Here is a 230,686-nt window from a genome sequence, read left to right as displayed (position 1 = left end):
CCTGCCAATCCGTAAACCGTTTCTGTTGGCAAAGCTACTAATTTTCCCTGCTTAAGAAGTGCAACTGCCTTCTTTATTGAAGCGCTCTTGAGAGGAGAAATTATCATAAAACATCATCCCTATAGCGCCCTTTGAGCGGTGCAAAACTATAACGATGTAATCCCACAATTGGCCCATATTTATCAAGAGCAGTACGATGCGCTAGCGTCGCATAACCTACATGCCTTTCTAAACCATATCCCTGATAAATTTTCCCTGCATATTCCATCATCCGATCCCGTGTTACTTTGGCAATAATAGATGCTGCTGCAATTGAAACCGAATGCTGATCGCCCTTAATCAAAGCAGTTGCTGGACATGGTAACTTAGAGGGAACATCACGTCCATCAACCAGTACGTAATGAACTGGAACTGCTAATCCTGTAATACAGCGACGCATTGCTTCTAAAGTTACTTGTCTAATATTAGATTGATCAATCGTACGAGCGCAAAGACTAGCAACCGAAATCGCTAATGCACTTTGCAAAATTTTATTATACAGTTTCTCACGTTGTAGAATAGAAAGTCTTTTTGAATCATTAAGTCCGCGAGGAATATGCTCTTTATCCAAAATAACTGCAGCTGTTACCACAGGCCCTGCAAGAGGTCCACGTCCTACCTCATCAACGCCGGCTATATGAAAAAAACCTTGGTTTTGCAAATCCAATTCACATGAAAAATTTGGCTGAAGCGGTAACTTAAACATCTTTTATCAATCACAAATACAAAGAACTCAATGATGGAGTCTTCTGCTTAGCACGTATATATTTAATCTAAAAAACAAAAAATACGTATTCTATTACTCTCTAGCCAAACAAAATTTCTTACCTTCATACTTACCTTTTAAATTTTTCCTGCAGTCATGATAGGTTTGACAAACCAATCTGGATGTATCGATTTGATAAAAAGAGCTGCCTTTTTGGCAGCTTGCTGATCTTTAAAAATACCAAAACACGTTGCTCCCGACCCAGACATACGAGAAAAAACAGAGCCACATTCATCCAATGTAGATAAAACTTGTGTTAATTGAGGTGCAATTTTTAAAGCAGGGGCAAAAAGATCATTACGCGTTTCTTGTAAAGCTTCAACCAATGTATCGACTGTTTTCAAAGCTGCTGGATCAATTGTTAGAGGAGAAGAATTATGCTTTTCTAAAACTTCAAAAACAGTCTTCGTTGCAATCTGTTGTCCATGATTTACTAATACCATGGCGAGAGAACAAGCCTCCTTTATTGGGATAATATCTTGGCCTATGCCTTTCACAAAAAGCGGCCGCTGATATTCTAATGCAAAAAGACACATTGGCACATCAGCACCAAGAATTAAACTCATTTCTGCTAGTTTTTCATAAGAACAGTTAAGTTTCCACTGTTGATGCAACATGCTTAAAACGCTAGCAGCATCACCTGAACCGCCACCAATGCCTGAAGCAACGGGTAGTGTTTTAACAAGTTGAAAAAAAGCCGGTTTAGCATTTTCAGGAAATGTCTTGCGCATAAAATCACGTGCATGAATAACCAAATTGTTTGTATCAAACACCAGATCCTTTGCAAACGGACCGGTTAAAGCAAAGTTATCACATTCACAAGGTGCATAACTTATAAGATCGCCGCTAAAACTAAAATAGACCAAACTTTCTAATAAATGATAACCATCTGTGCGCTGTCCAACCACATGCAAAGCTAAATTCAACTTAATAGGTGTTACTATATAAGAATAGCCTTTGGACAAAACTTGTACATTTGATATCATCTGACGTAATATTCACCTGTGCTGGAATCCTTTACCAATGTGCCCTGTTGTTCTGTATTGGCTCTAGATTCCTCCTCCTCTCTTCCCTGTGGTATTTTCTGTAATCGTTTCCTAAAAAAATAATAAGTATGAAAAATTATCATACACCACAAACCGAATGTAATCATCCGTATCATTTCAAGCGTATTCCTTTTCAGAACCATTTTTAGGCAAAATCATTCACTCTGTTGAGCATCTATCAAATTGCATTTCCCGTCATAAACCATAATGTTGCCAAAGCGCACGCTCTTGTAATACCGTCAACGCACTATCAACTGCTGTATAAGCCGCTTGAGCAGTAATTCCCGCAGGAGTTTTAGGTCCTAAAATGCTTTTTGGAGGAGTAATTAAGCGAAGCTTTGTATCATCCCCAAACCGCTCCTTAATAACAGATCGTATATCGTTTAATCCATCGATAAGGCCAAGTTCAACACCTTTCTTTCCACTCCAAAACATTCCTGTAAAAATATCTGGATTACTTGATAACTTCGCTGCACGACGCTCTTTCACCAAATCAATAAAAGTTTGATGAACTTCAAGTTGTAGAGATTTCAAATGCTCAATATCAGCTTTTTTTTCAGGCTGAAATGGATCTAGTGTAACCTTGTTCTTTCCTGCTGTATAAACGCGCCGTTCCACACCAATTTTTTTCAAAAGCTCAGGAAAACCAAAGGACGCAGAAACAACCCCTATAGAACCAACAATCGAAGAAGGATCAGCAAAAATCTCATCCCCCGCACAAGCAATCATATAACCACCAGATGCGGCTATATCTTCAATAAAAACAAGAACCTGTTTATTTTTTTCTTCTGCCAAATCACGAATACGCTTGAAAATAAGACGTGATTGCACCGGAGAACCACCAGGAGAATTTATAACAATTACAACAGCTGGTGCTTTTTTGTATGCAAAAGCCTTATCTAAAAGATTAGCACACCTACCCAACGAAAGTGTACGGGCTATTGATGTCGTAGAATCCATAATCGCACCATGAAGGCGCACCACAGGAATTACAGATTGGCTAGAAAAAAACGAAGTGGAATAAGATTTTTTATCATGTCCATCAAAACAAAACATCCTTATAAGCTAGAGGAAAAGGCAAGGTAGTAAAAAAGGCAGAACATAACCGAACATCAAAGTGCCTAAATAACTCCAAAATATAAACTCAAATCCCAATTGATCCAAAATTAAAATATCCTTAAACGGCGAAAAGTTAAATCTAAACTTAAATAATAAACTGGAAAATACAAGATATCATTTTAAAAGTTCCCACAAACTTATAAATCCATTATTGATTGCATTAATCCGCGGTGAAAAAGTATGCTCTTTATCCTCGTGTATAACCAACGCCGGTAAAATCGATAAAGCTGCTCTACTGCCTCGTTTTGCATAACATAAAATACGAATTGCCGCAGTTTTTGCACGTGCGTGAATGGGAATGATACAGATACCACCAAAGCGGCCTTCTAAAGCATACAAGATGTCATTTAGCGATTGCGGACGTGCAATTAATCCTAAATATCCACTTGGTTTAACAATTGCTGCTGCACTTCGAAACCAATGATCAAACATCGCTTCAGGCATAACATGTGCCTCAGATTTTTGTTCATCAGGTGTTTTACGATCCGCAGGATTGTTAAAAGGTGGATTCATAATGGCAAAATCAAAAGAATTATCCACCAATCCTGCCTTTAAACGATTTTTTCCTTTCAAAGTAACATCTGCTTTTAACAAACAAATCCGCTCAGCAAATTTTTCATTTTGTTTTAGCATAAGCGTTTTTTGTGCATAAGATGCCATAAAAGATGAGCGCTCAACCAACGTAACATGAACTTGTGAACAACGCGAAGCAACCGCTAACCCCGCAGCTCCAGCCCCTGCCCCTAAATCAACAACCTTTCCATTGAGATTAGTAGGAACTAAACTAGCTAATAACATAGCATCCATCCCAGAGCGATGACCATATCCGCGGGGTTGAACCAAATAAAATCTCCCATGATGAAAACTGTCTATTGTTTCACTATCCTGATTCGCTGTTTTATCCATTTGAAAGCCTATGTTTATTATAAACTGAACTTTTCTTCTCAATGACACTTTAAATAAAGCTGTTGCAAATTTTTTTCTTTAACCTCTAGAAAGAATATTATACAAGTTTTTAAAATATACTCTCGCACATATCATTCAAAGTTTACACTTCAAAGTAGCATCAAAAGCTTGAGTCAAAATAAAACCCCCTTTATGCTAATGTTTTAAAAAATAGAATTCATAGATGTCCATTGCAATACTTTAGGAGTCAACATATTGTGAGTGTCGCCACAAAATTAGATCAAACACAAAATAATCAAATATCCCTCCAATCTCTCATTAGTCTTACAAAAAATGATATGGAGCGCGTCAATCAATTGATCCTCTCTATGGCAAAATCAGAAGAAGTTGAAATGATCCCTGAAATTTCCAATCATCTTATTTCATCAGGTGGAAAACGGTTACGCCCAATGATCACATTAGCTTCCGCTCATATGTTTGATTATCAAAATGATGGGCACATAAAACTTGCAACAGCTGTTGAATTTATGCACACAGCAACCTTGTTACACGATGATGTGATTGATGAAAGTCATTTACGACGCGGAAAATCTACCGCACGAATGATTTGGGGGAATCAAGCAAGCGTACTTGTTGGTGATTTTTTGTTGGGACAAGCTTTTAAAATGATGGTTGATGTTGGTTCTATAGAAGCACTCTCTGTTCTTGCAAACGCTGCTGCAATTATTGCTGAGGGAGAAGTTATGCAACTTTCTACCGCAAAAAATATTGAAACCAGTGCTTCAGATTATCTTAAAGTCATCAATGCAAAAACAGCAGCACTTTTTTCAGCTGCCGCTGAAGTCGGACCAATTATTGCTGGTTATGGAAAGAAAGAGCGTTCTGCATTGCGTGAATATGGCACATTTTTAGGACTAGCTTTCCAATTGATTGATGATGCGCTTGACTATGGTGGTTCTGCTAAACATTTGGGAAAAAACATTGGAGATGATTTTAGAGAGGGAAAAATCACAATGCCTGTTATCCTCGCATATGCACGCAGTAATGCGGTAGAAAAAGCATTCTGGAAACAGGCTCTTGAAAAAGGCAATAACGATAATGAAGCCTTCGTAGGTGCGCAACATTTGATAGAAAAATATGATAGCCTCACAGATACAATAAAACAGGCTCATCTTTATGGAATGCGTGCAATCGATACTCTTGCTTCTATAAATAAAAGTCCTGCCCATAATGCTCTTGTTGAGGCCGTTGAATTTTGTATTGCGCGTGTAACCTGATTTTGCAAAAATTATAATATTATTTAATAAAATAATTGGAAATGATCTATAAACTATATAATTGATTCATCTTGAAAAGGATTAGCTCTATGTGCAGTGCAACAGTATTCCGCTTTTTGACGTTCTTGATTGCGGGTATCATGTTGATGCCATCAGCCACTTACAGCAAAATAAACGTTCCTGTAAATACAACCTCATTTACAGGTGCATACTTAGCTGGAAGGGTAGCAAACCACGAAAATAAAACAGATCTTGCCATAAATTATTTTAAACAGGCCCTCACTTATAAGCCCGATAATATCGAAACTCAAAAAGAACTCCTTGAAGCAATGCTTTCGCTTGGAAACTTTAAAGAAGCTGTTCAGCAGGCTCAAAAACTTAAAGAGCAAGGTGTTATAACCCCCTTTGTTTCCTTGACGCTGTCGATAGAAAGTTTTATAAAAAAAGATTACGAAAATGCTCAACTTCTTTTGCAATTAAAAGAACCTCCTGCACTCAATAATCCAGTACCTGAACTCATTGGTGCATGGATAACATTTGGATCTGGACAAAAATCTCAAGCAATTGCTAATCTTGAAAAAATCAAAGGGCCTATCTGGTATAACCTTTTTATACATTATCATATCGCACTTATGAATGACCTTGCAGAACGTACAGAAGATGCCAAAAAATATTTTGTACAAGCACTCAATAACAAACAGGGAAACCTTATAGCCCCCAACACTTATGAGCGCATTGTGATAGCCTACGCCTCGTTCCAATTGCGCCATAATATGCGCAATCAAGCTCTTCAAACTATTAAGCATGGCGAACAAATGTTGTCGGGTCGAGAAGTCCTTAAAAATATCCGAGAAAAAATTGAAAACGGCGCTTCCTTAGAAAGATTGGTTAAAACCCCCCAACAGGGAGCAGGCGAAGTATTGTACAATTTTGGAACAGCTCTTAACTACAGAAACTCAGGACAAATTGCACGTATTTTTAAACAATTATCTTTCGCCTTATACCCTCAAAATGACGCAACACTGTTCCAGCTCGCACATATTTCTGCCCGATTAGATAATCCTTATCAAGCAATTAAACTTTATCGCGCTTTATCACCTAAGTCTTCCTATTATAGAGATGGACAGCTTCAACTTGCATTTCTGCTTGCAAAAAATAATAATTACAAAGAAGCTATTAAATTACTCACCTCATTAAGAAAAAAATTTCCCAATGATCGCCCCATTTTGATAACGTTGGCTGCTTTTTATATACAAGATAATAAATTTTTAGAAGCTACTCAGACACTGGATCATGCCATTGCACAGATACAAAATTTTCAACGAGATGATTGGAAGCTTTTTTATCAGCGTGGAATTGCTTTCGAACATTTGAATCAATGGGAAAAAGCCGAAATTGATCTGCGAAAAGCACTGGAATTTTTTCCTAATCAACCGCAAGTTCTCAATTATCTAGGCTATTCGCTTGTTGATCGTGATCAAAAACTTGAAGAATCACTCCACATGCTGCAGAAAGCTTCTGCGTTACAGTCGAAAAATAGTTATATCTTGGACTCTCTAGGATGGGCTTATTACAAACTTAAACAATATAACAAAGCTGTTCAAATATTGGAAAATGCGGTTAAATTACAACCCGAAGATCCAACATTGAATGACCATCTAGGTGATGCCTATTGGCAAATTGGACGCAAACGTGAAGCAATTTTTCAATGGAATCATGCAATCGATGGAGAAGCAAAAGACTCCGCAAAAATTCGAAAAAAATTGAAATTTGGCTTACAATAAACAACGATGCTTGACCATAAGCACATGAAACAATAGATAACTATAAAGACTAAATTTCCTTTGATTGCTGTCTATAGATTAAAATATTTAAAGAGTATAAAGCGTGAAACTGTCTGAACATCTCAATCCCAAACATTCTTTTCAAGGACTTATCTTAACTTTGCAAAATTATTGGGCTTATTATGGATGCGCAATTTTGCAACCTTACGATATGGAAATGGGAGCTGGAACTTTTCATCCGTCCACAACATTGCGCTCTTTGGGACCACGCTCGTGGAAAGTCGCTTACGTTCAACCTTCTCGACGCCCAACAGATGGGCGATATGGTAAAAATCCAAATCGTTTACAGCATTATTATCAGTTTCAAGTACTTCTCAAACCTTCTCCCCCCAATTTGCAAGAACTTTATATAAAATCGCTACAAGCCATTGGTCTTGATACAAAACTTCATGATATTCGCTTTGTTGAAGATGATTGGGAAAGTCCAACACTAGGAGCTTGGGGGCTTGGATGGGAATGCTGGTGTGATGGGATGGAAATTTCTCAATTTACTTATTTTCAACAAGTTTGTGGTATTGAATGCACTCCAGTTTCAGGAGAAATCACCTATGGGCTTGAACGTTTGGCAATGTATATCCAAGGTGTTGATAACGTCTATGACCTTAACTTTAATGGTTTAGACGGGGAAGACAAAATAAGTTATAGAGATATTTTTTTACAAACAGAACAGGAATATTCATACTATAATTTTGAATTTGCTGATACTAAACTTCTACACCAACATTTTATTGACGCAGAACGTGAATGTGTTGCGCTTCTTGAAGCTGGTAAACCAAGTAATGAAAGTGACCTACATCTTTGTGTCTTTCCAGCTTATGACCAATGTATTAAAGCCAGCCATATCTTTAATCTTTTACAGGCACGTGGTGTTATTTCTGTGACTGAGCGACAGAGTTATATACTTCGCGTTCGTGACCTTGCGCGTCGCTGTGGAGAAGCCTTTTTGCGTACCGAAGCTGGTAAAATATATACTACAGGAAAAGCCTAATGTCTGATCTTCTTCTTGAACTTTTCAGTGAAGAAATTCCTGCACGCATGCAACGCAAAGCCGCTGCTGATCTCAGGAAATGTGTAACGAATCAACTTGTAGATGCAGGCCTAACCTATCAAGCTGCCTGTGAATATTGGACACCGCGTCGACTAACATTGGATATACGGGGTCTTTCGCTACATTCAAAAGATACCCATGAAGAACGAAAAGGCCCCAGTACAAAATCACCACAACATGTGATTGATGGTTTTTTACGCTCAACTGGGCTTAGTGATATTTCTGAAGCAGATATTGCACATGATAGTAAAAAAGGTGATTTTTATATTGCTAAAATCATCAAAAAAGGGCGAAGCGCAGAAGAGATTATTGCTGATATTATACCGAATATTATTCGCAATTTCCCATGGCCAAAATCTATGCGCTGGGGAAGAGATTCAGAAAAAAGTGAAGCACTAAAATGGATTCGCTCTTTACAGAATATTCTTTGTGTCTTCGGACCAGAAATTGGTGCAACACACGTTGTTCCCTTTACCATTGGTTCCCTTAAAAGTAATAATCTGACCTATGGTCATCGCTTCTTAAGTGACGGGGAATCACTCAAAATCCGTCGTTTTGAGGATTATAATAGCAAACTTGAAGCCCATAAAGTCATCCTTGATGCGGAAAGGCGAAAGAATATTATTTTGGCAGATGCCCAAAATCTTTGTTTTGCAACTGGTCTAGAGCTGGTTCAAGATAATGCCCTCTTAGAAGAAGTTGCAGGGCTCGTTGAGTGGCCTGTTGTACTTATGGGAAGTTTTGATAAATCTTTCCTTGACATGCCTCCAGAAATTATTCGTTTAACCATTCGGACCAATCAAAAATGTTTTGTAACGAGGAAGCAAGGTGAAAAAATTAAACTTTCTCCTTATTTTGTGCTTGTTTCTAATATCCTTGCGAGCGATGAAGGTAAGGAAATTTCTAAGGGAAATAGTAAAGTCGTCCACGCTCGTCTTTCTGATGCACTCTATTTTTGGAAAACAGATCAGCATAATTTGCCCGATATTCAAAACTTGAAATCTTCAGCCCAAAAATTTGATCTTGATTTAAAAAAACCTCTTGATCAAAGAATGGCACGACTTGATCATTTAAATGTAACTTTCCACGCTAAATTAGGTACACAAGGCGCAAGAATAGAGCGCATTACTGCGCTCGCACAAAAAATTGCACCTTTGGTGCAAGCTGATCCTCTTTTAGCAAAACGTGCTGCAATTCTTGCAAAAGCTGATTTACAAACAGAGATTGTAGGTGAATTTCCTGAGCTGCAAGGACTCATGGGACGGAAATATGCCCTTCTTCAAGGAGAAGATCCTCGTATCGCTGAAGCAATTGAAGACCACTATAAACCCCTAGGACCAACAGATCGTATTCCGCAAGAACCTCTTGCAATAACAGTTGCACTGGCTGACAAAATTGACATGATTGTCTGTTTTTGGCTCATCGGTGAAAAACCAACTGGCTCAAAAGATCCCTATGCCTTAAGACGAGCAGCATTAGGAATCATTAGGCTTGTGCTTTCACGTGATTGGAAAATTAATCTTATGCCTTTGTTTCATTTGGCAGCGAAACTTTTCTTGCAACAAAAAAATAAATGTAAAATATCTCAAAAAGGAGATACCCAATTTTCAAATCTATTTTTAGAAAAAACAGAATATATTTTATCAGATTTGTTAGCTTTTTTTCATGAACGTTTAAAAATCTATCTTAAAGAGGAAGGCGCACGTTATGACGTCCTTGAAGCAGTCTTAAATAAAGATGCTGATGATTTTTTACTGGTTGCACGTCACGTCGAGGTACTCATTGCTTTTATCAATACACACGAGGGAAATAGCTTTTTAACCGCTGTAAAACGTACCGTAAATATTCTTGAGAATGAATTTCAAAAAGGTGCAATAATAACAAATGATATTAACCCTGAATTTTTTATTGAAATAGAAGAAAAACAGCTCTATCAAGCAATCATTGAGATAGAGAAAAAAATTAATGATCGCTTCACTGTAACAAGCCTACCACAGATACTCGATATACTTGCACCTCTTGGAAAATTTATTGATATATTTTTCAAGAAAGTATTGGTAAATGATAAAGATGTTCATATTCGCACTAATCGTCTTGCTCTTCTTGGACGTATTAATACTATGACACAAACAGTGGCAGACTTTTCGAAACTTGTAGTCTAAAATTAAAACACCCTTTTAATTAAAACAGTAATAAAATAAAATTCTTTCACTTTTAAGCACTGCTGTTATCGAATATTATAAGAAAATTTTAGCATAAAACTTAAAGCAAATTTTAATGCGTTGTAGAATTTATAATGTAGATGATATATTTGACATTTTTCCAGCAATGCATTGATTTATAATGATAAATTATCCTTTTTCAACTTGAATAATAACTCCGAATATAGTAAGATTTCCTCATTTCAAATCTGTGTATCTTGAATCAATTAAAACCACTCATTTGCACATAACAAGTGGGATAAGTGTGTGGATAAAATTTGTATAAGAAAAGAATAAAAATGCCTCTTATGAACCGTCTTAATGCAAGGGCTGTAAGCAACATTGGGAGCTGGCAAATATGATGATGGTGCTGGCTTGATAAAGCTATGAAAAAATAAAAAGAACTCATCCTTATGAAGGTGTATGATACTATAGGACACATTTCACACCAAGCAATTGAAAAGAAACATATTATAGCCGGCGTTGAACGTCGTAAAGAAACACCAGCAATGGCTAGAAATTTTCTGAAAGCCCTTAAGTCTTTGTTAATTGGGCTATTGATCAAAAATTTTTAGAAAACAATTCAACAGTAGGAGTAAAAAGACCTCCTCTTAAAAATAAAGATGGATTTGCTGTTTGGACAGAAGAAGATGTTGAGAAATATTATCAACATTGGTCTTTAGGAACCCATGAACGCATTTGGATTGATGTTCTTCTGTATACGGGCTTGCGTCGTGGTGATGCTGTTCGTATCAGCTGGAAAGATGTAACAAATAATATTATCCATCTCAGAACAGAGAAAAGCAAATTTCAAACAGATGTTTTTCTTCCTATTTTACCGGAATTAGCCAAAATGCTTGAAGCTTGACCTATTGGAAATGAAACATTCATTTGCGGAAAAAATGGAAATAAACTCGTAAAAGAAAGTTTTGGAAACTTATTTCGTGAAGCGTGTAATGCGGCGGGAATCAAAAAATCAGCATATGGCTTAAGAAAATTAGCAGCAAAACGCACTGCTAACTCTGGTGCAACAGTATCACAACTCAAGGCGATTTTTGGATGGACAAATGACGCTATGGCATCTCTTTACACAAAGAGCGCAGACCGTAAAAAAACTTACTCTTGAAGCCATAAAAAAGCTTCAAAAAAATGAGGGATAGAGGCAAAAACGTAATAAAGTCAATAACCACCAAAACCCTTACTTCTAATATAAATTATTTGATTTAATTATTATTGATTGCCAAATTCTAAAGTTATTGCCTTTTTTCAAGCACAGGGTAAAGATTGGCGCACACACACGTATGAGTGAAATTTTACAAAAGCACATGAGTGCTAATTGCTTTAAAGCACAGCTTTTTATTAGCTATCATTTTGTTTTCTTAAAGTTATTAGCGCGTTCAAAAGCACCGTTATAATAACGTGATATAAAAAACTTACCACCCAAAGATGGACAAAGCCTCCAGTTTTTTAAATCTCTATCGAGTTAGCACAATTCGTTTTAAGACAGCAAATAGACTCGCATTATCCGCTTTTATGGAGGGTACCAAGAGATGAGATTGAAAATAAACGAGACATTTTTCTAAAGAAAAACCATAAATGCACAACAATAATATGCTTTACTTTTTCAAAGCAAAACGGTTTATGCTATAAGATTAATAGGAACATTCTAAAAATATAGGTTCCACAGCACCACTCCAAGTTGAATGATAAAGTGATAAAAATTTATCTGCATCTGTTTGACCCATTGTAACAAGCTCTTCTAAAGGAGCCAGAAAATTTGTTTCATCCAAACCATTCGCATCATACTGTCTGCGATTTTTTAAACCTTTGCGTGAAATAGCAACAGCTTGACGAGCTATTTCTAAAATTATGGTTTGACGAAAAGATGTCCTTAATCCTTCTTTAGGAACACGTTTGCGCATATCTAAAACTTCTTCAAAACACCAATCTTTTGTCAAAGCTTCTGCTTCATTAAGGGCTTCACTATCATAAAGAAGCCCAACCCAAAAAGCCGACAACGCGCATATACGCTTCCAAGAACCGCAATCAGCACCTCTCATTTCCAAAAATCGTTTTAAGCGCACTTCGGGAAACAAAGTGGATAGATGATTAATCCAATCTCCCATATTAGGCATTGAATTTGCAATCTTATCTCTTAATGCTCCATTCATAAACTGACGAAAAGTTATATTTGTACAATCATAATAACGACCGTCGCGCACAACGAAATACATTGGTACATCAAGTGCCCATTCAACGTAATCAGCAAAACCAAAATGCTCAGAAAATACAAAGGGAAGAACTCCAGACCTCTGATTATCAGTGTCACACCAAATTTCAGAGCGCCAAGATAAAAAGCCATTTGGTCTCCCTTCTGTAAAAGGTGAACTGGCAAATAATGCTGTCGCAATAGACTGTAATTTCATGGATACTTGCATTTTTCGTCGCATATCAGCTTCGGATGAAAAATCAAGATTAACCTGAACAGTCGATGTGCGATACATCATATCAAGACCACTATGACCAACTTTTGGCATATAATTGGCCATAATCTGATAACGTGACTTAGGCATTCGCGGAGTTTCCGCTAAGGTCCATTTTGGACTAGCACCCATTCCAAGAAAACCAATTCCCAATGGTTTTGAAATTTTCTTAAGAAGTGCTAAATGCTCCATTACCTCATAATAAGTATGACTAATCGTTTTTAGTGGTGCACCAGATAATTCAAATTGCCCCCCAGGTTCCAAAGAAATTGCTCCTTGGCCAACTGCCCCTATAAGACCAATAATATTTCCCTTGTCTACAATAGGCTTCCATCCTAAAGCTTCTTGCATTCCCTCTAAAAGTGCGCGAATTCCTCTTGAACCTTCATAAGGAACAGGGCGAAAACCATCTATATAGAATGGAAACTTCTCATGTTCCGTACCGATACGCCAATCATGCTCTGCTTTACATCCCCCTTGGAAATAGCTAACCAAGGAATCTAAGTTATAAATTTCACTTTCATCATTTATATCAAGCGCCATAACTTATTGTATCCTATCATTAGTTGTATCATTTTAAATGAATCATTTAGAATAATTTTACGAGCTTCTCAATAAATTGACCAATCCTCCACGGTAACATTAAGAAGAGCCAAAGCAGCAACTGCTGCAGTATCAGCACGTAAAATACGCGGTCCTAAAGATATTGGAATCACAAAAGAATGCTGTTTTAAAAAGTCTCGTTCTTCTTCACTAAACCCACCTTCTGGTCCAATAAGAATACCTGGCGTTGTAATTTTATATTTTTTTAAAAGAGGCAATGGGTTACATAATTGATGTGCTTCATCGCGAAAAAACAAAGGTTGTGTCCTGTTCCAACCAGCGATAAGTTCTTTTAACGAGACAGCTGCTACACATTTAGGCAGAGATAAACTGCCACACTGTTCAGAAGCTTCAATAGCATTAGCCTCCATACGCGCCATATTGATACGCGTAACCTGTGTATGATGCGTTATAACAGGCTGCAAAATAGATACCCCCATTTCAACAGCTTTCTGCACCATATAATCTAAACGCGCGTTTTTGAGTGGAGCAAAACAATAAATGAGCTTCGAAGGCGTCGTTTGTAATTTTTCTTGATGAATAAGCTGAACCACAACAAATTTCTTCCCAACAGTGATAAGTTTAGCAAGCCATTCACCATCCTGTCCATTAAAAAGTAAAATTTTTGCTCCTTCTTGCATTCGCAAAACACGCACAAGATAAGAAGCTTGTGCTCCCTCTATTTTTATTTCTTCATTCAAAGCAAGTGGCTGCTGAATAAATAATCTTTTAAGTTTGTAATTTATGCGCATAACAAAATTGTGCTAAAATTCACTATAATCACCGAGAAAATGAAGAAAAACATATAACAAAAAGAAAAAATTATATCTATAGAGCTCTAACATATAAAGAATTATAGGTTTTTTAAAATTTTATGAGATAATGGTTGGAACCAATAGAATTTTAAATGATTCTGCTTTCATAAAATTTTATGATAATTCACCGTTGCATTCAGTTATTGGGTGCAGGATTGGAGAAAAAATATGTCTGCTAAAAAAGCTACAATTATCACTATCACTACTTTCTTAGTCTTTATTCTGATTACTGTCGGAATTGGTTCCGTTGGAGCTGATGGAAAGCACACAATCTCTACAGATGGCTATGGTATTTCTTCGAAAATTCAATAAGTACTTACCAACTTATTTTCTTTAATTCTATAATTAAATAATACATTATTTTTTAGCAATTCTCTAAAACTCTCAATCTGTGCTAACTGTGCTAAGCATAAAAAAAATAGCAATTAATTTGCATCAATATTTTTTTTAACCAAAAAAATACCAAGAGCCTGTCCTTTGGAACTCAGAGAAAAGGTAGAAAGCTGCGTAAGGCTATTAACAAGGCATTGAATATCTCTACACAAAGTTTCTGAACTGTGTTTTTTTTGTAGTTTTGCCTGTAATGTAAGCTTATTTTGCCAATCTTGTATGATAGCAGATGCAATTGTTCCCCACATGGATAAACTCCAATCTGCCGTACGCATGAGTGATTCTGTTATTTTTGTTGTACCATCTGAAAAGCTTGTTTGAATATTCCAACGCTCAAAAGCTGTTGAAAGGGTACCATCACTCGTTAAAAAAAATTGTTCATTTTTTGCAAGCCTTGTCTGTAAATCATTCAAATCATATCCTAATAAGCGACCAGAAGACATATTCAGTACTAATTCACCTCGCATTTTTGCAAAAATCTCTGACCAAGAACTGGCAAGCGTTCTTACTGTCATAGTAAGATTTGCTTTGCTTTGTACAAACGGAATAATTCCCAAAGCCTCTAAAACAGTCCGCACATCAATAGCAGTCCCTACAGCACGCCCTTCAAGCCGCATTTTCTGACCAACTGGTGTAATTTCAATATTGCTTTGCAAAGACCCACCAAAAATATTTGTATGTCCAAGATCAAAAATACCATGCCCATCTCTTATTTGTATCGCGACAGCTAAATTTGTGAGCGCAATATTGCTTAATTTTGCTTGTGGTGCAGAAAGTCGTATATCCACCCCAATACGATCAAAAATTGCCATCTCAAAGAATGGTTTTTTTCTTTAATTGAAAGAAATACTGGTTCAAAGAGACAAAAATCTAGATTATCAAATGCTAAAGATCCAATTATCATTGGTACATAGTTATGAAAATCAACTTCTAAAGCTCCACGTGCATTGACTGTTCCCATCGTAAATGCAATATTGTTCATTTGAACACGCATTGGTTGCGCCAAAAAACGAGACTCCCATACAATAGGTGCTTTTAATTTATGTCCCCAAAACTGATTTCCTCCAATCCAAGAGAGAGTCTGATTCCATCCTGGAGAACGCATCGACACTTTTCCATCAAAAATATAGTATTCAGATAATCGTGCCTGCCCTATAAAGGTTATACCACCACGCACTGAATTGAGACTTATCTTAATTTGGCTTTTCCCTCCTGCTAAAAGCAGTAACGCTTGATCAGCATCAATTGATAATTTTGTCAACTCTCCACGCCAACGAGCATCTGCACGAAACCGTGCTTCTTTCGTCAATTCTAGCCAATCTAAAGTGGCATTTAATCCTGTTATTTTTTCTGGCATATCGGAAATACTATCATGATAAACAAGTATACCATCCTTAATAATAATCCGTCCAAAAGGTTGATTCAAAAGACGCTCTATATCTGGATGCTCCGGGTTATGCTTCAATATTTCACGAGCATTGTTTATTGCTAATCCTAATGCACCTTGTGAGCGTGAAAATTTGTCAAAAAAATCTGCTACTGTTTTAATTGGTTTTTCCATAATAAATTGAGGACGCACAATTCGCGTTTCGGAAAAAGAAACATGCCCAAAAAAAAGATCTATCAAAGAAAGATCAACCTCTATGGACTCAGCTTCCATCAATGGTACAATGTGATTCATTTTTGATGTTAAAATAACACCAGAAAGATATGCTTTAGGGTAAGGGAATAAATTCAACCGTGGTGGATCACGCAATTGTACATTATAGCCTGTCCATGCACTCAAATCCTGTGCTAAACGAATACGAATCGTATCTGTAGATACAAGATAAGGTAAAATGAGAATACCAACTCCAAATAAAAAAGAAATTGTAATGAAAATTCCGCTCAAAAATTTTGTTATTCTGGCGTACACAACCTTCCTCTACACTTTTGCCCCTGTAACAGATTAAAAAATAACCATCAATGATGGTTAAAAAATTTCTTATAATTTTAAATTTCGTTCTCTCTCAGTTCATAACTTCATGACCCTCGCTTCTTATCCAAAATTTATTCAAACAGCAATGTTGCTGTTTTTTTTACGAAGCAATTATTTTAAAACCTTCTAAAAATTATAGAATACATCAACACTATCGAACTATCTTACCGATCTTATATTGAATATCACTATAAAACTCTGTTGTATTGTCAGCAAATGCTTTACAAAAAAATAAACAGCCCTATCGAAAGGATCTCTCTCATGAATCATATTATTGACGGAAAAAAGCTCGCTGAAGAGATTATTGTAAAAGTTAAGGCTGAAACAACAAAACTTCACAATCACTATAATATACAACCTGGTATTGCGGTTATCATCGTTGGAGATGACCCTGCAAGTCAAGTATATGTTACATCAAAGAGCAAAAAAGCTGAAGAGTGTGGTTTTTTTTCAATCAAACATATGCTTTCAAAAGAAACACGAGAACCAGAACTTCTCCAACTCATTACAACATTAAATTCTGATCCTAAAATCCATGGTATTTTGGTACAGCTCCCCTTGCCCACCCACATGAATACAAACCGCATAACACAAGCTATTGCTTTCCAAAAAGATGTAGATGGTTTTCATTATATCAATGTAGGAAAACTAGCAACCAATGCTCTTGAAGATGCCATTATTCCTTGTACACCAGCTGGTGCTATGATGATGATTGAACAACAATGTGGACAAGATTTATCCGGTCTTGATGCTGTTGTCGTTGGTCGCTCTAATATTGTTGGCAAACCTATGGCCACCCTTTTAACAGCGGCTAATGCTACTGTAACGATCGCCCATAGTCGTACCCGTGATCTCGATGATGTATGTCGTAGTGCCGATATTTTAGTAGCAGCTATAGGGCGCCCACGAATGATTAAAAAAGACTGGATTAAAAAGGGGGCTATTGTTATTGATGTAGGTATCAATCGCATTCCAGCTCCAGAAAAAGGCGTGGGGAAAACGCATCTTGTTGGCGATGTCGATTTTGAAGCAATAAAAGAAAAAGCCGCTGCCATTACTCCGGTTCCAGGAGGAGTTGGGCCTATGACTATTGCTATGCTTATGGTTAATACACTCAAAGCAGCGGCTCGAACACACAATCTGCCTGTACCTAAATTTTAAAAAATGTTATACATATTGAGTGTATAAAAATTACTTTTGTTCTTTCATCCCCTTGCTCATAAGGTAAAAACTGATGCCCCTTGATCTGCACGATTAACGGACTGGCGGAAAACATGAAAGAGCTCACGACCAACACCGTATTCATTCTTTAAAAGATCAGGAGGCCTCGTTACGCGCGCATTAAATTTTGATAAATCTTCCAAAAGAGTTAATTTACCTATATGTGCATCAAGACAAACGATATCGCCATCTTGTAAACGCGCAATAGGACCATTATCCAAAGCTTCTGGTGTTATATGAATTGCAGCAGGAATTTTTCCTGAAGCACCTGACATGCGCCCATCAGTTACCAGTGCTACCTTTTGTCCTTGATCCTGTAAAATACCTAAAATTGTCGTTAATTTATGGAGCTCTGGCATCCCATTGGCTTTTGGTCCTTGATAACGAATGACAGCAATAAAGTCTTTGTTATTCAATACTCCAGATTTAAAAGCTTTTTGTAATTCCTCTTGATCATTAAAAACAAGAACTGGAGCTTCAATACGCCAATGTTCAAATTTGACCGATGAAACTTTCATAATAGCTGTTCCCAAATCTCCCGACAAAACACGAATACCGCCATCAGGTTGAAATGGTTTTCTCCATCCTGTTAATACCTTATGATTACCACTTTCCTTGATAGCAGGCTCACGTACTATATGACCGTCAGAAGCGAGCTTTGCTTCAATTGCATAAGCATTGAGATCTGTACTAAAAACTGTACAGACATCTTCATGCACTAAACCCGCCTCAATCAATTCGCGAATGATAAATCCCATACCACCGGCTGCATGAAAATGATTTATATCAGCCAAACCATTTGGATAAATCCGTACTAACAGAGGAACTCTTGATGAAATTTCTGCAATATCATGCCATGTTAATTGAATACCGCAGGCTGCTGCCATAGCAATCAAATGAATTGCATGATTGGTAGATCCACCTGTTGCATTCAATCCTACGATAGCATTCACGAAAGAACGCTCATCAACTATCATACCAAGTGGCCTATAGTTATCACCAAGAGCTGTCATTTCAAGTACATGCTTCGTGGCTTCCTTTGTTAAAGCGTCACGCAATGGTGTATTGGCATTGATGAAAGAGCTTCCTGGCATTTGTAGCCCCATCATCTCTAGTATCATCTGATTTGAATTAGCAGTTCCATAAAATGTACATGTTCCTGGCCCGTGATATGAACGTGCTTCTGATTCCAACAAGGTTTGGCGATCTACCTTATTTTCCGCGTAAAGCTGACGTATTCTTGCTTTTTTATCATTCCCTTGACCACTTGTCATAGGACCTGCAGACACAAAAATTCCTGGTAAGTGACCAAATGTTAACGCTCCAATCATTAAACCAGGTATAATTTTATCACAAACCCCAAGATACAATGCAGCATCAAACATATCGTGTGATAAGCCTATAGCTGTTGCCATTGCAATGACGTCACGTGAAAAAAGAGAAAGCTCCATCCCTGTATTTCCTTGTGTTACGCCATCACACATCGCGGGAACACCACCTGCTACTTGTGCTACACCACCAAATAGGCGAGCGGCTTCTTTAATTAAGTAAGGGAAAGTTTCAAAAGGTTGATGTGCTGAAAGTATATCATTATAAGCAGTAATAATACCAATATTACCAGTAATATTATCCTTCAAACGCTCTTTGTCTATTGAACCACAAGCCGCAAAGCCGTGTGCTTGATTGGAACATCCTAAAAAACTCCGCTTGGGACGGTTTTCTTGCATCTTTACAATACGATCTAAATAAACTTCTCGCGTCGGTCGAGAACGTTCATGAATCCTTCGTGTAACCATAGCAATTGTCTTGGAAAGTACCATGTTTATTTCCCCTTTCATTAAAACAATCTCATTATAAGTTTAGAGAGGCTGCATATCTACTTCACTCATTTTATGTTCTGTTTCGTTTATTTCATTGTTATTTGGAGACCAATAAACCTGAACGAGATGATGAGTATTGCGTAAAACCGCACGAATAGGCATTTCCATTTCAGATCCATCCTGACAAACCTTTTTAAAACAATCGCGTTTTTGAAAACCTTCAAAATGAAGAATAATACAACGAGATTGCATTATGACCGGCAGCGTTAGTGTAAGTCTTGGTTCAATGGTACTTTTTGCATGAAGTGGTAGAACAAGTGCCTGTGTTTGAAGATCAAGTGCTTGCTTCAAACGATCAGCATCAGGAAAAAAGGACGCTGTATGACCATCAATCCCCATTCCTAAAATAATAACATCAAAGGGCTTAGGTAAATTATTGATACGGCTGGCGGCAGAAAAAGCTGCAAGCTCAACAGTGAGTGCTTTATGATACAGTCCTACAAAACGTGCTTTGGTTGCAAAATTCTGTAACAAATAACGCTGTACCATATATTCATTTGAACGCTCATGATGAGTAGGTACAAAGCGTTCATCAACCAAAGTGATAATAATATTTTGCCAATCAATATCAGCCTTTGATAAATAATGAAAAAACAATTCTGGTGTTTTGCCACCAGAAACCGCTAAAATTGCACGCTTACGCTCTAGAACAGCTATACTAAGCTCTGCTGCAACACGGTCAGCCAACGCTAAAGCAAGAGTCGTAGGTGTTTCAAAATTTAAATGGTCAATATTCATTCCATGCATACTTATTGCTCTAAACTAAGTTATTCCATATACGCCTATCACGTTCCATCAAAACTGTCGAAGCAGACGGCCTCCATGATCCCGCACTATATTCATAAATAGGCTGCTTTATTGCTTGCCACCCCTCAAGAATAGGATCAATCCAACGCCAAGCCGCTTCAACTTCGTCACGACGCATAAATAGTGTTTGATCTCCACGAATAACATCCATCAATAAGCGTTCATAAGCATCAGGATTACGCTGAGAAAATGCAGATGCAAAACTCATATCCAAGGGGATATGACGAAATCGCATGCCACCAGGGCCTGGATCCTTAATCATCAACCATTGTTTGACGCCTTCATTAGGCTGGAGACGAATAACAAGCTGATTAGAAAAAATCTCATCTGAATCTACATTAAAAATATTATGAGGAATAGGTTTAAAAACAACCACAATTTCAGATATTCGCGTGGGCATACGCTTACCAGTTCGTAAATAAAAAGGCGTATTTGCCCAACGCCAATTATTAATCTTAACTTTCAATGCTACAAAGGTTTCACTCCTACTCACCTTTTTTCCAAGATCATCAAGATAAGAGCTTACAGAAACGCCATTCAATGTACCAGCAACATACTGCCCACGCACAGTATGCTGTTCTACATTATGAATATTAAGAGGTGTTAAAGAATGCAAAACTTTCAACTTTTCATCACGCACAGCATTTGCTTTATTCGTAAATGGTATTTCCATCGCCACTAAACAGAGCAATTGCAATATATGATTTTGTACCATATCGCGTAGCGCACCTGCACCTTCATAATATTCTGTACGCCCTTCCAAACCTAAAGATTCAGCAACTGTTATCTGAACATGATCAATATAGTTGGAATTCCATAACGGCTCATAAAGTGTGTTAACAAACCGTAATGCCATCAAATTCTGAACAGTTTCTTTGCCAAGATAATGATCAATGCGAAAGATTTGATCTTCATGAAATACTTTTGCAAATATGTCATTGAGTTCAGTGGCTGTTTTTACATCACGGCCAATAGGCTTTTCAATGATAACACGTGTCTGTTGTGTGATAAAATCATTTTGCTCTAATCTCATAACGATATCAGCAAAAAGTGATGAACCAACCGCCAGATAAAAAGCGCGAATATTCCCTGAATCTTTTGACAGTATCAGCGCAAGATCTCGCCATCCTCGATGTGAAGTAATATCAACAGAAACGTAAATTAAACGTGCAAGAAAACGATTAAGTTCAATTTGGTTAAGATCTTTGGGATGAACATGTTTTTCTAAAGAAGCACGAACAAAATTTTGGTACTGCTCATTACTCCATGCAGAACGTGCAATCCCAATAATACGCGTTGGCTCACTAAATTGCCCAACACACTGACAATGATAGAGGGCAGGTATAAGTTTGCGTGCTGTTAAATCACCATTACCACCAAAAACAATACAATCAAAGGGAGAGACTGGAATAATTTTACTTACCATGCACTTATCTCTCTTCCCATTCAAGTATAAAAGCTAAAATAATTTATAGAAGCTTCAATTATTAAAGCAGATAGATATTAAACAAGCCATTAATTTTCTTCATTTCCAATGCTGTTTTATCAAAAACGATCCATTAAAGAAAACCAGTGCATTGCTAAAAATACAAGTGGATAGCGTAAAAATCTTCCCCCTGGGAAAGACGAAATTTTTAAATTTTGAAAATAAGAAAAACGCTCATGCTTTCCAGTCAACCACTCAGCATATAACTTTCCTATAAAAGGAGCAAGCATAACTCCATGGCCCGAATAGCCACCACAATAAGTCATCCTTGAGAAAAGTTGGCGAACATAAGGCATACGTTCAACGGTAATAGCAACTGTCGCCCCCCAATGATGGGTCAAATTAACAGAGTGTAAATGGGGATAAATTTCAGTAATCTGCCGACGTATCCGTTTCTCTAAATTTGTAGGATATTGGTTATCATAACTTTCTACCCCACCAAATAATAAACGATTATCAATACTTTTGCGAAAATAGCGAACCATAAAGCGAGAATCATCGACCGATTCACCACCTCGAAGAATCAAACACCCTTTTGGTAATGGTTCTGTTGCCCCAATATAAGAGCGAATAGAAAAAATCTTTCTCTCAATAAATCCTTGAAGTCCAAGCTTATATGCATTGGTCGCAAGTAAAACATGCTCTGCTGTTATACTGCCCTTTTCTGTTGTCACTCTCCAATGGATACCATTGCGCTCTATTGCTATGACTCGTGTCTTCTCATAAAGCTTAGCACCAGTACTTTTTGCCTTTTTTGCCAACCAAACAACGAGCTTTAAGGGATTGATATGACCAGTGTTCGCGTCATAAATACCACCATAATAAAAAGGCGAGCCAAGTCGCCTTTCTGTTTCCGTCCTATCCATAAAAGTAAGACCATGATAGCCATAACGCTGCATCGTTTCAACATGGCGTTGATAAGATACTAACTTGCGTTTTTTATGGAACACAGAAAGCTGTCCTGTCATAAAGTCGCATTGAAAATCAGGCATCGCACACCAAGATAAAATATCTCTCTTAGCCTCTTCCGCTAAATCAAACAGTGCTTTGCTTCGCTCAAAACCATATTTTTTTTCTAATATTTCCACCCATTGTCGTTGTCCCGTTCCTAATTGCCCACCATTGCGCCCTGAAGCACCATCACCAAAATGTGAAGCTTCACACAAAATAACATGCACTCCAGCGTTCGCTAAATGATAAGCTGCAGAAAGTCCTGTCAATCCACCCCCAATAATTACGACATCACACTGTAGCTGTTCGCTAAAAAACGGATAGGGAGGACGTTCTTCTAAAGAATCTTCATACCAAGAAACTCCTGGAGAAATTGGATTAGAGCTAATCATCGTGATAAACCTCAAACATTAAGCAAGAGATATTCGCGCTCCCATGGGCTAATTACTTCCATAAAAGTTTCAAACTCTTGTCGTTTGATTGCAGCGTAAGTACTGACAAACACATCCCCTAGAATAGCACGTATTTCTGTATCTTGTTCAAATAAATTAACCGCTTCAATGAGACCACGTGGTAATTCAATATTATCAGCATTCACATTATTTGCTGTTGGCTCATCTGGTTTAAGCTGCTTCTGTAAACCAATAAGACCGCAAGCTAAAGAAGCAGCAAGAGCTAAATAAGGATTAGCATCTGATGAAGGAAGTCTATTTTCAATACGCCGTGCTGAGGGAACAGAACGAGGTACACGAAATGCTGTGGTACGATTATCATATCCCCATCGCAAATTAACAGGTGCTGAAACATCGGGCATAAGACGTCGATAAGAATTTACATAAGGAGCAAGCATTACAAGTCCTCCAGCCATATGTTTTTGTAATCCACCAATAAAATGACGAAAATAAACACTTTCTTCACCATCTTCCTGCGTAAAAATATTCATACCTGTCTTCTTATCAACGACTGATTGGTGAATATGCATAGCGGAACCCGGCTGTCCTTGAATGGGCTTAGCCATAAAAGTTGCGTACATATTATGTTTAAGTGCTGCTTCACGAATTGTGCGTTTGAACATAAAAACTTGATCCGCCAATTCAATCGGATCACCATGACGTAAATTGATTTCAAACTGACCTGCCCCTTCCTCGTGAATAAGCGTATCAATCTCCAATCCTTGCGCTTCCGAAAAATGATAAATATCATCAATAAACTCATCAAACTCATTCACACCGGCAATCGAATAGCCCTGTCCTCCACCAATTGAACGTCCAGAACGACCAACTGGAGGAACTAAAGGATAGTCAGGATCAGGATTTTTCTCTACTAAATAAAATTCAATTTCTGGCGAAACAACCGGCTTTAGATTCATTTGCGTATAAAAATTGACTACTTTTCGCAAAACATTTCGTGGAGTATAATCTACAACCTGTCCATTTGGATATACAAGATCACAAATCACTTGTGCCGTAGGAGCATCTTCCCATGGCACAATACTTAACGTAGATAAATCAGGCTCAAGACGCAGATCACCATCAGTTTTAGGATATTCAAAGCCATGACCATCTTCGGGATAAGATCCTGAAATTGTTGTCATAAAAACTGCTGAAGGCAATGCTAATGATGTTTCCGATGTAAATTTTTTAGAAAGCATCATTTTGCCACGTGGCACACCTGCTTGATCAGGCGTAATACACTCAATATCTTCTACATTACGAAAAGCCAACCATTGTAAAACTTGCTGCCAATTACTTACACCACGTAAATTTTTCAGAAAACTAGAAACAAGCTTAGAATCTTTGCTTTTCATTTGTTTACCATTTTTTACAGCCATAACACACCAACTTAAAAAAACAATCAAGCCCCGCTATTATGGTACTATCCCGTGCGTGAATGTCACAAAAAAAATCTTAATCAACTTAATTTTTATAGAATGTATAACTTCTATTAAGGTAAAATCGTTCTTGGCATCGTTATAAGCTGTTTATTGTATCAAAAATGATGGAAAAATGGTAGTGCACGCGATATATCGCGTCTAACTTTCTCATTATATAAAACAGCGAAAAATGCCATAGTGGATATAACCTATATCTCGCTTTAAATAATCACATATAAATAAAGAAGACATTGGTAAAAATAATAAAGACAAGATATTTAATTTCCTTTTGACTCTAGAAATGCTTAATTGAAGGAAAAGAAACTTTTTTAATAATAACGATGTTTTTTATTAAAGGATATTTTTATGAACGCAGAAAACCTGAAAGGCAGAATTTAAAATGTCATCACGAATAAGAACCCATGTAGAAGGTAATTAGCTGGTGAGACGTATAAAGCCTATATTCCAACAGATTTATCTCTAAATCGTCCGTTAGAAATGGGAAAACTATATAAGCTTTAGGAGAGTCAGAGATAATTGAAAAATTTCTTCCTGCTGTGTAAACTGCCACCAATTGTTTGCTCTCCTTTTACGGTTTAATTTTACAGATTTGGAAACAATCTTATTACGATGCACACATTTAGCAATTATTTTATCATCTGCATTAGAGCAAAAAACATGAACAATACACGACAGCTTCGATAATAAGGCCAACCACCCAATCAATCTATATGAAAATGCATGTGCAAACAAATCCTCCTATGATAGGCAATATTTCAAGCCTATCTATAGTGGTACCGCTTTTGAAAATTTTGCCTGTAACTTATTACAATAATAATCCCGAAATACAGATTTAGCTTTTGTCTGAAATGACTCAATTTTGGATTGATGAGAACGAAAACACGCTGCAGTAATCACATCATCCGTTTGGTTCTTCTTAAATAAATTCGTTACACTTTTAACCGCCTCATTTTGAAATTCTTGTTGTTTAAATTTAAGCTTCATATCGCCTCCCCAATCGGCTGGATATTTATTTTATCCTAGTTTAAATTTTATCAAAGCTTACTTCATTGTCTTTGAAGATAAAGCTGCAATTGACTAAAGACTCGTTCCCCACAAAAGCGGCATCACAGGGTTGTTGCCGGGTTAATAAATTTGCCTCAAATTTTTATTTTATCTATGCACCAATGCGGCGAATGTGTTTAATTTCTCTGTCACATATATTCTTATAGCCTGCCTTGTAAGCTTCGCTTTTTTCATCACAGAGCTCGGGCAATTGCACAAGGATGAATTTGCGATTGCCACCATTTTGTGCATTTAAATCCATCACCGCATTGGATGTTGTGCTAGAGCTCGCAAAAAATCAAAAATGATACCGTCTTTGTTCGTGCCCATTTGCATGAGAAGTTTTATAAATTTGGTAGGTTTAATATATTCAAACAATCCTTAAACATGCATGAATTGATCAATTTCACGTTTGGGAAAAGCGGGTATCACCTAAAAACTCTCATTTAAAAATTCCTGCAAAGTCTTCATCAAAATTGGTATCGATTTCCTTGCCGGGAAAAATCTCTGGAGCCACCCCATCTTGAGTCTCACTTAAAAACCTTTTAATCATAAGGTAGGATTTCCCTTCACCCCATGTAATCTTATATTAGCAATTTTCTCTTTCAAAACTTTTTCACTAAAATGCCAATAGCTGCCTTAGGATTGTTTTGACATAACACCATTAGGCTTCGTAATGGTATAATCTGCCGCATAAAGCTTATGCGCAGTAATAGAATCTGCTTTCCAAGGACTTTGGGGTAATTATTTGGATTCTTATATGTAGAACTATCCTGCTGCGGTAGTAAATTTCTCTTGAAATTTTCCTTATACTTTGTGTAGCGTATAATATATTTACGGCTTACAGAAAAATAATTCACTGAATTCTTGCGCGTATGAACCTTCTCCCACACCAATTGAGCAACAAAATTCTCTTCGCCCAATACCTCGTTGCACACTTTGCGTAAATTATGCATTTCATGATCATCCATTAATGATAAATATCATCCTATCGTCACGTAATAAGGTCTGTGCCAAACGCAAGCGCAGATAAATCATAGTGAGCTATGCCGCGTAAAAGCGTCCCATTGTTTTAGGATTCGATTTTGTTGTTTGGCTCGTCACTTCCTTATATCGTACCAACGGGTCTTTAAAATCATCACCATAGATAAAATCATTCCCCGTATTATATGGCGAATCTATATAGATCATCTCCATTTTCTGGAAGTAAACGCACTGGATAAGCTTTAACACTTTAAAATTATTGCCCTTAATATAAAGATTAACACTTTCTTCGCACTTGGGGGGCGCAACGCTGCAAGTGAAGGCTTTTGTGCAAGCTTTAAACTTACTCCTTTACCCTTCCCTTCAAATTTGAACTTCTCAAATTCAGTATCAATATATTCGTCGCATAGATTAAGAAGCTGGTCTATATCCAGCTTGCTCTCGGCAAAACATTGTGAAAAAGCTGTTTTTAATTTCTCTATATCTTGATTGACTGGCGTTTGATTTAGACCTTCTATTTTACGCTCGCCCGCTATTATACTCTCATCTTTGCGTCTCCCCTTTACGCTTAATATAAAAGATAAGGTGGTTTATTTCCTCTGCAATTGTAAGCTATTGCGAATAAACAATGCGTTATATATTTTTATCTATTTGAAAACAAAACATAAATTGAGACGAAACTTTTTTAGACAAAGTCTCTGCTCTATTATCGCTCACAGCCAAAAAGGCCGCAAAGCGCGGCTTTGCTACGCAGAGGAAAAAGAAAAATGGGAAAAGTTATGCCATTTAAATGGTACTGCAAGCGATACATCAGTGCTAACGTTCTCTTAAAAAAAACACAGATAATTAAAACTAACTTCAAAAAACAGCCTTCCCAATGAAGTACTAGCTAGAGGGTTGCATGCACAACATAAAATGGCACACTGATTTCCGCAAGCATGCTTCACATATTGTACGCGTAGCCTGTACAGAGTCTACCGCTCCTAAATACTCAGACGTAATGCTACTGGATCGTACAGTGATCGCAGTTGCACCCTTAAACACCGGTTCCTACCATATCATAATGCTTGACAAAAGCATCATGCCATCATAGCAACCGCTTTGCGTATGGGTTCCACAACATAGTTCTACAAATTGTTGATGCATTGCCAAGCTAAGAGTTTTCTTGCCTATCTACGCCAATGAGACCATCACTATCCTCTTTTTGAATCGTAAAACAAAATGATTTCCCATTAGCAATAAACCATCTGCTCAAAGTCAAACTAGCTTAAACTCATGGCATTCTGAACCTTTAGGCTCGCTCTGCCCCCAAGAGGGGCATAGTCAGATATATCACTTCCGTCACATATTCACGCGCTGGGATAAAAAAATCTGAAACTACGAGGCAACGCTGCATTTGTATGCAGCGTTGTTGTTAGGTATAAGCTTCTATTGAGATAGTTCTAATGGGAAGCACCCACAGCTAATGGTATAGGGATTAATTTGGATTCTTTCGAAATGTTATATATAAATTTAATGTGCCGCCCCAAAACACACCATCAGTGAGCCCACTTAAAAGACCAAAAAGAAGGTTAAAATCAAATGCATATTTCAAATCAGGTTCAACCTTGAGAAAAACAATCAATATGAATTTGATGACAAAAGCGATAAGAATAAATGTCAGCGTCAACGGCGTACCAGGCAGAATAATTAAATCCGTTCCCTGTTTGATTTTTAAACGCGGAATAGCATGCCAGAGCAACCAGCCAACGCCAACGCCGATCATCAGCCCCCCAAACATTGCGATTGCTCCCCAGACCGGGAACGCCAGCTCTTTAATCACATCGCTTACGCCCAAAAAAAGAAAGACTAACGGCAAGAGAAAAAGGCGATAAACCTTCACTTCCCTATCTTTCAATGCGATTATTCCCCTCACGATGAGAAAAATAAGCAAAATCCAGGCCCATTTAGGGGTTCCAGTCATAATGTTAGACAATGACATATTATGCTCCATGATGTTTGATGCGATAAAAATATTGCATGACGTTAGGAAGATATTTAGAAAAAAGAAGACCAGCGCAAATTAACCCCATAGTAACCAACCAAAGCTGGATGGTCCATGCAAAAAAGCCACTAGAAGACCATTGGCAAAAAAGATGATGACCCAAATCCATGTAATATATTTATTGATGCGATAAAATAGGATATGTTTGCGTTTTTCTTCAGAAATACCAGCAGGAGCATAAAAAATGGTAAAGGGTTTCTTTACCAGCAAGCTCATCAATGAAACCAGAGCAAGTGACAGATAGCAAAAAACTGTGGGGTAGTTCAGTAAAAGTGTAGACCATCCAGCGAAATGATTAACAAACAGGACAATAACTGTTAAAATGTTAGTAATTATCACGGGTTCTCCCTGTCGGACAATTTTAATATTCACAGCAATAATGGACAATAAAATCACAATTAAGATGAGAGAACGTTCGACCTGAGTTAAAACGTTTCCACTGATAACCCAGGAGTAAATACTCCATGGAATAAAAGAGATTATTATTTTAAACATGGTGCATCCGCCTTTTTATATTTGATAGAAAACTTACCGTAAATGCTTCGTTTTTTAGTTTCCGTATGAATAAAACGCCACTTAGTTCATACTCTGTATCCTGTTTAATGGTAACTGACAAGTATCTCCCGGATAAACTGCTTCAATGAACTTTACTTTTTTCAGCGCAACAGATGCGATATTTTTGCCCTACCCTGCGTCGACAAAGCCAGAACCATCTCAATCAATAGTGAACCAGGACATACGGCGCGGGAGGAGAAATGTTCCTCAAAAAGCGGGTGATGCGCATTAGAAGGAAAAAGTACAAGAATCTCTGGTTACGGAGGAAATCTTACATAAATCGCCTAGTAATGGAAGAGCGCCTTTCTCAGAACACGAGCTAGGGAAGCAGACCTTACTGACAATGATGATTGCCTGCGCAATAACGGCCCTGCCATTGTCGTATGGACTGGCCCTTACAGTGAAATACGGTAGACTTCATTAATGCGTTCAATATGTCCTTCAACGCGTAACCTATCGCTATCAAAATGGGCGGGAAAGAAAAACTGTTCAACTATAACAGGGAGATAGCGATAAGTGAGATCCGATTTTTTAGCCACCACGGTGGCGAATCAAACTGAAAACTGATGCGGGATTTCGAGTAACAAGCCCTGTTTCAAATAGTTATGGGCTAAATTCCAGTGAGAAATATCGATTTGCCCGCAAGCACGCATCGGTGTGGTTAAAGTGATACTCTGACATATACCCAAGAAATTTGGCTCGGTGCGATGCCTTATAGCCATGATTAGGGGACCTTTTTATATTTTTCTCTTAAATCCTTTGATGATAAACCGAAGGAATGAGAGCTAAACTGCGCTTGATAGTGCGCGAGAAGTATCGGCATACGACAAACGAAAAAAGCCAACAATCCCAGCTCAGGAGCAGCCTGATGTTTGCTCATGATACTTGCAATTAGAAAATCGACATTGGGTTGCGGTACTGTATTGTCCGGAATAGATCGTGCAAGCGAACTGAAGGGGCGCATAGGCGCCTGAAAGCGTAAAAAAAGAAATCAACCCGGGACATCCCGTTGCATAATCGGATGACCAAACCTTGGCCAGGGTTTGTCTTTGCAATGCGTTACCATCGCCCCAAGATTCCCGACTTCAATCTCATGGAGGACACTAGAAAGCCGCATGATAGCATATTTGCAAGCTCCCATAGTGCAAGGCCAGTGGTACAAAACCCACCAATTAGTGCAAAAATGATGTCGCTCTTGGTACGGTTGGTGGGATTCGAACCTACGACCTCTGGTGCCACAAACCAGCGCTCTAACCAACTGAGCTACAACCGCACAAAAATAAATGTACCATAACTTTTTACTCTTTCGTAAATAGTTATTTCCTGCTTGTTTGACATAAGGAAGATAAAAAGAGTTTGCAAGCCCCTTAAAAAAAATTCCGCAATTTTTATCAAGAAAAATAGTTCTATCACAAAGGAAACGCACGTTTTGCCCAATACTCAACACTATGATCACGATAAGCTTTTATGTTATCAATCCCATCTTTCTGCATAAACTGCAAAATCTCTTCTAAAATAGTTACAGCAAGGTCTGGTCCCTCATAAACCATTCCACTATACAATTGTATCAAATCTGCACCAGCTTTTATTTTTTCCAAAGCTGTTTTTGCGTCTCTTATACCACCAACGCCGATAATTACAATTTCTTTCCCTAATTTTTTACGCATTTTTGCCAACATAATGGTAGAAAGTTCAAAAAGTGGCCGCCCAGAAAGTCCTCCGTCCTCACCACTTAAGAGTTTATTATTAAGACCTTTGCGTGAAAGAGTAGTATTGGAAACAATAAGTCCGTCAAAATCAGAAATTTTCATTTCTTCAGCAATATCATCCAACTCCTTTTCCGATAAGTCTGGAGCAATTTTTAAAAAAATAGGAGTGGAAAATCCATGCTTTTTCTTTTGCTTATTACGTGCCTGCGAAACCGCATTCATCAAAAGATGCAAACTGTCACGCGCCTGTAAATCACGCAACCCTGGCGTATTAGGCGAAGAAATATTAACTGTAAAATAATCAGCAATAGCATAAAAGTGAGCAATACCAGCCGTATAATCATCAATTTTATTGACCGTATCCTTATTGGCTCCAATATTGATTCCGACAATGCCAAGTTGTTTACGCGCACGAAGCCTATCGTAAACAATTTGATGCCCATCATTATTAAAACCCATTCTGTTAATAATTGCTTCATCCTCTTTCAAACGAAACAGCCGTGGTTTAGGATTTCCTTCTTGAGGTTTTGGTGTAACTGTACCAATTTCAGTAAAACCAAACCCTAAATGAAAAATAGCATTAACAACCTCTGCATTCTTATCAAATCCGGCAGCAAGTCCGATAAAGTTTTCAAATTCGAGCCCCGCAACAGTCATACGTAAACGCTTATCGACAACTTTTTTATAACCACTCAATCCACTTTTCAGCCCCAGAACCGCTAAACGATGCGCATACTCTGGATCCAGCATAAATAAAGCAGAACGACCAATACAGCGAAAGAAATTCATCAATTCTTCTCCAAATAAAAACTATTCCTATACCTTAGGAAAATCTTTTAATATAAAAGATCGTCGATCAAGATAGTACACTACCTAAATAAGAACCTTCTTTTCCTGCAAGATAAATTTATAATATAACTATTTATAATATCATTGCCATTCAGATGTGTGTTTATACATACTGAACAGAAAAATAGCTTGTGAGCTTTAAAAAAATCATTTTTGCCTGTTTGTAATTGTTGAGATATTTAAAATTGAAATCATTGATAAATAAGAACAAGAAATTTTTCGTAAAATAGTTTTTTTACCATGTGTTGTTTAAAAAATTTGTAACGCTTTTATAAAGCAAAAATAGTTTTTTGTTTTCAGCAAAAAACTTCTCTTACTCTAGAATTTCATGTTCATTTAAGTCAAACAAAAGCCTTTGTTAGATTTTCTAAAAGACCGCAATATTCTTGAAAAAACTTAAATATTTGTAACATAATGCTGACAAAGAAAATAAAAACCACCCTTTCCTTTTTTATCAAAAGCGGTAATTAAGATTATTGTGTAGCTTTTATATAAAGGGGAAAACGCAATGCTTAAAGAGTTTAAAGAATTTGCCCTAAAAGGTAATATGATTGACCTGGCTATTGGTGTGATTATAGGAGGTGCTTTTGGTAGCTTAGTTAATTCAATTGTCAATGATATTTTTATGCCAATCATTGGACTTATTACAGGTGGAATCGATTTCTCTAATATGTTTATTCAGCTTGCTGGTGAAAAACAAGCAACATTGAGTGCTGCTAAAGCAGCTGGAGCAACCATTAGCTATGGTAATTTTATAACTTTACTTATCAATTTTCTTATTATCGCTTGGGTGCTTTTTCTCTTTGTTAAAGCTATGAATAAAATGCGTCGAAAACAAGAAGAAGAGGAAAGTTCTCAAAAGATGTCTTTAGAAGAACAGCTTTTGTTAGAAATTAGAGATCTTTTGGCTAAGAAAAAGTAAATTTACGCGTTGTTTGCCTCATGGGACATAAGGAAAAAATATTTCCACCGTTGTTCCATGATTGGGTTTTGAAAATAACAATAGTTGGCCCCCACTTTCTTCTACCATTGCTTTACACATCGGTAGTCCTAAGCCTGTTCCAATAAAAGTACTGTCGCCAGAACGTCTATCTTTGCGTTCTACCTGACCATAAGGTTGTAAAGCCTGTACAATTTCTTCATCACTCATCCCTATACCATTATCACTTACTGAAATCTTTAAACACTCTTTTCTTTCACAAGAAACGTGAACAATAATTTGCCCGCCAGGTGGTGTAAAACGAATAGCATTGGAAAGAAGATTCCATATAATTTGTCGAAATATTTGTTGTGATACACCAATAAATGGTACATGCGTTGGAGCAACAATACGCATGATAATACCGTTATGATTAGCTTGTGTTTCAAGAAATGCCATACTCGCACGCAAACAAGCTATCACATCAAACACTTCAGTTATAGGGGCGGTCTTAATATAATTATTTAAGCTAGAATAATTTTCTTTCGAGCATTCTAATAATTGATTAACCAATGATAATATATGTTTTCCTGATGAAATAATATCGCGTAAATATCCACGATAACGCTCATTTTCTATCGTACCAAAACGGCCATCTTTCATAATTTCTGCAAAACCAATGAGAGCATTTAAAGGCGTTCGTATTTCATGAACAATACCAATGATTTTATTTTCTTCTGCTCGTTTATCTATTGATAGAATTGTTGCTGTTATATCACGCAATATTACAGCATAATCATCTTGTCGTGCTAAAGGTATAATCGTCATAGAAACCATAATATTTTTACGACTTTTCGTCATTAAAACAACTGTTTCACTGCGATTAATAACCTGTTTTTTTTCTGTCCACGAATAAATTTAAAATATTTTTCAACTAAAAATTGACTTTGCAAAGTAAAGAGTGATGATAATGGCTGTGCCAATAATTCATTTATTTCATAACCAGTTAATGCCAAAGCAGCACTGCTGACCGATTGAATGACACCCTGGCTATTCAACCAAAAAACACCATTCGTCGCTGTATCCAACAATGATAAAACCACTGCTGGTTCTTTTATAAAAGTTTGTTCTGTAACATTTGCTGGAACTATCTGTGTATTTGGCAATAAAACCGTTTCCTGAGCCGAATACGCGCATTCTACAGAGGAATGCAATTCTCCACGCAATCGCTCTGCAATCTCACAAAAAGCTGAATGTTCACTCTCCGAAAGATTTGATATTTGAGTATAGAGATTTTCATCTTTTTTTTCTCGCGTTTCTTTTTGTATCTTCAAAATACCAAAGCCACGAAATTCTTTAAGACGTTGTTTATCATCAAAAATTGGTACAGCAGATAATTCAACATCAAGCCATTCTAAACAATTATCGACAGACCATTGAACCATTTGTTTGCTCCACGGTAGAGCTGCCGTAATAAAACCACTGAGTAATCGATACCGCTCATCACTAAACTGATGCGCAAGTTCATGAAAGTTTAATCCTAAAATAGAGGAAGAAATCGGTCCAACAATTGCAGCTAACTCTTTTGAAACCTCATAAAACCGTCCATTTTTATCCATTTTCCACGTAAAGCGTTGTGGCAAAAATTCAGGCGTAAAATGAAAAGGTTCTTGGTTACTGTTTAACGTATCCGATTCTAATGGCGCACATAAAACTAAAAAACGCACTGGTTTCACCTGCAAGCGAAGAACGCCAACTCGTGTATGAATATTTGCTATGGATAAAATGGTTTTGACTGGTATGTTACTTTCAATCGTCTGTAATAGAATTTTGACCGTTTCATCAATAAACGAAAAATGAGGGGAAGCCTCTATCACTATCCCATGTTCATCAATTATGGCAACAAACATTGTTGCCTCATCCAATCCGGCAATAAGAGAAATTTCTTCTTCCAGTAAAGATTCCAGTAAAAACGCTTTGACTCCACCCATAATATCAATAGAAACTACAGAAAATTCAACGGTGCGTTTTAAACCCTTTAAAGCAATAGAACTTGCACAGTGCGCAGCCTTTGATATCTTATGATGCTTTACTTGGTCAAAAAAAGACCATTTTTTTATCATCGTCGATACAGAAGGAAAACCCCAAAAATATGCTGCTGCACCATTTGACCAAAGAACTTTTCTACAATTAGAGGAAAGAACAAAAGCCATCTTTCTTCGCACGAAGGCTTGTTTAATTTCTTTACATTCCAGATAATCTAAAAATGCCAAAGACATCTTTAACCCTTCTTTGTATCACTCTACGCTACATAGCCGTGACCTTAATACAAAATATTGCCTCTATTTTTTTATCCCCTATTTTAGGTTTTTAATGTTTTACAGTAAAAATAAGAGCAGGGCAGCTCTTGCTCTTATAAAATAAAACAAGCATTAACTTTAAAAAGAACAATCATTCACCATTTTTAAAATCATGCATTTAAAGCTGTCTTGCTTGTTATTATACTTCACTGAGTAAAATTTCGCGTTTTCCAACATGATTAGCGGCTCCAACAATGCCTTCTTCTTCCATGCGTTCCACGAGGGAAGCTGCTTTGTTATAACCAATCGCAAGTCGACGCTGAATATAAGATGTTGAACATTTTTTATCACGCATGACAATCTTCACAGCCTGCGTATAAAGTTCATCACCATCCTCATCGAGATTTCCTTCTGTAAAATTTCCAATACTTGAATCCGCAGATTCATTCTCTTTGTTATCGTCTTCACTATCTGTTACCGTTGCTAAATAATCAGGCTTCCCTTGCATTTTAAGATGTGCTACAATGGATTCAACTTCTTCATCAGATACAAGTGGTCCATGAACGCGTACGATGCGCCCACCGCCTACCATGTGAAGCATATCCCCCTGCCCCAAAAGTGTTTCAGCTCCTTGTTCCCCTAAAATCGTACGACTATCTATTTTTGATGTTACTTGAAAAGAAATACGAGTCGGAAAATTTGCTTTAATCGTACCTGTAATAACATCAACGGAAGGGCGCTGTGTGGCCATAATAAGATGAATACCCGCCGCACGTGCCATTTGTGCTAAACGCTGAATGGCATTTTCAATTTCTTTACCTGCAACCATCATGAGATCAGCCATCTCATCAACAATCACAACGATATAAGGAAGTTGTGTTAGATCCATTGCCTCTTCATGATAAAGCATTTCTCCACTTTCCTTATCAAAGCCTGACTGTACAGTACACATAATCGTTTCACCTTTTTGTGCTGCAAGCGTGACACGGGCATTAAAACCATCAATATTACGTACACCCAATTTAGCCATTTTGCGATAACGCTCTTCCATTTCACGAACTGCCCATTTTAAAGCTGTTACTGCTTTTTTAGGGTCCGTCACAACAGGTGTTAAAAGATGTGGAATACCATCATAAACAGAAAGTTCTAGCATTTTAGGGTCAACCATGATCAAACGACACTGCTGTGGTGTCATTCGATAAAGAATTGATAAAATCATTGTATTAATCGCAACCGATTTTCCTGACCCTGTTGTTCCTGCAACCAGTAAATGAGGCATTTTCGCTAATTCTGCAATGACAGGCTCACCATTAATACCCTTTCCTAAAGCAAGAGCTAATTTAAATTGGCTTTCACGAAAAGAACTTGTTTGGATTAACTCTCTTAGATAAACGGTTTCACGAACCGCATTTGGCAACTCAATCCCAATCACATTGCGTCCAGGGATCACAGCAACACGTGTAGAAATAGCGGACATAGAACGAGCAATATCATCAGAAAGATTAATAACTCGTGATGATTTTACTCCAGCTGCAGGCTCAAATTCATACATTGTTACCACAGGCCCTGGATGAACATGGATAATTTCACCCTTAATGCCAAAATCTTCCAAAACACTTTCCAAAAGCCCAGCACCACACTCTAAACTTTCCTGCGAAATTATAGTGCTTTCGTGAAAAGTAGGTTCTTGCAACAAATCAATCGGAGGAAATTCATAAGTACCATTATTAAAAGATTGAGTGTTTGATGTAAAAGTAGAATCATAATTGCCTAACGATGTACGAGTAGATAGAAAGACTTTACTTTTTAATTTCATTATAGAAAAATTTTCTGAATTCTTGGCAGTAACTTCTGTTGTACTATCAGTAATATTTCTGATGGTTTTGGGCTCCTTCGTTTTTTCTTCAGCAAATCTCTCAGTAGAATCTTTAACAACAAACTTAGAACGACAGGTTTTAGCTTCTTCAACAGTAGCATTCTTTGAATGTATTAACTTAGAAGTTTGCTCACTCCCTCTTAACTGCTCCGCAGGAGATTCTGAGGTAATGGAATCGTAGAATTGTGGGAAGCGATATTCAAGAATACGATAAAGAGCAGTAATTGATTCCTCAAAGCTAACAGCAGCATCGTATGCAATCTCATTATTTATACCATCAATCGATGTTATATCCTCTTCTGAAATTTTAGCATCAATCTTCTCTGACATAAAGAATCCACACTCAAAAAATGCGTCATCAGAAAGATGCAAAACAGGCTTTGTTTTTTGCACCACATTTTCTCTTAGTAATTTATGTTCCTCTTTTTTCTCGCCAAATGGCTTACGAATAACTTGCTGTGATAATTGCTTCAAAACCGTTGCACGACAAATTGATGTCTTATTTTCTATTGATTGAGGATTAATGACCTTTTTTGTTGAAGGAGAATTGGTTGTGTTCTCATTATAGTCTATAATGTTTGTAATGTTTTTATGCTCTTTTTTGTAAAAACTTTAAATTGTTTTGCGAAGATTGGATCTGTTTCTAGGCGACGACGTAAAATCTCAACTTCTGGTGTTCGCGTAAAACGCACGTTTTTTCCAAGAGTGAATGCCTTTTTCCATACTTCCGGATAAGAAAATATTTCAGCAATCTTGAGTGATGAATTCTCTTCTGATGTACTTTGTTGTGTATTCTCATCAGAAAAAGAACGCGTAGAAACAGATTTTGTCTTCGAATTATGCATGGTATCCAACAAACTTATAACAATGAGAACAATTGCTTCTTCAAAAAGAATGCATAGAGACTATAGTATGAAGGTTAATAACCTTTTGCTAACTGTGATTTTTTAACAAAAAATAATGCTATAATTCTTCTTCATGATAGTCTTTCCACATTTATGGAACACATTGTAACGATCCTAACGTCATGCAACTATATTCTATAAAAACATCCATTATTCTCTTTCCCTCTCAATTTTTATAGAAAAATCTCGTGCAAATAATACAAACAGGTAGCATAAACAGCCCTCTTCTCACTTTTCATGTTATCATAAAACAATCTCATTTCTTTTATTTGTAAATAAGATTATCCTTGTTATCCTTATTCAAAAAGGCTTAAATGAAACAAAATTTTAAAACATAAAAATAGGGAATAAATCATGTTGAATAAGCGGAAATTTTATATCAATGGTCTATGGGATGATCCAAGCACTCCTAATGATTTCCACGTCATTGATCCATCAACAGAAGAAGCCTGTGCTATTATTAGCCTTGGCAACACAAAAGATGCAGATAAAGCCATTAACGCTGCTAAAGTAGCTTTCCAAACTTGGAAAACAACTCTGCCTTATGAGCGTCTTGAATTTGTTGAAAAAATTTTGGAAATCTATGAAAAACGCTCAAATGATATGGCAAAAACCATTTCAATGGAAATGGGAGCACCCATTGATATGGCACTCAATGCGCAAACCGCAACCGGTAGTTCTCATATTCGCAACTTTATCAAAGCTTACAAAGAGTTTTCATTCCAAGAAGTTTTAATAGAAGGAAATGAGCAAGCGATTCTTCACTATGATCCTATCGGTGTTGTAGGCTTGATTACTCCATGGAATTGGCCTATGAACCAAGTGACTTTGAAAGTTATCCCTGCTCTGTTGGCTGGTTGTACTATGGTGTTAAAACCCTCTGAAATTGCGCCTCTTTCTGCTATGCTTTTTGCTGAAATTTTAGATGAAGCTGCTTTACCTGCTGGTGTTTTTAATTTAATCAATGGTGATGGCGCTAATGTTGGTGCTTACCTTTCAGCCCATCCAGATCTGGAAATGATCAGTTTTACTGGATCAACCAGAGCAGGAAAAGATATTTCTAAAAATGCCAGCAACACTTTAAAACGAGTCTGTCTGGAACTGGGTGGTAAAGGTGCGAATATTATCTTTGCTGATGCCGATACAGACGCTATTCAACGTGGTGTACGACACTGCTTTTATAATAGTGGACAAAGCTGTAATGCACCAACACGTATGCTTGTGGAACAAAGCGTCTATGAGCTAGCTATTAAAACAGCCAAAGATATTGCTGAAAAAACAAAAGTAGGCCCAAGCTACCAAGCAGGAAATCATATTGGCCCAGTCGTTTCAAGACAACAATACAACAAAATTCAAGATCTTATCCAATCTGGAATTGATGAAGGCGCAACTCTTATTGCAGGTGGAACGGGTTTACCAATGGAAAGAGAGCGCGGTTACTATGTCCGTCCAACAGTCTTTGCTCATGTAAAGCCCCATATGCGTATTTTTCGAGAAGAAATCTTTGGTCCAGTTCTCTCAATTCTTTCCTTTAATACAGAAGATGAAGCCATAGCCTTGGCAAACGACACCGAATATGGTCTGACAAATTATATACAATCACAAGATCGTAACAAATGTCGCCGCGTTGCCACACAATTACGCTCTGGCATGGTAGAAGTTAACGGATATGGATTACCCAAGGGAAGTTATTTTGGAGGCGTAAAATTTTCCGGACGTGCACGTGAAGGCGGTCGCTGGGGAATTAAAGAATTTCTTGATACCAAAGCAATCTCATACTGGTAGAGAATCTTATTAAAAAATTAATAGGAATCATATGGTAACACGGCAAATAACAGATGAAGGTGCTCTCGGGAAAAGGCTTGATCAGTGGCTTGCTAAGCAATATCATAATGCGTTGTCGCGTTCACGTTTACAAAACCTTATCCGTGAAGGCTATCTTAAAGTTGATGGCCAACTTATAAGGGAGCCAAAAACAAAATTAAAACCCAACCAAATCATTGAATTGGCAATGCCTATTCTGCGTGATGCAGAACCTTGTGGTGAAGCTATTATATTAGATATTCTCTTTGAAGATAATGATGTTATTGTTATCAATAAACCAGCTGGTCTTGTTGTTCATCCTGGCAATGGCAATTGGACTGGAACATTAGTAAATGCTCTTATCCATCACTGTGGTAATAGTTTGTCTGGGATTGGCGGTGTTAAGCGTCCTGGCATTGTCCACCGTCTTGATAAAAATACAAGTGGCGTTATGGTCGTCGCTAAAAATGACTTTGCTCATAAAAGCCTTAGCGCCCAATTTTCTGACCATGGACGCACCAGTGCATTAGATCGACGTTATCACGCCTTGATTTGGGGGATACCGCACCGCAATATTTGGACCATTGATGCATCACTTGGTCGTTCTCCTTATAACCGAATAAAACAAGCTGTTGTCCATAACCAACATGCTTATGCTCGCCATGCTGTTACACATTTTTCTCTTCTAGAAAAATATGGAACTTATGCAGATACAACACCTGTTGCTAGCCTTATAGAATGCCGTCTGGAAACTGGACGTACACATCAAATCCGTGTTCATATGGCACATATCGGACACCCACTTATAGGTGATCCTGTTTATGGAAACGCTTTTAAAACAAAATCCAACATGCTTAATCCCATTATTAAGAATGCAATCGACCAATTCAACCGGCAAGCACTCCATGCAACTAGCCTAACTTTTGAACATCCAGCTACAAGTAAAGTTATGTCTTTTTCTTCACCTCTCCCTCAAGATATGGCTGCACTTATTAAATATTTAAAAAAAATAAATTGAAACTTTTCGTCTTTTCAAGATTTCACAATAAAATATCTTTTTTGAACAAAATTGAAAATTATGCTAGAATGAGGTTTGAGAAGTGTTTATAATATCTTGAAATAGAATTTGCCTTATTAGGGAATTCACATAAAAGGAGGGTGCTATATGGCCCATATGAATTTGCTATCAGTGACAACAGGTGACGGGGGATTGAATCGTTACCTAGAAGAGGTTCGTCGTTTTCCAATGCTTGAACCAAAAGAAGAGTATATGTTGGCTCAACGTTATCGTAAACACAATGATTTAAAAGCTGCGCATAGATTGGTAACCAGTCACTTACGCCTTGTAGCTAAAATCGCAATGGGGTATCGAGGTTATGGGTTACCTATTGGAGAAGTTATATCGGAAGGTAATATTGGGCTTATGCAAGCTGTTAAACGTTTTGAACCAGAACGGGGGTTTAGGCTTGCAACCTATGCTATATGGTGGATTAAAGCCTCAATACAAGAATATGTATTGCGATCTTGGAGTTTGGTAAAAATAGGAACAACAGCCAATCAAAAACGCTTGTTTTTCAATCTTCGTAAATTAAAAAGTAAGCTTCAAGTCCTTGACAGTGGTGATCTTAATGGGAAGCAAGTAAAAGAAATTGCAACTAAATTAAATGTCACAGAAGATGAAGTCGTTTCAATGAACCGCCGACTTGGGGGAGATACTTCACTCAATGCACCTCTTCGTACAAAAGCAGGTGAGAATGGTGAATGGCAAGATTGGTTGATAGATGAATCCCATAATCAAGAACAGACTTTGATTGAACAAAGTGAATTGGAAAATCGTCGTTCTATGCTTACAAATGCTATGGATAACCTGAATGAACGTGAAAAGCGTATATTCAAAGCGCGTCGCTTAAGCGATAATCCACTAACGCTAGAAGAGCTCTCAAACGAATTTAATATTAGTCGAGAACGTGTAAGACAAATTGAAATGCGCGCTTTTGAAAAAGTACAAAATTCTATTCAAATGTCTGCTTTATCTCAAAATCAAATGTAGAATCTTAAAATCAAGATAGAGTCAATTGTTTGTACATTCCTGTAAGGGAAAAAAAGCAAATTTTTTGGCTCTATATTTTTTGGTCGATTTAAAGAGCCTTTCTGAGGGTAGAAGTTCTTTTCGTAGGCTTCTATTAGATGTGTTATTTTTGGGGGTCAAGAGCTGTTAATTTATCTGGTTGCGCAAGCCATTGTCCAATAACTTCATTAAAAATAGACTCACCTGTTCGTCCTTTTGCAAAAGTTAATTCATTTATACGTCCATTTTTATCCGTTAACACTAAACGCATCCAATCCAATTCTCGCATCAATTGTAAATTCCTATCAAGAAACGGACGATTTCCGCTCAATGCAAGAAGAAAAAAATCATCATCAATCTTTGCTGAAACAGTTCTTGCTAAAACCTGTCCAATGGAATGTTCACTTGCTTTAAAAGTTAATGCTTTAACACTGCTTATAGCCCGGCCTGAAAATTTATCAGAAGGAATAAAAACAAGATCCAGAATATATGCAGCAGGAAAAGATACATCAGTATTACGACGTAAAATGAGCCGTAATGATAACCCTTCATCTGGAATTGTTATATCACCTTGTATAGCCGATTCTTCTGGAGCGCCCTCTACACGGGACTCCTTTACAAGCGTCCAACGTGCGCTTCCCATTGCTACTTTTTCTGCATCATAATCTGTACGCGCCTGATAAAAAATAGCTTCACCTGGCTGTTCATTTAACTGCAAATTATTGGTAATAACTTTTGAAATCCCTTCTTCATTCGAAGAATCTGCCGTGAGATCTAAACCAACATCAATTTCGCTTCCATCCTCTAACAAGCGTTTCGTTAACTTTCTCTTGACAGAAAGTGTTTTTGAAAATGCATGAGAAGCTTGAAAATTTTCTTCTAATAATTGATGATCATTTGATAGGAATATACGTCCACCAACAAAACAAATACCAATAGTTAAAACGACAAAACTAGCAACAACAGCAGTACCTATTACAATACGTCTTCGTTTCGACGACCGATTAGCACGACGTACAGCTTGAGAAAAAATATGTGAAACAATGTGTGAATTATCTTTTTGCGAAGAAGCTTCTACAAGCGAAGTTTTCAACATCTTTTCATCAAAAGAATGAGAAGCCCAATGAGCTTCCATATTGACAGGTTCTGCATTTGGTATCCTGGATACACAAGGCTTATTAAATGCCTTGTTATCCTTTAAACTTATAGACCCCTGACTTTCTTCTGAAAAAGCATTCCCTTGTGGTAATATAGAGTTTTGTATGTTCTTGTCGTTTTCTATTTCCTCTATAGGATTCCATCCAATCACTGAAGAAAATAGCTTCTTTTCAACTGCTAAATATTCTGCTTCAACAGTTGCAATAGCATTTTGCAAAATCTTTCTTTGCTCATCTGCCATTGCTTGTGGTACTGTTGCTGCAACAAACTTACGTTCTAATGTTTCGATAGCTCGTTTATAAATCCTCTTACGCACTTGTGGTGTAATATTACTTTGCGCATTAATTGCTTTTTTTAAGATTCCAACGAAATCTACCATATCCTCTATAATCTCTTTCTCAAACTGAGGAAAGAAGTCCCAGCTGTAAAGCTAAAAACGTTTTTATTTTAGCCTTCTAAATTGATTGTTATTTCTATTGATATAACTGCCATGATAGTTTAAAATGAATATAAAAAATAAACAATGCTATTTTGTACCTCTCTTTCATTCACTGTTAAATTTCTTCTTCACTCTCAAAATAATCATTAATTTGCAAAAGGGTCAGTAATAAGAATTGTATCTTCACGCTCAGGGCTCGTGGATAATAAAGCTACCTGAGTACCAATAAATTCTTCAATATAGCGTATATATTTGATAGCCTGCACTGGTAAATCTTTCCAACTCAACGCATGTGCTGTAGCTTTCTTCCAACCTTCTAATGTTTCATAAATGGGCTTCACACGAGCTTGTATTCCCATAGAAGAAGGTAAATAATCAATTTTTTTACCATCAAGCTCATAACCAATACAGATTTTAATTTCATCCAAACCATCTAAAACATCAAGTTTTGTCAGCGCTATACCTTGAATTCCACAAATCGTTACCATCTGACGTACTAAGACGGCATCAAACCAACCACATCGACGTTTTCTACCAGTTACAACACCAAATTCTTTCCCACGCATCCCAAGAAATTCACCAATATCATTTATTTGCTCTGTCGGGAATGGCCCTTCTCCAACACGTGTTGTATAAGCTTTTGCAATACCCAAAACATAATGAATTGATCCAAGCCCCATACCTGAGCCGGTACATGCCTGCCCAGCCACTGTATTGGATGATGTCACATAAGGATAAGTCCCAAAATCATTATCCAATAAAGCACCTTGAGCACCTTCAAAGAGAACGTGTTTTCCTATCTGACCGCTTTCATCTAAAAGACGCCACGTACAATCCATAAAGGGTAGAATTTCATCAGCTACTTGCATCAATTCATCATAAAGTGCTTGAGAAGCAATCTCTGTAACACCCATTCCACGACGTAAAGCATTATGATGTCGTAAAAGCCGTTCGATTTTAGCCATAAGCGTATCCGCTTCCGCCAAATCCATCACACGGATAGCACGACGCCCTACTTTATCTTCATAAGCTGGACCAATACCACGCTTTGTTGTACCAATTTTTAAACCCGATAAGCCACTCTCACGAATTGCATCAAGATCACGATGCAACGAAAGAATCAATGGAGCATTTTCAGCAATACGCAAAATTTCTGGTGTAATTTTTATACCCTGTTCACGTAATTTTTTTAATTCTACAACGAAATGATGAGGATCAACGACAACCCCATTGCCAATAATAGATAACTTTCCACGTACTAAACCAGACGGTAAAAGCGATAATTTATAACTAACCCCATCAACAACCAATGTATGTCCTGCATTATGCCCCCCCTGATATCTCACCACAATATCTGCTCGCTCAGATAACCAATCTACAATTTTACCTTTACCCTCATCACCCCATTGTGTACCAACAACTACTACATTGGCCATAATTTTCTCCGTTGTGTTTGGTCAAATAAAACCAGTATTCAAAAACAAACGCTCCTTTATAACGAAACCTTAAAGCAAGTGCGACTCTTCATTTTAGCTTTTTCCCAATCTTTAAGCGATTAAATTTTAAAACTCATGACTATAAAGGCAACAAAATACCAGGATATAAAATATATCCTTATTCTCAATTAGTTCTTTTGGCTATAAAAGTAGAAATATTTAGAGCTTTTGGTTGCTATTCTAGTCAATACCTAATAAATTATTTATACTTATTTATGATTTTTTGCAATCCACACGGTACTTGAAAACATAAGAATACGAGAAAATCATAATCTCCCGTACTCTTTTAAAAAATGCGTTATGAAAACCGTAAAAAGTCCTCTAAAGACGAGCTTTTTCAACCTGAAATGCCCATTCAAGCCATTGTGTTAAAATTTCAAGATCAGAAGCCTCAATTGTTATACCTGTCCAAATGCGCAACCCTGGAGGAGCATTTCGATACGAGCCAATATCATAAGCAGCGCCTTCTTCGTCAAGACGATTCACTATCGCTTTTATAAAAGATTTCCGCTTTTCAGTATCCAAAGCTGTAATTACTGGATCGACAATATCTAAACAAACAGATGTATTAGAACGTACTTTAGGATCTTTGGCCAAATATTCTAACCACGGTGTTTTGCAAACAAAAGCATCAAATACAGCAAAGTTTTTCTCAACACGTGCTCTTAATGCTGGTGCCCCACCCAGAGATTTTGCCCATTTCAATCCATCAAGAAAATCCTCGACACAGAGCATAGAAGGCGTATTAATTATCTTCCCTTTAAAAATATCTTCATTTAATTCTCCATTTTTAGTCATATAGAAAAGTTGAGGCATAGGCCAAATTGGAACATAACTCTCAAGACGTTCAACGGCACGAGGACTTAAAATCACCATACCATGTGCTGCCTCACCACCCAAAACTTTTTGCCATGAAAAAGTCACCACATCTAATTTTGAAAAATCAAGATATTGCCCAAAAGCTGCAGATGTAGCATCACAAATAGTTAAACCAGCGCGCTTTTCTGGAATGAAATCCGCATTGGGAATACGCACACCTGAAGTTGTTCCATTCCATGTAAAAACAACATCACGATCAAAGTCAAGTTGTGTTAAATCTGGTAGCTCACCATAAGGTGCCTCAAAGCGACGGACATCGGGAAGTTTTAATTGCTCAACAACATCTGTGCCCCATCCAAAACCAAAGCTTTCCCATGCCGCCATATCTACGCCACGTTCACCTAATAAAGACCATAGGGATGCTTCGACAGCACCAGTATCTGAACCAGGAATCATTCCTATATGATAATCAGAAGGAACTTCTAAAACCTCACGGGTTAAATCAATAACTTCAGCAAGTTTTAATTCTGCCTCTTTCGATCGGTGTGATCGTCCAACTAGCGCGTTTTTAAGAGCTTCAAAAGTCCAACCCGGTCTCTTACTACAAGGCCCTGAAGAAAAATTAGGATTATTTGGACGACAATTTGGTTTTTTAAACATTATCATTATTATTTCTCCCCTTTTAGATGGCTTGTCTTTCTTTAAAAAAATGAATTATTATTAAAGACTGAAGCCGATAGTCCCTTTAGACAAATATCAAAAATGTTTTCTCTTTATCCCGCAAGCTTAAAATACATGGAAATCTTGTAAAAAATAGCCTTTTTAATCATGTCCATAATATCGATTCTTTAAAAGATTTCCTCGCGTTATCACTACGATAAGACAGCATCTTGATAGCAATACAGTAACGTATCATAATATAGCTATCAAGTTTATTTTACGGAGAGAATCATTATAATTATCTAAAATATGCAGATAAACTAGAAAAAATTAATTATTTTTCTCTGGATGACTGGACAGAGAAAATTTAAATGTTATAACCACACACATTTCACGTGTTTTGTGAAATGTGCCCAGATAGCTCAGTTGGTAGAGCAGCGGACTGAAAATCCGCGTGTCCGTGGTTCGAATCCGCGTCTGGGCACCATACAGTTTTATATTCCTATTAAATTATTGATATTTCATATGTTTTTTTAAGTGAGGGATGCGTAGATAAAAGTAAGAGAATAGGGTTTTTAACATTTCTCTACAACAGTAGCATTTTCTTTGCGCTTCGCTAATCATCTCTAATAATGTTTTGATCATGCCTTATAATGAAATATCCAAAATGTTAGATAAATAATCAATTTCTTTTTTAAGCACTCTATATTTGGTATATTTGAGCTACTTACTTTTAGCCAAGTTTATATCAAGTGTTTTGTTGCTTGTTATCAAAATGTGTGTATACTGACATACAGCTACGAATATAATAAATTGAAAACAAATTATAATAGATAGATTGTATCTATTATAATTTTTATTTGAGTCATTTGCTTATAGAGATCTTTCTTTAAAGAGTTTATTAATGAGTTCATCTTTCTTAAGACAATTGAGATAATATAAAGAGCAAAACAAAGAATATTCAAATTAGTTATAGCTTTTTTGAATTAGATCTGTATAATACATTATGTGTTTAATAAACAGGTGGTGGGTATTAAAATTTTTCAATTAAAATCACTTGAAACTATTTTAGGGATGCTAATGCAAGAAAAAATGTGAGTTGATAAAATTGTTATTTAAACCTTTAAGATTTGTAAGTGGTCTTTATGAAAATTCTAATACTGAAATTAGAAGTATTTTTATTTTGAATGCTGGTGAGGAAATTAATTTGGTAAAAAAGATAATGTAGGAATAATGATTGACTATACCTTTTGTATAAATGATGAGTTTGCGATAATGAGCAGTATTGCTATATGTCGTAAATTTTATTTCTTGGGTTCTTGTAAAAAAATTGCAAAAAAAGACTGTAGATTAGCTATAAGATCGATGACTTAAATGCTGATGTCGTTGGTAGTCCTTATTTGGTAGCCCTTTTTTGAAACTGTCTTTTAGAGAATTATATTGAGGTATATTTAATTCAAACATGCAGTTTTTGGTATGTGATGTATCACTATCAAAATAAAGTTTATTTGTAGGATTTATGGAGTAAACTACATAAAGATCAAGTGTGAAAAATTGAAAGAATTCTGTCTAATTATGAATTAGATCACTTAGTATAATTTTTTTGCCAATGAATAAAGTGAAATAGATCTTCGTAAGTATTATTAGAAAGTTTTTTATTTTTGCTCAATCACTTCACTGTCCTGTTCTTGGAATAGACAGATGTAGGTTTTAAACTTTTAATTCGTGTCCTACTTTATATAGGAATTTTTATGGAATGAGGATATGCGAAAAATATCAAAAGAAGAATTTACATTGATTAAAAAATGGGAAGAGTTACATTTAAACGCCTACAAAAACCCTACTGGTGAATGGATAATTGGTTATGGACATACAAATGCTCACGGGGCTCCAGAGGTCCATAGGGACATGAAAATTACAGAAACGGAAGCGGAAAAAATTCTGCGTCAAGATTTAAAACAGTTTGAACATGTTGTCGAAAAAACTGTTACCGTTCCTCTAACTAATGAACAATTTGCTGCACTTGTGTCATTTTCCTATAATATTGGGACAGAAGCTTTTCGCTACTCTGCACTCTTAAAAAAACTCAATAAAGGAAATTATGAAGCTGTGCCAGTTGAGTTATTAAAATGGACAAGAGTAGGAGGAAAACGTCTTCAAGGTCTCGTTAATCGTCGAGCCGCTGAGATAGGATTATGGGCTCAAGGCTCATATATGTCTCCAAATTATCAAAAAGTAGAATCAAAAGGTGTAACGGATATTTGCAAAATAGAAGCTCTTGCGCCAATCATAGGATCTTTTTCAGGGCTTGGAGGGCTTTTCGTAGGTAATGGACCTGTTCAATGGGCATTTGCAGCCATTATGGTTTTAGCTGCTTTTACGGCTATCTTATATATTCTTAAACGCTTTCAGGAGCAGCGTCTTTGATTTAATGGAGAAAAACAATTTATTGCTCAAAAAAGCAGCTAAAGCCGCCTTTTTTATGGTTTTAATCAAGCTTTAAAATGATAATAACACGGCTTGAGATGAAGAATAATGCTAATGTATATTTTCTGATTGATTGTACAATCTAATAAAATTACCTTTTCTGTATTGATTAGATATCTGTTTAATTTAAGATACAAAGTATCGATTTATAATAATATTTATCGTTATTCATATTGAATTGAAACCCTGAATATCGTCAGATTCCCTTATTTCAAATCTATTTATCTTGAATCAAAACCTTTCGCCTACACGTTACAAATAGGATTAACGTGTAGATAAAAACTATACAAGAAAGGATTAAAAATGGCTCTTATGAACCATCTTAGTGCAAGGGCTGTCGCAACATTGGGAGTTGGTAAATATAATGATGGTGCCGGCTTGCTTCTTCATAAGCAGACAAGATATTAATATAATTTACCTAAATTTGGTAAGCAACATCCTAAAACATAATAAGTAGAAAAGTTAATGCCTCAAGAAATAATAATTGCCTAAAAAATTATGGCAATAATGTTTAGTTGTAATACGAAACGCCATTGTATTGCTAATTTATATGTTTGTTTTAAAAAGACATCTCTTAAAGCGCACCAAAGCCCATTTCATAGCATCGACCGTAAATAATATAATGACAAATCTATTGCACCACCTTTATGCTTGTGAAAAGGTAAACTGAAATTATTATACTCAGCCTCCAATGTTGCTAAGAATTTTTGTATCTGAGATGATTCACTATAGGAATTTTAATTCTTTCTTGTACAGTTTTTACCTATACGCTAATCCCGCTTATAATGTGCAAGAGAATGATTTTGGCTGATTCAACATAAAAAAAATTTGAAACAAAAAAATCTTACGGCATTAGAAGCCTTAGTTCAACATACAAAACAACGAATTACCATTATAAAACGATATGTTGCTGTGTAAAATAGAACATATTTATTATATTCTTAGTTATTTTTAATTTTTCCCATCCTGTAGAGACAATAAAAAATATCTTTGCACACCTAAAACAGTTTTTTTCAAAGAGTTAAAAACTCCATCTACAATTAATAACAGATTATTAATATCCTAAACTCAATAATGCATTCTTAAAACACTTAAAATAATTGTATTAAGAATGTTTTTACCTAACGGATTTCGTTCTTTATTAAAATGGACGTTTTTTCTGCTAATGTAGAAAGGTTTATAATCTTTTTTTCCGTAAATAATGCATCATCTTGCACGCTTGGACAAGCTCATAAAACTAACCTATATAAGCGCACAGATGTTGTAAAAAAAGTTCTCCTTATTTTTTTATGAACCATCATTTAATGCACTTAATATATATTTAGTTATAATTTATAATATTTTAATTATTACTAAAAATAACACATACATGTTCTTTTAAACTCTACCAATTGAATATGGAGAATATAGAATCAAATAAATATGACCATAAATCACCATATACACGTCTTACTTTATGAAAAACTGATACTACACCTTTCCAAAAAAAATTCTGATTACCTGGATGAGTGACTATAACAACTTTATCTAATAAAGACAAAGAATTAACCTCCTGATTTAAAAATACACTTTTTCCCAAAACATTAGAAGTAATAATAATAGATGTTTCTTTTTGAAAAAAGACATACTCTGATGCTTTGGCAATAGGTAAAGAAATTAAAATAATAGCATATATAACAAAGTAATATTTTATACTCATAAGTTTAATTTTAATCATTATGTTTTTTAAAAGCCTATATATTGATATATAACATAATATTTATTATGTGTATATATAAAAAATAAATAGACACAAAAAGAATAATAAGCTTTCGCTTTAATATAAATTCTCCCTTATAAACGCAAAAATAAATGAACAGAAGACTTAATAATGAGCATTCTTCTTTTTTACCTAGTATACACTACAATAAAGAATCTCACTTAAAACAAAAATCATCTCTGCTTTAATGTAATAAGAGGAGCAGTTCTTTTAATGGTAAGCGCTAAAAAGGATGCAATCAAAACTTTCAGAAAACCACCAACTAAAAAACCTAACGAGCCTATTAAAACAGTTAGTAAAGGGACTTGAGTTATATAAGCCACCCATGGTATTCCAAAAGCATAGACAATTCCTATACCTCCCACAGTATTTATCACAAATAATTTTATAAAATTTAACCGTTGCCAAAGCAATTCAACCATAAAACCAATAAAAAATGCAGCAATGGGAAAACTGATTAAATAACCACTGGTAACTCCTGAAAAAACACCGATCCCCCCACGACCACCAGATAATAGAGGTAATCCAGTTGCAATAAGAACAAGGAAAAGAAGTGATGCTAGAGCTCCTCTTTTTGCCCCAAGTATGGATCCTGCTAACATTGGAGCCATAGATTGAGCCGTGATAGGTACTCCCAGAAAAAAAGGAAGATAAATAGGTGGGAAAAGACTCAAAACAGCGTAAATCGCCGCAAATAAAGCAATATAGGTTAGATCTTTTGTATTCACTCAATTGTTCCTTTAGTATGAAATAATCTTTAGTTATTTTTACAATTGATCAATAGTATCAGCTCTATAAGAGCATATTTCAAAAACCTTAGAAAATTCTAAAAATGATACAATAATTTATTTAAATAATATTTCTCTTTTAGATTAACTATCATTCTTTAAGTTTGAATGGATTGCATTATACAATACAATTAAAATAAAAATTTATTTTTTCTTTGAATAAACGAGAGGGATAGATCTTTTAATCGCAAGTGCAACAAAGGAGGCAATAAACACTTTTAAACAATCACCTATCAAAAAAACTGATGAAGCCATTAAAACTTTTAGTAAAGAGACTTTAGTCATATACGCTGTCCATGGAACACCAAAGGCATAGGAAATTCCTATACCACCCATAGCATTTATCACAAATAATTTTACAAAATTTAACCGTTGCCAAAATAATTCAACCATAAAACCAATGAAAAATGCAGCAACAGGAAAACTGATTAAATAACCACTCGTAATTCCTGAAAAAACACTGATTCCGCCACGACCACCAGGTAATAGAGGTAATCCAATCACAATAAGAACAAGAAAAAGAAGTGACGCTAGAGCCCCTCTTTTTGCCCCAAGTATAGATCCTGCTAACATCGGCCCCATTGACTGGGCTGTAATAGGTACCCCAAGCAAAAAAGGAAAGTAAATAGGAGGAAAAAGGCCTAAAATAGCATAGATAGCAGCAAATAAACCAATATAGACTAAATCTTTTGTATTCATTTTGTTATTCTTTCATTATGCGATACTTCATCAACAACATCAGAATCATAAGAACGTGCTTCCAATGCTTCAGCCACTTCTGAAGCCATTCTTATGGTTCGTATAATTAAAGGTATAGCAAGAGCAACAATGTTGGTGTTAAGTCCACGTGCTTGTTGCGCTTCACGCACTTCATTAAACTTTTCGCTCAAAAGAGGAATAAACCTGATTGCCATAGAAATAACCATACTCACTTTTGATGGATTTATACCAAAACAACGGAAAGGCTGAAGCCCTGCTTCAATTGCATCCACCATATCTGAAACTTTTGTTGTAAATGAAATAAGTGATGATAAAGAAAAGAGGATAACAAGGCGTAGTATAACCTCTATCCCCGTAAGCCAACTGTTAAAAAGAGTTTGAAATACAAATAGAAAAATTAAAAGAAACCCCATCGATTTAAACTGCTTTTTTACGATGATAAAAGGGATTTGGGCACCTTTATAAAATAAGACCACGAATAATAAAAAGAATACAAGAATAAGTACCGATGAAACCATAAAAAACATAGTTGTACATACGGCAAGGAATAAAAATTTAATCCAAGAGTTAAGCCTATGAATAAATGTATCCCTTGGAATATATAAACCGATCATGACATCTTTCTTATGTACTCTTTGAGAGCAACAAAAGGTACATCATCAATTGCTATCTCCCCCTTATCAAAAACTAGTACTCTATCAAACTTTTTCAAAAACTCCAAATCATGCGATACAACAATTGCTGTTTGTGATAATTCTTCTATAACCTGCGTAACGCGACGTTTGTTTCGCAAATCAAGTAATGTCGTTGGCTCATCAAAAATAATATAGTCTGGTTTCATTGCTACTACACTGGAAATAGCAACGAGTTGTTTTTGTCCGCCGCTTAATAAATGAACTGCATGATTTCTAAAAGCTTGAAGATCATAACGCTGTAAAATCTCATCTACACGCTCCTTAATTTCATCTCTACTCAGTTTTAGATTTTTGAGACCAAAAGATAGATCTTCTTCCACTAAGGGTAAAACAATTTGATTGTCAGGATTTTGAAAAACAAATCCTACTTTACGCTTTACTGCTTTTGCATCGCGCTTTGTATCAAGTCCATCAACACTTACAAAACCATGAGACGGTAATTGCAGCCCATTGATAAGACGAACAAATGTACTTTTTCCAGAACCATTGGCACCAATAACAGCAATCCGTTTTTCAGCAAGCTGTACAGTAATATTCTTCAGCACACACAAATCATCAAAGACTTGTGTTACCTTATCAAATTTTATAATTCCCAAGGCTTATTCCAATCAAACCCTTTATATTACTCCTATGATTGTTATCGCTTGAACTTATAGCCCAAAAATAAAAATAAGCACCATAGAGGAATAATAATAACTGCCAAACTCATATCAGGCATCTGTACAGGGATATATGTTTCAAGAAAAGGTACTCTTATTCCTACCATATCCAAAAGCCAAACCATTAATCCATTTTTTCCAAAGCCGCTTAAAAACATAATACAAAACAGGAAAGCAAGAAAGCAAAGGCAAAAATAGTTAGCATAAGGATATAAAGAAAACGCATAAATAAAATTTCTTTTCCTGTTCTTATGTGCCTTTCGAAATTTCAAATGCACAATAACAATAATAGCCCAAGTAATAAGCGCCGCTGCAGTTGCAAGAGCCATAATTCGCATAAAACTATTATCAGGAATTAGAGCATTAATAACAACGATTATTGCCGTACAAAACGATGAAAAAAGAATAGCAACATAAGGAACACGAGCAGTACTTAATTTACTGAAAATATGTAGAGCATTTTCTTGTATAGCTAAGTTATAAAGCATACGACCATTAGAATAAATACCACTATTATAAACAGAAATAGCCGCCATAATAACCACAAAGTTCAAAATATGTCCCGCCGCAGGAATTCCTACAGTTTCAAAAATTGTAACAAAAGGACTACCATTTTTTCCAATTGTATCCCATGGACTAATTATCATAATAACAGTGATAGAACCAATATAAAAAATTATAATTCTCCACATAACCTGACGTATAGCTGCCGGAATTACTTTTTGTGGATTAGATGTCTCTCCAGCAGCAATACCAATAAGCTCAGTCCCTCCAAAAGAAAACATAACTACAGAAGTTGCCAAAATAATTCCTACAACTCCGTAAGGAAAAAAACCCCCGTTCTCCCAAAGATAATGAACACTCGCTTGATTTTCCCCTATTCCAGTGACAATAAGAAAAATCCCAAAAATAATCATACCAATAACAGCAGCAACTTTGATCAAAGCACAAACAAATTCAAACTCCCCATAAAGACGAACATTAAATAAATTAACTAATGTGACAAACAAAAGTACAATGAAGGATGACTTCCAATGATCAATCAAAATCCAATGATCAAGGTAAAATCCAATCACTGTAAGTTCAGTCATGCTCACAAGAATATATAAAAACCAATAATTCCAACCTGTTACGAAACCAGCCAACCTCCCCCAATATTTATAAGCAAAAAAACTAAAAGCTCCTGACGATGGCTCTTCTACAGACATTTCACCAAGCATTCGCATAATGAAATAAATAATAAGCCCCCCAAAAAGATAAGCTAAAATAACAGAAGGTCCAGCCAATTGAATTGCCTCTGTTGATCCATAAAAAAGTCCTGTCCCTATAACACCACCCAAAGCAATCATTTGAATGTGGCGATTTTGAAGATTACGCTTCAACTCATTATTCGCATCATTAAGCATGACTCTTTACTCCCCCCTCCATATTGATTTTAATTTTTATACGGAAAGCTGATAATATCTTCGGTATATTTTTTTCAACAGAAATTATAAAAGAGAACATAACCTATTGTTTGGTTATAATGCAACTCCTTGTCTTTCTTTTACATTATGCAAATGTTCTATCGAAACTACAGGAAGAAATATGCTGCACTCTTTATTTAAATTCATGGCTTTCATTTTCGTTACACTAACAATTATAACATTTGTCATTGATAGCGCACACTCTATAAGCGCATCACACTGGATGATAACCCCCTTCAACAAAATATTGGCAAATCTTCTACAAACAGATATCTATAGCCTTAAGCAGTTTATTAGTAATAATATACCAGCTTTCTTTTCCCCTTTTCTCATCACTCTCACTTGTTTACCAGTGTGGTCTATTTTGGGTGCTGTAGCAATAATACTTTGTATCTTTAGTCACGAACAACAAAAACCTTTTCATAAAACATCATATACTTAAAAAAATAGATCTAATGTTAATCTTGAAAATATTTTTCTAAAATCTATTCTACTAGACACAATCAATACACTTTAGAAAACAATATTTCTTAAGATAACTAAAAACTATTTTATTCATAAAACAGATGAAAAGTGCTTTATTTATGAGCATATACATTCGCTATGAATAACTGTAATGCTAACTCATTTTTATCCATTAAAAGTAAACCGCTATTTAATTCAGCTTTTCATTCCAACTATAAGAAATAGCCATACAGGAAGGGAAAATATGTGGACATAATAAAAATTATCTATAGTTGTTTATTTATCAGCTTTAAAAGTTTTTTGTTTTTAGCACTATAGATCGTATACAGAAAATACCTCTTAAGAATATCAGTACCCTTTATAAGATTCAATAATGAGAAAAACTATAAAGCTTATAGAAGCTCTCCTACATATAACAAAATAGATTCTTAAAAAAACATACAGTAAACAATTTTAATGTGATAAAATTTTATTAATTGCAGCTTATTTATGATATTTCAAAAATCTAAAAGAGTGACTACTGCTAAAAAACTTAAAGTTTTTTAAAATGTCTGATATTCTCATTAACAAGAAAATAGTAGTCTTAGCTCCCTTGTTATTCTAAATCTGAAAATCGCTTTGTTAAGATATCCAATTTTTTAGATATCTCATTTACACTTTTCCATTGATCGGTTACCATACAAGAAAGTTCATCAATAAATTTTTCTTGGTAAGATACCTTCATTCCTAGTTCTATCAGCCGATTTTCATCTGCCATAGCTCTTCTCTACCTGAAATAAAAAAATGCATTTAAGCTTATTAAGCTAATTTCTTTATCACTACTCTTATAAAATGATAACTAATTTTTCTACTAATTCCTTTGATATTATCTGCACATCATAAAAAGCGGCAATATCTTTCATTTCTCTACTTTCATGCTTAAATAAATTCCTTCTTTTCTAAAAAAGTAGCTGATATTTTTATTTGGCAAGGAGATGTTAACATCGCTTTCTCCCCTAAGGTACACTTTCCATACCAGCTTTTAAATTTGAATGCGTGGGTAAATTTGGACGTATTTTATAGAACAAAGGTCAAAAATACTGTTCTGTTCTTAATCTTTACTCTCCTCCTTACTCAATAATGATAACATCTTATAAATTATTGAAAAAAATGCATACTTGCTTTTATATGTACTTTTGGCTATTACCCTCAAACTAGTTTTTGTTTAATTGATATATAAGCCCATGCCGCATTAGCTCAGTTGGTAGAGCACATCATTCGTAATGATGGGGTCGCTGGTTCGAATCCGGCATGCGGCACCGTTTTGTGTTTTTAATGTATTGAAATATATAGATTTTTTCTTTAAATAGCCATTTTCAGACCACCTTTTAGACCACCTTCTACAGTTTATATAATTTTACCTAATTTGTTCTTATTTGCTCCTTATTTTTCTTTGGAGTGAAGCCTAAGATTTCTTTTTTTCTCCACCTTACTGCTCTCCCTAGCTTATATGGCTCTGGAAATATCCCTTGAAGCACCCAATTGCGAATCGTTGTTGTCGATACACTAAAAAGCTGTGCACACTCACGTGTCGTTACATATCTATCTCCATCATCAAATATCATCTCATTACCTTTCTCTTTTTTATATTAATTAAATGGGCGGAGGTGCTGGGAGGAGAGAAAGCACCCCCATAGGTTTAAGCAGCTTTTGCCAAAATCTTTTCCATCTCTTGTTCTATTTCCCCTAAAAAAATCTCGACCGCTTTATTAATCTCTTCAATGTGTTTCTCATCACGGTTGACGCGTTTGATTTTCATTCTCAAACCAGTAGATCTGCCTACAAAGTTTGGATTATAGCTAATGAAATGGCACCATTTGCGTCCCGTACATGCCATTTGGAATTGCATTTGTGCGATATATTCAGGTTTGATTTTGCCATCCATAAAGAAGCGCAAATGCGTGGTCGATTGTGGACATTTAACTTCAACTAAACCGTCATCACCAACAAATCCATCAGGACTTGCTCCTGCCATTTTTATTGTGGGGTGTTGGATAAACCCGCACCTTGTGACCTCGGCATCATAAATGAATTCATATTCTCTCAAGGCATTCTCTTCATGTTCAATGCCCCATTGCATAGCAGGTGTTGTATAAGATTGGCCTATTTCCTCTATTAAGCGTTCTGCCATGAGTTTCGTTTTGTAGTCTTCATATTTGCTTGTAGGTAATCCTTTTGCTGTCTTACTGAGTACGTTGTAAACGTTTGAAGCAGTGACTTTACCCAAGCGCGCTTGAAACCATTCTGCTGTTCGTTGTTCCATCTCACACCGCCGTTCCCTGTTCGTGTGGCGTTGCTATATCGGCATCTTGTATAGTAGAATCTGTTTCTACCTTTTGCTTGTTTTGTTTATCTTTCAAAAGATGTAACACCGTTTGTGCTTGTCCTTCAGACATATCGTCAAGCTTTTTGACGTTGACATAAGCAAGTATTTTTTCTTCTTTTGCTTGGGTTTGTACGATGAGTCTTCTGATTTCATTGATCTGTTGTGGAAAAGCTTTTTTAATAGGTGTGTTCCCATCCGTATCATCATCTTCACTCACGACATTAAGAAGCATACCTAATAGATATCTGCGTGCGTATGTGATGGCAGAACCAACCGATTGTATATTTGATTTGCATCCTTTAGTGTCATAAGGGAACTTTCCTTCTGTTGAGATTTTATTCCCAGATGGATGCGTCAAAGTCATTTCTATAATTATATTGTCTGAACTCTGTTCTTTGATACGAGAAAACAAAGCAAATCGGTGTTTTGCAAGCGTCTTCTTTACAGCATCAATGTACTGGTCAAGGGTTGCATATTGGCTGTTTGTATGGGTGTTTGTAGAGTTTTTTTGTATTTTTTGATATTCTATTTGCATATTCGAAAGATCACTGGCAAATCTTTCGTAGTTTTGTCGTTCTATTTCTTTTTCTCGTAAGGCAATGAGACGCTCGAGACGATCCATATCGACGTCATTTTCTAAGGCTCTGTTTAAAATGCGTTCCATAGCAGTTTGTTTAACCGCTAAATGATGTGTTTCTTCAACTTCTGTTAGGTTAGTGTTTTGTTCACTCATCTTGATTTCCTCCTATTTGAGCGCAATTCCCCCGTGGCGTGAATCACGCTTGTGTTTAAAAGTTGGTTGGTTGTTACAATCCTGTTTCTAGAGACTGTGTGATATTGACCACCTCCCCGTCTAAAAAGACGAGGAAATGAAATCATATTTTAAACTAAGCAGCTTTTACGACAGATCTTTCTAAGACTTGTTTTGCTTCTTTAATGAGAGCTTTATATTTTCTGTTTTCTTCATCTACTCTGAAGGCATCAAGAAGACGCACATGAATTGGACCTAAAAGATATACAACTTTTTCACCAGCGTTCATTCCCTCCCAATAGCTTGGCAAATCAAAGCGTGTATCATGGTCATAATCAACAGCTTGGTTTCTTAGTTTCTTTTCACACTCAATAAAGTAACGACGAGCTTGACGTCCTTTTTTATTACGTTCAACCATGGAAAGCTCTTTCGCCATATCTAGGGTGAGATGATATTCTACTGCTATAGCATTGTTCGCTTCCATTTTTTTGTGGAAGCGGATAAAATCTTGCCTTTCAAGAAAAGAATAAGCAATGATGCGTTTTTTTATCCAAGTAGAGAAATCTTGTTTGCTTTCCAAAAATGCATGCAAGTCACGTGCATTAACGGTTTGAACTGTTTCCTGATCAATGATTTTCTCTGTGATTTTTATAAGAGTGTTCATAATGAACTCCTATGCAGTTAGATGTTTTTCATTGACATCCAATAAAGGATGCCGGGTGCTGAAAAACACGGTGCATAGTCCGTCGTTACGCTTTCCCCATAAAGAGTATTGTATAGCGTAACTACACCCGACAAAGTCATTATATGCGTGTAACATACAATGAGTCAAAGCCTTTAATGTGCGGAAAATAAACTGTTTCGGCAATTCATCCGCTATGCATTTAAGGTGTTTTTCAAGCACCTTGTTTGAGCATATATATACTGATAGTATATTGTCAATTAAAAAATTAAAAAATTGGTGCAGATAAACTATATTGATTTTATCAGTCAGTTCGTATTTCTTTTCCATGATTATTGCTCTTAATGCATGCATTGTCTTTTAAGCTCTTGAGACAACACACCAATTCCTTTTGCTGTGATTTTTGCGCAAGGAATGACTTTTTCTATTCCACTTGCGGTTTGAAGTGTGATGGTTGGACAATCCATAAGTTTCTTTTGGATTTTGTCTTGATAAGGAAGCAAATTTCCACCTGCTGCTCGTCTGTAAACCCAACCTTTTTGCTGTAAGAATTGAATGAACTGTTTTGGTTGCATCTCGAGTATTTTAGCGGCTTCTGTAAGACCAAAGAGTCCATCGTGGCGCTGTAAGCTTTTAAGAGCCATGGCTTTTGGTGTTAAATCTTCAATGATGGTGTCTTTTTGATCTATTTGACCTTGTAGGTAATTCAAAAAACCAATCATAGCCTTTGGACTTGAATAGTCGATTTGTGGTGTTACTGCTTGCTTTTCCAATTCTTGCCAACGGTCTATAATCCTAGCACGTAATGTCATGCTGTAACCCGAAACTAAGATAAGGCATTCACGTTTAGGAAGGTTGTAACAGTTTTGGGGCTTACCCTGTTTATCTAAATAGGTGGATCCAAATTTGGATTGACCCCCTTCAGGATATAATTCTCCTAACATTTGTCGAATATCACGCATAATATGCGCATGTTGCTTACCGCATAACTCTGCAATTTCACGACTAGACATGGTTGGAACAGTTGTGTTTTGAAAATTGTTTTCAGATATTGTAATAAAGTTTCGCATCATCACCCCCTTAATTAAGAAAAACACAAGTTTTGGTATAATATTATGCCATAGTTTCTATGACGTTCTGCTTTAGCTATTTTCCTTGCTGCGTGAATTTTGAAGTAATGATTATCGGTTTTATCTGTTTCTATTTCAGATTTTGGACAAATCTTCTGTCTGTTCCATTCTTGTTTTGTAAAAACAAAATCCACGCCTTCTTTTAGATCAAACTTTTCAACACAATCGTTAAACCAAGTAGAAAAATCTTGTTTCAAATGTAAGTGCCTATGCATTACATGGGCTTTGACCATTTTGGCATAACCGATTTTGTTGTCTACCTCGTTTTCAGGTATAAGATATCCTTCACTGTCTTTATTAGTGTCATGTGTGGTCATAAGTTTACTCTAATCAATTATTGATGGGAAAAGAGGGCGCTTTTAAAAGCGCCCTTTAGAATTTTTAAAGCACATCACAAGGACGCAAACGGTGTTGTTGTTCGTAAGTCCCAAACATCTCATCATCATATTTTTCGTCTGCTAAATCAGATAAAAGGTCATGGTAAGCAACACTCTCGCGTACAAAGTCATGAACTCTACTCTCCTCATGGAGATGTTCGATATTTTCTTTTACATATGCTTCTGCAATCTCTTCAGAGATATCTTCACAACTCTTTTCAGAAGGATTTATACGAAAGATTTGGATGGCATCATCTCCCTCATCAACAATGCTTAGAATTTGACTTGCATCAAGCGGTCCAGACTCTGCAATGTTTTGATCATCATCATAAGTAACTAATAAAATTTCATTGGAATTTATAAGAATTGGCTTTTCCATAATTTCTCCTCCCTTAACGCCTCTTGGCAATTGTTTGTGCGTGGTTTGTATAATTACTTATATAACTATAATTATAAAATAGCAAGCGAAAAATTATAAAAAGTTATATTTTTTATAAAAATTATTATAATATCTTGCTAAATAAGGGGGGAGATAATTAGCGATAAGTCCGAATCATCTTGCTGTAAGAACTTATTGGCAAAATAGCAAATATCTCTCCAACCCACACAATTTTAACATTCTTAATGGGTAAGGCATTCCAAGAAAGCAGATCTATTTCACCATTCATGCCCCTGCTAATCTGCTTTATATATCTTTTATTATCATGTGTTAAAATAACGGCTTCTTTGCCAAAAAAGGATTCTATTGTTTTAATTTGGCGCCGTCTTACGATAACCATATCTCCATCTTTATAAGCTGGAAGCATAGAGTCTCCTTTAACTTCGAAAGCAACCATATCATCAGGTAAAGCAAAAGGAATTTCTACTTGTTCAAGACCATCTTCAGGGATTTGTTCAAAGCTTGGATCTATCTGTGTTCCTGCTCCAATATACCCCATAAGAGGAACAAAAGTTGTTAAGTGGTTGTCCCCTTTTAGTTCTTTATATAATTCTAAAATGGCATCTCGATTAGAGCCGCGTGGATCAGAATCTTTTAACCACTTAGACACTGAAGCTTGTGTTACGTTTAACCGTTTGGCTACATCTTCTTGCGTTAAGTTAAACTCGGTCAAAATCTTTTTTAATGTGCTTATGATATTAGATTTATTACTCATACTTCTGCTTACCTTATTTTTTTATCGTTGATAAAGATAAATTTCCTTGACTTTATATAACTATAATTATATGAATAAATAAGGCAAAGCTGTAATTGGAGCTTGTAAATGGATCAACGAGAAAATTTTAAGAATTTGGCTAAGTCAATACGGGGCAAATTTAATTGGACACAATCAGAAATGGCGAAAATGCTTGGTGTAACTCAAGCAGCTGTTTGCAAGTGGGAAAAAAGAGGATCTATCTCCGTAATAAATTATCTAAAGCTGCAAAAGTTGAAGGATAGTTCTAGCTCTAGTTCTGCTTTTATTGCTGCTCATACAGATAATGATGAACGTCAACAGCAGCATTCACACTCTTAAACAGACATAAAAATCAAAGAGATCAAATAAATAGATTACGCGCCACCATGCGCACGCATAAATACGCAACAGCCTTAAGGGGGGATTATGATCACTAATTTATATTTAATAAAAGAAGGGGATGCGCATGTCTAATGCAATGCCATGGATAAGATTCCATTTGTATGACTGGATAAGTGGCACAAATGGAATGACATCTGAACAACGGGGGGTTTATATAACCCTTCTCGTTTGCATGTATGAAAAAAAAGAACCACTTAAAACAGATTTTCAAACACTTGCACGCGTTTGTCATTGTTCGCAGAAAAAATTTGCAACTATTGTCGAATATCTCATGAGAAATAATAAACTTGTTGAGACAGATAATGGATTGTGGAATACGCGCGTTGAAGAAGAGCTAAACGATTTTGCTGATAAAAAAGAGCACATATCGCAAGTTCGTAGTGAAGCTGGTAAAAAAGGTGCAAAAGCAAAAAACAATATAAAACAACATGTTAATAATTTTGCTGAAGCAAATGACAAGCAAAACGTTTTTTTTGCTGAAGCAAATGCTAAGCAAAATCAAGCTATAAAGAACCAGAATAAGAATATATATAAAAAAACTAAAACTATCGTTTTAGCAAAAAAAGAAATTGGTTCTGAAAGTTTAGAAACAACTAATTTGGTTCAAGAGCCAACTGAGGTTGCTGCTGTTGAAACCACATCAAAGCAAATCACAACCTCACTAGACAACCAACCTCCCATTCACGAGCAAGAGAACGTTCCAGAAAAAGCAAAACGAGCGAAAGCTAATCGCGGTTGTCGATTGCCTGCGGATTTTGAACCCGATTACGATTTTGCAATCGAAGAAGGCTTGCTTCCAAAGCGCGTCAAAGTCGAAATTGCAAAGTTTCGAGATTATTGGCGTTCAAAAGCCGGAGCAAATGCAACCAAAATCGATTGGCAAGCAACATGGCGTAACTGGGTAAGAAATTCAAAAAATTACAAACAAGGAGAAAATTATGGAACACAAACCAATTTCCAAACAGGACAACAGCGCGGTCGTGCCTATAGAATTACACAACACATGTCCGATTTCAAAAATGCAGATAGTCCGTACAAATTTCTCTTCGAGGATGATGCAAAACCCTCCATTCCATTGGTTACCGAGCAAAAAACCATCACCTGCAGAAGCGGAGAGAATTATCTCGTTGGGTCATGAAGCTTTGCAAATGCTTGATGAAAAAGCTTCTGAGGAAGAAATAAAAGCTATGTTTCTCATGCTTTCTGGTGGACTTAAAAGCCAACCTGGAGAAGACGAAAAAGCTACAGCGGTTGCTTATCTCTTTTCTCTCAATGGGTTAAGCCGTTGGGCAATCAAAACCGCAACAAGGGATGTGATGAAGGGTAAAGCAGAAGGCTTGTCGACAACATTCATGCCCGCTTCTGCTGACCTTCTTCTTTACTGTGAAAAGCTTGAAGATAATATTCGAACTACAGTTGACAGGATATTCAAGTCACTTGATAGACCAGAGATGAAACCGAAGGCAGAGCCTGTCTCTGCTGAAAAATGGGATAAGCTGATGCAAATGCTTTAAAAACCGAAGATTGGTTTAAATACTTTCGGAAATCAAGCTGTTTCATCAGCTTGAGTAATTTTAAAAACACTTTTTATTTAATAAAAATGAGAGAGAAATGATACAAAACTTTGATGAAATATTAGAACTTAAAAATTTTTTGACTCAAATTTCAAAACGTATCAAGCAAGGTGATACACAGATCACTAAGGAAGAGGAAAAAAAAGCAATTAAAGCTTGTCAAAAGTTAAAAGAAACGATTGCTGTAAAATCTTCTTCTAATAATGTTTCTAAGGCTTTTGTTCTACTCAAAGGTGGTTTAATAATGCGACAAATGGCCAATGTAGATGCTTGTGCTCGCGCTTATGCTGTAGCACTTCAAGGTATTTCACAATGGGCTCTATACAAAGCTGTTGAACAAATTGTACGTGGTGAAGCCAAAGGTATGTCAACAACGTTCGTGCCAACATCTGCTGATCTTGCGGCGTATTGTCGAGATTTGGAAAAAGATCTTTGTTCAGATGTTGATTTTGTATTAACAGCTCTTAACACATAGCAAAATAGTGAAAAATGCTAATCATTTTACGATTAGATACGTATTTAAATCGATAAAATGGCACCGTAGAGAGAGATTTAAAGATTTTACGTGAAATCATATCTGCAATATAAAACAGCTCTGTACGGTCAAATTTGAGTCAAATAAACCAGTTGGTAAAATTATGGACTAAAAGCATGAGAATATTAAAAGATCTATTCTTAAAAAACCATAAACAGCCAATGCAAAAAAAGTTTGTTGCAACAGCTGTTGGTTATGTCCCTTGGGGAGACGGAGCGGCCGAGTATTTTTACAACCTCTACGAATATCCTGATGGCACAAGAGAGTGTGAAAAGTTTGATGGTGGTCAGTATTACAAAACACCAAAAGGAGCAGATTTCAGCACCAAAGCGCAAGTAAAAGCGTGGGTTTATGGTGGTAATGTTCCGAAAAGCGTTCTGAATTACGAACCTCTTATAGATGAGATCAACAAAGGGATCAAAAAATTATCGGAAGCTTCTGAAAAAACAATGATTAGATGCTAACTCATATCAGGAACAACTTGACAAATTTTTAAAAGCCATTAGGTTACGAGGCAGGCTTAAAACACCTCGCAACTAATCGGTTCAACAGTATCCCGAAAGATCTGTTGCCCATCATAAGAAATTTTGTCCAGGGTCTTCGTGTGTATGTCCAAGGGTAACCTAAAGATACGAAGGGCTGTATTAGTTCGGTTGTTTTAGCCCTGGATACTTAAACTTTTAAAACAAAGGACTAATAAGATGAACACTCTAATTAAAATATCAGAACAAGCTGTTGGACAAGAAATTATTCAAACCGTTAATGCGCGTGAATTACATGTGTTTTTGGAAGTAAAACGAGACTTTTCCAATTGGATTAAAGACCGTATTAACAAATACAGCTTTCTCAAAAATCAGGATTATATAGTTTTCGCCAATTTTGGCGAAAACCTCCAAGGCGGTCGTCCAAGTACAGAATATCACATCACTTTAGACATGGCGAAAGAGCTCTCAATGGTGGAACGCAATGAGAAAGGACGACGGGCACGCCGTTACTTTATTGAGTGCGAGAAGAAACTGAGAACCCAAGCTGTTGATTATGACCGTGATACACGTTTTGATTTGCCAAGCTATTGGGAAGGTATGAACGCTGGCGAAAAAGTTTTATATCTTTTAGGTCCTATTCATATGCGTCTTCTTGATGCCTTCAGAGTAGATGAAGAGAACAGAAAATACAAAGCTCTCATTAAAGAAGCAAAACAGGTTCTAGCAAGATCTGTTGTGAAAGCTGCTTAGTTTAAAGTATGATCTCATCTTCTCCACTTTCAGAGTGGAGAGGATGTTTCACGCCGCGTTTTTGATTGTAATAACGACTTGCTTGCCAAGAACGCTCAGTGCTTGCTCTAATGTTTGAAGCTTAGTTGGATAATTTGGATCAAGAATGCGTCTTGCTTCTGTTTCTTTTTTACCCAAACGATGTGCCAATTCTGTTTTTGTGATATTCGCTTCATTAAAGGCTTCTACCACTGCAAGTTTAAGAGCATTCCAAGCATCTACCGTAACCTCTACAAGGTCTTTATACTGTTGTCGCATTGGTAAAGGCAAACCACGCATAGGATAGCTCCGTAATGCTAACCCTAAAGCTTCAACAGCATTCTCTAATGCCTCTGCTCTATTTTCTCCAGCTGTTATTGCTTCTGGTACATCTGGAAAGGTTACAATAAAACCACCATCTGGATCAGATTCCAGTTTTGCTTGATACGTGTACTCCATGTTTAGGTCTCCTCGCCATAATCGAAATGCTTTTGAAACGAAAAATTTAAGCCATTGAGAGAATAACTCATACCGTGCCATTTGTGTGACATCGTTTTTTGATGAATAATTTGTCAAATAATATTATAATGTAATACATTAAAAAACTGTTATTAATTTACTGAAATAATTGCATAAATAAGAAATTTATGCTAAGATTTTGTATGTATAAATTGCAAATCTAATGGAGCTACAAATATGCTAAATAAAGTGACGTTAATCGGGCGCCTTGGTGCTAATCCCGAAAGCAAAACAATGCCATCTGGTGGTGAGGTAGTCAACTTTCGTATGGCAACTTCTGAAAGCTACACAGATAAAAAGACTAATCAAAAAGTAGAGAAAACAGAATGGCATTCCATTGTGGTTTTTAATCCACATTTGGCAAAAATTGCTCTTCAATACCTAAGTAAAGGTTCAAAGGTTTATGTAGAGGGCAAATTACAGACACGTAAATGGAAAGATAAAAACGGTGGTGAACATCTTGCAACAGAGATTGTCTTACCACAATTCAAAGGCGAATTATATTTGCTTGATGCTAAGAAAGAGCAATCTGCACCCCCTACCCCTTCACCCATTACTTCTCAAAGTTATGCTATCGCTTCAGGGGCTGCTGATCATAGCATATCTCTTAATGATCGCATACCATTCTGATTGATAAAATATGACAAAAAGAAAAAACGTGCAAAACGTGGTCGTCCACGGATTAATGGATGTATCAGAGAACCAAATGGACGCATCTCACGAGCAAAAACACCGCATGAACCCATGGATAAATTGGCAATTGAAATGCGCGCTAAGCGCTTTGGTCTAACCATAGAAGAGGCTAAAAATCCGCTTTCCGGTACCTATATCGGGCGACTTTATTTGCAAGGCGAACTCAATCGAGACCAATACGATGCTGCACAAAAATATCTTGAAGTGAGAAACAATTATCTATGTGCAAAAGCCTTGCCTAGTGCTATTTATGATGAAATGCCTAAAACTTCTGATAACGGAGCAAGAGAGAAATGGGTACAGATAGCAACAGAACATCTTGTAGCTGTAAAAGGTGTTGTTCAAGAAGCGCAGTGTTTACACCGTCAATATAACCTTCATGCCGCATTACAGTATCTTGTTATAGAAGACCAATCACTACCACATCTTGTGCTTTCATTGCGTATTGCTCTTAATGTGCTTTATAAGCATTTTACGCAAAACCGGTAGTTTTCAAGCGGCATCTTGGATATTAATGGCAACCTCTTTTCCAAGAGCAATGAGAGTGGACTCTAAGGCATCTAATTTGCTTGAGTGGTTTAAATCCAACAATCGGTCAATTTGTATTGGATGAAGTTTTAAAAGACGTACGAGATCAGCTTTGCGTAAGTTTTTTTCAATCATAGCGTTATGTATTGCAATTTTTAAAGTCACCAATGAAGATACTTCAACAAAAGGATAGGCAATATCACGATGTCCAAAGGGAATAGGTTCACGATCTTGAAAACGCCCCATAATAACTGTTAAAAGCGCGTTTTTAGCGTGTTCCAAAGCTTCTTTTTCGTCGTTACCGTAGGTAATAAATTCCTGAAAATCTTTGGAGACAACAAGAAGAGTATCATTGTCATCTTTGATAAATTTAATTGCATATTTCATTTACACCTCCATATTCAGGCTTATTTTAGGTCAAGATCTTTAAGAATCTTCTGGACTAATCCTGTTCCTAATTCTTTTCGCGTACCATGCATAGGTAAAACGGACTTTTTAGAACCGCGCTTTACAAGCAAATGTCCACCTTTCCCTGAAGTAAAACTGCAACCATGCTTTATAAGATATCTTTTCAATTCTTGACTATTCATTATAATAATATAACATCTAAAATGTTTCAATACAACATAAATGTTGTGTTAAAGGAAAATAAAGGACATCTTTTAAAACACCATATTTAGGTAAAAAATAAAAAAATACAAGATCATGATTTTTTTGTTGACATAGTGTAAAAAATCATATTTAATGACGCCACTGCACTAGTCGTATTGTGTCTAAAATTCAAAAATATCCTCAAAAATTCAGTAAAATGTGAACTTGAAACGTGGCTAGAATGTCCTGTTTTCTGGGTAATTCCGGCTAATCTATTTTTCACAGAATAAAAATCAATATTTGACTAATGATGTCATTAATTATGACTCGAAAGGAGCAATGATGAAAGCTGTCATCACTAAACCAATGTGTGTGGTTGGCGACAATAAAAGCACTGTTCGCTTTGAACCATCAACACCCAATAATCCATTTGTTGAAATTTCTAATCAGGTCTACGCACGTCTCAAGCGCGCTAATGCTGCAAAACCTTTTGTTGACGTTAAAACAACAGCAAAACCTGAAAAGGCAGTTAAACAAATTAAGCAGATAGAACAAGAAGTCGTACAAACATCATCTGAATCAGCAATAGAAGAAATTTCACTCGAACAGCCCAAAGCATCTAAAGTTTCTAAGCCATCAACACCTACCCCAAAAAAGGCTTAGAAGTTGAAGTTAATCATCCACCAAAAATGGTATCTTCAACAGGTGAAGGATACCTTCACCAGTCTTCAAGCACCACGCCTTAATTGGGCTTTGCGTAATGCTGTAAACACCGCAGCAAAACAAGTCGAACGCTTTGCAGAAAAACAAATTGCCGATGTTACATCTGCCCAATCAAAGCGTGTCAAAAAAGGCGTTTATATTAAAGAAAAGGCTACAGCAAAGCTTCTCGAGACAGATATCATTGGTTCTGGAACACCGATACCTCTTAAATTTTTTCAAGCAAAAGAAACAAAACGCGGTGTAACTTACAAAATGTTTGGAAAAAAAGAAATCTTACCCCATGCTTTTATCAAAGGTGGGAGTTTTCCAAAGCGTGTTGAATTAAAAAAGCTGAATGGGAATGTTTTTCAAAGAGCAGACGGAGATCAATTCCCTATTGCAAAACAAGAAGGACCGTCAATTGCTGGAGTGATGTCCAAACCAGAGATTGCAAATGCTATTGTAAAAAAAGCCAATGAGAGATTAATTGCCAATATACAGTACCAACTTGCTCGTCAAGAATATGCCGCCAATAAGAAAGCTAAATAATGTTCTTAAGCTATCTATCTGCTACACAATGGGATTTTCTTTCTTGACAAGATTCATGGAAAAAGTATATCGTCAAGTTAGGTGCCTAGAAAACACCTTAGATGCATAGCGGATAGATTGCCGAAACAGTTTATTTTCCGCATATTAAAGACTTTGACTCATTATATGCTACATGCGTATAATAATATTGTCGGGTGTGGTTACGCTATACAATACCCTTTATGGGAAAAGCGTGACGACGGACTATGCACCGTGTTTTCTAGCACCCGGCATTCTTTGTGGAGTGTCAATAGAAAACCTCTAACTGCATAGGAGTTCATTATGAACACTCTTATTAAAATTACAGAACAAACGATTGATCAAGAAACAGTTCAAGCAGTAAATGCACGTGAGTTGCATACGTTTTTGAAGGTAACATCTCGTTTTAACGATTGGATTATTAATCGTATTAAAGAATATGGTTTCCTAGAAAATAAGGACTTTGTGAGTTTTACTAAAAATTTAGTAAAACCTAATATCTCTCAGGAAAATCAAGACTTTGTGAGTTTTACTCAAAAAAGAGTAAAACCTAAAGGCGGTCGTCCAAGTACAGAATATCACATCACTTTAGACATGGCGAAAGAGCTCTCAATGGTGGAACGTAACGAGAAAGGACGTCAAGCTCGTCGTTACTTTATTGAGTGTGAAAAAAAACTAAGAAACCAATCTACCGATTATGAAGATAAACGTTTTGACTTACCAAGTTATTGGGAAGGTATGAACGCTGGTGAAAAAGTTTTGTATCTTCTGGGTCCAATTCATGTTCGCCTTCTTGATGCCTTCAGAGTAGATGAAGAGAACAGAAAATATAAAGCCTTAATTAAAGAAGCAAAACAGGTTCTAGCAAGATCTGTCGTAAAAGCTGCTTAGATTTAAAATATGATCTCATCTTCCCTGCTTTCAGAGTGGGGAGGATATTAATTTAAAAAAGATTGCCAATTATGCCTTTCCTATTTCCAAAAAAAATCAATAAAATCAATGCAAAAGGTACTTCCCGGCGGGTTGGGTCTGTTGCGGGGCAGGCTAGCGCGAACTATCGCTAGCGACAGAATTTTCAAATTGACTGTACATTGTACACTTAACTCATTGATAAATAATGATTTCAATATGTACACTGTACAGTATGTGAAACGTTTTCTTAGCAAAAAGTAATTTTTGTTACTTGACAATTCTATAGTAATAGGTATCTTCGAATCAGGTGCCTAAGAAACACCTTAGAAAATACCAAGCGGACAAACTACCGAGATAGTTTATTTTCCGCACATTAAAGGCTTTGACTCATTGTATGTTACACGCATATAATGATATTGTCGGGTGTGGTTACGCTATACAATACCCTTTTGGGAAAAGCATAACGACGGACTTGGTACCGTGTTTCTTAGCACCCGGCACTCTTTTTGAGTGTCATTAAGAAACCTCTATTACCAAGGAGTTCTTTATGAACACACTTATAGAAATATCAGAACAGGTTATTGATCAGGAAACTGTTCAAACTGTTAATGCGCGTGATTTGCATGCGTTTTTAGAAGTAGGTAAAGATTTCTCTACTTGGATTAAATATCGCATCAACAAATATAATTTATTAGAAAATCAGGATTATTTAGTTTTCACCAATTTTGGGGAAAACCTCCAAGGCGGTCGTCCCTCTAAAGATTATCATCTAACTTTAAGTGTAGCAAAAGAGCTTTCTATGCTTGAGAACAATAAGAAAGGTAGAGAAGCGCGTTTATACTTTATCAAATGTGAACGGCTTTTGAAACAAGTAGTGACACCACAAGTTGACTATTCCAAACCGGAAGCATTGCTTGGTGTTTTAAATCACTTACAAAATCAAATCGAACAGAAAGATCATGTGATTGCAGAATTAGCACCAAAAGCAAAAGCTTTGGAAGGCTTAAAACGTTCTGATGGTTTGTTTGGTCTTATCGAAGCAGCAAAGATGTTAGAGGTACGACCAAAGGATTTAACCGATTATTTGCGTAAACATGATTGGGTATATCGACGTGCTCCAGGGGCGCCTCTGTTACCTTATCAGGACAAGATAAAGAAAGGATTCATGGACTGCCCTGCTATTACCATTCAAAGACCGGATGGAACAGAAAAGGTGCTGCCTTCAACAAAAATTACATCCAGAGGATTGGCGTGTTTGAGAGAGCAAATCTATGGAGGTGTGCAATGAATAGCAGTGTCGACTTCTTATGCGATTTATGGATGGCTTTGTTTCGGTTTTCTAATGATGAAAATATTAACGACAAAGAATGTACTGCTTTGGTTGACATCATGAGTCTGGTAGAAAAGGTTTTGATTTTAAAACTTCAAGATGAGGTGCCCAATATACTTAAAATCTTAACAGTTCTAACAGATTTTGGAGATTCAGAACTACCGCATAGCATGGATTCTTTGTTGCGAGCTTATGCTCCTACTTTGGAAAACCCCATTAAAAAGGTAGCTTAAGTAAAAAACACAACTCCCCTTCCCGTTCTCAAAAATGGGGAGGTGGTTGGTTTAGCTACCGCTTACTTTTTTTAAAGCTTCACTCATACGTGCGCGCCAATCTTTTCCTTGTTTTTTAAAAGAGGCAATAACATTTGGGTCGAGACGGAGAGTAACCGCTTGTTTAGGAGATTCAACGGGTGGACGCCCACGTTTACGGCGCTCTTCTGTTACATACTTAAAAAAGGAGGCTGGTAAAACGTCTTTAGCTGGCTTTAAGCGTGCAAGTTCTTCATCTGTTAGTGGTGGGGAATCCACAGCGTCCCAATCTTCTTTTGTATAGCCACATCCTGTTTCAAAGGTTTTTTTGATAGTCATTGAAAACCTCTCTTTCTTTTTTATTCGCTTGACGAAAACTGATAATGGATATCGCTTCATTGCCAAGCCTTGCAAAAACAATAACTGTTGTGCCATCAGCAAAATGCCCGATAGCTTTCATGCGGTTTGAATGTGTTGCATCAATAAGAGCATGTTCCCAGTCAAAACAAATAACATCAGCAAAATCAAGCTTATGTTTATCAATGTTTAAAGCTCTTTTTGGTTCATCCCACACTATCTTCATATATTTTATGTACACGAAAAATAGGATGCCGTAAACAAAAAAGTGTACGATAATTCACGTAAGTCATTCAAAATGGAGAAACTATCAATGACCAAGAAACATCGTAAGGGTCTATCGGTTCGTGCGTTTGCGAAGAAGATGCGGGTTTCGCCTAATGCAGTGGTTTCTCGGATAAAGACAGGCAAATTTGATGAGGCTCTTTTTGAAGATGGATCTGTCAATGAAGCGCTTGCAACAGCTATCTGGAATGAGAATCCAACAAAGCGCCCTGCCTCACTTTTAGCGCCTGATGGAAAGGTGCGGACAAAGATCAAACAAGCCTCCACAGATGGAGCCAATGAATACAAGATAAAACTGGAGCGAATGCAAGTTGCGCTTGAAAGCGAAAAGATTGCCCTTGAACGATTGCGCGAAACCACTGTTGATCGAGAAGAAATGAAAAAGGCGGCACGTGAGTTTGGAAGAGCGCACCGTGATGCTATGTTGAATTTTCCGCATCGTTTTGGTGCGAGCATTGCTGCACAAGTTGGATGTGATGCAGCCAGCCTTATTGGTGCTATTGATTATACCATGAGAACAGCTTTGCTTGAGGCGGTTAATATTCCAGTGCCTTTTCATGATCCTCATTCTCCAGAGTTAGAGCACTTGCAAGAAACGAATAATGGATGACAATGCAGTCGAAGAATTTTTCGCCAATGCCAATGACGCACGACAACCAGACCCACCATACACGGTTTCGCAATGGGCGGACAAGAATAGGTATCTTAGCACCGTAGCAAGTGCTGAGCCTGGGCTTTGGAGAACAAAGCGTACCCCTTATTTGCGCGAAATCATGGATAACCTTTCCTCTTACGTGCCAATTGAAACAACAATTGTCATGAAAGGGGCGCAGATCGGCATGTCTGAAGCAGGATTGAACTTCTGCGGTTATGCTATTCATTACAGTCCGGGACCTGCCCTTTATGTGATGCCAACGGTTGAGACAGCGAAGAAATTGTCAAAGACGCGTCTTGACCCAATGATTATGGCAAGCCCTGCTTTAAGCGAACGCATTGCCCCAGCGCGGGCACGCGACAGCGGCAATACAATGTTTTCGAAAGAGTTTGATGGTGGTGCATTGATGCTTACAGGAGCCAACAGTGCTGCCGGTTTGCGTTCCATGCCTATTCGTTATCTGATTTTGGATGAGGTTGATGCCTATCCTCTCAGTGTGGATAACGAAGGTGATCCGGTGATGATAGCGGAAAAGCGGACCTCAACCTTTGTGCAGAGAAAGATTTTTAAATTGTCCACGCCAACACACCGTGACACAAGCCGTATCGCCAAAGATTTCGTGCTAGGAGACCAGCGATATTACAATGTCCCTTGTGATGCGTGTGGTGTTCTACAGCCCATTGTTTGGTCACAAATCAAGTGGCCAAAAGGCGCTCCTGAAAAAGCTGTTTTTGTTTGTGCGCATTGTGGTCATGAACATGCTGAGCACAGAAAAACAGATCTCATGTGTGAAGAAAGAGGAGCATGTTGGGTACCAACCAGTGAGTCAAGCAGACCGAATTTGCGTTCTTACCATATTTCGGCACTCTATTCACCTTGGCTTACTTGGGGGGAATGCGCAAGAGAGTTTTTAGATGCGAAAGATGATCCGGCACTTTTGCAACCTTTTATCAACACAGTGCTTGGAGAGCCATGGGAGGATAGAACCGGCGAAGTTGTTGACCCTGATAGCCTCTATGCAAAACGTGAAGATTATCCCCTTGCACCAGAACAAGCCGTGTTGTTGACAGCGGGCATTGATGTGCAAAATGACCGGTTAGAACTGGAAGTAGTGGGATGGGGACGCAGTGAAGAAAGCTGGCATATCGATTATCACATCATTCCTGGCGACCCCTCTTCTTTTGAAGTATGGGACCAATTGGATAAATATCTTACAAGACGCTGGACGCATCTAGGCTATAAAGATGGCATCAAGATAACGGCGGCTTGTATTGATACCGGTGGTGGACACACACAAGCGGTTTATAATTACGTGCGCCCCCGTGAAGGGCGGCGTATCTGGGGGATTAAGGGGCAAGCGGGATGGCGTGCGGTATGGCCACGCCGCCCAAGTAGAAACAACAAAGGACAGATTAATCTCTATATTGTTGGTGTTGATGCAGCAAAAGATATTATCACGGCACGGTTTAAAAAATCCGGTCCTGAAGCATCGGGGGCTGGTGCAACACACTTTCACAAAAACCTTGATCGAGAATATTTTGACCAGCTGACCGCTGAAAGAAAAGTCATCAAATATTTTAAAGGCTTCAAGCGCATTGAATGGCAAAAAAGCGAAAAAGCAAGAAATGAAGCCTTGGACTGTAGGGTTTATGCTTATGCTGCTTTACAAGGTCTGATTTCGGCGGGAATAAACCTTAATCGAGAAGTCGATATCTTAGAAGAGCGTTTGGAAAAACTTAAAATTGAAGGCTCTTTAGAGCAGTCAACACCAAGACATACCCCCTCTCCTGCTCCAAGAAGATCTCAGATAGCACAGCCTCAAAAGAAGCCATTCAGAACAATGATGAATCCTTATATGCAAGGGGATTGGAGGTAATTTGTGGATGAAACTTTAGAACCAATTAACAGCAAATTTTCGAGACTTGAAAGTTTAAAAAGGCGGCGTGAGCAAATTGAAGAGGCTCTTTATTCGGGAGCGCAATCGGTGCGCCATGGCGATAAGCAAGTAAGCAATCGTTCTGTTGAGGAACTTCGCAGAGCGCTTGAGATGCTGAACACACAAATAGCGGATCTTGAAGGACGCAAGCGTTCACGCGTTTTCTATTTTAATATATCACGAGGCTATTAATGGCTGGTTTTTTTAATAAACTCACAGGCTTTTTTACAATTTCTCGTCAACACAATCCCCATTTTGAAGCGGCAAGTAAAAGCCGTCGCATGGGTGGTTTTGACCCAGCCAAAAAACATATCAATAAAGCCATTGAGGAATGCGGTGATACCATTGTTGCCCGTTCAAGATGGCTTTATGACAATGAAGCTCTTTATGGGTCTGCAACAGAAGAATGGGTCTCTGCGGCTGTAAGTGATGGGATTAAACCTTATCCTCGTATTGAAGGTTTTCAAGAAGAAAAGAAAAAGCTTTTAGACTTATGGTGGCAATGGGTTGATGAAGCGGACTATGATGAAGATGCCAATTTTTATGGTCTGCAAGCAACGATTGCCCGAGAGGTCTTTTTAACCGGCGAATGCTTTGTAAGACTACACTATGTCGACCTTTATGGACGCTCTGGTGTGCCTCTTCAATTGCAAGTTTATCCCACCGAAATGCTGGATCTCACTTATAATGGACCGGCTGAGATTGAAGGCAATTACATTCGTATGGGAATTGAATTTAATGCCAGTGGCAAGCGCGTTGCTTATCATTTCTGGGAACATCACCCCTATGATGATTGCCCTGCAAATATGGCATTTGAGAGCCAAGAACGCGTGCGTGTCCCTGCTGAAATGGTCCTTCACATCAAAGAGCGCCGTATTGCCGGACAATTGCGCGGTTCTCCCAAAATAACGCGCTGTATGACAAAGATCTTTCAACTCGAATCCTATGATGATGCAGAGCTTGATCGAAAAAGGACAGCAGCTCTTTTTGCGGTGTTTATTACAGGGAAGGAATCTCATGATGCGAAATTAGAGGAAAATCGTGAGCAAACGACGCCCCCAAAGAAGACCGAAGAGGCAGCTGACGTGGATAAAATTTACCCTGGATCGGTCAACATAGTGGATGGCGAAAAACAAATTACATTTTCCAGTCCTGTTGAGGTTGGTGGTTCTTATGAAGCCTTTCAATATCGTAATATTTTAAAAATTTGCTCGGCTCTCAATATGCCTTATGCCGTTGTGACTGGAGACGTTACGCGGGGGAATTTTTCCAATGTGCGTACCTCTATCATTCAGTTTAGACGGCACGTCAAACAATGGCGCGAACATATCATTGCTTTTCAGTTCAATCGCATTGTTTGGGAGCGCTTTGTTGAAATGGCAGTGCTTTCTGGATGCGTCAATTTGCCAGAGTGGGAAGAAAATCCCTTGCCATGGCTTCAATGTGAAAGCTTTGCACCACCCCTGGAAATGATTGATCCAAACAAGGATATATCGGCGGAAAAAGAAGAAATCCGTGCAGGCTTGAAAACACGACGCATGGCACTTGCCGAGCGCGGCTTTGATATCGACAGCATTCATGCCGAACTGCAAGAAGAGCACACAGACGCTCGTGCGCGCGGCTTATCTTTTGACACGGATATGGCAGCGCCCTCTGGTAGCAATCAAGTAATTGATACCGCAGATTCAGACCCTTCTGACACTTATGAAAGCAACCAAGGCAGTGAGGCACATACAAATGGTGAATAATCTCGACATGCCGTTTTTGGCATCACGGCTTTTTGGTGTTCCTCATATGCTTGCATCGACAAAGCTTGATATCATTTTGAATGCTCTTGCGCCACGTCTTTTTGAGGGAGAAAAGTTTGCCCCTAAGGCTTTTGCGCAAGGGGATACAGCGTCTTTCAGCCCCCCTGAAACTTATGTAGTGCAAAACAATATTGCTATACTACCGGTTCATGGCACGCTTGTGCGCCGTGGTGCAAGGCTTGGGGCTTTATCGGGGCTAACCTCTTATGAAGGTTTAAGGGCTTCTTTTCGTGAAGCCATTGCACAACCTGATGTTCGCGCTGTCTTACTTGATATTGACAGTGGTGGTGGAGAAGCCGGCGGTGTGTTTGATTTGGTTGAAGAGTTTCAAACACTCTCAAAACAATATGGCAAACCCATTTGGGCACATGCCAATGAATTTGCCTGTTCTGCAGCTTATGCCATTGCTTGTGCGGCTTCTCAAATATGGGTTGCACGCACGGGTGTTGTGGGCTCGATTGGTGTCGTTTGCGCCCATCTTGACCAATCCCGTGCGGATGAAAAACACGGACATAAATGGACCTTTGTCTTTGAAGGTGATCACAAAGTTCATGGCAACCCTCACGAACCCTTGAGCGATACAGCACAGATAAAAATGCAAGCCGATTGCGCCCTGCTCTACGAGATGTTTGTTGATTTGGTGGCGCAAAACAGACGCTTAAATGCTGATGCAATTCGTGACACGAAGGCAGAAACTTTTATAGGCACCCAAGCTCTCAAACTTGGATTAGCAGATGTGCAAGGCACCCTTGCGCAAGCTTTGGAAGCCTTAACGGATTCCATATCACAAAACCCAACATCAACAGAAAAAGGACAAAACACATGGCACGCACACAATACCGCGCTGAAGAAGATGATGACGAAAAGATCGTCGACATCATCAATGACGAGGAAGATGACGAAGACGATAGTGACATCGACAAAAAAGCCGAAGACTTCGACGAGGAAGAAAACGAATATGAGGATGAAGACAATGAGGACAATGAAAACAAGCGCGAAGATATGAAAGCCGTGCTTGAAAAAGAAAGAGAGCGCGCAAAAGCACTAACAACTCTTGAAAGGCAAGCAAAGCACTTAGGCGTTTCTTTTGACGCAGTAAAAGCTATTCAAAACGGTATGAGTCTCGAAAAAGCACGCCAGTGTGTGTTGGCGGCTGCTAGCTCTCAAAGCGCGTCTTTAAAACTCTCGCCTTATACCCCTCATAGTGATGGGACAAGCAAGGCAAAGATTCACGCAAAATGGGAAGCAGCTTGGAGGGCAGTGAAATGACAAATATTATTTATGACGACGTACGCAATGGCGCTTATCTTGGACCCTACGACCCTGATATGTCAAACGAAGAAGTGGTATTCGCATCAGGAGCATTCATTGAAGCGGGAACTGTCATGGGAAAGATAACCGCATCAGAAAAATATATCCCCCTTAATCCAGCAGCAACAGATGGCAGTCAAACACCGGCAGGGATTTCTTTTGCCACTATTGATGCAACAGAAGCAGATCAACGCGCTGTGATCACAGCACGCTTATGCACTGTAAAAGCTTCTGAACTGCTATGGCCAGATGCCATCACGGATGAGCAAAAGAAAGAAGCCATTCAGTCTTTAGAAGACCATAACAACATTCTATTGCGATAGGAGAATGCACACATGGATATGAATTTTTTTAAACATGATGCTTTCTCAAGCATCACAATGATGAAAGCCATCGAAAACTATGAGTTTCAACCTGGTCTTGTGAGCTCTCTTAATCTTTTTGAGGAAGTTGAAACCAGTACCACAGTGGTTGGTATTGAACGGCGTGATAATACATTTTCGCTTATTCAAACCAGTGAACGCGGGGCACCTTTGGCAGAAGGCGACAGAGAGGGGCGTAATCTTCGTTTTTTCAAAACAACACGGATTGCCAAAAGTGATACCGTAAAATCAGAAGAAATCCAGAACCGGCGTGAATTTGGCGCAGAAGATCAGTTAGAGACAGCAATGAAATATATTGCCAGAAAACAAAAGAAACTGATTTCTGAAATCGAATTGACATGGGAAAATATGCAGCTTGGCGCTGTTCAAGGTGTTGTCCTTGATGCTGATGGCTCTGTCATTGTGGATTGGTACAAGGAATGGGAAATCACACCACCAAAGCCCATTGATTTTAAACTGAATGTTGAGACAACCAATGTTGCTGACAATGTTGACCAAGTCATTATGAGGATGATTGAGGCTTCAAAAGGAGCATTTTCTGATCGTTCACGCATTATTGGGCTTTGTGGAAATGAATTCTTTTCCAAGTTGAAAAACCATAAAACAATTCGGGAGACCTATTTAAACACAGCCTTAGCACAGACACTCAATAGTGCTGGAGGTGTTGCAACACCAAGTGCAATTGGTTCTGGAAGCTTTGGCAGTTTTGACTTTGCAGGTGTCACTTTCATTAATTACCGGAGTATCCACAACTATAATGTAAGTGCAAAGGCTGGAACAAAGCGCGCCATAGGAATTAAGCCTGATGAATGTCAATTCTTTCCTGTTGATGCGCCTGGTGTATTCCAAAAAACCTTTGCACCAGGGGAAAGCTTGGATTTTGCTAACACCGTTGGAAGACCTCTCTACACCATGTTGATAGTTGATCACGACCGTAATGCATGGGTAAAGCCTGAGGTATACAGCTATCCGCTTTACATTTGCACACGCCCTGAAATGCTGTTTAAAGCAGTGATTGGAGCGAAATAACATGCGATGGCACGGGCTGCTAAACCAAATGGTTAAAGATGTGCGCAACACTTTTGGGCAGCCCATCATCTACACGCGAAAGGACAACCAGCAATCTTTTCGTATCACAGCGATTTACGGAATTAAGCATTCAGAATCGGACGCCGGTGGCAGAATCTCTACCACAATTCCAAGAAAGGAACTTGATCTTTGTATCAACGACATTGGAGGCTTACCACCAAAACCTGAAGATAATGTTGTAATCATTTCCCCTGAAAACAACAAAGCCCCCTCTCAAGAGCACTTCATTGTCACAGATGTCCAAGCCTCAGAATCCGGTATGTATAAGCTTATCTTGCGGGAGATAAAACAATGAGGCATCTTTGTTTGGTGCACTGTTAAATACTCTCTAGTTATTTTAAAAATAATGATATTACTGCTTGACATTATGACAGGAGTATGAATAATCGAATCAGGTGCCTCAAAAACACCTTAAACCATAAGCGGATTGGTTACCGAAATAATCAGTCTTCTATACATTAAAAACTTTGACTCATTATATGCTACATGCGTATAATAACATCTGTCGGGTGTGGTTACGCTATACAATACCCTTGCGGGGAAAGTGTAACGACGGACTTATGGCCGTGTTTTTGAGCACCCGGCACTCTTCTTAGAGTGTCAATCAAAAACATCTAACCATAAGGAATTCATTATGAATACTCTTATAGAAATATCAGAACAGGTCATTGATCAAGAGACTGTTCAAACTGTTAACGCGCGTGATTTGCATGCGTTTTTGGAAATAGGTAAAGATTTCTCTACTTGGATTACAGACCGTATCAACAAATATAATTTATTAGAAAATCAAGACTTTGTTTGCTCCCCGATTTTGGGGAGCAAAGGCAGGGGTGGTCACAATCGTAAAGATTATCATCTGATTTTAAGTGTAGCAAAAGAACTTTCTATGCTTGAGAACAATAAGAAAGGTAGAGAAGCGCGTTTATACTTTATCAAATGTGAACGGCTTTTGAAACAAGTAGCTGCTCCACAAGTTGACTATTCCAAACCGGAAGCATTGCTTGGTGTTTTGAATCACTTACAAAATCAAATCGAACAGAAAGATCATGTGATTGCAGAATTAGCACCAAAAGCAAAAGCTTTGGATGGTTTAAAACGCTCTGAGGGGGCTATGTGTGGCATCTTATTGTTTTTTATTCACGAGTGGTTGTTCAAGGAGCTTTTTGAGATCTTCTGAATTCATTGCCAGTAGGTGATTTAATGTAACGGTAGTGCGGACAGAATCTTCTAAACGAGCAAGAATTTCACCCGTAAGGCTACGATGATTTGCTTCAGCAAGCTCTTCCAATTGATTTTTCAGTTCAATTGGAATGAGAAATTTAAATTGCACACGATCTTTTTTTGTCATGCACCTAAAATATACCTAAAATACACTTGACACAAGGTACCTTTATGGTACTAAATATGTGCATATGGAGGTAAAATGAAAACGATCCAATATAAAATAAATATGCCACATACATTAAAGGAGTGGTTGTTTAATCGGGCGACTGAGAATGATCGCTCTCTTTCATCTGAAATAATTAACATTCTCAAAAAAGAAAAAGCGCTAGAGCATAAGTCCGCAAAAACTCTCTCTAACGCTTTACATCTAACTAACCTGAAAGAGGTCAATTACAATGAATAATAGCACATACTTACCTATCAATAAAGACAAATTAATCAAATTACGAGAAGTCGAAAACGAGCCTCGTGTTCGCGATGTGGACTTAGCAGAGAAATTAGGGTTTGTTCGTACACGTGACGTTAGAAAATTAATTACAAGAAATATGCAAGAAATAGAACGGTTTGGGAGGTGCGCCACTGTGGCGCACGTAATAAAGGGCAATAACGTAACAGAATATTGGCTTAACGAAGAGCAGGCGTTATTGATTGCGACATTATCGAATACAGAAAAATCTTCTCAAGTCCGTTATATGCTTATTAAGTTATTTGTTGCATGGCGTAGGGGCGAGATAAAGCAATCCTATGTTCAATCGATCGACTATTCCAGTCCAGCAGTAATGCTTGGTGTCTTAACGCATTTAAAAGATGAAAACGAGCGGAAAGACAATATCATTGCTAAATTAGAACCAAAAGCAAAAGCTTTGGATGGTTTAAAACGCTCTGATGGTTTGTTTGGTCTTATTGAAGCAGCAAAGATGTTAGAGGTACGACCAAAAGATTTAACGGATTACTTGCGTAAACATGATTGGGTATATCGACGTGCTCCAGGAGCGCCTCTGTTGCCTTATCAGGATAAAATCAAGAAAGGATTCATGGACTGTCCTGCTATCACTATTCAAAGACCGGATGGAACAGAAAAAGTGCTCCCTTCAACAAAAATTACACCAAAAGGATTAGCTTGTTTGAGAGAGCAAATCTATGGAGGTGTGCAATGAATAGCAGTGTCGATTTTTTGTGCGATTTATGGATGGCATTGTTTAAGCTTTCTAATCATCGAGGCATTGGAGACGAGGACTGCAATGCTATAGTTGAGGTTATGGAATCGGTCGTAGATGCTCTGGTTTTAAAGCTTCAAGATGACGTGCCCAATATTACAAAAATCTTGGCAATTTTGACAGATTTTGGAGCTTCAGAACTTCCACATCGTATGGATTCTTTGTTGCGAACTTATGAACCAAATTTGGACAACCCCATTAAAAAGGTTGCTTAAGTAAAAAACATCTCCCCTCCCCATTCTTAAGATGGGGAGTGGTCAAGAGACTTCTTTAGGTAAGAACTCAAAATGAACGGATTTAAAACCAGTTAAGTCATAATCTGTAAGATCGGCAGTATCAACAAAGTTTTCTGCTTCTTCATCCGTCTTAAAAACGGGCATTTGTTTTAATTTAGAGATTTTCATAAAAATTAATTTTCTTTTAGTACGTATAGACTTTTAAAAGATTCAAAGTTTAGAAGAAATGTATCTGTTTAAACTCACACCATTTTCAGCGGCTTGTATTGCAAGTTTTCTATGGAGTTCTGGTGGTATTCTTAATTGAAACTTACCACTATATTTACCATGTGACAAAGGCACAGGAACTTCTTCTCCATTATGTTGCATGTCCTCAACAACTTCTGAAACAAGGTCCATAATACCTTTTAAAGCTTTCTCTGCTTGAGCATCTAACCATGAAAGGGATGGGAATTCTGCACACAATCCAACATATTCCTCATCTTCTTGCAACCACAAAACACGATATGTATAATGATTATTGTTCATGTTTCATCCTTTCTATCGCTTGTAAGACTTGTTTGACTTGATAAGCTTTTGCTTTGTTACCAGAATCTTTTTGAATATTCACACGAGGATCACCAAGCCACGGTGTTTTAAAAACAAAGTGGCTTGTACCATTGTTCCGTGGTTCTCCAAAGAAATAGACACACACAGCCAACAAATCTGAAAACTTGATGTTCTTTGGTGATGCTTTCATCAAGCTGATTATTTTTTCAACTTTATTGCTCACAACCAATAATAGTATCATTATTAATCCTAGTCAATCATTTTATACACTTAATTGGACAGGAGCGCCCATGCATCCGAGAGAAACGATAAGGGAAAGTTTTGTTGCATTAATCAAAGCAGCAAAGACGGCGGCTGGTGACAATGTTTTCAATATGCGCGATTTCAACTTTTCCCCTGAGAACACGCCCGCAATTAATATCTCAACACAAAGTGAAACGATTGAAGATGGCTATGATTATGGAGTAAGGCGGCGCGTTTTAATAGTGGATGTTGAATGTTATGCGACATGTGAAGATGGAGCACGTTTTGTTGACCAATTAGCATGGGAAGTTGAGGAGATTTTCTACGCTAATCCCAATCTCAACAACACAGTTGAAACATGCCGCCTGCAAAATATTGCTTTTGCCTTTGGCGATAATGGCGCTCTAGCGCTCCATGGTGCAATTTTAACCCTTGAAGTCATTTATGTGACAAATATCCCCAACATGGATGAAGAAGAAAGCAGTGTAACAGCAAGACTCGTTGAACCTTTCTTAAGCTTTGAACCAGAAACAGGCCTGAAAAATAAAGATAAATACCATAAAATTGAAGGTGGACATGTTAGAGCGGCGCGATAAAGAAATCACAGATCTAAAGAGACGTGTGGCCAATATGGTTGTAGTGGGAAAAATTAGCCATGTAGACCATAAAAACGCACGCTATCGGATAAAAAGTGGCAATCTTGTTAGTGACTGGATTCCAGACACACAAGCCCGCGCCGGTAAAACACGCTCTTATGAAGGGCGCGATGTTGGAGAGCAAGTGATTGTTGTTTCATCATCAGGGGATTTATCGCAAGGAGTGATTATTGGCTCCATTCATACAGATGCTAATCAAGCAGCCGATAAAGGCAACATTCATAAGACACTTTATCCTGATGGAACCAGCCTTGAATATGATGATGAACAAAACAGCTATGCACTCACTATCAAATCAGGCGGAAAGTTTATCCTGACAATCGCTGATGGCGTGTCACTAAAAGGTGATGGTGGTAAGCTAGAGCTTACAGCACCGGAAGGCATAAAGATTGTTTCAGAAAAAGATATAAGTCTAAACGCAGATGGCAACATTTCTTTGAAAGCCGGTGGTGGAGTTTCACTCAATTCGGGTGATGGTCTCTCTCTTCACTCCGGTGATGATGTTTCCATCCATTCAGGTGGATTAAAGCACAACGGCAGCAATGTAGGAGCAACACATGTTCACGGCGGTGTTACTCCTGGTGGCTCCATGACAGGAGGTCCCAATTGAACAGTGGAATGGACCGTACAACAGGAAAGCCATTGACCGGCATTGATCATTTGCGTCAATCAATCCTTGATATTTTGTCAACACGCATTGGCTCGCGTGTGATGCGGCGTGATTATGGTTCACGTGTTGCGGAACTCATTGATGCACCGGTTAACAATGCTTTTGCCGTTGCTCTTTATGCTGCTGTTGCTGAGGCGTTAGACAAGTGGGAACCGCGTTTTAAATTGAAAAAAATTGATTTTAAAATGGTTGATGCTGGACAAGTTTCTTTGTCCTTTGAAGGTATTTATTTGCCATCCGGCAAGCCCATCACCATGGAAGGATTACTAATAAAATGAATGACGTGCTTGCAAAACCCGAAATCATCACAGAACTTTCTTTTGAGGAAATACGCGCTGCTGCTCTTGCCCATTTAAAAGAGCTTTTGCCGGAATATACCATTCTTGAAAGTGATCCGGCTGTAAAAGTCATTGAAGCTTTTAGCTATCGAGAGCTGCTTTTAAGGCAGCGTATTAACGAAGCGGCACGCAACAACATTCTTGATTTTGCAACCGGTGAATCTCTTGACGCTTTGGGAAACTGGCATGGTCTTGCCCGCATGGAGGGTGAAAGTGACGAGAGATATCGTGAACGCATAGAGCTTCATGCCCGTGGTGGCAATGGTAGCGGGACAGAGCCCTATTACAAGCTTATAGCCTTAACAGCCGATAGTCGTGTTAAGGATGCGATTGTTTACCGTAAAGGCAAAGACCCAACCATCTATGTTGCTCTTTTTGGCAACAATGAAGAAGGAACGGCATCCGAAGATCTCTTACAAACAGTCTCACAAGCTCTTAACAAAAAAAATATCATCATGACAAATGATACAATCATTGTTCACGCTGCTGTAAAAAAAGTAATAGATTTAGAAGCAGATGTTTGGCTGTTACCGGAAACATCTTTGAAAATTCTCACGACAATGGAAGCAAATTTAAGAGCAGCATGGAGACAAGAACAAGCCATTGGCCGTGAATTAAGCTTATCGTGGTGGATTTCGAAACTGATGATCCCTGGTGTCCAAAAAGTGATCGCCATTACACCAACAAGGGACAGTACGGTTTGTGATGAAGAAGTTTTATCGATTGGAAAAATCACCTTAAACTTTAAAGGGCGTGCGCGCTAATGGTTGGTTCCCTCCTCCCCACAAACGCAACAGAATTTGAAAAGCGCCTTGCTGATGCTTGCGATTTTCATCAAGATATTGACGGTTCTGTTTTGGGGATTTCACGCGCAAAACTGATCACACGCCCTCCCCGTTTCTTGCCGTGGCTCATTGAAGAATACGGGCTTGGAGAGCTTACACCTTATGTTCCAAACCTTTATGATTTGATTGATCAAGGGCTTGCATGGCAGCGGATACGTGGCTCCCTTGCGGCAATAGAGATGGGGCTTGAATGGCTAGAGATTTCGGCACGCTTTCAACCCGCCTGGACGGGGCGTGCATGGTGGAACTCCTTTCAACTCTACTTTGATCAGTTGCCTGAACGAACACAGCTTGAAGCCATTGAAGCAATTACCGACCTTTCCAAAAGTCTGCGCTCTGATTTTCACCGTGGTGTCATGGGTTATGATGTGCAAGCTGTTGAATGCAATATGTCACGCCTTGATGACAGCATGTTGGAGTATGAAAGCGGTGTGCGCTTAACAGCTGGGGGCACTTTGTTTTCCTTTGGGCGCACAACAGAAATCAATCACACGCTCACAAGAGAAGAAGGTAAGCTTATTGGCAATTGGATAGATGATGGGGATGAGGAATTAAGCTGGGATCAAATCGATTATCCATGGGACATGGCAAATTTTCCGTGGTGTTCGGTCAAAAAACATGAACGCGATATGCTCATGGCAGAATGGTTTCATGGTCGCACGCTTTATCTCGTGTTAAGAGACAGCCAAGATGCCGTGATTGGGTTTCGCAGATGCTATGCTGTAGCCCCTGTCGAACAGGCTTTGCAGGGGGTTTACAGCCATTCAGGCAATCACTATCAGCCCTCCCCGAGGGGCACGGCGCTTCTTGTTGCAGCCCGCACAGACTTTCGCAATGTTGACGGCAAACAAGCAGCATTTGTTTCTGTTCTCGTTCATGCCACCCCCAAACAAGATATCCCCCTTGATATCCCTTTGGGCAAACTTTGGTTGGAGCCTGATGAACTAAGTGGTGGTGTGGAGATACTCAAAACGCCTGTCACTATTCCTTTGCGCGCAGATATTCGCGAACAATTCAAGATTTTATTGAGGTTTTAACATGAAGCATGAAAGTGGTCTACCGTTTGCAATTGACAGATCTCGCGGCAAAGAGGAACAACAAAGCGTTGTCTTTTATGGCACGCGTCCCTTTATTCAAAGTGGTGAACTGAATGAAGTTCAAACCATTATAAGGGGACGGCATGACCGTTTGGGGCGCCTTGTTGCACAAGAAGGAGACCGCGTTGAACGCGCCGATGCTTTTGTCAACAAAGAAACACAAACCGTCACTTTAACGGATGGCAAGATTTATATTGCCGGTGATATTTTCCCCGTGGCACCCGCTGTACTCAACAATGTTTCCATAATTGGGCGCATTGAAATTGGTGTAAAGCTCCAGAAACAGTGGAGTACACATGAGGATGATCCAGAGCTGTTGGGGCAAGTTCCTGGCACCTTGGCAGAAGGAGAGCCTGGAGCCGCACGCGAAACAGCAAAGCTTGTTTGGGCACTCAAAGAGGATGCACAAAGTGGTACTTTCTTTCCGGTTTATATCTTACAAGATGGTGTTCTGATCGATCAAAAATCCCCCTCATTGCTTGAGCCCGCCATGCAAGCCATTGCGACGTACGACCGCGCCCATGGGCATTATATCGTGAGTGGCTGCCGTGTGAGCGCATTGGGAGCCAATAACGGTTGCCAAGTGTTTAGTATTCAAGAAGGAGAAGCCAATATCAATGGCTTTAAACGCAAGCGCTTAGCTGCTTTGCGCCATGAAGAGGTGGAAGAGTTTTCGACAAGTGTTGTTCCAAGCGAAACTCATATCTTTACACCCCAAAAAGAGGAAATAAGCTCTCAATCTGACATTCAAGCTGGTTCTGACATCACTCTAGCTGGTCATGGCGTCATCAGAGCTCCCGCTGTCACCGTCATAAATGATCACAACATCAGATTTTATGGTAGTGACATCACCCCAGATGCTGGTGGTGACATCGCCATAGATTCTGATGGTGACATCGCCACAGATTCTGGTCATGACATCACCGACCTTGCTGCTTACGGGCATGCTACTCCCGAAGAAACGCATATTTTTGCGCCTCAAAAAGGGAAAACAAGCTTTACCTTTAAAACCTATTATGCTCCCATTGCCGATATTCAGTCTCTTTTGTTGACAAAAGAAAAAACCGTGACAATCACCCGTGGTGCGGTTGCCGCAGGGCGTGATGGTGTTCCTGATAAAAGCATCACTTCTTTTATCAAAGTCGTTCAAGGAAGCAAGGAATTTAAAGAAAGCACAGATTTTAAGAAAACAGGAGACACCATTGATTGGGCACCCGTGGGAGACGAACCGCTCCCCGGAAGTAGCTATACAGTCACGTACCGTTATCGCGCTAGCATAAAAGCCGATAAGGTAACAGCACAGCAAATTACTGTCTCAGGTGGTGCTGATGGTGGTGATATTATTATCAGTTATACTTACAAATTACCGCGCATTGACCGTATAGGTCTCAACACACAAGGCAATGTGGTTTACATCAAAGGGGTTTCATCAGACCAACCCATGGCACCAAGTGTCCCTGATGATGTGTTATCCCTTGCAACCATCACCAATAATTGGCTTGAAACGCCGGTAGTTGTCAATGATGGCACACGTGTTGCCCCCTATGATGAGATGTGGCGCTATTTTCAACGGGTGCTCTCCCTTGACCGGTTGATGCAATTAGAGCGCATTAAAAGCAATGTGGACTCTAAAGAGCCTGTCGCCAAAAAAGGCATGTTTGCTGACCCTTTTCTAGATGACTCTTACAGAGATGAAGGCTTTCAGCAAACGGGGGCTGTAGGCAGTGGCATTTTACAGCTCGCCATTGATCCAACATTTTACACTGCTCCTTTAAAAGCGCCTGTTACGCTTGACTGGACAAATGAAGTGATCATTGCGCAAGAATTGACAACGGCTTGCGAAAAAATCAATCCCTATCAAAATTTTGCGACCTTACCTGGTACAGTAACCCTTGAACCCGCGACAGACTTTTGGCATGAACAGCGCACCGATTGGCTCTCGAGTGTTACCAATCAACTCAATATGGGCTGGAACCGTGGCAGAACTATCCGTAACACAGAAGTGCATGATGATCTCATCAATGAAACTCAAAAACAAATCGATTTCTTAAGACAAATTACCCTTCACTTTAAAATTGAAGGTTTTGGCAAGTTAGAACAATTAGAAAGCCTCACCTTTGATGGTGTGAATGTTTTGCCAAAAACAAAGCTTGTTGCTAACACCAAAGGCACCCTTGAAGGTACTTTTAAGATTCCTGAAAACATTCCTGCTGGCACAAAAAATGTTGTGGCACGGGGAAAAGGTGGAACCATTGCTACGGGGCTTTTTACTGGGCAAGGCGTGATTGATGTAAAAGTCATGCGGCGCACCACAACGGTGAAAATCTGGACACAAGTGGACCCACAAGCGCAAGTTTTTACCCCCGATGAAACACGGCAAATCACAGGAATTGACTTTCATCTTTGCAAAATTGGTGATCAAAACCATGATCTGGTGATTGATTTGGTCACCACCGAAAACGGTTATCCAACAGCTGATATTCAAGCACAAAGCTTTTATTCTATGAAGAGTGCAAAAACAGGTTGGGCTGGAACACGCTACGATGTACCACTCCTTGTCCCCAATGACCGCTTAACAGCTTTGGTCATTAAAACTGATGATGCTGACCATTCCGTCTCCTTAGCAAAGCTTGGGGATTTTGATGCAGAAAAACAAAGGTATGTCTCGAGCCACCCTTATGTGACTGGTCCACGTTTTTCTTCAGTTAACGCGCAAAGCTGGACCGCCCATCAAGATGAGGCTTTAGCCTTTCGTGTGTTGGCAGCCCGCTACACACAAACAGAAAAGACTGTTGATCTTGGCACATTTGATCTTGTTGACTGCTCTGATTTGCAAATACGCGCAGCCATTGAATTGCCTTCAAGCGAGTGTTCTGTCATCTTTGAAATTGAAAGAAACAATGGCACGGTTTATCAACTCCTGCCCTTTCAATTGCTAAGCCTTACCGAATATATCAGTGAAAAAGTCAAACTCCGCGCCATTCTCAAAGGCACAGAGAAACTCTCGCCTGTTTTGTTTGCGCCTGTTCAATTGATTGCGGGAAAGATCCATAAAACAGCCACTTATGTCACCCGTGCTTTTGCCTTTGGGGAAAAGGCAAGGTTAACCAGCTATATCAAAACATTTTTACCGGGCGGAGCAACCTTCTCACTCGAGATGCAACTGGATGATGGTGCTTTCACCCCTCTCACATTAGACGAAACAGAACAGTTATCCGAACCGCTTTGGACAGAGCGTAAATTTGTGAGCAGCGACAAAACAGCCAAACAAGCACGCTTGAAACTCACGCTTACCGGTGGACCAGCAGCGCGGTCCATGGTGTGTGACTTTGGTGCCGGCATATTATGAGGGGATGAAAGACATGACAAAAACCAAAAAACTCGACATGGAATTGCCTAAAGAAGGACGTTTTATCAGTTCTGAATTCCCAATCTTGCGCGAAAACTTGACAAAAATTGATCAAACAATTTCTGATGTTGAGGAAAAGCTAGACGAAAAAGCCCCTTCAAAACACACGCACACAATAAGTGATGTCACAGATCTTGAAGCAGCTCTTAAGGCCAAGATGGCAGCAGATAAAACATTCACCTTTGCTGATTTAAGCGATATCGAAGGCGCTAAGGACGTAGCCAACAATTATGTTCTCTATAAATCAAGCAACAATAATTTCACCTTTGGCAGTGCTATCTCTCTGTTAGGTGCACACCAGCATAAAACAGAAGATATTGTAGGATTGGATGATTTTAGAGCCAAAATTAATCAAGATCTCACAGCCTATGGTCGCCTAAAACAAGCCAATGAATGGCAAAATTATAATAAATTTACCAGCAAAGTCACCATGAGTGGTGGCTTAGAGCTTTTGGGCAACGCATCATTGAACCTTACCCATAATGGTGAAATGGTTACCAGTTTAAGCACAAATGGAAGCTTGCTTAAAGGACCGCTGAAAGTGGATGGAGATCTTGTTTATACCAAGGCGCAAGTGGATGCAGTTATCTTGGCTGAAATAAAGAGTCTTAAAAAAGATTGGACCGATAAAATCATTAATTGGCTGGCACTTGCCGATGCTGAATTGCTCTATACACAGGATGAAAAAATTCAATGGCCAAACTGGGTCACCGATAAAACTAAAGTTGAGATCCAAGCCTGGGGCGGCGGCGGTAGTGGTGGTGGAGCGGATACACCAGGATTAGGCGGCGGTGGCGGCGGGGGAGGTTGTTCAGTATGGTATGGCTATAAAGCGGATTTAAAAGGGCATGAGGATATCACAATTGGTAAAGGAGGAGCTTGTATTGCATCACGCAGTGCAACAAGCCATTCTGGAGGAACAACAATAATTGGAAAGGATTTTATTACCGCCACAGGAGGACAAGGCGGCGGCGGCGGTCACTCTTTGAAATCAGGCTCTGGTGGAGCTGGAGGCATTGGCGGAAATTTTAGCTTAGCAACAGATGATCGCCCGAATTTTGCCAAGGGCGGGAATGGCAATCCTGGAACAAGCGGAATCGATGGAAAAACAAGTGGTAATGGAGGTGATGCTGGGGGCGATACATCAAGAGGTGGCTCTGGAGGAATAGGACAAGGTTCCTATAGTTCAGGAAAAGCAGGTCGTGGTTTTGGTGGTGGCGGTGCCGGTGCTCACTCTGATTATTCTCCCAGCGGTGCAGGAGCTGATGGCGCTGTCCTTATAAGATTATGGAAAGATTAAATACAAAACCAAAAATAGCGCAAGTCAAATGGATAGCTATTCTATAAGCGAGCTTGTATGATTTTCTTTCTTTAAAACCATTTTTGACTGACAGCGTCAGGCTTATGAGAGAGTGTAGATGATTTTATGGTCTCTTCATTAATTTGGAGAGCAAGATGACAATAGAATTTAATCATGGTATTCACTTTATTAAGAAAGGGTACAATTATGAATGACATTCCTGCACAAAGAGATAAAAATCGTTGCCCTACTCATCCGGGAGAAGTTTTAGCAGAAATTATTCCTGAAACTGGCAAAACGAAGACAGAAATCGCACAGATGCTTGGTATATCACGCCAACATCTCTATGATATTCTAAATGCAGAAAAACCTATCTCCCCTTCTCTTTCGGCTTGTCTTGGAAAGATGTTTGGGAATGGAGCAGCAATATGGTTACGTATGCAAGCCAATTATGATGCTTGGCATGCAGAGCGTGAAACAGATGTTAGCAAAGTTCCGGTACTTCACACTGTTTAATTGTATCACTCAGTCTCTAGAAACTTTTCTAAGTGGTTTTATTGCTTTAACTTCTTTAATTTTAAGTGCAATTTTACGAACGAAAGCAAGACTAAAGCGCCCTTGTGGTTTTAAATCTTCAAAGTCAAACAAAGATTCGCAAGGAACAACATTAAATTCATCAACACGCACCCAAGACTGCTTTTGTAAACCCACACGCTTACATTCTATCTCAGGTATTTTTAAGCTAAACTGCAAATTAATAGGTTCTTGAGAAGTGATAGGAAACAAAAAGAAATGGCTTTCAGTTTTAACCATAACACAGGAAGGACGCGCTTTACGTCCTGAATGTTCACCTTTTTGCGCTTGTTCGTGCCATAAATAATAATATTGTACAACATCCCCTGCTTTAAGCATGTTCGTTACTATTCAAAATGTCATCTAAACCACGATCTAAATCATCTAATATATTTTGAGGTGCATCTGCATAAACAAAAGATTGTGCGCCAGAACGCGCTTTTATTAATTCATGATATAAATCAACAGGAAGCATAATGATTTTTTCACGCCCTCGCTTTGTTAAAGCTACAGGTGTAGACATAGCCTCGTCTAAAATATCGCCTGCCCCGCGGTTTACATCTGTAAAACTATATTTTTTCATAGGCACATCCTATCTTTAATGCATAATACATATTATACGTATAATGTGTATTATGTAAAGATATTTTACGGCATTAACCACCTCCCCATTTTCAGAACGGGGAGATGAATCGTGTTTTAAGCTAAGCAGCTTTCACAACGGGATTCTCCAAAGTAGGAGCATAAGCTTGCAATAACGGATTCATGCTATGCGGTAGTTCTGAATCTCCAAAATCTGTTAGAACTGTTAAGATTTTAAGTATATTGGGCACCTCATTTTGAAGTTTTAAAATCAAAGCTTTTTCCACTACGCTCATAGTATCAACCAAAGCAGTACACTCTTTGTCGCTCATATTTTCATGTCTAGAAAACTGTGATAACGCCATCCATAAATCGCATAAGAAGTTAGTATCTATCTTCTTCATTGTACACCTCCATGGATTTGTTCTCTCAAACAAGCTAATCCTTTTGGTGTGATTTTTGTTGAAGGGAGTATTTTTTCTGTTCCGTCCGGTCTTTGAATGGTAATAGCAGGGCAATCCATGAATCCTTTCTTGATTTTATCTTGATATGGTAATAAAGGTGCCCCTGGAGCACGTCGATACACCCAATCATGTTTTCGCAAGTAATCCGTTAAGTCCTTTGGTCGTACCTCTAACATCTTTGCTGCTTCAATAAGACCAAACAAACCATCAGAGCGTTTTAAACCATCCAAAGCTTTTGCTTTTGGTGCTAATTCTGCAATAACATGATCTTTCTGCTCTATTTGGCTTTGTAAGTGATTCAAAACACCAAGTAATGCTTCGGGTTTAGAGTAGTCAACTTGTGGTGTTGCTACTTGTTTCAAAAGCCGTTCACATTTGATAAAGTATAAACGAGCTTCTCTACCTTTCTTATTGTTCTCAAGCATAGAAAGCTCTTTTGCTACACTTAAAGTTAGATGATAATCTTTACGATTGTGGCCACCTCTGCCTTTGCTTCCCAAAATAGGGAAGCAAACAAAGTCTTGATTTTCTACCAAATTATATTTGTTGATACGTTCGGTAATCCAGTCCGCAAATTTTTTACCTACTTCTAAAAAACTATGCAATTCACGTGCATTTACTGTTTGAACAATTTCCTGTCCAACAGTTTGTTCCGATATCGGAATAAGAGTGTTCATGTGAACTCCTATTGGTTAGATGTTTTTCATTGACACTCTGAAAAGAGTGCCGGGTGCTGAAAAACACGGCCAATAGTCCGTCGTTACGCTTTTCCCGTAAGGGTATTGTATAGCGTAACCACACCCGACAAAGCCATTATATGCGTGTAACATACAATGAGTCAAAGCCTTTAATGTGCGGAAAAGAGACTGTATCGGCAATCCATCCGCTATTGGTTTAAGGTGTTTTTCAAGCACCTGATTCGATTATTCATATTGTCGCCACATTGTCAAGTAGCTTCTGATAATTTTTTGATATTTTTGCTAATTTCATCTCTGAATGCCGGGCGCTGAAAAACACGGCAACAAGCCCGTCGTTATGCCTTTCCCCTAAGGGTATTGTATAGCATAACCACACCCGACAAACACTATTATATGCGCACAGCATACAATGAGTCAAAGTCTTTAATTGGCGGAAAATTGATTATTTCGGCAACCAATCCGCTTGTTGTTTTGAGGTGTTTTTCAAGCACCTTTGTATGAATCTAACGGTTTTAAACATTTTGTCAAGTCGCTCGTCAGAACGGCCTTCACCAATCTCATTTTTCCCATTCATTTTCATTCACCCCTCATTTAAAGGAGCATAAAGTATGGCAACAGGTTTTCTACACGGTGTTGAAGTCGTTGAGGTTGACGACGGTACACGCCCCCTTCGCGCGGTTCAATCCGCAGTTATCGGGATTGTTGGCACGGCGCCCGATGCTGATGAACAAGCCTTTCCTCTTAACACACCGGTTTTGGTTACCGGTTCTCTTTCACAAGCCGCTAAACTGGATAAAACAGGCAAGCGTCAAGGCACCCTACCCAATGCCCTTGACCTGATTTTCAAACAAGTGGGTGCTATTGTTGTCGTCGTACGTGTGAACGAAGGTGATAATGAAAGCGCGACACTTGCCAATATTCTAGGCGGTGTGAACGCAAATGGCGCTTATGAAGGTGTCCATGCTTTAATTGGCGCACAATCAATTCTTGGACAAACACCACGCATTCTTATTGCCCCAGGTTTTACACACAAACGCCCTATAAGTCTTAGCAAGATTGATGTAACAAACCAAGGCAGTGGTTACACACAAGCAAGCGTTAAAATCGAAGGCGGTGCACAAGCAGAAGCAATTCTTAGCGATGGAAAAGTGACTTCTGTTGTCATTAAGGACAGTGGCTTTGATTATCAAACCGCCCCAACTGTGACGATTGAAGGAGATGGCACTGGTGCGACAGCTAAAGCCGAGATCAGTACAACCTCTAATCCAGTAGCGGCAGAACTCATTGGCATTGCTGAACGCCTACGCGCTATTGTGGTGCTTGATGCACCAAACAGCACAGACGAAGCAGCACTCAGCACAGCAAAGGATTTTGATTCAAAGCGCGCCATTATCGTTGACCCTTTTGTAAAGGTAAATCATGATGGAAAAATTGTAGAACAGCCAGCAAGTGCAGCAGTTGCAGGTGTCATTGCTAAAACTGATTTTACACACGGTTTTTGGCATTCTCCTTCAAACAAAGTGATAAATGGCATTGTGGGAATTGCGCGCCCCATTGATTTTTCCATTGGTGATAGATCAAGCCGCGCCAACCTTCTTAATGAACAAAACATCACAAGCATTATTCGTGAAAATGGTTATCGTCTTTGGGGTAATCGCACCCTTTCAAGCGATACAAAGTTTGCTTTCTTATCGGTGGTGAGAACCGCAGATATGATCAATGACGCCATTTTGCGCGGGCATCTATGGGCTGTCGACCGCAATATCAAAAAAACCTACATGAGTGACGTGAGTGAAAGCGTTAATGCCTATTTGCGTGATCTAAAAGCGCAAGGCGCCATTCTTGGGGGGCATTGTACTCCTGATCCAGAATTGAATACAGCAAGCGCTATTGAAAGCGGCAAAGTCTATTTCAATGTCGAATTCACACCAACAACACCAGTAGAACACATCACTTTCCGTTCACGCATTGTGAATGATTACTTAGAGGAGATCTTTTAATGACTGTACCAGTTTTACCAAGGGTTCTAAAATATTTTAATATTTTTGTCGACGGCATTCCCTATCAAGCAAAATGTGAAAGCGTAACACTACCAAATTTGAGTTTGGTCGTTGAAAGTTATCGTGGCGGAGGCATGGATAGCTCCATTGAGGTTGATCTTGGTCTTGAAACCCTCATCCTTACCATGACCATTTCTGATTGCTCTCCAGAGTTAATGGCACTGTTGGGACGGTCCGATGTTGACATCTCATTGAGAAGTTCGATGCAAGCCCAAGGCACACCCGCAGAAGGTGTTGTCATCACCATGAGAGGGATATGCAAAGGCTTTGAAATGGCAGAATGGCAACCAGGAAGCAAAGCAACTTCTACAGCGACCTTCACATTGCAGTATTTCAAATATGTCCAGAAAGATATGGAAATTGTTGAGATAGATGTCCTTAACTTGGTGAGAAAATTCAATGGCGTTAATCAATTAGCAGACCATAGAGCAAATATAGGATTATAAAAATGACAGTACAAACAAGCATTACACATAAATTACTTATACCTATTACATTTGAAGGAAAAGAACACACCGAAATCACCTTACGGCGCCCCAAAACAAAAGATGTGCAAGCAATCGATAAGAAGGAAGGCGTTGAACAAACAATTGCTATGGTTTCGCGCCTTTCTGAATGGCCACATGAGGCTGTTGGTGAACTCGATATTGATGACTTATCAAGCATTGGGGAGATTTTGGAGTCTTTTATCAAGCGGCGGGACACCTCGACTGGGAAACCGCCGCAAAACTCATAGCCGATATTGCCATTGTTTTTCATTGGTCCCTTTCGGACATGATGGAAATGGAACCGCAAGAGTTAATATTCTGGCGAAAACAAGCAGCAGAAAGGTATAAGACAAAATGAGTGAAAAAGTTGCTGATGCAAAAGTGAAGTTGTCTCTTGAAGATAAACTCACTGCACCTCTTAAACATCTTCAAAAAAAATTCGATAAATTGTCAAAAACACTCTCGCACAGATTGAGTATTCCGCGCTTTTCTGCTGCCGTCAAAAACATGACAAAAAGCCTTCATGGCGTTCAAGGCGCCCTTGGCACAGCAGCAAGCCGCGCTTCAGTTTTTACTGGTGTTTTAGGGCTTGCTGGTGGTGGACTTGTGGCAAGTGTGACCGCCCTCACAATGAAAACCATGCATCTGGGGGATAGTCTTCACCACGCATCACGACATTTGGGGATGAGTGTTGCATCGCTTCAATTATGGGGCGATGCAGCCGATAATTCAGGATATTCCGCTGAACTTTTTCAACAATCTCTAGCAACTTTAAATAGGCGTTCGGCGCAAGCATATGCTGGACAACAAAGAGGCATTATGGGGTTTGAGGCGCTTGGTATTTCTGTCAAAAACGCCTCAGGAAAACTCAAATCAAATTCTACCTTGTTGGAAGAAATTACCGATAAGATGAGTAAAATGAAAAATCAAGCACAAAGACAGCATATTGCTTCTCTGCTTTTTGGTGGTGATGGCAAGGAAATGGCAGCCATGCTTGCACAAGGGATGGCGCCCATAAAAGAGCTCTTTGCAAAGGCGCGGAAAGGAAAATGGCTTATAGGTGCCGATGTCGCACAATATGCAGCAGATTTAAGTGATAAGCTTGGTGCCTTTAAGAAAAAAATAGGGGGTATCGCTAGTTTTATTGGTGCACGTTTCATGCCCGTCATCAATGATATGATTGATGCTTTCTCAAAATTGATTGATGAAAACCGCGACCTTATTCAAACAACCGTTACTGGGTGGGCTAAAACCTTAAAAAAAGCCCTGAAGGATTTGTTTAATCCTACTTCTGATTTAAGAAAAGGCATTAGCGATCTCACGGAGAGGATTAAAGGCTGGTTTCGCTGGCTAGAGCCGTTGATTGGTGAAATAACCCTCTTTAAGGTAGGACTTGTGGCACTTGGTTCATTCATTTTTGGTCCACTCATTGCCGCATTAGCCGCTGTGGGGACAGCGTTTGTCACACTTGGTTATACTATAATGACGACACCTATCGGTTGGTTAATGGGTGGCATTGCAGCTCTTGTTGGAGCCGGATATCTGCTTTACAAAAATTGGGACAAAATCAATGGCTGGCTGCTTACATCACTAGCCATAGTAAGCGCAGTTTTTATCAGGCTTGCTTTCGCTCTTTCAGGACCAGTGCTTTCAGCCTTCACTTCCGTTGGTTCTAAAATTACCGGTCTGGCTGCAAATCTTGGAAAATCCCTGCTCTCAAAAATAATCGCAGCAGATAAAGCTTTTATTAGATTTTCTGCTACTCTAGGAAGATCACTGCTTTCAGCATTAGCCTCAGCTGCTTCTGCAGTTGCCAGTCTTGCTTTAACTCTTGTAGGGACACTGATTTCGGCAATAACGGCCGTTAGTTCTGCTTTTATATCGCTTGGTATCGCAATCATGACCACACCTATCGGCTGGATAATGGCTGGTATTGCTGCCCTTGTTGGAGTTGGATATCTGCTCTACAAACATTGGGATACGGTAGTAAACTTCATAAGCAACTTGTGGAATTCTTTTTACAGCTTATGTTGTAACATTTTCAGTAACCTCTTTACACTCTTTAAAAACTTTTCACCACTCTCTTGGATTGCGACAAAAATCAATGCATTGATTGAGTGGCTGTTTGGCATCGATTTAATGGAAGCAGGTTCCAATCTCATTGGTAGCTTGTGGGACGGCATCAAAAGCCAATGGAATGCTCTGTCTGAATGGTTTAGCGGCATGATAAGCAAATTAACCAGCTGGATGCCAAACTGGATGAAAAAAAAGTTAGGGTTTAATGTCTCAATCAACAAAACTTCAACCCAGACTATTAAAACCTTTACCGATGAAACCAATGCACGGGCAAAAAAAATGCTGGATACAGTAGTGGTTACAAATACCCCACCTGAAAAACGCAAGAGTGGTTTTAATACAAGTGTCGTTGAAACAGGACAAATGCAGGCAACAAATAAAGTGGGTGCCTTTAAAGCTCCAAAGCCAATTACGGTTCATAAACCCGTTGAAGTAGACGCCCGTGTAACCATTACAAATCTCAATATTTCAGTACCAAATGGTCTCAAGGACGAAATCAGAGACGCTGTCAATCAAGCACTTGAACGTTATGCAAAACAGCAACGTTTAGCCATAACCTCCAGTCTTTCGGATTAAATACCATGATGTTAGCTTTGGGTGGTTTTATTTTTTCCATTGAAACAGCAGCTTATCAAACCCTCGATATGTCTTATGGTGTTCCATGGGTGGAGCAAGGGCGATTGGGGAGAAAGGCAGCTCTTCAATTGCCTGCTGTTGCAAATGCGGAATTTTCTTTAGCAGGCGTGATTTATCCAGATTTCAAAGGTGGTCACAGACAGCTCGAATATTTACGACAAATAGCGCATATGGGACCTCATATTCTTGTGACCGGTCAAGGCAAAATCTTAGGTAAGTTTGTCATTCTTTCTGTAGAGGAAAAACAAAGCGTTTTTCATCATAATGGTACCCCCAAAAAACAAGAATTTACAATAAAATTGAGAGAATATGGTGAAGACCTATGAGTGACCTTTATATGACCAAAGATGGCGATATGGTAGATGCCATTTGCTGGAAATACTATGCCAAAGGTCAACAAGCGCTTGCTGTTGAACGCGTCTATGCGGCTAATTTGGGGCTTGCAAACTATGGACCCATTTTAAAAGCAGGTATCACGATACTCTTGCCATCTCTCCCCTATCCTAAAGCCACACCAGTGATCAGAATTTGGGGGAGCAAATCATGAAACCTTTTTGCATGGTTCTAGCAAATGGGGAAGACATCACCAAAACGCTCATGGATTATGTTTTATCGATTGAAATTACCGATGAAGCAGAAAACAAAAGTGATCGTATCACCATAGAGCTTGATGACCGTGCACGTGACAGTGATAATGGCTTTTTAGATATTCCCCTTATCGGGACAGTTATTTCCATAACACTTGGCTATGAAGGCGGAAAAAACCGCGATATGGGAGCTTATCTTATTGATGAAATCTCTGTGAGCAGTCCACCGCAAAGCTTAAGTGTTACAGGGCGCGCCGCGTCCATGAACACGTCTTATAGAACCCCCAAAAGCCAATCCTATCACCAGCAAACCCTTGGCAGTATTGTTCAAGAGATAGCAGAGCGTAATGGCTATACAGCAAAGGTTGATCCTTCTCTTGCAAAAATCGTTGTGCGCCATATTGATCAAACATCGGAAAGTGATATGGCTTTTGCCACACGCCTTGCAGGAGAATATGATGCGGTCGCAAAGCCCGTTGATGGCAAACTTGTACTTGCCAAACGTGGTGAAGGCAAAGCCATTACCGGTGAAACACTCCCTATTGTTGTTATTCATGAAAAACACTGTACCTCTTGGGATTTTAAATACAGTGCACGGGATGAAGCTGGTGCAGCCAATGGCTTAGAAACAGATGTGGGAGACGACCAAAAAGCCGCTGCTAATGCACGAGAACCAGAAGAGATTGATGATGATGAAAACTTTATCCATATGGATGAAAGTGACAGAGCAGCACCATCATCATCTGAATCGGAAAGAGCAGAAACAACACCTGAGAAAGAAGAAGACAAAGAGAAAAAAGGCGGTGTTCTTGCAACCTATTATGATGTACGCAGTAGTGAAAAAAAAGAAGTTAAAGTTGGAAAACCGCCGTTTCATGAACTCAAATACACTTATCACAATCAGGCAGAAGCTGTTGCGGCCATTGCCGCTTATCGCAATAAGTCATCACGCGGTAAATCTTCTTTCTCATGTGATATTGGTGGTGATCCCTTTGTGCAAGCAGAAGCAAAGCTTGTTCAGGAGCCCCCTTTTCGCCCCTATATACCAGCAGAATGGCGCATCAAAAGCGTCAAGCACAAACTTGATAAAACGGGCGGTTACACCACAAAAATAGAGTGCGAACTTTTTGATAAAGCGCAAGAAGATGCGGCTGGAAACGTTGCAAACACAACACCAGACAAGGATGATACCCTTGATCCAAACGCTCCACCCGATGCATTATACAATGAAAGCGATGGCGTTATTCATATGGACGAGGAGGATATCAATTAGCAAAAATATCAAAAAATTATCAGAAGCAACTTGACAATGTGGCGACAATATGAATAATCGAATCAGGTGCTTGAAAAACACCTTAAACCAATAGCGGATGGATTGCCGATACAGTCTCTTTTCCGCACATTAAAGGCTTTGACTCATTGTATGTTACACGCATATAATGGCTTTGTCGGGTGTGGTTACGCTATACAATACCTTTGCGGGAAAAGTGTAACGACGGACTTATCGCCGTGTTTTTCAGCGCCCGGCATTCAGAGATGAAATTAGCAAAAATATCAAAAAACTATCAGAAGCAACTTGACAATGTAGCGACAATATGAATAATCGAATCAGGTGCCTAAGAAACACCTTAAATCGATAGCGGATAGATTGCCGACACAATCTCTTCTCCGCACATTAAAGACTTTGACTCATTATATGCTACATGCATATAATAGATTTGTCGGGTGTAGTTACGCTATACAATACTCTTTATGGGGAAAGCGTAACGACGGACTATCGACCGTGTTTCTTAGCGCCCGGCATTCTTCTGGAATGTCAATAAGAAACCTCTAATCGATAGGAGTTCACTATGAACACTCTTATAGAAATTAAAGAACGGGTTATTGATCAGGAAACTGTTCAAACTGTTAACGCGCGTGATTTGCATGCGTTTTTGGAAATAAAGTCTGAATTTAGAAATTGGATTAAAAATCGCGTTAAAGAATGTAAATTTCAGGAAAATATAAACTTTATAACTGCGGTAAATTTTTACCGGGGTGGAAAAATAAAAGAATACCACATTACGTTAGACATGGCTAAACACCTTTCCATGATAGAACGTAATGATAAAGGGCATGAAGCCCGTCAATACTTTATCAAATGTGAGCGGCTTTTGAAACAAGTAGCAACCCCACAAGTTGACTACTCCAAACCCGAAGCATTACTTGGCGTCTTGAATCACTTACAAAATCAAATCGAACAGAAAGATCATACTATTGCTGAATTGACACCAAAAGCAAAAGCTTTGGATGGTTTAAAACGCTCTGATGGTTTGTTTGGTCTTATTGAAGCAGCAAAGATGTTAGAGGTGCAACCAAAGGATTTAACAGATTACTTGCGTAAACATGATTGGGTGTATCGGCGTGCTCCGGGGGCGCCTCTGTTACCTTATCAGGATAAGATCAAGAAAGGATTCATGGATTGCCCTGCGATTACCATTCAAAGACCGGATGGAACAGAAAAGGTGCTGCCTTCAACAAAAATCACACCAAAAGGATTGGCATGTTTGAGAGAGCAAATCTATGGAGGTGTGCAATGAAGGTAGATACTAACTTCTTATGCGATTTATGGATGGCGTTATCACAGTTTTCTAGACATGAAAATATGAGCGACAAAGAGTGTACTGCTTTGGTTGATACTATGAGCGTAGTGGAAAAAGCTTTGATTTTAAAACTTCAAGATGAAGTGCCGAATATACTTAAAATCTTGACAGTTCTAACAGATTTTGGAGATTCAGAACTACCGCATAGCATGGATCCGTTATTGCAAGCTTATGCTCCTACTTTAGAGAGCCCCATTAAAAAGGTTGCTTAAGTACCTCCCTTCCCCATCTTTAAAGGTGGGGAGGTAGTCAAGATGCTTCTTCTAAAGCCGCTTGTTCCTTACAATTATTTTGGATAGGCGTTAAGCTAATCTGCAAATTTAAGGCACTCAAAACACTGAGAAAAGTAGAAAGCCGTGGATCGCCTTTATCACTTAAAGAACGATAAAGAGACTCGCGATTTAGTCCTGTCTCTTGAGAAACAGTTGTCATTCCTTGTTTACGCGCAATAATACCTAATACATGTGCAATATAGCCACTATTTTTGGTTTCTAAAGCATCATCTAATAAGATCTTAAAGTCTTCAGGCGTATTAAAATATTCACTTACATCAAATTTAGTAATTTCCATGTTTCATTTCCTTTACTAATTGAAGGGCTTTTTCGATATCTTTTTGTTGTGTGGATTTATCACCAGCATTTAATAACAAAATGATTTGTTTCCCTTGTTTTACAAAATAAATCCTATAGCCTGGTCCATAATTTATTTTTAGTTCACCAATGCCACGGAAATATTTCACGTCTCCTAGAAGCCCATATTCAAGGCGGAAAATACGTGCAGCAATTTTCTTTTGCACTTGTTTGTCTTTTAACGAGTCTAACCACTCTGTAAAATAGTGTGTTTTTTTAACAATAAACATCTGTAGTTTATATGCTACAGAATAAATAATGTCAAATACATTCTTTTGTTCCAATGAAAAAGCGACATGAGTTTTAACAAGCTATCTTTCCGAATGGGAAAGATGTCAATTTTTTAATCCAGCTCTGCTTTTTGCGGAGCTTTTTTTATGGAGAATCATATGCGAAAAATATCATCAGAAGGGCTAGCACTTATCAAGCAATGGGAGGGCTTGCGTTTAAACGCCTACAAAGATACCATTGGTGTGTGGACAATCGGTTATGGACATACAAACACTGCTGGAAAGCCTTTTATTTACGAAGGTATGACAATCACTGAAAAGCAAGCAGAAGAACTTCTTCGCCAAGATTTGCAACAATTTGAAAATACTATTGAACGCGCTGTTACAGTTTCATTAACGAATGAACAATTCGCGGCGTTAGTGTCCTTTTGTTATAATGTAGGAACAGATGCCTTTTGTAACTCTACACTATTAAAGAAGCTCAATCAAGGTGAATATGAAGCAGTCCCCTTCGAATTGCAAAAATGGACCAAAGCAGGCGGTAAGTGTCTTCAAGGTCTTGCACACCGACGTGCAGCAGAAGCAGGGCTATGGGCGAAAGGGGCTTATGTTTCTTCTAATTATCAAACAGTAGAAACAAAAGCACCAACAGGGGTTTTCAAAGCAGAAGCTCTTGCACCGATTATTGGCTCTTTTTCAGGTCTTGGCGGTTTGTTAGCAGGCAATGGCCCCATCCAATGGGCTTTAGCAACCATTATGATTTTAGCCACATGTGCTGGTATTTTCTTTGTTGCTAAACGCTTTCAGGAGCACCGTCTATGATCTTATGGATAAAAAGAAATCTAATGGTAACAGCTGCGGTTTTAACCGCTTTTTTTATTGCATTAGCAAGAGCCTTTACTCTTGGGAAAAAAGCAGAACAGCAAAAACAAACAGAAAAGGCTTTAAAAGCAGCAACAACACGGATGGAGGTGGAAAATGAAATTAATCAAAAAAGTGATACTGATGTGCGTGCTGCTCTCTCTGACTGGTTGCGCGACAAATAAATATAGCTCTTCTTGTGTTGGTTGGTTGCCAATTTATTTAAAACAGCAAGATCTGAACACCATCAGTTCCAATTTAGCAAGAGAGATCTTAAAGCACAATAAACAAGGTGAACACGTGTGTGGGTGGAAACATGGCTAGAAAAAGAACAAAAGACGATACAGAACTTACAGAAGCAGAAAAAGAAATCCTTCAGGAAATCATCATGACCTATAAAAGTGTAAAAGTGATGTCACGTTATACGAAATGGATTGTACTCATTATACTCTTATTAGCGCTTGATTTTTCACGTATCATGGATGCGTTTGTAAGTATTTTTACACAAAAACCAAATATCCGACTCTAAACATACTCTGAGACGCGCGAAATTCTTTAGCAAATGGTTTCTTAATTTTGCTCGTCTCATGGAGGTGATAGAGAATGCCTTCGCCCATTTAAAACAGTGGATTTCAAAGAATTAAAACTTCACCCCCTCCCCGCTTTTAAAACGGGGAGATGAATCGTGTTTTAAACTAAGCGGCTTTTACGACAGATCTTGCTAAAACCTGCTTTGCTTCTTTAATTAAGGCTTTATATTTTCTGTTCTCTTCATCTACTCTGAAGGCATCAAGAAGGCGAACATGAATTGGACCCAGAAGATACAAAACTTTTTCACCAGCGTTCATACCTTCCCAATAACTTGGTAAGTCAAAACGTTTATCTTCATAATCAGTAGATTGGTTTCTTAGTTTCTTTTCACACTCAATAAAGTAACGGCGTGCTTGCCTACCTTTCTCATTGCGTTCAACCATGGAAAGTTCTTTCGCCATGTCTAAGGTGAGGTGATATTCTTTGCTGATAACATTTTTACGTTTCCCAATTTTGGGAAGCGTTAAAATATAGTCTTTTCCCTCTTCAAATTCATACTGATTAATGCGGTTCGTAATCCAAGTAGCAAAACGTTTTCCTATTGCCAAAAACGTATGCAATTCACGCGCATTAACAGTTTTAACAGTTTGCTGATCAATGACTTGTTCTGATATTTTTATAAGAATGTTCATAATGAACTCCTATCGATTAGAGGTTTTTGATTGACACTCCATAAGAGTGCCGGGCGCTCAAAAACACGGTCGATAGTCCGTCGTTACGCTTTCCCCATAAAGAGTATTGTATAGCGTAACTACACCCGACAAAGTCATTATATGCGTGTAACATACAATGAGTCAAAGCCTTTAATGTGCGGAGAAAAGATTGTTTCGGTAATCTATCCGCTATCGATTCAAGGTGTTTTTGAGGCACCTGATTCGAAAATACACATTACAGAAATAATGTCAAGCCTTTCCTGATATAAAAGACGCCCATTGTTCTAAGAGGATACGGCGTTGCTCTAAAAAATCTGTCCGCATATAAGCTTTCGTCACTGAACTCCCAACTGTATGTGCAAGAACAGTTTCGGCAATCTCAAATGGTGTTGACGTTGTCTCTGCTATCCAATCCCGTAAGCTTGAACGAAAACCATGGGGACGATAAGTCAAACCACAAACTGTCATATACTTTGCCATGGTAGCATCAGAAATGGGGTTGCCTTTAAGACCTGAAAAGAGAAAACCTTTTTTCTCAAAAGGGAGAGATTTTTCAATCACTTTCAAAGCTTCACGACTTAATGGCACGCGAAAGTCTGAAACTTTCCCTACAATACCTTTCATGTTTTCTTTTGGTATCGTCCATATATTTTTGTCAATTTGTTCAAGGCGCAAATAGCGCAATGGATATGACCGTGCTCCCGTCAAAATGAGTAACTTCAGTGCTAAATTTGAAAGGATATCATCCTTTAAGTTTTGATAAAAAACCGGCACTTCTTGCCATGGCATAGCAGGAATATTTGTTGATGTCGCACGTGGTTTTCCTAAAAGAGCGCGTGCTTTCATACAAGCCTGTAAATCAACATCTAAACCAAGAGCCGCAGCATATTTCAAGCAAATATTGATACGGTTAAGTGCTTTTCGCGCTGTATCTGCTTTTTCATGCCAAAGGGGTGCGAGAACATTGCGAATGATATTGGCTGTTAATTTTTCTATAGATAAATTACCTATGTGTGGAATAACGTGCAACTCTAGTGGAGAAAACCAGCGGCCGTTTTTGCCTTCATTTTTCAACTCTGCTTTTTTGCTTTCAAAAGCCGCTTTTGCAATTTCTTGGAAGATATTGCTTTGCTGTTTGAAAATAGTCTGTTCGCGAAAGACAATAGGATCATTGCCTTCTTTGAGAATATCACTATAATGTCTAGCAAGTTCGCGCGCTTCTTTTAAAGAGAGTTTTGCAACAGGACCAAGTCCCATTTCACGGCGCTTATTGTGGTGCGTATAGCGAAAAAACCAAGAGCGTGTATTGTCTTTTCGAACATTCAACCATAGCCCTGCCCCGTCACAATATTTACCTTGTGGAGACGACTTTACGAATGATGCTGATAACCGATGAATCGCCCTCACTTAACGTCCCCTCTCGTCCACCTTTTCAGGCATTGCTCGTCCACCTTTTTTGGTCCACCTTTTAGACCACCTTAAATTTTTGATTTGAGATTTTTTCTTTAATACTTAATTTTTTTATTGAATCATAAAAAGCTATAGACATCAATACATCCTTGCGCATCTTTACGTAATTTGATTCTTGCTAATAAAGCCTGCCTTGCCGGCATGCGGCACCGTTTTGTGTTTTTAAATTAAAATAGAGAGATTTACTTAGTATAGACAATATTGCTTAGTAAAAAAGTGAATAAAAATGAAACATTGGATAGCTGTAATTTCTCGAGCCCACGCACGCCTTGCAGCAGAATTTGGCTTTCTTCAAGTCTGTCATGGTAAAGCTGGTCCACTTCGAAAAACATCTAAGGGAGATGAAGCCTTCATTTACTGTCCACGGAGCAAAATAGGCACTGGGCAGGTTCTTCAAACAATAGAGTTTCAGTGTATATTTAAAGATGATCACATTTATCAAGTGGAGCAAGCGCCTGATTTTATACCTTTTCGAAAAGATGTTATTTTTAATAAACAAGCACAATCTGTTATTTTAAAAGAGATTCAAGATCTTGATTTTTTAACTAACTCCCATTGGGGGATGTTAGCACGACGAGGTTTTTTTGAAATTACAGCTTATGATGCAGCCCGAATTCGCGAAGCAATGGGAATTCATGATGGCTAATTATTCAACTGCTTTTGTTATTTTTTATTTCTGATAAAATGTCTAAAAGATTTCTTTAAGAAACTTGAATGTCTCCATTTGACTAAAGCATAGTCTAAAATAGATAAAAAAATAACTTATGTATATATTTGATTTTATTACCGTTACTGTATCTTCAATGACAACTTTGACATTATCCTTTTGTGCATTTAAACATAATGATTTGTAAAAAAGGGAGTTCTCATGTTTAAATGGACACATAGCGAAGAAATTAATACAGAGGCAAGTGCTGAGCAAGTTTGGGCTATGTGGGAAGACGCGGCAACTTGGCCTTGTTGGGATCACGAACTTGAGTGGGTAGAACTTCTTGGTGCTTTCAAAACAGGAACTGTAGGACAAATGAAACCTAAAAAAGGACCAAAAGTAATCTTTACACTTGATAAAGTTATAAAAAACGTTTGTTTTTCCGATTATGCTAAACTTCCTTTTACGCGCATGACTTTTGATCATGAGTATATTAGTTCAAAAAAATCTGGTTCTTCAAACAATAAAATTCGTCATACAGTAACTATGTATGGCATACTTTCTCCCTTGTTTGGAATGATTATTGGATCAAAAATAAGGCTACATCTTCGTGATGCCATGATTGAAATGAGCCGTCGTGCTCTTACTGAAAATAAAACTATCCCCTAGCTATACTCATTCACAAAAAATTTGATGTTTCTTCAGAAGAGATGATGTAGGGGTTATCACTTACATTAGAATGAGGTGGTTGAGCAGTTGGTATTTGACAATTCAATTATCCACGGAACGTTTTTCAGTTACTCGTTTAAATCTGATGAAACCATTAAAAATTTTTTTTGCACTCATGAATAAAAACGATTATTGGAGCACTCGAGGATTTAAGATTAAAGTTAACTATTATTCCTAATCTGTTATTGGTTCAATTCTAAATCGTGTCTGCCTTACAAAATGTAAAAAAGCAAATTTGAAAAATTGAAATTAAAGAAAATTTGTAACATATTGTGTCTTTTCGAAAAGAAATTTAAAAGAAAAAAGTGCATGGATGGTGTGTAATTTTTAGCGAGAAGTATATAAGAGTTGTATTTTTTATAAATTCGCCAAATTGCTTATCCATGTAAATAATGAATATTTGAGGGAGTTTATAATGACTGACAAAAACCAGATTGATAAAGCTACTTCGTTGGTTGAAGCGGCAAAGCGTTCTGGGGCAGATGCTGCTGATGCTGTTGTCGTTCGTGCACATTCTACCAGTGTATCGGTTCGTTTTGGAAAAGTCGAAGCAACAGAAGCTTCAGAGAGCAATGATTTTACATTAAGAGTTTTTGTTGGAAAAAAAGTAGCGAGTGTTTCTGCTAATTTAGCAGTTTGTCCGCACAAACTAGCAGAACGTGTTGTTGCTATGGCAAAAGCTTCTCCTGATAATTTATTCGAAGGTTTGGCAGATAAAGAGTATCTGGTTAAACATCCTAAAGATCTTGACCTTTTTGATGATTTTGTTCCACATGGTCATTTTCTAACAGAAGATGCTTTGAAAATGGAAGCGGCAGCTCTTGATATTAAAGGAGTGAGCAATTCTGGTGGAGCCGTTACATCTTATGGCCATAGTGGATTTGTTTTGGTGACCAGCGATGGTTTTTGTGGAGCTTACCATTCTAGTGGTTTTTCACGTTCTTGCAGTGCACTTGCTGGTAAAGGGACAGCAATGGAACGTGATTATGATTATACAACTGCCTTACATTTTTCTGATTTGGAAGCAGCAGAAACTGTAGGAAGAAATGCAGGAGTTGGAGCAGTTCGACGTTTGGGAGCAGTACGTGCTGCTACGGGGGTTGTAGATGTTATTTTTAATCCGCGTACGGCTCGCGGAATTGCTGGACATATCGCATCTATGGTGAATGGAGCATCTGTAGCTCGTAAAACAAGTCTTTTACAAAATCTCTTGGGAAAAGCGGTAATGAAACCAGATGTTAATGTGACAGACCAGCCTTTAAGATTGCGTGGGAATGCTTCTCGTCCCTTCGATGGAGAGGGAGTAGAGGGAAAAACATTGAATATTATTGAAAATGGTATTTTAAAAAACTGGCTTCTTTCATCGTCTTCAGCGCGTGAATTAGGGCTTGAAACCAATGGTCATGGCGTACGTTCGGCATCATTGGTTCAACCAGCGAGTACCAATTTTGCTATTGAACCAGGTTTAGTATCACCTAGCGATATGATAAAAGATTTGCAAAGTGGGTTTTATGTGACAGAATTATTCGGACATGGCATTGATTTTGTGACGGGACAGTATAGCCGCGGTGCTTCTGGTTTTTGGATTAAAAATGGTGAAATCTCTTACCCTGTAAGCGAAGTAACTCTGGGTTCTGATCTGCTCCATATGCTGGCGCATTTAATGCCTGCGAACGATATTGATCGGCGTTATAGTACAGCAGCTCCGACTTTATTAATTGAAGGGATGACACTTGCAGGAAAATAAAACGCATCATTCTTCTGATTTAAATCTTTTGCTTGATGTTTGTCGAGAAGCAGGAGATTTAGCAATGAAGTATTTTGGATGTGCGTTAGACGTTTGGATTAAAGAAGGCAATTCACCAGTCAGTGAAGCAGATTTTGCAGTTGATCATTTTTTAAAAGAAAAGCTTCTTAGAGAACGCCCGAATTATGGATGGATTTCAGAAGAAACAAAAGATGATCGAGAACAAAGAGTGTATGAGCGTTACTTTGTGGTTGATCCTATTGATGGAACGCGTGGTTTTCTTTCTGGCAGCACCTATTGGTGTGTTTCGGTTGCTATTATTGAAAATGGGCGTCCTATCGTGGGTGTCGTGCAATGTCCAGCTCAAGGAGATGTTTATGCAGCTGTTGCTGGTCGAGGAGCAACATTAAACGGTATAGCGCTTCCTCTTTTAGCATCTCAGATTAACGGTAAGTATAAAATCTCAATTGATAAATCATTAATACAAAAGTTGCCGGAGGATTTTCGTAATAAAATCAGTTTTTATTACCACATTCCCTCTCTTGCGTATCGTATTGTTCTTGTTGCTCAAGACGAAATTGATATTGTGTTGGTTCGCCCCGATTGCCATGCATGGGATATTGCCGCTGCCGATCTTATTTTACAAGAATGCGGAGGGCGTTTTCTATCGTTTGATGCACCTGTTATATCTTACGGAATTGAACCTTATCAATATGGGCTTTTAATTGCTGGTAAAAATAATTGCGTTCAAAATATGATAGATGTTGTTCGTAAAGCAAAGTTAGTTTAATCACATAAAAAACAGGCTAAAATTTCTTAATGATATGGAGGCACATATGACTGAAGTAAACGAAAAAAAGCAATATTTGCATCTTGTATTCGGTGGGGAATTAAAAAATCTTAATAGCAATCAATTTAAGAATATTAATGATTTAGATGTGGTTGGTATTTTTCCAGATTATCAATCAGCTCAAGAAGCATGGCAGGCGAAAGCACAAAAAAGTGTAGATAATGCGTTACAACGTTACTACATCGTAGACTTGCATCGCCTTCTTGAAACTGAAACCAGCGATATACAATGAAATTTAAATATCTGATCATTATTTTCTTGAATGATGCGAACGGGGAAAAATTGAATTTTTTAGATTATACTTAAGATGAGTGAAAAAATTCAGAAAAAGGAGCAGTGTATTTTAAAATACTTTTGGCAAAAGAACCAATATTCACTGATAAAGGCATAGCTTGTATAATTTTTTATATGAAGGGGCCGTGTGCGTTTTGTTTATTGGACAAATCTGCAATTGAAAAGCTTAGATAATGTTATGAAAATACCAAGCCTTTATAATTTATTTCTTAATCACTTTTTTGCATACACAGCATATTATGGAGTTCTTTCTTTGTGCTTAAAGTAAAAAAGTTTTTGCTATATTTTTTGTTTTGTTCATTCAGAAATAAATGCACCATTTGCAAAAATGAAGGCTTAAACTTGTTTATGGTTTGAGAAGATAAAGTAAAACGCCTTATATTTACAAGTATGGATACGAGAACTCTTAACGCCAAAAATGTTCTTAAACTTAACAAAAAATACTATAATTGTGGATATAAAACACCTAAAATTAGAAAAGAGATTATTTTATTAGCCAAATTATTTACCTGTCCTATTTACTTTGTGTACATGCATTTTCATGAGAAAAGATTCTTGAAAAAACATGACATAAAATTGTGATTCTGCTTTTTAAATTATTCTCATGAATAAAGCACGCTTTGTTGCCTAAAATATGAGGTATTTTGCTTATTTGCTAAAAGAAAAATCGGAGTCTCATGAAAAGGAGTGATAAATCGTTAATAAAAAAACTCACAAACGTCTCAAAATAAGTGAATGAGGTAGTTTTAATAATGGAACTAAAGGCACAAGCAGCTTTTTTAATCTATCGGATAGTTGGTTTTTGCTTACGTCCTGTTGTACCTTTTTATTTGCTTTTTCGTACTATTCGTGGAAAAGAAGAGCAAGGACGTCAAAAAGAACGTTTGGGTAAGGGCCATAAAATACGACCTCAAAGCCCACTCATTTGGTTGCATGCAGCAAGTGTTGGAGAAACACTTGCTCTTGTTCCGCTTATTGATTACATTTTATTATTGAAAATCAGTGTATTGTTGACAACCTGTACTGTAACTTCCTCTTCTCTTGTGAAAAAAAAATTTGGTAATCGGTTAATTCATCAATATGCTCCATTGGATTTAGATTTGGCAGTGCGCCGTTTTCTTAGTCATTGGAAGCCGGATTTAGCATTGATTTGTGAATCAGAGATTTGGCCTGTGCGTATTAAAGAACTTGCTAAAATGCATATTCCACAGATTTTGGTTAATGCCCATATGTCTAAACGTTCTTTTCAAGCTTGGAAAAAACGTCCTGTTCTTGCCAATTATATTTTTAAGAATATTGATCTAGCTATTGCTCAGAATGACAGAGATGTCACTTATTACCATGCCCTTGGGGTAAAGTCTGTTGCACTTTCTGGTAATCTTAAGGCCGATATTGTACCAGTTGAAGATCAAACATTACTTACGTATTACCGTCGTGCTCTCGGTAACCGTCCAGTTTGGGCAGCTATTTCAACCCATGAAGGGGAAGAAGAAATCGCTTTTGAAGTCCATAGGATTCTTAAAGATTATTTGCCAGATTTATTAACAATTATTGTTCCCCGTCATCCTGAACGCTTAGAAGATCTTCTCAAAAAGTGTAACAATGAGAATTTGCGTTTTGTTCGTAGAAGCAGCAATGCTGTTCCAGATAAAAATACGGACATTTTGTGGGGCGATACAATCGGGGAAATGGGGCTTTTTCTTCGCTTATCAAAAGTCTCTTTCATTGGGAAGTCGTTATGTGGAGATGGTGGACACAATCCATTGGAGCTAGCTTTATTTGGTTCAGCTATTTTGACAGGACCTCATGTCTCAAATTTTCAAGAAATGTTTGAACAATTCTTAACACATGAAGCAGCATATATGATCCAAGATACAAAACAGCTTGCTATTCAGGTATATAGACTTTTAACAGATGAAATATTACGACAAGAAATGACAAATAAAGCCTATGAAATAGCAACGGGGATGGCGGGTGCACTTGAACGTACATTAAAGATTCTTGATCCATTTTTGCAACCTCTTGTAATACAAACAGGTTTAAGTCAGCGTCAGGAGGGAACATGAGGTTTAACACACCTCATTTTTGGTGGAAAGATAGAAGCTTTTTGCGTTTTTTATTAGCACCAATTTCTTGGGGATATGGTTATTTTTCACGATGTCGTATGACAAGACAGTCTCCTATTATCAATCTTCCAGTTTTGTGTATTGGCAATTTTACATGTGGTGGTGTAGGTAAAACGCCTGTTGTCATTGCTTTTACTCAAGTAGCTAAAGAGCTTGGTTTCGTACCTGGTGTTGTCTCACGTGGTTATGGTGGAAGGGTTAAGGGGGTGCATCTTGTCAATGAGAAGCATGACAATGCACATGATGTTGGAGATGAAGCACTTTTACTTGCACGGCATACTTTTGTTGCTGTATCACCCGATCGTCATGCGGCAGCGCAACGACTCAAGCAAGAAGGATGTGATTTTATTTTAATGGATGATGGGTTTCAAAGCCGCCGTCTTTATATGGATTATTCATTGCTTGTTGTAGATACGATGCGTGGTTTTGGGAATGGAGCTGTTTTCCCAGCAGGACCTTTGCGTGTACCATTAAAAACACAGTTTTCTTTGATGGACAGTGTTTTATTGATTGGTCATTGGGATGCGCGTGATAAAATTTCTTCTCTTGTCACTTCTACTGGGAAACCTGTACATTACGCTCATTTTAAATCATTAGCATCTGATAATGTTGCAGGAAAATCATTTTTGGCATTTGCAGGTATTGGCAATCCAGATAAATTTTTCCAATCAATTAAAGAGTTATGCGGTCATGTCGTGCAAACTTACTCTTATCCGGACCACTATTTTTTTACCGATACAGATTTAAAAAATCTCGCACAAAAGGCTAAAATGCATAATTTATGGCTAGCTACAACGGCTAAGGATTATGCACGCATACAGTCAAGGAGTGCACAAAAAGATTTAAAAAATCTTGTTGTTTTTGATGTTACAGTTAATTTTTCTCAAGAAGATTTCTGCCGTATGCTACTTGAAAAAGTCATAGCACGTTTTAAAGAACGAAAACATTCCCTTTAAGAGGCAGTTTTGAAAACAACCCTTGGACTTTATTGTTTCTAACCAATTATTTTTTTTGTGCTTTTAACAATTGATTGAGATATGGATTGCATTCAAGTTCGCGATGATAAGAAATCTCACAACTAGCATATGCTTCTTGGCGGTGATGGTTCCAATATTTTAAATCGTCTATCGGGATTTTTTGCCCGCTAACGGCACAGAGGGTATAAGTTCCATATTCTATAATTTTATATCCATTATTAGAATAATGAATTTTTGCTTCACGTTCATCACTAGAAAACATTCTTCATAATCCTTTCCTGTTTGTATGAGCGATAATCCAAGTAAAGTGTCATAAAATGTCTTATACAGTCGAGAATGAATTAAAAAAATATTTCTTTCTTGCCAAAATAATGCGTGATAACTATTTTCTACCGAAAAGTCTCTCTATATCAGCCAATTTAAGTTCAATATAAGTAGGACGACCGTGATTACATGTGCCTGTATTTGGTGTCGCTTCTATTTGTCGTAACAGTGCATTCATTTCTTCGGGACGTAAAAGGCGCCCTGACCGTATTGAGCCATGACAAGCCATCGTTGCTGCAACATAATCAAGCATTGCTTTTAAATTATCTGTCGTATCATATTCCGCGGCCTCGTCTGCGAGATCCTTAATGAGGGCTTGTACGTTGATTTCTCCTAACATGGAGGGTGTTTCACGCACAACGATTGCACCAGGTCCAAATGGTTCTATGCCTAAACCAAATTTCTGCAAAGCATCTTTATGCGTTAAAAGGCATGTCGCGTCTTCTTCAGAGAGTTCTACAATTTCAGGAATAAGTAGCAATTGTGAAGGAAGCGGTTTGGAATAAAGCGCATTCTTGAGCGCTTCATAAACCAATCGTTCGTGAGCAGCATGCTGATCAACAATAACCAAACTATCTTGGGTTTGAGCAATAATATAGTTTTTATGGATTTGTGCTCTGGCAGCTCCTAGTGGATAAGATAATTCTTCTTGTGAAACTATAGTATTTGGAATGTAGGCATCACCACTTGGCGTATCTAAGCCCTCCATAAGAGGAGTCGCATTTTCTTTAAAACCAAAAGAGCTGTTAGTATCCAATGGTTGATGAATCATTGATGCGGATGAAAAATGATAAGGTTGTGGGCTGTAAGAAGAAGCCGGCTGTGGGTTCTTTGAATTTGCCAATGGCTGTTGTGTTTGAAATGCCGCCAACATTGCTTCAGAACGCGTTGATGTAGGACGAACACCCGTTTGATGCAATGCTTCATGAATTGCGCCAACAATTAAACCGCGAATGAGCCCAGAATCACGGAAACGTACATCGGCTTTTGTCGGGTGAACATTAACATCGACATCGGCGGGTGGTAGATCAATAAAAAGAATGGAGACAGGATAACGATCCCGCGTCATGACATCAGCATAAGCTCCTCGAATCGCCCCCCAGAGGAATTTATCACGCACTGGACGCCCATTAACATAAGCAAATTGATGAAGGCTATTACTACGGTTGAAGGATGGCAAACAAGCAAACCCTGTCAAACGGACTGATTCGCGTTCAGCATTAAGTGCGATACTGTTGGGAGCAAATTCTTTACCCATAATTTGTGTAATACGTTGTAATTGTCCTTGGGTATTATTTTGCGTAGCAGGCAATTCCATAGAAGTTCTGTCTGATCCTGAAAGAGAAAAGCGGATATGCGGAAATGCAATAGCAATTCGTTTAATCATATCGGTAATGGCATTCGTTTCAGCCCGATCAGTTTTCATAAATTTTAGCCGTGCTGGAGTAACAAAGAAGAGGTCACGAACTTCAACGATCGTTCCAAGATTTGCGGCCGCCGGTTTCGGTCCAACAATTTTTCCTGCTGTGACAATAATTTCAGTAGCATTATCAGCATCTTGCGTTCGTGAAATTAATTTAAGTTTAGCAACAGAACCAATAGAGGGTAAGGCTTCTCCTCTAAATCCTAAGAAGCAGATATTATGCACATCATCAGTAATTTTTGAGGTACAATGGCGAGAAACTGCTAAAATTAACTGATCTGCCGGAATACCACAGCCATTATCACTCACCTTTATAAAATTTTTTCCACCGTTTGCTGTAACAATTTCAATTCGAGTCGCTCCAGCGTCAATGGCATTTTCAACAAGCTCTTTGACAACATTTGCTGGCCGTTCAATAACTTCGCCGGCGGCAATTTGATTAATGATATTTTCGCTAAGATGGCGTATGGTCATCATAAATTATAACAAGATTCCTGCAAATTCTACATGAGTTTTAAATTATGATAACATTATTTGTGTAACATTCAAGAATGGGAGAGTGTGTAAGATATTATTCTTAAAATAACTCTTATTTACTTTCAAAGAATGTTGACCAAGTGCTGTTTCATTGTTTGTGATACTCTATGATTGACTATAGTAGAAAATTGATTGGCAAAATCAGAGAGGAATAGTTTTTATCACCTTAAAACAGCTTGTTAAAATAGCTTGCGCTAATCAATCATCTGAGCCAAAAAGAAATGTAGTAAAAATGGAAAGCAAAACATATGGTGCGTGTAAGCGGTATCCTTGCAGATAATGATATACAAGCTTTGATTGATAATGACATTCTCAAAGCTCTTTGGCCATTTGATGCAACCCAAATACAACCCGCGAGTCTTGATCTTCGTTTAGGGGAAAAAGCTTATCGTATACGGGCTTCCTTTATGCCGGGGCTTGATGTAAAAGTTTTAGATAAGCTCGAACGGTTAAAGTTGCATGAATTTGATTTGCAACACGGGGCTGTCTTGGAAACAGGTTGTGTTTATATTGTTCCTCTTTTAGAAAATTTAGCTTTACCAGAAATCTTATCAGCAGTTGCCAATCCTAAAAGTTCTACGGGACGATTAGATATTTTTACGCGTGTGATTACAGATAATGCTCAGGAATTTGATAAAATTTGTGCAGGTTATCATGGTCCACTTTATCTTGAAATTAGTCCACGGACATTTCCAATTTTGGTACGTACTGGTTCACGTTTATCTCAGCTCCGGTTTCGCAAGGGATACAGTTATTTAAATGAAAATGAGCTGCATGCTTTGCATAGAGATGAAACACTGTTATCGGATGATATGCCTAATATTAGCAAAGATGGTATTGGACTTTCCATTAATTTGAAGGGAGACGAAAACGGGCTGGTGGGCTATCGTGCTAAACACCATACAAGTGTTATTGATATTGACAAACGCGCTGTTGCTCAAGTTCTAGATTTTTGGGAACCTCTTTTTGACCGTGGTCAAAGAGAACTGATTCTTGATCCTAACGAGTTTTATATTTTAGTCTCGCGAGAAGCTGTCCATGTTCCTCCGCTTTATGCCGCTGAAATGACCCCCTTTGATCCCTTGGTTGGTGAGTTTAGAGTGCATTATGCAGGTTTTTTTGACCCAGGATTTGGGCATATGGAAGCAGGTGGGAAAGGGGCAAAAGCAGTTTTGGAAGTGCGTAGCCATGAAGTCCCATTTATTTTGGAGCATGGCCAAATTATTGGCCGTTTAATCTATGAACACATGCTTAACCGACCGTTAGCGCTTTATGGACATGATTCTGGATCACATTACCAAGCACAGAGATTAAAGTTATCTAAGCATTTTAAATAATTTTGAAAATATGGATTTCGATAAGATATACTTAGGAAGTGTATTTGCCAAAAAGGCATGTTGATTTTATTAAGTCACGCCCTTTGTATATGATTAATTTATGTAATATGAGCAGAAAATTGCTCAACCAAAGAAGATATTCTTTGTTAGTACCTAATAATATTCAAAGTTTTTTTAAAATGCCCTATATCAATTATGAGCGCGTATTTTGATAAACTTCGATGAAGAGGGAACTTAGCTAAGTTTTGGATACATTCAATGACTTGATTTTTAGTTCTATTAACGGCTTTTTTATTTTTATGAACTGGTGGTTTGTATTCGATGAGAGACTACATACTCTTATGGGTTATGATGTATGGCATCTTTGTAGGGGGGATTTCTTTAAAATTGCGATAAGTAACTGAAGCGATATCCCTTAGAGGATTCTTGGTTACATGAGGTGTATCATCTCAATTCTTGAGATAGATAATTAACAACGTATATGTATATATTATTGCTGATTGAAGGTAAATACTATGAGATTCTAAATCTCAAAAAGAGAAATAAAGGCGTTGTTTTCATCTATTTGTTTTTTTGAGTTGCAATCTCTGTTACCTACATCTATCGAATGGCGTGTTTTGTTGAGATTCCTCATGGAACACATGCGGGTTAGAGCTTATTGATTTAGAGTGTTTTCGTTTTTCATTCAGAAACAATGGTACTATTCATGATTATTTCCTCAACACTTGATTATCGCAAAGCAGCAAAACGTCGTCTGCCTCCTTTTCTTTTTCACTATATCGATGGGGGAGCTTATGCTGAAGAAACGTTGCGACGTAATTATACAGATCTTCAAGCACTTGCACTGCGTCAAAGAATTTTGAGAGAGGTTGGTGAAGTTGATCTTTCAACTAAGCTTTTTGATCAAACACTGAATTTACCGATTATACTTGCACCTGTTGGGTTAACGGGCATGTATGCACGCCGTGGTGAGGTACAAGCTGCACGTGCAGCCGTTGCAAAAGGTATTCCCTTCACCCTATCCTCAGTTTCAGTTTGCTCCATTGCAGAAATCCAGAAGGCAGTCGGAAGTGCATTTTGGTTTCAACTTTATGTGCTCAAAGATCGTGGATTTATGCGTGATGCATTAGAGCGAGCTTGGGCATCTGGTGTGCGCACATTAGTTTTTACAGTTGATATGCCGGTTCCTGGTGCGCGTTATCGTGATGCGCATTCAGGAATGTCAGGACCTTATGCGGGGTTACGCCGGATTTTACAAGCTTTTACCCATCCATATTGGGCTTGGAATGTTGGTATTATGGGGCAGCCGCATGATCTTGGCAATGTTTCCACTTATCTCAAAAAGAAAGTTGCATTGGATGATTATGTTGGTTGGCTTGGTGCAAATTTTGATCCATCAATTGGTTGGTCTGACCTACAATGGATTCGGGATTTTTGGAAAGGAAAAATGATTTTGAAAGGTATACTTGATCCAGAAGATGCACGTGAAGCAGTGCGGTTTGGTGCGGATGGTCTCGTTGTTTCTAATCATGGTGGGCGTCAACTTGATGGTGTATTATCAACTGCACGAGCATTACCAGCAATTGCCGAGGTGATAAAGGGTGATTTGGCTATTTTAGTGGATTCTGGTGTTCGTTCTGGCCTTGATGTTGTACGCATGATAGCTCAAGGTGCGGATGCCGTTATGATTGGTCGTGCTTTTGTTTACGCGCTTGCAACAGCGGGTGAGAAAGGTGTTGCTCATCTCCTTGATCTTTTTGCAAATGAAATGCGCGTAGCTATGACGTTGACCGGTGTACAAACAGTTAAAGAGATTACGCGTGAGAGTTTAGTGAATACAGATGCTTTGCAATCATGAGGAAAGTGCGCTGTACTATCTTTGGAAAAAGAGAGTTTTTTCATTAAAAATAGGAAAAGCGCAGTTTCGTATGCCTATCTGTCTTGTTTTCTTTTCACATCCTCAGTGAGTGATATTATTTTTTAACTGACGAGTATATTTAGATGCAATTTAACATTTTTATATATTATTTCATTGCTAACACAGTTTTCGTTATACCTTCTCGACTTATTCCATAATGTGCTAAAACATCTAATTGGCTTCCATTACAAATTGGTTCATCGGGTATTCCTAACGATACAAATCTACATGCAATACCGTATTCCATAAGTAATCTTGCAATGGCATCTCCAAGCCCTCCGTTAATGCTATGCTCTTCACAAACAATGACAGAACGGTGGGATTTGCAAAATTCTAATAGAGATGAGTTATCTAAAGGGCGAATTGTTGGTACACTGACAACTGTTGGTATAATTTCATATTTTTTGAGTTCTTCAGCCGCATCAAGACAAATCTGAACGGTCTCACCAGTGGCAAGTAAGAGAATATCTTTTCCCTTTTGTATAACAGAAGCTTTATTGATATCTATTTTTGAAGAATCTCTATGAATATTTTTAACTGCACGCTTTCCTAAACGTATATAAGCAGGCATAAGACTGCTTAACGTCGAAAGAATTGCAGCCTCCGTTTCTTTATTATCCGCAGGAGCAATGATGCGTATGTTAGGAATAGCACGAAGTGAAGCAAAATCAGAAATAGCATGATGTGTAGCCCCCAGTGCCCCATAGCTAATACCGGCACTAATGCCAATTAATCGAACAGGATTTTCACAATAAGCGACATCTACCTTTATTTGTTCAAGTGCACGCGTTGTCAAAAAACAAGCCTGAGAGACCACAAATGGCTTTTTTCCACATGAGGCAAGACCAGCCGCAACGCCTACCAAATTTTGTTCCGCAATTCCAACTTCTACAATACGCTTTGGATAGTACTTTGCGAATTGGTCAATCTTCCCAGATATTCGTGAATCAGCTGTTAAAACAACAATATCTTTATCAAATTGCGCTATTTTTATAAGAGTTTTATTCAAAATTTCGAGGTTTGAAAACTTCACGGCAGTTTGTGTTTCTTGATGATAATTATCCATATTCATGCTCTCATTAATTGAATTTTTGTCTTAATTTCATTGACAGCAAGATTATATTCTTCATCTGTTGGAACTTTATGGTGCCAAGTTATGTCATTTTCCATGTAGGAAATTCCAGAGCCCTTTATTGTGTTCATAAGTATTACTGTTGGTTTGTCCTTATAAGATGGAGGAGAACCTAAAGATGTCTTCAGTTGTGTTATATCGTGACCATCAATTTCTACAACATGCCAGCCAAAACTTGTAAATTTATCTGCTAAGGGCTCTGTTTTCATTAAGATATCAGTCGTATCAGTAATTTGTAGCCGATTTCTATCGACAATTGCTATAAGATTACTGAGTTTATAATGCGCTGAAAATAGTACAGCCTCCCAGATGGATCCCTCTGTCATTTCACCATCGCCAAGAAGCACAAAAACACGGTAAGATTGAGAATTAAGCTGTCCAGAAAGAGCCATTCCTGCACCAAGAGATAAGCCATGACCAAGAGAGCCTGTGCTTTGCTCGATGCCAGGGACTTTTTTGGTTACATGGCCTATAAAATTTGAACCGAATTTTAAATAAGTATCGAGAAGTTTAGGATCAAAATATCCCATTTCTGATAATACAATATACAATGCTTCAACCGCATGTCCTTTACTTTGAACATAACGATCGCGATTAATATCATGGATACGCGTTGGATTTATTTGAAGAATATATTTGTATAAGATATAAATGAAATCAATGCAGGAAAGACTACTAGCTATGTGACCAGATTTCGCTCTTTTAATGAGATCAAGTATTTTAAGTCGTAAACGGAGAGAACAAATCGCATCGTAAATATCTGCTTTATTACTTGCATAAGCCATACTCTCCCCCTCAGAAAATTTATAAAATAATCCCTTTAAATCGCGATTTTATGGCTACTGACTAGAAGATCATTTAAGCCATTCCATATATCTTTAGATGTATTGTGTACAGAAAAAAGCATGCATACCAGCAAGTAATTGTACAGTAGTTATGCAAAAATAGTAGTATAAAAGCTTTCCACATCTTTCATTGGCTAAAAAACAACCGCCCCATAAGAAAAGTGCAATGTAAAAAGATGTACAGAATAATTTTTCTCATTCTATCGGATAAAAACGAAAATTTTCACAAGTTTAAAACTATGATCGCAGTTTATAAAAACGTATTGCTGTCTCACCATAAAAACGCTCATCATCTAGATAAAATATATCAGGTAAATGAATCATTGCTTCCTTCTTTTCTTCAAGTACAAAGAGTGTATCAGCTTTTGCCCACCCTCCTCTCACAGCCGCAACAAAAGCACGCTCACCTAAACAATAGCCATAAGGAGGATCTGCGCAAATAATATCAAATGGAAGCATTGTCCCAATATCGCCTAGTTTTGTCGCATCACGACGCAAGATCCGCCCAATTGACTGCAATTCAAAAGCTTCAATATTTTTTTGAAGCAGTCCACGCCCCTCAACTGAATTTTCAACAAAAACAGCCGCTTTTGCACCACGAGATAAAGCCTCTATGCCTAAAGCACCAGTACCTGCAAAAAGATCAAGAATACGTTTGTTTGTCCAAAATTGTTCTTCTCGGCTCGCAAGAATATTGAAAAGGCTTTCACGCGTACGATCACTAGTTGGGCGAATTGATTGACCCACAGGCGCAAACAAAACACGCCCAGCAAATTTACCGCCGACGATTCGCACGTGGTCCTCTAAATCGCTTTGTTGTTTTTGCATCACCGCTATACGCTTTAGATTTTTTCATGGCAGGACCATCAAATGATTTAGCTTTTCGCTTACTCTCAAAAGAACGCTCATCGTAATTGCCTTTTACAACCTTTTCTTCTTTCTTTAATAGATGCTCTTTCTTGCCAACAACACGCGCTTCACCATAAGATTTTTTACCACGTTTTTGGTCAAAACGAATATCCTTCTCTTTGTGCAACTGAACTTCTGGTAACTTTTCCTTACCTTTATGAAAAAATCCCTTGCCGACTAAATTGCTTTTATGATTATGAGAGGATTCCTCACTATAGAAAGACTTCTTACGTGCACTCTGTGGACGTGCACCAGGAGCCATCCAAACATTAGCGCGACGCGAACGAGGCAAAAAACGCTGCTCTGCTTTTCCTTCATTTCTCTCATCCTTACGCATAAATTTCTCATCAGATTTTGTGCCCAATCGTGATTGAGAGTGCTTAACAGAGCTGCTACTCCTGCGCTGTACATTTTTCCCACTCGAAAAAAACCAACCATCATTGGTAGTAGCAAGATCTTTATCTCTTGGTTTTACTACAACAACCGCAGAATTTGGAAATGACTTAAGAATAGGAGCATCAAAATCTGCATTCGCTTGCATAATTAAACGCTCACCCAATTGCTCACGTAACGTCCGACCTTTTATCTCACGAACGGCTCCTTCTTCTAAATCAGAAAGCTGAAATGGACCATAAGATACACGAATTAAACGATTTACCGATAATCCTAATGCACCAAGAACCTTCTTTATTTCACGATTTTTTCCTTCACGCAAAGCTACAGAAAGCCATAGATTTGACCCCTGTTCACGTTCAATCGATGCTTCAATTGAACCATAAAAAATACCATCAATCGCGATGCCATTTTTAAGACTATCAAGTGCACTCTGTTTGACTCTTCCATGAGCACGAACCCGATATTTTCGCACCCATCCTGTTACAGGAAGTTCTAAGACACGGGCTAAACCACCGTCATTGGTTAACAGCAAAAGCCCTTCCGTGTTAATATCAAGCCTGCCCACAGAAAGAACACGAGGCATTTCTTTCGGCAAATTGCTAAAAACTGTTGGTCTACCTTCAGGATCACGGTTAGTGGTGACAAGTCCCACTGGCTTGTGATAAAGCCATAATCGCGTTCGTTCCGTAGGAGACAAAGGCTTGCCATCAACCTTAATAACATCAGAGCGGGTAACATTAAAAGCAGGCGTCGTCACAACTTCACCATTAACAACAATACGACCTGCAAAAATCATCATTTCTGCATCACGACGCGAAGCAACACCAGCACGTGCTAACCTTTTGGCAATCCGCTCACTCTCATTGTTTTCATTCATTTGCTTTTTACACCAACCTATTCCTGTACGTTCAGAAAATCATCACCCTGCATCATACTGCTTATCTTGAAAAGAGGGAGTAACACAATCATTTATCATTTTCTATCCTTTAACAGCAATAATGTATTAGATTACTTGCAAGTTAGTTTTAAACATTTAAAAATAATGTCTCTTCATTATAAAAGAGTCATAACTCACCCATTTTACAGTACTCCTCCCGATAGAGAATTTTTTACCCTCTACACTTCAATAGAAAGAACACTATGACTTTGACTCCCATGGAAATAGCCCTTTTAGAAGCGCAATGGGCAAAAAAAAAGATGAAATCCCCGTAGGTGCCGTTATCACACATGGAAAAACAATCGTTGCACGCGCTGGTAACTACACAAAAGCCGGATGTGATCCTACAGGACATGCAGAAATGCGCGTAATCCGTATGGCCTGCGAAACATTCCAAAGTGAAAGACTTCTTGATTGTGACCTATATGTAACCCTTGAACCTTGTGCTATGTGTGCAGCAGCCATTTCATTTGCACGCATACGGCGTCTCTACTATGCAACCAGCGACCCAAAAGGAGGCGCGATTGAACACGGCCCACGATTTTACCAGCAGCCAACTTGCCATCACCGACCTGAGATCTATTCTGGTTTTAAGGAAAAAGAAGCTGCTCAACTGCTTAAAGATTTTTTTGCACAAAAGCGGTATTAAAAAAATCTTCTTCTTATCTACAATACCTATCTTTGAATAACTGAGAATTCTAAAGAAGGTTCATAGCCCTTCTTTTCTACAAGAATCCATTTTTAGAATACTTTTCCTCTCACACTCTTTAATGCTTCGTCCTTACTCTTATTTACTAACTTTACCAACAGGTTTACTAACTTTACCAACAGGTGCAATCTTTGCTGGTTGACGATAACTCAAAGGTGGCTCAGTAAGATAGCGACGATACTTTGCACTGCCGACTCTTGCACTCCGGCGACGTAAATATTCCTGCCGTTGCTTTGCACTCAACCGTGAAATATTTTCTGAATCAGTAGTATTGGTATACTCGTTAACTGATGATTGTTTTTTTGGAAAAACAGAAACTTCACCGCTACCAGCATATTGCTTTGATGCTGCTGTGTCCTGTTGCGGTAATGGCAAAACTAAGCGTGAACCGAACCTCGGTATCACAAGCTTTGGGTGAGGTTTCATGACAAGATGACTATTATCATTTGTCGATGTTAGCGAAGCAATATTGGCAACATCTTCAAAGAACTGTAATGAAACCGGTTTACCTGTACCATAGGTGGGAGCGGGCATACCACATCCTGTTAACACAAAGCATATACCCAAAATGCTTACCGGTAATATTTTTACTTCATACCTTTTCACTGCTTATCCCATTTCCCTAAGTATATGGCTCCCCGATCTTCCCGTATTTATTGGAGATCTGTTCTACATATAAACTCACCCCCACGAAAAACAATGGATTCCTTTATTATCATAAAAAATTATACGTATCAATGACAGAATTTAAACCGCAACAATGCTCTTTATAAAGTTACACTTCCCCTTTTAACGTAAAATATCAAAGTTTTCCAAACATCTGTAATTCACGCAAAGCAGCCGCATCGCGAGCAGATACATCAGGATAAGCTGGATCACTACCAACATCTTGTGTATAACGCCATGACCTCGCACATTTTTGCCCTAACGCCTTCCTAGGATACACACCAACGCCTTCAACATCACTCAGGGTAAAAGCATCCTTAGGCGGTGCATCCTGTTTAATTGTTAGAGCACTGGTGATACAAATTTCCGCCATATCTAGATTCCCTAATGCTTCCAGTAAAGTTGGATTAGAAATAAAGACAATAGGTGCTGCTTCTAAAGATGATCCAATACGCTTGTCCGCTCGTTCAAGCTCTAAAGCACCCGTCACAACTTTGCGAACCTGACGAACTTTTTTCCAACGTTCAGCCAAAGATTCATTCTGCCACTCCTCTCGTGTAGAGCGAAACTGTTCCAAATGCACCGATTGACTTTTTGGGTAACGCTCTAACCAAGCTTCTTCCATCGTAAAAGGTAACATTGGAGCAAGCCATGTCACCATGTGCTCAAAAACCTCACGGACAACCTGCAAAGAAGCTTTACGTTTTTTTGATGAAGGTGCATCGCAATAAAGAGAATCTTTGCGGATATCAAAATAAAATGCTGATAACTCAATAATCGAAAAATCCAACAATGCACGCATAATTTTTTTAAAATCAAACTCGTCATAGGCGCGATTAACCAAATGATCGAGTTCAAAAAGTCGATGCAATATAAATTTTTCAAGATCTGGTAATGTACAATAAGAGATTTCTTCTCCTTCATCATGCGCTAAAGTTCCAAGCATCCAACGAATTGCATTACGCAATTTACGATATGAATCTACATTTGTTTGAAGAATTTTTTTGCCTAGACGCTGATCTTCCCAATAATCCGTTGTCATCACCCAGAGACGAAAAATATCAGCACCAGATGTTTTAATGATTTCTTGCGGAACAACCGTGTTTCCTAAGGACTTAGACATTTTCTTGCCTTTCTCATCCAAAGTAAAACCGTGCGTGATTACCGCCTTATAAGGAGAACAAGCGCGCGTACCACAACTTTCCAAAAGAGAAGACTGGAACCACCCACGATGTTGATCAGATCCTTCAAAATAAACATCGGCAGGCCATTTTAAATCAGCTCGATCCTCTAGTACAAAACTATGGCTCGCTCCAGAATCAAACCAAACATCAAGAATATCACGGACCTGTTCCCAAGACTCATGTGCACGCTCACCTAGAAAACGTTCACGTGCTCCCTCAGTAAACCACGCATCCGCCCCTTCTTTTTCAAAAGCTTGCAAAATACGCTCATTCACTCGCTCATCTTTCAGAACAACACCATCCTCATTGGCAAAAATACAAATTGGAACACCCCAAGCGCGCTGACGCGAAAGAACCCAATCAGGACGATCTGCTACCATAGAAGCCAAACGGTTTTGACCAGAAGAAGGAACAAAACGCGTCATCGAAATAGCTTCCAAAGCACGACTACGTAAAGTTGAACCATCTCCAAAATTTTTATCCATTGAAATAAACCATTGCGGCGTATTACGGAAAATAACAGGCTTTTTTGAACGCCAACTGTGAGGATAGGAATGTTTTAAACGACCGCGTGCAAACAATCGATCCGCTTTAATTAAAGCGTTAATCACTTCTTTATTGGCATCACCCATTTTTCCATGATCATCAATAACACGTACGGGCCCCTCTTTACGATCCGGTCCAAAACCAGGGACATCCTTCGTATAAAAACCAGCATCATCAACAGGAAAAGGTATAGACGAATCAATACCAGCCTGCTCCAATAGAGGCTTATAAGCATTCCAAATTTCAAAATCCTCACGACCATGGCTAGGTGCTGTATGGACAAAACCGGTACCAGCATTCTCTGTTACGTGCGAACCATCAAGTAGCGCAATCTTATAATTATAACCTCCAGCTAAACCTTTGAGTGGATGAGAAAGAAAAAGCCTTTTAAGCTCATCATTAGAAATAACACGTAAACGCTTCAAAACGAGTTTTGCTTTTTCTGCACAGCTCATGGCCAATGCATCAGCAAAGAGAAGTTTTTCTCCAGCTTGAGGACCAAAATCATTTTCTGCTCTTTCAACTTCGTAAACACCGTAAGAAATCTGTGAAGAATAACTAACCGCACGGTTACCAGGAATTGTCCACGGAGTCGTTGTCCAAATCACAACATAAGCACCATACAAATCGCTAGAATCTGTTTCAAAAATAGGAAACTTAACCCATATGACCTCTGATTCATGATCATGATATTCGATCTCCGCCTCTGCCAAAGCCGTGCGCTCCACAACAGACCACATCACAGGCTTTGAACCACGATAAATCTGATCTGACATAGCAAATTTCATCAATTCACTAGCAATGCGTGCTTCTGCATGAAAAGCCATTGTGGTATAGGGCGAGTTAAAATCACCAACAACGCCAAGGCGTTTAAATTCTTCACTTTGAACAGTTATCCAATGTTGTGCAAATTCACGGCATTCTTGACGAAATTCGTTGAGGGGTACATCATCTTTATTTTTCCCTTGCGCACGATATTTTTCTTCGATCTTCCATTCAATTGGAAGCCCATGGCAATCCCAACCAGGTACATAGTTTGCGTTAAAACCACGCATTTGGAATGAACGAACAATCACATCTTTTAAAACTTTGTTTAACGCATGCCCAATGTGGATATGTCCATTTGCGTAAGGTGGTCCATCATGAAGAATGTAAAGTGGGCGATCTTTTGCTTGTTGGCGTAATTGCGTATAAAGCCCCATATCTTCCCACCGTGCCATCAATTCAAGCTCTTTTTGCGGTAACCCCGCACGCATAGGAAAATTTGTTTGTGGTAGATAAAGAGTTTTCGAGTAATCTATTGTTTCATTTTTCACAGCCATTGTGAAATATTCCTGTCCACTTTTACGATTTCATTTTTGCATAACTTCCCTGAACCCTGCAACTCTGGTTTTTTTAATCTATAGGGAAAGCCGAGCTTATCATTCGTATTAAGCAGCGATCAAGAAGATATATCATCACATTTCATAGGCTTTATCATGAAACTATCAATAAAGGAAATACAAAAATAATCTTCTCAAAAAATAAAGGCTCCACTCTTGGTAGAGCCTCGTAAAAATTTATCCTTAAAACAAATTAGAATTTATAAGCTACACCAACACGAAAATCATTGGTTTTGTATTTAATTTCAAGTTTTTCCTTTGCGAATTTCTTTTTACCAAAATCGGAATAACGATATTCTGCACGCAAAATAACATTATCAAACATCGCAAAATCAACTCCGCCACCAAGGGTATAACCAACCATGGTCTTTGTTTCATCGGTTAAGTTCTTAGAAGCAACAACTGTTCCATCGTGTTGCTTAACCGATACAGATACAGTGTCTTGAAGTTGTGCATAAGTAATACCACCAGCAACATAAGGCATAAAACGATCAGCAGTAAAACCGACACGCACTCGTGTAGCACCAGACCAATTTTGCTTTAAAGTATGACTTAAAGTTCCAACAATACCACTATCTTCAAGGCCAAATTCAGAAACCATTTCCTTTATTTGCTCTATACCATAGACATTAGAACCGTTCTGATTCGTTTCTTGTGTACCGTGTCCCACCACTTTCTGTGCACCACGCGAATTAACACCATGGGATTGAGGTCCATGTGGATTAATACCCAAAGCATGTGGATGAGCGCTCGTACCATGCGAATGCGCACCAGAGCCACGCTGAACTCCATGAGATGCACCATTCTGCGAATGAACACCCTGTGCACCGCTCGCAGAATAACCACTAGCCCCTCTTGCTCCACTGGTTGAGTGCATTCCCGATGCAACTGGTTGTGCTGGTAATGTTTCTGTTGCTCCCGATCTTCCTAGTACTAATGGAGATTTCACTGGCACTGATGCCGGTGATGCCGATGCTGCTGGTGATGCTGGTGATGCTGGTGATGCCGGTGTTGCCGATGCTGCTGGTGATGCCGATGCTGCTGGTGATGCCGGTGTTGCCGGTGTTGCCGGTGTTGCCGATGCTGCTGAGGCTGCTGTTGCTACTTGTATCTTTGCCTCTGTTGAGGGTGCCTTTAATTGTGTTGTTTGAGTTGGTGCTGGAGTTGATACCGTTGATGTCACTTTTTCTGCTGATTTTTCAGAAGATGAGTGCGTAGAAGTTGGTTGCGTTGCACCTGATAGATTCGCCGATGCTGATCGTGCTGACCTACCGGATCTCGCTACTGCATTTTCTAACGCAGCATTATCAGACGCGCTGATAGTGATAGTTTTTGTATGTTTTTGCCCAGACCAAATTAAATCCGTATCGATACCCAAAACGAAGCTATCACCCAAATCAATATTAGAGCCTGCATAAAGACCACCTTCAAAACCTGAAAGTTTAGGTGACAAATCTTTACTCAGCGGTAAAGTTTTGTGCTTATGAACAATACTCATATCAGATTTACTCGAAAAACCACCGATTTGGCCACCCAAGTAAAAACCTGTCCATGTAAAAGTAGGTGCTACAAAAGCTGATGAAACAGGTGTTGTTGGTTGATGAGGTTGATGAGGAACCATCACATCAGCTGCCTGCACTGTTGAAGCTGAAATCAAAGAAAAAATAGATGCCGTTATTAAACATTTTGTATTCATAAAATATCTCCAAATATCCAAAACGAATTGTTTATAGTGTATCTATTTTTAAATATCTGTAGCAAAAATGTCACATTCACAAAAAATAAAGACTCCACTCTTAGTGAAGTCTTTTAACAATTTAATTGTGATCCAAATAGGTTTTTTTTAGAATAATTAGAAATTTGTAAGCTACACCAACACGAAAGTCATTGATTTTATAGTTAAATTTGTTTTCACTCTTATCGAATTTCTTTTTACTAAAATCTAAGTAACGGTATTTTTCATGAAAAATAACATCATCAGTCATTGTGAAATTAACACTACCACCAATCGTGAAAGTAATCATTGTCATGGTTTTTCCAGGAGACACAGCTAAGCCACTTTTGAATCTAATCTATCTTGTACTAAACCATAAAAATACCTTACATCTGTGCTAAACAATGCCACTAGTAATATAAAGCATGAAGCGGTCAGTAGCTGCAAAGTTGGTATGCGTCCGAGTGGTACCAGATTATTTTTTTCTTAAAATAAAAAGAGCAATCCTAAATAAATGATAAACAGAAAAAATTGTTGAGGATAGAGCTTGTTAGTTATTTCATTTAGCATGAGAGCTTACATTAAATTTATCTTTAACCCATTGATACAAATATTAAATTACTATTTGTGATTGTTACCAAAACTAATATTTAACCCTGTTTGTAATATTAAAATAGTGTTCAATTATGCCACAATATAGCAGAAGAAAAACTGCAAAAGCCCCGCCAAAGACGGAGCTTTTTAGTAATTTCTTTTATAATAATAATTTCGTTTTTATGAAATTAGAATTTGTAAGCTACACCAACACGGAAATCATTGGTTCTAAAATTATATTCTTTTCTTTTGCAAAAAATTTCTTTTTACCGTAATCTGAATAACGGTATTCTGCACGCAACAGAACATTATCAGTCATTGCAAAATCAATACCGCCACCAACAGTGAAACCAACCATTGTTGCTATTTCATCAGATGCGTCAGCAGAAAAAACTTTATCATTTACTTTCACTTGTCCAAAAGCGGCCTCTAGCTGTGTATAGGCAACACCCCCAGCAACATAAGGCATAATGCGGTCAGCAGCAGCAAAACCAACACGTACTCGCGTAGCACCAGCCCACTTCTGTTTAAAACCAACGCCTTCTGCTAACTCTACAGGATCTCCACTACCATTCTTATTACCTGTGTTTCTAACATTTAGATTCTTTACAGAATTTGTTTCATTAGTAGAAGTTGTTGGAGGAGTTGTAGTTTTAGCGGCTGTTCGTATATCCTTTTTGCCAGACCAGATCATATCTGTTTCAATACCCAAGATAATGCCGCTACCAAGATCAAAGTTAGATCCTGCATAAAAACCGCCAATCAAACCTGAAAGTTTAGGTGATAAGTCTTTTAAAACTGAAGTTTCTTTATCTTTATCTTTTAGGTCAATTTTACTTGAAATACCACCAATCTGACCACCAATATAAAAACCTGTCCAAGAAAAGCCAGGGGCAGTGATAACTGGTGTAGCTTCATGAGGAATGACAACGTCAGCAGCCTGCACTGCAGAAGCTGAAATCAAAGCGATGACAGAAGTTGTTATTAAAGATTTTATATTCATAAATTTTGCTCCTAATCCATTTATAGAGGTAATGCTATACACTTACGCGAAGAAAATCTGTAGTAAAAATAACACAGTCATATAAAATAGAAGTCCTGTTTAGAAACAAGACCTCTATAATAGCTTTTTTTATAGGAAAATTGTCCGTTATACATACATGTAATAAATTGATATTATTGCAGAAATTATCATTTGTCGTTATAAATTTCTTTTTACCAAAATTATTGCACAGCACCATTCCACATATGTTAATAATATGTGGAATGTGATAATATAATCACAATAAAATAACTAAGGTACCAACAAAAATGGAATTCCTTAGCGATTTAGCTTATCAATAAGTTAAAATTTGTAAGCAACGCCAACACGGAAATCATTGGTTTTGTAAGAAGTTTCATACTTATCATTTGAGAATTTCTTTTTACCAAAATCTGAATAACGATATTCTGCACGAACTATGACATTATTGGTCATTGCGAAATCAACACCAGCACCAAGGGTGTAACCAACAAATGTCTTTGTTTCATCAGATAAATTACCAGAAGCGATTACTTTACCAGTATCTTTCTCCGTTATTGATATCGACGCAATATCTTGAAGTTGGGTATAAGCAATACCACCAGCAACATAAGGCATGATGCGCTCAGCAGCAAAACCAATCCGTACTCGCGTAGCACCTGCCCACTTTTCTTTAAAAGTGAAACTATGCGTTCGTGTATACTTACCCGCTTCAAGTTTATTATTGCCAATACTAATACCAGCGTCTTTCAGCATCTTATTAACATAATCTACGTGATTTGGAGCAATCTCATATGCTGGCACTGTCTTCGTATCATTTTTATCAGTCCAAATGATATCTGTATCAACACCCAAAATAAGACCATTACCAAGATCAATATTAGAACCTGCATAAAGGCCTCCCATGAAACCAGATAGTTTAGGCAAATAATCATCATGCACCGGAACAGTTTTTCCGTTATTGAGGATATCCATCTTTGTTTTACTTGAAAAACCACCAATCTGACCACCAATGTAAAAACCTGTCCAAGAAAAAGTTGAGGGAACAACAACAGGTGCAACAGGTGTAGGACTGGGAGGAACAATAACATCTGCTGCATGCGCTGCTGAAACTGAAACAAAAGCGAAGGCAGAAGCTGTTATTAACCATTTCATATTCATAATTTCTCTCCATAGCTGAATATTTGAACACCCATTTTCATATAGAGCCCAAATTTTGGATATCTGTAGTAAAAATGATACACTTAATAAAAAAACAAAAAGCCCTTCCCCCTCAAGTTATTTGAACGAAAATTTATAAACTAGGCTAATGTCAAAACATTTTTAGTCAAATTCAAATGCTATTCTTTTTGCCAATTTCTACAAACACACATATCATTGATTATTAACCTTTTCGTAAAATACAAATTTCCCCTTCAACCCTTACAAACTATATGCAATGATTTGATGCTAGAAACTAACATTATAACTATAAGCATTGCTTTAACCTTTACTTTGTCCCGCTCCCCTCTAAACCTTGTAAAATATATATCTTAACATCACCTCTCTACTTATTTATAACTCATCGGACCTCTCATAAATAAATTTGGCCGTGGTCTTGGTTTTCTATGCTTTGGACCTCTTTTTTTACCTAGATATGATACAGATACCAACTCAACAACTGCCTTTTGTTGGATATCCGCGAAAGAAGAAAACTTTGTTTGAAAAACTTTGGATAAATTATCGCTAAGCTGTTTCTTAGAAAAAAAACTCTCGGGAGAAAGAGCGGAAGATACTTCATGTCCTAATTTTTGAGCACTCAAAAAACTTGCTCCCTGCGTCACAGAAACTGAAAAAAAATAGCAAAAGCTATAATAAAATATTTTAAATTCATAGATCTCTCTCCATTTATAATATCCATAATGGGCTTTATGTAGTGCCTTCATTGCATCTTTCCATAGAAAGATGATTTCTTTAACTTGTAAAAGTGAAATTTTTAGCACTTTGTGTTTAAAATAAATGGAAATTGCCAAACCGTGCTGCCATAGAAACTATTTATTTTGTAATAAATAAATACACAATACACCGTTAGATATAAAACCAATGACACAACTCTTTACGCATTCATTTCTTCAGTAGAGTCTACTCTCATCTTCTACTGCTTAATACAACTGTGGTGATAGTAAATATGAAAACGATAAACTATTATAAATCAGTATATTGAATTGAAAGGTAACAATATTCATATTCTTTAATTAACCTATCACCCACAATATTATTAGAAATTTTCTTGTAAAACTGTTTGTTTTTCTCAAAAATCGGTTTTTATAAATATAAAAAGCGCATATTTTATAAAATATTCTTATCGTGTGATCTTTAAAAGCAATAGAATTCATTAAATTGAACTAGCTTTATCATTCTATTTGCTAGCACAAAAGATGTTGTAATAACCTTTACACGAAGCATGTCTATAAGGACATATTTACTCTTTTTCCATAGTTTTTTACATACTAGCCCTGTCATTGAAACACACAAGTGAATGATTTTGACTGATTATAAACAAATTTAAAATGAAAAAACCTAGGTTATTCGGAATCGCTATTCAAAGTAATATTATAAAACACTCTCATGAAAACAAGTGAAAACAAAATACCCATATGTTATGGATATTTTGTTTTCCTGCTTCAAATAACTCTTTTTGACCTAGATTTTTATACAAAACTTGAAGTCAGCTATGATGTGCAAAAATATCAACCTCCCCCCATCCCAAAAGATCGAGTTTGGCCCTCATAGGCAAAAATTGGAAACATGCCCTTGCAACATGTTCGCGCTCTTCACGTTTTAAGCGTTCTTCAAATATATCTTTTAAACGATGCAAATATAAAACATCTGATGCCGCATATTCAATTTGCGCACGTGATAAAGTCTCAGCAGCCCAATCCGAAGATTGCTGCTGTTTAGAAATATTCACATTCAGCAATTCGCCGCAAATTTCCTTTAATCCATGGCGATCTGTATAGGTACGGGTGAGTCTTGAAGCAATCTTCGTACAAAAAACTACATCTGGCATAACGCAAAATGTATGTGCCAAAATAGCAAGATCAAAACGCCCAAAATGAAATATTTTAGTAATTGCCTTATCTTCAAGCAGCTTAACCAAATTAGGAGCATTCTTTTGTCCTTTAGCAATCTGTATAATGTCAGCCGTACCATCTCCAGGAGAAAGCTGAACAACACATAAACGATCACGATATGGTTGCAGCCCTAAAGTTTCAGTATCAATCGCAACAGCATTAGTTTTATAATTGTCTAAGTTTGGTAGGTCACCTTGATGAACGCGGACTTCTGTCATCTATCCTCCTTTTTTTGCTAAAGTTGCAAGAATACGTGCCCAAGACCGTTGCCCTTTATGAAATGATTTTAGATTATATTTTTCATTAGGCGAATGAATACGATCATCAGCCAGTGCAAAGCCAACCAAAACAGTTTCCATACCAAGAATTGATCGAAAATCTGCAACAATTGGAATGGATCCCCCCATGGCTGTCAATACAGTAGGAACTTCCCACTCTTGTGATAAAGCATCCTTTGCTGCCTGGATAAAAGATAAATCATCAGACAGTTGAAGTGCTGGAGAAGAACCGTGATTTTTAAATTCAACCGTACAATCAGCGGGAATTGAGCTACGTACATAATCACGAAGCGCTTGGCGTATCTTTTCTGGATCTTGCTTATGTACTAAACGACACGACATTTTTGCACTCGCTTGAGAAGCAATAACCGTTTTTACTCCTTCCCCTTCATAGCCGCCACTAATACCATTAATTTCCATGGTAGGACGTGCCCATACGAGCTCTAAAATGCTTCGCCCTTTTTCACCAGATGGAACAGAAAGACCTATAGGACCAAGAAAATTTTCAGCAGTACAATTCAGTTCGTTCCATGATTGTAAAATATGTGGAGGTGTTTCTGCTACTCCATCATAAAAACCAGGAAGCGTTACCTTATTATTTTCGTCATGAAGTCCTGCCAAAACTTTAGCTAAAATACGAATAGGATTGGCTGCTACTCCCCCAAAATAACCAGAATGCAAATCACGATTTGCTGCTGTGATAATAATCTCTTCCGCCATAATTCCCCGAAGAGAAAGAGCAATAGACGGTGTATCAGCATCCCACATAGATGTATCACAAACCAATGCGCAATCAGCCCTAAGCTCATCCTTATTTGCTTGCAAAAAAGGAATAAGAGAAGGAGAAGCACATTCTTCTTCACCCTCACATAGAATAGTAACTTTAACAGGAAGCTGCCCTGTTTCTTTCTTAAATGCACGGCACGCTTCGATAAAAGTCATCAACTGACCTTTGTCATCTGAAGCACCGCGAGCACAGATAACTTTCTCTCCGTTTCTTTCTTTTAAAGAAGGTGTAAACGGATCATCCTCCCATAAACTCAACGGATCAACAGGTTGAACATCATAATGTCCGTAAAACAATACATGTAAACAATTATCTGAAGGACCTGGATGATGCCCAACAACCATTGGATGACCGGGTGTATCGCGCCGTGAAGCCTCAAAACCAATAGTTTTTAAATCCTCTACTAACCAATCAGCTGCTTCACGACATTCATCCTTATAAGCCGAGTCTGTAGAAATCGATTGAAAACGTAAAAGAGAAAAAAGGCGCTCAAGGCTTTTTTCTATATTCTCATCAAGATGTGTTAATACTTTGTTCAGCATAAAAAAAACCTCCCAAGCCTTGTGTAATTATAATTATAGATACGGTGACTTTAAGCCTCTCGTAAGATTTTGCAAGAGACCTTATTCATTTTTGGCACTGTGAGCAGTAAAAACTTGAACGTCCCAACTGTAAAATACGTACAATAGGTGTTCCACATTGCAAACATTCCTTGCTTTCTCGTCCATAAACCGAAAAAGCATGTTGAAAATAACCAAGAGAGCCGTCTACATGCATATAATCACGTAAAGAAGACCCACCAGACAAAATAGCTTCAGAAATCACAGCACGTATATTCTGCGCTAAAGAATCTGAAAGTTTACGCCCATACATAGTTTCCGATGCCAATGTAAATGCACTGCGTTGTGGAGACAAACGACTACGCCAAAGTGCTTCGCAAACATAAATATTTCCAAGACCCGCAACAATAGACTGATCAAGCAAAACACCTTTAAGAGACATTTTTTTATTAACAAAAGCCTTTTGTAAATAACGACCAGAAAATGCATTACTCATAGGCTCGATCCCTAGCTTTTTTAAAAGCGGATGCTCATAAAGCCTATTTGTATCTACCAAAAGCATAAACCCAAAACGACGCACGTCATTATAAGTAAGATGATAAACTTTGCCATTTTGCGCCTGAATATCCATAATGAAATGATCATGTCGAACAAATTTCTCGGTAGCAGCAGAAGCTTTTTTTAAAAAATCATCTTCTATGCGCCATGATCCTGACATGCCTAAATGACTCAAAATCGTTTTATCCTGTGAAAGATGAAACAACAAATATTTCGCTCGCCGACAAAGTTCTATAATCTTCCTACCTATAAGTCGCTCAGAAAACGCCTCAGGAAAAGGAAAACGCAAATCTCTGCGATTAAGGGTAACAGAAATAATCTTTGCACCCGTTACAAACGGCTCAAGTCCACGACGAACTGTTTCTACTTCAGGAAGCTCAGGCATCTGTTATCTTCAAATTACGCGCATTCCAATAATACCATTGAAAAAAATAAATATTAAGCCCATTCACCTTTACGAAATACAGGAACTCTACTACCATCTTGTGTAATGCCGTCTATATCAATTTCACCAGATCCAATCATCCAGTCAATATGAATGACACTTTTATTTCCACCCCGTGCTGCAATCTCCTCTACTGTCAATGACGCTCCATTTAAAAAGCACTTAGAATAACACTGCCCTAAAGCAATATGACATGCAGCATTTTCATCAAATAATGTATTATAAAAAAGCAAACCGCTTTTAGAAATCGGTGAAGAATGTGGAACAAGAGCAACTTCACCCAATCGACTTGCACCCTCATCACTTTGCAAAACCTGTTGCAAAACTTCCTGGCCCGTCGAAGCACGTGCATCAACAATACGTCCTGCTTTAAACCGCACCTCAATATTGTCAATTAGTGTTCCTTGATAAGAAAGAGGCTTCGTTGAACGAACAAAACCTTCAACTCTATATGCATGAGGAGTGGTGAAAACTTCTTCTGTCGGAATATTAGGATTGCAAACAACACCATTTTTAGCAACTGATGCACCTCCATGCCATTCATGACCATCCGCCAAACCAACCATTAAATCAGTCCCTGGTCCCATAAAGTGCAAAGTGGAAAAACGCTGCTGATTAAGCCAAAATGACCGTTGCTTTAAAGCTGTATTATGAACTGCCCACGCATGTATTGGATCTTCTTCTGTAACGCGAGAAGCAGAAAAAATTGCATCAGCTAACTTTTTAATCGCTTCATGAAGTGGCAAAGAAGGAAATATTGTCTCAGCCCATCCTGCTGTTGGATAAGAAACAATCGACCAATTCATAGAAAAATTTGATATTTGTTTGAGAGCCGGCTGGTAAGCCATTGAAGTGGCTTTATTTAAACGTGAAATCTTATCAAAATCTTGATGAGAAAGTAACAAAGGATTATCACCAACAATAGCTAAACGCGCAGCTCCATTTTCAAAAGCTTTCGCCATTCCCTCATACAACCAAGTAGGTGCACAGTCAAAACTAGCAGTATGTGCGTTTTCAAAACGTGTTAGTGATAACATATCATCACTAAAAAGCGGTGTAATCACACCAGCACCAACCTTATAAGCATGATAGGCAATACGCCGGACAAAAGGTAATGCTGAAGCTGGAGAAGTCAGAACAAGATCCTGTCCCTTTTGTAAATTCAACCCGACTTTTACCGTAATTTCTGCAAGACGATTAAGCATTTCGGGCGAAATGGACTCATGAATATCAAAGTACATTACCAATATCCTTTACTTTGGTTATGAAAAATTACCGGCTTTTGTACCGTTTTTCTAACACTGTAATGATTGCACTTAACTGTTCTGATGAGGGGCCAGCATAAGCTATAATCGTTTTGCTCTCTCCTTCTTTCTCTATACGATGAGGTGCTGATGTAGGAATAGGAACTTTATCAAGTTGTACTGTAAAAAAAGCTGTAGTACGCACCTTGTCTGCCTGCGCTACCTCTATTGAAGAAGATGCATTTTGTCTTTTCTCTGCTTTTACTCTTTTACTTGTTAAGGTTACATCCATGAAACTTGGCGCATTTCCGGAACGCTCTTGAGCAAAAGCATAAGCAATATTATAGGGACGATCATTCGTAGGAATCTGAAGTGATCCATCACGTGAGCGCTTTTCATAAAACGCATTTCCCCCTGCAATACGAACATAATACATATTTTTATAAGGGAAAGATAAACCCGCGGTATGAAAAAACTTAGCATTTTTAAGTTTCTTATCCCGCTCGCCGCGTAAAATAGCATCTGCAGCTTCTTTAACACGACCAACAGATGCAGACTCTGTCATAGGACGCGTTAAAACACCAGGAGCAAACTGTTTATATTGACCAACAACACCGCAAATTGTTTTTGGGTAAGCACTTGAATTAACACGATTCATAACAACAGTACCAACAGCAATCATCCCCTCACGGCTGGAACGATTTGATTCAAAATACATTGCACGCATAAGACATTGACGCTCGGTCAACGGGTATATTGCTGTTTTTGCCTTTTTATTATCATTCACGTTTCCAACACTAAGATGATCTGAAGCACATCCTACTATAACAAATGGTGCCAGAAAACAGCTAACAAAAACAGTCCAGAAATTTTTTTTCATTTTATATAATACATCCCCATATCTTTGAATACTCGAAATCTGAGCGCGTTTTAAATGTATCCTTAAAAAAAGTATACGGCTAATTGTTACAACTTAGTAAAATTTTAATACAAGGAGTAATTAAAAGACATTTATACTCAATAAAAAATAAAAAACCTAATTTACAGATAAATACTGTCATTCTTAATGGCTAAATGTATCTATACAACATCAACCGTTACACTCTAAATCGCAATAAAATAACACACTTTCAAAAACTTCAAACAATTCTATAGATAAAAAGATTGAAGTATTAAAACTGTTTATATCAATATTGATGAAAACAATACAGATATCCGCTCCGATAAAAATTTAAAAATAATAAGCAGAAAAAACTTCCCCTCCGGCTAAAATATTTATAACGATAGCACTCAATATTTAAATCTGTCAAATGAAGAATTTAAAATCCGTGATATCGACTTGAAAAACTGCTTTCTCTGCTTCTTTGCACTTACTATAATATGTCTTTTATAATAAACATCAATTATATTTACTTATTTAAAAGCTGAACAGACTTTATAAAAAGAAAAATGCTAGTCTATTTTCTTCTCACCTACCCCAACCTTATAGGTAAGATCATCACGAGGACGCTCAGAAGACATATGATAACCCGTTATGATATAATGCAGCATTTCCGCAATATTGGTAACATGATCACCAATTCGTTCAATATTTTTTAAACAAAAAAGTAAATGTGTACAGACCGTAATATTGCGCATATCCTCCATCATATAAGTTAAAAGTTCACGAAAAAGGGAAGTATATAGAGCATCAATTTTACCATCACGCTCACGTACTGCATCAACACGTTCCAATAAACGGCTTTTATAAGCATTCAATACTTCCTTTAACTGACTAAGTGCTAAAGCAGTAATTGTTTCAAGCCCATGATAAAACGCAGCAGATTGATGTGTTTGTGAAAGTGCGACCGTTCGCTTTGCAATATTTTTGGCCATGTCCCCAATCCGCTCAAGATCAGAAGAAATACGAATGGCTCCAATAATTTCACGCAGATCAACAGCCATAGGTTGGCGTTTACAAATAATAGTAATGGCCTTCTCATCAATGTCACGTTCTGCTTCATCCAAAAATAAATCATCGGCAATAACTGCCGTTGCAAGTTGAAGATCACTACAGACAATCGACGCAACAGAACGTTCAATCATTCCTACTGCGTGATTACCCATTTCTGTAATCCTTGCTTTTAAATATTTTAATTCTGTATCATACGAACGAACAGTATGGTTCATAGACATATCTTATACTCCTCAATTCACCTATCCAAAACGCCCCGTAATATAATCTTGTGTACGTTGTTCTTTTGGTGAAGTGAAGATCATCTCTGTCGCACCAACTTCTACCAAATGTCCTAAATGAAACATAGCTGTATATTGAGAAACACGTGCTGCCTGTTGCATAGAGTGTGTCACAATAACAATGGTATAATTTTGACGTAATGCATCGATAAGCTCTTCAATCCGTGCTGTCGCAATTGGATCAAGAGCCGAACAGGGTTCATCCATCAAAATAACTTCAGGACTAACGGCAATAGCACGCGCAATACATAAACGCTGTTGCTGTCCTCCTGATAAACTTGTACCCGCCTCATGAAGACGATCTTTTACTTCCTCAAATAAACCCGCCTGCCTCAAACTTTTTTCAACCACATCATGCAATTCAGCACGCGATTTCACTAAACCATGAATGCGTGGACCATAGGCAACATTCTCAAATATAGATTTTGGAAAAGGACTAGGCTTTTGAAAAACCATCCCTACACGGGCACGTAACTCTACAACATCAATCCTCTGATCATAAATATTTTCCCCATCTAAGGTAATAAGACCGGTTATTTTAGCGTCTTCAATCATATCATTCATACGATTAAAACAACGCAAGAAAGTTGACTTTCCGCAGCCTGAAGGACCTATCAAAGCCGTGACCTGATGTTCAGGAATATCAAGAGTAATACCATGAAGTGCTTCTTTTTTCCCATAAAAAACCTTCACATCCTGACCACGCATTTTAATTTTCATTATAAAAACTCACCTTATTTAAAAACATAAATCTTATCACAATGAATATTTTATCGAAGTGACTGCTTGATTGAAATTATTGGTGTCGTTCAAATCTTCGACGTAAAAAAACCGCAGAAATATTCATGATCGCAAGAAAAGTCATTAATACAATAATAGCACCTGATGTCTTTTCAACAAAGGCACGCTCTGCTTCTCCCGCCCACATGAAAATTTGGACAGGCAAAGCTGTTGCTGGATCCATAGGGGTAGTAGGAATATTGACAACAAAAGCAACCATTCCAATTAAAAGTAGAGGTGCTGTTTCACCTAAAGCCTGCGCCACACCAATAATCGTGCCAGTCAAAATACCAGGAGCAGCTAAAGGAATAACATGGTGAAAAACCATTTGTGTTTTTGATGCTCCTAAACCTAAAGCAGCCGAGCGAATAGAAAGAGGAACAGCCCGCAAAGCAGAACGGGTAGCAATGATAATTGTTGGAAGTGTCATAAGAGCTAAAACAAGCCCGCCAACAAAAGAGGCTGATCGTGGTAGCCCAAAAAAATTAACAAAAACAGAAAGCCCCAATAAACCAAAAACAATAGAAGGTACAGCTGCAAGATTATTAATATTCACTTCAATAAAGTCTGTAAATTTATTTTTGTGCGCATATTCTTCTAAATAAACTGCAGTTGCGATCCCTATAGGAAGTGAAAGCAGTAAAACTATAGCTATCATGTAAACAGAGCCAATAATTGCAACACCTAATCCTGCAGTCTCAGGACGACTTGAGGCACCAAATGTAAAAAAACCAAAATTAAATGTCTTATAAAGCGTACCATCGTGCGCTAAGCGTTTTATCCATTCTATTTGGCGATTAGAAACTTTGCGATTTTTTTCTGCTACACGCAAATCAATCTGTCCCTTATAAGCAGAATCAATATCCGCTGCCACTAAGACTTTGATTTTTTGCATTGTACCAATCAATTGTGGATTTTTTGTCACCATTTCACGTAGTTGAACACGTACACCACTTGAAAACATACGGCTAATATCCCGTAGTGATGCCCGATCATTTTGATCTATACCAAGCTTTTTTACTAAAGCATTGCGCACCAGAAGAGGATAATTGGCCGTTATGAGTATCTGTGGATTTGTTGCATGCTGACCACTTGGATCAATAATCTTCTCATCCAAATAAATCGATAAAGTCATTTCACTTTGAAAAAATGCTGTATAACCTTGACTAATGATAGACCATAAAAGCGCAAATAAAAAAACAAACCAATAAAAATAGCAATTACACCATAGGCGCGAAAACGACATTCAGCCCGATATCGACGTTTGAGTCCAATATTGCGACGAGAGAAAAGAAAATCTTTATTCATTCATATTGTTCCCGATATTTACGCACAATATAAAGAGCAAGAATATTCATCAAAAGAGTCATAATAAAGAGTGTCATCCCTAAAGCAAAAGCAACAAGAGTTTGGGGAGAATTAAATTCAAGATCACCGGTCAATTGATTAACAATCTTAACCGTCATCGTGGTCATCGCTTCAAATGGATTAAGTGTTAAGTTTGCTGCAACACCTGCCGCCAAAACCACAATCATTGTCTCTCCAATTGCACGTGATGCTGTCAACAAAATCGCTCCCATAATTCCTGGAAGAGCTGCTGGTATAACCACTTTTTTAATCGTTTCCGATTGCGTTGCTCCTAAACCATAGGAACCTTCACGCAAAATGCGTGGAACAGCTGTAATAACATCATCTGACAAAGAGGAAACAAAAGGTATCAACATTATGCCCATTACAACTCCAGCGGTTAAAACACTTTGCGCCATAATAAACCCAAAACCACCAGAGAGAGAAACAGAGAGATCGCGTAAAAATGGCCCAACAACCTTCAAAGCAAAAAAACCATAAACAATGGTTGGAATACCAGCAAGAACTTCTAATAATGGCTTTACTATTGAGCGTAATCGAGACGAAGCATATTCAGCCATATAAAGAGCAGAAAATAATCCTACTGGCACAGCAAAAAGCATTGCGACAAATGCAATATAAAGTGTGCCAGCAAGTAGTGGGATTAAACCAAATTGCCCTACTTCACTTCCCGAACTTTCCACTGAAAAACGCGGATCCCAAACCGTTCCAAAAAAGAAATTCGAAAAGGACACAGACTGAAAAAAAGTCACTGTTTGAAAAAACATGGAAAGCGCAATAGCTATTGTTGTCAAAACTGCAACAATAGATGCACAAGCCAACCCAATAACAATCAAATTCTCAACCTTATTGCGTGCGCGGTGATGTGGAGCAATTTGCATCATTCCACAAATAAAACCAAAGGATGCAATAACAAAAAGAAAAACATGACCAATAAATTGAAGCTTTTTAGAAAAAGATACCCATGACTGTGCTATCCTTAATAAACCATTTGATGCTTCGTGAGGTAAAATCAGCCCTTTCGCGAATAATTGTGCCTGTACCTCCTCATACGAAGCACTAACAAGATCCCCATCAAAGCGATGAAGCATCTTAACCAGACTTCGAAGCGTTCCCCAAAGTAGCTCATGATTCATAGGCTGCGTTATCTGTGCACTATATGCCTCAACCTCCCGCGAAGCATTATACTCTAAATAAATTATACTCCCACCATCCCAAAAAATTAAAAAAATAAGAGGTGGAATAACTGTTATTAAAAATGCCCACCACCCATAATAACAGGCACGAGAATGCATCTTGCATTGTGTGTATTCAAGAGTGCGGGCCCGCATATAAGAAAGATAAAAACCAACAAGTCCAAGAATCAGTAAAAGAAAAATAATGAAGGAAATGCTCATATTGTCTTTCAATTTCTACAAAAAAGCAGCACAGAAAATATCTATACTGACAAATCTAGAAAATTATTTCAACATCATCACACGACCAGCAGAAAAAGCAGAACGCTGGGTTTGGCGCTCCTTTTCAGAAGCAATAATCAAACCATATTCAGCCAAAGGACTATCTGGACCAATCATTTGATCAGAAAGGAAAAAGTCAACATATTCTCGCAACCCAAGAGTAATACCTAAATGCGCTTTCTTAATATAGAAAAAAAGTGGACGAGAAACTGGATATTGACCACTAGAGATTGTTTCAACGGTTGGTACAACACCATTAATATCTGCAACCTTTAGCTTATCAGCATTATTTTGATAAAAAGATAAACCAAAAACACCAACTCCGGTTTTATTAGAAGTAAGACGCGCAAATGTTTCAGAATAATCACCATCAATATCAATGGCTTTGCCATCCTTACGCACAGCAATACAAGCAGCGTGTATTGCCTTATCATCCATCCCCAAAGACTTCATCGCATCCACTGCTCCACTCTCCTTACAGCCTGCAGCTAACAATTTTTCTTCAAAAACTTCACGCGTTCCATGTTTTTCTCCAGGAATATAAGCTGCTATCGTCCAATCGGGAAGAATACTATTGATCTCGCTCCATTTCGAAACGTTATTGGTCTGCAATTTGCCGTCTTTTATAATCCGAGCAGCAAGTGCCCTGTAAACATCTACTGGTTGCAATTTCCAATCAGGACCGTTTATATCTGTTGCAAAAACAATGCCATCATATCCAATGCGTATCTCTTCAACATCTTTTACACCAGCATCAAAACAAGATTGTAATTCACTAGGCTTCATTGCTCGCGAAGCATTAACAATATCAATGGTGTTCTCCCCAATGCCACGGCAAAATTCTTTGATACCAGCACCCGTTCCACCCGATTCGATAACAGGCACTTTAAACTGCGGATACATCTCTCCAAATGCTTCAGCAACAATCTTTTGATAAGGCAAAACTGTAGATGAACCAGTCATCTGAATTTGATCACGTGCATTGCTCACATTCACTGAGAACAATAACGTGAAAATCAGTCCCACCCCAACTGATAAAAATCTACCCATTTATAAACTCCTTAAAAATATGAAACAAATTCTCTTGCTTTTATTCTATGACAATTTCAATTCTAGTTCATATTTGCAGTATAACAAATATAAAAAAGTAACATTGTTCATTTTTTCAAATGATTATGTTTAAACTCTTTATTCAGATAAATTTAATTTGCACGTTTAAACTCAATCACATCCCAAAAAAGATGCGCAACATCTGTACCACAGAAATGTTTAATTTCACGAATTCCAGTAGGAGATGTTACATTGATTTCTGTTATATAATTTCCAATCACATCAATGCCCACAAAAAGAAGTCCGCGTTCCTTTAAAATTGAACCAATACGTTCGCAAATTTCGTAATCACGTTTTGTTAACTCAACATTTTCTGCACGACCTCCAACATGCATGTTCGAGCGAACATCCGTTTCTGCAGCAATCCGATTAATCGCTCCTACAGGCATACCATCAAGCAAAATAATTCGTTTATCTCCTTTTCGTACTGTGTCTAAATAGCGCTGAACAATAAAAGGTTCGCGGTAAATTTGTCCAAACATTTCTAAGAGTGATGCTAAATTACGATCATCCTGTTTCAAATGGAAAACACCAGCCCCCCCATTGCCATAAAGTGGTTTTACAATAATATCACCAAATGTGTCTCTAAAAGCCATAATTTCTTCAATGTCTTTGGTCACTAAAGTCTCTGGCATCAAATCAGGAAATTCCGTTACAAAAATTTTTTCTGGACTATTACGCACCCATGCTGGATCATTCACCACCAACGTCTGAGGATGAATGCGTTCTAACAGGTGTGTTGTGGTAATATAATTGAGATCAAAAGGAGGGTCTTGGCGTAAAAGAATCACATCCATATCCATCAATTGTGTACGGAAAGGCTTACCTAATTGATAATGGTTCCCTTCTTCATCACGCACCGTTAATGATTCCAGCCATGCAATCACACAACCATCGCGCATAGATAAACGATCCGGTGTATAATGAAAAAGAGTATGTCCGCGTTCTTGCGCTGCTAAAGCAAGTGCAAATGTTGTATCCCCCTGAATCTGAATGGTTGAAATATGATCCATCTGAATGGCAATTTTCATGAATAAAACCTCCCTATAGTAAAAGCGAACTGGTCTATGCACTATAAACTCAGTAAATAATAAAAAAAACTATGCTAAGAGAAAGCCTATGAAACAAGACGTTGATACAAAATTAAGCAGTGAAGAAATCGAACGCTATGCACGTCACATTATTCTACCTGAAATTGGTGGAGCAGGACAACAAAAACTTAAAGCTGCCCGTGTTCTTGTTGTTGGCGCTGGTGGACTTGGTGCTCCTATCTTAACCTATTTAGCTGCCGCAGGCGTTGGTACCCTTGGAATTGTCGATGATGATATCGTTTCGCTTTCCAATTTACAACGTCAAGTGATTCACAAAACTAGCACAATTCATCACTACAAAACGGATAGCGCTACAGCTTTTATAAAAGACATAAACCCCCATGTTACAGTTGAAAAACATAATATGCGTTTGGATAAAAGTAATGTGGATAGATTACTAAATGCCTACCATATCATTGTTGATGGATGCGATAATTTTATCACACGTTATTTGCTTGCTGATCATGCCGCTCAATGCGAAAAACCTTTAATAAGCGGCGCTGTAGAACGTTTTAGCGGCTCATTGACAGTGCTTATGCCTTATAAAAACAATAATCCTCACTATCGTGACTTATTTCCAAACCCGCCTGCCCTTGGCATTCTCCCAACATGTGCTGAAACTGGAATCATTGGTATTTTACCAGGAGTTATTGGAACACTCCAAGCAATGGAAGCCATTAAACTCATCACAAATATTGGCGAACCGTTGGTGGGAAAAATCCTTCTCTATAATGGATTATCCGCACAATTTAATATTATTACCTATAAACGGTCAGTTTCCAGTGTAAATACAGAAACTATTTAAGAATTTGAAAGACATAATGATGTTTACCTCTACTAGCTTGTAGCATTCTCTTAAGATACACTGAAGCAGAAATTATCAGTATGACACTGCAAATCATATCCAAATATTATAAATAACTAAGAGCACTTAAACTGATCACAAAAAAATAAAAATATTAGTGAGAAGAATTCTTCTTTTATAAAGAAATTTGAAATTATGACCTATAAGTAAGAAGATTCTCATGCAAATGCTGCAGACATCAAGCTTTGCGTATAAGGATTTTGGGGAGAAGAAAAAATACGATCAGCAGGACCATATTCAACCATCTTTCCATTGCGCATAACAAGAACTTCATGTGAAAGTGCTTTAACAACTTTCAAATCGTGACTAATAAATAGATAACCTAAATGATATTTTTGTTGTAGATGACACAAAAGATCAATAATTTGTGCTTGTACACTTACATCAAGAGAAGATGTTGGTTCATCAAGTACAATAAAGCGCGGCTTAAGGATAATTGCACGTGCAAGAGCAATCCGTTGCCTCTGTCCACCGGAAAACTCATGGGGATAACGATAACGGACAGAAGGGTCGAGATTCACTTCACGCAGAGCTTCAATCACACAATCATTACGCCCAAACGAAGAAAGCTGCGGTTCATGAATTGATAACCCTTCAGCAATAATTTCACCCACAGACATGCGTGGGGAAAGTGAGCCAAAAGGATCTTGAAAAACGATCTGAATATGGCGACGCAATGAACGCATTTTTTTAAAAGTAAAATCGCTTATATCAATATCATCAAAGATAATCTGTCCCTTAGAAGATAACATCCGTATCAGTGCAAGTCCTAATGTTGTTTTTCCTGACCCTGACTCCCCTACAACACCAACTGTTTGACCAACACGAATTGTAATATCTATATCCTGAACAGCCTTTATATGCCCTATTGTTCGCCGTAATAGCCCTTTTTTAATTGGAAACAAAACACGAATTTTTTTACCTTGTACCAAAATGGGTGCATTCCCGTCTGCTTGAAGGGGATTGCCTTTCAGTTCCGCTGCCAATAATTGTTTTGTATAGGGTTGTTGAGGATTTTCAAACAATTGGTTCGTTGGACCACTTTCAACAATTTTTCCTTTTCTCATTACGTAAACACGATCCGCAATACGACGTACAATAGCCAGGTTATGGGTAATAAAAAGCATCGACATGTTGTTTTGCTTTTTAAGTTGTACTAAAAGTTCAAGAATTCGCGCTTGAACAGTTACATCAAGCGCCGTGGTTGGCTCATCAGCAATCAGCAAACGTGGGCTATTGGCAAGCGCCATCGCAATCATCACCCGTTGTCTTTGCCCTCCTGACAATTGATGAGGAAGTGAATTGAAATGTTTTTGTGGTTCATGAATTTCTACTTTTGTCAATAAATCGATAACACGCGCACGCAGTGCGTGTCTTTTTAAGTCTGTATGCATTCTGAGAACTTCAGCTATTTGCTGTTCTATAGTATGCAAAGGATTAAGAGCAGTCATCGGCTCCTGAAAAATCATAGCAATATCTTTACCACGAATTTTTTGTAAATCTTCTTTTTTCTGCTTCAATAAATTTTGATTGTTAAAAATAATTTCGCCCGATTGATAAAGTGTTTTCAAAAAAGGTAATAATTGCAAAATAGATAATGCTGTTACTGATTTCCCAGAACCAGACTCTCCCACCAGTGCAATTGTCTCTCCTTCTTTAATTTCAAAAGCAACTTGATCAAGAATATATCTTTTTTCTTGTTCTTGGCACAAAGCAATCGAAAAATCACGTACTGAAAGCAAATTTGTCATTGGAATGTCTTTCGTGGATCAAAAGCATCTCGAACAGCCTCGCCAATAAACGCCAACAATGATAACATAACAGCAATGATAACAAATCCTGTAAGACCAATCCAAGGAGCGTTCAAATTGGTCGTTGCTTGCCGCATCAATTCACCTAAAGAGGCATAACCAGCAGGAAGACCAAATCCCAAATAATCAAGAGATGTGAGTAATGATACCCCCGACGTCAATAAAAAAGGCATATAGGTCAAAGCAGCAACCATCGCATTTGGTAATAAATGTCGTATCATAATAGTGCTATTAGGAACTCCTAAAGCACGTGCAGCGTCAACATAAGTAAAATTGCGTGCACGTAAAAATTCTGCTCGCACAACTCCAACCAATGTCACCCATTGGAAAAGAAGCATAACTCCCAATAATATCCAAAAACCCTGCGCTAAAATCGCCGCCATGATAATCACTACATAAAGGGATGGTACAGAAGACCATATTTCAATAAAACGCTGAAAAATTAAATCAACCCAACCACCAAAATATCCCTGAATAGCTCCTACTGTAATCCCAATGATTGTGGATACAAGCGTTAAAAGAATGCTAAAAATTATTGATACTCGCAAACCATATAAAACACGGGCAAAAATATCACGCGTTAGATCATCCGTTCCAAGCCAATTCCACCGACTTATTGTACATTCTGGATCAGAACTTCTCAGTGGATAATTGATACAACGCTCTTCTTTGCTTTGAAGCCAAAAAGGGGGAGCTAACGCTACTGTTTTATTCCCCACAATTGTGTTGTAAGAATAACGCACCATTGGCCATACTGCCCAACCGTGTTTAGCAATTTCATTTTGAATCAAAGGATCACGAAAATCCGCTATAGCTAAATTACCGCCAAATTTTTCATCAGAATAATCAAAAAAAACTGGAAAGAGCAGCTCTCCTTTATAAGAAGCAATAATTGGGCGGTCATTGGCAATAAATTCTGCTGAAAAAGAACAAAAACAGAAAAACAGAAAGAACCATAATGACCACCAACCACGATGATTTTTCTTGAAATTGCGCCAGCGATATACATTTAACGGAGAGAAAAAGGGCTCTTTCTGCAACTGAGAATTATGCGAATGACCGTCTTTTGTTTCTTGCATCACAAATCCTTTTTATTAAAATCAATACGTGGATCAATAAGCATATAAACAATATCAGAAATGAGATTCACAATAAGACCAATAAGTGAAAAAATATAAAGAGAAGCAAAGACAACAGCATAATCACGATTGACAATCGAGGTATAACTTAAAAGCCCTATACCATTTAAAGAATAAAGCATTTCAATCAACAAAGACCCACTAAAAAATGATGACATAAACGCTGTAGGAAAGCTTGCAACCACAATTAAAATTGCATTGCGAAAAACATGGCCATAAAGAACCGAACGCTCGCTTAAACCCTTAGCGCGTGCTGTAATGACGTATTGTTGACGAATTTCTTCTAAAAAACAATTCTTTGTGAGCAAAGTCGTTGTTGCAAAGGCAGAAATGATCATAGCCGTTAATGGAAGAACTAAATGATAAAGGTAATCTAATATCTTACCAGTAAAAGACAATTGGGTAAAATTATCAGATGTTAAGTGGCTTAAGGGAAACCAATTTAAAAAGACCCTCCAGCAAAAAAACCATTAAAAAAATACCAAAGAGAAAACTCGGAATGGCATAGCCTATAATGATAAGTGCACTTGTCCATACATCAAATGCTGATCCCTCTTGAAGAGCTTTACGAATTCCTAGCGGTATGGAAATAGTATAAGAAATCAATAATTGCCAAAATCCAAGTGAAAGAGAAACTGGTAAAGCACTCTTAATAAGTTCAATAACAGAACGTCCTTGTGTATAAGAATCACCAAAATCAAAACGCAAATAACGACTAAGCATTGTCAAGTAACGCTCTAAGGGAGGCTTATCAAAACCAAATTGCTTTTCCAGTTTGGCAATAAACTCCGGATCTAATCCTTGTGCACCACGGTATTTAAAAGTTTTAGAAGAAGACAATTCAACACTAGCACCTTCTAAAATAATATCAGAAGAAAAACCAAGATCACTCCCTCCATCCACTCGCCCTATTGCATCACCTGTTCCTTGTAATTGAGCAATAATATTTTCAATAGGTCCGCCTGGGGTAAATTGAATAATAATAAATGTTACTGTTAAAATACCAATCAGTGTAGGTATAATCAGTAAAAAACGCCGGAAAATATAGGCTACCATTCTTTATTTTCACTTTCCAATACTACCATATTGAATCAATTTAATGATACGTCAATACAATTTGGAGGTAAAGTTTTGAAACCTAAATTACAAACAAAAACCAATCACATTTCTTTCTTAAAATGAGCTCTCTTGAAACAGTTTAGTTTGGCTAATTTTCTTTATTATCATTCGTTAACACAGAAACAGGATGATCAGATAAACTGCGTAAATAAAGTAAAAGATCAGCACGATCTTGATCATTCTTTATTCCACGAAATGACATAATTGTCCCTGGAAATGCTTTATGTGGTGATTGCAAATAACGATCTAAATTGATAAAATCCCATTTTTGATTAGAATTTGCACGTAACGCCCGTGAATAAGCAAAATCTGGTGTCGACGCCAAAGGGCGGTTCACTATGTCCCAAAGTACTGGACCAACACGGCTAGATTCATTGCGTCCAGAGGTATGGCATATGGCACATTGGCGAAAAAGTTTACGTCCATTTTCAAGGCTGCCTTGTTGAAGACGATCGTTTAAGGACAAAGAAATATCAGATGCTTTCTGTTTTTCTTTAAATACATCATTCCTTGTAATTGTATGAGAATGTTGAACTGATGGAGAATGATCATAGACTATATCGCTGAATATAGAAATTCCCACCACTATAATCAACACACATAAACAAGAAAAAGCAAAATAGACAACTGTTGAGCGTTTCATAAAAACTTAAACGTTTATTATCTTTTCATTACTACTTTTAGTTTAAGCCTTTTCTTTATAACATACAACATGATAAATGCCTTACACACGGTATTTGGAATTGTGCAATGACTCTTGAACCAATTATTTTGATTCCCGCTCGTATGGATTCAACGCGTTTACCCCAAAAAGTTCTCGCTGAGATCGCTGGAAAACCAATGATTGTTCACGTTGCTGAACAAGCAAAAAAAGCTGCTATAGGACGTATTCTCGTGGCAACAGACCACCGTGAAATCGCTAAAATCGTTACAGCTTATGGGCATGAGTGTATTATAACATGTGGCGATCATAAATCTGGCTCTGATCGTATTTATGAAGCTTTAACGCGTATTGATCCCGAAAAACATTACAATACCATTGTGAATGTACAAGGTGATCTGCCGACAATAACGCCTAGTGAAATTATCAATACTTTACGCCCTTTGGAAAATAGCTCTACTGATATTGCAACTTTAGGTGCTAAAATTAATGATGAAAACGAAAAGATAGATCCAAATGTCGTAAAAATTATTGGTACACCACTTTCTCAAAATCGTCTTCGTGCCCTTTATTTTACCCGCACAACAGCACCTTATGGAGATGGTCCCCTTTACCATCATATTGGAATATATGCCTATCGACGTAAAGCGTTGGAGCAATTTGTAGCGCTTAAGCCTTCTCTTCTCGAACAGCGTGAAAAACTTGAACAATTACGTGCATTAGAGCATAATATGCGTATCGATGTAGAGATAATTGATACAATTCCCTTAGGAGTAGACACACAACGTGATCTTGAGAAAGTCCGTGGAATTTTAGCATGAAAACATTAAAAAAAACCAATAAAATCTCTTTTCAAGGAGAATACGGCGCCAATTCCCATATTGCTTGTACTTATATGTTTCCTAATATGGAAGCTGTTCCTTCTGTAACTTTTGCAGAGGCCTTAAACTTAGTGGAAAGTGGGCAAGCTGATCTTGCTATGATTCCTATTGAAAATACTCTTGCTGGCCGCGTCGCAGATATTCATCATCTTTTACCACAGTCATCCCTTTATATTATTGATGAATATTTTTTGCCTATTCATTTTCAACTCATGGTTTTACCTGGCGTTACACATGACGAAATTAAAACCGTTCATAGCCACACGCACGCCCTTGCACAATGCCGGGAAATTATCCGGAATAATGGCTGGATACCTGTTAACTCACCTGATACCGCTGGAGCTGCGAAATTTGTCAAAGAAAATGGTAAACGCTCACAAGCAGCCTTAGCTCCTCTGATTGCAGCTGAACTCTATGGACTTGATATTCTTGAAAGAAATGTTGAAGATAATCCTCATAACATTACACGTTTTGTCATTCTTTCACGTTCTCAACGGCACATACCCAGACCCCAAAATGGTGAAAAAATCATCACAAGTCTTCTTTTTCGCGTGCGCAATGTACCTGCTGCTCTTTATAAAGCTATGGGAGGATTTGCCACTAATGGTATTAATATGACAAAATTAGAAAGTTATCAAATTGGCGGGAATTTTAATGCAACACAATTTTTTGTCGATATTGAAGGACATCCTGAAGACCCCATGATGAAACTCGCCCTAGAAGAACTATCTTTTTTTTCTGCTGAACTTCGCATTATCGGCATTTATCCAGCTCAAAACGATCGAACATCTGTGTAAAGAACAGTTAGATTATATCATTTTTATAAACATCAAAGAATATTCTTAAAATTCCATAATGCAACTTACTTTGAAAAAAACGGCTTCTTTTATCAACAAGCTTTATAATAAACACTGAAAAGGAAAAATAGATTTATTTAACGGAACAGTTTCCATTATCCAAATAATATTCTTCTACGGATTATATATGTTAAGGATTTGCCATCTTACTTTTTTCATAAAAAATTCTTTGAGAAGATATACTACTATCTATAACAACTTATTTAGAATAATAATCATCAACCTGACAAAGAAGATCATATAACAATTTAGGCTGCCATTAATTTACAAATAATAATAATTTCAATTCTCTTAGCTTTAAGCAGCGCGTAAAATAATTTTATAAAGCTAAAGGTATAACTTTTACTCTGCTTTTTACAATGAACTTTGATCTTTTATATTGATAAAAACTGACTTATAATTAATATTATTTTCAGGATAAAGGGAAAAACAATGAAAAAAATTTGCACTCAAGGATTACTCGTTGCCAATATTCTCGTTTGCTCCAGTGTTGCATTTGCTGGTTTTGGTGAGAAAAAATGGAATTTTGCACCAAGTGAAACTGTTACAATTGGTACATCCGATACAGCACATCAAGGCGTTGAATATGCTTGTAAAGCATTTAAACCCAAAAAAGCATCTTTTGTTTTATCATACTCGTCTCCTTCTGATTTAGAAAAACTAAAAATTATTGCAGATGATGAAAAGAAAATAACTCATGATAAAGAACATAAAATCTTTACGCTCAAAGGTGTAAAATCCCTCCATATAAGTTTTCCTTCATCAGGAAATTATACTTTTAAAAATATTACTAAGAAAAAAATTACTGGTATAGACTGTGATACAGGGGATTATTAATGATATTTTAACCATATCTTGGCTTTGCGTATATGTATAAAAAACTGAAGTAAGCTTTTTTAGAAACCGAGTGTTGTAAATTGTCAATACTCGGTTTTCGAGAAATTGGGTTTTGTGCTTATGTCATAAAAGCTTGTATAATAAAATTAAACTATCAAGAGAAATAAATTTCAAAAGGAATAAACCTTGCATAACTTTGACAAATTGTGAAATTTTTTATTATATTTTCATTACCAGGATAACTTGTTTGCATTAGAATATCGTATCTGTCTGTGCAATTGAAGCCTCTCAAAATTGCTATAAACTATATTGTATATAAATAGAGAAATAAAAATGCTTTGTTCACGGCAAATCAATAGGAGAAACTGTTACGGAAAATTTAAATCTCCATTATTTTTTGTTGTCTATAATATCAAGAATTAAACTTAAAGAAAAAATTCTTGGTTGTTCGTGTCATATTTTTTGTTTCTTAGCTTGATTTTTCATTTCAAATCGACAATATGAGTTTGGGAGGTTGGTAGTGGACGAACTGCTTGTCAACTGGGTCAGGTCTGGAAAGAAGCAGCCCCAACGGGTTTTTGTACGGGTCATTTTCCAACCTCCTATGTTGCTGTATAAATATTTTTATTGTTTTTCAGTGAAGTATCTGCAATTTTAGAGCAATATTGTGCAGGTAAAAAAAACTAAGAGATTTTTGGCTATTTTAAAGAAAATTGTCCTCTTTTGAGAAAATAATTTGATTGAGAAAAAATCCTTTTATATTAGATTAGGGTGTTAATCTTTGCCTTCGTATTATCGAACTGTACGCATAAGAGCTTCAAAGTGGAATCATTGATAAAAAATATGCCGGTAGAAAAAAACTATCGTGTTCTTGCTCGCAAATATCGCCCTCAAAACTTCTCTGACCTCATTGGTCAAGAGGCTATGGTGCGTACTCTCACCAACGCTTTTGAAACGGGTCGTATTGCGCAAGCGTGGATGCTAACAGGAATTCGTGGAGTAGGTAAAACTACAACTGCGCGTATTTTGGCACGTGCACTCAACTACAAAACAAAGGATATTGACCAACCAACAACCATATTGAATACACTTGGTGAACATTGTACACAAATCATTGAAGGACGCCATATCGATGTTATAGAAATGGATGCAGCGTCGCATACGGGTATTGATGATATTCGTGAAATTATTGAACAAATACGTTACCGTCCTGTTGCTGCACGCTATAAAGTTTATATTATTGATGAAGTGCACATGCTTTCAACGCAAGCATTTAATGGCTTATTAAAAACACTTGAAGAACCACCAGCACATGTAAAATTTATTTTTGCAACGACAGAAATCCGCAAAGTTCCTATTACGATTCTTTCGCGTTGCCAGCGTTTTGACCTACGGCGTATTGAATCGACAATTTTGAGCGCGCATTTGCGCCAAATTGCAAAATGTGAAAACGTAGAAGTGGAAGATCAAGCAATCTCCATGATTGTTCGCGCTGCGGAAGGCTCTGTACGTGACGCATTATCTATTTTTGATCAAGCAATTGCGCATAGCTACGGCAACGTCAGTGCTCTTGCAGTGCGTGCTATGTTAGGCTTAGCTGATCAAGCACGTGTTATTGATCTCTTTGAATTTATCATGAAGGGTAATGTTGTAAATGCATTACATGAATTTCGTAGCCAATACGATGCAGGTGCTGATCCTCTTACTATATTGACAGAATTGGCTGATTTCAATCATCTGGTTACACGTCTACGTTTTACTCCAGAGATAGCTGAAGATCTCTCACTTACTGAAGATGAACGTTTAAGAAGCTTAGATTTTTCACAAAAACTTTCCATCCCTATTTTATCCCGAAACTGGCAAATGTTACTCAAAGGCTTACAAGAAGTAAATCAGACAACACATCCTCTTCAAGCCGCAGAAATGCTACTCATTCGTCTTGCTCACACTGCTGATCTCCCTACTCTTGATGAAGCTTTGAAAAAGCTTATGCAAGAAAAAGCGCCTCTCACAATTGTTCCAAATTCTTCTCGTCACGAATCCACAAATACAAATAATCTGTCAACAGCAGTATATGCTCATTCTCCCTTAAAAACTCCAAATACACCAATCCGCCAATCAGATTTAAAAATACCTGCGGAACAACAATTTAACCACTCCTTGCAAGAAAAAGATCCAGTCAAAATTCAAACTCTTGAAAGCACTGATTCCTCTGAAGTAACAGAAATTATTAAATCGCAAACCATTATTATAAATTCCTTATACGATATTGTTAAATTAGCCGAGCAGCATAACGATATTCAATTTAAAATACTTGTTAGAGAATTTGTTCATCCTGTTTCTTTTAAACCTGGGCATATTACCTTAAGACTTTCTAAAGATGCCCCACATTCTCTTGCTAGTGATATAGAAAAAATGCTTTCCCAATGGACTGGGAAACGCTGGACTATCACCTTTGTTAATGAAGGAGGAGGACCAACCCTACAGGAAGAAAGTCTAGCTATTCAAAAAACTCTTTTTTCCAATGCAGAGGCCGATCCTGATATCGCAAAAATCCTCAATCATTTCCCAGAAGCAAAAATTGTCGATATTCGCTTAAATAAACAAGAAAACGATCTTGATTTATCCCCTGATACTTTTAAAAATACCAAAACTTTTGAAAATGAAAATAATATCAACGATGAATAAGGATACTCATTTCTATGCGTGACATGATGAGCATGATGAAAAAAGCCAAAGAAATGCAAGAGAAAATGCAGAAAATTCAAGAAGAAGTAGCAAGCCTACAAGTGACTGGTACTTCTGGTGGTGGTCTTGTCAACATCACCTTAAACGGCAAAAATATCATAACAAAAATCGAAATTGATCCTTCGTTACTCAAGCCTGAAGAAGCTGAAATTCTTGAAGATCTGATTATGGCAGCCTATAATGAAGCTAAAACAAAAATTGAAACAGCTATAGAAGAAAAAACTAAAAACATAACAGCAGGGCTACCACTACCATCAGGTTTCAAACTCCCATTCTAATGAACCGGATTTTATTGAATCCCTTGGAACGATAATATGTCTAAACACATTGCAGGACCTGAAATTGAGCGTCTTATTCAGCTTTTAGCGCGAATACCAGGTCTTGGACCGCGTTCGGCGCGCCGTGCTGTTCTTCACCTTATCAAAAAAAAGAAACATTATTGGAACCTTTAGGAGCAGCAATACAAACAGCAGTAGACAAAGTCTGCATTTGTTCTGTTTGCGGAAATGTAGATACAATTGATCCTTGTTCGATTTGTACAGATCCACGCCGCGATGATACAACAATTATTGTTGTTGAGGATATTGCTGATCTGTGGGCTCTTGAACGCGCAAAAACTTTAGCAGCACGTTATCATGTATTGGGTGGACGTCTCTCTGCCTTAGATGGGATAGGTCCTGACGAACTCAAAATCGCTCCCTTAGTACAGCGCGTTGTAGAAAACTCGATTACGGAGATTATTCTAGCGGTCAACGCTACTGTTGAAGGCCAAACAACTGCTCACTACATCACTGACCAGCTCTCTAACTTCTCCGTTAAAATTACTCGACTTGCACATGGAGTACCTGTGGGAGGCGAACTCGATTATCTTGATGATGGAACTTTAGCAGCAGCTTTACAAGCAAGAACAAATCTCTAAAATTTTTCTCTTTTACCTGTTCTCTGTCTTTATTCACTACCATTTCTTTTTAGGGGGCAATATTAAAATGATAAAGAAAAATCTCTCACTTTTAAACAACTTTGCTCCTGGTATTCTAGTATGTTTACTCATATCAGCCTTAGCTTATGGCTTAGAAATTATAGAAAAACAGCTTTTCGCAGAAGCGTGGCTTGAAAGCCTTGTTTTGGCAATTCTTTTGGGATCTATTGCTCGTAGTTGTTTTAATTTGCCAACATATTTTCAAAAAGGTATCACCTTTTGTGCAAAAACACTTCTCGAAATTGCTATTGTTCTTTTAGGAGCAAGCATTAGCATTAACACAGTTCTTTCCGCGGGTTGGAATTTACTTGCTAGCATCATATTCGTTATATTTGTAACAATTATCCTCAGTTTCTCCATCAGCCGACTCTTCGGGCTTTCTACACATTTAGCAATGCTAGTCGCTTGTGGAAATGCTATTTGTGGCAATTCAGCCATTGTTGCCGTTGCACCTGTCATTAAAGCAAAACATGACGATGTAGCTGCGTCAATTGCTTTCACTGCTCTTTTAGGGATTCTTATTATTTTATTTCTACCCTTTTTACATCCACTTCTGAATTTGTCATTTAGCCAATACGGTGTACTGGCCGGCATGGTTGTTTATGCTGTACCACAGGTTTTAGCAGCAACAGCATCTGTCTCTTTTGTAAGTGTTCAAATTGCAACCGTTGTTAAACTGGTGCGGGTTTTAATGTTAGGACCTCTTATTTTCGCTTTGTCAATCATCTATAATCGATCAGCACAAACACGCTTACGTCTACACACCCTCGTCCCATGGTTTATTATTGGTTTTATTATCATGATGCTTGTTCGCTCAAGTGGTCTTATCCCTGAAAAAACTATTAATCCCATCAAACTTATCGCTCAGTTGTTGACCGTTATTTCAATGGCTGCATTAGGATTAGGCGTTGATATCCACTCGTTAAAAAAAGCAGGATGGCGTGTCGTTTTGGCCTCGACTTGCTCCATACTTATCCTTGGCATTTGTAGCCTTATCATGATACAATTGAGTGGTATGAATCATATAACTTTTTGAAATAACACATTAAAATACTTTTTCTTTTTTCAGCAAAGTTTGTAAACACTTCTAAAGGTGTTTATGGGCACTGAAATAGTCTTCATTATAAAACTATTTTTATTATTTTATATAAAAGAACGAATGCGCTTTGATGTTAATAGTAATAGCAAGCGTTAAATTTCTCATCCAACTGCTTTTCAGTATATAATTACTTGCAAGCAAGTATGGTACAAAAATGCATAATTCAGCAAAAAAATGCTGTTTTTTATTTTTTGCTGCTTTAACAAAAATCAAGTTTTTACAAAAAGCTTATAGAATATGCTCTTATTTGGGAAAAATAAATGTGATTTCATAATTTTTCCCTTTCGGATTGTTTTTACTTACTATGTGTTGTAACAGGATATAATAAGGATTCAATTAACGCTCAATGTATCCAATAAAAAACTAGAAAACACAGCAGATTTTTTTATCATATTATCCAACTAAAATATTTTTATGCTTATACTTGCCATAGATACTGCTTCAATTTATTGTGCCGTTGCGCTCATTCGTCATAAATCTGTCATTGCACATATCAGCGAACGCATGAGTAAAGGGCATGCCGAAAAACTCATTGGATACATTGCACAAATAACTGACCAAACTAATATTACTCTTGATCAAGTTGATCGTATTGCTGTTAATATTGGACCTGGATCGTTTACTGGTGTGCGTGTCGGTGTTTCAACAGCAAGAGCTTTAGCATTAGCGCTAGAAATACCAGCTGTTGGAGTAAGCGCACTTGAGGCACTGGCAGCACAAGCAATAACTAACAAAAATACTGCATCAGCAATAGCAACCACCGTTGTCATTGAAGCCGGAAGAAATATGTTCTATCATCAAAACTTCAATGAAGATCTCACACCTTTAGGACTACCTGGATTAAAAACAATTGAAAATATCATCGAAGATTTACCCCAGCCAACGAGACTAACTGGTCCAGCAGCTGATATTATTGCACTGTACATTAAAAACAATAAGGTAAACAGAAAAATCGTACGAGACCCAATTCTCTACGAAGCAGCTGATATTGTAAGCTATGCCCATCTTGCTGCAAACAAACAACCACAAAATCCACCCTGCCCACTCTATTTACGCAATGCTGACGTAAAACAACAAACTGGTTTTGCTTTACCACGAAAAAAATAATGTCCGAGTTTTCATTGATAAAAAAATATTTTTATATTGCTCCGCTACAAGCTAATGATAGTGCTTCCTTTCATAAAATTCACCAGTACTGTTTTGTTCCTGCTTGGGAAAAACGAGCCTTTGATAATTTCTTAATAGATCACTCTATCTTTGGATACAAAGCCTCTCTCATTGGTCAACCAGATCAAATCGTAGGATTTTGCCTCTGCCGACTCATTCTTGATGAAGCAGAAATCATCACAATTGCCGTTCATCCTCATTTTCGTCGACAAGGAATTGGCACTTTGCTTATCGATAGTACACTACGCCATCTTCGCCATGAACGTGCTATAAAACTTTTCCTAGAAGTAGAAGAGACGAATCTTTCTGCCTTGAATCTTTATCAGCGTTTCCAATTTCAAAAAATTGCTAAACGCCCTGCTTATTACCCATCAAAAAACAGTCGCATAGATGCAATTGTTATGCAAAAAACTTTTAAGCAAACAACAGATTGAGATTTGCGTAAAAAACATTTAGACATGCGTTATGAATAAAGTAAATTCTAAAAATAAGTCCCCTGTTGCTCCTAAAAAGGTTTTTATCAAAACCTATGGGTGTCAAATGAATGTTTATGACAGCCAACGGATGACTGATAGTCTCAGTTCACAAGGTTATGTTACTACACAAACACCAAATGATGCTGACTTGATTCTTGTTAATACCTGCCATATTCGTGAAAAAGCAGCAGAAAAACTCTATTCTGACCTCGGTCGTTTGCGCGTGCTGCGTCAAGAACGGGCACCTGACAAGCCTCTGATGGTTGGTGTGACTGGTTGTGTTGCACAAGCCGAGGGCAGTGAAATCTTGCGCCGTGCTCCAACCGTGGATCTCGTTATTGGTCCGCAAATGTATCACCGTTTACCAGACTTGTTAGAAAAGGCCAAACAAGGCAAAAAAGTTATCGAAACAGACTACGCTGTCGAAGATAAATTTGCTCATTTGCCGCCTCACAATAAACGTGCTGTAAGAAAACGAGGTGTTAGTGCATTTTTAACAGTGCAAGAAGGCTGTGACAAATTTTGTACTTTTTGTGTTGTTCCCTACACACGAGGTGCTGAAATATCACGACCTGTTGAACAAATTACTGAAGAAGCACGCCAACTCATTGAAGCTGGTGTCAAAGAAATTACGCTCCTTGGACAAAATGTAAATGGTTGGCATGGACAAAGTGCTCATGGAAAAACTTGGCGTCTTGGTGATCTTCTCTATCATCTCGCCAAACTGGATGGTTTAAAGCGTCTACGTTATACAACCAGCCACCCACGAGATATGGATGACAGCCTTATTGCCGCACATCGAGATCTTGACATATTGATGCCTTACCTGCATCTCCCTGTCCAATCAGGTTCCGATCGCATCTTAAAAGCAATGAATCGCCAACATAAAAGCATTCATTATCTTCAGCTTATCGAAAAAATTCGGACCGCACGACCTGATATTGCTTTTTCAGGCGATTTTATCGTAGGATTTCCAGGAGAAACAGATGAAGACTTTGAAGAAACCATTAAACTTATTAAACAAGTGCAATACAGTTCAGCCTATTCTTTCAAGTATTCACCTCGTCCTGGAACAGTTGGTGCAACAATGAAAAATCATGTTGATGAAGCTGTAAAGGATGCTCGACTCCAGCATTTGCAGGTTCTCCTTCTTGAGCAGCAAGATGCATTTTTGCGTTCTAAAATTGGTCAAACAACCGATGTTCTGATTGAAAAAGCTGGACGTCACTCAGGACAAATGGTAGGTCGTTCACCTTGGCTTTTACCTGTTGTTGTAGAGACACAAGCCTCTATGGGCTCTGTGGTAACAACACATATTAAAAATGTGAGTTCAAATAGTTTTGTCGGTGAGATACCAAATGTATAAACATGTCTGGAATGTCCTAATTTACCACAAAGATTTTAGGAAGCTCTTTTATTTTTGAAGAAAATGATTACATCTAAACCTTATATTCTATGAAAGATAAAATACCTTTTATAAAATTCGTTAAAGAAAGTATACAAATTTATATAGATATGGGAGAATAGGTTGAAAGCTTCAACCGAAAAAGTAAAGCGCATTAGAGAAAAAGCAAATGCTTACCCTGAAAATACTGGTATCTTGGGAAAAGCAAGAACATCAGATGCGCATCAAGTTGTTCTTATCTTTGAAAACAATAAATATGCGAAGGCAGTTTTTGGTAAACTTGATGAAAATCTTATCTATATCGAACAAAAACTCGAACTTAGCATTCATCCGCGCGGTAATGAGATCTTAATCCGTGGGAATATTGCTGCTATAAAACAGGCACAATATGTATTGCAACAGCTTTATGAATCCGCCAAAATACACCAAGAGCTCACTTTATCAGATATAGAAGGAGCAATTGCCATGGCAAATTTACTACAAGAACAGCAAGAAACCCTCACAACGATACAACCTGCAAAAAAACATATCCCCGCACAATTACATACCCATAAAAAAATAATCCATGCGAGATCCTCAACACAAGATGCTTACATACGTGCAATGGAGAGTAATGAACTTGTTTTTGGTGTAGGACCTGCAGGAACAGGCAAAACATATCTTGCTGTTGCTCATGCTACAATGCTTTTAGAGCGTGGTATCATTGAACGAATTGTCCTGTCACGTCCCGCCGTTGAAGCTGGAGAGCACCTTGGCTTTCTTCCCGGAGATCTTAAAGAAAAAGTCGATCCGTATTTACGTCCACTTTATGACGCCCTTTATGATATGATCCCCGTTGAAAAAGTCGAGCGCATTTTAACTTCTGGCGTCATAGAAATTGCCCCTCTTGCTTTCATGCGCGGACGAACACTTGCCCATGCAGCTGTCATTCTTGATGAGGCACAAAATACCACACCTATGCAAATGAAAATGTTCCTCACACGACTTGGGGAAGGAACACGTATGATCGTAACCGGTGATGTAAGTCAAATTGATTTGCCTACTGGACAAAAATCAGGTTTAATCGAAGCAATACGCATTCTTTCACATATAGAAAATATTGCGATTATTCGTTTTGATGAAAAAGATGTTGTACGCCATCCCCTTGTAGCCGCTATCGTCCGTGCTTATGATCATGATTCTGCTATACAAATTAAAGAAATGTCTTCTTCAAATAGTTCGTCGAAAACAGTGAATTCAATTTAGCATGATTACTATTGATATAACTATTGAGAGCTCTGGATGGGATGATGAACAAATGCTTTATGATATCGCTGAAAAAGCATTAACAACGACAATGCATCACCTTTCATTAGAAAATATTGTAAGTGAAATTAGTCTGCTTTTTACAGATGATAAATATATGGCGCAGATCAATGCGCAATGGCGTGGTAAAAATAAACCAACCAATGTATTGTCCTTTCCTGCTTTTCCACTTAAAGTTGGACAAACACCAGGACCTATGCTCGGTGATATTATTATTGCGCGAGAAACGGTTTTACTTGAAGCATCGACAGAAGGAAAATTATTTCAGGATCATTTGACGCATATGATTGTTCATGGTGTTCTTCACCTTCTTGGTTATAATCATGAAACAGATGATGAAGCGCACCAAATGGAAAAACTTGAAAAGGAAATTCTTCAAAAGTTTTCCATAAAGGATCCCTATAGTGAATTTTAAAATGAGAAAAATTAACTTTTAAAATTAATATCACCATCATACAATTTAAAATCTCTTATGCCTCTAAAAAGAAAGTTTGAAGATTTCAAAATCATGGCAAATAAAATAAATGCACCAAATAACCGCCAAATATCTTCTCATATTGAAGAACACTCCTCACAACAAGCAAATCACACGGAAAAATACTCCCTGATAAATCATTTGTTTTCGTTTTTACGTGGACGCAATTATACGTCATTGCGTGATGACCTTACCGTTGCGCTCACCGCTAACAATGAAAAAGACACAACCCTCTTCTCACCTGAAGAACGTACTATGCTACATAATATCTTACGTCTGCGTGAAGCACGAGTTGATGATGTTATGATTCCACGCTCTGAAATCGAAGCATTGGAAATAAACACTTCCCTTGGGGAAGCTCTTAAATGTTTTGCAAAAATTGGCCATTCTCGCGTACCTGTTTATGCTGAAACTTTAGATGATCCACGGGGAATGATCCATATCCGCGATATCCTTAATTATATAACTCGTTTTATTATCAACTCACCCCAAACAGAGCAGAAATCTGATTTTCTTCAATTAAACCATACGCATTTACACACTCCAATAGGTGAATTGGATTTGATTCGTGCTGTTCTCTTTGTCCCTAGTTCCATGCTGGCAAGCAAATTACTCACACGTATGCAAACCACACGAACACAGATGGCTTTGGTTATTGATGAACATGGTGGCACAGACGGTTTAGTTTCTATGGAAGATATCGTCGAATTAGTCGTTGGTGATATCGAAGATGAACATGATCATATTGACAATGCTATCGTGCGCGAACCTAATAATAGATGGCTTGTTGACGCAAAAACTGAACTAGAAGATGTGGAAAAAGCTCTCGGTCCTGATTTTATCGTCGGCGAATATGGTGATGAAGTTGATACCATTGGTGGTTTGATTGTTTCCATTCTTGATCGCATTCCTGCAAAAGGTGAAGTTATTGAAGCAGTTCCTGGTTATCAATTTCGTATTTTAGAAGCTGATAAACGCCGGATTAAGCGATTGCGCATTTTTCGCATCCCAGAAAATGAGAATTTTGAAAAAAATGCTCTTTCTAAAAAATAGTCAAATGCTTTTAGGTAGTTTCATAGTTTTCTTATCTTCTCTTACCGGTTGGAAACGGCAAGCGTGGATATTTTTATGTGGTGCACTTACGTCTTTTGCGCTTCCACCTTTTTATTTGACACCTCTGTGTTTTTTAACTTTTCCTATCTTTATTGTTTTACTTGACTCAATCTATACTATCCAAAACAATAAAAAGCGCTTTCTAACCTATGCTCTAAGTTGTGGAATCTTTGGCTTCAGCTATTTTATTTGCAGCCTTTGGTGGTTGTGCAATGCTTTGTTGACGGATCCAGTTACTTTTGGCTGGGCAGTGCCATTTGCCATTTTGGGTCCTCCCCTCTATCTTTCCCTTTATTGGTTTTTTGCTGGTTTCATTGTCGGTTTTTTATGGACAAAAGGAATAGCACGTTTTTTTGTTTTGGCTTTTGCGCTGGGACTGGCAGAATGGTTGCGCGCTATCCTATTTACGGGCTTTCCATGGAATGCCCTTGGTTATACAGCTATGCCCACCCCTATATTCATGCAATTAGATGCAATCGTGGGGCTTTATGGAATGAATATTCTTGCTGTTTTAGTCTATAGTTTACCTACTGTTCTATTAACGGACGAAAAAAAGAAAACCGCACTTTTTCTTTGCTTATCACTTATAGTAATTCACAGTAGTTTTGGACTTTATCGCCTCAATACTGCAGCGAGCATCACTGATGATCAAAAAAATCATTATTGGGTGCGCATTATTCAGCCTTCTATACAGCAAAATATAAAACTGAATAATACAACACGAGAAGCTATATTTGAAGCTCATATGCATTTAAGTGCAATACCAACAGCAGATCACAATAGAGAACCTGATTTTATCATATGGCCAGAAGCATCTGTTCCCTATATTCTCAATGACTCACCTGCTATCGCAATGCACATTGCCTCTCTTCTTAAACCCAGACAGTGGGCTATCCTTGGTGCTATACGTGCCAATGATGATCCTCTTAATGAGCAAACACAATATTTTAATACGATTGCAGTCATTAACAATAAAGGTGATATTTTAGACACTTCTGACAAACTGCACTTGGTTCCTTTTGGTGAATATCTTCCTTATCAAAATTTATTGGAAAAAATTGGATTGCGTGCCCTCGCTGATACTATTGGTGGATATAGCGCTGCAAGCGTACGAAAAACTGTTATGATGCCAAATGGGTTTTCTTATCTTCCGTTAATTTGTTATGAGGTAATATTTCCTAATGAAATGACTTTTAAAGGCTCCCCTCCCCAAGCAATCATTAATATTACAAATGATGCATGGTTTGGTGTAACGCCTGGTCCATATCAACATCTTCAACAAGCACAGCTTCGTGCTGTTGAACTGGGAATCCCCCTTATACGAGCAGCCAATAATGGAATATCGGCTGTTATTGATTCTTATGGGCGAATCATTGTAGCTCTCCAGCAAAATGCTATTGGCATTATTGATTCACCAGTTCCATCATCCATTACCCCCATAGGAAGCAATGAATATAGAATATTCTCTACTTTTATCTTATTTATTCTTATGCTATTGTGCCGTATCAGTTTTGGTTCTACAAAACATCTTAAATGATTCAAATGCCCATATACGGTATTACATTGTGTATGCTGGGTGTATGCCGGTAATATTGGGAAAAAGTGTTACATATTATATTAATTATATGATAAACCAACTTTAGAGAAATCTGTTGTTGGTTTAGAAGCAAAGTGCTGGAAACTAAAGAGTTGCATTATGGCCGAGACTAAAAAAAACCCGATCCTATAGACATCTATGTTGGAACCCGTATTCGTTTGCGTCGTAATATTTTGGGGCTTACTCAAGAGAAACTAGGTGAAAAATTAGGTGTTACCTTCCAGCAAATTCAAAAATACGAAAAAGGTACAAACCGTATTGGAGCAAGTCGTCTTCAAGCAATTGCGGAAATTATGGATGTTCCTGTTTCTTATTTTTTCGATAAAGGTATGCAGACACAACATGCAGAAGGTTTTTCTGAAAGCGACAATGATTTTATAGATTTTTGCTCCAGCAATGAAGGAATCCAATTAATGCGTGCTTTTACAAATATTTCTGATGCTAAAGTGCGTAGGAAAATCATTGACTTAGCAAAAGCACTTTCTGAAGAAGAACAAGCTGTAAAATAAAAATTACGTATTTTCTTTCAGTGAAACTTATAAATTGAGTATTGACGATTTGCCATGTGGTTGGCAAATAGGGGCAGCCTTAACAGATAATTAATAAACCATTGGTTTTCTTTTTTGAAGGAGTTCCTATGCCGCGTCAAGATTATCTTTTTACGAGTGAGTCGGTATCAGAAGGACATCCTGATAAGATTTGTGATCGTATTTCCGATGAAATCGTTGATATGGTCTATAGAGAAGCGCAAAAAACTGGTACAAATCCATGGTTGATACGGGTTGCATGTGAAACTCTTGTGAGTGTGAATCGTGTTGTTATCGCTGGTGAAGTGCGTGTTCCTGATACGCTCTTTAAAAGAGATAAAAATAAAAAATTTATCTACGATAAAACTGGTCGTCCACTTATTAATCCTGCGCGTTTTCGCACAGTAGCGCGTCGTGCTATTCGTGCAATTGGTTATGAACAAGCAGGGTTTCATTGGAAAACTGTTAAAATTGATGTTCTTTTACGTCCTCAATCAACAGACATTGCATGCGGTGTTGATAATGCTATGGATCGAAATGGGGAAGAAGGTGCAGGTGATCAGGGTATCATGTTCGGATATGCTTGCCGTGAAACACCCGATCTCATGCCTGCACCGATTTATTATGCCCATAAGATTTTAAAACTTCTCGCCGCTGCCCGCCATAAAGGAGAAGGAGAAACTGCTAAATTAGGACCAGATGCAAAAAGCCAAATAACAATACGGTACAAAAATGGAAAGCCTATAGAGGTAACGTCCATTGTTCTTTCAACACAACATTTAGATGAAAGTTGGGATTCTCATAAAGTCCGTAAAGTGGTTGAGCCTTATATTCGTCAAGCTTTACATGATATCCCTATTTCTGATCAATGCCGTTGGTATATCAACCCAACAGGAAAATTTGTGATTGGTGGTCCTCAAAGTGATGCGGGACTAACAGGACGCAAAATTATCGTTGACACTTATGGAGGTGCAGCCCCCCATGGTGGTGGTGCCTTTTCAGGCAAAGATACGACAAAAGTTGATCGTTCCGCAGCCTATGCTGCACGCTATTTAGCTAAAAATATTGTTGCAGCTGATTTAGCAGAACGATGCACCATTCAACTTTCCTATGCAATTGGTGTTGCACAACCCTTATCTATTTATCTTAATCTTCATGGAACAGGGAAAGTCGATGAAAAAATTCTTGAAACAGCCATCCGCAAAATAATGGACCTTTCGCCAACTGGCATTCGAAAACACCTTAACCTCAATAAACCTATTTATACAAAAACAGCTGCTTATGGTCATTTTGGACGCAAACCAGAACCTGATGGTTCGTTTTCATGGGAAAAAACGGATCTGATTAAGACACTTCAAACATTGATTAAATACCATGATGAACCATAATACACGTATGCGTGAGGCCTTTTTTGGTCGCCGGCAAGGAAAACGGCTACGAAACAATCAACTTGCGCGTATAAAAATGCTTCTCCCAACTCTTAACATTGATTTAAATACCCTCGCGCCCTTAGACTTGACATGCTTATTTCCTACTAAAGTAAGTGAAGTTCGGCTTGAAATTGGTTTTGGTGGTGGTGAACATTTGCTCCATGAAATGGAACATTTTCCACAAACTGGTTTTATTGGCATCGAACCCTTTATCAATGGCATGGCAAAAATGCTAATGTCCCTTGAACAGCACAAACAACATCAAAATCATATTCGACTTTATGATGATGACGCCACTCAACTTCTTGATTGGCTTCCAGATGCATCACTTGACGGAATAGATCTCTTCTATCCTGATCCATGGCCTAAAAAGAAACATTGGAAACGACGTTTCATCAACATAAAAAATCTTAACCGTTTTGCTCGCGTTCTTAAAACAGGTAAAAATTTCCGCTTTGCTAGTGATATAGAGAGTTATGTAAACTGGACCCTCTACTATTGTGTACAGCATAGCAGCTTTGAGTGGGAAGCAGAAAGCCCTAGGGATTGGCAAAACCCTTATCCACTATGGATAGGTACCCGTTATGAAGCAAAAGCTCTACGCGGAGGACGAACACCAGTCTATCTTACCTTTATTAAGAAATAAATGAAGAAACGCTTTTCTTATAAATAACTTGAAAAATTTTGAATTTAAGAGTATCAATAGTGAAATTCTTGGTCTTATGATGAAGAGTGGGGCATTGCACCCGCTCTTTTTTAGTGTCATAAGACTGATGAAAATGACTTGGATAAAATGTATGGGTAAAACTGAAAAAATAAGTAATCTTGATGAGCCGCGTCTGTTTGAAGAAGATGGCATTGAGGCGCGCGTTGGGATTCTTGTGGCACCATTGCTTAAGCCTTTAGGTTTTCGTTTGGTTCGTGTAAAGCTTCTTGGCTTAAATGGTTTAACTCTTCAAATTATGGTAGAACGCGCTGATGGCTCTATGACCGTAGAAGATTGTGAAACTGTTAGTCGAACTGTTTCACCCCTTCTTGATGTGCAAAATGTTATTGAACGTAAATATCATTTAGAAATTTCATCTCCTGGAATTGATCGTCCACTGGTAAGGAAATCTGACTTTTTTCAGTGGCAAGGACATCTTGCAAAAATTGAAACAAAAATCACAATTGATGGACGCAGAAAATTTCGTGGAACACTTACAAATATCACACAAGATGGATTTACTTTAAACACCGATAAAGCTGCTTATGGAGAAGCTATGTATCTCTCTATTCCCTTTTGTGATATCATAAATGCGCATTTAGTGCTAACAGATGAACTTATTCGTGATACATTGAAAAAAAATAAAAATTTAAGTCAACAATTCATTCCCGAAGATAATCCTCATATCTCAAAACAAACGTCAAATTACAAAGATTAATATCACTGGGAATGCCTATCATGTGGCACAAAGAAGGAGAAAATTGATGGCTACAAGCGCTAACAGGCTTGAAATTCTGCAAATTGCAGATGCTGTTGCACGTGAAAAGTCAATTGACCGTGACATTGTCATTTCTGCAATGGCCGATGCTATTCAGAAAGCGGCACGTTCTCGTTATGGTCAGGAAACTAATATTCGTGCTGAAATCAATTCCAAAACAGGTGAAATTAAATTACAACGCTTACTCAAAATCGTTGATATCGTTGAAGATTATGCAAATGAAATCACTTTGTCCGATGCACTCAAACGCCAAGCAGATGCAAAAATTGGTGATTTTTTTGCTGATCTTTTGCCTCCTATGGATTTTGGGCGTATTGCGGCACAATCTGCTAAACAGGTTATTGTACAAAAGGTACGCGATGCAGAACGTGATCAACAATATGAAGAATTTAAAAATAAAATTGGGGAAATTATTTCTGGTGTAGTAAAACGTGTGGAATATGGCAATGTTATTGTTGATCTAGGACGGGGAGAAGCTATCGTGCGCCGTGATGAATTAATTCCCCGTGAATCTTTCCGCTATGGGGATCGTATTCGTGCTTATGTCAATGACGTGCACCGTGAATCGCGTGGTCCACAAATTTTCCTTTCACGCACACATCCTCAATTTATGGTAAAATTGTTTACCATGGAAGTACCAGAAATTTATGATGGTATTATAGAAATTAAATCTGTTGCCCGTGATCCAGGTTCACGTGCTAAAATTGCTGTTGTCTCACGGGACGGTTCCATTGATCCTGTTGGAGCGTGTGTTGGAATGCGAGGAAGCCGTGTGCAAGCTGTTGTTGCAGAACTACAAGGAGAAAAAATTGATATTATTCCTTGGTCCCCTGATGCAGCAACATTTATCGTTAATGCACTACAACCTGCTGAAGTTTCAAAAGTTGTGCTGGATGAAGATGCAGAACGTATTGAAGTCATTGTGCCTGATGACCAACTTAGCCTTGCTATTGGACGACGTGGACAAAATGTTCGTTTAGCCTCACAATTAACAGGATGGAATATTGATATTTTAACGGAAAAGGAAGAATCTGAAAATCGTCAGAAAGAATTTACTGAACGCAGTAAACTGTTTATGGAATCCTTAGATGTTGATGAAATGATTGGGCAGGTTATGGCATCAGAAGGCTTTTCTTCTATTGAGGAAATCGCCTATATTGACCTTGAAGAAATTGCCTCCATTGATGGTTTTGATCATGAAACTGCTGTCGAAATCCAAAGCCGTGCGCATGAATATCTCGAACATAAAGAAAAAGAACTCGATGAAAAGCGTAAAAAACTCGGTGTTTGTGATGAATTGCGAACACTGCCTGGTATGACGAGCGCTATGTTGGTTGCTGTTGGTGAAGATGGTGTAAAGACAATGGAAGACTTTGCTGGCTATGCAGTCGACGATTTGGCTGGTTGGAGAGAACGTAAAGAAGGTCAAACACAAAATTTTTCTGGTATCCTAACCCCGTTTGATATTACACGTGCTGACGCAGAAGCTATGGTTTTAGCCGCACGTGTGCAAGCAGGCTGGATAAACGAAGCTGATCTTGTTAAAGAAACTCTTACTGAGAATGAAAATTCTGTAAAAGATAAAAACATTGATAATTCAAACGTGGATGCACTTTAAAATGAATGAACGGACTTGCATTGTGACCAGAAAAAGCGCTTCAGCAAAAATGCTGATCCGTTTTGTTATTGGTCTCAATAATCAAATTGTCCCAGATCTTAAAGCCAATTTGCCAGGACGTGGTGTTTGGGTTTCTGCCCATCATTCTGTCATTGAAAAAGCAGTCAAACAAAAAGCTTTTCATAGAAATTTTAAAACAGAAGTTGAGGTTGCGCCAAATCTTGCACATATTGTTGATACACTTTTGCTAAAAGCTGCTCTTGCAAGCCTTTCTATGGCGAGAAAAGCAGGTGCCGTTGTTATGGGAGCAACAAAAGTTGATGCTGCTATCCGCTCTGGTCAAGTCATTCTCGTACTTCATGCTAAAGAAACTACAGAAGATGGAAAACGAAAAATTGCACAAGCCATCCATGCAGTACAACAACAAACAAATCGGAATATAAAAACCATATCTTTATTTACAAGTGATGAAATGCGGGTGGCTTTTGGTGCTAATCCTGTTATGCATGCAGCCTTATTAGACATTAAAGCTGCTGAAGGATTTCTCAAAACGATACGTAGACTACTCGTCTATCGTGATGAAAAGCACAGCAAGTTTGGTGAGATGACGGCTCAAGCCGTGAAGGAAGTACAATGAGTGAAAAGAATAACGACAAAATAACAGTCAAAAGGACACTAACCCTCAAGCGGTCAATCCTAGAAACGAGTACGGTTAAACAAAATTTTAGCCATGGCCGTACAAAGGCTGTGGTTGTCGAAACTAAACGGCGTAAAATTACACGACCTGATGAAAAAGCTGAAATACAACAGCCGATTACAAAACCGCATGTGGCTCCCCAACGCTCTAAGTTACGATTCGAAGAAGAAAAACCCAGCAAACCTGTCGCTAAGAACAATCTCTCATCTGCTGAAATGGAAGCAAGGCTTCGTGCATTAGAAGAAGCGCACATCCAAGAACAAATAACGCGTGAACAAGCCGAAAAAGAAGAAAGACGTGCAAAAGAGCGTGAAGAAAGTTTGCAGCGGTCAATTCAGGAAACAGAAATACATCAAGAACAAGAGGAAGAAAGTCCACCGGTAGAGACTTTACCTTTTCGCTCTACTCCGTCTATTATAGAACCAATAAATATTCCTATTGCGCCTAAAAATACGACTGTGGGTGAAAAACGTAAAGCAAATGAGAATAAAGAAGATGACCGACATAGTCGACGTGCTAATCCTGCTAAATCAGAGATTCGTGCTCCAAAGGTTGTAAAAGGAGCAGATGAGCGGCGCCGTGGAAAGCTTACTCTCAATAGTGCTCTGGATGAAGAGGGGAATGCGCGTGGACGTTCAATGGCCGCGATGCGCCGCAGGCAGGAAAAATTTAAACGTGCACAAAACCAAGAACCAAGAGAAAAAATTTCTCGCGAAGTTGTTCTTCCTGAAACTATTACAATTCAAGAACTCGCACAACGCATGACTGAACGTTCCGTTGATGTGATTAAATTTCTGATGAAACAGGGACAAATGATGAAACCTGGCGATGTTATCGATGCAGATGTTGCTGAACTTATCGCTGTTGAATTTGGTCACACTGTCAAACGTGTTTTGGAATCTGATGTGGAAGAAGGCATTTTTAATATCACTGATAATCCTCAAAAAATGCGTTCCCGTCCACCCGTTGTAACGATTATGGGCCATGTCGACCATGGAAAAACTTCTCTTCTTGATGCTATTCGAAAAGCTAATGTTGTTTCTGGTGAAGCCGGTGGTATTACGCAGCATATCGGTGCTTATCAAGTAGAGCAAAATGGCCAAAAAATTACCTTTATTGATACACCCGGACATGCTGCCTTCACAGCTATGCGTGCTCGTGGTGCTCGTGTTACGGATATTGCCGTTCTAGTCGTAGCGGCTGATGATAGTGTCATGCCGCAGACAATTGAATCAATCAATCATGCCAAAGCTGCTGGTGTACCTATTATTGTCGCTATCAATAAAATTGATAAACCAGCCGCAAACGCACAGAAAGTACGTACAGAACTTTTACAGCATGAAGTGTTTGTTGAAACTATAGGTGGAGAGACTTTGGACGTTGAAGTTTCTGCTAAAACTGGACAAAATCTTGATAAACTTCTCGAAGCTATTCTTCTTCAAGCTGAAATGCTTGATCTCAAAGCAGATCCTAAACGAACCGCAGAAGGTGTTGTTATTGAAGCCAAACTGGATCGTGGACGTGGATCTGTTGCAACAGTTCTGATTCAAAAAGGGACATTGCATCCTTCTGATATTATTGTTGCCGGCAATGAATGGGGGCGTGTACGCGCTTTGATTGACGACCATGGTCGTCACGTTAAAGAAGCGGTTCCTTCTACACCTATTGAAATTTTAGGTATGCAAGGAACACCACAAGCTGGTGATCGTTTTGCCGTTGTCAGTCATGAGGCAAAAGCACGCGAAATTGCTGAATACCGTCAGCGACTAGCACGTGATAAAGCTGTCGCTCGACAAACTGGTTCCCGTGGTTCTCTTGAGCAAATGATGACAAAATTGCAAACCACTGGCATTAAAGAATTTCCTCTTATTATTAAAGGGGATGTGCAGGGATCAATTGAAGCAATCTCTTCAGCATTAGAAAAGCTTGGAAATGAAGAAGTGCGTGCACGTATTGTACATTCTGGTGCTGGAGGTATCACTGAAAGTGATATTTCTCTTGCAGAAGCTTCTAACTCGGCTGTGATTGGCTTTAATGTTCGTGCTAATAAACAAGCACGTGACTCTGCTAAAACACAGGGCATTGAAATTCGCTATTATAATATCATCTATGATCTTGTTGATGATATAAAAGCTGCCATGTCAGGATTGCTTTCACCAGAACAGCGTGAAACTTTCCTTGGAAATGCTGAAATTTTAGAAGTCTTTAATATTACAAAAATTGGAAAAGTAGCAGGTTGTCGTGTTACAGAAGGCAAAATAGAACGGGGAGCTGGTGTTCGTCTTATCCGTGATAATATTGTCATTCATGAAGGAAAACTGAAAACACTCAAACGCTTCAAAGATGAAGTTAATGAAGTGCAAAGTGGTCAGGAATGCGGAATAGCCTTTGAAAACTATGAAGACATACGTGCGGGAGATATTATTGAAATTTTCCGTATCGAACACATTAATCGTACATTATAAAATGATCTAATAACTTCGCTCAGCCGAAAAATAAGGAAAGTTATTGGATTTATATGAAGCATCTCTATTCTTTCTTAATCTTTTGAGATGATCAAAAAAGAGGTGTCATAATAAGGATAAAACTTTGATGAAAAATGCAAGGCCATCACAACGGCAACTCAGAGTAGGAGAGCAAGTGCGCCATGCAGTAGCATATATATTGCAGCGCAGTATTTTACTTGAGGATCTTTTGAAAAATATGGTGGTTTCAGTCTCTGAAGTACGCATGTCACCAGATTTAAAAATTGCTACCTGCTTTATTTCTCCCCTCAGTACTGTTGAGAATGCATCTCATGTTGATGTCGTTGATGTCCTCAATAAACATAGTCGTTTTATCCGTGGAGAAATCAGTCATGCATTGCGACAAATGAAATATATGCCTGAACTACGTTTTCGTCTTGATAGTAGTTTTGATAATTTTTCAAAAATTGATGCCCTGCTCCGCTTACCTGAGGTAGCACGCGATCTTAACCAAAATAATAGTGATGAGCTTGAGGATTAAAAATATGGCACGGCAACGCAAAAAAAAGGCCGTTCTGTTTCTGGTTGGATTATATTTGATAAACCAAAAGGAATGAGATCGACAGAAGCTGTCTCACAAATCAAATGGCTCTTTCATGCGCAAAAAGCAGGACATGCAGGTACACTAGATCCTCTTGCTTCTGGTCTCCTGCCAATTGCATTGGGTGAAGCAACAAAAACCGTTCCCTACGTTATGCAAGGTACAAAAACCTACCGTTTCCATATCGTTTGGGGAGAAGAGCGTTCAACAGACGATTTAGAAGGTGAAGTAACAAAGACATCTCTCAAACGTCCAACACGCGAAGAAATACTCGCCCTTCTCCCTCAATATACAGGCATTATTTTGCAAATACCTCCACAATTTTCGGCAATTAAAATTGCCGGTAATCGTGCCTACGACCTAGCACGTGAGGGTGAAATTGTTGAAATTCCACCACGCCAAGTGGAAATAAAAACTTTTAAATTAATAGAAATTGCTACCAGCGAGCGTTCTATCTTTGAAATAACCTGTGGAAAAGGAACCTATGTGCGCTCCTTAGCACGCGATATGGGACGTGATCTCGGTTGTTATGGATATATTGCTGATTTAAGACGTATCGCAGTGGAGCCTTTTTGTGAAAATGATCTCATCACATGGGACAAACTAAAAGCAGCAACACTGAATAAAAGTGTAACAAATGAAAATGATGCTCCTCCCAAAAGAGATTTTTCAACACTTGATACACTTTTAATTAAAACAGGTGCTGCGCTGGATTGTCTTTCTCATTATACACTTAGCGAAATCCAAGCACAGAGAGTTATGATGGGCAATCCAGTTCCCCTCTGTGATTATAATGCATCTATTAATGAAGTAGAGGTTTGCGTCATCTACAAAGGCCAACTTCTTGCTATAGGTACTCTTGATAAAAGTTTGTTCAAGCCAAAGCGGATTTTCACAATTTAATCCGTTCTTGCTCACAATCATCTCTTGGAAAAAATATTTTTTATATTAATTAAAGAGGAGGAAGCTTTTTTCACTGCTCTACACTCACCTTTTTATGATAATGCATATCAGAATCTAAAGCGGTGATGTGTTCGTAAATCCAAACTTAGCTTGCACAATAAAGTGCAAACATTTGTCTTTGTCATTTTAAACCGTTTTCTTTAATTATTACTAGATATACGTACATATGCTGTAGTGTTAAGAAGATTCTGTAAGATAGAAAATTTAGGCTTTAATTTAAAAAAATCGCAATAATGATGGCCTTAGACTATTCATTCAGTAAAATCTTGTCCTTAATTACCAGCTGTATAAAACACTCATTGAGCATCTTAAAATTTCTGCTATCCTGTTTATTCTAATAAATTTATCCATAAAATAGTATTACACATATCTAATAATTTGCAAGACAACTGTTTGAGCCCTCTTACCATCAAGGCAATTGATCAGCAGAAGGCTTTAAATGCATTTCGCTGGCATGTGGTATCGTTTGTCGCTCAATCATACGGTGTACTCTTATACCATTTGGCATACGATTTAAGTGTCGCAGAAGTTTATTTACCTCTGCATCTGCTTTTGTACGACGATGATTATGGCGTAAATAATCAACCCATGTTGGCATATGATATGCTTCTGTCCAATATTGGGGTCTTTCAAGATCGCGTAAGAGAACCCATTGACGAGCACCATCACGTAAACGAATATGACGACGACGTGTCATAACTTTGAGAAATTCTTCAAGATCATTTTCATGAATTTGATAATCGATCATAATCATGATCGGACCACTCCTCGCTTTTAGGTCAAGTAAAAGTTCTGGTTCTCTGAAATGATCAAGCGGATCCAAATCTATCTGAGGAATTTCTTGAATTCTAAATTTTATCCCTGCCAAAGCTCCAAAAACTAAGAAGAGAGAACACGTACTTAAAGCAATAGTTGGAGAATAACCATCAGCCAAAGCTCCCCAAATTGCACTCCCAACAGCCATTCCTCCATATGATGCTGTTTGATAAAGAGCTAAAGCGCGTGCCACAACCCAACGCGGTGTAGAAAGTTGTACAGATGTGTTAAACAGCGATAATGCTAAAACCCAACATAATCCTGCAGGAAATAAGGCAATATGGCTTATAATCAGTGAGCGGCTCATTGCTAAACAAAAGCAAGAAACAGCAAAACCAATAAATGCACTGGCAATAATTGTCTCCAAACGAAAATAACTTCGTACAGATGAATTAATAATACCTGCTATCATGGCTCCAAAACCAAAACAACCGAGTAATGTACCGTAAAGAAGTGCGTTTCCCTCAAGGATTTTATGCACAAAAATTGGTAAAAGCGCCAAAACTGAAATTGCCCCAACACCAAAAAGGAACGCTCTTATCATAATACTGAGAAGATTAGGTGACATCGCAACATAACGTAAACCATCTGAGACAGCTCCTAGAAGTCTTTCTCGCGGCAAAATGTTGTTTTCATAGTTCGGTTTCCAGAAAAACAAAGCACCAATTAAAGGAATGTAACTTATAGCATTGAATAAAAAAGCTGCGGCTACGCCTAAAGTAGCAATAATGGCACCTCCAATAGCGGGACCTACACTACGCATCAAATTAAAGCCAACACTGTTTAAACTCACAGCAGCAGGAATATTTTCTCTGCTAACGATATCTCCTATTGTTGCCTGCCAAGAAGGATTATAAAAGGCTGTTCCACAACCAATCAAAAATGTGAAGCATAATAACAATGAAGGTGTTAGAAAACCCATATAGGATAAAATAGCCAAACTCATGGATATAACCATCATCATAATCTGCGCGTACAACATAATTTGGCGACGATTATAATTGTCAGCTAATGCTCCTGCCATCAGAGAAAACATAACAAGTGGTAATGTTGTAGCACTTTGAACAAGCCCAACCATGGAATGCGAAGAACTAATCAACGCCATCAACCACCCTGCTCCAACAGCCTGTATAAGGCCTCCTAAATTAGAGATCAGAGTGGACGACCATAAATTTCGAAATACCGAATTACGAAAAAGTTTGAATGTTGAAGTGCTCTGCATCTTTTGCCTCCAAATCGGTATTTATCGCTTTTGTTATCATACATACACTCTGTAAAGCAGTAATCTTTGTATCAAAAGAATGCATAATCCTTTAAAAACTTTTTATCTTTTCCAGTTAAAAAACATTATTTCAAAATAAAATCATCTATTGAAAGAAGGTTTTCAAGGTGCTTTTAAGGACTAGCATTTTAACCTCCTTTCCTATATAAATGTCAAGACAGGTGAGAGTCTTCAACTCTTCTTGTTTCCTCGTAGACCCTTGCTGGACGACATCTCGGCTTTGGGTGGCTTTTGGTGCTTTATTTTTTGAAAGGATAATATGATGTCGATTACAGCTGAACGTAAACAAGCTCTTATCGCAGAATACGCAAATAAAGTTGGTGATACGGGATCACCAGAAGTACAGGTTGCTGTACTTTCTGAACGTATTTCTAATTTAACGAACCATTTTAAATCACACAAAAAAGATAACCATTCTCGTCGTGGTCTTTTAAAGATGGTTTCTCAACGCCGTCGCCTTCTTGATTACCTTAAAGGAGTTGACCAAAATCGCTATCAAACACTTATCAAAAAATTAGGTTTGCGTCGCTAGAAAAAATAAGTGGGTGGTATTTTTACGAAATCTACCCATTTTTAAACTTGCTGTTTTTAGTTAAAAACTGATGAGTAACCGTCATGAGGCAGGATTGCGAGTTGCTTTGCATTTAAATTGCGATTTATTTCTCTCTTCTCGCGAAAAAACAGAAGTATGAAGTATCTTGTCATCCTGCCCATGGTTTTAAAATCTGTTACGCAATATCAGAATGTAAGCACTAAAAGATGTGAACACTGGTTATTAAGGATAAAAAATGTTCAAAACGCACAAGATAGAAATTGAATGGGCTGGTCGGCCACTCACTATTGAAACAGGGAAAATAGCGCGTCAAGCTGATGGTGCAGTCATCGCTACCTACGGAGAAACTATTGTCTTAGCAACTGTTGTATCGGCAAAAAATCCAAAACCGGACCAGGATTTTTTTCCGCTTACAGTTAATTATCAAGAAAAGTTCTATGCTGTTGGTAGAATACCAGGTGGTTATTTAAAACGTGAAAGCCGGCCAACTGAAAATGAAACTTTGATTTCACGTTTGATTGATCGTCCAATTCGTCCCCTTTTTGCTGACGGTTATAAAAATGATACACAAGTCATTGTTTCCGTTATACAGCATGATCTTGAAAATAATCCTGATATCCTTGCAATGATTGCTTCTTCTGCAGCATTGACCTTATCAGGGGTTCCTTTCATGGGACCTATTGCTGGTGCTCGTGTTGGTTATTGTAACGGACAATATGTTCTCAATCCTCATATCGACGAGATGTCTGAATCAAAACTTGATCTTGTTGTTGCCGGAACAGAAAGTGCTGTATTGATGGTTGAATCAGAAGCACAGGAATTACCGGAAGATATCATGTTGGGTGCCGTTATGTTTGGACACAAAGGTTTGCAGCCTGTTCTTGATGCCATCATAAAACTTGCCGAAGTTGCGGCAAAAGATCCACGTGATTTCGTTCCTGAGGATCTCTCTGATCTCGAAAAGGCTATGCTGGAAATAGCTGAACAGGGTATTCGAAAAGCTTATACAATTACTGATAAACAAGAGCGTTACGCTGCGATTGATGCTCTTAAAACAGAAGTTATCAATAAATTTACACCAGAAACAGGGGGAAGTAGTGAATTTAGTGCTGAGCAAATTGCAACTGTTTTTAAACAATTGCAAGCGAAAGTTGTTCGCGGTAATATCCTTGATACAGGAAAACGTATTGATGGACGTGACCTTTCAACAGTACGTCCTATCCAATCGGAGGTTGGTCTTTTACCTCGAACACATGGATCTGCACTCTTTACCCGTGGAGAAACACAAGCAATGGTTGTTGCAACACTGGGAACTGGTGAAGATGAACAATATGTTGATTCCTTAACAGGTATGTATAAAGAAACATTCCTCCTTCATTACAACTTTCCACCATTTTCAGTGGGTGAAACAGGACGTCTTGGCTCTCCTGGACGCCGTGAAATTGGACATGGAAAATTGGCATGGCGTGCACTTCATCCCATGTTGCCAACTAAAGAATCCTTTCCTTATACCATTCGTGCTGTCTCAGAGATTACTGAATCCAATGGATCATCTTCCATGGCGACAGTTTGTGGTACTTCACTTGCACTTATGGATGCTGGTGTACCTCTGGCACGCCCCATCGCGGGTATCGCTATGGGTTTGATTAAAGAAGGTGAACGCTTTGCTGTTCTGTCTGATATTTTAGGAGATGAAGATCATCTTGGAGATATGGATTTTAAAGTGGCAGGAACAGAAAATGGCATTACCGCCTTGCAAATGGATATCAAAATTGATGGTATTACTGAAGAAATTATGAAAATCGCACTTGAACAAGCCAGGGAGGGCCGAATCCATATCTTGAACGAAATGGCTAAAGCTTTAACCAGTGCACGTGCTGAACTTAGCGAATTTTCTCCACGTATCGAAGTTATGAATATTGCTGTTGATAAAATTCGTGATGTTATCGGCTCTGGCGGTAAAGTTATTCGAGAAATCGTTGAACAAACTGGAGCAAAAATCAATATTGAAGATGATGGAACAATTAAAATTGCTTCTGCCGATGCTAAAACCATTGAAGCAGCAAAGCGCTGGATCCATTCTATTGTTGATGAGCCTGAAATTGGTGCTATCTACCAAGGAACAGTTGTCAAAACTGCCGAATTTGGCGCATTTGTAAATTTCTTTGGTTCACGTGATGGGCTCGTTCATATCTCTCAACTTGCATCAGAACGCGTTACAAAAACAACAGATATTGTTAAAGAAGGTGACAAAGTTTGGGTGAAATTAATGGGCTTTGATGAACGTGGTAAAGTTCGGTTATCAATGAAAATTATCAATCAACAAACCGGTGAAGAAATTACAGGTGATAGGCCAATAAAAGAAGAACAAGACAAATGCGTGAATGAAAAGAATAAATCCGAAAACAAGCGCCGTCGTAAGAAAAAAGAAGAGTAGTCTTTCTCTTTGTTATAAAGTGCTATTTTCATACGAGAATGGCATTTTATCTTTGAAAGAATTATATGTGTTACTGTTTTTACCTTTTGAAAGCTACAACCTTCCTTTTCCCAATTCAAGCCAGTCATGGTTAAGTTTTGGTTTGACTGAAATTCCTGCTCTAGAATGGAAGCAAAACTTAAAAATCATAACGCCTTGGCGGTCAGATTTTTTAAAATTTGTCAATGCCCAATTTCACTGTGCACCTCAAATAGATAAAAATTTTACCTATGATGGTGCACTTTTACATTTGAGTAAATATCGTGGTTTTAACCAAAATTGTTTCCTTGATTTATTAGAATGTGTAAAGCCTGGTGGATGGATTGTTATTGGTGGCAATAAAACTGTCGGTGCTGCTTCAATGATGAAATGGATCAAAACATTTATTCCTATTACCGACAAATTATCCAAAAATCACGGATTGGTATTCTGGCTTCAAGTTCCACAACAAATAGACAGACAGAAAATTGCACAGTTGCGCTCACCACCACTCGCTTTTGAAAATAAATTTCAGACTACTTCTGGCATGTTTTCGCATGGTCGTATTGATCCTGGATCTGCTGCGCTTGCTCAGTATATGCGCGAAATTATTTCTGGAAAAACTGCCGATTTTGGTGCTGGATGGGGTTTTCTTTCTTATGCTGCTCTTGAAAGAAGTGAAAAACTAACAACTCTTGACCTCTATGAAGCCGATTATAATGCTTTGAGAGCAGCCAAACAGCATCTTGAAGCTGTAATAGCTTCTTGTCCGATTCATTTTTATTGGCATGATCTCGTGCATGAACCGATCACAGACCTCTATGATACAATCATTTCAAATCCGCCATTTCACACACAACAAACGACAGATATCTCACTAGGACAGAATTTTATTATAAATGCTGCAAAATACCTAAATCTAGGTGGCAATTTGCTTCTTGTTGCGAACCGCCATCTGCCTTATGAAACATTATTAAAAGGCATTTTTCATACAGTCTTAATACATGAAAAAGCTCATGGTTTCAAAATTATCCAAGCACGCAGATAAACAAAAACAAGTAGCATCCTTAAAGAATGAAGCGTGAAAGGTCAATATCAGCAGCAAGATCGCCTATTGATTTTCTGACATAAGCAGCGTCGACTTTAAACGATGTACCAGCTTTATCAGGTGCTGTAAAAGAAATTTCATCCAAAACACGCTCCATCACCGTTTGCAAACGACGTGCCCCTATGTTTTCAATCCTTGCATTTAAATCCACAGCAATATCTGCCAAAGCATCAATTGCATCATCGGTGATTTCTAAATGAACCTCCTCTGTTGCCATTAAGGCAATATATTGCTTAATGAGACTAGCCTCAGGTTCGGTGAGGATACGTCGTAAATCTTCCCTTGTAAGAGCATTAAGCTCCACACGGATAGGTAAACGTCCTTGAAGTTCTGGCAACAAATCAGATGGTTTGGAAACATGAAATGCGCCTGATGCAATAAAAAGAATATGATCCGTTTTGATTTGCCCATATTTTGTAGCAATTGTTGTTCCTTCAACCAAAGGTAAAAGATCTCGTTGAACGCCCTCACGTGAAACAGCAGCCCCAGCCCCACCATCCCTGGTTGCAATTTTATCAATCTCATCGATAAAAACAATTCCATCGTTTTCAGTAACACGGAGTGCTTCTTGAATAATTTGATCTTGATCAAGGAGCTTTTCAGATTCATCATCAATGAGAGGCTTAAAAGCATCCTTTACTGTCGTTTTGCGGACCTTTGTACGACTTCCCATTTTACCAAAAATATCTGACAAATTCATAATGCCCATTTGCGCACCAGGCATACCAGGAATTTCAAAGGTCGAAGCACTATTACTATTATTATCGGCTACTTCAATTTCAATCTCTTTTTCATCTAACTCACCTTCGCGCAATTTTTTGCGAAAACTGTCACGGGTAGCAGGGCTTGCCGTCTTGCCAACAAGAGCATCTAATACACGCTCTTCAGCATTCATGTGAGCCTTTACTTTTACTTCATCCCGTTTTTTTTCACGCACAAGAGAAATGGCAATCTCAACAAGGTCTCGAATAATTTGCTCAACATCGCGTCCCACATAACCAACTTCAGTAAATTTAGTCGCTTCTACTTTAACAAAAGGAGCTCCAGCAAGTTTTGCTAATCGACGCGCTATACCTGTTTTACCAACACCTGTTGGGCCTATCATCAAAATATTTTTTGGCATAACTTCTTCACGCATTGGCCCATCAAGCTGTTGCCTACGCCACCGATTACGCAGTGCAATAGCGACAGAACGCTTAGCATCATTTTGGCCAATAATAAAACGGTCAAGTTCAGAAACAGTCTCACGAGGGGAAAATACAACACACATTCAAATAGCTTTCTCTAAAGAAGATAATTCTGCATCCAATGTTTCAATCGTAAAATGATCATTGGTATAAACACAAATTCTAGCGGCAATATTCATAGCTTTACGGGCAATCGTTTCTGCATCTAAATCTACATCCATGAGTGCTCGCGCAGCTGAAAGAGCAAAATTACCTCCAGAACCAATTGCCATAACTCCATCTTCTGGTTCTAAGACGTCACCAAGGCCCGTTAAAGCTAAAGTTACTTTTTTATCAGCTACAAGCATCATTGCTTCAAGACGACGCAAATAGCGATCTGTTCGCCAATCTTTTGCAAGCTCTACACAAGCACGCATAAGTTGATCAGGATATTGCTCAAGCTTCGTTTCTAATCTTTCTAACAAAGTAAAAGCATCTGCTGTAGCACCTGCAAAACCAGCAATAACTGTTCCCCCCTTCCCAAGGCGACGAACTTTGCGTGCATTGCCTTTCATAACCGTCTGCCCCAGTGAAACCTGACCATCACCGGCTATTACGACTTTGCCACCTTTTCGTACAGTAATAATAGTGGTACCATACATTATATCTGGCTTATGTTTTGCCATAAGAAGACTCCTTGAATATTGACTTCTTTTCTTAATATTGATTTCTTTCCACTAAATGTAAAATCTAATCATTATTGTCCCTATTTAAGAACATATATTGCAAAACACAATGATTTAGCACAATTCAATTTATTAAAATAAAAAAATTGAGTGCATTGTTATCGATGCAAATTGTTGTTAAATAGCTTTTTAAAACAATTTGCATCTTCTAAGGGAAAAATGATGAAAAAAATAGCAATAGGAACATTGGGAGGGACAATTGCAATGGTTGCTGACGATTTTGGTCAAATGCAACCCACATTGACTTCAGAGGTCCTTATCAAAAGTGTTCCTGACTTAAATAACGTTGCTCATATTCATGCACAAACGCTCACGCAATTGCCCAGCGGCTCTTTATCTTTTAAAATTCTTTTTGAAATAATAGAATGGGCAACACAACAAATAAAGGCTGGTGCAGAAGGTATTGTTTTAACCCAAGGAACTGATACACTGGAAGAAACAGCTTTTTTTCTTTCCCTTTATTGGAATAAAGCGGAACCGCTCATTATAACTGGTGCTATGCGTATACCCAGTGAAGCAGGTGCTGATGGACCAGCTAATGTTTTAGCAGCAACTCGCGTCGCTGCTCATCCACAAAGTAGAGACAGAGGTGTTTTGGTTGTAATTAATGATACCATTCACTCACCTTATTGGGTCCAGAAAAGCCATACTGTCAAAATTGAGACATTTCAGTCAGGTCTGGCAGGTGTTTTAGGCACTATTTCGGAAGGGAAACTGATTTATTTTAATGATCGACATTTTTTCCCGACAACATTTGACCTTCCCCAAAATTATGACCAAAAAGTTGCGCTCTTATACTCCTCTTTGTCCTCTGATACACAGTTAATAAAATTTTGCCTTGAAAGTGGGTATTATGCTGGGCTTGTCATTGCCGGTTTTGGATCAGGACACTGCAGTTTTGAAGAAGCAGACATCGTGCGACAATATACACAAAAAATGCCAATCATTATCGCTAGTCGGACCTATACTGGCTCAACAACCCGCTCAACTTATGGCTATAAAGGCTCAGAAGTCGATATGATTGCTTCTGGCGCCCTCATGTCTGGTTATTTATCAGCAGTAAAGGCGCGTTTACTTTTATGGGCTTTTTTGGCACAAGGACGCTCATTGGCACAAATCAAGAATCAATGGAATGACTGGACTATAAGTTAATGAAGGATTATTTATTATCTCAAAGAATGAGGACATGCAAAACAGTCCGCATATCTATTTCTTAAGCAATTGCTTCGGTAAAAAAGATCTTTATTGCATACAAATGATTGATATGATTCTCTCACAAATTGATCAAAAAGATAACTTAGTCAAATCTATTTCTGATCGATACTCACCCTATCGCGTTTTTACTGCACAAGAATGGTCAGAGTTTCGTGCGGATACACCACTTACTTTGACTTTCGATGAAATTAAACGTCTACGCTCAATCGATGATCCAATTGATCTTGAAGAAGTGCAACGTATTTATCTTTCCTTATCACGTTTGTTATCATGTCATGTTGAGGCAGTACAGGAACTTTTTCATAAGCGTCAAGAATTTTTACATCAAGAAGGGACTAGGAAAACTCCTTTTATCATTGGGATTGCTGGCTCTGTTGCGGTAGGAAAATCAACTACCGCTCGTATTTTGCAAGAACTTTTGAAACGTTGGACATCTAGCCTGAAAGTTGATTTAATTACAACAGACGGTTTTCTCTACCCCAACGCTGTTTTACAGAAAAAAAATCGTATGAATCGTAAAGGTTTTCCAGATTCTTATGATATCAAAAAATTGCTGAATTTTCTTTCTGCTATAAAAGCTGGTATTGGCAATGTCAGCGCTCCACTTTATTCACATATGAGCTATGATGTTCTGGAAAATCAAACCATTACTATTGACCATCCTGATATCTTAATTATTGAAGGTATTAATGTCCTGCAAGTCAGTGACCTTCCTAAAGACGGCAAAATTATTCCTTTTGTTTCAGATTTTTTTGATTTCTCAATTTATGTAGATGCTGAAACAAAAGTTATTCGACACTGGTATTTAGAACGTTTTAAACGTTTGCGTAAAACAGCTTTTCAAAATCCTGAATCTTATTTTCATCGTTATGCACTCCTGCCTGAAGAAGAATCCTTAAAAATTGCTGAAAATATCTGGCAAACAATTAATTTAAAAAATTTGCAAGAAAATATATTGCCAACACGACCACGGTCTAATCTCATTCTACGCAAAGGGAAAAACCATTTGGTTGAATATGTCGCTCTTCGACGACTATGAGGATTTCATAAATATGCCTTTACATCACATTTGTTTTAGCCAAAAACCTGCCGATAATAGCTGTCCTATATTCTTGGTAAATCCAAAAAGTCTTGCCAATTTATCGCTTGATCGAGCAACAAAAGTATGGATGAGAGTTCATGATTTCACTGGCAAAGCAGGGCAGATACTCTTTATTCCTGATGAAACAGGGCATTTAAAAAAAGTTTTCTTTGGACTTGGCAATGGAGACGAACCTTTTATCACAGGACTTCTTGCTAAAAACCTTCCTGCTGGACATTGGCATTTAAAAGGAACAGCCTCCAATGAAATTAATAGCTATCTTGGATTGGCATTTGGAAGTTATCAATTTAACCGCTATCGTCAAAACTCTTCCTCAAAATCGTTATCAATTTATGTCAATGATACGGTTGATCTTGATGAGCTTCAACGAATTTATAAAACTGTCTTTTTTGTCCGTGATCTTATCAATATTCCAGCCAATGATATGAATCCTGATATCCTCGAGAAAAAAACACGCCAACTGGGAAAAACCTACGATGCTCATGTTCAAAGCATTTGTGGAGATGATCTCTTAACACATAATTTTCCGATGATTCATGCCGTAGGGCGCGCCAGCAGCACTGCACCACGACTGATTGAATTACATTGGGGGCAAGAAAATCACCCCAAAATAACGTTGGTTGGCAAAGGGGTAACCTTCGATACTGGAGGTCTTGATATTAAATCAGCCAATAACATGTTGCTTATGAAAAAAGATATGGGAGGAGGAGCCCATGTTCTAGGGTTGGCTAAACTTATTATGGACGCAAAATTACCCTTTCGTCTACGGGTTTTGATTCCAGCCGTTGAAAATGCAATTTCTGCCAATGCTTACAGACCAGGTGATATTCTTAAAAGTCGTAAAGGTTTAAGTGTTGAAGTTGGTAATACAGATGCTGAAGGACGACTTGTCCTGGCCGATGCACTTGCTTATGGCGATGAAGAGAGACCACAATTTATGCTTTGCATGGCAACTTTAACAGGGGCAGCGCGTATAGCATTGGGACCAGATCTGCCGGCATTTTATTGTAATGATGCAATATGGGCACAACAAATTTCCCAATCTGCTTACTCTGTTTGTGATCCTCTTTGGCAAATGCCACTTTGGAAACCCTATCAAGAAATGTTATCATCACCAATCGCTGATTTGAATAATATAACGGGAAATAATTTTGCTGGTTCTATAGTTGCTGCATTATTTCTTAACTCTTTTGTTGAAAAAACTAAACATTTTGCGCATTTTGATCTTTATGGGTGGATTCCAAAAGAAAAACCAGACTCTCCTGTTGGTGGATCTGCTCAAACTATTCGTGCTCTTTATAATCTTCTTAAAAATCAAAATTAGACATAAAATTTTCACAAAGATGGACAATTTTGAAGCTTTAAAGAAATTGTCTTATCATTTTTAAATTATGTTCTGTGTTTTATTTAAATGATGAGAAATTTGCCTATACGGTAATCATGAACTTATTTAAAGACAAAATGGAAGATGAATCAATGATCTCTAAAGATCCAAGATTACATGCATTCAGAGAAGATTTAGCAGATAAACGTCTTGAAACAGAAATTACAGCACAGCGTTTTGTGCAAGGTGAAAAGAGACGTGTTAATGTACCTGTCGCTGGGCTGTTTAAAGAAAATAATAAAAAAAGTGAAATGCAAACAGAGTGCTTATTCGGAGAAGAACTTCTCATCTTTGAACACGGAGAGACTATGTCGTGGGGACAATCTCTTAAAGATGGTTATGTTGGCTATATTGATACAACAGCGCTTTGTACATCAACTGTCAAACAAACACATATTGTTTCAGTACCGCGCACTTTCCAATATTTTCAAGCTGATTTGCGTGGACCAATGGAATATCCTTTATCCATGGGAAGTAAAGTAACTGTTGTTGATGAAGTTAAAGTCCGTGAAGTCATGTATTCTATACTTGAAGACGGAAAAGCAATCATTAGTAAGCATCTTAGTCCCATTGAACACGTGTATAAAGATTATGTTGCCGTTGCTGAAATGTTTACTCGCACACCTTATCTTTGGGGTGGAGTCAGTGGCTTTGGGCTCGATTGCTCAGGACTCATCCAGCTTTCTATGATAATGACCGGTCAAATAGTTTTACGCGATACTGACATGCAGCAGAAAACTATAGGAAATCCACTCTCAGATGATGATAAACTTCAACGAGGTGATTTGATTTTTTGGAAAGGTCATGCTGCCATTATGGTTGATCATGAAAATATCATTCATGCAAATGGCTTCTCTATGGACTCTATGATCGAACCACTAGAGGAAGTAATTACACGTATTGCTCAAACATATCAACAGTATCCGATAGAAAAACGTCGACCAATACTAAAAAAGTAAGTTGTATTTTCATATAACAACGCTTAATAAACGTTTCTATTGTTACATTCTTTCATGGAGTTTGAAGTCTTAGAAGTAATAATTTGGATCAAAGAAAATCGTTGCTTTTATAAGAACAAAAAATACTTTTATAAAATTATTTATGTCAAAGAGTATTCATAATACGGCTTTTTCTTAGAGGTTATATTCACTATTTGTGTATTTTTGGATATTATAGTGACTCACTAACCTGCTTACTCGAATAGCTCTCATTAAAATGCGTAACTTACATGATATATTTGTTTTAAATATACATGAGCATTATGCAATTTAAATAAGGAAAAGCTATTCAATAGCAAAGCAGTAAAGTAATTAATCTATGAGCCTTAGCAGAAAATGTATTCATAAAGATCAAGCTGCCTATTGCAAAAAAATATCTTTTATGTGTAAAGAATATTGTTTTTCAAAAATCATTTAAGAAAAAAATTTTTCAAAAGCTGAACCAATGGTTTATCAGCGTCAGGCATGGGGTATCTCTCAAGATCACTAATAAAAACCCATTTTAAATTCTGCCCTTCTCGTCCTTGAGCAACACCTTCGTAATGGCTACAAAGGTATAACGGCATTAGGAGATGAAATGTGTCGTAGTTATGGCTTGCAAATGTTAAGGGTTGTAAATTATCTGCCTGAACATGAATACCAAGCTCTTCTTTTAATTCACGAATTAATGACGCTTCTGGAGTTTCACCTTGTTCAACCTTTCCACCAGGAAACTCCCATAAACCAGCTAGTGATTTTCCTTGAGGGCGTTCTGTAAGCAAAACACGATTATCTTGATCTAGTAATACACACGCAACAACAAGAAGAAGTAAACTTTTTGTACACATACCACTCTCCAAACAAGATAAAGATAACCATTTCTTTCCTATTATCCTCTACTTCAAAATGAAAGTGCTAAAAAACTCCCTACTCTTTCCCAAATATACAGATATCTGATATCAAATTTATAATATATCCATTAACTTCTGTAATCACTATTGATCATAACGTATTCCTTCGTCAAATCGCAAGACCAAACTGTCGCCTTGCCAGCGCCCAAACCAATATCAACACCAATTGTGATGTGTTTTCCTCGCATATAAGCAGCTATTGTTTCCTCGCAATATTCAGGATCTCGTTCACCATTGATAGCTACGCGATATTCACCAAACCAAATTGTCAAGAGATCACGGTCTACTTCAACACCAGCCTTACCAACCGCCATTACTACTCGTCCCCAGTTAGCATCTTCACCGGCAATAGCGGTTTTTACAAGGGGTGAATTTGCAATTGACAGAGCAATAGTTTTTGCAGCATTGTCTGTTGTTGCACCAATCACATTCACTTCAATTAAATGGCGAGCACCTTCTCCATCACAAACAATTTGTAACGCAAGCTCATGCAAAAGCTCACGCAAATGCTTTGAAAATACCTCATAACGCGGATCAGCTTTCTGTGTAAGGGGAGGAAAGCTTTCTTTTCCTGTTGCAAACAACATGAGGGTGTCGGATGTTGAAGTATCACTATCGACAGTAATCGAATTGAAAGAGCTCTGAACCGCTTCTGATAACATCAATTGAAGTATATCGGAAGAAATTCCTGCATCACTTATAACAAAAGAAAGCATCGTTGCCATATCTGGTGCGATCATACCTGCACCTTTTGCAATCCCATTAATGGTAACAATCTCTCCACCGCAATCAAATCTACGTGTAGCAAGTTTTGGAAACGTGTCAGTCGTCATAATAGCTTTTGCAGCCTCCAACCAATTCCCTTCTTCTGCTGTTTCCAGCATACTTGGTAAAAGACTTACAATAACCGATGCATCCATTGGCTCACCAATAACACCTGTAGAAGCTATAAAAATTTCATTTTCTCTCGCCTTTAAAGCTTTTGCTGCTGCATACATGATTTCATTTGTTGTGTGCCTTCCTTTACGTCCCGTAAAAGCATTCGCATTCCCAGAATTAACAATAACACCCCTTGCAATCCCGTGAGGAAGCGACGCACGACAATGTTCCACAGGAGCAGACGGACATTTTGAACGGGTAAAAACACCCGCCACACTTGCTGATTTATCGAATATGATAAAAAGAAGATCTGTACGATCTTTATACTTAATTCCAGCTTTAGCTGTTGCTATCCGTACACCAGATAACGGCGGAAGCTCCTGTATGTTTTGCGGAGACAAAGGAGATATTTTTAAAACCACACTATGCTTTCCATAAAAACAGGTAAAATGATTGCAGATAAATAATCTTTTATAAAATAACTGCTAGGCTTTTTGAACAAAGCTCATCTATCAAATCACCTAGCAAAAATATTATCTACCTATTCTTCTTTACTATTCCGTATCTTCTTCGTCTGGTGTTTCATCCGAAAGCGGTGTTCCGTTTTGATTAAGAGATTGCATGAGTTTTATCACATTAGGATCAGGATATTTTACATCCATTTTGCTGCGCAAATCAACAATCAGTTTTTGATAGCGCTCTTTTATTAGCTGTGTACGCAACATCTCTTTAACATCATCAAATGCAGGAGGTTGTTTCAAACGACGATCTTCTACTTTAATAACATGCCAACCAAAAGGACTTTCAATAGGACTTTTCGTGTATTCGCCAACTTTCAAGCCAAACGCAGCATCCTCAAAAGGCTTAACCATTTGACCATGACTAAAATAGCCAAGATCCCCTCCCACAGCAGCAGAACCATCTGTTGAAGTCTTTTTTGCAATCTCTTCAAAATTTTCCTTCTTATTTAAGCGTTTAATGATAGCTTCTGCTTCTTTTTTCGTTTTCACCAAAATATGGCGCGCCTTCACCTCATCCTCTTTAGGTAAAGCAGCAACTTCGTTTTTGTAAAGAGCTTCTAAATCATTATCTGAAATCTGATCAACAATTGTCTGTTTAAAATACAGCTGCTGAAGAACATTGTCGCGCATAACTACCATACGTTTATCATAAGCCTCAGTCTTATCGATTCCCTTACTCTTTGCTTCTTTAGCAAGTGCTTGCATATCTAGATAAGCCTTTAAAACCATTATACGGCGTTGTTCATCAGGAAAACGTATTAAATTAGGATTTATTTCAAGCGCTAACTCATCTAATTGCCCTGCGGTAATATTCTTTCCATCGATAACGGCCATAACATGAGAAGGAGAAACTGCCTTTTCCGAAGCTTTCTCCAAAGTCTTTAAATCACTTGGTGCTGAATTCAAACTTTCTTGGGCCATTACCCCTAAATTCGTACTCGCCAATAAGGCTGATGTCAAAAACAGCGTGATAAAGTTAAATTTCATAAATATACTCCTTAAAAATGAAGGCAGGGATCTAATTTTTTTGACTGTAACAGTTTAATCTCTAAATAGAGATTAATAAATCAGTAATTTTATTTTAAAAAGCATAAATTCGTCCTTTTATCTTAGTTTATTCAACCCTATCTAATGTTCATAGGAAATATGATAATAGAGAAAATGATATATTATATCTTAAATTACTTTGTGTTATGTCCGCTAAACAGCGTACCTAAAGTTGACACAATGCACTTCACCTCTTATCTCTACTCTACAATAAAAGTGAAAAATTGCACATCCACGAGTATAATGGTATCACTTGCTTCCAATTATATTAAACGCCTTGAGGGATGCAAAATATGGGGATAGCGTATGAATTACCTAATAATAGTGGCAAAAATTAAAAGAAAGGGCCAGAGATGGTCAGTTTAGGTGTCTTTGCACGTAAATTTTTTGGTTCAACTTATGAGAAGCGTCTCAAAACTCTTCGCCAAAAAGTTATACAAATTAATGCTTTAGAAGAACAATTCATGAAATTAAGTGATGCGCAGCTCTGCCAAAAAACTGACGAGTTTCGTAAACGCCTCGCTGCAGGTGAAACCGTTGACTTACTCTTACCAGAAGCCTTTGCGACTGTTCGTGAAACAGCAAAACGTGTTTATGATATGCGCCCTTTTGATGTACAGCTTATTGGTGGAATGGTACTTCATGACTGTGGTATTGCTGAAATGCGCACCGGTGAAGGTAAAACATTAATGGCAACTTTGCCAATTTACCTCAATGCATTGGAAGGAAAAGGTGTTCATGTCGTAACGGTGAACGATTATCTTGCTAGTCGTGATGCTGAAACGATGGGAAAGATCTTTGGTTTTCTAGGACTAACAACAGGTGTGATTCTCCATGATCTTGATAATGATGCACGACGAGCAGCCTACGCATGTGACATCACCTATGCAACAAATAATGAATTAGGCTTTGATTACCTGCGCGATAATATGGCTTTTGATCGTAGTCAAATGGTCCAGCGCGAACATCATTACGCAATTGTTGATGAAGTTGATTCGATCCTCATTGATGAAGCACGGACTCCCCTTATTATTTCTGGACCTCTAGAAGATCGTACCGACTTTTACAACCTTATTGATACATTTATTCCTGCCTTAACTCCAGAAGACTATGAAATAGACGAAAAACAAAAAACGACAACCTTTACCGAGGTTGGTACTGAAAAAATCGAAAAAATGCTCGAACAAGCCGGACATCTTAAAGGTGAAAGTCTTTACGATATAGAAAATGTTGCTATTGTTCATCATATCAATAACGCACTTAAAGCCCATAAACTGTTTGTCCGTGATAAAGATTACATTGTACGCAATGGTGAAATTGTTATCATTGACGAATTTACAGGTCGTATGATGCCAGGACGGCGCTATTCTGAAGGGCTTCATCAAGCCCTAGAAGCTAAAGAACATGTTGCTATTCAACCAGAAAATCAGACACTTGCTTCTATCACTTTCCAAAATTATTTCCGTATGTATAGGAAATTGTCTGGAATGACTGGAACTGCAACAACAGAAGCAGAAGAATTCAGTAATATTTATGGTCTTGAGGTTGTAGAAGTTCCTACGAATTTGCCTATCCAGCGTCTTGATGAAGATGATGAAATCTACCGAACAGCAGAAGAAAAATATCGTGCTATTGTGTATGATATCCGTCAAGCACATGAAAAAGGACAACCTATTCTTGTTGGAACAACATCTATTGAAAAATCAGAACAATTAGCGGAACGTCTACGAAAAGAAGGTATTACCGATTTTAGAGTTTTAAATGCCCGCTATCACGAACAAGAAGCGTATATTATTGCACAAGCAGGAGTGCCTGGCGCTCTCACCATCGCAACTAACATGGCTGGCCGTGGTACTGATATACAACTTGGTGGGAATATTGAGATGCGTATAAAACAAGAATTACAGGATATACCAGATGGAGAAGAGCGAACTACAAAAATTGAAGAAATAAAAAAAGATGTCAAGCAACTTAAAGAAAAAGCATTAGCTGCTGGTGGTCTTTACGTCATCGCTACTGAACGCCATGAAAGTCGTCGTATTGACAATCAGCTGCGTGGTCGCTCTGGTCGCCAAGGTGATCCTGGTCGTTCAAAATTCTTTCTTTCTCTTCAAGATGATCTTATGCGAATCTTTGGCTCCAACCGTATGGATGGCATGCTACAAAAGCTTGGATTAAAAGAAAACGAAGCTATTACCCATCCATGGATTAATAAGGCTCTTGAAAAAGCACAGAAAAAAGTCGAAGCACGAAATTTTGAAATCCGTAAAAATTTGTTAAAATACGATGATGTCATGAATGATCAACGCAAAGTTATTTTTGAACAGCGTATGGAAGTCATGAATGCGGATGATTTAACAGAAATGATCCTTGAAATGCGCAATGAAGTAGTTGAAGATCTTGTTGAAGCCTATATTCCATCTGGAACATATTCTGAAAAATGGGATGTCAAAGCTTTACAAGAGGAAATTCGCCAACTCTTCAACCTCGAGTTGCCAATCGAGACATGGGCAAAAGAAGATGCAATTGCTGAAGAACAAATTTTAGAACGCATATCAGATGCTGTTACAAAACTTGAAAATGAACGTACTGAACGCTATACTTCAGAGGTTATGGCTTATTTTCATAAAGCCATATTACTTGAAACCATTGACACGTTATGGCGTGAACATCTGGTGAATTTAGACCATTTGCGTTCTGTGGTTGGCTTTCGTGGCTATGCACAACGGGATCCCCTCAACGAATATAAAACGGAGTCATTTGAACTTTTCCAGAGCATGCTTAGAAATTTACGCAGAATCGTTACTTCTAAACTCATGCGTTTCGAAATTATTCAGCAACCTACAGAACCTTTCACGCTTGTACAAACTGATGCTGATACCTCTGTTCCAAATGATCAAGAAGAAGAAAATATTCCTACCTTGTGGGCACAAACACAAGAAAATAAAATTATTAACCCGAAAGACCGTGATCCTAATGATGTAACTACATGGGGAAAGGTTGGACGCAATGAGCGTTGCCCTTGTGGTTCAGAAAAAAATACAAACATTGTCATGGTGCCTTCGTTTGAAAAAACGATGAAGAAGATGAATAAAAAGCGAAATTATGAGCAGGAATTACGCACTGCAGGTTTAAGAGTAACACGTCAAAGACGCATTATTCTTGATATTTTGGCTGAAACAAAAGATCATCCGAATGCATTTGAAATTTTTCAGCGTGCTCACAAAATAGATTCGAGTATTTCGCTTTCTACTGTTTATAGAACAATGAAAATATTAGAAGGAAATGGAACAATTCATCGCCATACCTTTAGTGGTGGGCCCTCTCGTTTCGAGCAAGCAGATGGGCAACACCATGATCACCTTATTGATATGGAAACAGGACAAGTTATCGAATTTCATTCTGATATCATCGAAAAGTTGCAAGAGGAAATTGCTAAATCCCTTGGCTATGATATTGTTCATCATCGCCTTGAACTTTATGGAAAAAAAACAACTCTTAAGTAGCTGATTTCTTATGTGTTATTAAAAAATACCTTATAAAAAGTATATTTTCTATAATTTTACTTTAAAAAGTTATAGTTTTCATTGGCAAGAAAGTTTTTCTGTTCTATTACCCCACTTTATCTGATGCTATAAGGCAATCAATTGCTCGTATCATAAAAAATATTATAATAAATTAGGTCAATATTATCATGGTTTCTTTGCCAAAAGATCGTATGAGACAACTCGAAAAACGTTTTGAAATAATTGAGAGCCAAATGGCTCAAAATCCAGATGCTGAGACATATGTAAAATTAGCTTCTGAATATGCAGAACTACAGCCAATTATTGCTTCTATACGGACATTAAACGCTCTTTACGCAGAAATCACAGAGCTGGAAATAATCATAAATGATAAACTAACAGATGCAGAGATGCGTTATCTTGCTCAAGAAGAGCTCCCGTTATTATGCCAAAAAATGGAACAACTTGAAAAAGAACTTCAGATTCTTCTTTTGCCTAAAGATGTTGCTGATGAAAAAAGTGCTATTGTGGAAATTCGAGCAGGAACAGGCGGATCAGAAGCAGCACTTTTTGCTGGTGATCTCTTCCGCATGTATGAACGTTATGCCGCTTCTCATAACTGGAAAGTAGAAGTTGTTTCACTTAATGAAGGAGAAGTTGGTGGATATAAAGAAATTATTGCAGGTATTTCAGGAAAAGGTGTCTTTTCTAAATTGAAATTTGAATCAGGTGTTCATCGTGTGCAACGCATCCCTGAAACAGAAACCGGTGGGCGTATCCATACCTCTGCTGCTACAGTTGCAGTGCTTCCGGAAGCCGAGGAAATTGATATTGAAATTCGTCCAGAAGATATTCGCATCGACACAATGCGTGCTTCTGGAGCAGGAGGACAGCATGTCAATACAACGGATTCAGCTGTTCGTATTACGCATATACCAACGGGAATTATGGTTGTACAAGCAGAAAAATCACAGCACCAAAACCGTACACGGGCACTGCAAATTTTGCGCGCACGCTTATTTGACATTGAACGACAAAAAGCAGAAAATGAACGTTCTGCTTCTCGTAAAAATCAAGTCGGCTCTGGTGATCGCTCAGAGCGTATTCGTACCTATAATTTTCCACAAGGACGTGTCACGGATCACCGTATTAATCTCACTCTATATAAACTTGATCGCATCCTAGAAGGCGAACTTGATGAAATTATTCATGCACTCATCTCTGACCATCAAACAGCTCTCCTGATGGAAATGGATAACAATAGATGAACAAATATTCTCTCGACAATGTTATCCAACGAACTCAAGAAAAATTGTACACAAAAGGAATTTCTGAAGCTAAGCTTGAGGCAAAAATACTCGTCGAATGGGTAACAGGTACAAATTCTTCTGATAGAATTCTCCAACCAGATCTTTGCTTGTCTTTTGAGCAAAGGGAACACTTAGAAAACGCTATCAAACGACGTATTTCTGGTGAACCAGTTTACCGTATTATCGGAAAACGGGAATTTTATGGCATATCCTTCACATTATCTCAAGATACATTAGAACCACGTCCTGACACAGAAACACTGATAGATCTTGTTCTCCCTCTGCTTAAAAAACATGCTGAAAAATCAGAAAAGATAACACTACTTGATATGGGAACAGGAAGTGGTGCTCTTGCCATTACGCTCCTTAAACAAATCCCGACCCCCCACGCGGTAGCTGTTGATATTTCTGAAGATGCCCTTAAAACAGCAACAAGAAATGCAGAGATGGCAGGAGTTATTAATCGTTTTACTCCTCTTCTTAGTGATTGGTTTGTTTCTGTAACTGGTCAATTTGATCTTATTATTTCCAATCCGCCCTATATTCCAGAAAAAGATATTCAAAATCTTGCCAAAGAAGTACGACTCCATGATCCATTGCGCGCGCTGATCGGTGGAAAAGATGGACTTGATTTTTATCGAAAACTTGCTCATGAAGCAGAAAATTACTTAAAAGACAACGGCTATATTGCTGTCGAAATTGGCTACTCTCAAGAAAAAGCAGTCTGCAACTTGTTTGAAAAAAACGGTTTTAAATGTTTAGAAATGCGCAAAGACTTCAATAGGATACCCCGTGCCCTTCTATTTGTGCGCGGCTCTTAAAATGTCCAATCATCATCCGTGGTTGCAACTGCCTTGCCAATGACATAAGAAGAGCCAGATCCTGAAAAGAAGTCATGATTCTCATCTGCGCTTGGTGACAAAGCTGCTAAAATAGCGGGATTAACACGACAAACCTCAGGAGGGAAAAGAGCTTCAAAGCCTAGATTCATTAAGGCCTTATTTGCGTTATAATGGAGAAAAACTTTAACATCTTCTGTCAATCCAAGTGCATCATAAAGATCTTCAGTATATTTGCACTCAATATTATAAAGATCGAAGAGTAAGTTAAAAGCAAAATCTTTAATTTCCTGCTTTTGAACGTCATCAAGCTTTGCAAAACCCAATTGAAATTTATAGCCTATATAGTAACCATGCACAGCTTCATCACGAATGATAAGCCGAATAAGATCAGCTGTATTGGTCAATTTAGCACGACTAGCCCAATACATAGGCAAATAAAAACCAGAATAAAATAAAAAGCTTTCCAGCAGAGTCGAAGCTATTTTTTTCTTTAGCGGATTATTCGCTTCATAACGCTCAAGTACTAATCTAGCCTTTTTTTGCAAATGAATATTTTCCTCTGACCACCTAAATGCATCATCGACTTCTACCGTCGAACAAAGGGTTGAAAAAATAGAGGAATAAGACCGTGCATGAACCGCTTCCATGAAAGCAATATTTGTCAAGACTGCTTCCTCATGCTCTGTGATTGCATCAGCAAGCAATGAAATAGCACCCACAGTATTTTGAATGGTATCTAGAAGAGTTAATCCAGTAAAAACACGAATCGTTAGCTTACGTTCTTCTTCTGTCAAACTTGACCATGAAGGAATATCATTGGAGAGTGGAACCTTTTCAGGCAACCAAAAATTTCCAGTTAAACGATTCCAAACTTCCAGATCTTTATCATCATGCAATCTATTCCAATTGACAGCGCAAACAACAGGATTTTTGGTTGTAATCTTTGTCATATGATTATCTCCTATAGACTGCATGAAACACAGCCATCTACTTCTGTGCCACTCAACGCTACTTGCCTCAACCTTATATAATAAATACTTTTTATACCCTTTTTCCAAGCATAAATTTGAGCACGATTAATATCACGCGTAGTAGCAGTATCAGGAAAGAATAATGTTAATGAAAGCCCTTGATCAACATGCTGTGTAGCAGCAGCATAGGTATCAATAATTTTTTCAGGACCAATTTCATAAGCATCCTGATAGAAATCCAAATTCGTATTATCCATGTAAGGAGCAGGATAATAAACGCGCCCAATTTTTCCCTCTTTGCGAATTTCAATCTTTGAAGCAATTGGATGAATAGAAGATGTTGCGTGATTAATATAAGAAATAGACCCTGTTGGAGGAACTGCTTGCAGATTACGGTTATAAAGTCCGTATTCAACAACTAAATCCTTGAGTTCCTGCCAATCTTTTTGATCTGGTATAATAATATTATTCCGTGCGAAAAGCTCTTTTACGAGTGGAAATTGCGGCTTCCATTCTTTCTCAATATATTTGGTAAAAAAACGACCATCTGCATAAGCTGATTTCTCAAACCCTGTAAACATTTCCTGACGCTCTCGTGCAATTAAATTAGAAGCACGTATGGCATGATATGCTACAGTATAAAAATAGATATTAGTAAAATCAATTGCTTCTGGAGATCCATAATAGATCTGCTCACGTGCTAAAAAACCATGCAAATTCATTTGTCCCAAACCAATTGCATGACTTTCAGCATTGCCTTTCGCAATGGACGGTACACAGGCAATATCACTCATATCAGACACAGCAGTAAGAGCGCGAACAGCAGCCTCCACTGTCTTTCCAAAATCAGGACTTTCCATTGCTTTTGCAATATTCATTGAACCAAGATTACAAGATATATCACTTCCAACAGTGCGATAAGTCAAATCCGTCTCTAATTCACTCGCCTCACTGACCTGTAAAATTTCTGAACATAAATTGCTCATGCTTATACGTCCAGCTATCGGATTTGCTCGGTTAGCAGTATCCTCAAACAAAATATAGGGATAACCTGATTCAAACTGAATTTCTGCTAAAGTTTGGAAAAAAACACGTGCACTTATTTTCTTTTTGCGAATTCTTGCATCATCAACAAAAGATCGATAATGCTCTGTCAAAGAAATATCACTAAAGGGTTTGCCTGTTACACGTTCAATATCATAAGATGAGAACAGATACATATCCTCATTATTACGTGCCAGCTCAAAAGTAATATCAGGAATCACAACACCAAGTGAAAGTGTTTTAATTCTAACTTTCTCATCAGCATTTTCACGCTTCGTATCCAAAAACTTCATAATATCTAAATGATGTGCATGTAAATAAACAGCACCAGCCCCTTGCCGTGCACCAAGTTGATTGGCATAAGAAAAAGAATCTTCCAAGAGTTTCATTACAGGTAATACACCTGAAGACTGGTTTTCTATTTGTTTTATTGGTGCCCCTGCTTCCCGCAAATTGGTCAAACAAAGCGCTACACCTCCGCCCCGTTTCGAAAGCTGTAAAGCTGAATTGACCGAACGACCTATTGATTCCATATTGTCTTCAACACGCAACAAAAAACAGGATACCAACTCGCCACGCTGCTTTTTTCCCGCATTTAAAAATGTCGGTGTTGCGGGTTGAAACCGGCCTGTAATAATTTCATCCACAAAAATCTCGGCAAGCGCCTTATTCCCTTGTGCTAAATATAAAGCAACAAGGCAGACGCGATCTTCATAACGCTCAAGATAGCGTTTTCCATCAAAAGTCTTCAGCGTATAGCTCGTATAATATTTAAACGCGCCCAAAAAAGTAGGAAAACGAAACTTAAATGCGTAAGCACGTTTAAAAAGTTTTTTGATAAAAGAAAAGTCATAAAGCTCAAATAAGGATTTTTCGTAGTAACCTTCTTCTATCAAATAGTCTATTTTCTCTTTAAAATTATGAAAAAAAACCGTATTTTGGTTAACATGCTGAAGAAAATATTGCCGTGCAGCAAGACGATCCATATCAAACTGAATATGACCACTTTCATCATAAAGATTAAGCATGGCATTTAATGCATGATAATCCATAATCTGACCTGATTTCTGCGACTGTTCTATCCCAATTGTTTCCAAAATCTTTCCAATCCCTTCTTTACAAAAATAACATCTTCATCAGTTCCACGTAACTCAAAATGATAAAGGCAAGGCACACAACATTTTTCAGCAATGATCTTGCTTGCTAAATTATAATAGCGACCAAAATTACGATTCCCACCACCAATGACACCACGAATAAATTTGCGATTCTCATCTTCATTAAGAAAATGAATAACTGCTTTCGGCACTGCTCCCCTTCCCTCACCATCTGCATAGGTAGGAACAACCAACACATAAGGTTCACCGACTAATATAGACGGTTTTTTTTATCAATTTTGAAGAGTCGTTGAGCAAGCTGTAGAACAAAATATTCAGTATTACCCGTTGCACTCGAATAATAAACAATAAGTCCCATTAAACACAAAGGCCACTAATCATATCTGGTCGAAAACCAGACCAATGATTTTCACCACAAACAACCACAGGAACCTGACGATATCCCAAAGATTGAACAAAAATATATGCCTGTTCATCGCGGGAAATGTCTACAACACGATAATGAATACCTTTAGCATCAAAGGCACGACGCGTAGCATCACATTGGACGCAAGATGGTTTGCTATAAATAGTGACTGACATTTTTTTCAACTTTCACAATTTTAAAGAATCAACCCTAAAGGGTTCATTCTGATAATTTTATAAATACTCAAGGATAACAAAAAAACAGAAATCATACGCAAACACACATAGCTATACTTTATTTAGATAACACATAGCTTCCAAAACGTAACAGGAATCCTCAACAAATAACCTAAGAATTATGATGAGAATTAAGTGATCATTCTACAACCTAAATGGCAACCCCCCAGTTATAAAATAATCTTTTGTTTGCATTACAATTCCCTCCTGCAGTCTAAAAAGATAAAGCTCCAATCTACTGCTTTTCAATAGCTCAGCTTTACTTTTTCATGACAAAAATCAACTTACAAAAATGAAAGGAAACTCTTCCAAAAGAGGTACCTCAACAAGAATACCGTTTTACCCTTGATCAATAAACTCTTTACAATCACATTATGGAAATAACTTAGAAACCAAACGAAACACACTCTACCCTCACCTGTGCTTATTTAGAATCACCAATCATTTTGATACTATATATAGTATACACACTCTCTCTTTCGTCAAGGTGAATTCAATTATTATTTTGAATTTTCCACGATCTTCCCTCTAAAATTCTTAACACCCAAGACATATGTAATAATATAACGTTTTATTGACAAACGTTATATTATTACATATGTTCATGAGGTAAATATTAAAGATGGTATAAATTATGGATCTGCATTTTGACAGTGCAACATTAGGCTATGGAAATAGAATAGCAATAAGGGGCTTTTCAGCAAAGTTAAAAATGGGTTCGTTGGTAGCAATAACCGGTGATAATGGTGCAGGAAAATCCACACTACTGAAAACTATTGCTGGCTTGATCAAGCCTCTCAAAGGAAAAATTACAAAACCGAAAAAAAGCCGAATCGCTTATCTTGCTCAGCAATGTGATATAGATCAAACATTTCCAATTGACGTGAGAACACTTCTTAAAACAGGACTGTGGTCTTTTTGTGGATTGTGGAAAAACCAGCGTCCTTATTATTCTAAAATTCAGTATGCACTTGAAATGGTCGGGCTTACAGCACTTGCTAACCGTCCTCTTTATACATTGTCAAGTGGCCAATTACAACGCGCTCTTTTTGCACGTATTATTGTACAAGATGCCGAAATTATCTTGCTCGATGAACCTTTTAATGGTGTAGATCGTAATACCCAAAAAGACCTTCTTGCCTTGGTAACTTATTGGCAACAACAAGGACGAACCGTTCTTACAGCACTGCATGATCCGCTCATTGTGCAAGAATATTTTCCCCACATGATCCAAATTAATAAACAAAACGCCTTTTATGGAGAAACAACACAGTTTTTCCATAACAATATTCACCACTTTATATCGCCTTTTACATCCAACTCTTCTCATATCAGTGCACTAAAACGACATTTTTCCCTCGATGATTCTCGCTCTATTAGGTTATAATACGTGTACGAATTTTTTCTTGCCCCCTTCGTTGAGTTCCATTTTATGCAAAGCGCCCTTATCGGCTCAATTCTCCTGTCCATCAGCGCTTGCCCTATTGGTGTATTTTTGATGCTACGCGGGATGAGTTTAACAGGAGATGCTATATCTCACGCCATTCTTCCTGGTGTTGCCGCCGCCTTCCTGTTTTGTGGCTTTTCTCTCATATCTATGACGCTTGGCGGCATTTTAGCTGGTGTCATTGTTGCGTTAGCAACTGCCTTGATTTCGCGAAATAGCTTTCAGAAAGAAGACGCATCAATGACAGTCTTTTATCTTATTGCACTTGCAGCAGGCGTCATTATTGTTTCACTTAAAAATTCAACGATTGATCTGCTTCATCTCTTATTTGGCTCGATACTTGCACTTGATACACAAGCCCTTTTATTCATCACCGTTATCATGGTGATCACAATATGCAGTCTTTTCACTTTCTGGCGGGCACTCGTATTAGAAAGTTTTGATCCCCTCTTTTTTAAATCACTCTCTCCATTGAGCAAATATGTTCATATATCATTGCTTGGACTTGTCGTATTGAATCTGGTTGGCGGTTTCCAATCACTAGGAACGCTACTTTCTGTCGGCATTATGATGATTCCAGCTATTACAGCCCGTTTTTGGCTTTCACGTCTTGGCCCTATTTGCATACTTTCTATCCTTTTGGGAATCATTGCTAGCATATGCGGCCTATTGCTTTCTTTCCACCTTTCACTTCCTTCCGGTCCCTCTATCATTATTGTCGCAGGATGTATTTACCTTTTTTCCTGTTTTATCAGTCCACGCGGTTTTATTGTAGCATGGTTTCCTCGCTTTTTTTATACATTCTTCTCTAATTTTAGGAAATAATATGTCTAAACTTATTCAACTCTTTGTTCCGCTTGGAGTACTCTTATTGTTCACCCTTTTTCCACTTTCTGCTACTGCATATAAACAGGAAAAGATTAGAGTTGTCGTGAGCTTCTCTATTCTTGCAGATTTAGTAAAAAATGTAGGAGGTGATCATATTTCTATGACGATTTTTGTCGGCCCCAATGCGAATACTCATACTTATGAACCAACTCCCCAAGATGCCCAAGCCCTTAGAAATGCGCATATTATTTTCATCAATGGACTTCATTTAGAGGGTTTTATTGATCGCCTCATCACAGCAAGTGGTACCAAAGCACCTCTTATCGAAGCAAGTGCTAATATTTCTCCCCTTGAAATAAAAAAACAGGAATATAGTGCCCAACACCAGCATCACCTCAGTAGTATTGATCCACATGCTTGGCAAACTATCCCTAATGTAGAAATTTATATCAAGAATATCGCTGCTGCTTTTTGTAAAATTGATCAACAATCCTGTATAAGCTACAGCCAAAATGCCGAATCTTACCTCCAAAAGCTTAAAGCGATGCGAGAAAAACTTAAAACAAAGATTGCCACTATTCCAAAAAATCAGCGCATTATTATCACATCGCATGATGCTTTTGGTTATTTTGCTCAAGAATACGGCTTTACTATCCTTGCTCCCCAAAATGCTTCAATAGAAGCTGAAGCAACACCAACCGATGTGGCCAAACTTATCAAACAGATTAAAACCAATAAAGCAGCTGCACTGTTCATTGAAAATATTTCTAACCCGCGTCTTATAAAACAGATCGCAAAAGAAACAGGCTTAAAAATCGGTGGAACATTGTATTCCGATGCATTGTCGGACGAAAATGGACCTGCTGCAACTTATCTCGATATGATGGAACATAATGTCAAAACTATTATCGATGCAATAAAAAAACACTAAGATATCTCTACAAGAAAATAAATGAAATTATGCATGACTTTACTGCTTCTTTCATATCTAAAACATAATGGTTTTGAAAAGACCGTATCACTCACAACCTCTTATTTATATGCACAAAAAACGTGATTACATAACTATGTTTCACGAAGCAATAAACAAACTTTGATTCTTAGAAAATTAAAAAAATCTTCGGTATCAAACAACCAATAATGGGTTAAACAGAAAAAACTTAAAGTCTCATAGCAGTTATTTAAATCATGGTTTTAGAATCATGTCGAAGAGATTATTATTAAACCGAACGCGAACAATTCATCGCCAAGTTATTTATTCAAAAATTACAAAGCAACTAACATATAAAATAGACGACTTTCTTTCTAAATCTGCATATTTAATAACTATAAAAGAATGGTATTTACTATTTTTATCTTTGTTTTCTCTTTTACTCAGTTGCACTATTTCAGTGTTTTATCAGCTATTTACAGAATATACCTCATTAACATAGAATAACTTTCACAAAGGAAAATGAGCATGTTGGAACAAATTCGTTTGACCTTTTGATGGTTCCTGTTTAAATGAATCAATATATTTCTGAAATAAAATTGTCATGGCACTTTCATGTACAATACTATAAAGTTAGGGTAACCTGTATTCCATCACTTCAGAAAGGGGGAAACATGAGTCGCTTTTATTTTTCTCTAGCAGCATTTGCAATTGCTATCACTATGGCAACAACAGGGTTTGCGCAAACAAAAATTAGCTTTTGGCATTCTATGAGCGGCGAGCTAGGAAAACAGACTGAGCAACTCATAAACGATTTTAATGCCAGTCAATCTGATTACAAAGTTGTTCCTTCGTTTCGTGGTGAATATGAAGAAGGTATGGTTTCACTCATTTCAGCATTTCGCGGAAAGAAACAACCGGTACTTGCCCAAATCTATGAGATTGGCACTGGAACCATGATGGCTGCAAAAGGTGCTGTTTATCCCATTTATCAACTTATGGCTGATACAAAGCAAGAACTTGATTTTGCTGATTATTTACCTGCTATCAGTGGTTATTATTCAGATGTTCAGGGGCGAATGCTTTCTATGCCATTCAACGCTTCAACACCAATCCTTTATTATAATAAAGATATCTTTAAAAAAGCAGGGCTTGATCCAGAACAGCCCCCTAAAACATGGCAAGATATAGAAAATTTCTCCAAAAAAATCCTTGAAAATAAAGCAGCAAGTTGTGGTTTTACAATGGCTTATGCAGCTCAATGGATTGGCATAGAAAATTTTTCAGCACTGCACAATGCTCCTTTTGGAACCAAAGAAAATGGCTTTGGTGGACTTGATTCGAAACTTACCTTTAATGGGCCTTTACAAGTACGTATGTGGACCGATCTTAAAAGATGGTCTGATCAAGGTATTTTTCGCTATGGGGGCTCTGCTGGAGCATTAGATACAACACCAATGTTTATGACGCAAAATTGCGCAATTTTTATGCAATCTTCAGGTTCTCGTTCTGGAATCCTATCCGAAGCGCAATTCAATGTAGGGATTGGTATGTTACCCTACTATGATGATGTAAAAGGTACACCACAAAATTCAATTATTGGTGGTGCAGCTATTTGGGCTTTGAAAGGTCATACCCCTAAAGAATATGCGGGTGCTGCTGCCTTTCTTAAATTTCTCTCGAAAGCAGATATTCAAGCTAGATGGCATCAGACAACAGGTTATCTTCCATCAACAAAAGCTGCTTATGAATTGAGCAAACAACAGCATTACTACGAGAAAAATACCGGTGCAGATATTGCTATTAAACAGATTAGTCTTAATCCACCGACTGTTAATTCAAAGGGAATAAGATTTGGTAATTTACCACAAATACGTTCTATTCTTGATCAAGAATTAGAAGCTGTTCTTAGTGGTTCAAAAACACCAAAAAATGGATTAGATGAGGCCGTTAAACGAGGCAATAAGCTTTTGCGTGAATTTGAAAAAGCTAATCATTAAGGTTTCATGATTATTATTAAATATCAAAGGTTAATAAAGAATATAAGCCCTTGTAGTCTTTTTTTGTTCTCCTTTCTAAAGTCTCTGATTTAAAGAACCCTATGAATGCAAGAAAAACACGCATATTTTAAAAATAGTTTGCTCTCTTATTGGTTGCTGCTCCCTCAACTTATTGTGACTTTTTTATTTTTTCTTTGGCCTGCTGCTCAAGCGATAAAGTCATCTTTCGAGCGTGAAGATGCTTTTGGTTTTACAACAACCTTTGTTGGCTTTGAAAATTATGTGACAATTTTTACTGATCCTTCTTATCTGAAATCACTTCTCACAACTGCAGTGTTTTCTATTTCTGTTACTCTTACTTCAATGGCGATATCGCTTCTTTTGGCTACCTGTGTTGATAGAGTCATCCGTGCAAAAAAAGCCTACACAATGCTCTTGCTCTGGCCTTATGCTGTTGCTCCAGTATTAGCGGGTATATTATGGCTGTTTATTTTTCATCCAACTATTGGGATTATCCCTTTTCTTTTAGAAAAAATAGGTATTATATGGAATTACCGTATTAATGGTACTCAAGCAATGATCCTTATTATAATTGCAGCCAGCTGGCAACAAATCTCCTATAATTTTCTCTTTTTCCTTGCAGGTCTTCAGTCTGTTCCACATTCCCAAATAGAAGCAGCAGCAATTGATGGTGCTGGTCCTTTTAAACGATTTTGGACTGTAGTATTCCCGCAGATTTCACCGACGACTTTTTTTCTTCTTGTCATTAACATCAATTATGTTATGTTTGATACATTTGGTATTATTGATAACATGACCTCTGGAGGTCCCGCGCGTGCAACAAGCACTCTCGTCTACAAAGTGTATGATGACGGCTTTAAAAACCAAATAATCGGTGGATCAGCAGCACAATCAACAATATTAATGTTGATGGTTATTGTCTTGACGTTTATCCAGTTTCGCTGGATTGAACGTCGCGTACAATATTAGGAAGCGAATTATGGTTGAAAATCGCCCTATTTTGAAACTTTTAACCCATCTCACCCTTATTGTTGGAATTATCATTATTTGTTTTCCAGTTTATGTTGCTATCATCGCATCAACCCATAGTTCAGCAGCATTTAGCTCAGGAACACTTCCTCTTTTACCGGGGAAATATGCCCTAGAAAACTACAAAATAATCTTTGGTGATGGCCTTCAACAGCTTGGTTTGCCCAATCTCTGGCCACTTTTAATGAATTCGCTCATTATGGCCCTTGGTATTAGTATTGGAAAAATTATTATTTCGCTCCTTTCTGCTTATGCAATTGTCTATATGCGCTTTCCCTTTCGCAAAACTGCTTTTGCTCTCATCTTCGTCACATTGATGCTCCCTGTCGAAGTTCGCATTATCCCAACATATACTGTAGTTGCACAATTAGGCATGATAAACACCTATAGTGGAATGATTATCCCGCTCATTGCATCCGCAACAGCTACATTTTTATTTCGTCAATTTTTTTTGACTGTTCCTGATGAACTCTTGGAAGCTGCGCGTGTTGATGGTGCAGGGCCATTTAAATTCTTTAAAGATATTCTTCTTCCTCTTAGCAAAAGCAATATCGCTGCTTTATTTATCATTATGTTCGTTTATGGATGGATACAATATCTCTGGCCTCTTATAGTGACAACTGATCAAAATCATCAAACTATTCTTATTATTTTAAAACAGCTTATCGTAGAATCACTTCAACATGATCCTCAATGGAATATACTCATGGCAGTATCGGTCGTTGCCATGGTCCCACCTGTTCTTGTTGTTATCTTCATGCAACGACTTTTTATCAAAGGCCTTATTGAAACGGAGAAATAACTGTGGCTATAATCCAGTTATCAAATATAAAAAAACAGTATGACAACAATATTATGGTCATTGATGATTTAAATTTGACAGTTGCCGATAAGGAACTTCTCGTTCTTGTTGGCCCTTCGGGATGTGGTAAATCAACACTCTTACGTATCATTGCAGGGCTTGAACAGGTCACCTCAGGTGAACTCTCTATTGATAATGAGCGTATAAATGAACGCGAACCAGCTGATCGCGATATTGCTATGGTTTTTCAAAATTACGCACTTTACCCCCATATGACTGTTCGTAGAAACTTAGAATATGGGCTTAAAAATCGCAAAACACCTAAAGACGAAATAAATAGACGTATCACACATGCTGCAAAACTTTTGCAAATAGAGCCATTTCTTGATCGTAAACCACGACAATTATCGGGAGGACAACGACAGCGTGTTGCAATGGGGCGTGTAATTGTGCGTCAACCACGTGTTTTTCTCTTTGATGAACCACTTTCAAACCTTGATGCGAAATTGCGTGCGCAAATGTGTATTGAGATTAAAACACTCCAGCGTTCATTAGAAACAACAAGCCTCTATGTTACTCATGATCAACTAGAAGCAATGACGCTAGCTGATAGAATAGTTGTCATGAATAAAGGAACTATCGAGCAAATTGGAACGCCAATGGAAATTTATGACCATCCAGCAACAACATTTGTTGCTGATTTTATTGGTTCTCCTCCTATGAACTTTCTTGATCGTCAAATCCTAGAACAACACTTAGGGTATTCATTGTCTTATAGTCAAGAAACAGAGCTTTTGGCATTCAGACCAGAAGTAATCTTGTTGGGAGAATATCCAGATCAAGGACCTGTCTTTCACACACAAATTGAGCTTATCAAGCCTGTCGGGACAGGGTGTCATATTTTAACTCGTTGGAACGATACCATTTTTACTGTTGAAATAAGAGAACGCCTTACAAGCGACTATGGTAAAAAACTAAGCTTCACTGTTCCTCATCAGAATTTTCACACTTTTAATAAAACCACAGGAAAACGCACAAGTAACAAGTAAATAAAATAGAAAACTTTAACCTTATAAGCACTGTTAGCAAAACTTCTTATTTTCTCCTATCGACTTCAATTTTTATCAACTGTATCGTTTCTTTTGTATAGTAATAAGCTTTTTATCTCTGTGCACGTAATTTCAAAGCTAAATCAGGTTGATCTGTCGTGATATAATGTACAGGCATATCAAGCCAATGTGATAACCGAGCTTTCCCGTTAATTGTCCATACACCCACAGTAAAACCAGCTTCAAGCGCAGATTCAATAAAAACCTGTGAGACAATGGAACCATCTAAACTTAGATCAGAATACCCTAATCGTTTCCATTCAGAAAAATGATGGTACATATCACCTTCAAATCTATCAATACATGGCCCAGATGCTATTCCTGCTTCAATAAAAGGACGAAGGCTTGTAGGATCAAAACTGATTGCAGAAACCCGTTTTGCTAAATTTCGACTTTTTATTAATGCAAGTGCTTTTTGGGATAAAATAGTCTCACGCTCAACTTCACCACATGTTTTGATTTCAAGATGAAGGGCCACGTGGGTTGACACTAACAGATCAAGCACCTCTTCTAATAAAGGGGGGGCTTCAGTACTTCCTTTCACACAGAGTTTTTTGCGTGTTTCATTATCAATATCATGAATATATCCTTTTTTCCCAACCAGTTGTTCCAGATAAAAATCGTGGAATACAACCACTTCACCACTTTTCAGAAGATGAATATCACATTCAATTTCATCGACTCCTAATGCAATTGCGTGACGAAATGCCGAAAGTGTATTTTCGGAATAAAGGTTTGCTCCACCACGGTGTGCAACAATTTTTCTCTCAGACATGCAAAATTTCACACTTCTTAATTTTAAACAATATCGGTTCATATAAATCAGATAATGATTTTTTAAAAATCACACAAAGTGCACAACAATTTTTTCAAAATTGTTTTTTCTATCCACTCTCCCAAATATTAATTTTAAGCAATACTCTCTGATTAAAATTTTATACTTCATTTCAATCATTCCCACTCAATGGTACTAGGCGGCTTTGAAGTTACATCATACACAACACGATTAATACCTCTCACTTCGTTAATAATACGTGCCGCTGTTTTGCCTAAAAACTCCATATCATATGGATAGAAATCAGCAGTCATTCCATCTACAGATGTTACCGCGCGAAGAGCACAAACAAATTCGTAAGTGCGCTCATCACCCATAACTCCAACAGTCTGAACAGGAAGAAGAATAGCAAAAGCTTGCCAAATTTTATCATAAAGGCCGGCTTTACGAATCTCATCAAGGTAGATAGCATCCGCTTCACGTAAAATTTCTAATTTTTCACGTGTAACTGCGCCTGGACACCGAATTGCAAGACCGGGTCCTGGAAAAGGATGACGACCAATACACTGCTCCGGCAATCCTAACTCTCGCCCTAACGCGCGAACCTCATCCTTAAACAGTTCACGCAATGGTTCTACAAGTTTCATGTTCATTCGTTCCGGTAACCCCCCTACATTATGATGGCTTTTAATTGTTACCGATTCACCAATAGCCGATACACTCTCAATAACATCTGAATAAAGCGTTCCCTGCGCTAAAAATTCTGCACCTCCTATTTTTTTAGTTTCTTCTTCAAAAACTTCTATAAAAAAACGGCCAATTGTTTTACGTTTTTTCTCTGGATCTATTTCACCTTCTAGAGCGTTAAGAAACATGTTGGCGGCATTAACGTGAATAAGCCCTATGTTATAATGATCTCGAAAGAGTGTAAGAATTTCTTCAACTTCATTCTTACGCATTAACCCATGATCCACAAAAATACATGTTAATTGCTCTCCTATTGCTTCATGAAGAAGTACAGCAACAACTGTTGAATCAACACCACCTGAAAGACCACAGATCACGCGGCTTTTCCCAACTTTTTCGCGTATATCAGCAATTACCTTCTTGCGATACGAAGTCATTGACCAATTACTTTTAAGACCAGAAATTTTATGAACAAAATTTTGTAAAAGTTTTGTACCATCGGGTGTATGAACAACTTCAGGATGAAACTGCACAGCATAAAAATGCCTTTTTTCATCAGCAATCGCAGCATAGGGAGCGCCTTTTGATGTTCCTATTACACGAAAGCCTTCTGGTAACGCTGTCACACGATCACCGTGACTCATCCATACTTGATAACAAGATCCTTTTTCCCACACTCCATCAAAAAGTGCATTCTCTTCTTGTATCTCCAAAAAAGCACGCCCAAATTCACGCTCATGTCCAGCTTCAACCTTTCCACCAAGCTGAACACACATAGCTTGTTCACCATAACAGATGCCAAGAACTGGAACACCAATTTCAAAAACTTCCATCGGAGCACGCGGTGAACCGCTATCAACAACTGAATAAGGGCTACCTGATAAAATAATAGCTTTAGGTCTTATTCGCTTGATGCCTTCTAAAGCTAATTGAAAAGGAACAATTTCACAATAGACACCCATTTCTCGCACCCGCCGTGCGATCAGTTGTGTGACTTGTGAACCAAAATCAATAATAAGAACAGTGTCTGGATGTGATACGCTCATAGAAAACCAATCAATAATTATAAAAGAGAACCAATGAGATTTATGATTTAATCTTTCTCTTTTCACAAGCCTGTTCGCTTCAGAAAAAGATTTTTCTCGTAAAATCTAAGATAAAAAATCAAAAATATGTATCAATGTTTTTTTTGCAACACAGACAAAAAGAAACCATCTGTTTTTGTTGCTGCTGGCGATAAAGTAAGTCCATGATTTGAAAAATTTGGTTGCACAGACGAAAAACTAAAATGTTGTTGCCAAAGTGCACGCATATTTATTGGATAAAAATTGGAATGCTGTTGAAGAAAACGGAAAATTTGTTCCTCATTTTCATCCACAAAAAGAGAGCATGTAATATAGACTAAACGCCCGTTTGGTTTAAGATAATCTATAGCCTCATTCAAAATAACCTTTTGTTCTGTTTGGCGTTGTTTTACCTGTTCTAACGTCAAACGCCACTTCGTATCTGGCCGCCGCCGCCATGTTCCTGTACCACTACATGGCGCGTCTAGCAGCACAATATCCATCTGACCGACCAACGGTTTTAATTCTTCTACATTCCCACGTGCCTGTACATTACGAACACCGGCACGTCGAAGACGATCAAAAATGGGAGCCAAGCGGGCTTTGTTTGAATCATAAGCATAAATTTGTCCCTGATTCTCCATACTGGCAGCTAAGGCTAATGTTTTTCCACCAGCTCCAGCACAATAATCCAACACCTGCATACCTGCCTTTGCTTCTACAAGATAAGTAACAATCTGAGATCCCAAATCCTGTATTTCAAAGTGTCCCCTTTGAAAAGCTGGCTCCATCTGAACATTGGGATGACGGCCAAACTTTTCAATCGGCGCAATTCTTAAAGCTTGCCGGAACCATAACAACGGTTGAGCTTTGGTTTTTGCTAATTCTTTGAATACCTTTTCTGGTGTTGCCTTCAAGCTATTCACGCGTAAATCTAAAGAAGGACGTGTTGCTAATGCAGCAGCTTCAATGACCCAATTGTCGGTAAATACAGGAAAAAGATGGGCTTGACACCATTGAGGAATATCACCACGAATATAGTCTGGCGCATCAATTAATTGCTGTTTTTGCCACGATTGGCGCTGTTTAGAACCTAATACCTGCGGTGCAAATCTATCTCCTTCTAATTCACTATCAACTTGTTCAATCGTCATTTTTCCAGTATCTAATAAGGTGCCGAAAACGACATCCCTCATGTCATCACTCTCCATACGCCATTGTAAAGAATAACGTCGTCTTAAAACATCATAAACGATTGTACCAATTGCAGCCCGGTCGCTTGCTCCAGCAAAGCGATGAGAAAGTCCCCAATCTTTTAAAGCTTCACCTATTGGGCGATGCCGAGTTTCTATCTCTTTTAGAATATCTATTGCCGCATATAAACGCCCACCTAAGCGCATTGATTTCTCCTATTTTAATTTTTACAAGACTCTACACAATTTAAGAAAAAACAAATTCATCTTTTTTAACACCAACGGAATTTTCTCAAACCCATGTAAAATTTACATTAGAAGCAGATTCTGATTACGCTTTTTTATAGCATCCAAACTTTTCTTCTTATGTGCTCCTTATGCGCACCTTTTAACTTTCTAAAATAGATGGAATCCTTTTTGACACTGCAAGACAAGTAGTCATCTCTAAGATACCTCTTCCAGTTATACGTACGCAAAACCACCAAACTTTTAATTACTGCATAAAATAAGAATTTTGTAGCCTTATATAACAGCACATAACATCAAGTATTCACTATCTTGAAAATGCTCTCTTTCTGAAAATGTGAAAAAACAGCCCTACTTATTCTTAATAAAATATTAACTTTTTAAAAAACGCTTGGAACCACTATTTGGCATGACCGTTTTTATTGTGCTGGCTTTAAGTCAGCTAATTTAAAAGGAGAAAATAATGAATACTTACAATAATGGGAAAACAACTTCATCTAAAAGCCGTCACAATACAACACCCTCAAACAATGCCAAGAAATCCGTCCAAGGTGATCAGGCTAACACTCGCCAACGCGCGTCAAAGTCGGTACGGAAAACTACAAAAAGTTAATTTCCTTAATTTTATATAACCTACAGAAAGAATTGGGACATCAGCCTCCAATTCTTTCCTTTTTAGGATCGTTGCACCACATCACAAAGAGAAAAAATGGTAGACTTCCTCTCTTCTCTCAAAAGATTTTATGCTATGTAACATGGCTCTAAACTCTTATACATCAAACAGGACCTCGGTAGTTTGGACTCTCTCGTGTAATAGAAACATCATGTGTATGACTTTCATGGAGCCCGGCATTGGTGATACGAACAAACGTTGCTTTTTTACGAAACTCTGCTAGATCTTTCGCTCCAACATACCCCATCGAAGCACGCAATCCACCAGCAAGCTGATGTAGAACCGATGCTATAGGACCTTTATAAGCCACTTGACCTTCCACACCTTCAGGAACCAATTTAAGCTCATCACGCACTTCATCCTGAAAATAACGATCTGCCGATCCCCGTGCCATAGCACCAACCGATCCCATACCGCGATAGGCTTTAAAAGACCGTCCTTGATAAAGATAAACTTCACCAGGACTTTCTTCTGTACCTGCTAAAAGAGAACCGATCATAGCAGCACAAGCCCCACCTGCTAAAGCTTTAGCAAAATCACCTGAAGCTTTAATCCCACCATCCGCAATGACAGGAATCCCTGCTTTTTCAGCAACTTCTGCAGCATTCATAATAGCTGCAAGTTGAGGCACACCAACACCTGCAACAATTCGTGTTGTGCAAATAGAACCAGGACCAATACCAACCTTCACTGCATCTGCGCCACAATCAATTAACGCCTGCGTTGCTTGCGAAGTCGCTACATTACCAGCAATAACAGCTGTAAAGGGTGCCATTTTTTTAATTTGCTCAACGGTTTCTAGCACACGTTGAGAATGCCCATGTGCTGTATCAATCACTAATACATCAACACCAGCATCAATGAGTCGTTCAGCCCGCTCAATTCCATCTTTCCCCACACTACTAGCAGCTGCAACACGCAAGCGTCCTTGGGAATCTTTGGCAGCATTTGGATTTAATTGTGCTTTTTCAATATCCTTAACTGTTATCAAGCCGACACAGCGATTTTGTTCATCTACAACCAATAATTTTTCAATACGGTGATGATGTAAAAGATACTTCGCTTCACTGAGTTGGACATTTTCACGCACTGTGATCAAATTTTCATGCGTCATTAATTCATAAATTTTTTGTTTTGGATCCGATGCAAAACGTACATCCCTATTTGTTAAAATGCCAACAAGACACCCAGCAGTTTTATCTTTAGCACCATTTTCAACAACTGGAATACCCGAAATACCATGAGAACGCATCAAAGCTTTTGCTTCTTCAAGTGTTGCATCTGGCCCAATTGTTACTGGATTAACAACCATACCAGATTCAAATTTCTTTACTTGATGCACTTCTTCAGCCTGCTCTGCAGGAGACATATTACGATGGATAACACCAAGACCACCCGCTTGGGCCATAGCAATTGCTAAACGCGATTCTGTCACAGTATCCATTGCCGCAGAAAGTAATGGTAAATTCAACTCAATATCAGCTGCTATACGCGTCTTAAGATCTACCTGGCTGGGCATAACAAGAGAATGACCAGGTTGTAAAAGCACATCATCAAAAGTCAGTGCCAACGCACCTGTCCCTGTTTCAACAATCTTTGCCATAGCCAAATTCCTTTTATAACAAAACACCGCAAGGTGCTTTAAAATACAACTGCAGTTCTTATACGTTATATGTTGCGGATTGGCAGAAAATTATGCCATGCTCCCAAAAAAACAGAAAGAAAAATTAAAATAATTTTCTGATTATAGTTTATAAAATCTACAATTGTGATTCAATAGGTAACCAACTTATTATTTTAGTAAACGCACGGCGCCAAAAATTACTTTCTGGCTCATAGTCAACGCTTTGCTGTTTTTTATTTTCAATAAAATCCCAATAAATACGGTTATTATCACCAAGGCGAAGATGATAACTCATTTCACCCGTTGTTTCTTCAGAAAAAAGCAAATCTAACCTCGCTGTAATTGGTGCACATTCAAAAAGAATTCCCATTTCTGTATTCAACGCAGCTGATCTGGGATCAAAATTTAAAGAGCCAATAAAAGCGGTTTTACGATCAACTAAAAAAGCTTTAGTATGTAAAGTCGCTTTGCTTGAGGGAAATAATCGTAATCCGTGTGCGTTTCCATCTTGTTTTAATTCATAAAGCTTAACACCACTTTTCAATAATGCTTTACGATATGGTACATAACCACCATGTACCAGCGCCACATCGGTTGCTGCCAAAGAATTTGTAAGAATTTTGACATCAACACCCTTTGAAACCAAATTGCGAAGATTCTGTGTACCCACCTTACCAGGAACAAAATAAGGCGATGTAATCTGAACTGTTTTTTTGGCATCATCAATAACCTGTGAGAGTGCCTTCATGAGCCAATTTCCCGCTTTTTTGCGCAACGCTTTTTCCGGAGGATCAGAAAGAACGACAACTTTATCTGCTAAAAATAATCGCTTTCCTGTCTGGATAAAACAATCAAAATTAATATGCTCTTTCACATAATCTAGATAAACTTTTGCAACCTTAGAATCACGAAATTTGCGTAATTTATCCTTCCAATAACCAAGATCGCTTGCACTTTTTGGAACAACTAAAGTATGAATCGGTAAGACAACAGCGCTATTCCAAAAGTCATCAAAAATGCTTTCTACCTTTTTAACCGAAGGACCAATTAACATCAAATCTAAATCTCGAAAATGTGATTTTTCACCAGCATCAAAATAAGAATCTGCAAGATTGCGCCCTCCTACAAAAGCCATTCGGCCATCCACAATAAAAGCTTTATTATGCATCCTGCGTGTTACAGTAATTGCCCGTAAAATAATCTCTAAACCACGGCGTAATCCTCCCTTACGGGAACGCCCTGGATTAAACATTCTTACCTCGATATGAGGATGTTTATCCAGCGCAATATAAGCTGGATCACGTGCTTGAGCGTTAATATCATCTAGAAGAAGACGCACACGAACACCACGATCTGCTGCTTCCACTATCTCACTTAATAATAAGCGCCCTGTTAAATCATCATCCCAAATATAATACATCAGATCAAGACTACGCCCAGCCTGTGCCGCTCCTATTGCACGAACACAAAATGCATCCAAATTGCTAATGATGAGTGAAAGAGCGTCTTTATCAACCCCTAAACCACCTGTTTCTTTTGCCAATTGACTTACTATACGATCAAGCTTGGTTTTATCTTTTTCAACAGTCAATGCATAAGAACATCCCCCCCTAGCATTTTTCATAAAACGCCCATAGGTGTAGATAGCCAACATAGAGGCAACAAAAAAAAGATGATAAAACCGATAATAATCTGTAGCAGAGTCAAAGAAAACAAACTTTCCATTTTTAAACCATTGTACCACTCGTGATATAAATCACAATATTAAAATAATGATACTATCTTCATCATTGTAATGGATAGAATGCCCCCTCTTGCTTAAAAGAATATAAACTTAATATCAATGATTTCGAAATTTTAGGTTTACTGTTAGAAGTATAAAACTATCTCTTATCTTAAATGGTGGTGAACTCATCTTACGTTGTGAAGGCTCAATAAAGAAAATTGAAAATGATTTTATAAAATAAAATTAATATTTCTTAAATTTTCAAAACTCTCAATAACTTAGATCTACACTATTTTAAAAGCCTAAAGCCCTCCACTACATATTTTAAAAGCAACTATACTTTAATTTAGAAAATTATGCTTCTCATAAATAAAGATTTATGGTGAACCTTATTTTCGTTCTTGGCTTCTTCTTATTCTCAATCCTTCTATTTTTCGATAAAGTGTAGAGCGACCAATATGAAGACGGCGAGCAATCTCACTCATATGCCCTTTATAATGTTTAACTGCTTTCTCGATAATATCATGTTCCATCTCTGCAAAAGTCCGAACATGACCATCAGCATTTAAAAACTGTATCGACTTTTGCTCATGATCTTCTTGAACATCACTCTCAATAATATTAGGAATATTTATAAACGGATTCCCCATTAATTGAGGAAAATCTCGAACAGTTAACAATGGTCCCTCGCTGAGTAAAACTGCACGAAATAAAATGTTTTCAAGTTCGCTCCGATTACCAGGCCAATCATACTGCATAAGCAATGAAAGAGCTGATCCTGCTAAACCATGTACATGCGATCGCCCCGTTTCGATAACGATACGGTCAATTAAACGTTGTGTAAGCTCTGGAAAATCATCTCTCAATTCTCGCAAAGCAGGAATGCGGATCGATAATTGAGAAAGTTGTTCAAACAAACTACGCGAAAAACAACCTTCTTTAACCAAATCTAAAAGCCGCGATGCTGAAATAGCTATAATACGAGAAGAAGGAGGAGTATTCTTTGTAGCCTTCTCCCTCTCTTGAAGATAACTTGCAAAGCGCTTTTGTTGTATGGGCTCGAGACGCTCAACATCACAAAGGCAAAGTGTGCCTTTTTCAAGAGAAGAAACCAGTGGTAGAAATTCTTTAAACCACTGGCGATCTTCTTCCTCTGGATCTATAATCGCTGAACATTGGAAACGAATAAAAGATCCCTCCGATAACAAACTCTCATGATGAATAATGCGCGCTAATGTTTCACGGCCAGTACCACCTTCACCTTCTATCAAAAGATTCTGTAGAGAAGCCGCTGCACTTCTCGATTGTTCTAGAACTATCTGCATAGCCCTGCTTTTTATGCAAAGATCAGAGAATCGTAAATGATTCTCATTTTTTCGCCGAATATAACTCACCTCCCGCTCCAACGCAGAAAGGAGAGAAAGAGTATCCAAAGTGACCCTTAACCGCAGTGGTGTAACTGGATAAATCCAATAATCAATAGCCCCAGCTGTCAAAGCTTTCTGGAGTAACTCCAGATTCTCTTGTTGTGCTATCACAACAATAGGAATAGAAACACCAGCAACTCTAATCATTTTAATTACATCACCCACACTCAAATCACTCATAGCGACATCAAGGAGTGCAAGCACAATACTTTTACGTCTGTGTAAAAGATCAATCGCACGCAGACCATTTTCTGCTTCAATGACACGGTGACCAAAACCTCGGAGCATAGCAGAAAGCTCTATACGTCTTCCATAATCTTCACTCGCAACAAGAATGGGACCAATCATAATTTTAATAATCTCCTTTGAGACTACTAAACAGCTTAATATAAAAATTGTTGTAAACCATAAGAAATATCCACCTCTCGTGTTTTATCTACGAACTTCATAAAGCTGTTAATTAAATATAACATTAAGGCATTTTTTTCTATCCTTTTGCTTTTTCATTGGTTCTCATCAAATTTTTTATCTTGACTCAGAGAGTAATTTAACAATGTTATAGAAGCTAGAGAGCAAAATAACATAAATTTAGAGTAAAATAAATGAAACACACCTGTCGTATTTTATGTCTTACAGTCACCGCTTTGCTATTAAGTTCTTGTGGATTTTCACAATATCATGGCCAAAATATACCGACTGGAATTGATGGTAAGTGGGTTGATGAAAACGGTATCATTTCTTCTTTCCGTGAGGGAATTTTTGAAACGCGCGCAGCAGATACAGAAGAAAAACTATCAGAAGGTACCTATAATTATGTTAGTGCCCAACATATAGAAATTGAAATACGCTCCATTCTCCGTGGAACAATCTCTAAAGTGAGCTGTATGATATCACGAGATGCAACACAACTTCTCTGCACATCATATACAGGATCACAATTTGCTCTTAAAAGAAAATTTTAAGTAAATAAAAGTTATAGCTTCTTTTAGGAAGATAGTAAATTTACATGTCAGGAGGTATAAACTTTCCTCCTGATGGGCTTTTCTCTTAAAATACGCAAAATACTGATACAATCCTCTGCCAGAAAATTTTGCAAAGAGCCATGAAATATGTAAAGCGAATCTACTTTTCCTAAAAATCTCAACAAAGCTACTATATAATAAAATTTTTCTTTTTTACTCTAGAACAAATTTGATCTCATATGAGCAATCTCATTTATGCTGCGCCGATACGCAAAAGATCATGAAAATGAACAATCCCCACCGGCTTTTTATCCTCAACAACGAAAAAAGCACCAATATGATGATCATTAATAAACGCCGTTGCAGCACCAACTAGTGTATTTGGTTCTACAATTTTAGGATTTTTCGTCATCACCTCATCAACATTAAATTTTGATAAGTTAAAGTGAATGTTGCGTGCAAGGTCACCATCGGTCACAATCCCAATTAATTCACCTTTTTTATTGACAACACCAACACAGCCAAAATGTTTTTCAACCAAAACATTCATCGCTTCAGTCATAGTTGTCCCCTGCGCAACCAAAGGAAGACGGTTACCCTTATGCATAATATCACGCACATATTTTAGGCTTGCACCAAGAGAACCAGCAGGATGATAAATTTTAAAATCCGTTGCAGTAAAACCACGCATTTCTAAAAGAGCAACAGCTAATGCATCTCCCAATGCCAATTGCATAACAGTTGAAGTTGTAGGAGCAAGCCCGTGGGGACAGGCTTCTTCTATCTTTGGCAACAAGAGTACGATATCAGCTTGTCGTCCTAATACAGAGCTTTCACCCGAGGTTATGGCAATAAGGGGCGTGCGAAAACGCGCAGCATGATTAATAATGCCACTCAATTCCAAAGTTTCACCTGACCATGACAAAGCAAGAATAACATCATCAGAGCCAATCATACCAAGATCACCATGATTGGCTTCTGCAGCGTGAACAAAAAAAGCAGGTGTCCCCGTCGAAGCTAAGGTTGCTGCAATTTTTGTACCTATATGACCACTCTTCCCAAGCCCCGTAATCACTACATGACCATTAGCATTTCTGATAGTTTGAACAGCAGCTTCAAAAGAAGAAGAAAGACTTCCAAGAAGAGCTACTTCAAGAGCTTCAAGTCCTTGTTTTTCACTCGCAAGCGTTTTAAGCGCCGATGTAATGGCGCCCTTCGACACCATATAAGAAGACTGTATTATCATAATCAAGTTTGATAGATGAAATTAAACGAGAGATCTATATTATTTTTCAATTTTAATAGTTTCTAGTAAATTTTTTAATGAAGCAGAAATTTGTCTATGCATATCAGCACGCGCTAAAGAAAATGCAACATTGGCTTCAATAAAACCAGCTTTAGAACCACAATCAAAAGTAAGACCCTCTAACTGGAAACCAAAAAAATCCTGCTCCTTTGAAAGCCGTACCATCGCATCTGTTAATTGAATTTCATTTCCTGCTCCTCGTTCTTGATTAGAAAGAATATTAAAAATTTCTGGTTGCAAGATATAACGTCCATTAATATATAGATTTGACGGTGCTGTTCCTTTTGTTGGTTTTTCTACCATTTTTGTGATTTTAAAACCGTTTGCAATCTGCTTTCCTTGTCCAACAATACCATATTTATGGGCTTCTTCAGGATCGCACTCCTGAACCGCGATGATATTTCCTCCACCCGTTTCCTCATAAAGATTGATCATCTCAGAAAGGCAGCCCTTTTTAGCTTGTATAAGCATATCCGGTAATAACAAAGCAAAAGGCTCTCTTCCAACTAATTCACGTGCACACCAAAGAGCATGTCCTAGCCCCAAAGGCTGCTGTTGCCTCGTAAAAGAAGTTGTACCCGGTGGAGGCTGCAAACCATGTAAATGTTCAAGTTCTTCTCTTTTTCCACGTTCGGCAAGAGTCGTATATAACTCAATTTGCGCATCAAAATAATCCTCAATAACTGCTTTATTGCGTCCAGTAACAAAAATAAAATGCTCAATACCAGCTTCACGTGCCTCATCTACAACATATTGGATAACGGGCTTATCAACAACAGTCAGCATTTCTTTAGGAATTGTTTTTGTTGCGGGAAGAAAACGTGTACCAAGACCCGCCACAGGAAATACTGCCTTCCGGATTTTACGCACTCTAACCCTCCTGCTTCCCATGAAGCTTATAAATTTCTGATTTCATTTAACATATGTTTTTACTAAATGGTAAAAAAGATATCTTATTGTTTTGATTGCTATTATAATGGACAGGGAAGAGATGCAAGAATATAATAATTTATTGAGAATATTCCTTCAAAACAAATAATCTGTTTCAGCTTTTTTACGCGCTTGATAACATAATCAATGATACCAAATACAAAAATGAAATCCTTGCGTATCAAAAGATTTGAATATTTAGGGGAATTTAAAAATGCAAAAAATAGAATCTAAAATTTTTTCTTCTTTAAAGAAAACGACAAATCGGGAAACTTTTATCATAAGTTTTGCTGCTTTTTGCATGTTTTTTGCACAATTTTCATATGCTGATAGTGGTTTTAAATATTGGATTAAAGAATTTAGAAAAACAGCTCTTGCCAACAATATTTTACCTTCCACGTTTGATATGGCTTTTAAAGACATAAATGCGATTGATCCAGAAGTTTTAAAAAGAGCCGCATACCAGCCAGAATTTGTTGATCCTTCATGGAACTATTTCGATAATCGTGTCCATGATATTGCCATTGTGGAAGGACGGCACCAAGCCCAAAAATGGCAAAAGTGGCTTCCTCAAATTGAGAAACGTTTTGGTGTTGACCGCAATATTCTTCTGGCTATTTGGTCAATGGAAAGTAATTATGGAAAAATTTTAACAAATAAAGGTGTAATGCGTGATACCATTCGCTCACTTGCAACCCTAGCCTATGCTGATAAAAAACGTGCAAAATACGCACACGCACAACTTATTGCTGCTATGAAAATTCTCCAAAGAGGTGAAATTACACGGGCACAACTTGCTGGATCTTGGGCTGGAGCAATGGGACATACGCAATTTATTCCAAGTAGTTATCTTGCTTATGCCATTGACATGAACGGGGATGGACGACGTGATATATGGACCTCTGTTCCAGATGCCCTTGCTAGCGCTGCTAATCTTCTTCATATGAATGGTTGGGAACCTAACCTTCCTTGGGGAGTAGAAGTTAAATTACCGCAAGGGAAAAATCTCCCTGAGGATTGGCATTCCTTCGAGCAATGGGCAAGGCTAGGTGTACAACACGCGAATGGACAGCCTTTGCCTTCATCATCTGAACGCGCAATATTGAAATATCCAGATGGACCCAAAGGACCTATATTCTTAGTAACAAAAAATTTCTTTGTTCTTAAACGTTATAATAATGCAGATCGCTACGCTTTCGCGGTTGCACTTCTTGCTAACCGCATTGCTGGACATCCTGGACTGATTCAGGATTGGCAACGACCATTCAAGCCTCTTACTTTTCATGAGTGCAAAGAATTGCAATCTCGCTTAATGGCGCTTGGCTATTATAAAGGGGAAGTTGATGGCAAAATTGGTACAGCTTCTCGAAAAGCACTTAAAGCTTTTCAACTGCGGCATGGCTTACCGGCAAATGAATATCCAACCCGTGAAGTTCTTTCTATTCTGCGTAAACAATAATCTGGAGTAAAGTGTTTGTCCCATTTCCGCCCAATATACTGGATTTTTCTGCTTTTCTCTCTCTTTACTATGGCTGTCATACAACCATCTCCAAGTAAAGCAACAAACTTTTTCAAATGGTTGTTGCAACATAACAAGCAACAGCAACAACCATCGGAAACTATAGAACAAAAAATATATAAACCATTAAAAAAGACTGTATTACAAAAACCCGCACAAAAACTAAAAGAGGAAAATGCAAAACGTATTCTCGTCATCGGGGACTTTGTAGCTTCTGCTGTTGCCGATGCACTCAAAAAACTTTTTACTGATAATCGCTATATTATCATTATAAATAATACAATGCCAACTTCTGGCTTAATCCAAACTGATCAGACTTCTTGGAAAAACAATATTTATGAACTCATTAATAAAAATAAACCCGATGCCATTGTTATGGTGATAGGTGCAAATGATAATCAACCAATCAAAACGCTTCACGGCATATTCGGTACGCTTCAGCCCGAATGGCTAAACATATACAAGCAAAGAATTACCGAAATTGCTGAAATCCTTCATACTTCTGGGAAACCATGGATATGGATAGGGCAACCTGCTTTTGGAAACGATAATTTAACACAAAAAATGAAATTTTTTAATGAGCTCTACAAACAAGCAACAGAAGTGGCAGGAGGATATTTTGTCGATATCTGGAGTGGATTTATTAATGAACAAGGTCAATTTTCTTTTTCAGGTTACGATACAAATGGAAAAATCATTAGATTACGCACTCATGATGGTATCAATTTTACCTCTGAAGGAAAGAAAAAACTCGCTTCTTATTTAGAAAAAAAATTAGAAAACATTTTAAATATTCACACATTCTCCCATGAAAATTTACTTTTGATCAATGGCAACATTCCAAAGTTTACCCAAGAAACACAGAATATTGAACGTCAACTCCCAATGAGTCTTGATGACATGGCACAACAAAATACTGGTTTACTTAACAAAATAGATCAAAGTTTCATAAAAAAATCATGGTTTCTACTAAATGGTCATCAAAAAGACCGAGCTGATAATTTTTCTTTCCCATGATGACTGGTAAAAACACAGAGTCTCATATTCTCCACAAATTAAAAGCTACAAAAATAAAAAATCTCTGCTCAGAGGACCATGATGGAGTGAAGATTTTCATTAATCTCAACCGCAGAAAAGAATATAACAACGGTATGGTTTAGACCATACCGTTATAATTTATAGTCCACGTTTTTTAATCATTGCCTCCGGTGAAGGCAGTCGCCCCCGAAAAGCTTTATAAAGCTCTTCTGGATCACAACTTCCCCCAGCCGAGTAAATAAAACGTTTCAACCTATCAGCAAGCTTTGAATTAAAAACGTCACCCGTTTCTTCAAAAGCCTGAAAAGCATCAGCATCAAGTACTTCCGACCACATATAAGAATAGTAACCAGCGGCATAACCATCTCCTGAAAATATATGCGTAAAATGCGGAGGACGATGACGCATAATAATTGTATCAGGCATTTGTAACTTTTCTAATTCTTGACGCTCAAACATTGTTGGATCAGTTATCTTTTCGCCTTGATGAAAAGCCATATCCACTAAAGCTGATGAGGTAAATTCAACTGCAGAAAAACCAGCATTAAATGTCTGTGCTGATAAAACTTTATCCATCAATGTTTGTGGCATAGGAAGCCCTGTTTTTATATGCGTAGCATAAGATTTTAAAACCTCTGGTACAGTTAGCCAATGTTCGTAAAGTTGAGAAGGGAGTTCAACAAAATCCCGCGAAACCGATGTTCCCGCTACAGATGGCCATGTTACATCAGAAAGTAAACCATGCAACGCATGCCCAAATTCGTGGAAAAGTGTGCGCGCATCATCAAGTGATAAAAGGGCAATTTCTCCTTTGGGTGGCTTAGCAAAATTACAAACATTATAGATAATAGGCTTTTGTCCACAATCCAGTTTATGTTGTGACTGCAAACCACTCATCCATGCCCCAGACCGTTTTGATGAACGCGCAAAATAATCACCAATAAAATGTCCAAGCAGGCTTCCATCAGATTTTCTTACTTCCCACAAACGTGCATCAGGATGCCAAAGTGTAACGGCATTTTTTTCTTCAAATGTAATGCCAAAGAGTTTTTCTGCCACTCCAAAAGCCGCTTCAATCATGCGATCAAGCTGAAAATAATATTTAATTTCAGAGCTATCGAAAGAAAATTTTTCAGCGCGAAGTTTTTCAGCGTAATAACGCCAATCCCAAGCTTTTAAAGTTTCATTGCTTCCATGATTGTTCGCAAAGTTTTGCAATTCAATCTGTTCGCTAGAAGCCTTAGCTCTTGCCCTTTCCCATACAGGTGTAAGCAAATTCATAACCGCATTAACACTTTTGGCCATGGTATTATCAAGCTTTAAATCTGCAAAAGATTTATACCCCAATAATTTAGCCTTCTCATCTCTAAGTGCAACAATCTCTAAAATAATTGCTCGATTATCATTCTCGTTATTATTTTCACCACGTTTAGACCAAGCTTGGAATGCTACTTCACGTAAATCACGACGATGAGAGAATTTCAAAAAAGGATCAACAACTGAACGTGCTAATGTTAAGGCATAAGCTCCTTCATTTCCTCTTTCGCATGCCATTTCTTTCATTGAAGCAATGAGATCATCAGGCAAACCAGATAAATCTGTTTGTTCTAAAAACAAAACCCATTCAGCTTCATCTTTTAAGACGTGCTGACCAAAAGTAGCATTTAAAAAAGCAAGCTTTTCATTAATTTCAACAAGTCGTTTTTTACCTTTTTCATCAAGTTTTGCACCGTTGCAAACAAACTTTTTCCACCATAATTCAAGTACACGTGTCGTTTCACTATCATACATACCTTGCTGCGACTGTTTATAAAGCACATCTATTTTTGCAAATATCCGTGTATCCATCATAATTTTTGAAGAATAGTGAGAAAGTTTTACAACAAATTCTTGCTCTAACTGCTGAATCAATGCGTTACTATGAGCACTTGCGCGCAAGAAGAATATTGAACATACACGATCAAGCGCTTTGCCACAAAGCTCAAAATGTTGCAAAAAATTCTCAAGCGTTGGTGCTTCTCGCACCGTTGCAATCATCTCTAGTTCTTCCTCTGCTTCTTGAAGAGCTTGTTCAAAAGCGGGTTTGAAATCTTCATCACTTATTGAAAAAAAATCTGGAAGCCCTGAAAGTCCCTTCCAGTCCAGCACTGCTGCTTTTGTCATAATACTCTCTATCTCCATTATAAATTTAATGTAATAATGATTACTTTTACGATATAAATTGGTAATACACTAAACTTATTTAGTGAATTTCAAAAATGCATTTCAAATCTCTCTTTTAAGAGCATAAATAAAGGAGTTTTTATCATGAGGACATAAATAAAAATGAGAATCTCTACGTATATGATACATGAAATTGTTTATAACCTGCTATCTATCCTTGACTTTATTCCAAATATTAACAATTGGAAGGGTGCAACTGGAAAGTGTGGTTTTTTAAATCTTTTATAATTTTTGTTTTATCTTATCCATGATCTGAATTTGTAATTCTTCAATTTTTTGGAAGGTACTTTGTTATGACTGAAATTAAAATGACCTTCGACTTCAAAAATTCCTCTCCAGAAACTCTTGCCGAAGAATTAAAGAATTATCATTTTGCTGACTCGATTGATATCATCAATGATCTCGATATCATGGAACGCGTAGCTATCTTAAGCCTTTTGCCTCTTGATTATACCATTGAACTCTTTGACAAACCAGAACTTGAACAACCTGCAGCTATTCTTGAACTTCTTCCTGTGAATCGTTCAGTTGAAATTCTTGATGGCATGTCTGCTGATGCTGCTGCTGATGTCTTTCAGGAAATGGATAAAGAAACCCGCACGCGGCTTTATGCATTGCTCAAACCCTTAACACGTGCTGAACTAAAAAAACTTACCAGTTACCCTGATCATACAGCAGGTGCACTGATGACAACAGAGTTTATTGCTGTTCCAGCAAACTGGACCGTAAAAAAAACTCTAGATCATATTCGTGATGTTGAACGAACACGTGAAACAGTTTATACAAGTTATGTTATCGACCCTAAAACTGGTACTCTTCTCAAGGCTGTTTCACTGCGTAACCTTATTCTTGCCTCTCCTGATGATCAAATTCTAAACGTCTCGACACATGACACACCCATTACAATATCTCCCTTTACGCATCATGAAGATATCGCTCGTCTTTTTCAGCGCCATGATCTTCTTTCTGTACCAGTTATCGATGACTGTAACCATGTTATTGGTATTGTGACGGTTGACGACGTACTTGATACAATGGTTGATGAAATGAGTGAAGATGCCTACAAATTTGGAGGTATGGAAGCTCTTGATAAACCCTATATGCAGATCAACTTTCTAGGGATGATGAAAAAACGTGGTGGCTGGCTGGCTTTACTTTTTCTTGGAGAAATGTTGACAGCAAGTGCTATGCAATATTTCGAAACAGAGCTTGAAAAAGTCATCACTCTCACACTATTCATTCCTCTTATCATGAGCTCGGGAGGAAACTCCGGATCGCAAGCAACATCCCTCATTATTCGTGCACTAGCATTACGTGAACTCACACTCAAAGACTGGTGGAAAATCATCCTCCGTGAAATTCCAGCAGGGATATGTCTTGGCCTTTTACTCGGAGTTATTGGAATGATGCGTATTGCTATTTGGCAAGAACTCGGTATTTATAACTATGGTGAACATTGGATTTTCATTGCCATAACGGTAGGTACAGCTTTAGTTGGAATTGTTACATTTGGCTCCTTGTCTGGCTCCATGCTTCCTTTTATTCTGAAACGTCTTGGATTTGATCCAGCAAGTGCTTCAGCTCCTCTTGTCGCAACTTTAGTGGATGTTATGGGAATTATTATCTACTTTTCTGTAGCTTCCCTTATCTTGTCTGGTACTCTACTCTAACATGGGAAGAAAAAACATATTTCATACAGCTAAAATTTTTTCTATGCAAACAACTGTTGAATAACACATTAATTTCTTAAAAATATAAAACAACATCACACATCTTAAAGAAAATCCTGTGATATGTTGTAGTGTATTATTTTAGGAACTCTTAGCATGAATAAACAAAAGCTATTCAATGATAAGTTAAAAAAGAAATTAGCATACTTATATCGGTAGTTTTAGCAAAAATCTCATATACGTTAATACACTGTTTATATACAAGAGCAAATGCAACCTGAAAAGAGTATAAGAAAGTATGTCCTGTGTTTAGCACTTTTACTCAATATAGAAAGAAATAACAATATCATTATAAATCAATGCATTGCCAACATAAAGCTACATTGAATTTGTGTATTGATAGAGGTAAGGTGCACACTTTGATTATAAGAAAACAAATTTTATTATTGGTTTTCTTCGTGTACAACATATTGATTTATAATGATATTTCACTGTTTTATACGTTGAATAAGAGTCCCGAATAACGTAAGATTCTCTCATTTCAAATCTGTTTATCTTGAATCAATCAAAATCATTCCTTTGCACATAACAAGTGGGATGAATGTGTGGATCAAATTTATATAAGAAAGGACTAAAAATGGCTCTTATAAACCGTCTTAATGCAAGGGCTGTAAGCAACATTGGGAGCTGGAAAATATAATGATGGTGTCGGCTTGTTTCTTCATAAGCGTAAAGATGGAGGTGCTCAATAGACTTATCGTTATACCCTTCATGGGCGCCACCATGAAATGGGTTTGGGTACGTTGCGAGATGTTCCTTTAAAAAAGTGCGTGAATTGGCAACTGGGTGACGCTCTATTTTACGTGAGGGTCGTGACCCCATTAAAGAAACGTGAGAAACAAAAGCGTGAGGCAATAAGCAATCTTCATTACTTAAAAGATATTGCACTAGATGCTTTTGAAAG

General features: G+C 38.0%; 209 protein-coding genes, 3 tRNA genes, 1 other RNA gene and 14 pseudogenes (1 of these 227 only partly in view). 122 read left to right on the top strand and 105 right to left on the bottom strand.

Annotated elements, in window-relative coordinates; all coding sequences use genetic code 11:
• The 5 genes and pseudogenes from QWU_RS04585 to QWU_RS04560 form a co-directional block, all read right to left on the bottom strand.
• Window positions 1-107, bottom strand: the start of a protein-coding gene (locus QWU_RS04585) for an L-threonylcarbamoyladenylate synthase (RefSeq protein WP_006589181.1). The gene continues 856 nt to the left of window position 1, outside the view; only the first 107 of its 963 coding nucleotides appear in the window; the start codon lies at window positions 105-107; the stop codon falls past the left edge of the window.
• On the bottom strand, window positions 104-745 hold the full coding sequence (locus tag QWU_RS04580) for a ribonuclease HII (protein ID WP_006589180.1): 642 nt from the start codon (window positions 743-745) through the stop codon (window positions 104-106). Before QWU_RS04580 ends, QWU_RS04585 begins: the two co-directional genes overlap by 4 nt.
• 137 nt (window positions 746-882) lie before the next feature.
• Window positions 883-1,791 (bottom strand): 4-(cytidine 5'-diphospho)-2-C-methyl-D-erythritol kinase, encoded by a 909-nt coding sequence (locus QWU_RS04575; RefSeq protein WP_017196302.1) that lies wholly within the window; start codon window positions 1,789-1,791, stop codon window positions 883-885.
• Window positions 1,792-2,046: 255 nt separating this feature from the next.
• A pseudogene (locus tag QWU_RS09100) lies at window positions 2,047-2,894 on the bottom strand (S49 family peptidase).
• 190 nt (window positions 2,895-3,084) lie between these two features.
• Window positions 3,085-3,876, bottom strand: a complete 792-nt coding sequence (locus QWU_RS04560; protein WP_017196300.1) for a tRNA1(Val) (adenine(37)-N6)-methyltransferase — start codon at window positions 3,874-3,876, stop codon at window positions 3,085-3,087.
• Between the two features lie 257 nt (window positions 3,877-4,133).
• Between QWU_RS04560 and QWU_RS04555 the strand changes: the two genes are divergently transcribed.
• From QWU_RS04555 to QWU_RS09095, 5 genes and pseudogenes are all read left to right on the top strand, one after another.
• Entirely contained in the window at window positions 4,134-5,153 is a 1,020-nt protein-coding gene (locus QWU_RS04555; RefSeq protein ID WP_017196299.1) for a polyprenyl synthetase family protein, read from the top strand.
• 89 nt (window positions 5,154-5,242) lie between these two features.
• On the top strand, window positions 5,243-6,937 hold the full coding sequence (locus QWU_RS04550; RefSeq protein ID WP_006589175.1) for a tetratricopeptide repeat protein: 1,695 nt from the start codon (window positions 5,243-5,245) through the stop codon (window positions 6,935-6,937).
• A 103-nt stretch (window positions 6,938-7,040) separates the two neighbouring features.
• Window positions 7,041-7,985, top strand: a complete 945-nt coding sequence (locus QWU_RS04545; RefSeq protein ID WP_017196298.1) for a glycine--tRNA ligase subunit alpha — start codon at window positions 7,041-7,043, stop codon at window positions 7,983-7,985.
• Complete coding sequence (gene glyS, locus QWU_RS04540) at window positions 7,985-10,207, top strand: glycine--tRNA ligase subunit beta (RefSeq protein WP_006589173.1); 2,223 nt, start codon at window positions 7,985-7,987, stop codon at window positions 10,205-10,207. The genes QWU_RS04545 and glyS overlap by 1 nt, the downstream gene beginning before the upstream one ends.
• A 437-nt stretch (window positions 10,208-10,644) precedes the next feature.
• Window positions 10,645-11,406: pseudogene (locus QWU_RS09095) on the top strand (tyrosine-type recombinase/integrase); the annotation flags it as partial.
• A 492-nt stretch (window positions 11,407-11,898) separates the two neighbouring features.
• On the opposite strand, the gene QWU_RS04520 reads toward QWU_RS09095, so the two are convergent.
• The gene (locus QWU_RS04520; RefSeq protein ID WP_006589172.1) at window positions 11,899-13,272 is read right to left on the bottom strand and encodes a glutamate--cysteine ligase; all 1,374 of its coding nucleotides are present in this window, start codon (window positions 13,270-13,272) and stop codon (window positions 11,899-11,901) included.
• 68 nt (window positions 13,273-13,340) lie between these two features.
• Window positions 13,341-14,084, bottom strand: coding sequence for a 16S rRNA (uracil(1498)-N(3))-methyltransferase (locus QWU_RS04515; protein WP_017196295.1), 744 nt, complete (start codon window positions 14,082-14,084; stop codon window positions 13,341-13,343).
• A gap of 231 nt (window positions 14,085-14,315) precedes the next feature.
• On the opposite strand from QWU_RS04515, the gene QWU_RS10130 reads away from it, so the two are divergent.
• On the top strand, window positions 14,316-14,459 hold the full coding sequence (locus tag QWU_RS10130) for a hypothetical protein (protein ID WP_006589170.1): 144 nt from the start codon (window positions 14,316-14,318) through the stop codon (window positions 14,457-14,459).
• A gap of 113 nt (window positions 14,460-14,572) precedes the next feature.
• Here QWU_RS10130 and QWU_RS09090 read toward each other — a convergent pair.
• A pseudogene (locus QWU_RS09090) lies at window positions 14,573-16,452 on the bottom strand (AsmA family protein).
• A 324-nt stretch (window positions 16,453-16,776) separates the two neighbouring features.
• Between QWU_RS09090 and folD the strand changes: the two are divergent.
• Complete coding sequence (gene folD, locus QWU_RS04500) at window positions 16,777-17,676, top strand: bifunctional methylenetetrahydrofolate dehydrogenase/methenyltetrahydrofolate cyclohydrolase FolD (RefSeq protein WP_006589168.1); 900 nt, start codon at window positions 16,777-16,779, stop codon at window positions 17,674-17,676.
• 56 nt (window positions 17,677-17,732) lie between these two features.
• Here folD and edd read toward each other — a convergent pair whose 3' ends face one another.
• The 13 genes from edd to QWU_RS04435 all read right to left on the bottom strand — a co-directional run bounded on the left by edd (window position 17,733) and on the right by QWU_RS04435 (window position 31,879).
• Window positions 17,733-19,556: a phosphogluconate dehydratase gene (gene edd, locus QWU_RS04495; RefSeq protein ID WP_006589167.1), complete on the bottom strand. Its 1,824-nt coding sequence runs from the start codon at window positions 19,554-19,556 to the stop codon at window positions 17,733-17,735.
• A 39-nt stretch (window positions 19,557-19,595) separates the two neighbouring features.
• Window positions 19,596-20,363, bottom strand: coding sequence for a 6-phosphogluconolactonase (pgl, locus tag QWU_RS04490; protein WP_006589166.1), 768 nt, complete (start codon window positions 20,361-20,363; stop codon window positions 19,596-19,598).
• 10 nt (window positions 20,364-20,373) lie between these two features.
• Window positions 20,374-21,849, bottom strand: a complete 1,476-nt coding sequence (gene zwf / locus QWU_RS04485) for a glucose-6-phosphate dehydrogenase (RefSeq protein ID WP_017196294.1) — start codon at window positions 21,847-21,849, stop codon at window positions 20,374-20,376.
• Between the two features lie 119 nt (window positions 21,850-21,968).
• Window positions 21,969-23,252, bottom strand: a complete 1,284-nt coding sequence (locus tag QWU_RS04480) for an NAD(P)/FAD-dependent oxidoreductase (RefSeq protein ID WP_017196293.1) — start codon at window positions 23,250-23,252, stop codon at window positions 21,969-21,971.
• A gap of 11 nt (window positions 23,253-23,263) precedes the next feature.
• On the bottom strand, window positions 23,264-24,691 hold the full coding sequence (locus tag QWU_RS04475; protein WP_006589163.1) for a glutamine synthetase family protein: 1,428 nt from the start codon (window positions 24,689-24,691) through the stop codon (window positions 23,264-23,266).
• A gap of 828 nt (window positions 24,692-25,519) precedes the next feature.
• Window positions 25,520-25,738 (bottom strand): hypothetical protein, encoded by a 219-nt coding sequence (locus QWU_RS04470; RefSeq protein ID WP_006589162.1) that lies wholly within the window; start codon window positions 25,736-25,738, stop codon window positions 25,520-25,522.
• A gap of 1,104 nt (window positions 25,739-26,842) precedes the next feature.
• Window positions 26,843-26,989, bottom strand: coding sequence for a hypothetical protein (locus QWU_RS10325; protein WP_240532135.1), 147 nt, complete (start codon window positions 26,987-26,989; stop codon window positions 26,843-26,845).
• 1,270 nt (window positions 26,990-28,259) lie between these two features.
• On the bottom strand, window positions 28,260-28,763 hold the full coding sequence (locus QWU_RS04450; RefSeq protein WP_006589160.1) for a hypothetical protein: 504 nt from the start codon (window positions 28,761-28,763) through the stop codon (window positions 28,260-28,262).
• 81 nt (window positions 28,764-28,844) lie between these two features.
• Complete coding sequence (locus QWU_RS09080; protein WP_245256360.1) at window positions 28,845-29,321, bottom strand: hypothetical protein; 477 nt, start codon at window positions 29,319-29,321, stop codon at window positions 28,845-28,847.
• A gap of 455 nt (window positions 29,322-29,776) precedes the next feature.
• Window positions 29,777-29,920 carry a hypothetical protein gene (locus QWU_RS10320; RefSeq protein WP_240532134.1) on the bottom strand — a complete coding sequence of 48 codons (144 nt, stop codon included), beginning with the start codon at window positions 29,918-29,920 and terminating at the stop codon, window positions 29,777-29,779.
• A 185-nt stretch (window positions 29,921-30,105) separates the two neighbouring features.
• Window positions 30,106-30,345 carry a hypothetical protein gene (locus QWU_RS10190; RefSeq protein WP_199569819.1) on the bottom strand — a complete coding sequence of 80 codons (240 nt, stop codon included), beginning with the start codon at window positions 30,343-30,345 and terminating at the stop codon, window positions 30,106-30,108.
• Window positions 30,346-30,577: 232 nt separating this feature from the next.
• Window positions 30,578-30,654: transfer RNA gene (locus QWU_RS04440), tRNA-His, on the bottom strand.
• A gap of 136 nt (window positions 30,655-30,790) precedes the next feature.
• Entirely contained in the window at window positions 30,791-31,879 is a 1,089-nt protein-coding gene (locus QWU_RS04435) for a quinone-dependent dihydroorotate dehydrogenase (RefSeq protein WP_006589156.1), read from the bottom strand.
• Between the two features lie 568 nt (window positions 31,880-32,447).
• On the opposite strand from QWU_RS04435, the gene mscL reads away from it, so the two are divergent.
• Complete coding sequence (gene mscL / locus QWU_RS04430; protein ID WP_006589155.1) at window positions 32,448-32,861, top strand: large conductance mechanosensitive channel protein MscL; 414 nt, start codon at window positions 32,448-32,450, stop codon at window positions 32,859-32,861.
• A gap of 18 nt (window positions 32,862-32,879) precedes the next feature.
• Here the strand turns inward: mscL and QWU_RS09750 are convergent.
• From QWU_RS09750 to QWU_RS10565, 3 genes and pseudogenes are all read right to left on the bottom strand, one after another.
• Window positions 32,880-35,137, bottom strand: a pseudogene (locus tag QWU_RS09750) (PAS domain-containing sensor histidine kinase).
• Window positions 35,138-35,357: 220 nt separating this feature from the next.
• Window positions 35,358-37,508, bottom strand: a complete 2,151-nt coding sequence (locus QWU_RS09065) for a DNA translocase FtsK (RefSeq protein ID WP_425338964.1) — start codon at window positions 37,506-37,508, stop codon at window positions 35,358-35,360.
• Window positions 37,509-37,603: 95 nt separating this feature from the next.
• Complete coding sequence (locus QWU_RS10565) at window positions 37,604-37,879, bottom strand: hypothetical protein (protein WP_425338963.1); 276 nt, start codon at window positions 37,877-37,879, stop codon at window positions 37,604-37,606.
• A gap of 414 nt (window positions 37,880-38,293) precedes the next feature.
• On the opposite strand from QWU_RS10565, the gene QWU_RS04415 reads away from it, so the two are divergent.
• From QWU_RS04415 to rpoH, 3 genes are all read left to right on the top strand, one after another.
• Window positions 38,294-39,724 (top strand): aldehyde dehydrogenase family protein, encoded by a 1,431-nt coding sequence (locus QWU_RS04415; RefSeq protein ID WP_006589152.1) that lies wholly within the window; start codon window positions 38,294-38,296, stop codon window positions 39,722-39,724.
• Window positions 39,725-39,755: 31 nt separating this feature from the next.
• Window positions 39,756-40,760: an RluA family pseudouridine synthase gene (locus QWU_RS04410; RefSeq protein ID WP_017196291.1), complete on the top strand. Its 1,005-nt coding sequence runs from the start codon at window positions 39,756-39,758 to the stop codon at window positions 40,758-40,760.
• Window positions 40,761-40,907: 147 nt separating this feature from the next.
• Window positions 40,908-41,792, top strand: a complete 885-nt coding sequence (gene rpoH / locus QWU_RS04405; protein ID WP_006589150.1) for an RNA polymerase sigma factor RpoH — start codon at window positions 40,908-40,910, stop codon at window positions 41,790-41,792.
• Window positions 41,793-41,934: 142 nt separating this feature from the next.
• Here rpoH and QWU_RS04400 read toward each other — a convergent pair whose 3' ends face one another.
• The 3 genes from QWU_RS04400 to QWU_RS04390 form a co-directional block, all read right to left on the bottom strand.
• On the bottom strand, window positions 41,935-43,347 hold the full coding sequence (locus QWU_RS04400; RefSeq protein ID WP_017196290.1) for a hypothetical protein: 1,413 nt from the start codon (window positions 43,345-43,347) through the stop codon (window positions 41,935-41,937).
• A 206-nt stretch (window positions 43,348-43,553) separates the two neighbouring features.
• On the bottom strand, window positions 43,554-44,843 hold the full coding sequence (locus QWU_RS04395) for an adenylosuccinate synthase (protein WP_006589148.1): 1,290 nt from the start codon (window positions 44,841-44,843) through the stop codon (window positions 43,554-43,556).
• A gap of 381 nt (window positions 44,844-45,224) precedes the next feature.
• Complete coding sequence (locus tag QWU_RS04390) at window positions 45,225-46,388, bottom strand: phosphoserine transaminase (RefSeq protein ID WP_026017297.1); 1,164 nt, start codon at window positions 46,386-46,388, stop codon at window positions 45,225-45,227.
• 405 nt (window positions 46,389-46,793) lie between these two features.
• Between QWU_RS04390 and QWU_RS04385 the strand changes: the two genes are divergently transcribed.
• The 3 genes and pseudogenes from QWU_RS04385 to QWU_RS10560 form a co-directional block, all read left to right on the top strand.
• A tRNA-Phe gene (locus QWU_RS04385) sits at window positions 46,794-46,869 on the top strand.
• 1,277 nt (window positions 46,870-48,146) lie between these two features.
• Complete coding sequence (locus QWU_RS04380; RefSeq protein WP_006589146.1) at window positions 48,147-48,809, top strand: lysozyme; 663 nt, start codon at window positions 48,147-48,149, stop codon at window positions 48,807-48,809.
• A 363-nt stretch (window positions 48,810-49,172) separates the two neighbouring features.
• Window positions 49,173-49,265: pseudogene (locus tag QWU_RS10560) on the top strand (DUF4102 domain-containing protein); the annotation flags it as partial.
• A 1,536-nt stretch (window positions 49,266-50,801) separates the two neighbouring features.
• Here the strand turns inward: QWU_RS10560 and QWU_RS04365 are convergent.
• From QWU_RS04365 to QWU_RS04345, 5 genes are all read right to left on the bottom strand, one after another.
• Window positions 50,802-51,356: a biotin transporter BioY gene (locus QWU_RS04365; RefSeq protein WP_006589143.1), complete on the bottom strand. Its 555-nt coding sequence runs from the start codon at window positions 51,354-51,356 to the stop codon at window positions 50,802-50,804.
• Between the two features lie 204 nt (window positions 51,357-51,560).
• Window positions 51,561-52,115: a biotin transporter BioY gene (locus QWU_RS04360; protein WP_006589142.1), complete on the bottom strand. Its 555-nt coding sequence runs from the start codon at window positions 52,113-52,115 to the stop codon at window positions 51,561-51,563.
• Window positions 52,112-52,750: an energy-coupling factor transporter transmembrane component T family protein gene (locus tag QWU_RS04355; RefSeq protein ID WP_006589141.1), complete on the bottom strand. Its 639-nt coding sequence runs from the start codon at window positions 52,748-52,750 to the stop codon at window positions 52,112-52,114. The genes QWU_RS04360 and QWU_RS04355 overlap by 4 nt, the downstream gene beginning before the upstream one ends.
• Window positions 52,747-53,427 (bottom strand): energy-coupling factor ABC transporter ATP-binding protein, encoded by a 681-nt coding sequence (locus QWU_RS04350; RefSeq protein WP_006589140.1) that lies wholly within the window; start codon window positions 53,425-53,427, stop codon window positions 52,747-52,749. Before QWU_RS04350 ends, QWU_RS04355 begins: the two co-directional genes overlap by 4 nt.
• Before the next feature lie 41 nt (window positions 53,428-53,468).
• Window positions 53,469-54,896: an amino acid permease gene (locus tag QWU_RS04345; protein ID WP_006589139.1), complete on the bottom strand. Its 1,428-nt coding sequence runs from the start codon at window positions 54,894-54,896 to the stop codon at window positions 53,469-53,471.
• A 181-nt stretch (window positions 54,897-55,077) separates the two neighbouring features.
• Here QWU_RS04345 and QWU_RS10555 point away from each other — a divergent pair, with 181 nt between their 5' ends.
• Complete coding sequence (locus tag QWU_RS10555) at window positions 55,078-55,398, top strand: hypothetical protein (protein ID WP_006589138.1); 321 nt, start codon at window positions 55,078-55,080, stop codon at window positions 55,396-55,398.
• A 618-nt stretch (window positions 55,399-56,016) separates the two neighbouring features.
• On the opposite strand, the gene QWU_RS04330 is transcribed toward QWU_RS10555, so the two are convergent.
• Complete coding sequence (locus QWU_RS04330; protein ID WP_006589137.1) at window positions 56,017-56,178, bottom strand: SlyX family protein; 162 nt, start codon at window positions 56,176-56,178, stop codon at window positions 56,017-56,019.
• Between the two features lie 468 nt (window positions 56,179-56,646).
• Between QWU_RS04330 and QWU_RS04325 the strand changes: the two genes are divergently transcribed.
• Window positions 56,647-56,719 (top strand) — tRNA-Thr (locus tag QWU_RS04325).
• 102 nt (window positions 56,720-56,821) lie between these two features.
• Here the strand turns inward: QWU_RS04325 and QWU_RS04320 are convergent.
• The 8 genes from QWU_RS04320 to QWU_RS04280 form a co-directional block, all read right to left on the bottom strand.
• Window positions 56,822-57,025 (bottom strand): helix-turn-helix transcriptional regulator, encoded by a 204-nt coding sequence (locus tag QWU_RS04320; protein ID WP_006589136.1) that lies wholly within the window; start codon window positions 57,023-57,025, stop codon window positions 56,822-56,824.
• Between the two features lie 74 nt (window positions 57,026-57,099).
• Window positions 57,100-57,723: a lambda exonuclease family protein gene (locus tag QWU_RS04315; protein ID WP_006589135.1), complete on the bottom strand. Its 624-nt coding sequence runs from the start codon at window positions 57,721-57,723 to the stop codon at window positions 57,100-57,102.
• A gap of 1 nt (window position 57,724) precedes the next feature.
• Complete coding sequence (locus QWU_RS04310) at window positions 57,725-58,519, bottom strand: ERF family protein (RefSeq protein WP_017196285.1); 795 nt, start codon at window positions 58,517-58,519, stop codon at window positions 57,725-57,727.
• A gap of 154 nt (window positions 58,520-58,673) precedes the next feature.
• The gene (locus QWU_RS04305; protein ID WP_017196284.1) at window positions 58,674-59,201 is read right to left on the bottom strand and encodes an antA/AntB antirepressor family protein; all 528 of its coding nucleotides are present in this window, start codon (window positions 59,199-59,201) and stop codon (window positions 58,674-58,676) included.
• A gap of 359 nt (window positions 59,202-59,560) precedes the next feature.
• Window positions 59,561-60,289: a Rha family transcriptional regulator gene (locus QWU_RS04295; protein WP_017196283.1), complete on the bottom strand. Its 729-nt coding sequence runs from the start codon at window positions 60,287-60,289 to the stop codon at window positions 59,561-59,563.
• 14 nt (window positions 60,290-60,303) lie between these two features.
• On the bottom strand, window positions 60,304-60,666 hold the full coding sequence (locus tag QWU_RS04290) for an antA/AntB antirepressor family protein (protein WP_017196282.1): 363 nt from the start codon (window positions 60,664-60,666) through the stop codon (window positions 60,304-60,306).
• 64 nt (window positions 60,667-60,730) lie between these two features.
• The gene (locus QWU_RS04285) at window positions 60,731-61,105 is read right to left on the bottom strand and encodes a hypothetical protein (protein WP_017196281.1); all 375 of its coding nucleotides are present in this window, start codon (window positions 61,103-61,105) and stop codon (window positions 60,731-60,733) included.
• 157 nt (window positions 61,106-61,262) lie between these two features.
• On the bottom strand, window positions 61,263-61,880 hold the full coding sequence (locus QWU_RS04280) for a LexA family transcriptional regulator (protein ID WP_004865405.1): 618 nt from the start codon (window positions 61,878-61,880) through the stop codon (window positions 61,263-61,265).
• Between the two features lie 108 nt (window positions 61,881-61,988).
• Between QWU_RS04280 and QWU_RS04275 the strand changes: the two genes are divergently transcribed.
• The 6 genes from QWU_RS04275 to QWU_RS04250 all read left to right on the top strand — a co-directional run bounded on the left by QWU_RS04275 (window position 61,989) and on the right by QWU_RS04250 (window position 65,647).
• The gene (locus QWU_RS04275; protein WP_017196280.1) at window positions 61,989-62,240 is read left to right on the top strand and encodes a helix-turn-helix transcriptional regulator; all 252 of its coding nucleotides are present in this window, start codon (window positions 61,989-61,991) and stop codon (window positions 62,238-62,240) included.
• Window positions 62,241-62,367: 127 nt separating this feature from the next.
• Window positions 62,368-63,441, top strand: a complete 1,074-nt coding sequence (locus QWU_RS04270; RefSeq protein ID WP_017196279.1) for a YdaU family protein — start codon at window positions 62,368-62,370, stop codon at window positions 63,439-63,441.
• Window positions 63,431-63,817 carry a hypothetical protein gene (locus tag QWU_RS04265; RefSeq protein WP_006589123.1) on the top strand — a complete coding sequence of 129 codons (387 nt, stop codon included), beginning with the start codon at window positions 63,431-63,433 and terminating at the stop codon, window positions 63,815-63,817. Before QWU_RS04270 ends, QWU_RS04265 begins: the two co-directional genes overlap by 11 nt.
• Before the next feature lie 97 nt (window positions 63,818-63,914).
• Window positions 63,915-64,352: a hypothetical protein gene (locus QWU_RS04260; RefSeq protein WP_006589122.1), complete on the top strand. Its 438-nt coding sequence runs from the start codon at window positions 63,915-63,917 to the stop codon at window positions 64,350-64,352.
• A 176-nt stretch (window positions 64,353-64,528) separates the two neighbouring features.
• Window positions 64,529-64,876, top strand: a complete 348-nt coding sequence (locus QWU_RS04255) for a hypothetical protein (protein ID WP_006589121.1) — start codon at window positions 64,529-64,531, stop codon at window positions 64,874-64,876.
• Window positions 64,877-65,113: 237 nt separating this feature from the next.
• Window positions 65,114-65,647 carry a phage antirepressor Ant gene (locus tag QWU_RS04250; RefSeq protein WP_006589120.1) on the top strand — a complete coding sequence of 178 codons (534 nt, stop codon included), beginning with the start codon at window positions 65,114-65,116 and terminating at the stop codon, window positions 65,645-65,647.
• A gap of 48 nt (window positions 65,648-65,695) precedes the next feature.
• On the opposite strand, the gene QWU_RS04245 is transcribed toward QWU_RS04250, so the two are convergent.
• Window positions 65,696-66,124, bottom strand: a complete 429-nt coding sequence (locus QWU_RS04245) for a type II toxin-antitoxin system HicB family antitoxin (protein WP_006589119.1) — start codon at window positions 66,122-66,124, stop codon at window positions 65,696-65,698.
• 237 nt (window positions 66,125-66,361) lie between these two features.
• On the opposite strand from QWU_RS04245, the gene ssb reads away from it, so the two are divergent.
• Window positions 66,362-66,814 (top strand): single-stranded DNA-binding protein, encoded by a 453-nt coding sequence (gene ssb, locus QWU_RS04240; protein WP_017196278.1) that lies wholly within the window; start codon window positions 66,362-66,364, stop codon window positions 66,812-66,814.
• A complete protein-coding gene (locus QWU_RS04235) occupies window positions 66,815-67,366 on the top strand; it encodes a hypothetical protein (protein ID WP_017196277.1) in 552 nt (183 codons plus the stop codon).
• Window positions 67,367-67,369: 3 nt separating this feature from the next.
• On the opposite strand, the gene QWU_RS04230 is transcribed toward QWU_RS04235, so the two are convergent.
• Both QWU_RS04230 and QWU_RS04225 read right to left on the bottom strand, forming a co-directional pair.
• The gene (locus tag QWU_RS04230; protein WP_004859811.1) at window positions 67,370-67,792 is read right to left on the bottom strand and encodes a type II toxin-antitoxin system HicB family antitoxin; all 423 of its coding nucleotides are present in this window, start codon (window positions 67,790-67,792) and stop codon (window positions 67,370-67,372) included.
• A gap of 20 nt (window positions 67,793-67,812) precedes the next feature.
• Window positions 67,813-67,995 carry a type II toxin-antitoxin system HicA family toxin gene (locus QWU_RS04225; protein WP_006589116.1) on the bottom strand — a complete coding sequence of 61 codons (183 nt, stop codon included), beginning with the start codon at window positions 67,993-67,995 and terminating at the stop codon, window positions 67,813-67,815.
• A 343-nt stretch (window positions 67,996-68,338) separates the two neighbouring features.
• Here QWU_RS04225 and QWU_RS04220 point away from each other — a divergent pair, with 343 nt between their 5' ends.
• The 5 genes from QWU_RS04220 to QWU_RS04200 all read left to right on the top strand — a co-directional run bounded on the left by QWU_RS04220 (window position 68,339) and on the right by QWU_RS04200 (window position 71,740).
• Entirely contained in the window at window positions 68,339-68,659 is a 321-nt protein-coding gene (locus QWU_RS04220; RefSeq protein WP_004861484.1) for a hypothetical protein, read from the top strand.
• A gap of 3 nt (window positions 68,660-68,662) precedes the next feature.
• A complete protein-coding gene (locus QWU_RS04215) occupies window positions 68,663-69,247 on the top strand; it encodes a hypothetical protein (RefSeq protein WP_017196276.1) in 585 nt (194 codons plus the stop codon).
• A gap of 321 nt (window positions 69,248-69,568) precedes the next feature.
• The gene (locus QWU_RS04210) at window positions 69,569-70,156 is read left to right on the top strand and encodes a phage antirepressor Ant (RefSeq protein ID WP_017196275.1); all 588 of its coding nucleotides are present in this window, start codon (window positions 69,569-69,571) and stop codon (window positions 70,154-70,156) included.
• 568 nt (window positions 70,157-70,724) lie between these two features.
• Window positions 70,725-71,465, top strand: coding sequence for a phage antirepressor Ant (locus QWU_RS04205; protein ID WP_017196274.1), 741 nt, complete (start codon window positions 70,725-70,727; stop codon window positions 71,463-71,465).
• The gene (locus tag QWU_RS04200) at window positions 71,462-71,740 is read left to right on the top strand and encodes a hypothetical protein (protein ID WP_017196273.1); all 279 of its coding nucleotides are present in this window, start codon (window positions 71,462-71,464) and stop codon (window positions 71,738-71,740) included. Before QWU_RS04205 ends, QWU_RS04200 begins: the two co-directional genes overlap by 4 nt.
• Window positions 71,741-71,791: 51 nt before the next feature.
• Here QWU_RS04200 and QWU_RS04195 read toward each other — a convergent pair whose 3' ends face one another.
• Together QWU_RS04195 and QWU_RS04190 are read right to left on the bottom strand one after the other, a co-directional pair.
• Complete coding sequence (locus QWU_RS04195; RefSeq protein WP_017196272.1) at window positions 71,792-72,097, bottom strand: BrnA antitoxin family protein; 306 nt, start codon at window positions 72,095-72,097, stop codon at window positions 71,792-71,794.
• Window positions 72,075-72,341: a BrnT family toxin gene (locus tag QWU_RS04190; RefSeq protein WP_006589111.1), complete on the bottom strand. Its 267-nt coding sequence runs from the start codon at window positions 72,339-72,341 to the stop codon at window positions 72,075-72,077. The genes QWU_RS04195 and QWU_RS04190 overlap by 23 nt, the downstream gene beginning before the upstream one ends.
• 87 nt (window positions 72,342-72,428) lie before the next feature.
• Between QWU_RS04190 and QWU_RS04185 the strand changes: the two genes are divergently transcribed.
• The 10 genes from QWU_RS04185 (at window position 72,429) to QWU_RS04140 (ending at window position 80,759) form a co-directional block, all read left to right on the top strand.
• Window positions 72,429-73,010 carry a hypothetical protein gene (locus tag QWU_RS04185; protein ID WP_017196270.1) on the top strand — a complete coding sequence of 194 codons (582 nt, stop codon included), beginning with the start codon at window positions 72,429-72,431 and terminating at the stop codon, window positions 73,008-73,010.
• The gene (locus tag QWU_RS04180; RefSeq protein WP_017196269.1) at window positions 73,003-74,931 is read left to right on the top strand and encodes a phage terminase large subunit family protein; all 1,929 of its coding nucleotides are present in this window, start codon (window positions 73,003-73,005) and stop codon (window positions 74,929-74,931) included. The genes QWU_RS04185 and QWU_RS04180 overlap by 8 nt, the downstream gene beginning before the upstream one ends.
• 3 nt (window positions 74,932-74,934) lie before the next feature.
• On the top strand, window positions 74,935-75,183 hold the full coding sequence (locus QWU_RS04175) for a phage head-tail joining protein (protein WP_004858786.1): 249 nt from the start codon (window positions 74,935-74,937) through the stop codon (window positions 75,181-75,183).
• Window positions 75,183-76,739, top strand: coding sequence for a phage portal protein (locus QWU_RS04170; protein WP_017196268.1), 1,557 nt, complete (start codon window positions 75,183-75,185; stop codon window positions 76,737-76,739). The genes QWU_RS04175 and QWU_RS04170 overlap by 1 nt, the downstream gene beginning before the upstream one ends.
• Entirely contained in the window at window positions 76,729-77,805 is a 1,077-nt protein-coding gene (locus QWU_RS04165) for a S49 family peptidase (protein ID WP_017196267.1), read from the top strand. Before QWU_RS04170 ends, QWU_RS04165 begins: the two co-directional genes overlap by 11 nt.
• Entirely contained in the window at window positions 77,802-78,068 is a 267-nt protein-coding gene (locus QWU_RS09055; RefSeq protein ID WP_017196266.1) for a hypothetical protein, read from the top strand. The genes QWU_RS04165 and QWU_RS09055 overlap by 4 nt, the downstream gene beginning before the upstream one ends.
• Entirely contained in the window at window positions 78,065-78,433 is a 369-nt protein-coding gene (locus QWU_RS04155) for a head decoration protein (RefSeq protein ID WP_017196265.1), read from the top strand. The genes QWU_RS09055 and QWU_RS04155 overlap by 4 nt, the downstream gene beginning before the upstream one ends.
• A 12-nt stretch (window positions 78,434-78,445) precedes the next feature.
• Window positions 78,446-79,522 carry a major capsid protein gene (locus tag QWU_RS04150; protein ID WP_017196264.1) on the top strand — a complete coding sequence of 359 codons (1,077 nt, stop codon included), beginning with the start codon at window positions 78,446-78,448 and terminating at the stop codon, window positions 79,520-79,522.
• A gap of 1 nt (window position 79,523) precedes the next feature.
• The gene (locus tag QWU_RS04145; protein ID WP_017196263.1) at window positions 79,524-79,877 is read left to right on the top strand and encodes a head-tail joining protein; all 354 of its coding nucleotides are present in this window, start codon (window positions 79,524-79,526) and stop codon (window positions 79,875-79,877) included.
• 339 nt (window positions 79,878-80,216) lie between these two features.
• Entirely contained in the window at window positions 80,217-80,759 is a 543-nt protein-coding gene (locus QWU_RS04140) for a phage antirepressor Ant (protein WP_017196262.1), read from the top strand.
• On the opposite strand, the gene QWU_RS04135 is transcribed toward QWU_RS04140, so the two are convergent.
• Window positions 80,706-80,930, bottom strand: a complete 225-nt coding sequence (locus tag QWU_RS04135) for an Arc family DNA-binding protein (protein ID WP_004859800.1) — start codon at window positions 80,928-80,930, stop codon at window positions 80,706-80,708. The genes QWU_RS04140 and QWU_RS04135 overlap by 54 nt on opposite strands.
• A gap of 75 nt (window positions 80,931-81,005) precedes the next feature.
• Between QWU_RS04135 and QWU_RS04130 the strand changes: the two genes are divergently transcribed.
• Genes QWU_RS04130 through QWU_RS04120 form a run of 3 tightly spaced genes read left to right on the top strand, consistent with a single transcriptional unit; the run spans window position 81,006 to window position 82,238 of the window.
• Complete coding sequence (locus QWU_RS04130) at window positions 81,006-81,209, top strand: Arc family DNA-binding protein (protein ID WP_004859798.1); 204 nt, start codon at window positions 81,006-81,008, stop codon at window positions 81,207-81,209.
• Window positions 81,202-81,963 (top strand): phage antirepressor Ant, encoded by a 762-nt coding sequence (locus QWU_RS04125; RefSeq protein ID WP_017196261.1) that lies wholly within the window; start codon window positions 81,202-81,204, stop codon window positions 81,961-81,963. The genes QWU_RS04130 and QWU_RS04125 overlap by 8 nt, the downstream gene beginning before the upstream one ends.
• Window positions 81,960-82,238 carry a hypothetical protein gene (locus tag QWU_RS04120; protein WP_006589100.1) on the top strand — a complete coding sequence of 93 codons (279 nt, stop codon included), beginning with the start codon at window positions 81,960-81,962 and terminating at the stop codon, window positions 82,236-82,238. The genes QWU_RS04125 and QWU_RS04120 overlap by 4 nt, the downstream gene beginning before the upstream one ends.
• A 42-nt stretch (window positions 82,239-82,280) precedes the next feature.
• Here QWU_RS04120 and QWU_RS09725 read toward each other — a convergent pair whose 3' ends face one another.
• The 3 genes from QWU_RS09725 to QWU_RS04105 all read right to left on the bottom strand — a co-directional run bounded on the left by QWU_RS09725 (window position 82,281) and on the right by QWU_RS04105 (window position 83,049).
• Window positions 82,281-82,403, bottom strand: a complete 123-nt coding sequence (locus QWU_RS09725) for a CopG family antitoxin (RefSeq protein WP_244428371.1) — start codon at window positions 82,401-82,403, stop codon at window positions 82,281-82,283.
• Between the two features lie 66 nt (window positions 82,404-82,469).
• Window positions 82,470-82,787, bottom strand: a complete 318-nt coding sequence (locus QWU_RS04110; RefSeq protein WP_006589098.1) for a type II toxin-antitoxin system HicB family antitoxin — start codon at window positions 82,785-82,787, stop codon at window positions 82,470-82,472.
• Window positions 82,777-83,049: a toxin HicA gene (locus QWU_RS04105; protein ID WP_026017295.1), complete on the bottom strand. Its 273-nt coding sequence runs from the start codon at window positions 83,047-83,049 to the stop codon at window positions 82,777-82,779. The genes QWU_RS04110 and QWU_RS04105 overlap by 11 nt, the downstream gene beginning before the upstream one ends.
• A 49-nt stretch (window positions 83,050-83,098) precedes the next feature.
• Between QWU_RS04105 and QWU_RS04100 the strand changes: the two genes are divergently transcribed.
• The 8 genes from QWU_RS04100 (at window position 83,099) to QWU_RS04065 (ending at window position 91,882) form a co-directional block, all read left to right on the top strand.
• Window positions 83,099-83,647: a hypothetical protein gene (locus tag QWU_RS04100; RefSeq protein WP_026017294.1), complete on the top strand. Its 549-nt coding sequence runs from the start codon at window positions 83,099-83,101 to the stop codon at window positions 83,645-83,647.
• Window positions 83,628-84,317 (top strand): phage baseplate assembly protein V, encoded by a 690-nt coding sequence (locus QWU_RS04095; RefSeq protein WP_017196258.1) that lies wholly within the window; start codon window positions 83,628-83,630, stop codon window positions 84,315-84,317. The genes QWU_RS04100 and QWU_RS04095 overlap by 20 nt, the downstream gene beginning before the upstream one ends.
• Window positions 84,314-84,655 (top strand): GPW/gp25 family protein, encoded by a 342-nt coding sequence (locus tag QWU_RS04090; protein ID WP_004856773.1) that lies wholly within the window; start codon window positions 84,314-84,316, stop codon window positions 84,653-84,655. Before QWU_RS04095 ends, QWU_RS04090 begins: the two co-directional genes overlap by 4 nt.
• Window positions 84,652-85,479, top strand: coding sequence for a baseplate J/gp47 family protein (locus QWU_RS04085; protein ID WP_017196257.1), 828 nt, complete (start codon window positions 84,652-84,654; stop codon window positions 85,477-85,479). The genes QWU_RS04090 and QWU_RS04085 overlap by 4 nt, the downstream gene beginning before the upstream one ends.
• The gene (locus QWU_RS04080) at window positions 85,479-86,597 is read left to right on the top strand and encodes a phage tail protein (protein ID WP_017196256.1); all 1,119 of its coding nucleotides are present in this window, start codon (window positions 85,479-85,481) and stop codon (window positions 86,595-86,597) included. Before QWU_RS04085 ends, QWU_RS04080 begins: the two co-directional genes overlap by 1 nt.
• Before the next feature lies 1 nt (window position 86,598).
• Window positions 86,599-90,006: a DUF4815 domain-containing protein gene (locus tag QWU_RS04075; protein ID WP_017196255.1), complete on the top strand. Its 3,408-nt coding sequence runs from the start codon at window positions 86,599-86,601 to the stop codon at window positions 90,004-90,006.
• 13 nt (window positions 90,007-90,019) lie between these two features.
• Window positions 90,020-91,366 (top strand): Bgr_08870 family protein, encoded by a 1,347-nt coding sequence (locus QWU_RS04070; protein ID WP_006589091.1) that lies wholly within the window; start codon window positions 90,020-90,022, stop codon window positions 91,364-91,366.
• Between the two features lie 207 nt (window positions 91,367-91,573).
• A complete protein-coding gene (locus QWU_RS04065) occupies window positions 91,574-91,882 on the top strand; it encodes a HigA family addiction module antitoxin (protein ID WP_006589090.1) in 309 nt (102 codons plus the stop codon).
• 9 nt (window positions 91,883-91,891) lie between these two features.
• Here the strand turns inward: QWU_RS04065 and QWU_RS04060 are convergent, their stop codons facing one another.
• From QWU_RS04060 to QWU_RS04045, 4 genes are all read right to left on the bottom strand, one after another.
• Window positions 91,892-92,278: a hypothetical protein gene (locus QWU_RS04060; protein ID WP_006589089.1), complete on the bottom strand. Its 387-nt coding sequence runs from the start codon at window positions 92,276-92,278 to the stop codon at window positions 91,892-91,894.
• Window positions 92,271-92,522, bottom strand: a complete 252-nt coding sequence (locus QWU_RS04055) for a type II toxin-antitoxin system prevent-host-death family antitoxin (protein ID WP_006589088.1) — start codon at window positions 92,520-92,522, stop codon at window positions 92,271-92,273. The genes QWU_RS04060 and QWU_RS04055 overlap by 8 nt, the downstream gene beginning before the upstream one ends.
• 121 nt (window positions 92,523-92,643) lie before the next feature.
• Window positions 92,644-92,925, bottom strand: coding sequence for a hypothetical protein (locus tag QWU_RS04050; protein ID WP_006589087.1), 282 nt, complete (start codon window positions 92,923-92,925; stop codon window positions 92,644-92,646).
• Window positions 92,922-93,662 (bottom strand): phage antirepressor Ant, encoded by a 741-nt coding sequence (locus tag QWU_RS04045; RefSeq protein WP_017196254.1) that lies wholly within the window; start codon window positions 93,660-93,662, stop codon window positions 92,922-92,924. The genes QWU_RS04050 and QWU_RS04045 overlap by 4 nt, the downstream gene beginning before the upstream one ends.
• A 629-nt stretch (window positions 93,663-94,291) precedes the next feature.
• On the opposite strand from QWU_RS04045, the gene QWU_RS04035 reads away from it, so the two are divergent.
• The 10 genes from QWU_RS04035 (at window position 94,292) to QWU_RS03995 (ending at window position 102,384) form a co-directional block, all read left to right on the top strand.
• Window positions 94,292-95,683 carry a phage tail sheath subtilisin-like domain-containing protein gene (locus tag QWU_RS04035; RefSeq protein ID WP_017196252.1) on the top strand — a complete coding sequence of 464 codons (1,392 nt, stop codon included), beginning with the start codon at window positions 94,292-94,294 and terminating at the stop codon, window positions 95,681-95,683.
• A complete protein-coding gene (locus tag QWU_RS04030; protein ID WP_017196251.1) occupies window positions 95,683-96,189 on the top strand; it encodes a phage major tail tube protein in 507 nt (168 codons plus the stop codon). The genes QWU_RS04035 and QWU_RS04030 overlap by 1 nt, the downstream gene beginning before the upstream one ends.
• 2 nt (window positions 96,190-96,191) lie before the next feature.
• Window positions 96,192-96,479, top strand: coding sequence for a phage tail assembly protein (locus QWU_RS04025; RefSeq protein ID WP_006589083.1), 288 nt, complete (start codon window positions 96,192-96,194; stop codon window positions 96,477-96,479).
• 38 nt (window positions 96,480-96,517) lie between these two features.
• Window positions 96,518-96,589, top strand: a complete 72-nt coding sequence (locus QWU_RS10310; protein ID WP_081485993.1) for a GpE family phage tail protein — start codon at window positions 96,518-96,520, stop codon at window positions 96,587-96,589.
• Window positions 96,586-98,883, top strand: coding sequence for a phage tail tape measure protein (locus QWU_RS04020; RefSeq protein ID WP_017196250.1), 2,298 nt, complete (start codon window positions 96,586-96,588; stop codon window positions 98,881-98,883). Before QWU_RS10310 ends, QWU_RS04020 begins: the two co-directional genes overlap by 4 nt.
• Window positions 98,884-98,888: 5 nt before the next feature.
• Window positions 98,889-99,269, top strand: coding sequence for a phage tail protein (locus QWU_RS04015; protein ID WP_006589081.1), 381 nt, complete (start codon window positions 98,889-98,891; stop codon window positions 99,267-99,269).
• A complete protein-coding gene (locus tag QWU_RS04010; RefSeq protein WP_017196249.1) occupies window positions 99,266-99,490 on the top strand; it encodes a tail protein X in 225 nt (74 codons plus the stop codon). Before QWU_RS04015 ends, QWU_RS04010 begins: the two co-directional genes overlap by 4 nt.
• Window positions 99,487-100,803 (top strand): phage late control D family protein, encoded by a 1,317-nt coding sequence (locus QWU_RS04005; RefSeq protein WP_017196248.1) that lies wholly within the window; start codon window positions 99,487-99,489, stop codon window positions 100,801-100,803. The genes QWU_RS04010 and QWU_RS04005 overlap by 4 nt, the downstream gene beginning before the upstream one ends.
• Before the next feature lie 577 nt (window positions 100,804-101,380).
• The gene (locus QWU_RS04000; protein WP_017196247.1) at window positions 101,381-102,109 is read left to right on the top strand and encodes a phage antirepressor Ant; all 729 of its coding nucleotides are present in this window, start codon (window positions 101,381-101,383) and stop codon (window positions 102,107-102,109) included.
• On the top strand, window positions 102,106-102,384 hold the full coding sequence (locus QWU_RS03995) for a hypothetical protein (protein WP_004858841.1): 279 nt from the start codon (window positions 102,106-102,108) through the stop codon (window positions 102,382-102,384). Before QWU_RS04000 ends, QWU_RS03995 begins: the two co-directional genes overlap by 4 nt.
• Window positions 102,385-102,421: 37 nt before the next feature.
• Here the strand turns inward: QWU_RS03995 and QWU_RS03990 are convergent, their stop codons facing one another.
• Entirely contained in the window at window positions 102,422-102,742 is a 321-nt protein-coding gene (locus QWU_RS03990; RefSeq protein WP_006589073.1) for an addiction module antidote protein, read from the bottom strand.
• Window positions 102,729-103,031 (bottom strand): type II toxin-antitoxin system RelE/ParE family toxin, encoded by a 303-nt coding sequence (locus QWU_RS03985; protein WP_006589072.1) that lies wholly within the window; start codon window positions 103,029-103,031, stop codon window positions 102,729-102,731. The genes QWU_RS03990 and QWU_RS03985 overlap by 14 nt, the downstream gene beginning before the upstream one ends.
• Before the next feature lie 159 nt (window positions 103,032-103,190).
• On the opposite strand from QWU_RS03985, the gene QWU_RS03980 reads away from it, so the two are divergent.
• The 4 genes from QWU_RS03980 to QWU_RS03970 are packed head-to-tail and all read left to right on the top strand — an operon-like array spanning window position 103,191 to window position 104,421.
• Window positions 103,191-103,853, top strand: coding sequence for a lysozyme (locus tag QWU_RS03980; RefSeq protein WP_017196245.1), 663 nt, complete (start codon window positions 103,191-103,193; stop codon window positions 103,851-103,853).
• Window positions 103,850-104,077, top strand: a complete 228-nt coding sequence (locus QWU_RS03975; protein ID WP_006589070.1) for a hypothetical protein — start codon at window positions 103,850-103,852, stop codon at window positions 104,075-104,077. The genes QWU_RS03980 and QWU_RS03975 overlap by 4 nt, the downstream gene beginning before the upstream one ends.
• A complete protein-coding gene (locus QWU_RS10305) occupies window positions 104,010-104,216 on the top strand; it encodes a hypothetical protein (RefSeq protein ID WP_081486152.1) in 207 nt (68 codons plus the stop codon). The genes QWU_RS03975 and QWU_RS10305 overlap by 68 nt, the downstream gene beginning before the upstream one ends.
• Window positions 104,209-104,421, top strand: a complete 213-nt coding sequence (locus QWU_RS03970) for a hypothetical protein (protein ID WP_004856913.1) — start codon at window positions 104,209-104,211, stop codon at window positions 104,419-104,421. The genes QWU_RS10305 and QWU_RS03970 overlap by 8 nt, the downstream gene beginning before the upstream one ends.
• Before the next feature lie 166 nt (window positions 104,422-104,587).
• On the opposite strand, the gene QWU_RS03965 is transcribed toward QWU_RS03970, so the two are convergent.
• Together QWU_RS03965 and QWU_RS03960 are read right to left on the bottom strand one after the other, a co-directional pair.
• Window positions 104,588-105,115 carry an antA/AntB antirepressor family protein gene (locus tag QWU_RS03965; protein WP_017196244.1) on the bottom strand — a complete coding sequence of 176 codons (528 nt, stop codon included), beginning with the start codon at window positions 105,113-105,115 and terminating at the stop codon, window positions 104,588-104,590.
• 270 nt (window positions 105,116-105,385) lie between these two features.
• A complete protein-coding gene (locus tag QWU_RS03960) occupies window positions 105,386-106,543 on the bottom strand; it encodes a tyrosine-type recombinase/integrase (RefSeq protein WP_026017293.1) in 1,158 nt (385 codons plus the stop codon).
• Between the two features lie 289 nt (window positions 106,544-106,832).
• Between QWU_RS03960 and QWU_RS03955 the strand changes: the two genes are divergently transcribed.
• From QWU_RS03955 to lpxK, 7 genes are all read left to right on the top strand, one after another.
• A complete protein-coding gene (locus QWU_RS03955; RefSeq protein WP_006589067.1) occupies window positions 106,833-107,252 on the top strand; it encodes an EVE domain-containing protein in 420 nt (139 codons plus the stop codon).
• 222 nt (window positions 107,253-107,474) lie between these two features.
• A complete protein-coding gene (locus tag QWU_RS03950; RefSeq protein ID WP_017196242.1) occupies window positions 107,475-107,924 on the top strand; it encodes an SRPBCC family protein in 450 nt (149 codons plus the stop codon).
• A gap of 475 nt (window positions 107,925-108,399) precedes the next feature.
• The gene (locus QWU_RS03945) at window positions 108,400-109,731 is read left to right on the top strand and encodes a TldD/PmbA family protein (protein WP_006589065.1); all 1,332 of its coding nucleotides are present in this window, start codon (window positions 108,400-108,402) and stop codon (window positions 109,729-109,731) included.
• Window positions 109,718-110,521: a 3'(2'),5'-bisphosphate nucleotidase CysQ gene (locus tag QWU_RS03940; RefSeq protein ID WP_006589064.1), complete on the top strand. Its 804-nt coding sequence runs from the start codon at window positions 109,718-109,720 to the stop codon at window positions 110,519-110,521. The genes QWU_RS03945 and QWU_RS03940 overlap by 14 nt, the downstream gene beginning before the upstream one ends.
• Window positions 110,522-110,567: 46 nt before the next feature.
• Window positions 110,568-110,813 carry a DUF4170 domain-containing protein gene (locus tag QWU_RS03935; protein ID WP_017196241.1) on the top strand — a complete coding sequence of 82 codons (246 nt, stop codon included), beginning with the start codon at window positions 110,568-110,570 and terminating at the stop codon, window positions 110,811-110,813.
• Between the two features lie 811 nt (window positions 110,814-111,624).
• The gene (gene waaA, locus QWU_RS03930) at window positions 111,625-112,941 is read left to right on the top strand and encodes a lipid IV(A) 3-deoxy-D-manno-octulosonic acid transferase (protein WP_026017292.1); all 1,317 of its coding nucleotides are present in this window, start codon (window positions 111,625-111,627) and stop codon (window positions 112,939-112,941) included.
• Window positions 112,938-113,957 (top strand): tetraacyldisaccharide 4'-kinase, encoded by a 1,020-nt coding sequence (gene lpxK, locus QWU_RS03925; RefSeq protein ID WP_017196240.1) that lies wholly within the window; start codon window positions 112,938-112,940, stop codon window positions 113,955-113,957. The genes waaA and lpxK overlap by 4 nt, the downstream gene beginning before the upstream one ends.
• Window positions 113,958-114,003: 46 nt before the next feature.
• On the opposite strand, the gene QWU_RS03920 is transcribed toward lpxK, so the two are convergent.
• Window positions 114,004-114,240, bottom strand: a complete 237-nt coding sequence (locus QWU_RS03920) for a DUF2093 domain-containing protein (protein ID WP_006589060.1) — start codon at window positions 114,238-114,240, stop codon at window positions 114,004-114,006.
• A gap of 120 nt (window positions 114,241-114,360) precedes the next feature.
• Complete coding sequence (gene mutL / locus QWU_RS03915; protein WP_017344883.1) at window positions 114,361-116,199, bottom strand: DNA mismatch repair endonuclease MutL; 1,839 nt, start codon at window positions 116,197-116,199, stop codon at window positions 114,361-114,363.
• Between the two features lie 311 nt (window positions 116,200-116,510).
• Here mutL and QWU_RS03910 point away from each other — a divergent pair, with 311 nt between their 5' ends.
• Window positions 116,511-117,599 (top strand): 2'-deoxycytidine 5'-triphosphate deaminase, encoded by a 1,089-nt coding sequence (locus tag QWU_RS03910; protein ID WP_006589058.1) that lies wholly within the window; start codon window positions 116,511-116,513, stop codon window positions 117,597-117,599.
• Between the two features lie 706 nt (window positions 117,600-118,305).
• The gene (lldD, locus tag QWU_RS03905) at window positions 118,306-119,457 is read left to right on the top strand and encodes an FMN-dependent L-lactate dehydrogenase LldD (RefSeq protein ID WP_006589057.1); all 1,152 of its coding nucleotides are present in this window, start codon (window positions 118,306-118,308) and stop codon (window positions 119,455-119,457) included.
• Window positions 119,458-119,623: 166 nt separating this feature from the next.
• Here the strand turns inward: lldD and QWU_RS03900 are convergent, their stop codons facing one another.
• From QWU_RS03900 to QWU_RS03885, 4 genes are all read right to left on the bottom strand, one after another.
• The gene (locus QWU_RS03900) at window positions 119,624-120,583 is read right to left on the bottom strand and encodes a transketolase family protein (protein WP_017344882.1); all 960 of its coding nucleotides are present in this window, start codon (window positions 120,581-120,583) and stop codon (window positions 119,624-119,626) included.
• A 2-nt stretch (window positions 120,584-120,585) separates the two neighbouring features.
• Entirely contained in the window at window positions 120,586-121,434 is an 849-nt protein-coding gene (locus QWU_RS03895) for a transketolase (RefSeq protein ID WP_017196238.1), read from the bottom strand.
• Window positions 121,435-121,731: 297 nt separating this feature from the next.
• Window positions 121,732-122,289 (bottom strand): 16S rRNA (guanine(966)-N(2))-methyltransferase RsmD, encoded by a 558-nt coding sequence (rsmD, locus tag QWU_RS03890; protein ID WP_017196237.1) that lies wholly within the window; start codon window positions 122,287-122,289, stop codon window positions 121,732-121,734.
• Window positions 122,270-123,676, bottom strand: a complete 1,407-nt coding sequence (locus QWU_RS03885) for a pseudouridine synthase (RefSeq protein ID WP_017196236.1) — start codon at window positions 123,674-123,676, stop codon at window positions 122,270-122,272. Before QWU_RS03885 ends, rsmD begins: the two co-directional genes overlap by 20 nt.
• 263 nt (window positions 123,677-123,939) lie before the next feature.
• Here QWU_RS03885 and QWU_RS09050 point away from each other — a divergent pair.
• Window positions 123,940-124,385 (top strand): annotated as a pseudogene (locus QWU_RS09050) (nucleoside deaminase).
• A gap of 138 nt (window positions 124,386-124,523) precedes the next feature.
• Here QWU_RS09050 and QWU_RS03875 read toward each other — a convergent pair.
• The 18 genes and pseudogenes from QWU_RS03875 to gshB form a co-directional block, all read right to left on the bottom strand.
• Window positions 124,524-125,051 carry a hypothetical protein gene (locus tag QWU_RS03875; RefSeq protein ID WP_026017291.1) on the bottom strand — a complete coding sequence of 176 codons (528 nt, stop codon included), beginning with the start codon at window positions 125,049-125,051 and terminating at the stop codon, window positions 124,524-124,526.
• Between the two features lie 196 nt (window positions 125,052-125,247).
• Window positions 125,248-128,163, bottom strand: a complete 2,916-nt coding sequence (gene ileS / locus QWU_RS03870; protein ID WP_017196233.1) for an isoleucine--tRNA ligase — start codon at window positions 128,161-128,163, stop codon at window positions 125,248-125,250.
• A 253-nt stretch (window positions 128,164-128,416) separates the two neighbouring features.
• A complete protein-coding gene (locus tag QWU_RS03865) occupies window positions 128,417-129,919 on the bottom strand; it encodes an outer membrane protein (RefSeq protein ID WP_017196232.1) in 1,503 nt (500 codons plus the stop codon).
• A gap of 121 nt (window positions 129,920-130,040) precedes the next feature.
• Window positions 130,041-130,253, bottom strand: coding sequence for an outer membrane protein (locus QWU_RS09545; protein ID WP_006589050.1), 213 nt, complete (start codon window positions 130,251-130,253; stop codon window positions 130,041-130,043).
• 466 nt (window positions 130,254-130,719) lie between these two features.
• Window positions 130,720-131,534 (bottom strand): annotated as a pseudogene (locus QWU_RS09040) (outer membrane beta-barrel protein).
• 342 nt (window positions 131,535-131,876) lie between these two features.
• Window positions 131,877-132,713 carry an outer membrane protein gene (locus QWU_RS03850; RefSeq protein WP_006589048.1) on the bottom strand — a complete coding sequence of 279 codons (837 nt, stop codon included), beginning with the start codon at window positions 132,711-132,713 and terminating at the stop codon, window positions 131,877-131,879.
• Window positions 132,714-133,102: 389 nt separating this feature from the next.
• Window positions 133,103-133,564, bottom strand: a complete 462-nt coding sequence (locus QWU_RS03845; RefSeq protein WP_050980782.1) for a hypothetical protein — start codon at window positions 133,562-133,564, stop codon at window positions 133,103-133,105.
• A 695-nt stretch (window positions 133,565-134,259) separates the two neighbouring features.
• Window positions 134,260-134,883, bottom strand: a complete 624-nt coding sequence (locus QWU_RS03840; protein WP_006589046.1) for a ribonuclease D — start codon at window positions 134,881-134,883, stop codon at window positions 134,260-134,262.
• On the bottom strand, window positions 134,884-136,272 hold the full coding sequence (locus tag QWU_RS03835) for a M20/M25/M40 family metallo-hydrolase (RefSeq protein WP_006589045.1): 1,389 nt from the start codon (window positions 136,270-136,272) through the stop codon (window positions 134,884-134,886).
• An 85-nt stretch (window positions 136,273-136,357) separates the two neighbouring features.
• Window positions 136,358-137,233 (bottom strand): bifunctional DNA-formamidopyrimidine glycosylase/DNA-(apurinic or apyrimidinic site) lyase, encoded by an 876-nt coding sequence (gene mutM, locus QWU_RS03830; protein WP_006589044.1) that lies wholly within the window; start codon window positions 137,231-137,233, stop codon window positions 136,358-136,360.
• Between the two features lie 53 nt (window positions 137,234-137,286).
• Window positions 137,287-138,534 carry an aminopeptidase gene (locus tag QWU_RS03825; RefSeq protein ID WP_006589043.1) on the bottom strand — a complete coding sequence of 416 codons (1,248 nt, stop codon included), beginning with the start codon at window positions 138,532-138,534 and terminating at the stop codon, window positions 137,287-137,289.
• Window positions 138,535-138,565: 31 nt separating this feature from the next.
• Window positions 138,566-139,417, bottom strand: a complete 852-nt coding sequence (locus QWU_RS03820; RefSeq protein ID WP_006589042.1) for a cell wall hydrolase — start codon at window positions 139,415-139,417, stop codon at window positions 138,566-138,568.
• A 572-nt stretch (window positions 139,418-139,989) separates the two neighbouring features.
• On the bottom strand, window positions 139,990-140,712 hold the full coding sequence (gene phoU / locus QWU_RS03815; protein WP_006589041.1) for a phosphate signaling complex protein PhoU: 723 nt from the start codon (window positions 140,710-140,712) through the stop codon (window positions 139,990-139,992).
• 21 nt (window positions 140,713-140,733) lie between these two features.
• A complete protein-coding gene (pstB, locus tag QWU_RS03810) occupies window positions 140,734-141,492 on the bottom strand; it encodes a phosphate ABC transporter ATP-binding protein PstB (protein WP_006589040.1) in 759 nt (252 codons plus the stop codon).
• 76 nt (window positions 141,493-141,568) lie between these two features.
• Window positions 141,569-142,860, bottom strand: a pseudogene (pstA, locus tag QWU_RS09035) (phosphate ABC transporter permease PstA).
• Window positions 142,857-144,317, bottom strand: a complete 1,461-nt coding sequence (gene pstC / locus QWU_RS03800; protein WP_006589038.1) for a phosphate ABC transporter permease subunit PstC — start codon at window positions 144,315-144,317, stop codon at window positions 142,857-142,859. Before pstC ends, pstA begins: the two are co-directional and overlap by 4 nt.
• Before the next feature lie 63 nt (window positions 144,318-144,380).
• Window positions 144,381-145,427 carry a PstS family phosphate ABC transporter substrate-binding protein gene (locus QWU_RS03795; protein WP_006589037.1) on the bottom strand — a complete coding sequence of 349 codons (1,047 nt, stop codon included), beginning with the start codon at window positions 145,425-145,427 and terminating at the stop codon, window positions 144,381-144,383.
• Window positions 145,428-145,579: 152 nt separating this feature from the next.
• Entirely contained in the window at window positions 145,580-146,518 is a 939-nt protein-coding gene (gene gshB / locus QWU_RS03790) for a glutathione synthase (RefSeq protein WP_006589036.1), read from the bottom strand.
• 88 nt (window positions 146,519-146,606) lie between these two features.
• Between gshB and QWU_RS03785 the strand changes: the two genes are divergently transcribed.
• Window positions 146,607-147,383, top strand: coding sequence for a molybdopterin-synthase adenylyltransferase MoeB (locus QWU_RS03785; protein WP_006589035.1), 777 nt, complete (start codon window positions 146,607-146,609; stop codon window positions 147,381-147,383).
• A gap of 218 nt (window positions 147,384-147,601) precedes the next feature.
• Here QWU_RS03785 and QWU_RS03780 read toward each other — a convergent pair whose 3' ends face one another.
• The 4 genes and pseudogenes from QWU_RS03780 to QWU_RS03765 form a co-directional block, all read right to left on the bottom strand.
• Window positions 147,602-149,194 (bottom strand): ABC transporter ATP-binding protein, encoded by a 1,593-nt coding sequence (locus QWU_RS03780; protein WP_017196231.1) that lies wholly within the window; start codon window positions 149,192-149,194, stop codon window positions 147,602-147,604.
• On the bottom strand, window positions 149,191-150,333 hold the full coding sequence (locus tag QWU_RS03775) for an ABC transporter permease (protein WP_006589033.1): 1,143 nt from the start codon (window positions 150,331-150,333) through the stop codon (window positions 149,191-149,193). Before QWU_RS03775 ends, QWU_RS03780 begins: the two co-directional genes overlap by 4 nt.
• Window positions 150,333-151,449 (bottom strand): annotated as a pseudogene (locus QWU_RS09030) (microcin C ABC transporter permease YejB). Before QWU_RS09030 ends, QWU_RS03775 begins: the two are co-directional and overlap by 1 nt.
• Window positions 151,450-151,600: 151 nt before the next feature.
• On the bottom strand, window positions 151,601-152,155 hold the full coding sequence (locus QWU_RS03765; protein WP_017196230.1) for a c-type cytochrome: 555 nt from the start codon (window positions 152,153-152,155) through the stop codon (window positions 151,601-151,603).
• Window positions 152,156-152,262: 107 nt separating this feature from the next.
• Between QWU_RS03765 and QWU_RS03760 the strand changes: the two genes are divergently transcribed.
• From QWU_RS03760 to truB, 24 genes and pseudogenes are all read left to right on the top strand, one after another.
• Window positions 152,263-152,994, top strand: a complete 732-nt coding sequence (locus tag QWU_RS03760) for a 3-deoxy-manno-octulosonate cytidylyltransferase (RefSeq protein ID WP_006589030.1) — start codon at window positions 152,263-152,265, stop codon at window positions 152,992-152,994.
• Window positions 152,991-153,851, top strand: coding sequence for a prephenate dehydratase (locus QWU_RS03755; protein WP_017196229.1), 861 nt, complete (start codon window positions 152,991-152,993; stop codon window positions 153,849-153,851). The genes QWU_RS03760 and QWU_RS03755 overlap by 4 nt, the downstream gene beginning before the upstream one ends.
• Window positions 153,852-154,343: 492 nt before the next feature.
• Window positions 154,344-154,748, top strand: a complete 405-nt coding sequence (locus tag QWU_RS03750) for a hypothetical protein (protein ID WP_006589028.1) — start codon at window positions 154,344-154,346, stop codon at window positions 154,746-154,748.
• A 509-nt stretch (window positions 154,749-155,257) separates the two neighbouring features.
• An RNA gene (gene ffs / locus QWU_RS09690) (signal recognition particle sRNA small type) lies at window positions 155,258-155,354 on the top strand.
• A 228-nt stretch (window positions 155,355-155,582) separates the two neighbouring features.
• On the top strand, window positions 155,583-157,436 hold the full coding sequence (locus QWU_RS03745; protein ID WP_026017289.1) for a DNA polymerase III subunit gamma/tau: 1,854 nt from the start codon (window positions 155,583-155,585) through the stop codon (window positions 157,434-157,436).
• A gap of 14 nt (window positions 157,437-157,450) precedes the next feature.
• Window positions 157,451-157,774 carry a YbaB/EbfC family nucleoid-associated protein gene (locus QWU_RS03740; protein ID WP_006589026.1) on the top strand — a complete coding sequence of 108 codons (324 nt, stop codon included), beginning with the start codon at window positions 157,451-157,453 and terminating at the stop codon, window positions 157,772-157,774.
• A gap of 36 nt (window positions 157,775-157,810) precedes the next feature.
• Window positions 157,811-158,415, top strand: a pseudogene (gene recR, locus QWU_RS09025) (recombination mediator RecR).
• Window positions 158,416-158,482: 67 nt separating this feature from the next.
• Window positions 158,483-159,511: a YeiH family protein gene (locus QWU_RS03730; protein WP_006589024.1), complete on the top strand. Its 1,029-nt coding sequence runs from the start codon at window positions 158,483-158,485 to the stop codon at window positions 159,509-159,511.
• Between the two features lie 477 nt (window positions 159,512-159,988).
• On the top strand, window positions 159,989-160,681 hold the full coding sequence (gene tsaB, locus QWU_RS03725) for a tRNA (adenosine(37)-N6)-threonylcarbamoyltransferase complex dimerization subunit type 1 TsaB (protein WP_006589023.1): 693 nt from the start codon (window positions 159,989-159,991) through the stop codon (window positions 160,679-160,681).
• Complete coding sequence (gene rimI, locus QWU_RS03720) at window positions 160,681-161,175, top strand: ribosomal protein S18-alanine N-acetyltransferase (RefSeq protein WP_006589022.1); 495 nt, start codon at window positions 160,681-160,683, stop codon at window positions 161,173-161,175. The genes tsaB and rimI overlap by 1 nt, the downstream gene beginning before the upstream one ends.
• A gap of 31 nt (window positions 161,176-161,206) precedes the next feature.
• On the top strand, window positions 161,207-162,583 hold the full coding sequence (gene miaB / locus QWU_RS03715) for a tRNA (N6-isopentenyl adenosine(37)-C2)-methylthiotransferase MiaB (RefSeq protein ID WP_006589021.1): 1,377 nt from the start codon (window positions 161,207-161,209) through the stop codon (window positions 162,581-162,583).
• A gap of 162 nt (window positions 162,584-162,745) precedes the next feature.
• A complete protein-coding gene (locus QWU_RS03710) occupies window positions 162,746-163,867 on the top strand; it encodes a PhoH family protein (protein WP_017196227.1) in 1,122 nt (373 codons plus the stop codon).
• Between the two features lies 1 nt (window position 163,868).
• Complete coding sequence (gene ybeY / locus QWU_RS03705; RefSeq protein WP_006589019.1) at window positions 163,869-164,342, top strand: rRNA maturation RNase YbeY; 474 nt, start codon at window positions 163,869-163,871, stop codon at window positions 164,340-164,342.
• A 93-nt stretch (window positions 164,343-164,435) separates the two neighbouring features.
• Window positions 164,436-165,455: a hemolysin family protein gene (locus QWU_RS03700; protein WP_017196226.1), complete on the top strand. Its 1,020-nt coding sequence runs from the start codon at window positions 164,436-164,438 to the stop codon at window positions 165,453-165,455.
• Window positions 165,418-167,052 carry an apolipoprotein N-acyltransferase gene (gene lnt, locus QWU_RS03695; RefSeq protein WP_017196225.1) on the top strand — a complete coding sequence of 545 codons (1,635 nt, stop codon included), beginning with the start codon at window positions 165,418-165,420 and terminating at the stop codon, window positions 167,050-167,052. The genes QWU_RS03700 and lnt overlap by 38 nt, the downstream gene beginning before the upstream one ends.
• 218 nt (window positions 167,053-167,270) lie before the next feature.
• Window positions 167,271-167,621 carry a helix-turn-helix domain-containing protein gene (locus tag QWU_RS03690; protein WP_017196224.1) on the top strand — a complete coding sequence of 117 codons (351 nt, stop codon included), beginning with the start codon at window positions 167,271-167,273 and terminating at the stop codon, window positions 167,619-167,621.
• A gap of 128 nt (window positions 167,622-167,749) precedes the next feature.
• Window positions 167,750-169,027, top strand: a complete 1,278-nt coding sequence (metK, locus tag QWU_RS03685; protein ID WP_017196223.1) for a methionine adenosyltransferase — start codon at window positions 167,750-167,752, stop codon at window positions 169,025-169,027.
• Window positions 169,014-169,715 carry a tRNA (guanine(46)-N(7))-methyltransferase TrmB gene (locus QWU_RS03680; RefSeq protein ID WP_006589014.1) on the top strand — a complete coding sequence of 234 codons (702 nt, stop codon included), beginning with the start codon at window positions 169,014-169,016 and terminating at the stop codon, window positions 169,713-169,715. Before metK ends, QWU_RS03680 begins: the two co-directional genes overlap by 14 nt.
• A 127-nt stretch (window positions 169,716-169,842) precedes the next feature.
• Window positions 169,843-170,493 carry a ribosome maturation factor RimP gene (gene rimP, locus QWU_RS03675; RefSeq protein WP_035462000.1) on the top strand — a complete coding sequence of 217 codons (651 nt, stop codon included), beginning with the start codon at window positions 169,843-169,845 and terminating at the stop codon, window positions 170,491-170,493.
• A 46-nt stretch (window positions 170,494-170,539) separates the two neighbouring features.
• Window positions 170,540-172,171, top strand: coding sequence for a transcription termination factor NusA (nusA, locus tag QWU_RS03670; protein WP_006589012.1), 1,632 nt, complete (start codon window positions 170,540-170,542; stop codon window positions 172,169-172,171).
• A 1-nt stretch (window position 172,172) separates the two neighbouring features.
• The gene (locus QWU_RS03665; protein WP_006589011.1) at window positions 172,173-172,808 is read left to right on the top strand and encodes an RNA-binding protein; all 636 of its coding nucleotides are present in this window, start codon (window positions 172,173-172,175) and stop codon (window positions 172,806-172,808) included.
• Window positions 172,805-175,333 carry a translation initiation factor IF-2 gene (gene infB / locus QWU_RS03660; RefSeq protein ID WP_017196219.1) on the top strand — a complete coding sequence of 843 codons (2,529 nt, stop codon included), beginning with the start codon at window positions 172,805-172,807 and terminating at the stop codon, window positions 175,331-175,333. The genes QWU_RS03665 and infB overlap by 4 nt, the downstream gene beginning before the upstream one ends.
• Before the next feature lie 124 nt (window positions 175,334-175,457).
• Window positions 175,458-175,874, top strand: coding sequence for a 30S ribosome-binding factor RbfA (rbfA, locus tag QWU_RS03655; protein WP_274532052.1), 417 nt, complete (start codon window positions 175,458-175,460; stop codon window positions 175,872-175,874).
• Window positions 175,875-175,878: 4 nt separating this feature from the next.
• Window positions 175,879-176,837, top strand: a pseudogene (truB, locus tag QWU_RS09020) (tRNA pseudouridine(55) synthase TruB).
• 469 nt (window positions 176,838-177,306) lie between these two features.
• On the opposite strand, the gene QWU_RS03645 reads toward truB, so the two are convergent.
• Window positions 177,307-178,935 carry an MFS transporter gene (locus QWU_RS03645; RefSeq protein WP_006589007.1) on the bottom strand — a complete coding sequence of 543 codons (1,629 nt, stop codon included), beginning with the start codon at window positions 178,933-178,935 and terminating at the stop codon, window positions 177,307-177,309.
• Between the two features lie 322 nt (window positions 178,936-179,257).
• Here QWU_RS03645 and rpsO point away from each other — a divergent pair, with 322 nt between their 5' ends.
• The 3 genes from rpsO to QWU_RS03630 all read left to right on the top strand — a co-directional run bounded on the left by rpsO (window position 179,258) and on the right by QWU_RS03630 (window position 183,051).
• Window positions 179,258-179,527, top strand: a complete 270-nt coding sequence (gene rpsO, locus QWU_RS03640; protein ID WP_006589006.1) for a 30S ribosomal protein S15 — start codon at window positions 179,258-179,260, stop codon at window positions 179,525-179,527.
• 256 nt (window positions 179,528-179,783) lie between these two features.
• Complete coding sequence (pnp, locus tag QWU_RS03635) at window positions 179,784-181,985, top strand: polyribonucleotide nucleotidyltransferase (protein ID WP_006589005.1); 2,202 nt, start codon at window positions 179,784-179,786, stop codon at window positions 181,983-181,985.
• Window positions 181,986-182,052: 67 nt separating this feature from the next.
• Entirely contained in the window at window positions 182,053-183,051 is a 999-nt protein-coding gene (locus tag QWU_RS03630; RefSeq protein ID WP_017196217.1) for a class I SAM-dependent methyltransferase, read from the top strand.
• A 19-nt stretch (window positions 183,052-183,070) separates the two neighbouring features.
• Here QWU_RS03630 and hslU read toward each other — a convergent pair whose 3' ends face one another.
• Window positions 183,071-184,381, bottom strand: coding sequence for an ATP-dependent protease ATPase subunit HslU (gene hslU / locus QWU_RS03625; protein WP_006589003.1), 1,311 nt, complete (start codon window positions 184,379-184,381; stop codon window positions 183,071-183,073).
• Complete coding sequence (hslV, locus tag QWU_RS03620; RefSeq protein WP_006589002.1) at window positions 184,382-184,963, bottom strand: ATP-dependent protease subunit HslV; 582 nt, start codon at window positions 184,961-184,963, stop codon at window positions 184,382-184,384.
• A gap of 222 nt (window positions 184,964-185,185) precedes the next feature.
• Here hslV and QWU_RS03615 point away from each other — a divergent pair, with 222 nt between their 5' ends.
• The 4 genes from QWU_RS03615 to QWU_RS03600 all read left to right on the top strand — a co-directional run bounded on the left by QWU_RS03615 (window position 185,186) and on the right by QWU_RS03600 (window position 189,683).
• Window positions 185,186-186,175: an asparaginase gene (locus QWU_RS03615; protein ID WP_017196216.1), complete on the top strand. Its 990-nt coding sequence runs from the start codon at window positions 185,186-185,188 to the stop codon at window positions 186,173-186,175.
• Window positions 186,176-186,332: 157 nt separating this feature from the next.
• Window positions 186,333-187,277: a type I pantothenate kinase gene (gene coaA / locus QWU_RS03610; RefSeq protein ID WP_240532146.1), complete on the top strand. Its 945-nt coding sequence runs from the start codon at window positions 186,333-186,335 to the stop codon at window positions 187,275-187,277.
• 13 nt (window positions 187,278-187,290) lie between these two features.
• Entirely contained in the window at window positions 187,291-188,664 is a 1,374-nt protein-coding gene (locus QWU_RS03605; RefSeq protein ID WP_006588999.1) for a leucyl aminopeptidase family protein, read from the top strand.
• A gap of 152 nt (window positions 188,665-188,816) precedes the next feature.
• Window positions 188,817-189,683, top strand: a complete 867-nt coding sequence (locus tag QWU_RS03600; protein WP_026017286.1) for a C40 family peptidase — start codon at window positions 188,817-188,819, stop codon at window positions 189,681-189,683.
• 449 nt (window positions 189,684-190,132) lie between these two features.
• Here QWU_RS03600 and mutT read toward each other — a convergent pair whose 3' ends face one another.
• The 3 genes from mutT to QWU_RS03585 all read right to left on the bottom strand — a co-directional run bounded on the left by mutT (window position 190,133) and on the right by QWU_RS03585 (window position 192,999).
• Window positions 190,133-190,549, bottom strand: coding sequence for an 8-oxo-dGTP diphosphatase MutT (mutT, locus tag QWU_RS03595; RefSeq protein WP_006588997.1), 417 nt, complete (start codon window positions 190,547-190,549; stop codon window positions 190,133-190,135).
• Window positions 190,550-190,680: 131 nt separating this feature from the next.
• Complete coding sequence (gene argJ, locus QWU_RS03590) at window positions 190,681-191,913, bottom strand: bifunctional glutamate N-acetyltransferase/amino-acid acetyltransferase ArgJ (RefSeq protein WP_017196214.1); 1,233 nt, start codon at window positions 191,911-191,913, stop codon at window positions 190,681-190,683.
• 132 nt (window positions 191,914-192,045) lie between these two features.
• Window positions 192,046-192,999, bottom strand: a complete 954-nt coding sequence (locus QWU_RS03585; RefSeq protein ID WP_006588995.1) for a peptidylprolyl isomerase — start codon at window positions 192,997-192,999, stop codon at window positions 192,046-192,048.
• 413 nt (window positions 193,000-193,412) lie between these two features.
• Here QWU_RS03585 and secA point away from each other — a divergent pair, with 413 nt between their 5' ends.
• From secA to prmC, 3 genes are all read left to right on the top strand, one after another.
• The gene (gene secA / locus QWU_RS09015) at window positions 193,413-196,565 is read left to right on the top strand and encodes a preprotein translocase subunit SecA (protein WP_425338962.1); all 3,153 of its coding nucleotides are present in this window, start codon (window positions 193,413-193,415) and stop codon (window positions 196,563-196,565) included.
• A 188-nt stretch (window positions 196,566-196,753) separates the two neighbouring features.
• The gene (prfA, locus tag QWU_RS03575) at window positions 196,754-197,833 is read left to right on the top strand and encodes a peptide chain release factor 1 (RefSeq protein WP_017196213.1); all 1,080 of its coding nucleotides are present in this window, start codon (window positions 196,754-196,756) and stop codon (window positions 197,831-197,833) included.
• Window positions 197,830-198,696: a peptide chain release factor N(5)-glutamine methyltransferase gene (gene prmC, locus QWU_RS03570; RefSeq protein WP_006588991.1), complete on the top strand. Its 867-nt coding sequence runs from the start codon at window positions 197,830-197,832 to the stop codon at window positions 198,694-198,696. The genes prfA and prmC overlap by 4 nt, the downstream gene beginning before the upstream one ends.
• Here prmC and nrdF read toward each other — a convergent pair.
• The 4 genes and pseudogenes from nrdF to nrdH all read right to left on the bottom strand — a co-directional run bounded on the left by nrdF (window position 198,693) and on the right by nrdH (window position 202,432).
• Window positions 198,693-199,667, bottom strand: a complete 975-nt coding sequence (gene nrdF, locus QWU_RS03565) for a class 1b ribonucleoside-diphosphate reductase subunit beta (protein ID WP_006588990.1) — start codon at window positions 199,665-199,667, stop codon at window positions 198,693-198,695. The two genes, prmC and nrdF, sit on opposite strands and share 4 nt — an antisense overlap.
• 11 nt (window positions 199,668-199,678) lie before the next feature.
• Window positions 199,679-201,829, bottom strand: a complete 2,151-nt coding sequence (gene nrdE / locus QWU_RS03560) for a class 1b ribonucleoside-diphosphate reductase subunit alpha (protein WP_017196212.1) — start codon at window positions 201,827-201,829, stop codon at window positions 199,679-199,681.
• Window positions 201,811-202,208 (bottom strand): annotated as a pseudogene (nrdI, locus tag QWU_RS09010) (class Ib ribonucleoside-diphosphate reductase assembly flavoprotein NrdI). Before nrdI ends, nrdE begins: the two are co-directional and overlap by 19 nt.
• On the bottom strand, window positions 202,208-202,432 hold the full coding sequence (gene nrdH / locus QWU_RS03550; RefSeq protein WP_006588987.1) for a glutaredoxin-like protein NrdH: 225 nt from the start codon (window positions 202,430-202,432) through the stop codon (window positions 202,208-202,210). The pseudogene nrdI and the gene nrdH overlap by 1 nt, the downstream one beginning before the upstream one ends.
• A 694-nt stretch (window positions 202,433-203,126) precedes the next feature.
• On the opposite strand from nrdH, the gene QWU_RS03545 reads away from it, so the two are divergent.
• The 7 genes from QWU_RS03545 to QWU_RS03515 all read left to right on the top strand — a co-directional run bounded on the left by QWU_RS03545 (window position 203,127) and on the right by QWU_RS03515 (window position 210,599).
• Window positions 203,127-203,879, top strand: a complete 753-nt coding sequence (locus QWU_RS03545) for an ABC transporter ATP-binding protein (RefSeq protein WP_017196210.1) — start codon at window positions 203,127-203,129, stop codon at window positions 203,877-203,879.
• Window positions 203,880-203,882: 3 nt separating this feature from the next.
• Window positions 203,883-204,764 (top strand): metal ABC transporter permease, encoded by an 882-nt coding sequence (locus tag QWU_RS03540; RefSeq protein ID WP_026017285.1) that lies wholly within the window; start codon window positions 203,883-203,885, stop codon window positions 204,762-204,764.
• 1 nt (window position 204,765) lies between these two features.
• Window positions 204,766-205,698 (top strand): metal ABC transporter solute-binding protein, Zn/Mn family, encoded by a 933-nt coding sequence (locus tag QWU_RS03535; RefSeq protein ID WP_006588984.1) that lies wholly within the window; start codon window positions 204,766-204,768, stop codon window positions 205,696-205,698.
• A 674-nt stretch (window positions 205,699-206,372) separates the two neighbouring features.
• Window positions 206,373-207,698, top strand: coding sequence for a sn-glycerol-3-phosphate ABC transporter substrate-binding protein UgpB (gene ugpB / locus QWU_RS03530; protein WP_006588983.1), 1,326 nt, complete (start codon window positions 206,373-206,375; stop codon window positions 207,696-207,698).
• 105 nt (window positions 207,699-207,803) lie between these two features.
• Entirely contained in the window at window positions 207,804-208,688 is an 885-nt protein-coding gene (ugpA, locus tag QWU_RS03525) for a sn-glycerol-3-phosphate ABC transporter permease UgpA (RefSeq protein ID WP_006588982.1), read from the top strand.
• A 10-nt stretch (window positions 208,689-208,698) separates the two neighbouring features.
• Window positions 208,699-209,550: a sn-glycerol-3-phosphate ABC transporter permease UgpE gene (gene ugpE, locus QWU_RS03520; protein WP_006588981.1), complete on the top strand. Its 852-nt coding sequence runs from the start codon at window positions 208,699-208,701 to the stop codon at window positions 209,548-209,550.
• 2 nt (window positions 209,551-209,552) lie between these two features.
• Entirely contained in the window at window positions 209,553-210,599 is a 1,047-nt protein-coding gene (locus QWU_RS03515; RefSeq protein ID WP_006588980.1) for a sn-glycerol-3-phosphate import ATP-binding protein UgpC, read from the top strand.
• A gap of 112 nt (window positions 210,600-210,711) precedes the next feature.
• On the opposite strand, the gene QWU_RS03510 is transcribed toward QWU_RS03515, so the two are convergent.
• From QWU_RS03510 to QWU_RS03500, 3 genes are all read right to left on the bottom strand, one after another.
• Window positions 210,712-211,434 carry a glycerophosphodiester phosphodiesterase gene (locus QWU_RS03510; RefSeq protein ID WP_006588979.1) on the bottom strand — a complete coding sequence of 241 codons (723 nt, stop codon included), beginning with the start codon at window positions 211,432-211,434 and terminating at the stop codon, window positions 210,712-210,714.
• 176 nt (window positions 211,435-211,610) lie between these two features.
• Complete coding sequence (gene guaA / locus QWU_RS03505; protein ID WP_006588978.1) at window positions 211,611-213,167, bottom strand: glutamine-hydrolyzing GMP synthase; 1,557 nt, start codon at window positions 213,165-213,167, stop codon at window positions 211,611-211,613.
• Between the two features lie 131 nt (window positions 213,168-213,298).
• Window positions 213,299-214,585, bottom strand: a complete 1,287-nt coding sequence (locus QWU_RS03500) for an RsmB/NOP family class I SAM-dependent RNA methyltransferase (protein ID WP_006588977.1) — start codon at window positions 214,583-214,585, stop codon at window positions 213,299-213,301.
• A 502-nt stretch (window positions 214,586-215,087) separates the two neighbouring features.
• On the opposite strand from QWU_RS03500, the gene QWU_RS10120 reads away from it, so the two are divergent.
• The gene (locus QWU_RS10120; RefSeq protein WP_006588976.1) at window positions 215,088-215,237 is read left to right on the top strand and encodes a hypothetical protein; all 150 of its coding nucleotides are present in this window, start codon (window positions 215,088-215,090) and stop codon (window positions 215,235-215,237) included.
• A gap of 163 nt (window positions 215,238-215,400) precedes the next feature.
• Here QWU_RS10120 and guaB read toward each other — a convergent pair whose 3' ends face one another.
• The 3 genes and pseudogenes from guaB to QWU_RS03480 all read right to left on the bottom strand — a co-directional run bounded on the left by guaB (window position 215,401) and on the right by QWU_RS03480 (window position 220,422).
• The gene (guaB, locus tag QWU_RS03490) at window positions 215,401-216,900 is read right to left on the bottom strand and encodes an IMP dehydrogenase (protein WP_006588975.1); all 1,500 of its coding nucleotides are present in this window, start codon (window positions 216,898-216,900) and stop codon (window positions 215,401-215,403) included.
• 157 nt (window positions 216,901-217,057) lie between these two features.
• Window positions 217,058-218,628: pseudogene (locus QWU_RS03485) on the bottom strand (phospholipase D-like domain-containing protein).
• Window positions 218,629-219,036: 408 nt separating this feature from the next.
• The gene (locus QWU_RS03480) at window positions 219,037-220,422 is read right to left on the bottom strand and encodes a sigma-54-dependent transcriptional regulator (RefSeq protein WP_006588973.1); all 1,386 of its coding nucleotides are present in this window, start codon (window positions 220,420-220,422) and stop codon (window positions 219,037-219,039) included.
• A gap of 254 nt (window positions 220,423-220,676) precedes the next feature.
• On the opposite strand from QWU_RS03480, the gene omp10 reads away from it, so the two are divergent.
• Window positions 220,677-221,036, top strand: a complete 360-nt coding sequence (gene omp10, locus QWU_RS03475; RefSeq protein ID WP_006588972.1) for an outer membrane lipoprotein Omp10 — start codon at window positions 220,677-220,679, stop codon at window positions 221,034-221,036.
• Window positions 221,037-221,289: 253 nt separating this feature from the next.
• On the opposite strand, the gene QWU_RS03470 is transcribed toward omp10, so the two are convergent.
• Window positions 221,290-222,282 carry a KpsF/GutQ family sugar-phosphate isomerase gene (locus tag QWU_RS03470; RefSeq protein ID WP_006588971.1) on the bottom strand — a complete coding sequence of 331 codons (993 nt, stop codon included), beginning with the start codon at window positions 222,280-222,282 and terminating at the stop codon, window positions 221,290-221,292.
• 39 nt (window positions 222,283-222,321) lie between these two features.
• Window positions 222,322-223,212 carry a UTP--glucose-1-phosphate uridylyltransferase GalU gene (gene galU, locus QWU_RS03465; protein WP_006588970.1) on the bottom strand — a complete coding sequence of 297 codons (891 nt, stop codon included), beginning with the start codon at window positions 223,210-223,212 and terminating at the stop codon, window positions 222,322-222,324.
• A gap of 274 nt (window positions 223,213-223,486) precedes the next feature.
• Between galU and QWU_RS03460 the strand changes: the two genes are divergently transcribed.
• Window positions 223,487-224,731: a lytic murein transglycosylase gene (locus QWU_RS03460; protein ID WP_017196205.1), complete on the top strand. Its 1,245-nt coding sequence runs from the start codon at window positions 223,487-223,489 to the stop codon at window positions 224,729-224,731.
• Between the two features lie 69 nt (window positions 224,732-224,800).
• Entirely contained in the window at window positions 224,801-225,808 is a 1,008-nt protein-coding gene (locus QWU_RS03455) for an SGNH/GDSL hydrolase family protein (RefSeq protein WP_017196204.1), read from the top strand.
• Window positions 225,809-225,967: 159 nt separating this feature from the next.
• On the opposite strand, the gene QWU_RS03445 is transcribed toward QWU_RS03455, so the two are convergent.
• Entirely contained in the window at window positions 225,968-227,992 is a 2,025-nt protein-coding gene (locus QWU_RS03445; protein WP_017196203.1) for a M3 family metallopeptidase, read from the bottom strand.
• Window positions 227,993-228,345: 353 nt separating this feature from the next.
• Here QWU_RS03445 and mgtE point away from each other — a divergent pair, with 353 nt between their 5' ends.
• Together mgtE and QWU_RS10300 are read left to right on the top strand one after the other, a co-directional pair.
• The gene (gene mgtE, locus QWU_RS03440; protein WP_006588965.1) at window positions 228,346-229,722 is read left to right on the top strand and encodes a magnesium transporter; all 1,377 of its coding nucleotides are present in this window, start codon (window positions 228,346-228,348) and stop codon (window positions 229,720-229,722) included.
• A 637-nt stretch (window positions 229,723-230,359) separates the two neighbouring features.
• A pseudogene (locus QWU_RS10300) lies at window positions 230,360-230,686 on the top strand (Arm DNA-binding domain-containing protein); the annotation flags it as partial.

Origin of the sequence: Bartonella birtlesii IBS 325 (assembly GCF_000273375.1) — a bacterium.
Classification (GTDB): Bacteria; Pseudomonadota; Alphaproteobacteria; order Rhizobiales; family Rhizobiaceae; genus Bartonella; species Bartonella birtlesii.
This window is presented reverse-complemented; position numbering and strand designations above follow the sequence as displayed.

Coding starts and splice junctions, on each gene's coding strand:
- QWU_RS04025 (WP_006589083.1), top strand. CDS start 96,192: ATGACAGTACAAACAAGCATTACACATAAATTACTTATACCTATTACA.
- QWU_RS04435 (WP_006589156.1), bottom strand. CDS start 31,879: ATGAATTTCTTTCGCTGTATTGGTCGTTCTGCTTTATTTATGCTGGAT.
- QWU_RS10190 (WP_199569819.1), bottom strand. CDS start 30,345: ATGCGCCCCTTCAGTTCGCTTGCACGATCTATTCCGGACAATACAGTA.
- QWU_RS04045 (WP_017196254.1), bottom strand. CDS start 93,662: ATGAACACTCTTATTCCGATATCGGAACAAACTGTTGGACAGGAAATT.
- QWU_RS04290 (WP_017196282.1), bottom strand. CDS start 60,666: ATGACCACACATGACACTAATAAAGACAGTGAAGGATATCTTATACCT.
- QWU_RS03645 (WP_006589007.1), bottom strand. CDS start 178,935: ATGCAGAGCACTTCAACATTCAAACTTTTTCGTAATTCGGTATTTCGA.
- nusA (WP_006589012.1), top strand. CDS start 170,540: ATGGCTACAAGCGCTAACAGGCTTGAAATTCTGCAAATTGCAGATGCT.
- QWU_RS03945 (WP_006589065.1), top strand. CDS start 108,400: ATGACTGACAAAAACCAGATTGATAAAGCTACTTCGTTGGTTGAAGCG.
- lldD (WP_006589057.1), top strand. CDS start 118,306: ATGATTATTTCCTCAACACTTGATTATCGCAAAGCAGCAAAACGTCGT.
- miaB (WP_006589021.1), top strand. CDS start 161,207: ATGAATAAAGTAAATTCTAAAAATAAGTCCCCTGTTGCTCCTAAAAAG.
- omp10 (WP_006588972.1), top strand. CDS start 220,677: ATGAAACACACCTGTCGTATTTTATGTCTTACAGTCACCGCTTTGCTA.
- QWU_RS04225 (WP_006589116.1), bottom strand. CDS start 67,995: ATGAATAGTCAAGAATTGAAAAGATATCTTATAAAGCATGGTTGCAGT.
- ybeY (WP_006589019.1), top strand. CDS start 163,869: ATGATTACTATTGATATAACTATTGAGAGCTCTGGATGGGATGATGAA.
- QWU_RS04150 (WP_017196264.1), top strand. CDS start 78,446: ATGGATATGAATTTTTTTAAACATGATGCTTTCTCAAGCATCACAATG.
- QWU_RS03965 (WP_017196244.1), bottom strand. CDS start 105,115: ATGAACATTCTTATAAAAATATCAGAACAAGTCATTGATCAGCAAACT.
- QWU_RS03835 (WP_006589045.1), bottom strand. CDS start 136,272: ATGCTGAACAAAGTATTAACACATCTTGATGAGAATATAGAAAAAAGC.
- QWU_RS03680 (WP_006589014.1), top strand. CDS start 169,014: ATGATGAACCATAATACACGTATGCGTGAGGCCTTTTTTGGTCGCCGG.
- QWU_RS04360 (WP_006589142.1), bottom strand. CDS start 52,115: ATGAATACAAAAGATTTAGTCTATATTGGTTTATTTGCTGCTATCTAT.
- phoU (WP_006589041.1), bottom strand. CDS start 140,712: ATGTCTATGAACCATACTGTTCGTTCGTATGATACAGAATTAAAATAT.
- rimP (WP_035462000.1), top strand. CDS start 169,843: ATGAAAATGACTTGGATAAAATGTATGGGTAAAACTGAAAAAATAAGT.
- QWU_RS03455 (WP_017196204.1), top strand. CDS start 224,801: ATGGCTGTCATACAACCATCTCCAAGTAAAGCAACAAACTTTTTCAAA.
- QWU_RS03990 (WP_006589073.1), bottom strand. CDS start 102,742: ATGGAAATTACTAAATTTGATGTAAGTGAATATTTTAATACGCCTGAA.
- QWU_RS10325 (WP_240532135.1), bottom strand. CDS start 26,989: ATGATCTATATAGATTCGCCATATAATACGGGGAATGATTTTATCTAT.
- QWU_RS03585 (WP_006588995.1), bottom strand. CDS start 192,999: ATGAAATTTAACTTTATCACGCTGTTTTTGACATCAGCCTTATTGGCG.
- QWU_RS03980 (WP_017196245.1), top strand. CDS start 103,191: ATGCGAAAAATATCATCAGAAGGGCTAGCACTTATCAAGCAATGGGAG.
- QWU_RS03950 (WP_017196242.1), top strand. CDS start 107,475: ATGTTTAAATGGACACATAGCGAAGAAATTAATACAGAGGCAAGTGCT.
- QWU_RS04275 (WP_017196280.1), top strand. CDS start 61,989: ATGGATCAACGAGAAAATTTTAAGAATTTGGCTAAGTCAATACGGGGC.
- hslV (WP_006589002.1), bottom strand. CDS start 184,963: ATGGCAAAACATAAGCCAGATATAATGTATGGTACCACTATTATTACT.
- QWU_RS10130 (WP_006589170.1), top strand. CDS start 14,316: ATGTCTGCTAAAAAAGCTACAATTATCACTATCACTACTTTCTTAGTC.
- QWU_RS09080 (WP_245256360.1), bottom strand. CDS start 29,321: ATGTTTAAAATAATAATCTCTTTTATTCCATGGAGTATTTACTCCTGG.
- QWU_RS04470 (WP_006589162.1), bottom strand. CDS start 25,738: ATGAAGCTTAAATTTAAACAACAAGAATTTCAAAATGAGGCGGTTAAA.
- QWU_RS04320 (WP_006589136.1), bottom strand. CDS start 57,025: ATGATATTTGATGATGGAGATAGATATGTAACGACACGTGAGTGTGCA.
- hslU (WP_006589003.1), bottom strand. CDS start 184,381: ATGTGTGTTGTATTTTCCCCTCGTGAGACTGTTTCTGAACTTGACCGT.
- lpxK (WP_017196240.1), top strand. CDS start 112,938: ATGAGGTTTAACACACCTCATTTTTGGTGGAAAGATAGAAGCTTTTTG.
- QWU_RS04145 (WP_017196263.1), top strand. CDS start 79,524: ATGCGATGGCACGGGCTGCTAAACCAAATGGTTAAAGATGTGCGCAAC.
- QWU_RS04020 (WP_017196250.1), top strand. CDS start 96,586: ATGAGTGAAAAAGTTGCTGATGCAAAAGTGAAGTTGTCTCTTGAAGAT.
- ugpA (WP_006588982.1), top strand. CDS start 207,804: ATGCAAGAAAAACACGCATATTTTAAAAATAGTTTGCTCTCTTATTGG.
- QWU_RS04100 (WP_026017294.1), top strand. CDS start 83,099: ATGCATCCGAGAGAAACGATAAGGGAAAGTTTTGTTGCATTAATCAAA.
- infB (WP_017196219.1), top strand. CDS start 172,805: ATGAGTGAAAAGAATAACGACAAAATAACAGTCAAAAGGACACTAACC.
- QWU_RS04400 (WP_017196290.1), bottom strand. CDS start 43,347: ATGGTAGATTTCGTTGGAATCTTAAAAAAAGCAATTAATGCGCAAAGT.
- QWU_RS03545 (WP_017196210.1), top strand. CDS start 203,127: ATGGATCTGCATTTTGACAGTGCAACATTAGGCTATGGAAATAGAATA.
- QWU_RS03995 (WP_004858841.1), top strand. CDS start 102,106: ATGAAGGTAGATACTAACTTCTTATGCGATTTATGGATGGCGTTATCA.
- mutT (WP_006588997.1), bottom strand. CDS start 190,549: ATGTGTACAAAAAGTTTACTTCTTCTTGTTGTTGCGTGTGTATTACTA.
- QWU_RS03850 (WP_006589048.1), bottom strand. CDS start 132,713: ATGAATATGAAATGGTTAATAACAGCTTCTGCCTTCGCTTTTGTTTCA.
- pgl (WP_006589166.1), bottom strand. CDS start 20,363: ATGCATGGAATGAATATTGACCATTTAAATTTTGAAACACCTACGACT.
- pstB (WP_006589040.1), bottom strand. CDS start 141,492: ATGAAAATTAAAATGCGTGGTCAGGATGTGAAGGTTTTTTATGGGAAA.
- QWU_RS03885 (WP_017196236.1), bottom strand. CDS start 123,676: ATGAATGAAAACAATGAGAGTGAGCGGATTGCCAAAAGGTTAGCACGT.
- QWU_RS04165 (WP_017196267.1), top strand. CDS start 76,729: ATGGTGAATAATCTCGACATGCCGTTTTTGGCATCACGGCTTTTTGGT.
- QWU_RS04450 (WP_006589160.1), bottom strand. CDS start 28,763: ATGTCATTGTCTAACATTATGACTGGAACCCCTAAATGGGCCTGGATT.
- prmC (WP_006588991.1), top strand. CDS start 197,830: ATGAACAAATATTCTCTCGACAATGTTATCCAACGAACTCAAGAAAAA.
- QWU_RS04250 (WP_006589120.1), top strand. CDS start 65,114: ATGAACACTCTAATTAAAATATCAGAACAAGCTGTTGGACAAGAAATT.
- QWU_RS03895 (WP_017196238.1), bottom strand. CDS start 121,434: ATGGCTTATGCAAGTAATAAAGCAGATATTTACGATGCGATTTGTTCT.
- QWU_RS04015 (WP_006589081.1), top strand. CDS start 98,889: ATGATGTTAGCTTTGGGTGGTTTTATTTTTTCCATTGAAACAGCAGCT.
- pnp (WP_006589005.1), top strand. CDS start 179,784: ATGTTCAAAACGCACAAGATAGAAATTGAATGGGCTGGTCGGCCACTC.
- gshB (WP_006589036.1), bottom strand. CDS start 146,518: ATGAAAATTGCCATTCAGATGGATCATATTTCAACCATTCAGATTCAG.
- folD (WP_006589168.1), top strand. CDS start 16,777: ATGAATCATATTATTGACGGAAAAAAGCTCGCTGAAGAGATTATTGTA.
- rimI (WP_006589022.1), top strand. CDS start 160,681: ATGTCCGAGTTTTCATTGATAAAAAAATATTTTTATATTGCTCCGCTA.
- QWU_RS04010 (WP_017196249.1), top strand. CDS start 99,266: ATGAGTGACCTTTATATGACCAAAGATGGCGATATGGTAGATGCCATT.
- QWU_RS10565 (WP_425338963.1), bottom strand. CDS start 37,879: ATGCATAATTCGAAGACAAAATCTGTTTCTACGCGTTCTTTTTCTGAT.
- QWU_RS04190 (WP_006589111.1), bottom strand. CDS start 72,341: ATGAAGATAGTGTGGGATGAACCAAAAAGAGCTTTAAACATTGATAAA.
- pstC (WP_006589038.1), bottom strand. CDS start 144,317: ATGAGCATTTCCTTCATTATTTTTCTTTTACTGATTCTTGGACTTGTT.
- QWU_RS04515 (WP_017196295.1), bottom strand. CDS start 14,084: ATGCGCATAAATTACAAACTTAAAAGATTATTTATTCAGCAGCCACTT.
- QWU_RS04185 (WP_017196270.1), top strand. CDS start 72,429: ATGACCAAGAAACATCGTAAGGGTCTATCGGTTCGTGCGTTTGCGAAG.
- QWU_RS04280 (WP_004865405.1), bottom strand. CDS start 61,880: ATGAGTAATAAATCTAATATCATAAGCACATTAAAAAAGATTTTGACC.
- QWU_RS03755 (WP_017196229.1), top strand. CDS start 152,991: ATGAAAACATTAAAAAAAACCAATAAAATCTCTTTTCAAGGAGAATAC.
- QWU_RS04230 (WP_004859811.1), bottom strand. CDS start 67,792: ATGAAATATGCAATTAAATTTATCAAAGATGACAATGATACTCTTCTT.
- QWU_RS04000 (WP_017196247.1), top strand. CDS start 101,381: ATGAACACTCTTATAGAAATTAAAGAACGGGTTATTGATCAGGAAACT.
- QWU_RS04155 (WP_017196265.1), top strand. CDS start 78,065: ATGACAAATATTATTTATGACGACGTACGCAATGGCGCTTATCTTGGA.
- QWU_RS04395 (WP_006589148.1), bottom strand. CDS start 44,843: ATGGCCAATGTAGTAGTTGTTGGTACACAATGGGGTGATGAGGGTAAA.
- QWU_RS04205 (WP_017196274.1), top strand. CDS start 70,725: ATGAACACACTTATAGAAATATCAGAACAGGTTATTGATCAGGAAACT.
- QWU_RS09545 (WP_006589050.1), bottom strand. CDS start 130,253: ATGACAATGATTACTTTCACGATTGGTGGTAGTGTTAATTTCACAATG.
- QWU_RS04330 (WP_006589137.1), bottom strand. CDS start 56,178: ATGGCAGATGAAAATCGGCTGATAGAACTAGGAATGAAGGTATCTTAC.
- metK (WP_017196223.1), top strand. CDS start 167,750: ATGCCGCGTCAAGATTATCTTTTTACGAGTGAGTCGGTATCAGAAGGA.
- QWU_RS04560 (WP_017196300.1), bottom strand. CDS start 3,876: ATGGATAAAACAGCGAATCAGGATAGTGAAACAATAGACAGTTTTCAT.
- QWU_RS04580 (WP_006589180.1), bottom strand. CDS start 745: ATGTTTAAGTTACCGCTTCAGCCAAATTTTTCATGTGAATTGGATTTG.
- QWU_RS04210 (WP_017196275.1), top strand. CDS start 69,569: ATGAACACTCTTATTAAAATTACAGAACAAACGATTGATCAAGAAACA.
- QWU_RS04380 (WP_006589146.1), top strand. CDS start 48,147: ATGCGAAAAATATCAAAAGAAGAATTTACATTGATTAAAAAATGGGAA.
- ileS (WP_017196233.1), bottom strand. CDS start 128,163: ATGGCTGTGAAAAATGAAACAATAGATTACTCGAAAACTCTTTATCTA.
- QWU_RS03935 (WP_017196241.1), top strand. CDS start 110,568: ATGACTGAAGTAAACGAAAAAAAGCAATATTTGCATCTTGTATTCGGT.
- QWU_RS04295 (WP_017196283.1), bottom strand. CDS start 60,289: ATGCGAAACTTTATTACAATATCTGAAAACAATTTTCAAAACACAACT.
- QWU_RS04475 (WP_006589163.1), bottom strand. CDS start 24,691: ATGGCTGTAAAAAATGGTAAACAAATGAAAAGCAAAGATTCTAAGCTT.
- QWU_RS09055 (WP_017196266.1), top strand. CDS start 77,802: ATGAAAGCCGTGCTTGAAAAAGAAAGAGAGCGCGCAAAAGCACTAACA.
- QWU_RS04060 (WP_006589089.1), bottom strand. CDS start 92,278: ATGCTTAAAGCAGGGGATGTTGTACAATATTATTATTTATGGCACGAA.
- secA (WP_425338962.1), top strand. CDS start 193,413: ATGGTCAGTTTAGGTGTCTTTGCACGTAAATTTTTTGGTTCAACTTAT.
- QWU_RS09725 (WP_244428371.1), bottom strand. CDS start 82,403: ATGCCCGTTTTTAAGACGGATGAAGAAGCAGAAAACTTTGTTGATACT.
- mscL (WP_006589155.1), top strand. CDS start 32,448: ATGCTTAAAGAGTTTAAAGAATTTGCCCTAAAAGGTAATATGATTGAC.
- QWU_RS04080 (WP_017196256.1), top strand. CDS start 85,479: ATGGTTGGTTCCCTCCTCCCCACAAACGCAACAGAATTTGAAAAGCGC.
- QWU_RS04480 (WP_017196293.1), bottom strand. CDS start 23,252: ATGATTAGCTCTAATCCAATTTCTCCAGGAGTTTCTTGGTATGAAGAT.
- QWU_RS03840 (WP_006589046.1), bottom strand. CDS start 134,883: ATGACAGAAGTCCGCGTTCATCAAGGTGACCTACCAAACTTAGACAAT.
- QWU_RS04355 (WP_006589141.1), bottom strand. CDS start 52,750: ATGATCGGTTTATATATTCCAAGGGATACATTTATTCATAGGCTTAAC.
- QWU_RS04140 (WP_017196262.1), top strand. CDS start 80,217: ATGAATACTCTTATAGAAATATCAGAACAGGTCATTGATCAAGAGACT.
- glyS (WP_006589173.1), top strand. CDS start 7,985: ATGTCTGATCTTCTTCTTGAACTTTTCAGTGAAGAAATTCCTGCACGC.
- QWU_RS03605 (WP_006588999.1), top strand. CDS start 187,291: ATGCCTTTACATCACATTTGTTTTAGCCAAAAACCTGCCGATAATAGC.
- edd (WP_006589167.1), bottom strand. CDS start 19,556: ATGGTACTTTCCAAGACAATTGCTATGGTTACACGAAGGATTCATGAA.
- QWU_RS03470 (WP_006588971.1), bottom strand. CDS start 222,282: ATGATAATACAGTCTTCTTATATGGTGTCGAAGGGCGCCATTACATCG.
- QWU_RS04220 (WP_004861484.1), top strand. CDS start 68,339: ATGAAAGCTGTCATCACTAAACCAATGTGTGTGGTTGGCGACAATAAA.
- QWU_RS03985 (WP_006589072.1), bottom strand. CDS start 103,031: ATGTTTATTGTTAAAAAAACACACTATTTTACAGAGTGGTTAGACTCG.
- QWU_RS03910 (WP_006589058.1), top strand. CDS start 116,511: ATGGTGCGTGTAAGCGGTATCCTTGCAGATAATGATATACAAGCTTTG.
- QWU_RS03665 (WP_006589011.1), top strand. CDS start 172,173: ATGAATGAACGGACTTGCATTGTGACCAGAAAAAGCGCTTCAGCAAAA.
- ssb (WP_017196278.1), top strand. CDS start 66,362: ATGCTAAATAAAGTGACGTTAATCGGGCGCCTTGGTGCTAATCCCGAA.
- QWU_RS04070 (WP_006589091.1), top strand. CDS start 90,020: ATGACAAAAACCAAAAAACTCGACATGGAATTGCCTAAAGAAGGACGT.
- guaB (WP_006588975.1), bottom strand. CDS start 216,900: ATGGCAAAGATTGTTGAAACAGGGACAGGTGCGTTGGCACTGACTTTT.
- QWU_RS04410 (WP_017196291.1), top strand. CDS start 39,756: ATGGTAACACGGCAAATAACAGATGAAGGTGCTCTCGGGAAAAGGCTT.
- rpsO (WP_006589006.1), top strand. CDS start 179,258: ATGTCGATTACAGCTGAACGTAAACAAGCTCTTATCGCAGAATACGCA.
- QWU_RS03955 (WP_006589067.1), top strand. CDS start 106,833: ATGAAACATTGGATAGCTGTAATTTCTCGAGCCCACGCACGCCTTGCA.
- QWU_RS04120 (WP_006589100.1), top strand. CDS start 81,960: ATGAATAGCAGTGTCGATTTTTTGTGCGATTTATGGATGGCATTGTTT.
- QWU_RS03445 (WP_017196203.1), bottom strand. CDS start 227,992: ATGACAAAAGCAGCAGTGCTGGACTGGAAGGGACTTTCAGGGCTTCCA.
- QWU_RS04050 (WP_006589087.1), bottom strand. CDS start 92,925: ATGAAGAAGATAGATACTAACTTCTTATGCGATTTATGGATGGCGTTA.
- QWU_RS04575 (WP_017196302.1), bottom strand. CDS start 1,791: ATGATATCAAATGTACAAGTTTTGTCCAAAGGCTATTCTTATATAGTA.
- QWU_RS04065 (WP_006589090.1), top strand. CDS start 91,574: ATGAATGACATTCCTGCACAAAGAGATAAAAATCGTTGCCCTACTCAT.
- mutM (WP_006589044.1), bottom strand. CDS start 137,233: ATGCCTGAGCTTCCTGAAGTAGAAACAGTTCGTCGTGGACTTGAGCCG.
- QWU_RS04005 (WP_017196248.1), top strand. CDS start 99,487: ATGAAACCTTTTTGCATGGTTCTAGCAAATGGGGAAGACATCACCAAA.
- QWU_RS03730 (WP_006589024.1), top strand. CDS start 158,483: ATGATAAAGAAAAATCTCTCACTTTTAAACAACTTTGCTCCTGGTATT.
- QWU_RS10555 (WP_006589138.1), top strand. CDS start 55,078: ATGCTGCACTCTTTATTTAAATTCATGGCTTTCATTTTCGTTACACTA.
- QWU_RS04030 (WP_017196251.1), top strand. CDS start 95,683: ATGACTGTACCAGTTTTACCAAGGGTTCTAAAATATTTTAATATTTTT.
- QWU_RS04285 (WP_017196281.1), bottom strand. CDS start 61,105: ATGGAAAAGCCAATTCTTATAAATTCCAATGAAATTTTATTAGTTACT.
- lnt (WP_017196225.1), top strand. CDS start 165,418: ATGAGAATTTTGAAAAAAATGCTCTTTCTAAAAAATAGTCAAATGCTT.
- QWU_RS03900 (WP_017344882.1), bottom strand. CDS start 120,583: ATGGATAATTATCATCAAGAAACACAAACTGCCGTGAAGTTTTCAAAC.
- QWU_RS03500 (WP_006588977.1), bottom strand. CDS start 214,585: ATGCGCTTAGGTGGGCGTTTATATGCGGCAATAGATATTCTAAAAGAG.
- QWU_RS04055 (WP_006589088.1), bottom strand. CDS start 92,522: ATGAAAAAATATAGTTTTACAGATGTAAACCGCGGGGCAGGCGATATT.
- QWU_RS04345 (WP_006589139.1), bottom strand. CDS start 54,896: ATGCTTAATGATGCGAATAATGAGTTGAAGCGTAATCTTCAAAATCGC.
- QWU_RS04310 (WP_017196285.1), bottom strand. CDS start 58,519: ATGAGTGAACAAAACACTAACCTAACAGAAGTTGAAGAAACACATCAT.
- ugpB (WP_006588983.1), top strand. CDS start 206,373: ATGAGTCGCTTTTATTTTTCTCTAGCAGCATTTGCAATTGCTATCACT.
- QWU_RS04035 (WP_017196252.1), top strand. CDS start 94,292: ATGGCAACAGGTTTTCTACACGGTGTTGAAGTCGTTGAGGTTGACGAC.
- QWU_RS04415 (WP_006589152.1), top strand. CDS start 38,294: ATGTTGAATAAGCGGAAATTTTATATCAATGGTCTATGGGATGATCCA.
- tsaB (WP_006589023.1), top strand. CDS start 159,989: ATGCTTATACTTGCCATAGATACTGCTTCAATTTATTGTGCCGTTGCG.
- guaA (WP_006588978.1), bottom strand. CDS start 213,167: ATGAGCGTATCACATCCAGACACTGTTCTTATTATTGATTTTGGTTCA.
- QWU_RS03535 (WP_006588984.1), top strand. CDS start 204,766: ATGTCTAAACTTATTCAACTCTTTGTTCCGCTTGGAGTACTCTTATTG.
- QWU_RS03820 (WP_006589042.1), bottom strand. CDS start 139,417: ATGAAAAAAAATTTCTGGACTGTTTTTGTTAGCTGTTTTCTGGCACCA.
- QWU_RS03780 (WP_017196231.1), bottom strand. CDS start 149,194: ATGACAAATTTGCTTTCAGTACGTGATTTTTCGATTGCTTTGTGCCAA.
- QWU_RS04180 (WP_017196269.1), top strand. CDS start 73,003: ATGGATGACAATGCAGTCGAAGAATTTTTCGCCAATGCCAATGACGCA.
- QWU_RS03970 (WP_004856913.1), top strand. CDS start 104,209: ATGGCTAGAAAAAGAACAAAAGACGATACAGAACTTACAGAAGCAGAA.
- nrdF (WP_006588990.1), bottom strand. CDS start 199,667: ATGACAAAGATTACAACCAAAAATCCTGTTGTTTGCGCTGTCAATTGG.
- QWU_RS04130 (WP_004859798.1), top strand. CDS start 81,006: ATGAAAACGATCCAATATAAAATAAATATGCCACATACATTAAAGGAG.
- QWU_RS03615 (WP_017196216.1), top strand. CDS start 185,186: ATGAAAAAAATAGCAATAGGAACATTGGGAGGGACAATTGCAATGGTT.
- mgtE (WP_006588965.1), top strand. CDS start 228,346: ATGACTGAAATTAAAATGACCTTCGACTTCAAAAATTCCTCTCCAGAA.
- QWU_RS03785 (WP_006589035.1), top strand. CDS start 146,607: ATGAAACAAGACGTTGATACAAAATTAAGCAGTGAAGAAATCGAACGC.
- QWU_RS03795 (WP_006589037.1), bottom strand. CDS start 145,427: ATGGGTAGATTTTTATCAGTTGGGGTGGGACTGATTTTCACGTTATTG.
- QWU_RS04520 (WP_006589172.1), bottom strand. CDS start 13,272: ATGGCGCTTGATATAAATGATGAAAGTGAAATTTATAACTTAGATTCC.
- QWU_RS04075 (WP_017196255.1), top strand. CDS start 86,599: ATGAAGCATGAAAGTGGTCTACCGTTTGCAATTGACAGATCTCGCGGC.
- QWU_RS04105 (WP_026017295.1), bottom strand. CDS start 83,049: ATGATACTATTATTGGTTGTGAGCAATAAAGTTGAAAAAATAATCAGC.
- QWU_RS04170 (WP_017196268.1), top strand. CDS start 75,183: ATGGCTGGTTTTTTTAATAAACTCACAGGCTTTTTTACAATTTCTCGT.
- QWU_RS03775 (WP_006589033.1), bottom strand. CDS start 150,333: ATGCAAGAAACAAAAGACGGTCATTCGCATAATTCTCAGTTGCAGAAA.
- QWU_RS04550 (WP_006589175.1), top strand. CDS start 5,243: ATGTGCAGTGCAACAGTATTCCGCTTTTTGACGTTCTTGATTGCGGGT.
- QWU_RS03760 (WP_006589030.1), top strand. CDS start 152,263: ATGACTCTTGAACCAATTATTTTGATTCCCGCTCGTATGGATTCAACG.
- prfA (WP_017196213.1), top strand. CDS start 196,754: ATGGTTTCTTTGCCAAAAGATCGTATGAGACAACTCGAAAAACGTTTT.
- QWU_RS10305 (WP_081486152.1), top strand. CDS start 104,010: ATGAAATTAATCAAAAAAGTGATACTGATGTGCGTGCTGCTCTCTCTG.
- QWU_RS10120 (WP_006588976.1), top strand. CDS start 215,088: ATGAATACTTACAATAATGGGAAAACAACTTCATCTAAAAGCCGTCAC.
- QWU_RS04085 (WP_017196257.1), top strand. CDS start 84,652: ATGAATGACGTGCTTGCAAAACCCGAAATCATCACAGAACTTTCTTTT.
- QWU_RS03750 (WP_006589028.1), top strand. CDS start 154,344: ATGAAAAAAATTTGCACTCAAGGATTACTCGTTGCCAATATTCTCGTT.
- nrdH (WP_006588987.1), bottom strand. CDS start 202,432: ATGTCAGTCACTATTTATAGCAAACCATCTTGCGTCCAATGTGATGCT.
- QWU_RS04200 (WP_017196273.1), top strand. CDS start 71,462: ATGAATAGCAGTGTCGACTTCTTATGCGATTTATGGATGGCTTTGTTT.
- QWU_RS03460 (WP_017196205.1), top strand. CDS start 223,487: ATGCAAAAAATAGAATCTAAAATTTTTTCTTCTTTAAAGAAAACGACA.
- QWU_RS03920 (WP_006589060.1), bottom strand. CDS start 114,240: ATGTTTTCTAGTGATGAACGTGAAGCAAAAATTCATTATTCTAATAAT.
- QWU_RS03740 (WP_006589026.1), top strand. CDS start 157,451: ATGCGTGACATGATGAGCATGATGAAAAAAGCCAAAGAAATGCAAGAG.
- QWU_RS04135 (WP_004859800.1), bottom strand. CDS start 80,930: ATGACAAAAAAAGATCGTGTGCAATTTAAATTTCTCATTCCAATTGAA.
- QWU_RS03510 (WP_006588979.1), bottom strand. CDS start 211,434: ATGTCTGAGAGAAAAATTGTTGCACACCGTGGTGGAGCAAACCTTTAT.
- QWU_RS04270 (WP_017196279.1), top strand. CDS start 62,368: ATGTCTAATGCAATGCCATGGATAAGATTCCATTTGTATGACTGGATA.
- QWU_RS03865 (WP_017196232.1), bottom strand. CDS start 129,919: ATGAATACAAAATGTTTAATAACGGCATCTATTTTTTCTTTGATTTCA.
- QWU_RS04110 (WP_006589098.1), bottom strand. CDS start 82,787: ATGAACAATAATCATTATACATATCGTGTTTTGTGGTTGCAAGAAGAT.
- QWU_RS04315 (WP_006589135.1), bottom strand. CDS start 57,723: ATGGAACAACGAACAGCAGAATGGTTTCAAGCGCGCTTGGGTAAAGTC.
- QWU_RS04260 (WP_006589122.1), top strand. CDS start 63,915: ATGATACAAAACTTTGATGAAATATTAGAACTTAAAAATTTTTTGACT.
- QWU_RS04255 (WP_006589121.1), top strand. CDS start 64,529: ATGAGAATATTAAAAGATCTATTCTTAAAAAACCATAAACAGCCAATG.
- QWU_RS04305 (WP_017196284.1), bottom strand. CDS start 59,201: ATGAACACTCTTATAAAAATCACAGAGAAAATCATTGATCAGGAAACA.
- QWU_RS03765 (WP_017196230.1), bottom strand. CDS start 152,155: ATGAAACGCTCAACAGTTGTCTATTTTGCTTTTTCTTGTTTATGTGTG.
- QWU_RS04125 (WP_017196261.1), top strand. CDS start 81,202: ATGAATAATAGCACATACTTACCTATCAATAAAGACAAATTAATCAAA.
- mutL (WP_017344883.1), bottom strand. CDS start 116,199: ATGACCATACGCCATCTTAGCGAAAATATCATTAATCAAATTGCCGCC.
- QWU_RS04195 (WP_017196272.1), bottom strand. CDS start 72,097: ATGACTATCAAAAAAACCTTTGAAACAGGATGTGGCTATACAAAAGAA.
- QWU_RS03825 (WP_006589043.1), bottom strand. CDS start 138,534: ATGTACTTTGATATTCATGAGTCCATTTCGCCCGAAATGCTTAATCGT.
- ugpE (WP_006588981.1), top strand. CDS start 208,699: ATGGTTGAAAATCGCCCTATTTTGAAACTTTTAACCCATCTCACCCTT.
- QWU_RS04095 (WP_017196258.1), top strand. CDS start 83,628: ATGTTAGAGCGGCGCGATAAAGAAATCACAGATCTAAAGAGACGTGTG.
- QWU_RS03480 (WP_006588973.1), bottom strand. CDS start 220,422: ATGATTGGTCCCATTCTTGTTGCGAGTGAAGATTATGGAAGACGTATA.
- QWU_RS03975 (WP_006589070.1), top strand. CDS start 103,850: ATGATCTTATGGATAAAAAGAAATCTAATGGTAACAGCTGCGGTTTTA.
- QWU_RS03600 (WP_026017286.1), top strand. CDS start 188,817: ATGATCTCTAAAGATCCAAGATTACATGCATTCAGAGAAGATTTAGCA.
- QWU_RS03700 (WP_017196226.1), top strand. CDS start 164,436: ATGGCAAATAAAATAAATGCACCAAATAACCGCCAAATATCTTCTCAT.
- zwf (WP_017196294.1), bottom strand. CDS start 21,849: ATGGTAAGTAAAATTATTCCAGTCTCTCCCTTTGATTGTATTGTTTTT.
- QWU_RS04390 (WP_026017297.1), bottom strand. CDS start 46,388: ATGATAATGTTTAAAAAACCAAATTGTCGTCCAAATAATCCTAATTTT.
- QWU_RS04245 (WP_006589119.1), bottom strand. CDS start 66,124: ATGGAGTACACGTATCAAGCAAAACTGGAATCTGATCCAGATGGTGGT.
- rpoH (WP_006589150.1), top strand. CDS start 40,908: ATGGCCCATATGAATTTGCTATCAGTGACAACAGGTGACGGGGGATTG.